The sequence below is a fragment of the Bradyrhizobium sp. USDA 3650 genome (assembly GCF_054057395.1).
The window spans coordinates 1,122,123-1,346,877 of sequence record NZ_JBSRZG010000001.1 but is presented as its reverse complement, the minus strand read 5'-3'; the positions used below and the strand labels follow the sequence as shown (position 1 = coordinate 1,346,877).

The following is a 224,755-nucleotide window of genomic DNA, read 5'->3' as shown; positions in this document are numbered from 1 at the left end:
GCGGTTGGCCGGGGCACGATCCCGATCTCTGTGCTTCGATGATCCGCGGCTGGCTGAAGGCGGAAGGGTTCGAGGTGCGGATCGAAACCACCACCGCCGCATTCGCCGATCCCGCGATTCACGACCTGTCGCTGATCATCCCGATCTATACCATGTCGACAATCGAGAAGGCGGAAGCGCTCAATCTCTGCGCTGCGGTCCGTAGCGGCGTCGGGCTCGCCGGCCATCATGGTGGCATGGGCGACGCATTCCGCGATTCCGTCGATTACCAGTTCCTGTGCGGCGGGCAGTGGGTTGCGCATCCCGGCAACATCATCGACTACAAGGTCGACTTGACGAAGCCGGACGATCCCATCATGAAGGGCCTGAAGAGTTTCGAGCATCGTTCCGAGCAATACTACATGCATGTCGACCCCGCCAACGAGGTGTTGGCGACGACGACCTTCACCGGCGAGCACGCGCCCTGGATCGAGGGCGTGGTGATGCCGGTGGTTTGGAAGAAGCGATACGGCGCGGGCAGGGTGTTCTATTCCTCGCTCGGCCACCGCGCTTACGAGCTCGACGTACCGGAGATCCGGACGTTGATGACCCGTGGCATGTTGTGGGCGGCGCGCGAATGACAGCCGTTGCGACCCAGTCGGTGGTTCGCGCTACGCTCGAGGACGTCGCGCGCACGGCGGGTGTTTCGCTCGCCACCGTCGACCGCGTCGTCAACCGGCGCGAGGGCGTGCGCGCCAAGACCGTGGCGCGGGTCGAGGCCGCGGTGGCAAAACTCGGCTATCGAGCCGACGTCGCGGCCGCTCGGCTTGCCCGGGGGCAGACGTTCCGCTTTGCCTTCGTGCTGCCGACCGGTAGCAACAGCTTCATGACAAACCTGACCGAGCAGGTCCAGCGCACCGCGGACTGGCTCGCCGGCCAGCGCGGCTTCATTGATATCCTCCGTGTCGACGTGTTCGATCCGGGCGTACTCGCCGCCGCGCTGGAAGGTCTCTCGCCCGCGTATCAGGGCGTCGCCGCGATCGCGCTCGATCATCCCAGGGTGCGCGCGGCGATCGACGAACTCACCGCGCGCGGGGTCGCTGTGGTGACCCTTGTGTCGGACGCGCCGAGCTCGCGCCGCCTGCACTATGTCGGCATCGACAACCCGGCGGCAGGCCGCACCGCTGCCACGCTGATGGGACGGTTCCTCACTGGTCGCGAGGGGACGGTTGCCGTGATCGCAGGGTCGTTGTCGCTGCGCGATCACACCGAGCGGCAGTTCGGCTTCCACCAGATCCTGTCCAGCGAGTATCCGAACCTGCTCGCGTTGCCGGTGATCGAGGGCCGCGACGACAGCGAGCGCACCCGGGAGCTCACTGCGGCGCTGCTCGCGCGCCAGCCCGATCTGCGCGGCATATACTGCTGTGGCGCCGGGAACCGTGGCATCGCCGATGCGCTCGAGGCCTCGGGACGGGCGCGTGAGGTGGTCTGGATTGCCCACGAGCTGACTCAATACACGCGGCGTTTCCTGGTCCGCGGCACGCTCGATGCCATCATCAACCAGGATCCCGGCCACGAGGCACGGTCTGCGGCGCGAGTTCTGCTCGCGCATTGTTCGGGTGAGCCCATCAGCCCCGACCAGGAGCGCATCCGCATCGACATTTTTCTGCGGGACAATCTGCCGTAACTTCGACTCGCTTGCGGAGCGCATCAGAAGCTCGCGGCCATTGCTGCCAGGCGTTGATGGGCTCGTTCGCGGGCCGCCTCAATGGGCTCTGGCGGTCCGGTGGTTGGTCCGATTGGAATGAAACGGACATCGTTGATACCGACAAAACGCAAAATTTCGCGCAGGTAAGGCGTTGCCATGTCGATGCGCCCGCGGTTCATTCCGGTGGCGAAATCGCTGCCGCTGGCAATGATGACGATAGTCGGCCGGTCCTTCAGCAACGGGACATACCCTACCGAAGGGTCGAACCGAAAGGTGAGCCCGGGCTGGACGATGACGTCGAAGAATTGCTTGAGCTTATAGGGAATGCTGAAGTTCCACATCGGCGTCGAAATCAGCACCCGATCGGCAAGCGCCAAGCGCACCGCCATCCGCTCGGCTTCCGCGAAACTGTCCCGCTGCGCGTTGCTGAAGGCTTGCGCCTTCATCCGTGCATATTTGGCTTCGACAATCGGGCCTGAAAATTCCGGCAGGCGCTCGCGCCAGAGATCCATGACGTCCACGTCCCAATCGGGCCGAGCTCGGCGAAAGCCATCGAGGAAAACGCGGGCGCCGGCGCTCGACCAGGAGTCGTCGCGGGGCGAGCAGGACAGGTGCAGGAGCTTCGCCACCGCTCATCCCAGCGCTTTGATGACCGCATCAGCCTTGGTCACGACGGCGACGTTTTGCATGGCGAAATTGATCGACGCAGCGTGCCAATCGGCATTCATGGTCGAGCAGCAATCCTCAGGAACGATCATGAAGTAGCCCTTGTCGGCACCGGTCCGTGCCGTGTGCTCGACCGACATGTTGGTCCAGGCGCCGGTGTTGATGATCATGTCGCGACCGGTGGCTTTCAGAATCGTTTCGAGCCTGGTGCCTTCCCAGGCGCTCATTCGCACCTTCTCGACCACGAAATCGCCGGGTCGTGGCTCGAGACCTGACACCGGTGCCGCCCCCCAGCTTCCGCGCACCATCGCCTTGCTGTCGACGAGACCCTCGAACAGCGGCGCATTCAGAGTCACGCCGGGCGCACCGGGCTCGACGACGAACCAGACATGGATGATGGCGACGCCGCGGGCGCGCGCGGTTTCTGCGAGGCGGCGAACGTTCTCGACGACATGCTGCTGGCGCGCATGCCCGGGCGCGCCGGAATCGGCAAAGGCGCCACCGTCCATGATGACGTCGTTCTGGAGGTCCTGGATGATCATGGCACAGCGTCGCGGATCGATCTGCATCTCGCCGTCGGCAAGGACGGGTGTATCGGAAGCCGCGCCGGCGGCCGCTGTGCCGCCGCCTCGCTTGCCGCTCATATAGGGCTCGTGGCGCGGTCGGACCTTGGTGGGAATGGCATAGACGGAGTGCGTCGAAGTCAGGTACAGCGTGCGGAAATCCGGCCCGCCCCAGGTAAGGTTCGCCACAAGCTCAGGAAGGCGGAGCTTGCCGAGCAGCTCGCTCCGCGGCGAATACACCCAGACCCCGCCGGGTGCCGTAACCCAGACGTTGCCGTGCTGGTCGCACTTCATGCCGTCGGGCAAGCCGGGCTCGAGCTCGGAGCGGATGCCGCTCGCGAACACACGCGCACTCGACAGCGAGCCGTCGCCGTTGACGTCGAATACGCGGATCTGTGCCTGCACGGTGTCGTTGACATAGAGCAGTTTCTCGTCGGGCGAAAAGCACAGCCCGTTCGGCTGGTCGAACAGATTGCGGTCCACGACGAGCTTCGGCTCGGCGCCGGGCACGACGCGATAGACGCCCTGGAAGCCGAGCTGCCTCGGCCGCTCGACGCCATAGACCGGCATGCGGCCATACCAAGGATCCGAGAAATAGATCGCGCCGGAGGAGTGCACGCAGACGTCGTTGGGGCTGTTGAGCTCCTGTCCCCCAAAGTGCGAGGCCAGCACCTCGCGCCGCCCGTCCGGCCGCTCGCGGATCAACGACGATGTCGCGTGCTCGCAAACGATCAAATTGAGCTCGGCGTCATAGGTCATGCCGTTGCATTTGTTCGACGGACGCTTGACCTCGGCGACGCCGCGCCGCGCATCCCAGCGCCGGCGCACGTCGCCCGGCATGTCGGAGAACAGCAGATAATGATCGACCGGATGCCAGATCGGTCCCTCCGTGAAGTCAAAACCGGTGCCGATCTGCGCGACCGGTGCGTAAGGATCGATCAGTGTCTCGAATTCGGAGCGTAAGGTGACGTGCGTCATCGGTCGATCCTCTGGCGTTTTAGGCTGGGAACCAGTTGCGCTGGGGCAGGGACTGCACGATCGGGCCGGGGACCTGATCGTGCAGCCGGCCGACGACGTTGCCGCCTTCGATCTTGGCAGGACGGTCGTGGACCGGCAGCAGATAGCGCGAATTGCTGAGCAGCTTCTTGATGGCGGCCTTCTCGGTCCGCTTGGTGGTGCCGTGGTTGCCGGTGGTGCGTGGCTCCCAGTCGTGGATCTCGTTGAAGGGCGTCACGATCTGGTCGTTGAAATCATAGATCACGTCGCCGCAGATCGTGGCGATGCCGTCGGCGGTTTCGACGATGATGTTCATCGAGCCCTCGGTATGCGCATTCGCGGCGTCGCAATAGACGCCCGGCATCAGCTCGATGGGACCTGTGATCTCGAGGTCGAGAAAGCGCAGCGCACTCCTGGTGTGCAAGCGGTCGATCAGGTGCTTGATATCCGGTGCCGGATATTGCGGATGCATCAGGCCGGACACGGAATACTCGAGCTCGCGGCGGTTGAGAACGACGGTCGTGTTCATCGGAAACAGATCGTCCTTGCCGGCATGGTCGATATGCAGATGGGTGTGGCAGACGAAACGCACATCGCCCATCCGCACGCCGTGCCGCGCAAGCTGGTTCTCGATCATGTGCTCGTGATACTGCAGGCCGCGCATCCCCAGCGTTTCCATGATCTGGTTGGAGCGATAACCCGTATCGACCACGACAGGATATTTGCCGCCGAGGATCAGGAAGCCGAGGGTGAGGACACGGCGGGTGCGGCCGCAATCGCGGCCCAGAACCAGAAAACTCGATTCCAGCTCGATATCGCCATAGTCCAGGATCTTGATTTCCAGCGGCATTCCGTCCCTCCCTGTGTCCGTTCTTGTTCGTTTCCTCGGCGCTCAGAGCCGATAGACGCGCATGGCAGTGGTTCTGAAAATGGCTTCGCGCTGATCATCTCGCAGCGGCGCCGCGGCGGCGCGGAACGCATCGATCAGCTCGCGATAGCTGGTCCACAATTTCTCGATCGGAAAATTAGAGCCGAACAGGCAGCGTCCGGCGCCGAAGATCGCAATCGTATCGGTCAGGACGGATGCGATATGCGCGGGGTCGTTGCGGTGGATGAAGGTTCCGAGCCCCGACAGTTTCGACACGACGTTCGGGCACGCGGCGAGACAGGCCATCCCGGCGCGCCACGCGGCGCGGCCTGCAGGTGAAAGGTCCTCCAGCATGCCGGCGTGTTGGAGAATAAAGGTCACCTTGGGGCAGGCTTCCGCAAGGTGTGCGGCGTCCGGCATCTGCGGCGTGAACACCTGAAGGTCAAAGCTCCAGCCATAGTCCGCAAGGCGAGCGATATTGCGCTGGATCACGGGATCGGTGCAGAGATCCGGCCGCGCGGCAAAGCGATAAAGCGGGTTCTTGTGCCAATGCAGTTGCATGCGAACGCCGCGCACCAGGGCATAGCGCTTCAGGCGGTCGAGCTGTGGACGCACGTCGCCGACTGAAAAGTCGGCGTAAGCCACGATGGCATGCGGCCAGCCGTGCGCCTCGGCGGTCTGCTGCACCCAGGCGGCCTCGTCCTCGAAGCGGTCATTGGCCCAGTTGGTCTGGACATAGACCGAGCGGGTGACGCCGCTGCCGTCGAGGTCGCGGAGATACTCCTCGATCGGGTAATCACGCCGGATCGGCTCGTATGGACCGAAGATGCGCGGCTGCATCGGACCGACCAGCCAGGGCAGGTCGGCCCGGCGCCAGATATGATGGTGCCCATCGACGATGTCCGTCACGCAACTCTCCTTTGTCCCAGCGCCAGCACATGCGCGACGATCGACGCGCTCGATCCACCATCGACGAGGTCGTCGACGAAGCGCTCGATCGCGACCAGCGCTTCGGTCTGCGGCCGAAAGCCGGGACCAGCCGCGAGCGGCGTCAGCCAGCTCACGCGCCACGCACGGCGCGATAGTTTCGCGACCGCATCGCGTAGCGCATCGGGTTCGCCTCGCTCCAGGCCGTCGGAAACGATGATCACCGCGGCGCCCCGCGCGTATCCACCGAAACGGGGCACGGCGAGAAAGGCCTGAAGCGCATCTCCGATCCGGGTACCGCCGTCCCAGTCGCTCACCACATAGGCTGCAGCCTTGAGCGCCTGCTCGCGGCGCTTGAGACGCAACGGGCGGGTGATGCGGGTCAGCCGCGTGCCGAAGGTGAAGACCTCGACATTGGGTGCCGCCTGCACCAGCGTGTGCGCGAACTTCATATTCTCCTCGGTGCGGGTCTTCATCGAGCCGGAGACGTCAATCAGAAGCAACACCTTGCGTGGGCGTTGCCGCCGCTTCAAACGTCCCAGCCGGAGGATTTCGCCGTCGCTGCGAACGGAGTCGCGCAAGGTGCGGCGCAAATCCGCGTAGGGCCCGCTGCGTGCCCGCATGCGGCGATGGCCGCGCCGCTTCGGGAGGCGCCTGGGCGCCTCGCGGGACAGCCGGCGCAGCGCATCGGTCGTCGAGAGCTGCGCAAAGCGGCGCTCGACTAGCGCTTCGGCGCGCGCAGCTGCGAGACCGGACTCATTGGCCTCATCCGACAACAGCGGCTCGTCGTTTCCGCGGGCCTCCTCTTGCAGCCGAACCGTCTCCTCGTCCTCACCGTCATCGACGCGCTCGATGGCCTCGTTTCCGCGAAAGTGCAGATCGAACAGCCGGTCGAACGTTGCGCGACGCTCCGGTGGAGGAGCCAGTGTTGCGAGGGCTGCCTGCCGAATGTCCTCCAGGCTGCGGGGACCGAGCAACTGGATTGCGGCCAGGAACGAGGTCGTCTGTTCCGGTGCGACGGCAAACCTGTTCGTTCGCAACAACCCGACGAACGAGATGAAGACACGCGCAGCGCGTGGCAGTTCGGGTTCGGCGCTCATGCAGAGGCCTCCGCCAGAAGGGCATCGAGGCGCGGCGAGATGAAGTGCAGATCCTCCTCGTCCTTCAAGGCAACGCCGATCGAGCGCCTGAAGGCATCGGGCCAGCGTGTGCCGCCCTTGTGCAGCAGCGTGGCGGCCTCAGCCCAGTCGACCGCCTCGGCGATCCCGGGCGCCTTGCTGAGCGGCTCGCGGCGCAGCTTCTCGACGGCCGCGACGACGGCGCGCGCGGTCCCCTCGGCGACGCTGGAGGCCCGCATCATCACGATGCGGGCTTCGCGCTCGGCCGAGGGATAGTCGATCCAGTGATAGACGCACCGCCTCCGCAACGCTTCATGAAGATCCCGCGTGCGGTTTGAGGTCAGGACGACGACCGGCCGCTCCGAGGCGCGCACGGTACCGCGCTCCGGGATCGAGATCTGGAAGTCGGACAGGAATTCGAGCAGGAAGGCTTCGAACTCCTGGTCGGCGCGGTCGATTTCGTCGATCAGCAGCACGGTCGAGTCAGGCGCGCGCAGCGTCGCCAGCATCGGTCGCTCGATCAAAAACGTTTCGCCGTAGATGTCGATGCTCTCATCGCCGGCCTGGCGGATGGCGAGCATCTGGCGCGGATAGTTCCATTCGTAGAGTGCGGCGGATGCGTCGATGCCTTCGTAGCATTGCAGGCGGATCAGGCGGCGGCCGAGGACAGCGGCAATAGCTTTGGCGGCTTCTGTCTTGCCGACGCCCGGCGCGCCCTCGAGCAGCAATGGCTTGCCCAGCGCCAGCCCGAGATAGGCGGCGGTCGCCAGTCCCTCGTCGGCGAGGTAATAGGCGGCCCGAAGCGCCTTCTCCAGTGCCTCGGGGCTATCGATGCCGACGATGTTGCTGCGGACGGCCATCGAGACCTCAGCGCCGCGCCTGAGGGCGCGCGCCGCCCTCGGCCTTGATCGCGCGCAGCACCTTCTCCGGCGTAATCGGCAGATCGTCGATGCGGACGCCGACGGCGTTGAAGATGGCGTTCGCAACCGCCGGCAATACGGGATTCGCGCACATTTCCCCGGGCCCCTTGGCGCCGAAGGGGCCATCGGGAGCGGGGCGTTCCAACACGGCGATGTCGTGGGGGCAGATGTCGCCAGGACCGGGCATGACATATTCGACGAAGTCGCGAGGGCCGTGGATAGGGTCGGGATAATAGGGTTCAGGGGTCTCGTAGAGCGCGTGACTGACGCCCATCCAGGCGCCGCCCACGAGCTGTTGCTCGACCAGGCGCGGGTTGAGCGCACGGCCGAGCTCGTAGGCAGAGTCCATGCGGATCATCGTGACCTCGCCTGTCTCGTCGTCGACCTCGACCTCGGCGACGAGACAGGCATGGGCGTAGCAGGTCGCCGGCGACATCTCGCCGGTCTCGGGATCGACATTGGACAGAGGAACCAGGAAGATGCCACGACCCGCGATGGTCTTGCCCTGCTTGAACTGCGCGGCGATGGCGACGTCCTTGGTGGAGATCGAGCGGTGCGGCGCGCCCTTGACGTGGATGTTGCCCCGTCCGTCGGTTTCGAGATCGGCGGCGTTGACCTCGAGTTCCTCTGCGGCGGCCTCCATCATCACGCCGCGCGCCTCGCGCGCCGCCGCCATCACGGCATTGCCGACGCGATGGGTGCCGCGCGAGGCGAACGAACCCATGCAATGCGGGCCGGTATCGGAATCGGCTGTGTCGACATAGACGTCCTCGACGGGTACGCCGAGCGTCTCTGCGCAAATCTGCCGCGTGACCGACTTCATGCCCTGGCCGAGATCGATCGAGGATAGCGCCACGGTGAACTTGCCGCTCGGATTGGAATGAACCAGAGCCTGGCTAGGATCGCCGCCGAGGTTCATGCCGATGGGATAATTGACCGACGCGATGCCGCGTCCGCGATGTCGGGTCATCTCAACGCCTCCTGGTGCCGAACACGGATGAGAATCGACCCGCCCCATGCGAGGGCGATGCTGGTCGCGGTGACGGCGGCGGGGAGGGCGCGGGCGGTGGGGGCTCGCGCGGCGGTTCGCGCGACGCGGCCGTCGGCAGGCGATCATAGCTCGTGCGCTGCTGCGCTGGAGCGGTCGTCCTCGCCGGGGTCTCGGCAGGTGTCCGCGGGATGGCGGCACGGCTGCCGCCGCCGTCCTTGCGGGAAGAGGCGCGCTTGAACTCGTCGCGGATCGGCCATTTGGCTTTCTCCGCGGCGACCTGGACGCACTCGATCAGCGCCGTGTTCTTGGCCTCGCGCCGATGCGCCTTCATGTCACCGTCACGATAGGCATTGAGGATGCGGAACTCCATCGGATCCATGCCGACGAGGTTCGCGAGCTTGTCCATCTGGCACTCGATCGCAAAATCCATCGCGGTGACGCCGAAGCCCCGCATAGCGGTTGCCGGCGTGCGGTTGGTGAAGACGCAGTAGACGTCGCCATAGACGTTCGGGATGGTGTAGGGCCCGGGCAGGTGGGCTGCGCATTTCACCGCGGCATAACTGGAGAGCCGCGTATATGCGCCGCTGTCGAAATATGCGCGGATCTTCCTCGCGACGACCCGGCCGTCGCGCATCATGCCGTCCTTGATGTAGATGCGCTCGGCGCCGCGCGGCGGACCGTATTGCATCTCTTCTTCGCGTCCGAACACGTAGCGCACGGGACGTCCCGTCAGCATCGCACCCAGGATGCATAACGGTTCGGTCAGCGTGTCCACCTTGCCGCCAAAGCCGCCGCCGACGGTGCCGCCGATGAAATGGAAGGTGTTGGAGGGGACGTCGAGAATCTTGGCGCAGGTGTCGACCGAGAAGAACAACGCCTGCGTCGATGTATAGACGACGTAGCGCCCGTTGGTGTCGGGCGCCGCGATCGAGCCGTTGGTTTCGGTCGGCGCGTGCTCGATAGGCGACATCTGGTAGCGTTGTTCGAGCACGTGATCGGCAGTCGCGAGTGCGGCATCGGCATCGCCGAAGCGGAGCTTTTGGTGGTCGTATCTGTCGTGATAAATGAAGGCATTCTTCGGATAGGTATCGTTGACGACCGGCGCGCCGGCCTTCAGCGCATCTTCTACGTCGAACACGGCTGGCAACGGTTCATAGTCGATCCGCACCTTTGCGATCGCCTCGAACGCCTCGCGCTCGCTGTCGGCGACGATGGCCAGGATCGGCTCCCCCTTGTAGCGGACCTTGTCGACGGCCAGCGACGGCTCGTCGTCCTTGCCGAAATTGATCAGGCTCAAGAGCGTATTGAGATTGCGGGGTACGTCGGAGCCGCGGATGATCCGGCGCACGCCGGATGAGCGCTCGGCGTCAGCGGTGTCGATCCGCCGGATCCTTGCATGCGAATGGGTCGAGCGGACGACTTTCAGGTGCAGCATGCCCTGGAGCTTGTGGTCGTTGAAATAGCTCGATGTGCCCGTGACATGGCCGAGCATGTCCTGGCGCTGGGTGCCCTTGCCGATCTCGTTGAGATTATCGTCGCGCTCGTCGGCGAAGATGTCCTTGCGTAGTTCCAGCATGATCTGGTCCTTCAGGCGCTCACCCGGCCGCCGGAGGCGGCGAGGATAGCGTTGATGATCGGCTCGTATCCGGTGCACCGGCAGATGTTGCCGGAGATCGCCTCGACGATCTCGGCGCGGCTCGGGGAGGGATTGCGGTCGAGCAGCGCCTTGGCCGCCATCAGCATGCCTGGCGTGCAATAGCCGCACTGGGCGGCAAAATTCTCGGCGAAAGCGCGTTGCAGCGGGTGCAGGTTCGGTCCCTGCTTCAGGCTATCCAGCGTCTCGACGGAGCGGCCGGCGACGGTCTCGGCTAGCGTCAGACAGGAGAGATGGAGCTCGCCGTCGATCAGGACGCTACAAGTGCCGCAGCCGCCCTGGCCGCAGCCGAACTTCGGCGTCATGTCACCGATCAAGTCGCGGAGCGCGACGAGCAGGTTGGTGCCGCCATCGACGAAAATGGCGACATCGCTGCCGTTGTGACGAAATTGCAGGGCAGTCTTGGCCATACGATCTATTCCTGACCCAAAAGAAGACGACGCAGATGGACGCCGACGATCTCGCGGCGGTACCAGGCGCTGCCGAGCGCGTTGTCGGACGGCGATGTTCCCTCCGCAGCTGCGGAGGCTGCGGCCGCAACGGTCGCGGCATCGAGCGCGCGGCCTTCCAGAGCGCGTTCGGCCGCCCGCGCACGTATTTGCGTCGGCGCCATCGATCCCAATGCAATTCGTGCCCCGGCGATCCGTCCGCCACTGATGGGCAGATGTGCGGCGAGCGTGATGACCGAGCCGCCCTTGGGCTTGATCCGTGCGATCTTGCGGTAGCGGAAAGCCTCCGGGCTTGTCGGTCGCGTGCAGGACACCGACAGCACGAGCGTGCCCGCCTGCCTTTCGCGCGACTGCAAAAACTCCTCAATTGGAATGTCGCGCGATCCAAAGCCGCCTTGCAGGGCCACCGTGGCATCGAGCGCAAGCAGGGCGACGGTGAAATCGCCATAGGGACTGGGCGCGAACAGATTGCCGCCCACCGTACCCATGTTGCGCACCGCCGGGCCACCGATCGAGCGGGCGGGAACGTGCAGGAAAGCAAGGTCGCGCTCGCCCAGAATCCGGGCGAAAGTGACGCCGGCACCCAGGGTGATCCGCGGGCCGGATGGGTCGATGCGCGTCAAGGCATGGTCATTGGCGCGCACGACGGTCGAGATCGAGATGTCACCTTCGTTCAGTGCGCGCATCACGAGCGTGCCGCCGCCGAGATAGCGCGCGTTGCGATCGGACGACAGCGCGGCTGCGGCCTCGCTCGAACTCGTGAAGGTCTTCACCGTCACAGTCATGTTGACACAGCCTCCTTGAGGTGCCGGCGGATCGCGTCGAATCCTGCTTGGTAGATGTCTTCCGCGACCATGTGGGTGATCCGGTCCTTGTCCTCCGGCCGTGTCGAGAAGCGGGATTCCCAGTGCCAGAAGGTGCGGTCGCCGTCCGTCACGGGCAGGAGGCGGACGTGGGCTACGTAGTTGAACATCGGGACCGGCGTATCGAGCAGGCAATAGCTGAAGGTCTGCTCCAGATCCGACAGCGTCAGCAATTGCTCGCGCAGCTCGGAGCCGTCCTGCAGCTTGAAGCGCCTGACACAGCCGATCTTGTCCGAAGCGTGCGCGCGCTCGATCGTGGAGGTCGCAACCGCCGGATGCCAGCGATCGTGCCCGTTGAAATCGCGCAGCACCGCCCACACGGAGCCGGTCGGCGAATCCAGGATCGTGCTCTTGACGATATGCGGCACGGCGCTCAGCCTCCGAACTGGCGTTTGAGGGCATCGAAGCCGCCCTGGAACACGCCGCCGCCGATATTCGCGACGAGCTCCGCCTCCCGCTCGGGTGCGCAGTCGAACTCGGCGGTCCATTCCATGAAGGTCTGGTCGCCATCCGTGACTGGCGTCAGCCGAAGCGTTGCGACGTAGCCCTCGACCCCCATCGGGGATTCGAGGATCGAGTAGGTGCAGAACATGTCGTAATCGGACAGGCCGAGCAGCTTTTCCCGGATACGATCGCCGTTGCGCAGGCGAAAATCCCTGACGCAGCCGATCTTGTCGGAGGGCTCGCCACCCTCGATGCGGCTTTCGGCAATCGCGGGATGCCAGTTCGGCAGACCGTTGAAGTCGCGCACCCGCGCCCAGACGCGATCGTTGCGGGCGTTGACGACGGTCGAGACGTAGACGCGGGCCATGATGCGACCTCAGCTCTTCTTCCGGGGGCTGCGCTCAGTGGGCGGCTCGCCGTCGGCTGAAGGCGAGGGGGCAGCGGCTGGTTTCTCGCCACCGCCACCGCCGCTTTTGCGCGCGGACTCCTTGATGCCCTGCATGTCGCGGGCTTCCCGGATCAGGCCTGGCATTTTGGCGAGGCTACCGCCTTCGACGCCGATGTCCGCCAAAAGCGAGTCGATCAGCGGCGCCTGGACGCGGTAGCGCAGCGCCGAATCGATCACCTCGTCGGTGGCGCTGCGGCCGCCATTGCCGCCATGGCCGTTGCCATTGAGGCCATCGACCTGGAGGATGCGGATGCCCTCGATCTTCTCCATCGGCTTGACGCTCTCACGGACGATGCCCTCGATGCGGTCGAGCAGCTTTCTACGGAACAGCGAGTAGCGCGCCTGGTCGGTCAGCACGTTCTCGGCCTCGTTGAGCATGCGCTGCGCCTCGGCCTCGACCGCGGCGCGGACCCTTTCGGCTTCCGCGGCAATTCGCGTCTCCTCGGCCTGCTTCTCGGCGATCAGGATCTCCACGGTCTTACGGCGCTTCGCGATCTCGCTCTCGCGCGCGGTAATGACGCGCTCGGTGGCTTCAGTGGCATGCACCCGCGCTTCCTCGGCCGAGGCCTTGGCCGCGGATTCCTCCAACGACTTCAGGTGGATGGCAATCGCCTTCTCCATCAGAACGGTCTCGACCTCCTTCTCGCGGTTGATTTCAAGCTTGCGCAGCTCGCGCTCGCGGCCGATGCGGGCCTCGTCGAGGCCGCGATCGGAGGCAATGCGGGAACGCTCGACCTCTTCGCGCGCGGCAATCTCGGCTTCCTGGAGCGACTGGACGCGAGCGACTTCGAGCTGTTCGATCGAACGGCGACGTTCGATCCGCGCCGCCTCCAGCGCATGCTCGCGCGAGACGTCCGTGGTCTCGACCTCCTTGCGCGCGACAATCTCGGCCTGCCTGACCTGACGGTCGGCGTCGATGCGCTCGGATTTCTTGGTCGAGAGCGCAATGACCCGGTCCTCGTCCGCGATCTCGATCGCCCTCTTGTGCTCGATGTTGAGGACTTCGCGCTTCCTGGAGGACGTGATCCGCTCGGCTTCGAGTGCGAGATCGACGCCGATGCGCTGGCGCTCGATGGTGTCGCGCCGGTTCAGCTCGGCGGCCTCGAGCACGGCAGTACGCTCGATCTCGAGCGCGCGTGTGTCACGCTCGGCCTGGATGCGCTCGGCTGCAACGGACTTCTCCTGCGCGATCCGGGCGGCTTCGATGGCTTCGCGTGAGGCAATGTCCGCTTCCTCGACGGCGCGGTTGCGGGCGATCTCCAGGGAGCGAACGCGCTCTTGCTGGGTGATGCGGGCAGCTTCCGTGGCTTCGCGGGCCGTGACCTCTGCGACTTCCAGCGTCTGGTTGCGTTCGATCTCCAACTGCCGCGTATTCTGCTCGACTGCGATGCGCTCGACGGCGAGCCTGTGCTCGCGGGCGATGCGCGCCGCCTCGACCGCGCGCTGCGCCTCGATCTCGGCTTCCTGGATGTTACGCACCTGCTGGATCTCCAGCGCACGGGTGCGCTCATCGGATGCGATGCGCTCGACATTGACAATCATGGTCTGGGCGATGCGGGCCTTTTCGGTCGTCTCTCGGGCAGCAATCTCGGCTTCGTCCACGGCGCGGGTCCGGTCGATCTCGCGGCGCCGGGTCTCCTCTTCGTTGGCGATGCGGGCGTCGGTCACGACGCGGTCCTGCTGGATACGCGCTTTCTCGATCGCCTCGCGGGCGGTGATCTCGGCTTCCTCGACGGTCTGCATCCGCTCGATTTCGCGCTGGCGCACCTCGCGCTCGGAAGCGATGCGGCTGGTATCGATCGAGCGCTGGTTGGCGATCCGGGCCTTCTCGATTTCCTCCCGTGCGAGCAGCTCCTTCTCTTCGATGGTGCGGGTGCGCTCGATCTCCCGCTGGCGGGTCTCACGCTCCGAGGCGATGCGGGCTTCGGCGATCGCCTGGTCGTTGGCGATTCGCGCCTTCTCGATGGTTTCACGGGCGTAAATCTGGGCCTGCTCGGCTTCAGTCTCGCGCAGGGCCCGCTCGCGCGCGACCTCGGTGCGTTGCAGGGCGCGGCGCATTTCGATGTCACGCTCCTGTTCGAGGCGCGCCGTTTCGCTTTCGCGCTCGATTTCGAGCGCCTGCCGCTCGGCCTCCAGGTTGCGGGAGCGGATCTTGATCATCGAATCCTGCTCGATGTCGTTGCGCAGTTTGCGCTTGGCCTCGATGTCCTCCATCAGGCGGGTCAGACCTTCGGCGTCGAAGCGGTTCGAGGGGTTGAAGAATTCGAGATCGGTCTGGTCGAGATCGGTGATCGCGACTGACTCCAGCTCGAGTCCGTTCTGGGCAAGTGCCTCTGCCGCGTTCGCCTTGAGGCGGGCGACGTACTCGCCGCGCTGCTCGTGCATCTGCTCGAGGGTCATCTCCGAGGCAACGGACCGAATGGCCGAGATGAATTTGCCGGCGAGGAGGGCGTGGAGCTGTTCGGGCTCCATGGTACGGCGGCCGAGCGTGGCGGCCGCGATAGACACGGCTTCCCGGGTCGCCTGCACTCGGACATAGAAATCGGCTTCGATGTCGACGCGCATGCGGTCACGGGTGATCACGGCGTCCTGGCGGGAGCGCACGATGCCCATCGGCTGCACGTTCATGTTGACCGGCGTGTAGTCGTGGATGAACGGCAGCACGAAGGCGCCGCCGTTGATCACAACGCGCTCGCCGAGCAGGCCGGTCCGAACGAATGAGGTCTCCTTGGACGAGCGGTGATAGAGCCAGTTCACGATGTAGACGCCGACCACGATCACCACGATGGCGACGATCAGCCAAAGGATCAATTCACCGACCAGAGTCCCTGACATGTTTCTCTCCCTCGACCTTTCGGCGTTATCGCGCGCCGATCGCCTTGAATTTGCGAACCTGATCCGTCAGCGCCCGTTCGACCGGCAGCCGCTCCATCGAGGAGGCGCCGTAGAAGCCGTGGCAATTTCGTGTGTTCCTCATGATGAAATCGGCATCGTCCGGATCGGAGATCGGTCCGCCATGAGCGAGCACCAGAATGTCCGGATTGACGCCGAGCGCGGCGGAGGCCCAGGTGTCGATGTGCGCTGGGCAATCCGTCAGCTTGAGTGCGGTCTGCGCGCCGATGGTGCCCCCGGTCGTCAGGCCCAGATGACAGACGATGATATCCGCGCCCGCGATCGCCATCGCGGCCGCTTCCTTCTCGCTAAAGACGTAGGGCGTCGTCAGCAGGTCCTTCTCGCGCGCCTTTGCGATCATGTCGATCTCGAGCGCATAAGACATGCCGGTCTCTTCGAGATTGGCGCGGAACACGCCGTCGATAAGGCCGACGGTCGGAAAGTTCTGCACACCGGCGAAGCCGAGCGCTTTCAATTGGTCCAGGAAAAGATCCATGTCGCGGAACGGATCCGTGCCATTGACGCCGGCGAGCACTGGCGTCCTGGTCACGACGGGCAGCACTTCGCCGGCCATCTCCAGCACGATGGCGTTGGCGTCGCCGTAAGCCATCAATCCCGCGAGCGAGCCTCGGCCGGCCATGCGGTAGCGGCCGGAATTGTAGATGACGATGAGATCGACACCGCCAGCCTCCTCGCATTTGGCCGAAAGGCCGGTGCCGGCGCCGCCGCCGACGATGGGCTCGCCGCGCCTTGCCATGTCGCGGAAGCGCTTCAACAGTGCCGCGCGTTCAAACCGGGCCATCGGTCACCTCGCTAGTCTCCGGCGCGCCCCGGTGCGGCCGAACAATGTTCGGAACGCGCTGACAATGGTGGAGGCGAACTCGGGATCATTGATGTTCTTGGGAACGCGGATGAGCTGACGGTTGGCGGTCTGCCGCACGTTCCGTTCCAGCGTTCGGAACAGCGCCGCATCGGCGTCCGGATCCCAGAATGGCTGTCCTCGTGCGTCGAGCGCGGAGACGCCGCCCTCGGGCAGGAAGAAGCGCACCGGGCCATCCATCCGGTTGAGCCGATCGGAGATCCAGTGCCCCATGCGCTCGTTCTCCTCCGCCGTGGTCCGCATCAAGGTAACCTGCGGGTTGTGGACGTGGAATTTCCTGCCGCGGTAGCGCTCCGGGATGGTCTCGGGCGCGCCGAAATTCACCATGTCCAGCGCGCCCGCCGAGCTGACATAGGGCACCCGGCTGCGGATGATGGCGCCAAAGCGGTCGTCGGTGGCCGGGAACACGCCGCCCATCAGGAGGTCTCCGACCTCCGTGGTCGTGAGGTCGATGACGCCTGCGAGCTGCCCGGAATCGACGAGTGCCTCCATTGAGCGCCCGCCGACGCCGGTGGCGTGGAAAACCAGGCACTCGAAATCCTCGCGCAAGTCCGCCGCGATCTTCTGCACCGCCGGCGTGGTGACACCGAACATGGTGATGCCGACCGACGGCAATCCGCTGTCGTCGCGACCCTTCCGTGCATGCTGATCTAGGCGCGCCTTGACCATGCCGGCGAGCGCGTTGGCGCCGTTGGCCAGCACGGCGCGCGAGATCGAGTTGAGGCCCTGAACGTCGGTGACCGAATGCATCATGGTGATGTCCGCGGGGCCGACATAGGGCCCGACGTCGCCAGAGGCGACGGACGAGACGATGAGCTTCGGCACCCCGACAGGAAGCATCCGCATACCGGGCGCGACCAGCGACGCTGCGCCCGAGCCGCCGGCCGAAATCACACCGGCAACATTGCTCTGGCGCCGCAGCCAGCTGGCGAAGGCCTCGGCCATCGCAGTGACGGCGGCGCCGCGGTCGGGTCCGAATACCGCCGATCCGCCGCGACCATGGTTCAAGGCGATCTCCTGGGCGGAGACGTCGCTGGCCGCGTGCCTGCCGCTGGTGGAGACATCGACCAATCGGGTTCGCAGGCCGGTCCCGGCGATGATGTCGCGGATGAAGCGGAGCTCGGCGCCCTTGGTGTCGAGCGTACCGACGACGAGCACGACCGGAGAGCCCTGCGTTTGCGCCGCGACCGGTTCGCGCCGGCGTCGTGCCGTCTCGTCGAGACGCATCACCTGTGTCGAGAACGTGCGGGCCGCGGCCTCGATGCGGGCGATCGGCACCGGTTGCGACCAGCGTGTCGGCGGCGTCGGGTTGGACATGTAGATGCGGATCGCGCCGCCTGGCCGCGTCTGCTGCGGAGAAGGCTTCGCCTCCGTATCCGCCGGCGGCACGTCGAGGTCGAGCTCGAGTCCGGCGTGCATTCCGACACCGAGCAGGCGCTGCTGCAGTTCGCGATCGGCGGCAAGCCGCACCGAATCGATGATGCGGTTGACGCGGCCGTTGACCATGATCGCGACGTTACGCGACACGGCCGTTGCGACGCCGATATTCTGCTCGATCACGAGCACGGACATCTCGCCGTCCTCGCCAAGCCGTAGCAGCATCTCCTCGACCTGGGCCACAATGACCGGCGCGAGCCCCTCGGTGGGCTCGTCCATGATCAGGAGCCGCGGGTTGGTGAGCAACGCGCGGGAGATCGCAAGCATCTGTTGCTCGCCGCCGGAGAGCTGGCCGCCGCCGTGATCCTTGCGCTCGGCCAACCGCGGAAACGTCTTGTAGATGCGCTCGACCGTCCAGGCGCCGCGGCGCAAGCCGGCGGCAAGCTGCAGATGCTCGTCGACGCTGAGCGATCGCCACAGCCGCCGTCCCTGCGGAACGTAGCCGACGCCGAGTCGGGCTATGTGGGCGGGCGGCTGCCGGGTGATCTCATCGCCGCGGATGCGGATCGAGCCGCCGCTGACCGGCACCAGCCCCATGATGGCCTTGCACAGCGTGGTCTTGCCCATGCCGTTGCGGCCGACGACCGAGAACACGCCGGCCTCAAGGGTCAGGTCCACGCCCTGCAGCGCATGCGAATGGCCATAATAGACGTCCAGGCCGCGGATTTCGAGCGCGGCGGCGGTACGACGGACCTCATTCATGGCCGCCTCCGAGGTAAAGCTCCTGCACTTCGGGATCGGACTCGATCTCCTGCGGACGACCTTCCTTGAAGATCCGCCCGTTGTGCATCATCGTGACGCTCTCGACGACGCGCAGGGCCACGTCCATGTCGTGCTCGATGATGATGTAACCGATATGCGCGGGCAGGGAGGTCAATATCTCGATCAGCTCGGCACGCTCGGTCGGCGACAGTCCCGCGGCGGGTTCATCGAACAGGACGAATCGCGGCGCGCCGGCAAGCGCAAGTGCAATCTCGAGCTGGCGCTGCTGGCCATGCGCGAGCTCGGCAACGCGCTGATCCTTCACGCCGGAGAGATGGACGGCCTGCACAAGATTTTCGGCCGCGTGCATCAACGCATCGTTCTGACCGGGGCGGAGAAACGAGAAGCGTCCCCGTGAGACGCCACGGCAGGCGAGGTAGACATTGTCCTGAACGGTGAGGCCTGGAAACAGCGCGGAAATCTGGTAAGTCCGACGCAGGCCACGGCGGATGCGCTCATAAGGCGGGAAGTGCGTGACGTCCTCGCCGAAGAAGCGGATGGTGCCGGAAGAGGGTGGGAAGTCGCCGGTGATGCAGTTGAACAGCGTGGTCTTGCCGGCGCCGTTGGAGCCAAGCACGGCGCGCCGTTCGCCGGGGCGGACGGTAATGGTGATGTCGGTGAGTGCCGCGAGCGCGCCGAACAGACGTGTCACCCCGCGCAGCTCCAGCGCCGCGCCGGCGCCCACGACAGAGAGGCGTTGCGCGACGCTATCCATGGCGAGATCCTTGGGTGGATCCTTGGCCAGAGTCTCGGCCAGGTTCTCGGCCATGTCGTTCACTTGAACTTGCCGCGCCGGAGCGTTGGCGGCGCCGCCAGCTCTGCCAGAGCCCGATGACGCCGTCCGAGGACCAGAACACGATCGCGAGGAAACCGAGGCCGATCAGGAGGCGAAAGCGGTTGCCGTCGAGCCCCAGCTTGACCAGGAAGTCGAGTGCGAAGGTGCGCAGCAGCACGAAGATCAGCGCGCCGATAAAGGGTCCGACGGGACGCGTGATGCCGCCGACGATCGCGATGATGAGGATATCGATGCACGCTCCAACGCTCACCGATCCCGGCGAAATCTGCCGGTAGTTCCAGACCTGGAGTACCCCAGCCAGCGCCGCGACGAAGGACGCGAAAGCGTAGGCCGCAACGCGATGCGCATTGACGTTGAAGCCGAGCGCTGCCATGCGGCGGGGATTGTCGCGTACGCCTTGTAGCGCGAGGCCGAACGGTGCGCGGGAGATGTAGTCCACGGCGAAGTAGCACAGCGCGGCTACCGCGAGGACGATATAATAGAAGGGAATGTCGGCACGCCAGTTGACGCCCCAGAAATGCGGCGTGGCAACGGTATTGATGCCGGTATGGCCGTTGAAAATCGCCCAGTTCTGGTTGGTGAAATAATAGAACGCCGCGCCGATCGCGAGCGTGATCATGATGGTGTAGATGCCCTCGGTACGCACCGCCAGCGCGCCGCCGAGCGTGCCGAAGATGGTCGCGAGCGCGAGCGCCATCGGCACCGCAAGCCACCACGGCCATCCCAGGCTGATATTGGCGTTGCCGCTGACGCCAAACACCGCGACCATATAGGCGGAGAAACCGGCGATGGTGAGCTGCATCAGGCTGACCATGCCGCCATAGCCGGCAAGAAACATCAGACTCAGCGCCATGGTTCCGAGGATCAGCGTGGTCGCAAAGATCTCGATCAGGAAGAAGCCGTTGGCGATCAGGGGCATGATCAGGAGAATGGCCGCGACGGTCCAGGCCGCCGGATTGTCGATCTCCGGCCATCCGCGCAATCTGGAGCGTTGCACAGCAGTGGTGGGACGAACCGGGACGCGGACGTCGTGAGCGAGGGACATGTCAGCGCCTCGCCAACAGGCCCTGCGGCCGAATTGCCAGCACCAGAACCATGATCAGGAAGGTCACGACGATGGCGTAGGTTGGGATGTAGACCGAGCCGAGCTGCTCGGCGAGACCGATGATAAGCGCGCCCAGCGCAGCCCCAGGAATCGAGCCCATGCCGCCGACGATCACGACGACGAGGGAGGCGAGCAGGAAGCGGATGTCCTCGCCGGGCGAGAGCGACTGGAACGTTCCGCCGACGACGCCGGCGACGCCGGCGAGGCCGGCGCCGAGCGCAAACACCACCACGAAAACGAGTTGGATCCGCACTCCGGTCGCAGCCAGGATGTCGCGATCGTCGACCCCGGCGCGGATGATCATGCCGATGCGCGTGCGGTTGAGCGCCAGCCACATCGCCACGCCGATCACGACGGAGGCGGCGAAGATCACGAGTCGGACCATGGGATAGCGGAGATAGACCGGCTCGCCTGAGGATTTGACCGCGGTGACCAGCGGCAGCTCCACAGGTCCGATCAGCCAGTTCGGGGTCTGGATCTGATAGAAATCGCCGCCGCAGGCCCACAGCATCAAATCGGCGAACACGATCGAGAGACCGATCGTCACCATGGTCTGGCGCAGGTCCTGGCCCTCCATGCGGCGGAAGACGAGGACCTGGAGCAGGACGCCGACCAGCGCCGTCAGGATGAAAGCGACGATGAAGCTGAGGACCCATGAACCGGTTGCGGCGCTGATGGCGTAGCCGACATAGCCGCCGAACAAATAGAGCGAGCCGTGTGCGAGGTTGACGTTGCGCATCAGGCCGAAGATCAGCGTAAAGCCGCTGGCGACGAGGAAATAGAGACCGCCGAGCGTGATGCCGTTGAAGAGCGCGTTGAGGAAGACCCGCTTGCGGCCGAACGCATCTTCAACGCCCTGCGGCCAGACCGCGAAAATCAGCCAGAGCGCTAACGCGATCGCGATGATGACGATCAGGGCCCAGGCGGGATGGCGTTCGACAAAGCGGGTCATGATCGCCGTTCCGTCTTCACGTCACCCCATCTCTCTCCCCGCAAGCGGGGCGGAGGGGCACGCAGACCGTTGCCGGCCGCAAGCCCTGCCATGAACGTGCGCTCCCTATCGCGCGCGATCCTCGTTTCGGGATCGCGTTTTGGCGCATCCTAATGCGGCCGTAAGGGAGGCGTTTGATCGTGAGTATCTTTTCGCGTGCTGTCAGGCCCGCAAAACCTTGGCCGCGCGGCGATAATCGGTCGGCGCCATGCCGACATTGGCAGCGAAGAAGCGGGTGAATCCGCTCTGCGACGAAAAACCGAGATCGAAGCCGATATCGGCGATCGGCGCTTCGCTCGCCACCAGCGCCTCCAGCGCCTGCTCCATCATCAGCGTGTTGAGATAGAGGTGTGGCGTGACGCCGGTCTGGGTGCGGAAGAGCCGGTAGAAATGCGGTCGCGACAGACCGGATTCGCGCGCGATAGTGTCGAGCTCGATCTCGGCGCCAGGACTCTCCGACATCATCTTGATGCACTTGCGCACGCGAAAATCCGTGACCGAACCGTTTGCGCGCGGATCGCGCGCGGTCGCCGCCTGTTGCCAGCTTTCGTCATAACAGATGTCGATCAGGCTTCTCAGCTCGCCATCGAGGCTGTTGAGCGAGGGAGCGCCGCACACGAGGGCGGCTGCGTGTCTGATATGCTTGTCCAGCGCAACGGACCGCGTGAACTGGGTGCGGCCGAAGCGCAGGCGGTCGGCGCCGGGCGCATCGGGCGCAAACCACTCGGCATTGACGTAGAGCACGAAGAAAACGGCGCCGCCTTCGAGATCGGACGGCAGGAAATTATGCGGCTCCCACGGATTGACCGCGACGACGGAACCTTCGGTGAGCTCGTAGCGTCCGTCGCTGACATCGATGCATGCGGAACGCCCGCCGACATGGAAGATCAAATGACCTTCGCGATGTGCGTGGATGTTGAAAGGGCGGTTCAACTGATAGACCGTCGCCCGACCAAAGCGGCCGTGGAAGACGGCGAGCGCCCGGCTCATGCCTCTCCTCCCAAAAGCTCTTGTATTTTTTGGTAGCGTTCAACAACCGGGGAGAGAATGCAAGGGCGCACGTGTCGCGCTTCTGGCAAATCTCTCCCCGGCCGGTCATCGTTCGCGAATGAGACTAGGTCAGTATTTCTTACATTCCGGTACTGTGCGGCTCGGTAAACCGATTTTGGCGAACACCGCGGGATCGTAGCCCAGGGTTTGGTTGACGTTCGGGATCACGTTCACGACCTTTGAGAACAGCGCGCCCTTGCCGTCGTCGACAACCTCGGTGACGAAGTTCGTGCCGATCGCCTGGCGGTTGGAGTCCAGCTTGATCTTTCCGTTGGGTGCGTCGAGTTCGATCTTGGCAAGGGCCTCCTTGTACTTGGCTTGATTGTTGGAGAGATCTCCGTTGACCTGACGCAGCGCTAGGATCAGCGCCATTGTCGAGCCATAATAGTTGGTGGCGAGCAGCGATGGGCTCGGGAAGCGCTTGTTGGGCGGGAAGGCGTCCTGATAGTCCTTCACGAACTTCTGCCAACTCGGGTTCTCCCAGGTGTCGGCCTGGCCGCTCGCGGCCAGCGTGCCAATCAGGGCATTCTTGGCGTTGCCCTTGGACGACAGGATGGTCTGGTCGATCATGATCGAGCCGCCCATCAGATGCGCCTTGCCGCCGGCCTGCTGGTATTGGTTCAGGAAGTTGACGGCGTCGGCGCCGCCGAGGCCGAGATAGATTGCATCGACGTCGTCGGGCAGTGCGGCGATAACCGAGGCAAAGTCCTTGGTGCCGAGCGGCACCCATTGCCGGTTGGTGACCTGTCCGCCAGCACCGCAGAACTCGAGCACGAGGCCGAACACCTGCGTATAGATGAAGGAGTAGTCTTCGCCGACGGTCGCGATCTTGCGATACTTCTTTTGGTCATAAGCGTATTTGCCCAGGCCCACCTGCCACTGCGCGCCGTCCATGTTGTAGCGGAAAAAGTTCGGAGCGGGATCGACATAGGTCGTTTCCTGGGCACCCGATGCGGCGTTGATGAAGGTCAGTTCGGGATGGGTCTTTGCAAAATTCTTGACCGCGATGCCTTCGTCACCAGAGAGCGGCGACAGCAGGATCTGCACCTTGTCCTGCTCGATCAGCTTGCGCACGGCTCGCACGGCGGAGTCCGGCGTCGCGTCGGTCGAGGCGATGACAAATTCGAGTTCCTTATCGCCGACCTTCTTGCCGAGCACGTTGAGGGCCGTCTGGAAGCCGCGGATGCCGTCCTCACCGAGTACGGTGTAGGTGCCTTCGAGCGTCGCGGTGACGCCGACCTTGATCTTCTCCTGTGCGAAGGCGGTGCCCGAAAGTAACAGGCTGCTCAACGCGATCAGTCCTAGACTGCCTTTCAACATTGCTCTCCTCCCAGGGCGTTCTTGTCGCTGTTTTTCACCGCGCTTGACGCGTCCGCCGCGCGATGCGGCGTTCGGACAAGGCCAACGGTTCTTGAAAGGGAGGCTATCCGAACTCGGATGCAGCGCATGTGCCGGAGCCGTGCGCGGCTTAACAGGCAGTCTCATTTTGAATGTTGCGTCGCGATTAACATCGCGGTGCAACAGGCGTCAGGCCTCCCGAATTGGCACCCGCCAGCCGCATGGCGGTTGCGACTGCGTGAATGGGATCGCTCGAATAGAGGGGAAATCAATCGTAGGCGTTGCGTGATTTCGCCGCGCGCGGCACTCGCTGCTTATACGTTGTGGCAGGCGATCGTCCGACCGTCTGCACCGACAGATCGAAGTTGTGGCACATCGACGAGACAGCGATCGCTGGCCATTGGACAGCGGGGCGCATAGGCACAGCCGCGCGGCCGCGTGAAGAGGCTTGGCGGTTCACCCATTTCGATTGCGCCCAGGATCCGTTTCGATGGATCGGGCTTCGGAATTGCCGCCACCAACGCGCGCGTATAGGGGTGGAGCGGATGATCCAGCACCGTCCGCGTCCCGGCCTGCTCCACGATCCGGCCCATATACATGACAGCAACGCGGCTGGTGATCTGTCCAATCACGCCAAGGTCGTGCGAGATGAAGAGCATCGACAGTCTCAATTGGTCACGCAGATCCATCATCAGATTGAGCACTTGGGCCTGCACGGAAACGTCGAGGGCCGAGACCGGCTCGTCGGCGACGATGATGGACGGGGTGGGAAGAATGGCGCGTGCGATTCCGACCCGCTGCCGCTGCCCGCCACTCAGCTCGTAGGGATAGCGAGCGGCGAAAGACGGGTTCAACCCGACGGCCGTCAAGGTGGCAGCTATGGCCGCGCTGCGCTCGGCGCGGTTCTTGAAGAAGCCACTGATGTCGGCCGCCTCCGCCACCGAATCTCCAATTGTGCGCCGCGGGTTGAGCGATGCATTGGGATCCTGGAAGACCATTCGGACGCTCAGACGCTTCTCACGGAGGCCGGAGCCGCCGGCTCCGATCAATTCGGTTCCCTTCAATTTGATGTTGCCGCTGTCGGGCTGGACCAGCCCGACGAGGGTGCGGCCCAGCGTGGTCTTGCCGCAGCCGGACTCGCCGACAATCCCGAGGACCTCGCCTTCGGCCAGCGATAGCGATACACCGTCCACCGCCTGCACCCGGTATTTCCGACCGGCTCGCCTGGCACTGAACGAAACCATCATGTCCCGGACGTCGAGGATGGCATTGCCGCTCATGGCAGCTCCCCGCGGGCAAGCGGAAATGCACAGAGCACCTCGTGCCCTTGGGAGGCCTCCAGGCGAGGCGGGGTCGCCACGCGGCACTCATCGCGCACCGCTGCGCACCGCAAGGCAAACACGCAGCCAGCAGCGACCGAACCTGGCAGCGGCGGCTGACCAGAAATTGTAGGCAGCCGGCGCGCGCCGGAATTTCGCGACGGCATGCAATCCATCAGTCCGCGGGTGTAATGATGACGGGGTGCGCCGAACAGGGCATCGACTGAAGCGGTTTCCACGATCCGGCCGGCGTACATGACAGCGACACGATCGGCGAGCTGCGCAATGACTCCCATGTCATGGGTGATGAACAATATCGCCATATCCAGCCGATTGCAGAGCTCGCGCAAGAGCCCGAGAATCTGAACCTGTATGGTGACATCCAGCGCGGTGGTCGGTTCATCGGCGACCAGCACCTGTGGCCTGCAGGCCAGCGCAATCGCGATCATGACCCGCTGGCGTTGGCCTCCGGACAACTGATGCGGATACGCGGACAGCTGCATTTTGGGGTCGGGCATACGCACCAGCTCGAGCAGTTCACGCGCACGGGAGAGAGCCGCCGCGCCCGAAATTCCCTCATGCACGCGCACGGCTTCCGCGATCTGATCGCCGATCCGACGAACCGGGTTGAGTGAGGTCATCGGCTCCTGAAAGATCATTGCCATGCGGCCGTGGCCGACTTCGACACGTTGCCAGGGCTGCAACTGCGTTACGTCGCAGCCCTCCAACAGGACCCGCCCGGCCCGGACCCGGGGACCGGGCTGCGGCAGCAATCCCATGATCGCAAGCGAGGTCATGCTCTTTCCACAACCGGACTCGCCGACGAGACCGAGGATCTCGCCCTTGGCCAAGCCGAAGGACAGGCCCGCGACGATGTCGACCGGCGCGGTTTCCGGCCCCACTGACACCGTAAGGTCGCAAACTGTCAGCACAGCCTAACCCTTCTCACCGAAGACTTGACGGAACCTCGGATCGAGTCGATCTCGCAATGCATCGCCGACCAGGTTCAGAGAAAAGGCCGTCACCACGATCATCATGCCGGGGAAGAAGAGCAGCCACGGAGCGCGGGTGATGAAGGTCCGCGATTCCGCCAGCATATTGCCCCAGCTCGGAATGTCCGGCGGGGCGCCGAGGCCCAGGAAGTCGAGTGAAGCCGCGCCGAGCTGCGCGAACGCGAAGACGAAGCTGGCCTGCACGAGAAGTGGTGAGACCAGGTTCGGCAAGATGTGCCGACTGATGAGCCATGCCGCTCCGGCGCCCATGCTGCGGGACGCCTCGGCATAGGTCTCCGCGCGCAACCGCAGTGTCAGTCCGTACACGATCCGGGTCGTCGTCGTCATGTAGCCGATCCCGATGGCCAGGATGACGGTGGCCACACTCGGGCTCAAGATGACAATCAGGCCAAGTGCGAGAAGCAGAGTCGGGAAGGCCATCAGCACGTCGACCATGCGCATCAGCAGGTGACCCAGCCGCGGGAACAGAGCGGAAAGTACGCCGGCCGGAACGCCGGTCGCGAGAGCGAAGACCACCACGCCGGAGCCGATCAGAAGTGCCATGCGTGCTGAATGAATGGTGCGCGACAGGGTATCCCGGCCGAATTGGTCGGTGCCGAACCAGTGGGTCACGTTCGGGGGCGTCAGGCGGATCAGGGGATCGATGGCATACGGATCGTAAGGCGACAGCCAGGGTGCGAAGACCGCGGCGAGCACAGTCGCCAGAAGGACCCCGAGCCCGGCCAGCGCGATCGGGCGGGGCGAGGAACGGCTTGAGCCACAAGGTCACGCTGTTGCTGCTCATTGGAGTTCGACCCGCGGATCGAGCAGACGATAGCTCAGATCGACGATCAGATTGATCAGGAGATAGACTACCACGATGACCAGGATGACGCCCTGGATCACAGGGTAATCTCGACGAAGGATTGACTGAACGACGAGGCGGCCGATGCCGGGCAGGGCAAACACGGTTTCGGTCACCACCGCTTCGGACAGTAGTGCGGCGAAAGTGAAGCCGAATGCGGACACGACTGCCAGGAGTGCATTACGCCAGATGTGGCGGCGCACGACCTGCCACGGCCGGATTCCCTTTGCACGCGCCGTGCGTACATAGTCCTCCCGGGAGACGTCGAGCATGCTGGCGCGCGTCAGCCGCAGGATCAAAGCGGCATTCGGAGCCGCAAGCGCCAGGCTGGGGAGGACGAGATAGCGGAGATTGACGACACCACCTTCGAAGATCGACGGATAACCGGAGCTCGGAAACCAACCGAGCCATGCGGCAAAGATCAGGATCAGATAGAGCCCGACCCAGAACGTGGGTATCGAGGCCATCAGCATCGCCCCGCCGGACAATCCCTGATCGAGCCACGTGCCGTGCCGGACCGCCGCAATCATGCCGATCGGCACCCCGATGACCGCAACCCAGATCATCGTCATGGTGGCGAGCAAGGTGCTGGTCTCGGCGCCATCGGCAATCACCGACAGGACGGGCGCCTGGAAGAAGATCGACCGCCCGAGGTCGCCCTCGAGCACATGGCCGGCCCAAGTGAGATATTGCAGGATGATCGGTTGGTCGAGACCGAGTTGGTGTCGCAAGGCGTCGATCTGGTCGGGGGTCGCGGTGTCACCGAGCAGAACATAAATCGGGTCACCCGGCACGATATGGATGAACGCGAAGATGATGATGGACGCTGCCAGCAGCGTCACCGCCGTCGTTCCTGCGCGCTTGAATGCGTAAGACCACATGTGATTGCGCGCCTGATCAGCGGCAACGATGCGCGCCGGCGCCGGCGCTCGACAGTCCTCGCGGCCTCATTGCCCGTCCTTATTTCGTCGACACATTCCAGAACACGGGACCGTTTGGGTTGAGCCCCTTGAGCTTGGGAGAAGCAATGTCATAGGTGTAGGCGTCGCCCACTTTCATCACCGGTACCTGCTCATAGATCAGCGACTGGATCTTGCCCCAAGTCGTCTTCCGCGCAGCTGGATCGGTCGTGTTGATCAACTCGGCCCGAAGCGAGCCGATCTCGGGGCTGTCCCACCAGCCGGGATAGCTCGCATTCAGGAACGTGAGCAGCAGCGGGTCGGGGGCGAAGGAATGGTGGGTGACGAAGATGTCCCATTGTTCCGGCTGGCCGCGCATCTTCAGAAGGGTCGCCCAATCGACGACCATCATCTGAACATTGATGCCGGCGTCGGCCAGCTGGCGGGTGAAGACGGAGGCTTCGTCATAGTGTGCCTGGTAGTTCGTCGAGACCAGCAGGCGGATCGGCGTCCCCGTGTAGTCCGCCTCCTTTGCGAGCTCCTTGGCCTTCTTCGGGTCGTGCGCACTATAATTTGAGGCGCCTTCCGTCGAGTACCAGGGTGTGCCGTTGGGAAAGATCGATCCTTCGGCATTCCACAGGTCCTTGGGACCGAAGGCGACGCGCAGCGCCTGCGACTTGTCTAACGCGGTCTGGATGGCGCGGCGGAGCTTGTAGTTGTCCTTCAGAATCCCCTGCTTCGAGTTCATGAAGAAAAGGCCGAAGATCGGCGCGTTGGTACGCTGCACCTGGACCGATGGATCTTTGCTCAGGGACTCGTACAGATCACCGGAGATCATTTCCGCATAGTCGTAGTCGCCCGCCTGCACGCCGCTTACGCGCGTGCCGACGTCGGGCACCGGAATGAACCGGATCTTGTCGAAGCTCGCAACGCGGGCGCCGGCGAAGCCGTCGCCCTTTTCCTTCACCGGCTTGTAGCCGTCGAACCTCTCCACCTCGACATAGCGGTTCGGCCGCCACTCCACGAACTTGTAAGGCCCGGTGCCGATATAGTCCTTTTGCTCGATCGGCCGGTTCCCCGCTTTGGCGGCTATGTCTTCCGGATAGATCGCAAGACCGCCATTGACGTCCGCAATGAGAGCCTTCCATGCGCCGTTCGGCGCGGACAATTTCAGCGTGACTTCATACTGTCCAGTCGCCTCGACCGACGTAGCCGCCGCCATCAGGAGCTTGCCGCGCGCACCGAAACTGCCCCATCGCGTCATCGAGGCGGCCACGTCCTTGGCGGTCATCTCCTTGCCGTTGTGGAAAAGGACACCTTGGCGGAGCTTAATGACGATGGTCCGACCGCCGTCTTCCGTGCGATCGCTCTCGGCCAGCATCGGACGCGGCGTATAGGTCGAGTCCAGCGCATACAGGGTCTCGAAGATGTGGCGGCCGATGACCGATGCGACGTCGGCTGTCGTCAGCATGACGTCGAGCGGCGGTGGTTCTCCGATGGTGGCTTCGCGCAGCAGGGTGGCGGCATTGGCCTGCGCAAACAAGAATGACGCGGTAACCAGCCCCACGACGCCACGCATCAAGACACTTGGACCGTATCTCATGATCGCCCTCCCGCCTTGTTGAACCGCCTGCTTCCCGGAGCAGGGGATGTGCCTTTCAGCTGCTTGGGCTGACGGCACGCTATTGCTTGTTTGAAAGTTACATACACAATTTAGCAATTATCAAGCGGAAAATGCTGTTCTTGATGGGGCGGGCCGATATACGTTTGGTCGATGCTGAAGGTTTCTTACGGCAGCTTCTTGCCAAGAGCGCAGGTTGATCTGACCTGGGGAAGGGCGGGCAATGGCGCGTGCAAAGCGAAATCATCCGGCGAGAGCCGTTGGTGCAGCGATCTCGAAGCGGTCGGGCGACGACAATGTCGTGGCCGGCGACATCATCTCCCTCATCAGGCAGAGCGCTCCAAGCCTCAGCCCGTCCGAGCAGCGCGTTGCCACGGTGCTGCTGGCCGATATGGAATTTGCCGTTCACGCCAGCAATTCCGAGTTGGCCCGTCGGGCGCGCGTCAGCGAGCCGACAGTAACCCGGTTCAGCCGCTCCGTCGGTTGCCGGGGCGTCCGCGACCTCAAGGTGAGGCTGGCTCAAGCAATGGCGGTTGGGCGGATTTACGTTGAGCCTCCCCCGCATGTCGGGACCGATCTGGCGCGCCCCGCGCTCTGGCGGTCGGTGTTTCAGGAAATTCGTCGTGCAATTGCCGCCGCCGAGGAAGGGCTTCGCAAGGAGGACATCGAGAGGGCTGCCGAAGCTATCTCCCGCTGTTCGAAGCTTGCAGCGTTCGGGGTGGGGGGCGGTTCCACTCTTGCGGCGGCGGAAGTTCAGAACCGGTTCTTTCGTCTTGGGATCGCCGTCTCGCATGCCTCCGATCCGAGCTTGATGCGCATGATCGCCGCGACTTTCGGGCGGGATGACGTCGTCGTTGCTATCTCGACCACCGGTGCAGCGAATGCGGTGATCGAGGCAGCCAGTATCGCCAAGCAATACGGCGCCTTGGTCGTCGCAATTACCAAGCCGCAAAGCAGGCTGGCCTCGATCGCCGATATTGCGCTTGGCGTGCACGTGCCAGAAGCGCCAGACGCGCTTAAGCCGACGGCGTCGCGCTATGCATTTCTCGCCACCATCGATCTGCTCGCAGCGTCAACCGCCTATTGCAAGCCGCTCGAAGCCCAGGCACGCATGCGGCGGATCAAATACGAGTTGCTGAAGGGAAGCGACGGGGACGCCAAAGGGCCGCTGGGAGACTGAAAAATCTACAGTGGCCCGACGAGGATTTGTTCGGTGCATCGCCGCTCGCATGTGGCAACGCCAATCGCGCTCCCAAACCTGAACCGCACATCCTGCCGAAAAAAATTATCTGGCAGGATGCGATGTTCGGAGCCGGCAACGAGGGCTATCAGCGGCAGACGTAGCTGCCATTGACCAGAACGCGGACACATCCGGTACCGACAGCGGCTGCACCGACTGCCGCGCCGCCGACGACCGCGCGCCTGGTGGTGCGCCGTGCTACGCCGGCGACTGATACGGGTGTCAAGGGCCGCCCGACTCGTGCTTCAGCCCGGCCGAGCGAGAGCGAAAGGCCTTCCTCCGCCGACCAGTCGATCGAGCCGGACACTCCGAGGGCTACCACGGCAACCGCGAGTGATAGTTTTGTGACCAAGCCACGCTTCATGATAGTCTCCGCCTGTGAGAGTGAATTTGGATCGCTCCATGGACTGGCGCTCGGACCATTGATCAAGATCAAGGAACCGTCGAAATCGTGAATCTGTTAAGCGAAGGCGAACCACCAGAGCGATTCAGTCGGGTTCGGGTACATGCGTCACCCATTTCGCCTCGTTTTTACTTCTGTATGCAGAGCGGCCTCAGTGTCTCGTCGCTGCTGCGCGCTTTCGCGTATTCAATCAGCGCCGTCCGGGCTGCTTCGCAACGCTCTGCGCTTGAAAATTCTTGTGTCGATATGACGGCGCCATTCGCGACGCCGAGCCAGCTGATGACGACCAGAACATAGGTCACGGTATCCTCCCCCTCAGCCGTCGATCTCCTGAGCGCAGATTAGCGCGACAGGCGGCTTAATGCGCGCCGCCCATCACGCCATCATGAAGCTCTATTGGCACACGTACATGATGCCATCGCCGCCCTTCACCAACGAGCCTGGGACGCAACCGATGCCGTTGCGTGCCGCATAATCGGTCCAGCCGCTATAGCCGTAGCTCCACGGTCCGCCGAAGTAATAGGCTCGCACGGCGTACCAGGGCAGACTCTCGTTAGTGTAATAGTGTCCGCGATTATAAGGAGTGACGTACAACCTCGTCGCCGCTTGCGCCTTGTCGAGCCCCAGCGAAATTCCGTCTTGGTCGTTCCAGCCGATGGCCAACGTCGTTCCGCATACGAGGGCGGCAACGGCAATCTTCCTTGCGCTCGTTGATTTCATGGACCTTCTCCAAAAATGAACTTCAACGTCACAACACCAACGCAGCACCAGGGCGGCGGCTTGCTTTAGATCAAGGGATTCAACAAATCGCATCTGCTTCGTCTTCGACTTTGCCGGGTCAAGTTCGAATCAAGTTAGGTGAATCTCGACGACGACGCTGTGACGTCCGATAAGTGCAACGCGCGGGAACGCATCGGAAGCGAGCTGTCACGTGGGATCTCGGCCCTCTCTACACTGGAGCCAAGTATGCAATCGTGCGAACGCTTCTCGCTGGAATGCGTCATGCAGTCGGCGACAAGCTCCGAGACGGCATGACGCCTCCTGATCCGCTCTTCATCATCTCTGCCGTTTCGTTCGCGGGCTCGTGTTGCGCCTCGACCAATTTGGTGAACGCGAAGAACAATCGGGCGGTGATGCCACCTTTCAATCGGTGCTCATCATGAAGCCTCTCGGCCGCCAAGCGTGACCAGCTTCTTGCCTCGGCCATCCAGACCCTTTGGTTTGCCGGATCCTGCCTTGCAAGCCTCCGGCAAAGTGCTGCGCGCGAACTCAGTTCGAATTGACTCATCATCGGCCCTCCCTGCCAGAAGCTCGATGTACGAGTGGGAATTCTGCGTTGCGTGCCACATCTCCGCAATTGCCCTTCCGGTCATTGTACCAAGGGGCATGTCACGGCCACTGACCAAGCCGCGCGATACTACGCGAGGCGGCGTTGCGAAAATTCGATTCGTTGATCTGGCTCAAGCGACGCCGCATTCGAACACGGTGAACATTAGCCTGCTGCAGCGTGCGTGCGCTTACCAGTGAAGCGCGGCCCATGCATCAGCAAGTGCTTCACCAGGGCGCGCCGCGGCGGAAGCAACGGCGGCTCGATTTAGGCAGCCATGCCCATGCAGGTTGCATTTCTTCGCCAATCCTGCCGCCGTGGCCCGTTGCTTGCCAGACGAAGATCTGCGGCGGCAATGGCGCCGACAATGCCCATCTCGCGATATCTGTTCTATGTCGGCGGTGCGTTGCTTGCGATGCTCTTCGTTGCGGACGCCCTGGTGCAGGATCGGCCTGCCATCCACGGTGGAGCTGCGCGCTCCGCCACCATCCGCATCCATTCCGATTGGAAATTGCCCGAGCGGGTCGTTCTCGACACCAGCCTGCCCACGATTGTCGCAACCGACATCGCCAAGGTCGAGCTTGGTGCCTTGCCAGGCGCCGACCTCCCACAGACGCGCGTGCGCGAGGCCTTTGCTCAGCTAGGACCGCTTGATGCCGAACGACCGCCAGCGCGTCCGTCGACAAAGGCTGATGTGAAGCCGCAGCGTCAAAACAAAAGTGCGAGGAGGCACATCGAAAAAAATATCCGGCTCGTCGCGCGGCCGCCGCAGTACGGCTGGTTTGGCAACCAGGTTTGGTGAGCGTCTCCGATCGCATCTTCGGAGTGGGGCGTCCGCCATCGATACTAGCAACGAGTGCACGTCGAGGCATTGCCCAATCAAATGTCCTTGAAGATCGGGAGTAACTGACATGAGTGAAACGTCAAGGTCTGAACGAATCGATCGTCGCGGGGCTCTTTCATTGCTGGGATGGGCCGCTGTACTCGGATTGGCGGCATCCGGCACGGTGCTGTTCGGAACAGAAGCGCCGGCGCAGACGATCGGCATGGAGCGACGCCAGGAGAGGCGGGGAGCCCGCCACGAGCGGCGTCAGGAACGGCGCACGGGCCGGACTGAACGCCGTCAGGAAAGGCGTACAGGGCGCACGGAGCGCCGTGAAGAGCGGCGCAACTAGGACGTCAACATGCTCTCACCGATCATCGTTCGCCGGCAGATGTCTGCTTGATCGCGATCCGGAAGCTGGCGGATGCCGCAGACCTGGTACGTTACATTCGAAGTGCAGAAGCGTGGGACCTTGCCGAAGCGGCGAAGTCCACGGGAGACACGCACATTCGAGAGCGAAGCCGAGGCGCGGGCTTTCGCGCGAGAGAAATTCAATGAGGGATTGATCGTGTTTGCAGGCACGCTCAATCCCTTTTTGCCGCGACGGCTGATTTCCTCGAGCGACATTCCGTCCTGGATAGAGCAAGACCGAGGCGACGAGGTTGGCGGCCATGATGACAAGCGCGACCCTGAGAAATAGGCAGGAGGTCTTGGTGCTTCATGCCGAGTCTCGTTCGAAATGTCTTGAGTGTTGCCATTATGGCACGTGGAGTTGGTGCTCTCGCCCGTAGAGTTTCAGCTGGAAGTTGGGGGATGATCGCAGTGCAACAAGCCGCCGTTCGAGCAAATCAAAAGCGGCCGGCAAGGAGAGAGCATGATGAAAAGACTTCTACTAGCAACCGTTGGTCTGGTGGCGCTGTGCACGGCGGGGACCGCCATGGCTGCCGATATGGCCGTAAAGGCGCCGCCACCGGCACCGATCATTCCGATCTACAATTGGACGGGGTTCTACATCGGCGGCAATGGTGGCTGGGCGCAGAACCACAATTGCGTGGATTTCCTTGACGCGGCTGGAGTCGCCGTCGCCTCTGGCTGCCGCGATCGTTCCGGTGGTGTCATCGGTGGCCAGCTCGGTTATCGCTGGCAGGCCAGCCAGTGGGTGTTTGGTCTGGAGGCTCAGGGCGATTGGGCGGATCTCAGCAACCAGCGCGTCAGCCTGTTCAATCCGGCGCTCTCCACGCGCGCCAAAACGAGCGCCATCGGCCTCTTCACCGGCCAGATCGGCTACGCCTGGAATGCGTCACTGTTCTACGTGAAGGGCGGCGCTGCGGTAACAGACAATCGTCTCAGCGTGCTTGATACTGCGTCCGGCGCCGAGCTCGCGGCGCAAAGCGCAACCCGCTGGGGTGGTGTCATTGGTGTCGGATACGAGTATGGCTTCACCCCGAACTGGTCGGTGGGGCTCGAATACGACCATCTGTTCATGGGGCATCGGAATAATTCGTTCACGGCCGCCGATCCGCGCCTTGCCGCTTTTGTAAACGACCGGATCACCCAGGACGTGGATATGCTCACCGTGCGCTTCAACTATCGCTTCGGAGGGGCCAACCCGGTCGTCGCGAGGTACTGAACTCTCCCGGCCTGATGTCTTCAGGGGGCCGGCAGTCATGCCGGCCCTCATTTTTATGGGTTTATCGCGCAAACCAGTCAGCGTCGGCCGGCGCGATCGACCGGACCGCCGCGGTTGGTCGGAGTGCCGGACCGCACTGCTTCTCGTGCGGCAGCGCGTACGACGGGACGCACTCCCACGACGACGCCCGGTCTTGCGATGCAATGCGCGCGCTAGTCCACATATTGGCAGTATACGACCGCGTTGGCGCTTTCAGGGCTCGCGAAGACGAGCCCGGGCACCAAGAGCGCGTGCTCAGGAAAATCCGAGGCAGATCTACCAGCCCGAATAGTAGCTCCGCCTTGCATAGTAGCCGCCATAACCGCCATAGCTACCGTAGGCGCTGTAGGCACTGGGCGGACAATAGTCATAGCCGTATCCTCCGCCGTAAGAGGAGTAAACGCCGCCGTAGGATGGGATATGCACCATAGTAGCCGGAGTTTGCGATTGCGCCACCGACGATGGCGCCCGCGACCACTGCGCCCGCGCCCCAGCCACGGTAGCCTCTGTATCCGTAACCTCTGTAGCCATATCCGGCGCCGCGATATCCCAAACCACGATAGCCCAATCCCGCTCCACGGTAGCCTCCACCCCATCCGCCACGATAACCCCAGCCTCCATAGCGCACTTTCACCACGTCACTATCGAGCGCGGCTCTCATCACGCCGACGTTGGTTGGCAAAGGCGCTGCTTCGCTCCCGGGCACAGAAATCATGGCGCTCGCGACAGTAAGACTTGCTGCAAATGCTCCTTTGATGAACCTCATAATGTCCTCCACCTGGTTGAAATCTCGATTGACCGGCGAGGGAAGGATTCCGTCGCGCCGGCGGCGTGACCGTGCACATGAAATGTTTGCGGTCGTTACCGGCTTGGCCTTGATTTGAATCAACGAGCGAGATTGGAGGCCGTGAGCGGCTCCGGCCGGTTACCGGTCCGCTTGCCCGAGGCGCGGCACCAGATGGATCGTCCTTAGGTCGTAGAGCGCGGCGGGCTTGAAGAACCTGCGAATATCGCGAACATTAATCGCAACGGCTTCATCTGCATCGTCGACAATACCATAGCGGAGAGACCTGATGATCACAGTTCCGGAACTGGTGTCGCAAGCTCTGGGCGCGTTTCTGACGATGGAAACCAAGGACCGGTTCGGTGCCTCCCATGCCGGTCTGACCGAACTGCTTCCGTTCGCGGCCAAGCTCACCATGGAGTGCATCGGCAACAGCGATGCTCTCTATCATAACATCGAGCATACGTTGCTCGTGACCCTTGCCGGGCACGATATCCTGACGGGGCGCGCGCTGCTCCGGCCCACCACGGCAAACGACTATGCGAATTTCATTCTGGCGTGCCTTGCCCACGACATCGGATACGTCCGCGGCGTCGTTCAGGGCGATGAGGACGATCTGTTCATCGCGGACGTCACCGGCAACACGGTTCGTCTGACGCGAGGATCGTCCGATGCGGCTCTCGCGCCATACCATGTCGATCGGTCGAAACTGTTCGTGCTGGAACGGCTGGATTCCGTCGAGCAGGTGGATGCCGACCGGGTCGCTCGGGCGATCGAATATACCCGGTTTCCTTACACGATGTCTTCGAATGACAGCCTCATTGAAGAGGAGGGATTGCTGTTACGGGCCGCCGATCTCATCGGTCAGCTCGGCGATCCCAACTATCTGAAGAAGTCCAACGCGCTGTTCTACGAGTTCGAGGAGATCGGCCTCAATAAGACCTTGGGCTACGCGACGCCAGCGGACATCGTTTACAAATATCCACAATTCTATTGGAGTAACGTAGCTCCCCAGATCCAACCGGCGATACGTTATCTCAACGTGACGTCTCGAGGCCGACAATGGATAGCGAGTCTCTACGGCAACGTATTTCGGGCCGAGCGTGAGCTGACTCTCTCCGGACCGCAGCCCTAGACCGGACCACAGCCCTAGAAGAGGCTCGACGCTTGATCTGGATCAAGCGTGCGGCGTGAGAGCAGGGGCTAGTTCGCCTCACCATGCGCGGCATGAGCTGAAGGCGCGTCCGTGAAAACACTCCGCCAGATATTCTCTGGAGACGAGATCATCCAGCTTCTCATCCGGCTGGGATTGCTGGGGCTGTTGCTGATCTGGGCGCTCCTCCTGGTCCGCCCATTCGTGCCCATATTGGCCTGGAGTGTCGTGCTCGCCGCTGCGCTGAATCCGGTGTTTCGGCGCCTCAGTGACATTCTCGGTGGCCGACCGAAGCTTGCAGCGACGATCCTCACCCTCGTCAATCTTGCTGTGGTGATCGGGCCCGCGACCTGGCTGGGCATGGGCGCGGTCGATGGGATCACCGATCTTGCTGCCCAAGTGACGGCTGGCGAACTGCATGTGCCTTCGCCTCCGCAGTCGCTCAAGGATTGGCCCGTCATCGGCCCTCAGCTCTTCGATCTCTGGGACCAAGCGACGACCAATCTCCGGTCGCTCTTGCGCGCAGTGGTGCCCTACCTGAAGCCATTCGCTGCGACCTTGCTCGGATTTGCCGGCAATGCCGGGGTGGGAACGGTCAAATTCCTGCTGTCGGTGGCTGTGGCCGGGGTGCTGTTTCCGTATGGACCTCAGCTCGTTGCTGCGGGGCGCAGCTTTCTGTCGCGCGTCGTGCCGGACCAGAGCGAGCACTTTCTCGACCTGGCAGGTGCCACGATCCGTGCGGTGGCTCAAGGCGTGATCGGCGTCGCTATCATCCAGGCATTGCTGGCGGGTATCGGCTTCAAGCTGGCCGGCATCGCCAGCGCGGGGCTGCTGGCATTTGTGGTGTTATTGCTGTCGATCGTGCAGATCGGCGGGGCCATCGTCATCCTGCCGGTCATTATCTGGATCTGGACCGACAAAGAATTTCCGACTGCGCTCCTGCTGACGGTGTTTTTCGTGATCGTATCGGTGCTCGACAACATCCTGAAACCCCTTGTCATGGGCCGCGGCCTGACCACGCCAGCGCTCGTGATCCTGATCGGGGTGATCGGAGGTACCCTCTTCCATGGGATCATCGGCCTCTTCATCGGACCTATCATTCTATCTGTGGTCTGGGAGCTGACGGTGGCCTGGATTCGTACCGAACGTGCTGTGCCGGCGAAACTGGCGATCGAGCGTTGACCCATATCAATTCGACCGAGCCTTTCAGGTAAAGCGATACGATAACGAGGTCGAAACGTGGTGGTGGAAATGTCTGGCCCGCCTGGTGCCGTTGCTGTGGCCGCCGGTGTTGATGCAGGGCTTCGGCATGCTCCAACGAGGGCGACGTGAGCGCCATGGATACCATCCTTGTCATCAATGCCGGCTCTTCCCACCTCAGGTTCCGTATCTATTCGGTCGAAGGAGAAGGAAGCCTACGGCAGCAGATCAAGGGGCGGATCGACGGCATCGGGCGTTGCCCGCGACTGGAGGCGAGCAGTGCCGGCGGCGATCCGCTTGCCAATCGCGCCTATCCGATCGAAGCAGTGCCGGATATTCCGGCCGCACTGAACATTGCAGGCGCCTGGTTGCGGGATGAGCTTCATATCAGCCCCATCGCCGTCGGGCACCGCGTCGTGCACGGAGGTACGGAGCATGACCGGCCGGTCCTGATTGATCAGGGGATGCTGGCTCGCCTGGAAGGACTGACGGCGTTGGCGCCGCTTCATCTGCCGCACAATCTGGCGCCCATACGAGCGATCCTGGCTGACTTCCCAACGCTCCTGCAGGTCGCCTGCTTCGAGACCGCATTTCATCGAACCCATGCCGCCGTGGCCGACCACTACGCGATCCCTCGTGGGCTTCATGCCGAGGGCGTACGGCGCTATGGATTTCATGGCCTCTCCTACGAATACATCTCGAAGACCTTGCTGAGAATTGCGCCGGAAATCGCGATGCGACGCGTGATCGTCGCGCATCTCGGGAGCGGCGCATCAATGTGCGCGCTTCACGGAGGATTGAGCGTCGAGAGCACCATGGGTTTCACCGCGATTGACGGACTGCCGATGGAAGCGCGACCAGGGCAGATCGACGCCGGAGTTGTGCTTTATCTCATCTCGGAGAAGGGAATGGCGGCGTCCAAGGTGCAGGAGTTTCTTCACGGAGATTGCGGGTTGAACGGCCTCTCGGGTCTCAGCGGCGATATCCGTCAGCTCGAGGCAAGTGAAGATGTCAACGCGAAATTTGCGATCGACTATTTCGTTCACTGGGTCGGCCTTAACGCCGGTATGCTCTCAGCTGCGTTGCAGGGGCTCGATGCGTTCGTCTTCACCGCCGGGATCGGCGAAAGCTCCGCGTCGATCCGTTTGCGCGTGGCGGAGCGGCTCGCATGGCTCGGTGTCAAGCTTGATGTGGCGCAGAACGCGCGGCAATCGCAGCTGATATCGTCTTCGGCGAGCCGCATTCCGGTTTACGTCGTGCCGTCCGACGTGGATCTCATGATCGCGAGACACACATTGGCGCTGCTGATGAACAGCAGCTCGACAGCGTCAAAGGGGGCATCGTGATCGTTCTCCTTGATCGGGGTTGCAGTCAAACGTAGAGAGCTTTGGTGGTCGGCGCTTGCCGGATCACCGGACGACTTCTTCGATGTCCGCGCTAGGAGTGCGCAATGGCGGTCCAATTCCTACTCGGTACCTTGATCAGCGTGATCAACATCATGATTCATGCGCTGGTGACCGTTGCGGCCATCGACATCGCTCGTACCGCTGGCTTGAAGCATACGGCGCGGCCCCGGTCGCACCTGATGGCCGTGATGGTCACCACTGCTGTCATTTTGATGGTCGCGCACACCGTCGAGGTTCTCATTTGGGCGCTCGCCTATGCGACGGTCGGCGCGGCGCCTCCGGGGAGCGATCTGCTATATTTCACCTTCGTGAACTACACCACGCTCGGCTATGGGGACATCACGCCCGTGGCGGGCTGGCGGCTGACCGGACCTATGACAGCAATGAACGGCATCCTGATGTTTGGTTGGTCGACCGCGGTTCTTTTCGAGGTGCTGCGCAAGACGGTTGAACATCTCGCGGCGATTGCGGCGCCTAAGTCTAGTTCTGGAGATCGAGGCTAGCGAGCTTTAGCCTGTCCAGCAGCACGATCTGGCGCTGAGTGTTTCCGATGAAGCCGAGGATACCGAGCTCATGCAACCGCGATAGTGCGCGGGAGACGGTTTCCAGCGTTAATCCGAGATAGTCGGCGATATCACGCCGCGACATCGGCAGCGCCATGATCCCGGCGGCGGTCAGCCGCTTGTCCATCTCAATCAGGAAGGCTGCGACCCGCTCCAGCGAAGTCTTGCGGCCGAGCAGCAGCATGTGGTCTTCCGCATGCTGAAGGTTGGTCGTAGTCATGCTCAGCAGGTTACGAGCCACCACGGCGTCGTCCTGCGCGACCAGCTCGAGACTTTGGCGCCTCACCAAACGAACCGTGGTGTCGACGATCGCTTCCGTCGTGAACCTGTGCGCGCTGCCGTTTTCCAGCCCGAAGATGTCGCCCGCAAGATGAAATGCGCCGATCTGGCGTCGGCCGTCCGACAGCAGCTTGTAGCTCCGCACCGCGCCCTTCTTCACCTGATAGACGTACTCTGCGGGCTCCTTTTCACCGTAGACTTCGGAGCCCTTCTTATAGGTAAATTCGTTTAGACTGATGATCGGATTCGAATCGGTGTTTAACCCCAGCTCACGGAGCGAATGAAGCCGCGAGGAGGCGTCGGCAGCGGTGCGAACGAACATGGCCAACTCCCGAACTAATGGTGACGCGGTATTTCCATCGCGGGAATAAGGAGCCGCCGAAAATCCGCTTCCCGCGAAGGTTGTTTAGGCGATAATTGGGGTTTTCAACCATTGTCTGTAGGTGCATTGTACCAAGGTACAGGAGGGGTTCGATGCGCTGACTGAGAACCCGTCAGAGTGTCTGTCAGATGATGCGGCAATATGCCGACAGCGGACGCTTCGTTCCCGGTTGTGGCATCCCAATTGGGCTGCTTTGCTCAGGCATCGACGGCACGTCTGGTCTTTCTGCATTTGAAGTACCCATCGAGGGGAAAAAACTTGTCCGGCTTCGTATATGTCGTGGACGACGATGCATCCTTCCGGACGGCGATTCAGCGTCGGCTCAAACTGGCTGGGTATGAAGTTGTGACCTACGCGTCCGCCCAGCAGTTGCTGGATGATCCGCCAGGGTCCGACCATCCGGGATGTATCTTGCTTGATGTGCAGCTTCCTGGCCTGAGCGGGCCGGAGTTGCAAAGCTCGCTCGTCCAACGCCGTTCGCCGCTGCCGATCGTCTTCCTGACCGGACATGCCGATACCGCGACGACGGTTCGTGCCATCAAGGCCGGCGCGGAGGATGTCCTTATCAAGCCGGTATCGTCTGAGCAGTTGATCGATGCGATAGAGCGGGCAATGGCTCAACAGGAGGTGGCGCGGAGCCAACAGAGCAAGCTCGATTCGCTTCGTTCTCGCTTGACGTCTCTGTCGCGGCGCGAACGACAAGTGTTCGACCTGATCGTGCGCGGCAAAATCAACAAGCAGATCGCCTATGAGCTCGGAACGACCGAACGCACGGTGAAAGCGCACCGCCACCAAGTAATGACAAAGATGCAGGTACTATCGTTTGCCGAACTGGTGTCCGCTGCCGAGCGGCTCGGCCTTCTGGATTCGGCAAAGGTGTGAACCTCAGGCCGGCGTCGTTACTTCGTCAGGTCCGCGATCGGACCTGTACGATGGGACAATATGAAATGTTATTGACATAATTCGCCCTGGGCCGCCTACATACCTGCGTCGTTGGCCGTCAGATTAGCACAGGAACTTTTACCACGTAGCGTCGTTGCGACGCGAGGGCCAGGTTTCCAATCAGAAAGACGGGTCCATTGTTTGCACGTAAGCCGATTTACGTCGTGGATGATGATTTATCAATGCGCCGAAGCTTGGAGCGGCTGCTTCGAAAGCACGGCTTTGATGCTGTTGCTTTTGATTCGGCCGCAGCGCTGCTTAGTTATGGCTGCATCGAAGAGGCGTGCTGCATCGTTCTGGATATCAATCTGAACGGGGAGTCGGGTATCTCACTCCGCGGCAGGCTCGCGGCCGAGTGTGCCAGTGTCCCGATCATCTACATTACCGGCAACGACTGCCAGGCAAATCAGGCTGCCGCGATTCAGTCCGGGTGCGCCGCCTATCTGGCCAAGCCCTTCGCAGCAAGCGCACTCATCGATTCCATCGAACGCGCCTGCGCCGACCATGGCTGACCCCGCCGCTGCTCACTCCTCGATGTCCTGCTCCAGGGTCTGTGCGGGCGCGCCGTTGTGAACCGAACCAAACTTCGCCAGCGGCAGCGATGTTGTCAGAGACAAAAGGTTGGAATCGGTGACCTCGAGCACCAGCGCCTTGCCGGCTTCCATGTCCTCGATGAATTTGGGATCGGCGGCGTCAGCGGCGATACAGGCATTGCTCAGGCACCAGGTGTAGGGCAACGACCGGGAAATTCCCTGATCGACGGTCAGCTTGGCAGGCCGTTGCAGATACATCCCGACGGGGACGAACACTTGCAGCCGGGCAGTGCGGTCGCCGTCACGTTCGATCAGGTCGACGCGCACCGCCATCTGCCCCGTTGCAAACTTGCCGGTGATCGAGGTCCGACACAGCATCGGCGCGCCGCCGGGCTTGACGCAAAGCTTCCGCCAGTCGCCATAGGTGATGTCCTTGGCTTCGCGCTGTCCGCGAGGCGCGATTTTGGCGGGCTGTGCCTCCCGCGGCAGGTTTTGGGCTGCCGCGTTCTGGGCTGAAGCCGGTCCGCCAATAGCCGTCGCGATAAAAATCAACAGGCAGGCGCGCAAAGGCCTGAGCCATGGTGTTGGGGCGGCGTTGATCATGGATGCGTGTCCTTCCGGTCACTGCGGCTATTTCTGTGCGTCGAGGAACTGTTCAACGAGCGGCGACCACGTCGGGATCGTATCGGGCGAGCCGATGAAGAAGTGCCCTTCGTTGCCAAAGGGGGGCATCAGATGATATTCGGCCCTGCCGCCGGCAGCGGTGAAAGCGTCGTGCATGCGCTTCGACAAGGCCGGGCCAAAAAATGTGTCATTCTCGATATAGAACCACAGCATTGGCACTCGCGAGGTTCGGCCGAAATCGGCAGTCGCTTCGACCAGCTTGTCCGGTGCGCAATTGTTGTTGGGTTTGCCGTCGACGCGGCCGCCGCGTCCAGCGGCGAAGGTGATGATTGCCTTCACCTGCGGCGGGTTTGCGCTCGAGAGGGCAATGGAAGCCCAACCGCCCGCGGACTGTCCGATGACGATCACGTCCTTCGGCAGAACGCGTTTCTCGGCCACCATGTAGTCGATGATCCAGAGATCGACTTGCGCAACGGCACGTCCGGCGTCGTGAAAGTTGGGACTAGTACAGCTTCCGACCTTGGAGAAGAACGGCCCGTAGAGACCGTGCTCTGGAATGTCGATGGCGGCTGCACCGTAGCCGGTGCCGACGGGTGCCACCACGAGGTAGCCGCGCCTGGCAAACCACTTGGCGGCGTCGCGGAACTCCACCAGCGGGAAGAAGCTGCGATCGACGGGCTTGAGCGACACGCCATGGTTCATGATCGCCAGCGGGAAGGGGCCGTCGCCGACGGGCCGCACTACATAGGCGAACATCGGCAGCGGGAGTGGCAGGGCCCAAACCTCTTCCTGGATCCGAACATTGTCGTCGGCGCGTACAGGGGCAAGAAAGCAGGCCAAGATGCTCAGTGCTCCTGCCAGGTAGGTCGCTGTTGAAGCATGGCGGAGATTCACGCGCGCCTCCTTCAACCGGCGAAAGTGCTGGCGACGATGATGGGGCCAAGCACGGTCAGGACGACGTTGCCGACAGCGTAGGGCACCGCGACTCCGAGCACCGGCGTCTGGCTTTCTGCAACTTCGCAGGCGCCGGTCACGGCTGCGTCGACCGTCATGGCCCCGGCCAGGGCGCCGCAGATGATCACGGGGTTCATGCGGAGCACGCGATGGGCAAATAGGGTCGTCACGATCAGCGGCACCAGCGTGACCACCAGGCCCATGCCCACCAGCAGCATGCCGTGCGACTGGATTGCGACCCAGGCCGCGTGGCCGTTGCCGAGCCCGATCGCGGCGATGAAGCCGCCGAGCCCGAGGTCGCTCAGCGTTTGCTGCGCGGCGGGCGGCATTGCACCCATCGTCGGCCGGCGCGAGCGTAGCCAGCCGCAGAAAAGTCCCGCTATCAAGGCACCGCCGCCGCCGCCCAGAGTCAGGGGCACTGAGCCGATCTTGACGCTCGCGAGACCGGCGAGCAGACCCACGGCGATGCCTGCGGCAAGGAATGCGATGTCGGTGCGGTCTTCGGAGCTCAGGATCTGTCCAACCTGCGAGGCGGCGCGCTCGATGTTGCGGGTGCTGCCGACCAAGGTCATGACGTCACCGACATAGACGCGGGTGTCGGCGCTCAGGGGGACCTCGCGTCCCATCCGCGTCAAGGTGCGCAGGAACACGCCGCGCGCGGCGTCGCCGACACGGTCGGCCATGTCCTTGACGGAGCGGCCGTGGAGCTTGCGATTGTCAACGAGGACGTCGACCACATTGCCTGGAAGAGCCTTCAGGATCTCATCGGCATCGATTTCTGTGCCAACGATCGGCTTTGCGGCGACAATGGCCGCCGTGCGACCCGCGATGACGATGTCGTCGCTCGCTTCAAGCACCGTGTCGCGATGCGGCTCGACGTCAGCGCCCTGGCGCACGATCCGCTCGATCACGCTGCGGCTGCCGATCTCGTCTTCAACGGCGCCGACGGTCCGACCGGCCGCGGCCGACACTCGATAGGCGCGGGCCTGGAATTTGCGATAATGCAGATTCTCAGTTTGTGGCGGGTTGCCACCTGAAAGCTCCGCCTCGAGCTTTGCAGCTTCCGCTTTCAGATCGATCCGCATCAATTTCGGCGCGACAAACGGCACGTACAGGAGTGTGAGGATATAGCCGAGCACGTAGGTGACGGCGTAGCCGGCGGCGATATTGGCGTCCTGCTGCTGCAGCAACTCTTTGGGGAGTCCGAGCTGAGCTAGTGCGCCAGACGCGGTGCCGATGACCGACGACTGTGTCAGGGCTCCCGCAGCAAGACCGGAAGCGGTGCCGGGACCGAGCGCGAACACATGGGCAAATACGAGAACGATGACGAGGCCGGTGCCGCCAAGCACGAGTGCGAGCGCAACCTGCGCTAGGGTCCGGATGCTCAACGAGGCAAAGAACTCGGGTCCGGACCGGTAGCCGATCGTGAACACGAACAGGCTGAAGAGAATGACCCTGAGCAGGGACGGAAACGTGAAGGTGCCAAGCTGCCCGATCAGAACGGCAACGATGAGCGTGCACGCGGTGGTGCCGATCGAAAAACCGCGAATCCGGACGCGGCCAAGAATGGTGCCGAGCGCGACGGACAGCAGCAGAAAGATTTCCGGAGCGGCGGAGATGATCCATCTGACCGTGCTCATGGTGCAGGCCCTCCAGCCATTTGCACCAAATCTGGTTGGTGATAGCCGGCGATGCTTGATCCAGATCAATCCTCGCGGTCGGCCAGTCGCTCCCTGTTGACCCGCAGGATTCCAAAGCCGACGTTGGGACATGAGCACGATGGATACCGCCGTTGCTTCGTCGATACGCCGCGACGAAACGGTGCCAGTCGCGCTGTTGCTGGCGTTCGCGGGCGGCTATCTCGACGCCTATACGTGGATCATGCACGGCGTCATGGCTAACGCCCAGACTGCAAATCTCGTGCTGCTGTGGGTTTATGGATCGATCGGCGACTGGGCGAAAGCGCTCCACTTCGTCCCACCGATCCTTGCGTTCGCGGTCGGCATTGGCGTCGCGTCATGGCTGCGCCGGGCAGCGCGACAGCGCGCCAGTGCCATCAGCACACTGATCGAAATCCTGCTGCTGGTCACCATCGCCATCCTGCACAACCGCTTGCCGGATCTCGCCGGAACACTCGGCATTTCCTTCGTCGCCGCCGTGCAGAGCGCGGTCTTCACGAGGGTCGAGGGCGTGCTCTACAGCTCCGTCATGATCACGGGCAACATGCGGCAGGCGATTGAAGGGCTGTTCGCTGCGGCCTCCGGCAATGGGACGCTCCGTCCCCCCGGCATTTTCGCCACCTTATGCGTCACCTTTGGTCTAGGGGCGGCTGTGGGCGCCTTCGCGACCAAGCAAATCCCAAATCTGGCGCTCGGTCTCCCCGTGATCGCACTGCTGGTCGTGCTGTTGCTCTGCGAAGTCTCAAGCGAGGAGGGCAGGCTCTGATGTCTTCCGGGCGGAAATGGCGCTGGCTCCTCCTGTTTCCGCCCGCAACCTGGCTGGCGCAGTATCACCGCGCCTGGCTGCGTTCGGACGCCATCGCCGGCATTACGCTTGCGGCTTACGCCATTCCGGTGTCGCTGGCCTATGCCACGCTGGCGGGCCTGCCGCCCCAAATCGGCATCTACGGCTATATGCTCGGCGGCATCGGCTATGCGCTGCTGGGGTCGTCGCGCCAGCTTGCAATAGGTCCGACCTCGGCGATCTCGCTGATGATTGCGGCGACCGTCGGGACGCTGGCCGGCGGAGACGCGGCGAAATACGCCGAGATCGCAAGCCTGGCCGCCTGCGCGGTGGCGCTGCTTTGTCTGATCGCGTGGCTGTTCAAGCTCAGCGTTCTCGTCCGCCTGGTGAGCGACAGTATCCTGGTCGGCTTCAAGGCCGGCGCGGGACTTACCATCATGATGAGCCAGTTGCCGAGCCTATTCGGAGTCGCCGGAGGCGGTCACAATTTCTTCGATCGCGCCATCAAGCTCGCCGGCCAGCTCGGCGGCGTCAATTGGCTGGTTCTGGCGATCGGAGCCATCGCGCTCTTGTTCCTGCTGGTGGGAGAGCGGCGGCTGCCGGGACGGCCGGTCGGGCTCACGATCATGGCGCTATCGATCATGCTGGCGACACTGCTTGGCTTTCCGTTGCTTGGCGTGCCGGTGACCGGCAAAATTCCGGAGGGATTGCCGGCGTTTGGATTACCCAGCTTTGGTCTATTGGAGCCGGACGAACTGTTCCCGCTGGCTGCAGGATGCGTGCTGCTGGCCTATATCGAAGGCGTCTCCGCCGCCCGCAGCTTTGCTGCCAAGCACGGCTATGCCCTCGATGTTCGCCAGGAGTTTTTGGGGCTGGGCGCGGCGAACCTCGTCACCGCCTTCGGCCACGGCTATCCCGTGGCCGGGGGACTGTCGCAGTCTGCGGTCAACGACAATGCCGGGGCGCGCACGCCGTTGGCCCTGGTGATCTGCTCGGCAACGCTTGCGCTATGCCTGCTGTTCTTCACGGGGCTTTTGACGAATCTGCCAAAGGCGGTGCTTGCGGCGATCGTCTTTGCCGCCGTCTACCGGCTGGTGGACATCCGCGCGCTGTTGCGGATGTGGCAAGTCAGCCGCATCGACTTTTACGCTGCGACAATTGCCCTCCTATCCGTGTTGCTCCTGGGGATCCTGCAGGGCGTCCTGCTCGCGGCGGTCGCTTCGATCGTCCTCCTCCTGGCGCGAGCTTCACGCCCGAACGTCGCTTTCCTCGGTCGCCTCCCGGGTACCGGCCGTTACTCCGACGATGCGAGGCACGAAGGGGTCGAGCCATTGGTCGGCATCATCGCCTTTCGACCGGAAGCCTCGCTGCTTTACATCAATGCCGAAACAATCCTGGAAACAGTGTCGGATGCCTTGCTGAAGTCAGCCGATGTCAGATTGGTGGTCTGCGATCTCTCCGCGTCGCCGTACATCGATCTGGCTGGGGCGCGCATGTTGCACGACCTTTACGACAAACTCGCCTCGGCGCATATCGCCTTCTGCATTGTCGGCGCGCACGCACAATTGCGCGATCTGCTGCGGGCTGAGGGATTGGCGGAAAAGACCGACAGTGCGGCTTGGCTTCGCTCGGTCGACGACGTGCTCGGTGAGAACAAGCAATCGTCTGATCCGATATCGCTATTGCCCAGCCAGCTCTGATCCGATCTCCCGCCCGAAACCGGACGCCGGCAGCCACTTTGGCGATATTGCATCGCGAGGTGCATCGCACCTTCTTCAAGATGCGCGTCCGTTGACTTGGATCAATAGACCGACGTGAGCGGGCACCACGATCCCGGCCGAGACGTCGCAAAAAGATCCGGAGAGAGACATGTCCAAGGACGCCAAGGCTGCAGAAAAGCGCATCGATCAGTTCATTTCCGGGCCCGGCGGACGGGCGGACGACTGGCGCGATCTGGTCGAAGCGGCCAAGGTATGGGCGCGCGGGGGCGACCGCGCGAAGTACGATGCGGCGCTCGCCGATCTCTCCGTCATAGAAGAGTTTCACGGCTATCCCGGCCTGCAATTGATGGCAGCGTTGAGGGAGGCGGCGTCGGCTGGGGATGCGGCGGGTTCACTTGGTCTTGCGACGCGGATTACGCAGGCCCTGATGACAAGATCCTTCCGCCAACATGCCGGCGATTGGGATCCCAAGGACGACGGCAGTGGCGATGCACCCGAGCTCGTGTCCTCGAGTTTCGGCTCACATGCAGCCCGGCGACCCTATTTCGAAACGCTGGTCGTCACCGGCGTCTCCTCCGAGAAGTGGCCGGCGCTCGCCGCCGAATGGCGCAAGCTGCGCCGGCCGGTGGATTCTTTCGTCTATGAACCGGTGATCGTCGGCAGTCTTGAAGACGCCTTCTGCGCGACGATGCTCAACCCCAATATCGCCGCCGTCGTCATCAACGAAGGGTTCGGGCTGCGCTCGCGTCACGACGCGCCGGTATTGCGCACCATGACCGCCGCCGCGGGCATCAATGACGAGTCGGACGCGTCCGCTCTCCGGCTCGCACACATCATCAAGCGGGTGCGCCCCGAACTCGACCTTTATCTGATGTCGAATCGCGACGTGGAGGAAATGGCGGGGAACCCCGAGGCCAATGTGGTTCGGCGGATATTCTACTCCATCGAAGAGCTCCTCGAACTCCATCTCTCCATCCTCGAAGGGATCCAGGATCGCTTCGATACGCCGTTCTTCGACAATCTCAAGAAATACGCGCAACGCCCGATCGGGACGTTCCATGCGCTGCCGATCGCTCGCGGCAAATCTGTCTTCAGGTCGGACTGGATCCGCGATATGGGCGAGTTCTACGGCTTGAACCTGTTCCTGGCCGAAAGCAGCGCGACCACCGGCGGCCTCGACAGCCTGCTGGAGCCGACCGGCACCATCAAGAAAGCACAGGACAAGGCGGCGCGGGCGCTTGGCGCCGATCGCGTGTTCTTCGTGACCAACGGCACCTCGACATCCAACAAGATGGCGGTGCAGGCGCTGCTCGGGCCAGGCGACATCGCGATCGTCGATCGCAACTGTCACAAATCGCACCACTACGGCATGGTGCTGGCCGGCGCCCAGCCGATCTATGTCGAAGCGTTCCCCGATGACGGAATATTCGATGTATGGCGCGGTGCCGCTGAAGACCATCAAGCAGGCCCTCTTGAACGCGAGGGCCGACGGCCGGCTGGACCGCGTCAAGATGCTGGACCTGACCAACTGCACCTTTGATGGCCATATCTACAACACCCGCCGGGTGATGGAGGAATGTCTCGCGATCAAGCCAGATTTAATCTTCCTGTGGGACGAAGCCTGGTTCGGCTTCGCGCGCTTCTCTCCGTTCCTGCGGCGACGGACCGCGATGGGCGCCGCCAACGAGATCGAGACCTGGATGCATGATCCGAAATCGGTCGCGGCTTACGAGAAGCAGCAGGCCGACCTCGGCAAGACCCCCTCGGACGAGGTGCTGCTCAAGACTCGTCTGATCCCGGATCCGCGCCAGATCCGTTTGCGCGTCTATCAGACCAACTCGACCCACAAGTCGATGTCGGCGATCCGGCAGGGTTCGATGCTGTCGGTCAAGGACGTCGAATTCCACACCGTCGAGCAGCAGTTCAAGGAAGCGGTGTTCACGCACGCGTCGACCAGCCCCAACCAGCAGCTCATCGCCAGCCTCGATGTCTCGCGGCGCCAGATGGAGCTTGAGGGCTACGGTCTCGTCGCCAACGCGATCGAAATCGCGTTCGCGATCCGCAGGGCGGTCAACGGCAATCCGCTGATCTCGAAATACTTCCGGATTCTCGGCGCGGACGCGATGGTGCCGGCGCAATATCGCCAGAGCGGCTTCACCGACTATCTCGCAACTGGCATGAACTGGGCGAACATCCTGAAGAGCCTGGACGACGACGAGTTCTGCCTGGATCCGACCCGTATGACCTTGGTGTGCGGCACCGCAGGTTACGACGGTACGCAGTTCAAGGGCATCCTCGCCAACGACTACAATATCCAGATCAACAAGACATCGCGCAACTCGGTGTTGTTCCAGTCGAACATCAACAACACCCGCAGCGACGTCGCACATCTGGTGAGGGTACTGGCCGAGATCGCGGGAGAGGTCGACCGCGGGTTGGTTCAGGGCGGCGCCAATGCGAAGAAGACCTTCGAGGCGCGGGTCAAGAGCCTGATGACCGATGTGCCCGACCTGCCGAACTTCTCGCAGTTCCACGACAGTTTCCGTGGCGATGCCGGCACCAGGACCAACGAGGGCGACATTCGTAGCGGCTTCTACTCGGCCTATGATGCGGCGGGATGCGAATATATCCGGCTCGGCGATTCCGAGATCGACCGTCGCCTCAAGGCCGGTCCCGACCTCGTCTCTGCCAGTTTCGTGATCCCGTATCCGCCCGGCTTCCCGATCATGGTGCCGGGGCAGGTCATCACCCAGGAAACCATCGACTTCATGCGCAAGCTCGATGTGAAGGAAATCCACGGCTACGACGCCAAGGAAGGGCTGAAGCTCGTGCGTGCCGAGGCCCTGGCGAAGATTGGGCGGCCCAAGCCGGGCGCCGCGCCGAAGCTAAAGGCGGCATCGTAATAAAGGGGACGGATATGCAGAGCTTTTTCACGTTCTTGCAGCAGAACCCGTTTCTGTTGCTGTTCTTCGTCGTCGGCCTCGCCGTCTGGATCGGCCGGGCCAGCATCAAGGGTTACGGCCTCGGCATGGTCGCCGGCGCCATCGTGGTGGGCGCAGCCCTTTCGGTTTGGGCGTCGGTCTACGGCGTGAAGCTTGAGCTGAACGCGTTCGCCAAGAGCCTGTTCTACTATTTGTTCATGTATGGCGTCGGCTTACGTGTGGGACCGTCCTTCATCAACAGCCTGAAGGGCGATGGTCTCAAGTTCTGCATCCTGGCGCTGGTGTCGAGCGTGCTCGGTCTGGCGCTTGTCGTTATGCTTTCGAAGCTCTTTGCGCTGCCAATTGGTGCTGCCGGCGGCATGCTGGCAGGATCGCAGACCATGTCCGCTGCGATTGGCTCGGCTGAGCAGGCCATCACCTCGGGCGTCGTGAAGCTTCCCGAAGGCATGAAGCCCGAGGACGCGTCGGGCATGATCGCGCTGTCCTACGGCATTACTTATATTTGGGGTACCGTCGGCATCATCCTGATCTGCAAATACTTGCCGCGCTGGTGGGGCGTCGATGCCAAGGCGGCTGCCAAGCAATACGAGCAGGAGTTTGGCGTCAAGGACCTCGAGGGTGGTGGCCTGACCGGTTACCGGCAATTCGGCCTGCGTGCCTACCGGCTCGATAATCCGGCCCAGGTCGGCATGAGCATTGCCAAATTCCGTGTGATGAATCCCGAATACCGCATCGTCAACGTAGCGCGCGGCGGAGAACCGCAGGGTGCCGATCCCGAATTCGTCCTGCAAAAGGGCGACGTCGTCGCGCTCGGCGGCTCGACCGAACATCTGACCGACAAGATGGGCCTGCTCGGGCCGGAGGTCGCCGACGCCAAGGCGCTCGGCATTCCCATGGATCAGGCGGACATCCTCGTCACCAACAAGGAGATGGCCGGGCGGACCTTTGAATCCTTCCGCGATACGGCCATCGCCGGCCAGCTGCAGGTCACCAAGGTCGAACGTGGCGGCGTGCAGATTCCGGCCGGTCTCAAGACCGAGTTGCAGCGGATGGACATCGTCTCGGTGGTCGGCATCAAGTCGGCTGTCAACGAGCTCGGCGACATGTGGGGACGCATTGCGCGGACCAACACCTCGACCGACCTGTTGACGCTCGCCGCCGGCATGATCATCGGCTTCCTGATCGGGATGATCGAATTTCCAGCCTTCGGCGCCAAGATCGGCCTTGGCAATGCCGGCGGATTGTTGCTGTCCGGCGTGATCGTCTCGTCGCTGGTCTCGCGGCTGCGCTTCTTCGGCAATACGCCGAACGCGGCGCGCAACGTGCTGGAGGATCTCGGCCTCGTGGTCTTCGTCGCCATCGTCGGCATCAATGCCGGCGCCGGACTACTGGCGCAGCTGACCGGGGCCGTGGCGCTGAAGATCTTCGTTGCCGGCTTCATTGCCTGCACGATACCGCCGTTCATCGTCTGGGCGATCGGCTTCCACGTCTTCAAGATCAACCCGGCCGTGTTGATGGGCGGCGTCGCCGGTGCGCGGTCGCACTCCGGTCCGTGCCGCGAAGCCGCGGTGGAAATCCAGAGCTCCGTGCCCTGGATCGGATTCCCGGTCGGCTACGCCGTGTCGGGCATTCTGCTCACCGTGTTCGGCTATTTCGCAATGATCCTGGCTCAATAGCTCGGCGTCACAACCAGAGGAAAGAAAAGTCATGAGAAAAGTCGCTATCTATGCCGCCCTGGTCGCTTCGCTGGCAGGCGTCGCCGGCTTCAGCACGCCGTCGCGGGCAGAGACCGGCCAAGTTGCCGTTGTCTTCACCAAGGGTGGCTTCATCGTTGGCGTCGGTGGGGGCGAGGGCGTTCTGCTGTATCGCGGCCACAAATACCCCTTCACCGTCTCGGGCATGAGCGTCGGCTTCACCATCGGCGCTTCGACCACCAAGTTGGTCGGTCGTGCCCTCAACCTGAGGGGGCCGGAGTCGCTCGAAGGCTCCTACGCTGTCGGCGGTGCGGGCGGTGCCATCGCCGCCGGCGCAGGTGCCGTTCAGCTGCAAAACGGCAACGGCGTGATTCTGCAGCTTAGCGGGCCGAAGGTCGGTGCCGAGCTGTCAGCCGCTGTGGGGGGCGTGACGATAGCTTTGAAGCGGTAGAGCCGCAGTCGCGCCGCTTCGGCGGTCGCGGCGCTCTAGCTGAATGGCGGCTGCTTTTCTCATGCACGTAAGTCGGGGAAGCGGCCGCAAATCAGTGCCAGGTCGGGTGCCAACCGCGTTCCGCGAGGCATCGTCGAAGCGGATCACGGCACCCATATCGAGGGAGGACATGCCATGCTTCGTTATCTTCTCGCTCTCGCTGCGGCCTTCGTTCTTCTCACAGCCACGCTCATTCCAGATGACGCCTACGCCCGCCGGGGCGGCGGTGGTGGCTATCGCGGAGGCGGAGGGGGCATGCGCGCCGGAGGTTTTCATGGCGGTGGCTATCGTGGCGGCGCCGTTCACGCGGGGCGGATCCATGGCGGAGGCGGACGCCATTACGCAGGAGGTCCGCGGCCGAGCCATCCGATCGCCGGTCGTCCGGGTCGTCCTGGTTACCCCGTTGCGGGCCGTCCCGGCCGCCCCGTCGCCGGTTATCCTGGAGGCTATCCGCGATATGGCTATCGAGGTGCGGCTTACGGCGCTGCTGCCGTCGGTGCGGCCGCGGCGGGCGCCTACGGGTACTACAATAACAACTACAACAATGGTTGTTATCAGGACACGTACGGCAACTGGGTCTGTCCCAATCAGTACCCGTATTGAAAGAATCCGCTGCTGACGGGCCCAGCGAAGTCCGTCGGCAGCATCGATCTGACCGTCAACGATCGGACCGCGCTGGCCGTGCGGCCGATCACCTCGTCAATAGCGTTCGGCGACGAAGTTCATCCCGCGCAGGACCGCTTGATCATTGTAGCGTCCTTTGTCGGAACGCTTCGGCAGCTTCACCCTTGTCCTTCTTGATCCGCTTGTGCGGGATAGCCTCCAGGATGTGCGCGATACAGTTCAGCCGCGCCCGCCGCTTGTCGTCGGAGCGAATGATGTACCAAGGCGCGTCTTTCGTGCTCGTCTTCTTGAGCATCAGGTCGCGCGCGCGCGAATAATCATACCAGCGCTTGAAGGATTCGAGGTCCATCGGGCTCAGCTTCCATTGCCGCACCGGATCGTCGATGCGGGCGTTGAAGCGGCGCTCTTGCTCCTCCATCCCGACCTCGAGCCAGATCTTGATCAGGATGATGCCGCCGTCGATGGCGTACTTTTCCACCTGCGGGCAGAGCGACAGGAAACGATCGTGCTCGGCGGGCGAGCAGAATCCCATGACATATTCGACGCCGGCGCGGTTGTACCAGCTCCGGTCGAAGATCACGATCTCGCCGCCGGCCGGAAACTGCTTCATGTAGCGCTGGAAAAAAAGCTGCGTCTTTTCGCGATCCGATGGCGCCGGCAGCGCCACCACCCGGAATACGCGCGGGCTGACCTTTTCTGTGATCGCCTTGATCGTGCCGCCCTTGCCGGCCGCATCGCGGCCTTCGAACAGGACGATGACCCGAAGCTTGTTTTCCTTTACATAATCCTGGAGATGGCAAAGCTCGATCTGGAGCTTTTCGAGCTCCTTCTCGTAGTCCTTGCGCTTCATCCGCTCTGAGGCTTCGTCCTTTGCCATGCCGCTCCGCCTTCTCTTAACTCGGCCGAAACGTGATCAGTCGCCCCACGAAATGATGACGCCGATGTCGCCGGGGACGCCGTCAGGAAAGTCGACGACCTGGTAGCCGATGCGATAGCCGCGCGGCTTGAGGTATTCGGTCCAGAGTTCGAAGATCTCTTTTGGAATTCCCGTCAGCGTTTTCTCCCAGCCCGCCTCCATCTGGTTGATCGCACGGCCCCTGTCCGTGCACAGCGTATTCGGGAAGCGATAGACCTGCACTTCGGTCAGGCCGTTGCGAACCGCGCGCTGGATGATGGTCGAGGCGAGCTTGATTTTCTCCTCCTCGGATTTGCCAGACGGTTTGCTCAGCCGTTCGATCAGAGCGCGTTTCTCGGCTTCGGCCGCGGCGGCGAGGCGAACATATTCCTCGGCCTTTCTGGCTTCCTCGAGCGCAGCTTCCTTGCGAATATGCAGTGCGTTGGGAATGAGCTCATCGATGCCGGGCATGATTGGTGCGTTCCTGGCTTGCTGTGGGATCGGAGTCAGGGCTAAGCTAAGTTTCGCGCCGTTCGGACCTTTGATTCATATCAAGCAATTTTCTCACCTGCGCGGCCACAGTGACGAGCCGGCGCGCAGACCGCCCTGATCCCTTCCGTGGAGGCGACCATTGAGCGAGCAACTTCATCCGATGGCTCCGCATCATCTGCCGTTCTACCTCGCGCCGGGAAGCGGCACGGACGTTCTGATGGTGGTGATGGGGATCTTCCTGATCGGCACCGTACTCTGGGTTGGCACGCTCTATTGGAAGCTGCACAGCCTCCCCGAACGGATGGCGCACAAGTCGCAGAAGCTGCAATTCGAGATCGTGGCCGTGCTCGGCATCATCTCGCTCTTCACGCACATGCACATTTTCTGGGTAGCCGGCCTTCTGCTCGCGATGATCGACTTGCCGGATTTCGGCACTCCGCTGCGGAGTATCGCAGGCTCGGTCGAGAGGATCGCCGACGCCGCGCCCGGCGAGAGCCGCGAGCCAGAACTCCCCAGCTTGCCGCCGGTCGAAAAGCCGATCGTCAAGGGAAAGGAACACAGCCATGTTTGAGCTCATGTTCTGCTCCCTCCTGACCATCCTGCCGGACTACCTCTACCGCCGCTATGCCCAGGGCAAACGTTTCGGCAAGGAAATCACCTTCTTTTCCATCTGGTATGAATTGCGATGGGGCATCACCGGCTGCTTGATGCTGACGATTTCGCTGATCACCATGATCTTCTACTTTCACCCGTCAACGACCTCGGCCGCGCTCTATTTTCGGACAGTCCCGATCCTGCCTGAAGGCTCCGGCCGCGTCGCGGAAGTCAATGTCGGCTACAGCGAGGCAGTGAAGAAGGGCGACGTGCTGTTCAGGTTGGACAGTTCGAAGCAGAAGGCTGCTTTGGAGACGGCCACCCGCAAGATCGCCGAGGTCGACGCCGCGATGACAAGCGCCGAAAACGACGTGGTCAAGGCCGAAGCGCAGATCCAGGAAGCCAAGGCCAGCCTTCAGCAGGCCAAGGACGAGCTGGACGTCAAGACGGAGCTGCAGCGCCGCAATCCCGGTATCGTCCCGCAACGCGATATCGAAAAACTACAGGTCGTGGTCAACCAGCGGCAGGCTGGTGTGGACTCGGCCACCGCGTCCAAAACGTCGGCGACATTGCGGCTTTCGACACTGTTGCCGGCTGAAAAAGCGAGCGGCCAGGCGGCGTTGGCTGAAGCGCAGGTCGATCTCGACAAGACCTTCGTTCGCGCCGGCGTCGACGGTCGGGTCGAGCAGTTCCTCGTTCGGACGGGCGATCTCGTTGCCCAGATCATGCGACCAGCCGGCGTGTTGATACCGGCGGATGCCGGCAGGGGTAGGCTGCAGGCCGGGTTTGGACAGATTGAAGCGGGGGTAGTGAAGGTAGGGATGGTCGCAGAAGCGACCTGCATCTCCAAGCCATGGGTGATCATTCCGCTCCTTGTCACCGATGTGCAGGATTACATCGCCGCCGGCCAGGTGCAGGCTGGCCAGGAATTGATTGAAGCTCAGAATGCACGCAAACCGGGTTCGATCCTCGCCTTCCTGGAGCCGCTGTACAAGGGCGGACTTGAAGGCGTGACGCCGGGCAGCAGCTGCATCGTCAATGCCTATACCAGCAATCATGAGGAGATCTCAGCCAAGGAGACCAGTACCAGCCGCGCCATTGCCTTGCATGTCGTGGACGGTGTCGGCCTGGTGCATGCGCTGCTGCTGCGCATCCAGGCGCTGCTGCTGCCGATCAAGACGCTGGTGCTCAGCGGGCACTGACTGGGTTCGATCTCGGCTTGGATCGCACTCCGGTTCAGCAACAGGCCGCAGTTGAGCCGGGCGGGGCGTCAATGAGCCCGTGCGGCCGCCGGACGTCCGATTCACTGTGAGCGCCACATGGCCCCTGCGAAAATGCCGATCTGGCTTCGTTCCATCATTGTCGCCAGCGCTGTCGTGCTTGTGCTTGGAGCTGGCCTGTTCGGCTACCGCTGGTACTCTCGCCCGACGACGCTGACCATCGCGGTCGGATCGCTGGATGGCGAAGCCACACGGCTGGTATCGGCGTTGGCAAGCCGGCTTGCCGCCGTGAACGCCCCGGTCCGGCTCAGACTGGTGGAAACCACCAACGCGGTTGATGCTGCCGAGCAATTTGCGGCGGAAAAGGTCGAGCTTGCTGTCGTCCGCGGCGACGTCGGCGACCTATCGCAGGCGCAGGCTATCGTGGTTCTCGCCCATGCCGTTGTCCTGCTGGTTGCGCCGCCGGGCTCCTCCATTACCGAAATGGCTGGTCTGAAGCGCACCAGCGTCGGCGTGATCGGCGGCGAGATGAATCGCAAGGTCGTCGACGTCCTCAGCGACGAATACGGCCTTGGACGCGCCAACGTGACATTCCGCAATCTCCAACCGGCAGACGCGCGGCGGGCACTCGACACCAAGGAGGTACGGGCGATTCTGATCGTCGTTCCTCTTGCCGAAAAGTATCTGGCCCTCTTGCGCGGCCTCTTTCTGCAGACGCCGAAGACCGCGCCGATCCTCCTTCCCGTCGAGGCGGCTGGTGCCATCGCTGAAAAGCAGCGCGCCTATGAAAGCTTCGATGTCCCGAAGGGCACGCTGCGCGGTTCGCCGCCTGTCCCGAGCGAGGATCTCACCACGCTGCGGGTTTCGTTCTATGTGGTCGCGCAAAAGCAGCTCAGCGCAGAGGTGGCGGGCAGCCTGGCCGACGCGCTGATGAAGGCGCGCAGGGATCTGCTGGGTGAATTGCCAATCCTCTCGCAAATTACCGCGCCGAGCACGGATTCGGACGCCTTCCTCCCGGTCCATCCTGGCGCCGCAGCATTCTACAACGGAACGCGGCAGAGCTTTCTGGACGAATGGGGAAACGCGATCTTCCTCGCGCCCATGATTTTCGGCGGCCTCATCTCCATATTGGCGGCGGCTTGGAAATTCCTTCAGGTGCGTGATCCCTCTAAGGACGAACGGGGCCTGGACTTGCTGTATGCGCTGGGCGCGCGGATACGCAAGACGGAGGCGGAGGCCGAACTGTCCGATATCGAGGTCGAGATCGACCGGGTGCTCCAGGGCCAGCGCGCCAAGGCCGCTGCAGGAGACGAGAATGCGCTCGATGTCACGACATTGAATGTCGCTGCGCATCGTCTTCAGAGCCTGATTCACGACCGTCGGATCCTGTTGTCCGCGAACGGACATGAGCAAGCGCTCGGTCAGCCAGTTGACCGCACCTGACGGTGGTCACTCCAGACCAAGTCGAATCACGACCGAACCCAAGCTCAGCGACCTTGATCTTGATCAAACCCTCTGGCCGCCAACCCCGTTTCCTTCAGCAATTGCGTCAAGCGAAGGGTGCGGGACATCAGGGGGATAGCGGACGGGCAATGAAGCGTCGTGAGTTCATGGCCTTGGTCGGGGCTGCAGCCGCTTGTCCGGTTTTCGCGCACGCTCAGGACGGGGCACCGCGGCCGATGCCGTCGGTCGGCGTGCTGACTGGCAATTTGGTGGGCGATGGCGGCGCTCAGATGCGCGTCAATGCCTTTCAGCAGGGCCTCGCCGACCTCGGCTGGATCGCCAATCAGAACTACCGACTCGATGTGCGCTGGCCGGGCTCCAACCCGACGTGGCAGGAACGTGAAGCTCGCGAACTTGTTGCCACCGGACCCGACGTGCTGTTTGCGACCAGCACGGCGACGACACGGGCGCTGCGGGCTGCAACGCAGGTCATTCCGATCATCTTTGTCGGGCTCTCGGATCCGGTCGGGACAGGCCTCGTCGTCGATCTGGCAAGGCCGACCAGCAATCTTACCGGCTTCTCGCTTTACGAGCACGCCATGAGCGGGAAATGGCTGAGCCTGTTGAAGGACATGGTGCCCAGCATGAGCAGTGCGGTGCTTCTGTACAATCCCGAGACCGCGCCATATGCGCCCCTATATCTTCAGGCCGCACACCAGGTGGAAAGTCGCCTGCGCATGACGGTCACCGGCGCCTCCGTCCGCAGCGGCGCCGAGATCGCGGGGGTCATCGAGACGGCGGCGCGGAATGGCAGCGGGCTCGTCGTACTGCCGGACGGCGGCTTCTTCAGTACTCAGAGCGCCATGGCAATCCCGTTGCTGGCCCAGCGCCGCGTGCCGGCGATCTTCGCCGTGCGCTTCTATACTGTGAATGGCGGGCTGATGTCCTATGGCGCCGACCTGACGCAACAGTTTCGCGACGGCGCTGGCTATGTCGCTCGCATTCTTCGCGGTGCCGAGGTCCGCAGTCTTCCGGTGCAATTCGCCACAAGGTTCGATCTCGTCATCAACGTGAGAGCCGTCCACGCGCTTGGGCTGGCGATCCCGGAACGATTGCTGATGGAGGCTGAGCTGATTGACTAGCTTGCTAGGGCGTCGCGGGGGGCAGCGTTTCGTTGATCTCGATCAACAAACGCAAGCTCTCGGGTCTGATGATCGTCCGGACATGTGTATGGAGGATCTGATGTTTTGCTGCGGCAGGACCTTGATGGCGCTTGCGCTCGTGATCGCGATTCCGCTGGCGCCGGCGGCGCAGACCGCAGATAAGGCGCCGGCCTCCAGCCCGCAGCAGGCAAATCCCCCCGCGCAAGCCGCAGAGCTTCTGAAGCCGGAGCAGCTCGAAGCTCTGGTCGCGCCGATTGCGCTCTATCCGGACGAGTTGCTTGCCAACGTGCTGGCGGCTTCCACCTATCCTCTGGAAGTCGTTCAGGCCGATCGCTGGCTGAAGGAGCGCAAAACTCTGAAGGGTGATGCCCTGAAGACTGAAGTCGAGAAGCAGCCGTGGGATGACAGCATCAAGGCGCTGGCCTCGACTGCTGAGGTCCTGGCCATGATGAGCGACAAGCTCGACTGGACCAAGGCGCTCGGCGACGCCGTGCTGGCGCAGCAGCCTGACGTGATGGATGCGGTCCAGCGGCTGCGGACCAAGGCCTTCGACAACAAGAAGCTGGTGACCACCGAGCAGCAGAAGGTGAGCGTCAAGACCGAGGAAAGCAGGCAGGTGGTCGTGATCGAGCCGGCGGTTCCCGATACGATGTACGTGCCGTATTACGAGCCTGCGACAGTCTACGGCGCGTGGCCCTACACCGAGTATCCACCATACTACTTCGGCTACCCGTCCTACATCGGCGCAGGCGTCGTCGCGGCGGGTCTCGCCTTCGGCACGGCTTGGGCCATCGGTCGCTGGGGCAATTATTGGGGCGGCGGCTGCAACTGGGGCAACCGCAACGTCTATATCAATCACCGGACCACGAATATCGGAAATGGGTGGCAGCACAATCCCTCGCATCGCCAAGGGGTACGCTACAACAACGCCAACGTTCAGCAGCGCTTCGGCAATAGCAATCTGAAGGCCGGCGCCGCCGACCGGATGGATTTCCGCGGCCGCGACGGACAGCAGAAGCCGGGACAGGATCGGCCAGGTGCGGGAGATCGCGCAGGAGATCGTGCCGGCGACCGCGCAGGTGATCGAGGCGGTGACCGACAAGGCGCGGGGGATCGTGCCAAGGCGGGGGGCGATCGTGCTAAAGGTGGTGGCGATCGCGCGGCCAAGGGTGGTGGTGCCAAGAATGCCGGCGCAAAAAGTGCCAGCTCTAAAGCTGGCGGTGCCAAGGGCGGCGGTGGCGCCAAGGCCGCGAACCGCGGGGGTGGCGGCGCCCTGAACGTGTCGTCGGGCCGCTCGGCGGCTGCAGCATCGGCGCGTGGCCAGGCGAGCATGGCGAGCATGGGACCGCGCGGCGGCGGTGGCGGAGGTGCGAGCTTCGCCGGCCGAGGCGGCGGCGGAGGCTTCCAGGGTGGCGGTGGCGGTGGCCGCGGTGGTGGTGGTGGTGGTGGTGGCGGCGGACGGCGTTCCGATATCGGGCTGAAGCATGATGTCGTTCTGCTCGGCCATCTCCCAAGCGGCCTTGGTTACTACCGCTTCAGCTATATCGGCAGCGACAAGGCCTATGTCGGCGTCATTGCGCAGGAAGTCGAGGAAGTGAAGCCGGTAGCCGTCACCCGCGGAGCCGACGGCTATCTCCGGGTGTATTACGAAAAGCTCGGTCTGAAATTCCGTACCTATCGCGATTGGCTCGAGAGCGGCGCGCGGATTCCTGCGGGGGTGACGCAATGATGGGTCTGAAGTTGCTTCATCGTGTGGCGTTGCCGGCCATCATGGCGCTGGCGCTCCTGAACTCGCCATCCCTTGCGCAGCAGTCCTATCCGACACCGGAGGATGCGGCAGCGGCGCTCGCTGCCGCCGTCAAAAGCGGGCCGGACCGGGCCATCCTGAAAGTCCTCGGCAGCGCTGCCGAGGACATCGTCTCGTCCGGTGATGAGGTCGCCGACGTCGACATTCGGAAACGCTTCATCTCGATGTATGAAGCCAAGCATTCGGTCAAGACAGCGGGTAACAAGAAGGCAATGCTGATGTTGGGTCCGGACGACTTCCCGTTCCCGATCCCGCTCGTCAACACCAAGACCGGCTGGGAATTCGATGCCGCCGAAGGCCGCACCGAAGTGCTGTATCGCCGCATCGGCCGCAATGAGCTCGACGCGATCCAGACCAGTCTCGCCTTTGTCGATGCCGAGAACGACTACGCCGACAAGGATCGCGGCGAAGGGGCCGGCGCGTACGCACAACGCATCGTCAGCAGCGCGGGCAAGAAGGACGGGTTGTTCTGGCGTGACGACAATGACCAGAGCCCACTCGGCGCATTGGCGGCGCAGGCTTCGGCTGAAGGCTACAAGGCCGAGGAGGGGGCGGCGCCCTACCACGGCTATTATTTCCGGATCCTGAAGGGGCAGGGGTCGAACGCGCCAGGCGGCGCGCTCAACTATGTGGTCAAGGGCAAGATGATCGGAGGTTTTGCATTGGTCGCTTGGCCTGCCGAGTACGGCAATTCCGGCGTCATGACCTTCCTGGTCAACCATGCGGGCGTTATCTACCAGAAGGATCTCGGTTATCGGACCAAGGTTCTCGTTTCCCGCATGACTGCATTCGATCCGGACCAGACCTGGAAGAAGATCGATGGTGCAAAACCCTGAGCGACGCACGCAGATAGTGCGTCTGGCACCCTCGTATCGGTCGCCAACCTCAGCACGATCATGATCTCTATGAAGTGAGCGAAAGGCGGAACGATCGTGACGGTCTCGTAGTGTCATTGCGACGAAGCGGGAGCGGAGATTGGAATTTCCAACTCGAAAATGGAGCCCCTGACGTCCGATTTGGCCAGCCTCAGCTTTCCTCCACACCTTGCGACCAGGTTGGACGAGATGGCCAGTCCCAATCCCATACCGCCTTGCTTCGTCGTGAAGAAAGGGTCGAAGATGCGCTCTTGATGACGCGGTGTGATGCCGGTGCCCGAGTCCTCGACGGACAAATGAACCGTTGTGCTACCATCGAGGGCAGTTTTCAGACGGAGCTCTCGTTGGTCGGCGGGGACAGAGCTCATTGCGTCAATCGCGTTTTTGCAGAGGTTCAGGACAATCTGCTGAAGCTCAGTGCCGTCCAGTGCGACTGGAGGTATGTTGCCCTGAAGCTCCATCGTCACTGATACGCCATTGGCCAGGAGATCGTGCTTCAACAGTCTCAGCGTAAGCTCCGCGATGTCCTCGACGTTTGCCGAAGCGCCGCCGCGCGCCGTTTTGATTGTCATCTCGCGAATGCTCGATATGATGTCAGCCGCCCGACCGCCGTCGGCTTCGATGTCACAGAGGATGTTCTCGAGTTCCTCGAGTTCAGGGGAGGCAGCTCGCAAGTGACTCAACCCTGTCGCAGCATTCAGCGAGATGGCCCCCAATGGCGATCTCAGCTCATGGGCGATCGCGCCAGTGACCGCGTCGATGCTGAGAAGCCGGTTCGCTCGTTCGCGTCGCTGCAGGGCAATGACGCTGGCAAGGCGCGAATAGATAAACATCGTTTCGATGAGCAATACGGTCAGCAACATGCAGCTGCCGACCAGAACGAAACCGCGTGCTGCGTACCAACCGATGGTGAAGCGAACCGAGCTGCCGATGATCGCTACCAGAAAGTTCGGCAAGTAGGCGAGCAAAGTCACCATCAGCCAAAGGTCAAGAATGGTGCGCATGCGCGCAAACAGGACGGTGAGAGCAGTCACATTCCAAAGCAAAAGTATCAGGTTGACCTGATTACCGAGAGGCGTCTGATGCCTGACGTCGTTCACGTAGAAGCTAGGGAGAAATTCGGCTTTCGCAGTCACCATCCACGTCAGTGCTGCCACGGTGGCAGCGATGCAGCCGAAGGCTAGTACGATCGCGGCTATTGCCGGTCTGCCTGGTCGGCCGGCGCTGGAGTGATCCTTTGTGAATCCGTAGACCAGGATAGCCGCGGGAAAAGCCGTGTGCCAAAGCACGTAAAGCCAAGCGGGGCTATCCAGTCCATTTCCAATGACACCTGCGGTAGCGTATCCGTTCGGAAAGGCGAGCGTTTGCAAGAATGCGAACGATCCGCTGAAAACGTATCCACTTGCGAGTGCGAGAAGTGCCCGTTGGGGCTGGATCGAAAATTGAGCAAACAGCAGGGCTGCCGTGATAAACTCGGCCAGGGCCAACGCGGTCTGCAATACTGGAACGAAACCATTGATCTGGCCCAATTGGATCCGGGCGAACGGCGCGATGGCCGCTGCAAGGACGATGAGCAAGACGGCGACACCCACCGCCCAGGCCTTTTGGCGAGGGGTTGCGGGCATGTTCGCGATGATCAATGGGAATTCTTGCTCATCATCGTAGGGGGGCTCGGCGGCTGCATTGGCCGATCGCTGGCTCGCTCGCGCAATGCCCGGCCCTGATGCTGTCGCACCGCCGCCAAGTCCCATGAACTTGCGCTGGCTCATTCCGCCTCCGGGACCACGAGACAGCATCTTACTCGTCCCCGCGCCCGTTGAAAGCCCATAAGCGGGATCGGCGTGTTCGGAAGAGACATCTGACGGCCGGACTTATGTTCGCAACATGGCCTCGATCTCTTGCGCTGCTTCAAGCAGCGTGCGGTCTTGTCCGCGCGCGGCGATGACCTGAAGGCCGAATGGAAGTCCGCACCGATCCGTTCCGCACGGTATCGAAATCGCCGGCAGGCGGGCATGATTGACAAAGGGAGTTAACGCCGCGTGCGCGCGCGGACTCGCCATGCGGCCACCGATCGTGTCGGGTCCGGACTGGGTGAATGGCCAGGCGACACAGGGCACGGTTGGCGCCAGCAGCAGATCGACCTCCGTGAAGAATGCAGCGAAAGCATTGGCGATCGCGGCGCTTGCCAGCAGCGCACCGGCAACGTCGGCGCCCGACCACGACAGCCCTCGCTCGATCTGCCTGGCGATGTCAGGATCGAAGACGGCCGGATCCTCGCGGAACGCGTCTCGGTAGAGTGCGGCGAGCCCGGCGTGCTGAAGCGGCATGATGGCCTCTTCCGTCGCGCCCGCCGGCCAGACGGGATCGCGCTGCGCGATGCTGAGGCCTGCGGCGGAGAGACGCGCGATTGCGACAACGAGCCCGTGAGCGACAACATCATCAACGGCGACGTCGAGCCCAAGCCGTGGCGAGAACGCGATGCGCAGACCGGCGATGTTTTTGGCCTCTTGAGCGATGGGGGCGGAATCCGGGTCGCGCGGATCGATACCGGCCATCGCCTCGAACGCCAACGCGATATCGGCGATATCGGTGGCGATCGGCGCGATGACGGAGAGGCCGAAGAACGGTTCGGCGAAGCCGGGCCCATAGGGGATCGCGCCATACGACGGCTTGAACCCGGCGATGCCGACATGAGCCGGCGGCCTGCGGCTCGATCCGCCCGCATCGGTGCCGATCGCCAGCGGCACGAGGCCGGCCGCAACCGCGGCAGCAGGGCCGCCCGACGAGCCGCCGGGCGTCAAGGTGGGATCGAGTGGATGCCGCGTTGGCCCATACAGCGGCGAGGTTGTCACGCCCTTGCAGGCGAATTCTGACGTTGCGCCGATGCCGACGACGACGGCGCCGGCCTTGCGCAGCCGCTCGATCGCAATCGCGTCCCGCGGTGCGACGAATTCGGCGAACAAGCGCGAGCCCTGTGTCACACGCCAGTCGCCGACCCAGATGTTGTCCTTGACGATGACGGGGACACCGGCGAGCGGCATCGTCTCGCCGGCACGCAAGCGATCGTCGACCGCTGTGGCATCGGCAAGCGTACGTGCGGGAGCGGTCGTCACCACCGCGTTCAGCGCCTTGGCGGCCTCGATGCGCGTAAGCGCGGCCTTGGCAGTCTCGACCGCACTCGTTCGACCGGCAGAAACGTCGGCCGCAATCTCGCACGCGCTACTTTTTCCCTTTGTCATGGCATCCCCAGATCAGTGCCAATGTGCCGCAGAGGGCGAGGCACGCCAAGGCGACGAAGGCGGCACCGAGACTGGCTGCGCCGTCCAGGAGCGACACCAGCGCCGGCGCCGCCAACAGGCCGGCATAGGATGCGGTCAGCACCGCGCCGGTCGTTTCGCCAATCCTGTCCTGCGGGGCGAGGCGTGCGATCTCGGCCACGAAGACACCGTTCCAGCCCGAGGCCGTCAGGCCGAACAGAGTTGCAATCGCAAACTGGCCCGTCCGTCCGAGCGATGCGCCGTCGAGGCCGAGCAGCGCGGCGCAGAAAGTCATGCCGAGGCCGATGACGACGAGAACCCCGCGTGAGGCGTTGAGGCGCATTGCGACGAGGCCCCAGCTGAGCCGGCCGAGCAGCCCGCCGGCCTGGGCGCAGGCAAGCGCCATGCCGGCCTCGACATGGCTGAGGCCGAGTTCGCGGGTGCCGAGCGTGACGAAGACCGTATTGAGCGACACCTGCATCGCGCTGAACGGCATCGAGGCCAGCGCCAGCATTGCGATGCGCCGGTCTGCAGTCACCAGTGCCAGCCGCGTGCGAAGGCCAAGCTCCGGCAGTGGAACGGCCTTGACGGCGTAGGCCGGCCGCAGGCGCTCGAACCATGCTGTCGCCAGCAGCGCACAGGCGCCGACGGCTGCGTAGCACCAGGCCGGTCCCAGCGAGATTGCGATCCCGGGCAGAACCAGCGAGCCGCAGACCGCGCCGATCTGGTTTCCGGTCTGGCGAACCGAGAACACAAACGCGCGCCGCTCGGTCGTCACGAGCCGCGCCAGCAGCGCCGCGCTTGCGGGCGTCTCCGGTCCGAAGGCGAGGCCAAGACAGAGGCCGGCTGCGAGCAGGGCCGCCGTCGAGCCGAGCGAAGCCAGCACCATGCTGGCGATGATCGCCGCCGCGCAGAGGCTCGCGATCCGCAGCGAGCCCAGGCGAGCGATGAACCCGCCGCCCCAGAACGAGGCGGGAATGCCGACCGCGAACACGGCGCAGGAAAACATCGAGAGCTGCCAGACCTCGATATGGGCGCGCGGTGCCACCACACCCGGCGCGAACAGAGCCAGCGCCACCAGCGCCTGCAGTGAGGTCATAGCGCCAAGCGCCGGCAACAATGCGGGCGCTGGCCGAACGGCCGTGTTTGCGTCTACCATGGTGCTGCGTTCATTGGAGGAACATCGTGGCAGGCGGCATTTCCATTCACGCGGTCGATGTGGCGAGCGGACGCCCAGCGCAGGGCCTGCGCGTCGAGATCTGGCGGATCGATCCGGACTCGCTGCGCGTCGCCGACGGACGGCTTGCTGCCAACGGCGTGCTCGATCAACCCGTTGCGCAGGGCGCGGGCGTGACGGCAGGCGAGTACGAGGTCCTGTTTCATCTCGGCGAGTTCTTTGGCGAGCGCGACGGGTTTCTCACGGTGACGCCGTTCCGCTTTCGCATCAAGAATGTTGACGAGCATTTTCACCTGCCGCTGAAATTCACGCGCTGGGGCTATTCGCTGTTCCGCGGCGCCTGATCAGTTGGTCAGCCGCCGCGACAACCCCGTGACGCGCTCCATGATCGCGACCAGCGCGACGGTCGCAATGATCAGCACGCCCGACAGCGCGGCGATGGTGACATCGAGCTTGCCCTCGAGGTCCTGCCACATCCGGATCGGCAGCATGTCGGTGGCGGCATCGCGCAGGAACAGCGACACCGGCACGTTGTCGAACGACGACATGAAGGCGATGAAGGCGCCCGCGATGATGCCCGGCCGGATCAGCGGCAGCACGATGCGCCGGAACGTGTAGATGCGGCTGGCGCCCAGCACGGCCGAACTTTCCAGCAGGGTCGGCTCGAGCTGGGCCAGCGCCGCAATCGTGTTGCGCACGACATAGGGCACGCACACCACGGTATGGCCGATCACCAATGTCAGCGGCGACACCGGCAGTCCGACCAGCGAGAACAGCATCAACGCGGCGAGACCGAAGGCCAGCGCCGGCAGCACCAGAGGGGACATGAACAGGGAATCGAGCAGCCGCGCCGACAGCTTCGGCGAGCGCGAGATCGCGAGCGCTGCGGCAACGCCGAGCACCACGGACAGTCCCGTCGCCCATACCGCCACGATGAGGCTGTTCTTGGCCGCGAAGTGCAGCTGCCAGGCGTTCCACAATTCGGCGTACCAGCGCAGCGAATAGCCCGGCGGCGGGAAACGCAGCGAAAAGCCGCTGGTGAAGGAGACGGTCAGCACCACCAGCGACGGCGCGATGATGATGACCAGCGCGACGATCGCGACCACGGTCATGACCAGCTCGAAGCTGAACGCCTCCAGGGTACGCTTGCGCCCGCTCATCAGGCGCCTCCATAGCCGCGCGACAGGCGGCCCAGCGTAGTGAAGACGGAGACGACCGCGAGCACGGCGAGCAGGAAGATGATCGAGATCGCGGATGCAAACGGCCAGTTCTGCAGCGTGGAGGCCTGCTGATAGAGATACATCGGCATGAACAGCATCTGTCCCCCGCCGATCAGCGACTGGGTGATGAAAGCGGTGATGGCGGCGGCATAGGTCAGCGTGCAGCCGGCGATCACGCCGGGCAGCGACAGCGGCAGAACGATCTTGAAGAAGGTGCGCCAGCTTCCGGCGCCGAGCGAGCAGGAGGCATCGTCGAAATTGGAGTCGATCCGGTTGAGCGCAGTGATCAGCGGCAACGTCATCAGCGGCATTTGCACTTGCGCCAGCGCGAGCACCACGCCGAACTGGGTGTAGAGCAGCTTCAAGGGCGAATTGATGATGCCAAGCGATTGCAGCGTCGCGTTGATAATGCCTTGGCGGCCGAGAATGACGATCCAGGCAAAGGTGCGCACCACGACGCTGGTCAGGAGCGGTAGCAGCACGATCAGGATGATGATGGTCTGAAGCCGCGGCCCAACCCGCTGGTAGAGCCAGGCGATGGGAAAGCCGAGCACGAGGCAGACGGCTGTCACCTCCGCCCCCAGCAGCAGCGTCGAGCCGAGCACGCTGAGGCTGAAGGGGTCGGTGAGGAAGTGCAAATATTGGCCGAGCCCCCAATGGAGCGCGGCCGTGTCGTTGTGCAGCGAGAGCCAGAGCAGTTGCAGCAGCGGCGCCACGAAGAAGACCAGGAAGAACAGCGCCAGCGGCACTGCCAATCCCATCCCGCAGGAGGTGACGTCCCGTGGTGCCGGTGCTGCGCCCATCGTCAGGTCCCTAAAGCTCTTAGATCTTGATCTCGCGGTTGAAACGCTCGATCCAGGCCGAGCGCTGCTCGTTGATCTTCTTCCAGTCCTGGAACACGAATTTCTGCTTCAGTTCCGTGGTGTCCTTGGCGAGCACGCGCGCAATCTCGCCGCCCATCGTCACCTTGGAATTGGTCGGCACGATCAGGTAAGGCGGGTTCATCAGCGTGGTCTGCACCTCGGGCGTCAACGACGCCTCGATCAGCTTGAAGGCGAGTTCGCGGTTGGGCGAGTTCTTGACGATGTGGATGGTGGTCTTGAAGGCGATGGCGCCTTCCTTAGGGGCCACGAACTCGACCGGCACGCCACGCGCTTTCAGGATCTGGATGGCGTTGAAATTGCCGGGCGAGATGTCGATCTGGCCCTGCTGGAACAAGGTCGCGAGCGCGCCGGGATTGGCGGCGACCGCGGCGAGATTGGGCTTCAGCTCCTCGATCGCCTTGAAGCCGGGATCGACATTGGCCTCCGAGCCGCCGCGCATCTTTGCGATCTCGACCAGCCAGCCGGTGCCGAGCGTCGAGTTGAGGTTGGTGATGCCGACGCGGCCCTTGAACTCGGGCTTCCACAGATCGGCCCACGATGTCGGCGGCGTCTTGACGGCCTCCGGATTGTAGGTGAGGCCGACGACCTGGAAGAACGGGGCGGGGCCCATCGGCTCCTGCGCCTCGGCGATCAGGTCCTTGTAATAGGCGCTCTTCTCGACGGGGTATGGCTCGACCAGATCCTGGCCGATCGCGACCAGGGCGGGGCCGGGATCGTGCAGCATGACGTCGATCGGCGGATTGGCCTTGGCGGCGTTCACCTTGGCGATCTGGTCAACCGAGAGCATGGGGTCGAGCACCATCGCGGCGTCCGCGTTGGCCTTACGGAAGGCCGGCACCAGCACGGCCTTGTGCGCCTCCTCCCAGCTTCCGGTGAAGGTCGCAAACACCAGCGGGCGGGCCTGGGCATAGCTCAATCCGGGAAACGCCTTCATGGCACCGAGTGTGAGTGCGGTCGTCATCAGGCTTCGGCGGTTCATGATCATGGTCGAACTCCCTTTGGACAAATGCTGAATTTAAAGCGTTGCAGGAAAAGCGTTGGCCAGCGACGGGGCGAGCGGCGCGAGGCGTACCGCGGCGCCGCTCTCGAGCGTGCGCGCCTCGCCGATGCGCGCCTGCGAGATCTTGACGCCGGAGCCGTCGGCGGTGGTGATCTCGTGCACGACCGTGGCCCCGAGCGGCAGCGACATGCCGACCACGCCCGCAAAGCCGGTCTCGTCGCCGACGAATTGCAGATGCTCGGGTCGGATACAGACGGTGACGCGGCCGCCCTCGGCAAGCGCGCCACCCGCCGGCCGCGCAATGATCTCAGCGCCGGCATCGAGACGGACTTTTGCTGCCGTCCGGTCCGCCGAGACGACCACGCCGGGCATGCGGTTGCTGGCGCCGACGAACGTGTTCACGAACAGCGTCTGCGGCCGGTCGTAGACGTCGGACGGCGATCCGAACTGCTCGAGCTTGCCGTGGCTCAGCACCGCGACGCGGTCGGCCATCGACAGCGCTTCTTCCTGGTCGTGGGTCACGATCACCGTGGTTATGCCGGAGACGCGCTGGAGCCGCTTGACCTCGATCTGCATGTCCAGCCGCAAATTCTTGTCGAGCGCGGCAAATGGCTCGTCAAGCAGCAGGATCGACGGCTTGATCGCCAGCGCGCGAGCGAGCGCCACGCGCTGCTGCTGGCCGCCGGAGAGCTGCCGTGGCAACCGCTCCGACATGGTCGGGAGCTGCACCAGATCCAGCAGGCGCTGCGCTTCGCGCTGGCGGGTTGCCTTGTCGATGCCGCGCGCGGCAAGCCCGTAAGCGACATTCTCGCTGATGCTGAGATGGGGGAATAGTGCGTAGTTCTGGAACACAATGCCGACCGCACGGCGGTTCGGCGGCAGCGCGTCGACGATGTCGTCGCCGATGATGATCCGCCCCTGCGTCTGCGCGATGAAGCCGGCGATAATGCGCAGCAGGGTGGTCTTGCCGCAGCCGGAGGGGCCGAGCAGGGCGATGATCTCGCCACCCTTGATGTCGAGATTGATGTTCTCGACCGCGAGCGCGCCGCTCGGATAGCGGTGGGTGACGGCGTCGACGACGAGGGATCGGCCGCCTTGCGCTTCAGCCATGATGTTGCCTCCCATTGTCCCGAGGAAGAAAGCAAGTCTCGTGCCCGCGCCGGTCGCTTTTCGCTGCGAGGTTTGGCATTGTGGGGCGATGACATCGATTTGCGATCTCAACGCCACGGCCCTCGCGCGCGCCATCGCGAAGGGCGAGCTGTCGTCTCGCGAGGTTGTCGAGGCGCATCTCGAACGGATCGCGCACCGAGACGTGCAATTGGCGGCATTTGTGACTGTCGATGCGGAGGGCGCCCGGCGTGGCGCGCAAATCTGCGATGCCGCGCCCGCGCCGATCGGCCCACTGCACGGCGTGCCCGTAGGGATCAAGGACCTCACGGACACGGCGGGGCTTGCGACCACCTATGGGGCGGTTCTGTTTCGTGATCACGTCCCGGCCGAAGACGATCTCGTGGTCGCGCGGCTGCGGCGTGCCGGCGCGATCATCCTGGGCAAGACCAACACGCCGGAATTCGGCTTCGGTGCGGTCTGCACTAACAAATTGTGCGGACCGACCCGTAATCCGTTCGATTCCGCGCTGACCTCCGGCGGGTCGTCCGGCGGCTCCGCTGTCGCGGTCGCGGCCGGCATGGTGCCACTGGCGCACGGCACCGATTTCGGCGGCTCGGTGCGCACGCCTGCGAGCTTCTGCGATGTCGCCTCGATCCGGCCGACGGCCGGCCGCATTCCATCGCCGCGCCGCCCGCTCGGCTGGGACATGCTGGCCTCCCACGGTTTTCTGGCCCGCGGCGTCGACGATCTCGAACTTGCGCTGTCGATCTGTGCGGGAGGCGATGTGCATGACCCGCTCTCGATGGGCGTCGTCAATGACGAGCGGCCGGTTGCAGCACGTCCCCGGATCGCAGTGACGCCCGATTTCGGTGTCGCGCCCGTTGCGCGCGACGTCCGTGCGCGTTTCGCCGCGGCCTGCGAGGCGCTCGCGGGTGTTGCCGATGTGGTGCCGTCCGCGCCCGATTGCGGCGGTGCGATCGAGACATTTCGGACGCTGCGCGCCGCGCACATCGCCAACAGTTATGGCGAGCTGCTGAGGACGCGCCGCGCCGAGCTCACGCCCACCGTGATCTGGAACATCGAGGCGGGCGCAAAGCTCTCCGCGGAGGACTATCTCAACGCCGAGCGGCGCCGCACCGGCATCTACCGCAGCTTTCGCGAGCTGTTCAGCCACGCCGATTTCCTTGTGGCGCCAGCGGCGTCCGTCTTGCCCTGGCCGAACGAAATCAGCGATGTCACCGCGATCGACGGCGCAGTGCTGGAGACCCCGATCGACTATCTCGCCGTCACTTTCATTGTGTCGCTGGTCGGTTTCCCGGTCCTGACCCTCCCGGCGCCGCGAGTGGAGAGCGAGCTGCCGTTCGGCATCCAGATCATTGCCCCACCGGGATGCGAATCCCGCCTGTTTGCCTTCGGCCGTGCCATCGAGAACGAACTCGGTTTTTCTCATCGCTGGCCGAAGCTCCCCTAGCTGTCGCGATGCTCGAGCCGAGCGGCGAGCGCATCGGCAAGGCCAAGGGTGGGTTTGGCCGCGGGGCGGCGGTATGTGCCTGCAGTTGCCTTGCGCAGGCGTAGCGCCACCAGCGCCTCGGCCTGCTTCACGGCGGCAATGACCTGATCGACCACAGGGACGGGGATCCGGTCGGCGACACGCTCGGCAAGGCCCGACAGTGGCGCGCCGGCGAAGATCAGCACGTCGGCCTCATCCTCGACGATCGCGCGCTGCGCGAGATCGACCAGCACATCTTCCTTCTCGGTCCCGACCTCGGAGATCGCCTGGAAAGGCGTGTCGAGCATGCGAATGCCGGCGCAGCGCTCCCACAGCCCATGGGCGCGGACGCATTCCTCGTACCAGGGGCCGAGCGCCTGGGCGAAGGTGACGATTGCGAAGCGGCGCCCGGCCATGCAGGCGGTCAGCATCGCCGCTTCCGCCATGCCGACCACGGGAATGTCGAAGGTTTCGCGCGCGGCGAACAGGCCGGGATCGCCGAAGGCGGCGATGATCGCGGCGTCGACCTTGCGGTGCTGCCCGGCCAGCATTTCCAGTGCGATAGCGCCGCCGATCTGCGCCTCGGTGCGCGTCGAGATGTAGGGGACGCCGCGAGTCGCGGTGCAGGGGATCAACTCGGTCCCGGCCGAAGCCGCGCGCTGCCCGACATCCGTCATCAACTGGGTGACAGCGGTGCTGGTGTTCGGGTTGAGCAGCAGCAGCTTCATGATTACGCCGCCGTCTGCTTAGCTTGGGAGGCTGCGATCACTTCGAGCAGAGCTGTGCCGGTGCGCCGGACATGGGCGCCGAGCAGGCGTCCTGCGGTTTCGCTATCGCCCGCCTCGAGCGCGGCAAGGATATCGGCGTGCTCGTCGACCGAATTGCTCCAGCGGCGGTCGGCGCCGAGCGCGAGGTAACGCGCGCGTTCGGCGCGGAAGATTAGCGTCTCGTGCGCCTCGCGAAGCGGCGTGTTGCGCGCCATGCGGACGATGGTGTTGTGGATCTCGCCGTTGATGGCGAAGTACTCGTCGAGCTTGCCGTTGCGATGATGACCTTCCATGCGGGTCTGGAGCGTGCGCAGGCGGGCGAGATCGCGCACGGTGGCGCGCTCCGCGGCGAGCTCGGCGGCCAGCCGCTCGATGCCGGCCAGCGCCTCGAACAATTCGGAGATGCCGTCGACCGCGAGGCCCGCGATGCGCGGGCTGCGGTTGGGGCGCAGCTCGATCAATCCCTCGGCAGCCAGCACCTTCATCGCCTCGCGCAGCGGCGTGCGCGACACGCCGAGCTCTTTCGACAGCCTGGTTTCCTGGGTCTGCGATCCCGGCGGCAGCTCGCCGCGAATGATCATCATCCGCATCCGCGCGGCGGCGCGCTCGTGCAGGCCCATCCGCTTGAGTTTGGGCGACTTTCGGCCCGGAATCGGTTCGGATTTCTGCTGCACGCCGACCTTCCTGCTGACGTGCGATCGTAGCCAATTTCCTTCGTGTGAGGTGCCCAAATAGAAGACGTATGTGGCTCAAAACACATGCATATCGAATAAATTGTATGCAGCATGCAGATTGCGGGTTGCGTGGACGGATGCGGACGCGGATGATCTTTTGAGGAAGCGGAGGAGCGCTTTCGCCGCAACGGAGCGACTGCGATCGATGTCAATTATGCGCAAACGCCTCGGCATGATCACGCCCTCCTCCAATTCGGTGCTGGAGCCTGTCACCAGCGCGATGCTCGCCGGCGTCGACGGCGTCACTGCGCATTTCTCGCGCTTCCGGGTCACCGAGATCGCGCTCGACACCGCCGCGCTGAACCAGTTCGATGCCTCGGTGATGCTGCCGGCGGCGGACCTGCTCGCCGACGCGAAAGTCGATGCCATCGCCTGGAACGGCACGTCCGCAAGCTGGCTCGGCATCAGCCGCGACCGGAGCCTTTGCGAGGCAATCACGGCGCGCACAGGCGTGCCTGCGACAACGTCGACGCTTGCCTGCATCGATGCCGCCCGTGCGCTCGGCGCCAAGCGCGTTGGTCTCGTATCGCCCTATACCGACGACGTACAGCGGCGGATCGGCGAGGTCTGGGCCGAGGAGGGCATCGCCCCGCACACGGAACGGCACCTCGGACTGCGCGACAATTTCTCTTTCGGCGAGGTGGCGCCTGCGACGATTGCTGGCATGATCCGTGCGGTGGCGGCTGACGGCGCCGATGCTGTCGTCATCCTCTGCACCAACCTCGACGGCGCCGCGCTGGCGGCCTCGCTTGAACGGGAATTGAATGTCGCGGTGCTCGATTCGGTCGCGGTTACGCTATGGCGAACCCTGGAGCTCGCGGGCGGCGACATCGGGGCTCTTGTCGATTGGGGCCGGATCTTCCAGACATCGGCGGTCATCAAGTGATGGAGACTCCTGTGACGCAGCTCGACCTCGCCATTCGCGGCGGCACCATCGTGACGGCTAGCGACGAGTTTCGCGCCGATATCGGCATTCGCGACGGCCGCATCGTCAGCATTGCTGATCATCTCGCGGGCGCAGCGCGCGAGATCGACGCGACCGGGCTGCTGGCGTTGCCGGGCGGGATCGACAGCCACGTTCACATCTCGCAGGCCTCCGGCCCCGACGTGGTGATGGCCGACGACTTCGCCTCAGCGACCCGTTCGGCAGCCGCCGGCGGTAACACCATGGTCCTCCCGTTCGCGCTTCAGGAGAAAGGCACGTCGCTGCGGGCCTGCGTCGAGAACTATCGCAAGCTCGCCGAAGGCGAGTGCTATATCGACGCGGCGTTCCATCTCATCATCTCCGATCCGACCGCGGTCGTGCTCGGGCAGGAGCTACCGGCGCTGGTCAAGGACGGCTACACCTCGTTCAAGGTGTTCATGACCTATGACGACCTCGTGCTCAGCGACAAGCAGCTGCTGGAGGTGTTCGAGGTCGCGCGCCGCGAGGAAGCGCTGGTGATGGTCCATTGCGAAGGCTACGACGCCATCCGCTTCCTGACCAACAGGCTGGAACGCGAGGGCCATATCGCGCCCTATTATCACGGCGTGTCGCGGCCACAGGCGGTCGAGCGCGAAGCCACGCATCGCGCCATCAGTCATGCCGAGGTGATCGGCGTTCCCATCATGATCGTGCACGTCTCCGGGCGCGAGGCGATGGAGCAGGTGCGCTGGGCCCAGCAGCGCGGATTGCCCGTGCATGCCGAGACATGCCCGCAATACATCACGCTGACGGCCGACGACATGAAGGGCCTCAACATGGACATCACGGGCGCGAAATACGTCTGCTCGCCGCCGCCGCGCGATGCCGAAAGCCAGCAGGCGATCTGGGAAGGCATCACGTCAGGCGTGTTCCAGACCTTCTCGTCCGATCACTGCCCGTTCCGCTACGACGATCCCAAAGGAAAGCTGACGCCGAACGGCCGAACCTCGTTCCGCTGGGTGCCGAACGGCATTCCGGGTGTCGAGACCCGGCTGCCGATCCTGTTCTCCGAAGGCGTGTCGAAGGGACGGATCAGCCTGCAAAAATTCGTCGAGCTGACCGCGACCAACCATGCGCGCATTTACGGCCTCTATCCGCGCAAGGGCTCGATCGGTGTCGGCTTCGATGCGGATATCGTGCTGTGGGATCCCAAATTGAAGAAACCTATTCGGCAGGCCGATCTGCATCATGGTTCGGATTACACGCCATGGGAAGGCTTCGACGTCACGGGATGGCCGGTAACGACGATCGCCCGTGGGCGGGTGGTGTACGAACACGGCAGGATCGTCGGCGCCAAAGGTGCCGGCGACATTATCAGCCGCGGCAGGTCGAGCCTGATCTGATCCGGCTCAACTCGTTGCTGCGCAACTGTGCCGTCCGTGCGCGGGGGCGATGGCTGTCTCAAGTCCGGTCATGCTGAAGTCGGAAAAGAACCCGGGGTGGGCTGCCGATCGAGGTGTTCGACGGATACCTTCTGTCTGCGCCATGACCTAGTATCCGCGAGGGCTCCGATTTGATCTTTCAATCCTGTCCTTCTAGCCTCACGGTGACGTCTCCCTCGCACGGGTGGTGCGAACGCAAGGGCTTGTTCAGTGAGGATTCTGATTGTCGAGGACGATGCCGCCATGGCGCGGGGCCTTGCCGAGCGGCTCAAGCTGTCCGGGTTCGCCGTCGATATCGAGGCTGACGGGGCTTCGGCGGCGCAGACCGCGTTGCTGGAACCCTACAGCCTCATCATCCTGGACATCAACTTGCCGAACGTGTCGGGTTTCGGAGTCCTGCACAAGATACGGCAAGCCGGGTCGACCGTTCCGGTCATGATTCTGACTGCCCGTTATACGGTCGGCGACAAGGTCAGCGGGCTCGATCTCGGCGCCGACGATTACCTCTCCAAGCCGTTTGATATCGCCGAGTTTGATGCCCGTGTCCGTGCGCTCGTGAGAAGGGGGCAGGGGCTGCCCAATCCGACCTTGATCTGTGGCCCGCTCGCGTACGACCGCGCCGCGGGCACGATTACGCTGAGCGGCCGGCCGCTTGAGTTGCGACGGCGCGAGTTTGCCGTGTTGGAAGTGCTGATGACCCGTGCCGGCAAAGTCGTGTCCAAGGAGCGTCTGATCGCGGAGGTATTTGGCTTCGACGAGGCGGTAGCGCCGAACGCCGTGGAACTCTATGTTGGTCGCGTTCGCCAGAAACTCGGTCCCGACGGGCCGCGGATCCGCACCGTCCGCGGGCTAGGGTATCTGCTGGAGGTTTAGTGATCGCCACCTGGCGGCCGTCGTTGAGGCGAACGCTCCTGACCAATCTGGTGGCGCCCGCCATTGTATTGGCGATCGTGCTTGGAATCGGCGGCATGTTGCTGATCCAGCGCGTTGTCCAGACAGTCCATGACCGGTTGCTCGATGGGTCGGTTCTCGCCATCGCCGAACGTGTCGGCGTGGAAGATGGCGAACTGACCGTCGACTTGCCGCAGGTTGCGCTCGGCATGCTGGAAAGCCAGTCGCACGATAGCATTTACTACAGCGTGACTTACCTCGGCGAATTGATCACCGGATACAAGGATCTTCCATTGGCCGGCTTCGATCGATTGAAGGCTGGCGAAACCGGCCATCGCGATGGTGCGTATCGCGGCAAGACGGTTCGTATCGGCGCGCAGGCGCGGCAGGTCTACGGCAGGCCAGGGCTGGTCCTCGTCGCAGTGGCCGAAACGGTGCAGGCGCGCCGCGTCGTCGAACGTGAAATGCTGATCGGACTGGCGATGCTCGAGGCCGGGTTGATTAGCCTCATCGCTTGCCTCGGCTGGTACGCGGTCGATCGAGGCCTGAGGCCGCTTGGCGAACTCAAGCAAGAAATCGACGCGCGCGGTATTCAGGGCGGTCCAAATCTCAGTCCGCTCGACCTTTCCCGGGTGCCGCAGGAAGCTTTAGCACCGGCGCTCGCGGTAAATTCCCTGCTACAACGGCTGGATCTGGCGATTGGACTGGTGCGCCGATTCACCGCCGATGCCTCGCATCAGATGCGAACGCCATTGGCGATATTGCGGACGCATCTCGATCTGGTGCGACGCCTGGGGTCGGAGACGCCGGCGGGCCAATCTGCTCTCAACGAGGTCGATAACGCCATCAACCGCCTTGAACGGCTGCTCGGGCAGCTCGTGACCCTGGCGCGGGCCGACGAGCAGAACATTGCGCAACCGGCCGCGGAGAACGTTGACCTGAACGAGGTCGCCTTCAATGTCCTGTCGGAGCGTGCCCCACAGGCTTTCGCGCGCGATATCGACGTCCAGTTCGATCGATTTGACGGTCCCGCGGTCATCGCCGGCAATACTGTCCTGATTGGCGAATTGCTGGCAAACCTGATCGACAATGCCATCCGCTACAACCGACCCGGCGGGTTGGTCCTGGTTCGCGCGGTTGTTGACGCCACGACCGCGCGAATTGAAGTCGAGGATACCGGTCCGGGAATTCCGGAGGCTCATCTGGCCCGTGTCTTCGAACGTTTTTATCGGATTCCGATGGCGAACGGCCCTGAGGGTAGCGGCCTTGGACTGGCCATCGTGAAAGCCTTGTCGGACCGTCTCGGGGCTCAAATCGTGCTTACACCTGGCCCGGAAGGCCGGGGCCTGCGGGTTTCCGTGAGCTTTCCTCTTGCCAAGCGTGATGGTGAAAGCTCAAGTTGAGGCCGGATTGTGCGCTGCCGTACAAGTGGCTGCAGTCCCGAACAAACTGAGGTCCGCAAAGCGGATCATCGATGAGGAAGCGTCCCGATGGGGGCTGCCAAAGCCTTGGTCTTGTGCGTTGGAGTCTTGCTCGCATGGCCTGCTATGTCGGAGCAGGCGCAAGTAAGTCCTCCCAAGGGGCAGGCATCCGCTGCCGCCGGAGTTCGAGAGCAACTCAACATCGTATCGACGACCCAGGACGCGGACGTCGCCGACTTGCTTGCCGATTTCCGGGCAAGTCATCCGGACATCGAGATCCTCCATACAAAGATCAATTCCAACGACATCTACAATCAAGTCGTGGATCCCTCGACCTCCAGCGCAGCACCCGGAGATATTGTCTGGAGCTCCGCGATGGATCTGCAGATCAAGCTCGTCAATGACGGCTATGCCCAACCCTATGTCTCGAAGGAAATTGCGCATATCCCGGATTGGGCCATCTGGAAAGACGAAGCCTATGCCATCACGGCGGAGCCGATTGTCATCGTTTATAACAAGAACCTCGTTGCGGAGTCCGACGTTCCCCGAACCCGCGCTGAACTGAAGAGCCTTCTAACCCGAAAGCCTGATACCTATCGGGGCAAGATCGCAACCTACGACCCGGAGCAAAGCGGGACCGGATTCCTGTTCATCACGCGCGATGCCGGAATCACCAGGACGACGTGGGATTTGGTCCGTGCCTTCGGCGGCGCCGGTATCAAGCTCTACTCGACTACCGGAACGGTGCTTGATCGAATTTCATCCGGCGAACATTTGATTGCCTACAATATGATAGGGTCTTATGCGATCGAACGGGCCAAGGAAGATGCCTCAATCGGAATAGTGTTTCCCGCCGACTACATCACGTTGATGTCGCGCATAGCCTTCATACCGGTCACCGCGCCGCACCCGGAATCCGCGAAACTGTTCCTCGATTACTTGCTTTCGGAACGCGGTCAGAAGTTTCTCCTGGCCCGATCGGTCGGTCCTGTGCGCCTCGGCCTCGCTGCAGAAGGTGTCATACCTGCGGATCGCAGCAACGCGGTCAAACCAATCCATATTGGTACAGAATTACTCACCTATCTCGATCAAGCAAAACGAGCGGGCTTTCTCAAAGAGTGGCGCCGCGCGTTGCAGGATCGATAGAAATCCACGGATTTGGTTTCCAACGGACTGACATCCGAGAGAAGCCCCATATCTGCCGGCTCGCCAAGCGCACCGTCTTCACTCCGACTTCGACCAGATTTTCCTGCAGGGTGCATCAGCGACAGGTTGATGACAGGCAGCTGATATACGGTGAGGCAGCCTAGCTTGAACGATAGCGCCTCGCGTATCGGTCAATCCGGCCGCGATCAAGTTTGCAACACCTGCCGGACGGGTGAACAAGACAAAGAATCACAAACGATAAAAAGGGAGGACGGCATGACGGCTACCACCGGACAGTCGAAGCTTGGCATGGTGCTCCGCGTCACCAGTGGCAACTTTCTTGAGATGTTCGATTTCTTTTTGTCGGGCGTCTACGCGTCGTACATCGCCAAGGCATTCTTCCCGCTGGAAAATGAATACGCGTCACTGCTGCTGACCTTTGTCGCGTTTGGCGCGGGCTTTCTGATGCGTCCGCTCGGCGCCATCATCCTCGGCGCTTACGTGGATCGGATCGGGCGGCGCCAAGGCCTGATCGTTACATTGTCCATCATGGCTGCCGGAACCGTGCTCATCGCGTTCGTGCCAAGTTACGCAACCATTGGCATATTGGCGCCGATTCTTGTTTTGATTGGACGCCTGCTGCAAGGCTTCTCGGCTGGCGTCGAGCTTGGTGGCGTTTCCGTCTATCTCTCGGAAATGGCGACACCGGGAAAGAAGGGTTTTTACGCCAGCTGGCAATCGGCAAGTCAACAAGTCGCGATCATCGTCTCGGCCTCGCTGGGCTTCGCTCTGAATGCTTGGCTTGCACCGGCGCAGCTTGACGATTGGGGCTGGCGCATTCCGTTCCTCATTGGCTGCCTGATCGTTCCTTTCGTGTTTTTCATTCGACGCTCGCTGCAGGAAACCGATGAATTCCTGGCGCGGAAGCATCATCCGACGCCCCGCGAGATCTATCGCTCCATCCTCGCAAATTGGAGCATTGTTCTTGCCGGGATGATGATGGTGATCATGACCACGGTGTCATTCTACCTCATTACCGTCTACACGCCGACATTCGGCAAATCGGTCCTCAAGCTGACCGCGGCCGATGGCCTGATCGTGACGATTTGCGTGGGAATATCGAACTTCATCTGGCTTCCCATCATGGGCTCGTTGTCCGATCGGATTGGTCGTCGGCCGATCCTCATCGCTTTTTCGACTTTGGCATTTCTGACTGCATATCCTGCGCTTTCCTGGTTGGCCGCAAGCCCGACGTTCCCGAAGATGTTGACGGTCCTGCTTTGGTTGTCTTTCATCTACGCCAGCTACAACGGCGCTATGATCGTCGCATTGACCGAAGTCATGCCGGTAGGTGTACGAACGTCGGGATTCTCCCTCGCATATAGTCTGGCAACGACGTTCGGTGGGTTTACGGCAGCGATCTGCACCTGGCTGATCGCTGCCACTGGTGACAATGCGTCGCCGGGATATTGGATGAGCGCGGCAGCACTCTGTGGTCTGGCCGGGACGTACCTCGTTTACAGGCCGCAGGAACGACGCGGGCTATCCGGCGCCAATTCGGCCGAGACGGTGATAGGGACGTGACCACCAAAGTGCTCGATGACGTCGATCGTCATCGAGCAAGCATAGTCCCCGAACAATTGCATCGAAGGAAATTGCCCGATGAGCGTGACCATCGTCGTGCGCAGGCTAGTTGCGCTGAGCTTGCTGATTGTTTTGACGGCCGCAGCGGGACTAGCCGGGGCGTCCGAGGTCAGGGTCATGATCTCGGGAGGCCTGGCGACGCCTTATAAGGAACTCGTACCGCAATTTGAACGCGCGACGGGAAACACGGTCGTCACGGCCTATGGCCCCTCGATGGGTGCGACGGAGAACGCCATCCCCGTGCGACTGGTACGCGGCGAGGCAGCGGACGTGCTCATCATGGTCGGCGACGCGCTTGGCGAGATGATCGAGCAGGGCAGAGTGGTCAGAACCAGCCGCGTCGACCTGGTACGCTCGCCGATCGGGATCGCGGTACGCGCCGGGACGCCAAAGCCTGATATCGGTACGCCTGACGCATTGAAACAGGCACTGTTGAACGCGAAGTCGGTTGCCTATTCCGATAGCGCAAGCGGCGTCTATGTCGGTACCGAGCTGTTCAAGCGTCTCGGGATTGCCGCCGAGATGAAGGCCAAAGCCAAAATGATTCCGGCCGAGCCGGTCGCGAGTGTTGTTGCGCGCGGTGACGCCGAACTCGGCTTTCAACAGATCAGTGAACTTCTGCCGATCGCTGGAGCCGATCTTGTCGGGCCGCTCCCGCCAGACGTCCAGAAAATCACGATCTTTTCTGCAGGCATAACCTCCAGCGCCAGTCAGCCGGAAGCCGGACGGGCTCTCATTGCCTTCCTCGCTTCAGCTGCAGCCGCTCCGACCCTGAAAAAAGCGGGTCTCGATCCCTTCGCGGCATCGGAAAAATAGACCGGCTTCAGATCTGCGGGAGGAGAGAGGACGCCATGACTTCAACTGCTGCGCGGCCATCGCACATTGAAAAGGAAACGATGCGGAAGGTGACGTTCCGCATTATTCCCTTCCTGATGGTCTGTTACTTCATCGCGTTCGTCGACCGCGTCAACGCCGGTTTCGCCGCGCTGCAAATGAACCAGGATATCGGCCTCTCGTCGGCCGCGTTCGGCCTCGGAGGCGGGCTGTTCTACATCACCTATGTCCTTTGCGAGGTGCCGAGCAATCTGGCGATGGAGAAGGTGGGAGCCCGGCTCTGGATCGCGCGGATCATGATCACATGGGGCATCGTCGCCGCATGCATGGCGCTGGTGGTGGGGCCAAACTCGTTTTATCTCGTACGAATGCTGCTGGGGGCTGCCGAGGCAGGGTTCTTTCCGGGCGTCATTCTCTACTTGACCTATTGGTTTCCCGCCGAATACCGCGGCCGGATCGTCGCGATCTTCATGGTTGCGATTCCGATCTCGAGTTTCCTCGGCTCGCCGATTTCCGCCTCGTTGCTGCAGCTTGAGGGATATCTCGGCTATCACGGCTGGCAGTGGATGTTCGTGCTGGAGGCAGTACCTGCGGTACTTCTCGGCATCGCCTCGTTCTTCGTGCTGCCCAACGGGCCTGCCAATGCGCGATGGCTCACCGATGCGCAGCGCAACTGGCTGGCCAATCGACTGGCCGCCGACACTTCTTCGCCGAAAAAGGCCGCGGCGCATTTGTCGCTTTGGCAGGTCGTGTCGAACAAATATGTTCTCGCCGCCTCGCTGATCTATGCCGGCGCGTCCGGCTCCAGCCAGGTTCTTTCGCTGTGGCAGCCCCAGATCATCAAGTCCTTCGGCCTGAGCAACATGGAAACCGGATTGGTCAATTCCATCCCGTTCGGTATTGCATCGGTGCTGATGGTGCTCTGGGGCCGGAATTCGGATCGCACGCGCGAGCGAACCTGGCACACCGCGATTCCGCTGCTGCTTTTGGCGATCAGCCTTTCGGTCGCTCCATTCACCAGCGCCCTGCTTCCGGTCGTCCTGTTGCTGTGTGTCTCCGTCACGGCCACCTACATCGTCAAGGGGCCGTTCTGGGCGCTTGCCACGGAATGGATGTCGGCTGGCGTTGCTGCCGCTGCGATCGCGCAGGTCAACGCGATCGGAAACATCGGCGGATTCCTGGGGAGCTATGTTCTCGGCGTGATCAAGGACACTACCGGCAGCTACTCACTGGGGCTGCTCCCGCTTGCCGCTCTTTCCGGTGCGGGGTGCATCATGGTGCTGGCGCTGGGCCGAAATCCACAACGCCACGCCGAGACCGTGCAGGAGCCGGTCCATTGAACGCCGGGCCAACGCTTCGAAGGACGCCGGCTGAAAACGCCGTTTCATTCATGGGGATTTGCGATGACCACAGCTAAATCACTGCAGAAGCGGCCCGCCACGCTCATTCCAGGCGATGGTATCGGCCCCGAGATCGTGAAATCGGCCGTCGACATTCTCGAAGCGCTCGGCTCTCCATTCGAATGGGACATTCAGCAGGGTGGCCTGGCAGCGATCGAGGCAAGCCGTGATCCGCTGCCGCAGGCGACGCTGGACAGCATCCGGCGCACGCGGCTCGCCCTGAAGGGCCCGCTAACGACGCCGGTGGGGGGAGGATTCCGGTCGATCAATGTTCGTCTGCGCGAAGAATTCGGCCTATACGCCAATTTGCGGCCGGTTCGAAGCATGGTTCCCGGAGGACGATTCGACGAAATCGATATCGTGCTGGTGCGAGAGAATCTCGGCGGGCTCTATGTCGCTTTCGAACACTACATCCCGATCGGCGACGATCCGCACGCGGTGGCTATTTCGACCGGGGTCAACACCCGCGAAGGATCGCGCAAGATCATCGAATTCGCATTCGACTACGCGCTCAAAAACGGTCGCAAGAAGGTGACCGTCGTGCACAAGGCTAACGTGCTGAAGGCGCTGACCGGCATCTTTCTCGAGGTTGGTCACGAGGTTGCAAAGAAATACGAGGGCAGGGTCAAAATGGACGATCGCATCGTCGATGCCACGGCGATGCAGCTCGTCATGAATCCCTGGCAGTTCGACGTCATCGTCACCACCAATTTGTTCGGCGACATTCTGTCCGATCAGCTCGCCGGGTTGGTTGGCGGTCTCGGCATGGCTCCCGGTGCCAACATTGGACCGGATGCGGCCATCTTCGAGGCCGTGCACGGCTCGGCGCCGGATATTGCCGGCAAGGGAATCGCCAATCCGCTCGCTTTGCTGCTGGCGGTCGGGCTGATGCTGGAGCACATTGATCAGCCTGATCTTGCGAACCGCCTCAGAACGGCGATTGATCAGGTTTTACGGAAGGACGGAGTTCGTACTCCGGATCTTGGGGGCAAAGCATCCACCACCGATTTCACCCAAAGCATCATTCGTCGGTTGGGATAACCGGCAACTGGGAGAGCCGTCCTCGCTGAGCACGATTGGTGCCACCTCGTTACCGCAAGATCAGGAGAACAAGATGCCGAAGGGTTCAGATTTATTGGTTGCCGCACTCGAGAACGAGGGCGTCGACCGAATTTTCGGCGTTCCCGGTGAGGAGAACCTCGATGTCGTGGAAAGCCTGCGCAACTCGTCGATCAAGCTGATCCTGACGCGCCACGAGCAGGGCGCGGCCTTCATGGCCGCGACTTATGGACGACTGACCGGCAAACCCGGCGTGTGCATCACCACGCTGGGCCCGGGCGCATTGAACCTGACGACCGGCGCCGCCTATGCGCTGCTCGGCGCCATGCCCATGATCATGCTCACGGGCCAGAAGGGCATCATGAGCAGCCGGCAGGCCAAATTCCAGATCGTCGACGTGGTCAGCGCTTTCAAGCCGTTGACCAAGCTGTCGCTCCAGATCGTCAGCACGACCAGCATTCCGACGATCGTTCGCGATGCCTTCCGGATCGCCATGGAAGAACGCCCGGGTCCGGTGCTGCTCGAATTGCCGGAGGACATCGCCGGCGAAGAATCCGAGGACGTCGCGATGGTGGCGCCGCATCCGATCGAGATCCCGGTCGCCCATCGTGCCTCGCTGGACCGCGCCGCCGACATGATCCTCAAGGCCAAGCGGCCATTGATCATGCTCGGTGCCGCGGCATCCCGGCCGCGGAGCACGGCGGGCATCGGCGGGTTTGTCCGCCGCACGCAGATTCCGTTCTTCACGACGCAAATGGGTAAGGGGACCGTACCCGGGGGCGGCAATCTCTATATGGGGACGGCGGCGCTCAGCGAACGTGACTACGTTCACGAGGCCGTTGATCGTGCCGACCTCATCATCGCGATCGGCCACGATACGATCGAGAAGCCGCCGTTCATCATGGGGCCGAAGGGTCCCCAGGTGATCCACGTCAGCTACACGCCGGCCAATGTGGAGCGGGTTTACTTTCCGCAATGCGAGGTGGTTGGCGATGTAGGGCCCAGCCTGGAACTGCTAGCGGATCGCGTGGAGGGTCGTCTGCACAACGCCGGTGCTTTGCTTGGGCTTCGCGAAGGCATTTTGAAGCGGATCACCGACCGCAATACCGAGGATCGCTGGCCGCCGACCCCGCAACGCATCGTGCACGATGTGCGAAAGGTCATTCCTGAGGACGGCATCGTCGCGCTGGATAACGGGATGTACAAGATCTGGTTCGCCCGCAACTACCGCACCTATGTGGCGAACACGCTGCTGCTGGACAATGCGCTGGCGACAATGGGCGCCGGGCTGCCATCCGCCATGATGGCGGCGATGCTGCATCCGGAACGTCGCGTGCTCGCGGTCTGCGGCGACGGCGGCTTCATGATGAATTCGCAGGAAATGGAAACCGCGGTTCGCCTCAAATTGAATCTCGTCGTGCTGATCCTCGAAGACTCTGCTTATGGCATGATCCGCTGGAAGCAGGCGGTCGACAGTTTCCCGGACTTTGGCCTCACGTTCGGCAATCCGGATTTCGTCAAATATGCCGAGAGCTACGGCGCGAAAGGCTCGCGGGTCGAAAGCACGGATTCATTGATTCCGACGCTCGAAAACGCGTTCAAGGGCGGCGGTGTGCACCTCGTCGTGGTGCCGATCGACTACAGCGAAAATACCCGAGTGCTGGTGGATGAACTTCGCGAGAAGCTGAAACAGGTCGTTGAGCCGACCGTGTGAGCCGTCGGCAGGGTCAATTGATGAGCTGAGCTGAAATTGGCGTGGTCGCAAACGCCGGCTATGGAGAGTGCAATGAGTGAGCAGATCAACGAGCAGGCCGAGAAGATGCGGGAAATGGCGCAGACCACGCTCGATAAGGCGAAAGAGGCTGTGTCGAAGTACATAACCGAATCCCAGAAGTTGAGAGAGAAGGCCGATTCCAGCGTTCGCTCAACCTATTCGGCGGCGAAGGAGATGAACGAAAGGGCAGTCGCGTTCGCCGAGGAAAATGTGGCTTCGGGCTTCGAGCTTGCGCAACGGCTGCTACAGGCCAAGGACCCGCAGGAAATGGGTGCAGTTTATCAAAGTCATCTCAAGGAGCAGATGGAAAAAATGAACGCGCAGTTTCGCGAGCTTGCAAGTGCAATGGGCCAGCCGCCGACGGTTGACCTGAATAAGTAGGGCCGGTCGCCTCAGAACGAAATCAAATCGCTTGATCACGGGATGCTGCCTGGACGCGGTCCGAGCGCGGACGATCTGCGCCGGCTGATCGTCGAGGCGATCGCGCGGGCAAAGAGCTGAAACCGAGATATGGGCAACGATATGAGACTGGTTCTGTTGGGGCCGCCAGGCGCAGGCAAGGGCACGCAGGCGACGCGAATTGTCGACCGCTTTGCGATCCCGCAATTATCGACCGGTGACATGCTGCGCGAAGCGGTCGCGGAAGGTACGGCTGCGGGATTGCGCGTCAAGCACATCATGGATCGCGGTGAACTTGTGCCTGATGATGTCGTGGTGTCCGTGATCGCCAACCGGCTTGATCATTCCGACGCAGCAAACGGCTTTATCCTTGACGGCTTCCCGCGCACGGTCGCCCAGGCCGAAGCGCTCGATCAGGAACTCGCCACCCGGGGCATCAAGCTCGATGCGGTACTCGAGCTCGAGGTCGACGAAGACGCGCTGCTCGACCGCATCAAGGGGCGCGCCGACGATGCGGCAAGCCGAGGCGAGCCGGTGCGTCGCGACGATAATCCCGAGGTGTTCAAGACCCGGCTCGACGTTTATCGCGAGCAAACCGCGCCGGTCACGGAATACTACCGGTCGCAGGGACTGCTCAACATCGTCGACGGTTTGCTGCCGATTGACGCTGTGACCGAACAATTTACCGCGGCGGCTTGCGGCAGTAACGTCCGATTAGATCAGGAGTGATGTCAGATGAAAGCTTTTACCTTCCAGGCACCGCCCAACATTCTGTTCGAGGCAGGCGCATCGAAGAAGCTGGCGGAGTTGGTCGCGGGATACGCGGCAAAACGTGTCCTGCTGGTTACGGATAAGGGCGTACGCAATGCCGGCCTTACGACAAACGCCGAGGCTGGCCTGATTGCCGGCGGCTGCGAACTGACAATATTCGAAGATGTGGAGGCGGATCCGCCGTCGCATATCATCGAGCGGGCGGTCGCACTTTGCCGTGACAAGGACATCGAGCTGGTTGCCTCGATCGGCGGCGGCAGCGCGCTCGATACCGCGAAGTTGGTGGCCTATCTGGCCAAGACGCCTGATCGCCTCGAAGATATCTACGGCGTCGGTCTTGCGAAGGGCGAACGCCTTCCGCTGCTGCTGGTGCCGACAACGGCCGGAACGGGCTCGGAGGTGACACCGATCGCGATCGTCACCACGCCGACGACCGAGAAAAAGGGCGTCGTTGCGCCCCGCCTGCTTCCGGACTGGGCCATCCTTGATCCGGAGCTGACGCTCGGCCTGCCCGCGCATGTCACCGCGGCGACCGGCATCGACGCCATGGTCCATGCGATCGAAGCCTATACCAGCAAGCACCGGAAGAATCCGATGTCGGACCAGTTGGCGCGGCAGGCTCTCGCCCTGCTGTCGGCGAATGTCCGGACGGTCTGTACGGACGGATCCAATCTGGAGGCGCGGTCGCAAATGCTGCTGGGCTCGATGCTGGCCGGCATGGCCTTCGCCAATTCGCCGGTCGCCGCCGTGCATGCGCTGGCCTATCCGATCGGCGCGCTGTTCCACGTGCCGCATGGCTTGTCGAACGCCTTGGTGCTGACCCAGGTGCTGCGGTTCAATTTGCCGGAGGCAGAAGGGCTCTACGCCGAACTGGCGCCGATCGTCGATCCCAAGTCGGAAGGAATGAGTGTCAGCCAGCGGGCACGGCTGTTCGTCGATGCGATCGCGGCGATCTGCCGGGATTGCAACGTGCCGGCCTCGCTGGCCGATGTCGGCATTGCGAGGGGCGACCTGAAGAAGCTCGCCGAGGACGCGATGAAGCAGACGCGGCTTCTCGTCAACAATCCCAGGCAATTGAGCTTCGACGATGCGTTGGCGATCTACACCGAGGCGTTCGGCAACCGCGCGGCGGCCTGAGCGGGGGACAAAGTGTGAGCAGCATGAGCGAGAACGACAAATCGGCTTCCGCTGAGTCCGATCCCGGCCTGGAATGGGCGAAGCTTTGGCAGACGATGGCCGAATCCTCGAACCGCATGGTCGAGGCGTGGTCGGGATCGGTGGCACCGTTCATGCTGGCGCGTTTGTCGGAAAAGCCGGGTGGTTTTGGCGACGGCAACGAATTGTCGGCGGCGATCGAGCGAATGGCGCAGGGGCCGCGGCTAGCCGACGTCTGGGACATCGACCGGAAAATGGCGTTGGCCTTTGGCGCCTGGATCGAGATGCGTCAGCGGCTTGCGAGCTACAATGCGGTCGCTGCCGCTCCGTGGCTTGAAGCGTCGAAGCGGTTTTACGAGACGATGTCCGCAACTGGTAGCGGTGGCTCCCCGCATCCGGAGTGGCGCGAGGCGTTCGCCAAATGGAGCGAAATCTCCAACGAGGAACTGATCCGTAACCAGCGCACCGACGGATTTTTGCAAGCTCAGAAAGAGTTGCTCCAGGCGGGCCTCAAATTACGGAGCCGGCAGGATGACGTGGCTGAAGCGGCGTCAGCCATGTTGGGTCTGCCGACTCGCAAGGATTTCGACGACGTGACGCGGCAATTGACCGAGCTCCGCCGTGAAGTCCGCACGCTCACCCGCCAGATGAGCAACCAGAAGAGTGAAGGCGCACGATGAGCGACCAGGAGAATCAGACCTCGCGCTTCGCCCGCGACATGGCGGCCAACGCCGAGAAAATGTTCAAGGTGACACAGCTGATCGCCAACACGCGGGATGAAGACGTCGCCATCGGTATGACGCCGAAGCATCTGGTCATGCGCCGCGACAAGGTCGAGCTGTTCCATTACGAGGCGATGGCGCAAGCCAGTGCGAAGACGCCCGTCCTTTTGGCCTACGGCCTGATCGGGCGGTACACCATGGCTGATTTACAGCCCGACCGCTCGCTGGTGCGCAGCCTGCTCGCAAAAGGACTCGATCTCTGGCTGATCGACTGGGGTCAGCCGGGCCGAACCGAGCGATGGCTGAAGATCGATGATTACGTCGATGACTACATCGATGCCGCAGTCGACCGCATCGCGCAGGAAACCGGCCATGACAAGATCACGCTGCTCGGCATCTGCGAAGGCGGCGTCTTTACGACGTGCTACGCCGCTCTGCATCCGGAGAGGGTGAAAAATCTCGTCATCACCATCACGCCGATCGACTTCCATGCCGATGTCAAGGACAAGGCCGCGCACCACGGCTTCCTCAACCTCTGGACCCGCAGCCTCGATCCTGATGACATCGACAAGCTGGTCGACACCTATGGCGTGCTGCCGGGCGAGTTCATGAGCTCGGTGTTCTCGATGATGACGCCGATGCGCTCACTGACGAAGTACAATGTCGATCTCATCGACGTCGTCGATGACGAGGCGAAGTTCATGAATTTCCTCCGCATGGAAAAGTGGCTCGCGGACCGTCCGCATCATCCCGGCGAAGCGGCAAAGCAGTGGCTGAAGGATCTCTACCAGGAGAACCGCCTGGTCGATGGCAGTTTTGAATTGTCCGGCCGTCGGGTCGATCTGAAGTCGATCACGGCTCCCGTGCTGAATGTTTTTGCGCTGGATGACCATATCATTCCGCCGGACTGCTCGCGCGCGCTCGGAGCGAAGATCGGCAGTACGGATTACACCGAAATTCCGTTGCCGGGCGGCCATGTCGGCCTGTTCGTCTCCAGCAAATCGCAGGGCAAGCTGAGCCAGAGCATTGCCGACTGGCTGGTCGCCCGCGACGCCAATCCCGGAAGTGAAGCCTGATGCGCAACAAGATCGTCGACGCCGCGGAGGCGGTTGCCATCATCCGTTCCGGTGACACCGTCGCCTCGTCCGGCTTCGTCGGCGTGGGAACGCCTGACGAAATCATCAAGGCGCTGGAGCGGCGCTTCGTGCAGACCGGAGAGCCGCGGGACCTTTCGCTGGTGTTCGCCGCGGCGCCGGGGGACGGCGCCGATCGCGGCCTCAACCGCCTGGCGCATCCCGGCCTGATCAAACGCCTGGTTGGTGGACATTTCGGCCTGGTTCCGAAGCTCGCCCGGATGGCGGTCGACAATCACGTCGAGGCCTATAATTTGCCGCTCGGATGCGTATCGCATCTGTTTCGCGAAATTGCGGGGCGCAAGGCCGGGCTTCTCTCCAAGGTCGGGCTCGGCACCTTCGTCGATCCGGCCAATGGCGGCGGAAAGCTGAATGCGCGCACCACCGAAGAGCTGGTGCGGCTGATCGAAATCGACGGCGAACAATGGCTCTTCTACAAGGCATTTCCGATTAACGTTGCGATCATCAGAGGTACCACCGCCGACCACAATGGCAATATCTCGATGGAGAAAGAGGCGTTGACCCTCGACAATCTGGCGTTGGCAACGGCCGCCAAGAACTGCAAGGGATTCGTCATCGCGCAGGTGGAGCGCATCGCCGCCTCCGGCTCGCTCAATCCACGTCATGTCAAGATTCCGAGTGTCTTGATCGACTGCGTCGTCGTTGCCCAGCCCGAAAACCACGTCCAGACCTATGCCACCGGTTACAACGGCGCGTTCTCGGGTGAATTGCGCGCGCCGGCCGATCGCAATGTTCCGATGGCGCTGGACAACCGCAAGATCATTGCGCGCCGCTGCGCCCTGGAATTGCCAATGGGCGGCGTGGTCAATCTCGGCATCGGCATGCCCGAGGGAGTTGCGTCGGTTGCCGCCGAGGAGAAGCTGTTCGACTTTGTAACGCTGACTGCCGAGCCCGGCATCATCGGCGGTATTCCGCAAGGCGGCCTCGATTTCGGTGCTTCGATCAATGCAGAATCGATCATCGACCAGAACCAGATGTTCGATTTCTACGACGGCGGCGGGCTCGATCTGGCCTGTCTCGGCATGGCTCAGGTCAATGGCCGCGGCGACGTCAACGTCAGCCTGTTCAATGGCCGCCTGGCCGGCGCCGGCGGCTTCATCAACATCTCGCAGAACGCGCGCCGGCTGATCTTCGCAGGCACCTTCACCACTGGCGGCCTCAAGACATCGGTCGTGGATGGCGAGCTCAAGATCCTCAGCGAAGGAAAATCATCGAAATTCATCGACAAAGTCGATCAGATCACGTTTTCGGGCAAGCTTGCCGCAACCAACAGGCAGCCGGTTCTCTATGTGACCGAGCGATGCGTGTTCAAGCTTACCCAGGAAGGTCTCGAACTAACGGAGATCGCGCCGGGTATCGACATGGAGCGCGACATTCTCGCGCTGATGGGCTTTCGCCCCATCATCCAAGCGCCGAAATCCATGGATGTTTCGCTGTTCAGCGAAGCGCTGATGCAGCTCGACGACCGGCTACTGAACCGGCCGCTGGCGGAGCGGCTGTCATACGATGCCGATCGCAACACGCTGTTTCTCGGTCTCGACGGCTATCGGGTCCATAGAGATGCCGACGTCGAGGTAATCCGGGCGTCGATCCTCGAGCTCTTCCATCGTGTCGGACGCCGGTTTTCCGCAGTCGTCAATTACGATTCGGCTTACATCGCTCCCGACATGGCGGACAAATGGTTTTCGATGGCCGCAGAGGTCGAGCGGACCTGCTACGATCATGCCTCGCGCTACACCACCAGCGCATTCATGCGTCTGAAGCTCGGCGATGCGCTCTCCCGCCGCGATGTCGCGCCGCACATCTTCGAAACCTCGGCCGACGCCCACCGGTTTGTCGAATAGACCGATGCGGCTGAAATCCACCGAGGTGCGCCCCGCGGATTGGCCTGAAGGACGGCAGATGGCGCCCGACCGTATCGGATCGGTGCGCGGGCTGACCCGCCGCAGCTTCCATCGCATCGCATTCACGGATTGGGGACCAGCGTCCGCGGTGCGGCCAGTACTCTGTGTCCACGGATTGACGAGAAACGGCCGGGACTTCGATCATCTCGCCGCAGTTCTCGCCAGCGCGGGCCGACGCGTCATTTGCCCGGATTTGCCGGGCCGGGGGCAAAGCGAGCGGCTGCATGACAGCCGCGACTACGCGTTGCCGCAATATTGCAGCGATATGACAGTGCTGATGGCAGGCCTCGGTGCAACGGAGATCGACTGGGTCGGCACGTCGCTCGGTGGCCTGATCGGGATGGTGCTGGCCGCCCTTCCGGGCAGTCCGATCCGCCGCATCGTCATCAACGACATCGGACCGTATTTGCCCTGGGCCGGATTGCTTCGTCTCGGTGCCAATCTCAACGAGGCGCCCAAATCGTTTGAGACGATCGAACAGGCCGAAGGCTACTACCGGCGGGTTCTTGCGCCTTTCGGGCGATTGGAGGATGTGCACTGGCGGCATCTGACGACGCATAGTGTGATCTGGAGCGCGGAGGCGGGCTGCTTCAAGCCGCTGTGCGATCCGAACATCGCTCAGGCCTTTCGAAACCCTTGGCACTACAGCGTCGATCTCTGGAAATACTGGGATGCGATCGATGTCCCCATTCTTGTGATACGCGGGCAGCAATCGGATTTGCTTCCCGAAGCCGTCCTCAGGGACATGATGCGGCGCAATCGTAATGTCCGCGTCCACACCATTGCGGATTGCGGCCATGCGCCGGCCCTGATCGCTGACGACCAGATCGAGGTCGTTGCCACGTTCCTCAGCAGCGAGCGCGGAACGCTTTAAGCGGTTTTGCGCCGGTCGCGGATCGATTCACTCCATTCATTTTGGCTGTCTTCATCATGTCTTCGAAACTCACGCTCAAAGATCCGACCCTGTTGTGCGATGCCTGTCCGGTGGCGGGTGCGTGGGTAGCTGACGATAACGGCGCCACCATCGCAGTTGATAATCCCTCGACCGGCACCGTGGTCGGGCATGTCCCCAACATGCGATGGCGAGACCCGGCGCGCGATCGAATTCGCCAACGCTGTGCTACCGGCGTGGCGCGCCCGGACCGCGAAAGAGCGCGCCGTGATCCTGCGACGCTGGTTCGATCTGATCATGGCGAACCAGGACGATCTCGGCGCGATCATGACGGCGGAGCAGGGCAAGCCGCTTGCTGAAGCCAAAGGCGAGATCGCGTATGCCGAAGCGTCATCGAGCGGTTCGGCGAGGAGGCAAAACGCGTCTATGGCGATACGATTCCAGGCTTCACGGCCGACCGCCGCATCATCGTGCTGAAGCAGCCGATCGGCGTTTGTGCCGCAATCATCCCGTGGAATTTCCCGGCCGGGATGATCACCCGCAAGGCCGGCCCGGCGCTTGCCCGTTGCAGGTGAGCTGAGCAATCAGCTGAGCCAGACGATCGATCCAGTTTGGTCAGGCCGTTCACCTTCTATTGAGGCGTTTCCTCAATCACGCTGAAACTGGTCCATCATCGATCTCTCACGGATGAGCTTGATCGATACGGATCTCGTCGCGGAAGACGATTTTTATTCCGGTTGAATGCTTGAGCTTCTCCCGTTTTTCATCTCGCCGCTCGCTAGCGCGAGTAAGTGGGGCGGAAGATGTTTCCAGCAAAAATCTACATCGGTCAGATTACTGTCGTCTATTGTCGCAGCCGGCGGCATCGCAGACGTGCTGTTTGCGATCCACGCGGAGCTTCGACGATCCGTTGCGGTCTATGTTGCGCTCCATTTCGAGCGGCCATTCTTCGCCCTCCTTGCGCTGTCGGAAAGTCTCAGCCACATAACGGGCTTGCGGTGGACTTGGACGCGTCAGTTCCCGATGCCATTGAGTGAGGATCGCCACGCGTGTGCACTCCGGCTTTCGTTTGCACTAGTGTTCACTGAGAGGTCAAAATGGGTACAAACCTGTGTAATTTCGGCTAGGTTGGAGTGCACATTTTCGTGTTTCATCCTATTGAGACGATAAAGGTAAGTCATTGAAAGTGCAAGGCTATCGCTTTTCTGTGGCGCCCATGATGGATTGGACCGACCGGCATTGCCGGGTGTTCCACCGTCACCTGACGCGGCGGGCGCTGCTCTATACGGAGATGCTGACCACCGGTGCCATCATTCATGGTGACCGGGAGCGGCTGCTTGGGTTCGACGTGGTCGAGCACCCGGTCGCGCTTCAGCTCGGCGGGTCGGATCCGCGCGAGCTGGCGCTGGCCGCGCGGATCGGCGAGGAGTTCGGTTATGACGAGATCAACCTCAACGTCGGCTGCCCCTCCGACCGCGTGAAGGACGGCCGTTTCGGCGCTTGCCTCATGGCAGAGCCTGATCTCGTGGCGAGGTGCGTCGAGGCGATGAAGGGTGCGGTTGCCGTGCCCGTCACCGTGAAGTGCCGCATCGGCATCGACGACCAGGATCCGGAGGTCGCGCTCGACAACCTTGCGCGCGCGGTCGTCGCTTCCGGCTGTGATGCGCTGATCGTGCATGCCCGGAAAGCATGGCTCAGCGGTTTGTCGCCGAAGGAAAATCGCGACATCCCGCCGCTCGACTATGATCGCGTCTATCGCCTCAAGCGAGCGATGGCCGATATGCCTGTCATCATCAACGGCGGCATCCCCGGTGTCGACGAGGCCAAAGCACATCTCGATCACGTTGACGGCGCGATGCTTGGACGAGCCGCCTATCAGGAGCCGTGGCGGCTGCTCTCGGTCGATACCGACATTTTCGGCGAGGCGGCGCCGCATGCCTCGATGCAGGATGCGCTCGAAGCGATGATGCCCTACATCGAACGACAGCTCGCGCGCGGCACGCGGCTGCACTCCATGACGAGGCATTTCGTCGGCGCATTCCATGCCGTGCCCGGCGCGCGCGCCTTCCGCCGGCATCTTGCCGAGCAGGGGGTGAAGCCGGGCGCCGGCCTCGAGGTGCTGCGCGATGCGATTGCGCGTGTCGGTGCGCGCGCGCCGGCGGAGGCGGCCTAACCGTAGCCGCATGACGAGGCGGATTGCAAAACTCTAGTCGACTGCCAGGCGCGAGCGGCGTTGACTGGTCTGGAGCTCCGGATAACCGGTGAGCATCAGCTTGTCGGCGCGCACGCCCCAGCTCTCCAGGCGGTCGAGGAAGCTCATGCCGAGCAGGTTGGTCTTCATCTGCCCGCGCTGCACGACGAGGGCCGGCACCGATTTCTCGACGAGGTGACCGACGGAGAGGCGGTCGATCGTGAGGCGGGCCGCCTTGGTGTGACCGCCCGCGGTTTCGAGATCGACGTCGTATTCGAGCATCTCGAGCGGCAGCCCGATCGCTTTCGCGGTTTCCCAGGTCAGCACCACCGAAGTCGCGCCGGTGTCGATGACCATCGGTGCGGCCACGCCGTTGATCTTCGCGCGCAGCGCGAATTCGCCGCCCTGGCCGCGAGGGATCTGCACAGCGGGGGCGGGCGCTGCGGTCTGCGTGCGAAAGATATGCGAGACCTTGCTGCTCGCGCGCGCGATCTGGTCGGAATCGCCATAGGCGACGACGGCACCGGCTGTGCAGGCGAGCATGGTGAGAACGAGCAGGAACCGGATCATTGCGCATCTCCAGATGCGCGCCGACCGGTCAGGTGTGTTTCGGCGATCCTGCGATGGGCGCAAGTCCAGCCTGATTCATGCGCGCCGGCAACAGCGCCATGACCGCGAGCCGTTCCGCGCTCTCCATGGCGTGCCAGCGCGCGATCTCCGGCAGTGTGCGTCCGCAGCCGAAGCACAGCCTGGTCTTGGGATCGATCATGCAGACGGCCACGCAGGGCGTTTCTTTGCTCATTCGGACATAGTGGCGGATGGTCGGGCATATCTGCAAGCATCTCGTTACGAGCCCGTACCTGCGCTCATGATCGGCTTGCGACGGGGCCGGCGCTTCTCGTCCGCTACCGCGGAACTCTCGGGCTGGAGCGGCGGAGAATCATCCGACATCGGCGCCAGCGCGCTCATCACGCGCTCCGGCGGGAAGGTGACGATCACTTCGGTGCCGATGCGCAGCTTCGATTTCAGCGTGAACGTACCGCCATGCAGGTCGACCAGATTCTTGGCGATGGGCAGGCCGAGACCGGCGCCCTGTTCGGCCGACTTGATCGAGTTGGAACCTTGGCCGAACGAGGCCAGCACGACCGGAATCTCGTCCTCGGGGATTCCGGAGCCGGTATCTTTCACCGAGAGATATTGTCCGCCTGAGGCCGTCCAGCCGGCCTTGAGCCATATCTCGCCGCCCTGCGGAGTGAACTTGATCGAGTTGGAGAGCAGATTAAGCACGACCTGGCGGATCGCGCGCTCGTCGGCCCAGAGCCGCGGCATTGCCTGCTCGAACACCTCGTGGATGGTGATATCGCGGCTCGAGGCGCGCAGCTTCATCAGATGATGGCAGTCGGCGACAATGCCGACCAGCGAGACCGCTTCCTCATTGAGCTCGTAGCGGCCGGCCTCGATCCGCGACAGATCGAGGATCTCGTTGATGAGGTTGAGCAGGTGGACGCCGGAATTGTGGATGTCCGCCGAGTATTCCTTGTAGACCGGCACGGCATGCGCGCCGAAAATCTCGCTCTTCATCACCTCGGAAAAGCCGAGGATCGCGTTGAGCGGCGTCCGCAGTTCGTGGCTCATCTGCGCCAGAAAGCGCGACTTGGCGACATTGGCGGATTCGGCGCGGTGGCGCGCTTCGTCCGAGATCGCCTTGGCCTGTTCGAGCTCGCCGATCAGCGCGTCCTTCTCGGCGCGCGCCTCGAGCGTGGCGAAGGTCGAAGAGTGCAGGCGATGTGCCAGCAGCACGAAATAGCCTTCGGCGGAGAGGGCGAGCGCGGCCAGGATGTAATTATCCAGCGAGCCGGTCATCACGAAGCTCAGCGCCATCGCGACCGCGACCGGTGCGGTGGCGGCGAGGGCGGCGATCGGCAGATTGGCGGCCAGCATGCTTGATACTGCGATCACCAGCAGCATCAGGAACATCATCAGCGATTCCGTGATCATGTCGAGCACGGGATGGATCAGGATCGCCATCCAGCAAAGGCCATAGAGCAGGTCGAGCACGACGAAACGCGTCTGCCATGCGCGCGTTGCCGCGGGCGAGGCGGGCTCGGCCAGGAAGCGGTGGCAGCTGCGGATCATCGCGGCATGGATGCACAGCATGCCGGCGGTCCAGGCCGCGGCCGGGATCGGCTGCATCCACAGCCCAAACAGCACGCCTGTCGCGACCACAAGCAGCATCACGACATAGGAGGCTGACAGCCGGGTCTGGGCGTAATGGCGCAGCATCTCGGCGTCGAAAGCCGGCCGGGTTCCACTGGTCGACGTTAACTTGTCGCGCGCCTCGCGCACCCGCTGTGCCGCAGCCCGGCGATGGCTCGCCGACGGCACGCTCACCGGCTCGGCCGGAAGCTGCACAACCTCGGGCTTTTCAGCGGGTTTACTCATCGCACAACAACAATTCCTGCCCGCGCGGGACGGGCCTTCTGCATTGTCTATCTCTGGCAAGAAATCCTTAAGAGGTGACTTAAGGAGCTAAAGAATTACGTTAACCCGGCGTTAATTTTGGATCCGGCTTGAGCCGCTCAATGCAGCGCCGCGTGCTGTGCGATGTACACCACGGCGCCCGCCAGATAGCCGGCGAGCGCCGGGAGGGCGATGCGACGGGCGTACCAGAGGAACTCGATGCGCTCGAGCCCCATGGCGGCGACGCCTGCGGCCGAGCCGATGATCAGGATCGAGCCGCCGGTTCCGGCGCAATAGGCGATGAACTCCCAGAGGAAGCTGTCGGGTGGATAATGCGCGAGGTCGTACATGCCCATCGTCGCGGCGACCAGCGGCACGTTGTCGATGACGGCGCTGAGCAGCCCGAGCACGATCACGATGATGTCCTGTCGGCCGATCGCGGTGTCCAGCCATTTCGCCAGCATGGAGAGCAGGCCGGCATGTTCGAGGCAGGCGACCGCAAGTAAGATGCCGAGGAAGAACACGATCGAGCCCATGTCGATCCGCGTCAGCGCATTCGCAAGCGTGAGCGGACCGCGGACATGCTCGTCCTTGTCGCGATGAACGACCTCGCCGACCAGCCATACGAGGCCAAGCCCGAGCAGGACGCCCATGAAGGGCGGCAGGTGCGTGACCGTCTTGAAGGCGGGCACCGCGATCAGTACGCCGAGTCCGAGATAGAACATCACGTTGCGCTCGAACGGATCGACGCCTTGCAATCCGTCCTCTTTCGGCGGCGGAGCGATGGTCTTGCGCTTGAGCGAAAAGCTGATGAATGCGAGCGGCACCAGCAGGTTGAGGAGGGAGGGCAGGAACACCGCGCCCATGATTTTCAGGGGCGAAATCTGTCCGCCGATCCACAGCATGGTCGTGGTGACGTCGCCGATCACGGTCCATGCTCCGCCGGCATTCGCGGCGATGACGATGAGGGAGGCGAACAGCAGCCGGTCGTCGCGCTTGGCGATCAGCCGCTGGATCAGCGAGACCATGACGATGGTGGTGGTCAGATTGTCGAGGATTGCGCTGAGGAAGAAGGTCACGAAACCAATCAGCCATATCAGACGGACCTGGCTGGTCGTGCTTATGCGGGAGGTAATGACTTCGAAACCATCATGGGCGTCGATGACCTCGACGATGGTCATCGCGCCAATCAGGAAGAAGACGATCTGCGCGGTGGAGGCGACGGACTCATCAAGCTGACGGCCGACCAGCGTGTGGTCACCGGTCGCGAGCGCATAGATTGTCCAGAGCACGCCCGCGCCGAGTAGCGCAGACGCGCTCTTGTTCACCCCGATCGGATGCTCGAGCGCGATCGCCGCATAGGCGAGGACGAAGATTGCGGCGAGTGCGGTCAACAAGGCAGGATCACTTCGTCAGAGGTCAGCGATTAAGGCGCGCGAGCAGGCTCGACGTATCCCAGCGCTTGCCGCCCATCTTCTCGACCTCCGCGTAGAACTGGTCGACCAGCGCGGTCACCGGCAAATTGGCGCCATTGCGGCGGGCTTCGGCCAGCGAGATCGAGAGATCCTTGCGCATCCATTCGACTGCGAAGCCGAAATCGTATTTGTCCTCGTTCATGGTCTTGTAGCGGTTTTCCATCTGCCAGGACTGCGCGGCGCCCTTGGAGATGGTTTCGATCACGGCGGCGACATCGAGGCCACTCTTCTTGGCGAAGTGAATACCCTCGGAGAGGCCCTGGACGAGGCCGGCGATGCAGATCTGGTTGACCATTTTGGTCAGCTGGCCGGAGCCGGCCGGCCCCAGCAATTTGCACATCCGCGCATAGGCGCCCGTGATGATCGGCTCGGCACCCGCATAGACGTCCTGCGCGCCGCCGCACATCACCGTCAGCACGCCGTTCTCGGCGCCGGCCTGGCCGCCGGACACGGGTGCGTCGATGAACTTGAAGCCGGCCTTGGTCGCGGCCGCATCGAGCTCACGCGCGACCTCGGCGGACGCGGTGGTGTGGTCGACGAAGGTCGCGCCCTTCTTCATGCCGGCAAACGCGCCGTCGGCACCGACCGTGACCGCGCGCAGATCGTTATCGTTGCCGACGCAGCACATCACGAAATCCTGGCCCTCGGCCGCGGCCTTCGGGGTCGCCGCGGTCTTGCCGCCGAACTTGTCTGCCCACTCCTTCGCCTTGGCCGCGGTGCGGTTATAGACGGTGACCTCATGGCCCCCTTTTTTCACGAGGTGTCCGGCCATGGGGAAGCCCATCACGCCGAGACCGAGGAAAGCGACTTTAGCCATCTGTGGTACCTTGTCCGTAGTTTGGGTTTTACGGTTCTTGCCGGGCGAGGGCCGCCCGGTTCCGCCATTGCGGCAGATCGGCCGCACCATAAACCCTTGAGGCCGGAGGGCAACGGGTTCGTTTGGCCCCCGCTTGTGCTAGGATGGCGGACCTAAGGACTTAAAAAAAAGGGAGCGAAGGCATGGGCGGCGTAAGCGTGGGCGTGCTCGATCATTTCAACATCCGGACCCGGAATCTGGCCGAGACCGTCCGCTTCTACGAGGACGTGCTGGGCCTGGAAAAGGGCGCCCGGCCGAATTTCGCCTTCCCCGGCGCCTGGATGTACAGCGAGGGTAAGCCGGTGGTGCACCTCGTCGATATTTCTCCGACGGCCGAGCCACAAAAGCCGGATTCCGGCGTTGTCCACCACGTCGCCTTCGCCAGCCGCGGCTTTGACGGCATGAAGCAGCGGCTGGCCTCAAAGGGGATGAAGTTCGACTCCCGCCAGGTGCCCGGCGGCGAACTTTGGCAGATCTTCGTCCACGACCCCAACGGGGTCATGATCGAGCTGAATTACGAGGCTGCCCTGGAGCAGGGCGCCGCGCCCGCCGAGATGGCTGACGATATCGGCAGGCAGTAGCCTTTTGGGCGTTTCCGCTCTAATGGGGCATCTTGAATTCTAGGAGATGCGCTTTGAGTGTGACGCAGCAACAGGTTCTCGACAGCCTCGCCAGGATCAAGTCGCCCCGCGGGGTCGCGCTCACCAATGCCAATGTGCTGAGCGCGATCAGCGCGGCCGACGGCAAGGTGTTCTTCTCGATCAATGTCGATGCCGCCGAGGCGCGCGCCTGGGAATCCGTCCGGGCCGAGGCCGAGGCCGCGGTGCGCGCCATTCCCGGCGTCACCACCGTCATGGTGGCGCTCACGGCCGAGCGGAAGGCGGGCGCGGCACCGCCGCCGCCGCCAACGCCCAGCCGCGGCACGCCGGGCGTGCAGCCGGTCCACGCCCACAAGCCGCCGCCGCAGGGCGGCGCCCAATCGCCGATGGCGCGGCAGTCCGAGATTCCGGGCGTCGCGGCCGTGATCGCGGTCGCCTCGGGCAAGGGCGGCGTCGGCAAGTCCACCACCGCGCTCAATCTTGCGCTGGGCCTGCGCGATCTCGGCCTCAAGGTCGGGCTGCTCGATGCCGACATCTACGGTCCCTCGGTGCCGCGGCTGACGGGTCTGCATGAGAAGCCGGAGCTGGATGGCGAGCGCAAGATGATTCCGCTCAGGCGCTTTGGCCTGGCCATCATGTCGATCGGCTTCCTGGTGGAGGAAGAGACGGCGATGATCTGGCGCGGGCCGATGGTGATGTCGGCGGTGACGCAGATGCTGCGCGACGTCGCATGGGGCCAGCTCGACGTTCTCGTCGTGGACATGCCGCCGGGCACCGGCGATGCCCAGCTCACGCTGGCGCAGAACGTCCCCTTGAAGGGCGCCGTGATCGTCTCGACCCCGCAGGACCTTTCCCTGATCGACGCAAGACGGGGGCTCGCGATGTTCAAGAAGGTCAACGTGCCCGTGCTCGGCATCGTCGAGAACATGAGCTATTTCCAGTGCCCGCAATGCGGCACGAAATCCGACATTTTCGGCCATGGCGGCGCGCGCCACGAGGCCGAGAAGCTCGGGGTAGCGTTCCTGGGCGAGGTCCCCCTGCACATGGCGATTCGTGCCACCTCGGATGCCGGCACGCCCGTGGTGGACAGCGAGCCGGACGGTCCCCATGCGGCGATCTACCGCGCCATTGCGGGACAGGTGCGGGACCAGCTCAAGGGCGTCATCGCCGCGGCCTGAGCGGATCAAGCGAATCCCTTCAAACCTATACCCCGGGGACATGCGACTTTCGTAGAGCCCTGTCATGCCAATGTCGCGTTTCGAAAGCGGAGCTTCCGTGTTAAAGGCCCACGGCAGTCAAGCCCCTTCGGTTCGACGCGGCCCAAGAACGCGTCGCCGGAATGAGCGGCAGCAAAGAGGAAGTTAGGGGAAACGCCCCAACAAGGAGAGACTGAAGATGAAGCGTCGTGATTTTCTGAAAGTGTCGGCAGCCGGCGCGGCGGCGACCGCCGCGGTGGCCTCGCCGGCGATCGCGCAGTCCTCGCCCGAGATCAAGTGGCGCCTGACGTCGAGCTTCCCGAAGTCGCTCGACACCATCTATGGCGGTGCCGAGCAGATGGCGAAGTACGTCGCCGAGATGACCGACAACAAGTTTCAGATCCAGGTCTTCCAGGCGGGTGAAATCGTTCCGGGCCTGCAGGCGCTGGATGCGACGCAGAAGGGCACTGTCGAGATGTGCCACACGGTGTCGTATTACTACGTCGGCAAGGACCCGACCTTCGCGATCTTCGCGTCGGTGCCTTTCGGCCTGAACGCACGCCAGCAGAATTCCTGGCTCTACCAGGGCGGCGGCAACGAACTCGCCAACGAGTTCTTCAAGAAGTCGAACGTGATGGGCTTCCCCTGCGGCAACACCGGCACCCAGATGGGCGGCTGGTTCCGCAAGGAGATCAAGACCGTTGCCGACCTCTCGGGCCTCAAGATGCGCATCGGCGGCATTGCCGGCCAGGTGCTCCAGAAGGTCGGCGTGGTGCCGCAGCAGCTCGCCGGCGGCGACATCTATCCGTCGCTGGAGAAGGGCACCATCGACGCGGCCGAATGGGTCGGCCCCTACGATGACGAGAAGCTCGGCTTCGCCAAGGTCGCCAAGTACTACTACTACCCGGGCTTCTGGGAAGGCGGTCCGACCGTTCACGCCTTCGCCAACATCGACAAGTGGAACGAGCTGCCCAAGAACTACCAGGCGATCCTCACCAACGCGACCGTCAACACCAACACCTGGATGGCCGCGCGCTACGACATGGTGAACCCCGGCGCCCTGAAGCGTCTGGTCGCCGGCGGAACGCAGCTTCGCCCGTTCACCAATGAAGTTCTGGAAGCCTGTCTCAAGGCGACCAACGAATTGTGGGGCGAGATCTCGGCCAAGAATCCCGACTTCAAGAAGTCGATCGATGCCATGCAGGCCTACCGCTCCGACGAATATCTGTGGTGGCAGGTCGCCGAATACACCTACGACAGCTTCATGATCCGCTCGCGCACCCGCGGCTGATCTTCGAACAAGTCGCAAGACGACGCGCCCGGTCTCGTTCGCGAGGCCGGGCTTTTTCTTTGGGACGACGCGATCGGAATAGGCGAGGCGAAAGCCGCCGAGCGGCGTCGTCGCGGGGTACGGGTGGGGCGTCCAACAAAAAAACTGAAAAACAACCCCATGCACAGTAGACGAGGGGTGAGCGGACAAGGCGCCGCGAGTGCAGCCAAGCGCTTGATGCGATGAAGCTAATTGGCAGGCAGGCCCGAGCATCGCGGGGCGATGAGAACTTCGCAATTTGGGCGTCAAAGCGGGGTGTGCCCAGGAGTACCAAGCGAGCGCTTCAGTGAGACCCGTTTGACTCGTCGGGCAAAACAGTGGCATAAAGGCATTATCGCAAAATCCGAAATGAGCGCCTCGGCGGCTGGCGTGGGTTGACGATGAGCTTCGATCCCGGTGAGGTTCAAAGCGCGTTGCGCAAGGCCTGGTCGTTGGCAACGGCCAGTCAATGGACGGCGAGCAATCCGGCGGCAGGGCAATGCAACGTCACCTCGCTGCTGATTCACGAGCTCTTCGGCGGCGAGTTGCGGAGGACGCCGCTGCCGACCGGCGACCATTTTTACAATCGCATCAAAGGCCAGCGGTATGACTTCACGGCGAGCCAGTTCGATCAGCCGATTGCTTACAAGGATTTACCTGCAAACCGTGCCGATGCGGAACGGGGAGCGACAAGCGATGAACTGGCTGCTCTAAGCGCTGCTTTTCACAAGCACGTACCAAGTCAGGTTAGGAGCACCTCCGAACCCAAAGGTTAGTCTGTGGGCAAAGGTTCATCGCAAGTTGCGGCAGTGTCCTTCCCGGCACCGACCCTGATGGTACTTGGCCGACATCGTGAGCTCCCATTCTGCGGTAAAAGGGAGCTGCACCGGGATCCGCCTCGATTGTTAGCCGCGTGGCACCCAGTTTCCTCGCGACATCGGAAGCCCAAGCGAACAAGGCCTTACCCGTGCCGCTGCGAATCGCACTCGGCTCGACGAACAGCTTCAGCAAATCGGCCTCGCGATAGACGATTCTTAGCTGTGCAACTCCGATGGGCCTCCCGTGATCTTCGGCAACCGCGATGGACGTCACCTTCAAGTCGCGCGGTTCAAAGGAAAGCTCGCCACGACAGGCTTCCATGAACTCATTGTCGTAGCCCCAGACGGCTTTAGACCTGAAACACAAATCGGAAAGGCCGGATAGCTCATCGATCGTTGGCGGCCGGATGATCAGAGGCAAGCCTCCCTGCACTGAGGAAGTGTAGCACTTCGGCTTGCCGAAGTCTCCGTGGGTCAATCGGATCGGCCTGTCTCTAACTGGACGGCTTCACAACCGCCGTCGTAGGCGCCGGCATGTCTCGGCGTGGGCGGCTCGGCCACGCTGCTCAGGCGTCCGAGGTCTGCCCAGCCTGTATTACGGGTGAGTCTTCCCTCCCATGGGTCAACACGGCCTCGGCAGCAGCTTCGTCGATGGCCGCCATTACGTCAGCGGTTGCGGAATGATGAATCATGTGTCCCGCTCCGTCGATCCGGTGCAATTTGCTCTGCTTGAGCTCGCCATGCAGCCTGACCGACTGCCTGATATCGATCAGACGATCGTCCCGGCCCGCGATAATGATCGTCGGCATCTTGAGTTCTGCATAGGTCTTCGAACCTGAGAATGCGGCGGGGACCAACATCGTCGCTTCGGCCGCTGCGGCCCGCATCTGTGATGGGCGGAGCGCCATTTCTTTCGGAAAGCCCGCGAACTTGTTCGGGACCGGCCGCGGGCCAAACAGCTTGCGCAACATCGCGGGCCACATCATCCGACCGGCTAACGGCGAGATCGTGGAGCTGATGACGTCGCCGACCACTGGTAGGGCGGATAGCACGGACGTGGCGCTGTCCGCGCGGGGCGTTGGGAAATAGTAGCCCGAGGCCAGCACGAGAGCCTGCACGAACGAAGGATGTCTTCTCGCCAGCGCAACCGCAACCGACGCTCCCCACGAATGGCCAAGGACAATCGCTTGAGAGACGCCCAACTGATCGAGCGCCTTCTTGAACAAATCCGCTTGGGCATCCGGGGTCCAGACGACGTGTCTTGGCCGCGAGCTATGCCCAAAACCGGGACGATCGAACACGATGACCCTGTAGTTCTCGGCTGCGAGATCGATCAATCCACTCGAGTCGAAATCCTGGACCATGCTGCCATTGCCGTGAAACAAAACCAGCGGCTTGCCCCTGCCGCGTTCCAGATAGTGCAGGCGAACCCCCTCGACGTCGATGAACCGACCCTGCGGAGGATTATCGCGTTGCGCTTTGTTCGCGAGCCGCCGATTTATGATTGCGGTAGCCGCAACGAGGGTCCCTGCGGCAGCAAACGCGGCCGCGCCCGGATGTCGCGTGATGGCGGTCAAGCAATCGGATAGGAGGGAGCTGGAACGTGTTCGTCGTGCAAGGCGCATGTGCATTACCTTAGGTGGTCTGCACGACGCCCCATCAAATGAGAAATGTTGCAGCTGAGCTAAACGGTCCGCCGGGGTGTTCGTTCCTTGGCAGGGTCGATGCGACGCGGACGGCAGGGCTCACGGAGGCAAGCTTCGGCGCCATCCGCGACCTCATCCGCGCATGCCCTGGGTTGGCTTACAGGAACCTGACGGGAGGGAGCGGCCGGCCCGCCGGGCGCTTTTTCGCTGGCCGAGATGCCCCGGATGGTGGAAGACAGCCAACATGCGGCGCGAGCCGTGCGGTGACACCGGAACATCCCGCGGGACAATGCGATGCGCCTTCTGATCGTCGAGGATAATGCCGAGCTGTCGCGGCTCGTTGCCGGCGGGCTGTCGGCGGCCGGCTATGAGAGCGACATCGTCGGCAGCGCCGCCGAAGCGCGCGAGGCGGTCAGCAGCGTCAGCTATGCCGCGATGATCCTCGACCTCGGACTGCCCGACGGCGATGGCCTGTCGGTGCTGCGCGAGCTGCGCCGGCAGATGGAGCCATTGCCGGTGCTGGTGCTGACCGCGCGCGGCGGCTTGCAGGATCGCGTCAGCGGCCTGCGCAGCGGCGCCGACGACTATCTCGCCAAACCGTTCGCGATGGAGGAGCTGGTGGCGCGGCTGGAGGCGATCCTGCGCCGACCGGGCCAGTTGCTCGGCCGCTCGCTGCGCCTTGCCAACCTCGTCTATGACACCGAAAGCCGCCAGATCTTCGTCGACGACCAGCCGCGCATCATCTCCGCGCGCGAGACCTCGGTGCTCGAGATCCTGCTGCGCCGGCAGGGGCGGGTGGTGCCGAAGAAGAATGTCGAGGACCACATCTTCGGCCTCGATGGCGAGGTCGCCTCGAACGCGGTCGAGGTCTACGTCTCGCGGCTGCGCAAGCAGCTCGCCGAGCACGGCGCCAAGGTCGTGATCCACACTATCCGTGGCGTCGGCTATCTCATGGCCGAGGAGAAATAGCGTGGCCCGGATCGGATCTCACGCCGGATTCCGCGCCGGGATCCATGCGAGGTCGCCGACGTTCAAATCGCTGATTTGGCGCATCGTGTTCCTGCACATCTTGGCGGTCGCGGTGGTCGCGATCTTCCTGCCGCTGGTGCTGTTCTGGCTGCTCAATTCCGAGATCGACCAGCTGCACCGCGACGCCATGCGCGCGCAGGCCGAGGTGTTGGCCGAGCGCATCGTCGCCCAGCCCGACGGCTTGTTGACGTTCAACCTGCCGGACAGTCTCAAGGGCCTTTATTCGGAAGCCTATGGCCGCTACCAGTACGACATCCGCGATGCCGAGGGGAATCCGCTGTTTTCGTCGCGACGCAAGACCGGCACTGCCCCGGCCGCGCCGCCGCCGCTCTCCGAGACGATTTCAGGCGCCGGCGTCACCCGCACCATCGACGGCAAGGTGATGCGCATTCGCGTCGCGGAGGACCTCGCGCACCGCGACGTCATCATCGACGACATCGTGTCGAACTTCTTCCGGCGGGTCGGGTGGATCACCATTCCGATCCTGCTGGTCCTGCTCGCCATCGACATCATCATCTTTCGCCGCGCTGTCGCGCCGCTGTGGAAGGCCTCCGAGGAGGCAAGCAATATCGGTCCGGCGCGCACCGACATCCGCCTGCCGACGGAGCAGATCCCGCGCGAGATCATGCCGCTCGTCACCGCCGTCAACCAGGCGCTCGACCGCCTCGAGGACGGCTTTCGGGTGCAGCGGCAGTTCACCGCCGACGCCGCGCACCAGTTGCGCACGCCGCTCGCGATCCTGCGCACGCGGATCGAGACGCTCGGCGACGGCGCTGCAAGGCAGGCGCTGCATGCCGACATCGAGGGCATGAGCCACATCGTCGCGCAATTGCTGGAGATCGCCGAACTCGACACGCTGGTGCTCGATCCCGGCGAGACCGCGGATTTGCGCGCGGTCTGCGCCGAGGTGGTCGGTTCGATCGCGCCGCTCGCGATCGCGCAGCACAAGGATATCGCGCTGAGGGGCACCGAGGCGCCGGTGCTGATCCACGGCAACTCCGTGATGCTCCAGCGTGCGATCTTCAACCTCGCCGAAAACGCCATCAAGTTCACGGCAAAGGACACGTCGGTCGATGTCGATGTGAGCGAGGATGGTGCGGTGCGCGTGCGCGATTGCGGCCCGGGAATTGCGGAAGCCGAGCGCGAATTGATCTTCCAGCGCTTCTGGCGCGCCGACCGCCAGCGCAGCGACGGCGCCGGCCTCGGGCTGTCGATCGTGCGCGGCGTGGCGGACGATCACGCGGCGACGGTTGCGGTGGAGAATCTTCCGGGCGGCGGCGCGCAGTTCACGCTGCGGTTCAGGCTGGCGGAGAAGTTGGACGACGTTGATTTGAACGCGGTGCGGCACTGACGCTGCACCCTCGCCCCTTGTGGGAGAGGGTGGCTCGCCGCGGTAGCGGCGAGGCGGGTGAGGGGTCTCTCTCCGCGAGTCCGACTGCAAGTTGAATGCACGGAGGCAACCCCTCATCCGGCGCTTCGCGCCACCTTCTCCCACAAGGGGAGAAGGAAGATCGGGGCTATTTCAGCTTGCCGGTGGACAAATCCATGATCATGCGCGTGGTCAGATAAAGGCGCGGCACAATGCTGTTGAGCTGCACATATTCGGCGTCGTTGGAATGCGCGCCGAAACCCGACAGGCCCATGCCTTCGACCACGGCTCCGCTGGTCTTGAGCGCGGCAAACGCCGCATCGGTGCCGCCGCCGGTCGCCTTCTCGTCGACCTTGAGGGGCAGTCCGATCTCCCCATAGATCGTCTTGCCGTGGGCCGCGACGCGACGAGAGGCGTCGTTGGCCTCAAGCGGCGGACGGCGCACCTCGAATTTCAGCTCGACCTTGGAATCGGGCAGCAGGTGATTTTTGATCTTCTCCTGAAGTGTTTTCTCCAGCTCGCCGAAATCGGCGACCTTGAGCGCGCGCGCGTCAGCCTGGGCCGTGGCCTCCGCGGGGATCACGTTGCGGTTGGTGCCGGCCTTGGAGACCGTCCAGTTCAGTTTCAGGCCCTGCTCTGGTTTGGACAGGTCCTTCATCTGCAACAGCTGGTGCGAGAGTTCGTACAGCGCGTTGACGCCGCCCTCGGGCCGCGAGCCTGCATGTGAGGACTTGCCCTGCACCGTGAGATAGGCCGAGCCGATGCCGCTGGTGGCCAGCCGCAGCGTGCCGTCGGTGCCGCCGCCTTCGAACGAAAACACCACATCCTGATCCGCGGCGAACCTGGTGATGGTGCTGCGCCAGCCGGGCGACGAGATCTCCTCGTCGCCATTGGTGAGCACCGTGAGCGTGCCGTAATCCCGGAAGCTGAGCTTCTGCAGCAACGCCACGGTATGGAGAATGAGCGCGACGCCCTGCTTGTCGTCGGCAATGCCGAGGCCGTAAGCCTTGTCGCCATCGATGCGGAACGGTTGATCCTTCAGCATGCCCTTTAGGTACACGGTGTCCATGTGGGCGATCAGCATGATCTTCTTGCTGCCCGTGCCCTTGAATACGGCGTGTACGGCCGGGCCGATCTTCTCGGGTGTGTCGTCGAGGCGATAGACGTCGGTGGGTTGCAGGATCTCCACCGTGCCGCCGAGCTGCTTGAGCTGGCCGGCAACGCGCTCGGCGATCCGGTTCAGGCCTTCGACATCCTTGCTGCCGGATTCGATGCTGACGAGATCGCGCAACGTGTCGAGCAGCGGCTGCTGCTCCTTTTGCGCCAGCGCATGGACGTCGGCCATGACATTGGCGCTGGGCTCGGCATGGGCGGGCATTGCCGCACATGCCAGCCAGAGCGACGCGATCAAGGGACCAACGAACGATGGAGCAGGGTGCGATCGAGGCATGCGCGGCGGTCCTAGGGTTGGGGGATGGCGCGGTATGCCCGTGTTTCCGGCGCTTGTCACGCGCCCGGCGCACCCATCAGGCACCGCCGAGGCGAACGTGACGTGGAGGGCCAGGGCCGGTCGTCTAAGCCTAAAGTCGTAGGATCGGATCGCGCGGGAGCTGGGCATTTTCGTCCCTCACATCGTGAGGGATGGAAATCGGGCGACACATGTTCCATGCTGGCCGCCAAGCCTCGGCAAGAAGGCCCACCGTCACAATCCATCAGGGTAGGAAATCATGAAAAGACGAGATTTTATCAAGGTCACCGGGCTTGGTGCGGCGGGTGTTGCCACGCTCGCCGCTCCAGCGATCGCGCAGACGACGCCCGAGATCAAATGGCGCATGCCGACGAGCTGGCCGAAATCACTCGATACGCTCTATGGCGGTGCCGAGATGATGGCCAAGATGGTCGCGGAAGCGACCGACAACAAATTCCAGATTCAGACATTTGCCGGCGGCGAGATCGTGCCGGGCCTTCAGGTGCTCGATGCCGTGCAGAACGGCACCTGCGAAATCGGCCACACCGCATCCTACTATTATTTTGGCAAGGACCCGACCTTCACCTTCGGATCGTCGGTGCCGTTCGGGCCGAACATGCGCATCAACCAGGCCTGGTACACACTCGGCGGCGGCAGGGAGATTCTCAACGAGTTCTACAAGAAGTACAACGTCGTCTCGCTGCTTGCCGGCAACACCGGCTGTCAGATGGGCGGCTGGTTCCGCAAGGAGGTCAAGACGCCTCAGGACTTCAGCGGCTTGAAATTCCGCATCGGCGGCTTTGCCGGAAAGGTGATGGCCAAACTCGGTGCGGTGCCGCAGCAGATCGCCGGTGGCGACATTTATCCGGCGCTGGAGAAGGGCACCATCGACGCAGCGGAATGGGTCGGGCCCTATGACGACGAGAAGCTCGGCTTCGTGAAAGTCGCGCCGCATTATTACTTCCCGGGCTGGTGGGAAGGCGGGCCGATGCTTCTCGCCTTCGTCAACCAGGACAAGTGGAATGCGCTGCCGAAGCACTACCAGAGCATCCTCGAGCAGGCGGGGCACTACGCCAACAACTGGATGATGGCGAAGTACGACCAGTCCAATCCACCGGCGTTGCGGCGCCTGCTCGCGGCCGGCGCCAAGCTGCATCCGTTCTCGCCGGAGGTCATGCAAGCCTGCTTCAAGGCATCAAAGGAGCTGCACACCGAAGTCTCGGCCAGCAACGCGGACTTCAAGAAGGTCTACGAATCGCTGACCGCGTTCTCGAACAACGGATATCAGTGGTTCCAGGTCGCCGAAGTCGGCTATGACAACTTCATGGCGCGTAACTCGCAGAGCTGATCGCAGAGCGCACGATCGGCCCAAACGAAAAAACCCGGAGCGAAAGCTCCGGGTTCTTTTTTTGCGGGTGGGCCGGGCGCTATTGCTTCGGCTGGCCGAAGTCGAGCGGCGGCAGATCGATCTGGGGAATGTCGATCTTGATGCTGTTGGGATCGACGGTGGACTGCACGCCCTTGTAGTGCATCACCATCGACGGGAACATGATCACGAGCAGCACCATGATCATCTGGATCACGACGAACGGCACCGCACCCCAATAGATCTGTCCCGTCGTGACCGGCTCCATGCGCTTGCCGGTGACGCGGTCGGTATAACGTTCTTTCGGCGCGACCGAGCGCAAATAGAACAGCGCAAATCCGAACGGCGGGTGCATGAACGACGTCTGCATGTTGACGCCCAGGATGACGCCGAACCAGATCAGGTCGATGCCGAGATGCTCGGCCGCAGGCCCGAGCAGCGGGATCACGATGAAGGCAAGCTCGAAGAAGTCGAGGAAGAACGCCAGCACGAAGACGAAGGCGTTGACGAAGATCAGGAACCCGATCTGGCCGCCGGGCAGCGAGGTCAGCAGGTGCTCGACCCAGACGTGGCCGCTGACGCCGTAGAAGGTGAGCGAGAACACGCGCGCGCCGACCAGGATGAAGACGACGAAGGCGGACAGCTTCGCCGTCGACTCGGTGGCCTGACGGATCAGGTCCCAGGTCAGTCGTCGCTTCGCGGCTCCGAGAATGAGGGCGCCGGCTGCACCCATGGCGCCGCCTTCGGTGGGGGTCGCGACGCCGATGAAGATCGTGCCCAGCACCAGGAAGATCAGGAACAGCGGCGGCACCATGACGAAGGTGGTCTGTTGCGCCATCTTCGAGAGGAAGCGGTAGCCCGTCAGCTTATCGAGGACCCAGTTCGCGATGGCGACGAAGAACGCGAAGAGGATGCCGAAGAACATGCTGAGCACGACGAAGTCGGCTCCGTGTGTCTCCGAATTCCGCATCATGAGCCAGCCGAACACGCAGCTCGCCAGGAACAGCACGCCGAGCGACTTGAGGCCGCGGTCGCCGCTCTCCTCGCGGAAACCGATGGCTTCCTTGGGCAGGCCCGGAGCGGCCTTCGGGAAAATCATGGTCACGAGGAACGCGTAACCTGCATAGAGGCCGGCGAGCACCAGGCCCGGAATGAACGCGCCCTCGTACATGTCGCCGACCGACTTGCCGAGCTGGTCGGCCATCACGATCAGGACGAGCGAGGGCGGAATGATCTGCGCCAGCGTGCCGGAGGCCGCGATGATGCCGGTCGCCACGCGGCGGTCGTAGCCGTAGCGCAGCATGATCGGCAGCGAGATCAGGCCCATCGAGATCACCGAGGCCGCCACGACGCCGGTCGTCGCCGCGAGCAGGGCGCCGACGAACACCACCGCGTAGGCGAGACCGCCGCGGATGGTGCCGAACAACTGGCCGATGGTGTCGAGCAGATCCTCCGCCATGCCGGAGCGCTCGAGCACCAGTCCCATGAAGGTGAAGAAGGGAATGGCGAGCAGCGTGTCGTTGTTCATCACGCCGTAGACGCGCTCGGGCAGGGCCTGAAGAAAGTCCGGGTGAAATTGCCCGAGCTCGACGCCGATGATGGCGAAGAACAGGCCGACGGCGCCGAGCGAAAATGCCGCCGGATAGCCGAGCAGCAGCACGATCACCAGCGTCGCGAACATGATGGGCGCCATATTGGCGACGATAAACGCGGTCATTGAATCCCCCTACGATGCCGCTTGGCGATCACTTCTGTTCGATCGCTTCAACGAGATGCTCGACTTCGGCTTCCAGCGCCGAAATCTGCGACTCGTGGGGATCCGGAATCATGCCACGCATGATGGCGATCCGCTTGATCAGCTCGGAGATGCCTTGAACAAGCAGGAGCGCAAAGCCGATCATGATGAGCGACTTGGCCGGCCATTGCGGCAGGCCGCCCGCATTGCCGGATTGCTCGTTGATCTGGAGTGAGCGCAGGAAGAACGGTACCCCGGTGACGATCATGACAATGGTCAGCGGGATCAAGAAGAAGATGTGCCCGATGATGTCGATGATGTTGCGAGCCCGCTTCGGCATCATGCTGTTGAAGATGTCGATCCGGATGTGCTCGTTGTCGAGCAGCGTCCAGGACGCGCACAGCAGGAACACGATGCTGAAAAGCACCCATTGCAGCTCGAGCCACGAGTTGGAGGACGTGTCCAACGTCTTTCGAATGATCGCATTGACCGCCGAGATGACGACGGCGACCAGGATCAGCCAAGCCAAACGCTTGCCGGTCCAACGTGTGAACGCGTCAATTCCATTGCTCAGCTTCAGGAGCGCTTGCAAGATTGGTCCTCCCCGATTTGCCCCGGCCGTCTTGACTGCGCCGAGTGGCGCGTTGGCTTGTCTCGCCGCGCAGGCATGAGGCAGCCGCACCAAACCAGCGAGTTTGCCGCCAGTCAATCGGAAGTTTGTTGATAGTTAAGGGGAATAAGCCGCGGCCGGGCAGCCGATGCTAGCCGCCGGTGACGCTCATGTGCCTGCTGACGCTGGGGCGGTCGTGGCGGCGGTCGATGATGAAATCGTGGCCCTTGGGCTTCAGCCCAATGGCGCGATCGATCGCATCCGCAAGCAGCGAATCGTCGTCCGATGCACGCAGAGGTTTGCGCAAATCGGAGGCATCTTCGTGGCCGAGGCAGGTGTGCAGCGTTCCCGTGCAGGTGACGCGCACGCGATTGCAGGATTCGCAAAAATTATGAGTCATCGGGGTGATGAAGCCGAGCTTGCCGCCGGTCTCGGCGACGCTGACATAGCGCGCCGGCCCGCCGGTGCTCTCGGCCAGATCGGTCAGCGTGAACTGCTGGGCGAGGCGCGCGCGCACCAGCGACAGCGGCAGGTATTGGTCGATCCGTCCCGATCCGATCTCGCCCATCGGCATGACCTCGATCAGCGTCAGCCCCATGCTCTTGCCGTGGGCCCAGCGCATCAGGTCGGGAAGTTCGTCCTCATTGAGGTTCTTCAGCGCCACGGCATTGATCTTGACGGCGAGGCCTGCAGCGCGTGCCGCCTCGATGCCTTCCAGCACCTTGTCGATCTCGCCCCACCGGGTGATCTCGCGAAACTTCTGCGGGTCGAGCGTGTCGAGCGAGACGTTGATGCGGCGGACGCCGCAATCGGCGAGCTCGCTTGCGTGTTTCGCAAGCTGGGTGCCGTTGGTGGTCAGCGTCAGCTCGCTCAGCGCGCCGCTCTTGAGATGCCGCGACAGCGAGCGCACCAACGTCATCACGTTGCGGCGGACCAGCGGCTCGCCGCCGGTGAGCCGCAGCTTCTTCACGCCCTTGGCGATGAAGGCCGAGCAGAGCCGGTCGAGTTCCTCCAGCGTCAGCAGGTCCGCCTTGGGCAGGAACGTCATGTCTTCCGACATGCAGTAGAAGCAGCGCAGGTCGCAGCGGTCGGTGACGGAGACGCGCAAATACGAGATGGTCCGTCCGAACGGATCGGTCATCGCGCTCGACAGCGCGGCGCGGGGGCTCGCGGAAAGTCCGTTCATACCAAATGCCTTGTCACTTGCGGCAACGCGAGCAGTTTTGCTTCAGCGGCGTCCTGGAAGCAATCTAAGCATCGAACGCGTCGGAGACAATTGGGGGGATGACGGAGGTCAGCGCTTGCCCGTGTTCGGATCGGGGAACGGCGAGCCCGCGGCCGGTGCGGCAGCAGCCGCCGGGGCAGCGGCGGGCGCCGCCGGTTTCGGCTTCTTCGGCCGGTGCGGCTTGCGGACCGGTTTTTGCGGAATGGCCGGCTGGAGCTCCGCGAAAACCGGGTTGGGGTCGGTGGTGACCGAGGCGGGGGTCGTGAAGTCGCCGGGATTCCTGATGACGTTCACCGGCACGCTCAGCGGCTGATATTTCGGCAGCGCGAAAGCGACCGTGAGGGGGGCGTCGGGGGCGGGAACCGACACGGAGCAGGGGGTCTTGCAGCCTCCACCGAGTGAGGTCGTGGCGTCAGCGCCCGGAGGATTGGATTCGAGCCGGACCTGGACGGTCGGCGGGGCCGATTTGAACATGTCCCAGGACACCGAAGACATCGAGGAGCAGCCAGCAAGGCTCGTTGCCCCGATGACGCTTGCTCCAGCTAACGCAAACGAGATGACACGACGCATGACATCCACCTAGTGCGGCGAACCGCCACATCCCCGGACAAACTTAGGAGTGTCGTTCCAAGCGAGCAACCGGCGGGCCGCGCATAGTTAGTAGATGGTTAACGCGGGATTCCGTGGAATAACAAAGCGATATCAGCTACTTGAGAGCTTCCTGCGCAGTCATCAGGCTGTGGGCTGCGGCCGGCAGGTCGCGCATGTGATGGATCAGCCGGTCCGGCTTCAGCTCGGCGATCGGCACGTCAGTATAGCCGAAGCTGACCCCGATCACGGGAACTCCGGCGCGCCGGGCAACGCCGACATCCGGTCCGGCGTCGCCGACCATGATGCTGGCTTTGACCTCGCCGCCGGCCCGCGCCACCGTTTCGCGGAAAATGGTCGGATCTGGCTTCTGGACGCCAAAAGTGTCGGCGCCGCAGATTGCGGCGAAGCGCCGGCTCAGGTCGAGCTGGTCCAGCAGGCGCTTCGACAGCCATTCCAGCTTGTTGGTGCAGACCGCGAGGCGATGGCCCTGGGCCGCAAAATGGTCGAGCGCGGCCTCCAGCCCCTCGAACGGCCGGGATTCGACGGCGATATTGTCGGCGTAATAGGCGATGAAATCGGCCGTCATCCGGTCCATGTCGGCAACCGTGACGCTGCGGCCCTCGGCCTCCAGCCCCCGCTCGATCAGCTTGCGGGCGCCGGCGCCGATCATGTTGCGGGCCGAGGCCATCGGCACGGGCGGCAGCCCTTCGCGGTCGAGCACGTAATTGAGCGCGGTGATCAGGTCGGGCGCCGTATCCACAAGCGTGCCGTCGAGATCGAAAACGATGGTGTGGGAGGGGGTCATGGCCCAGCGCTACCGGCCCGGCCCCGCCCGCGCAAGGGCCGAAGCCATAAGAACACCTTATAAGGTGGACCCTGAGGCCTGTTCCCCCAGACCCTGTTCTCCGAGGGAAAACGAGGCTACACAGGCCGCCGCGAGCCTATAAGGCAGCACACTCGTAATTCAGGGACGGCGCAAACGTGAACATGGACCAGTTGAAGCGGCAGGCCGCGGCGCGCGCCCTCGAGGACGTCCGAGACGGCATGCAGCTCGGGCTTGGGACCGGCTCGACTGCCAAACATTTCGTCGAGCTGCTCGGCGAGCGGGTCCGGGCCGGACTGAAAGTGATCGGCGTGCCGACCTCCGAGGCGACGCGCCTCGATGCAATCCGCTGCGGCGTGCCGCTGACCACGCTGGATGAGATCGACCATCTCGACATCACCGTTGACGGTGCCGACGAGATCGACCCCGAACTCAATCTGATCAAGGGCGGCGGCGGCGCGCTGTTGCGCGAGAAAATCGTCGCGGCCGCCTCGGATCGCATGATCGTGATTGCCGACGACACCAAATGGGTGCCGACACTCGGCCGCTTTCCGCTGCCGGTCGAGGTCATCCCGTTCGGGCTCGGCGCAACGCGACGCGCGATCGAGAAGGCGTTTGCGGAATGCGGCGTTTCCGGGCAGATGGCGGTCCGCAATGGCAAGGACGGCCACGTTTTCGTCACCGATGGCGGCCACTGGATCGTCGATGCCCAGCTCGAAAAAATTGAGGATCCCGCTCGCCTCGCCACGGCGTTGAGCGCGATCCCCGGCGTCGTCGAGCATGGTTTGTTCATCGGCTTGGCCAGCTCGGCTGTTTTGGCGGGTGGCGAGGGAATTCGCGTGATTGAACGGCGAAAGCCGAAAGGAGACTAGGAATGAAGAGCGTTTTGAAATTGTTGCCGGTCGCGACCCTCGCTGTGGGACTGGCCCTCTCGGTCGCCCCGGCCGTGGCTCAGCAGGCCGCCGGGCCGAAATCGACGCCGGCGGCCATCGCGGCCGCCAAGGAGATCCTGGCAATCAAGAACGCCAGTGCGATGTACGCGAACGCCGTGCCCGGCCTGGTCGAGAAGACCAAGATCGCGCTGATCCAGCAGAACCTGAATTATCAGAAGGACCTCACCGAGGTCGCCCAGGTCGTCGCCCAGCAGCTCAAGGGCCGCGAGAACGAAATCGGCGAGGGCATGGCGCAGGTCTATGCCAGCGAGTTCACCGAGCAGGAGCTGAAGGATCTCGTCACCTTCTACAAATCGCCGCTGGGAAAGAAGCTGATCGAGGCCGAGCCCCGCGCCATCGGGCTGAGCATGGCCTTCATGAACTCCTGGGCCCAGAACTTCTCCGAGACCGTAATGGGCAACTTCCGGGCCGAGATGCGCAAGCGTGGCAAGGAGATCTGACAGTTCCTATCTGATCAGAATCCAGATCATGTTCTGAAAGAGGTCGGAGTGGACAATGGCTGAATTCGACGTCGACCTCTTTGTCATCGGTGGCGGTTCGGGCGGCGTGCGTGCCGCCCGCATCGCGGCCGGCTACGGCGCCCGCGTGATGATCGCGGAAGAGTACCGCATGGGCGGGACCTGCGTGATCCGCGGCTGCGTGCCGAAGAAGCTGTTCGTCATCGGCTCGCATTTCCGTCATGAGATCGAGGACGCCGCCGGTTTTGGCTGGACCGTTCCGCCTGCGACCTTCGACTGGCCGACGCTGATCGCCAACAAGGACAAGGAGATCGCACGTCTGGAGGCGGCTTACACCGCCAATGTCGAGAAGTCGGGCGCGCAGATCGTCAAGAGCCGCGCGGTGATCGAGGACAAGCACACGGTCCGCCTGCTCGAGAACGACCGGAAGATCACCGCAAAGTACATTTTGATCGCCACCGGCGGCGCGCCCAATCACGGCGCTCCGATTCCCGGCATCGAGCACGTGATCTCCTCCAACGAGGCGTTTCACCTGACCAAGCTGCCGAAGCGGATCGTGATCCAGGGTGGCGGCTACATTGCGCTGGAGTTCGCCGGCATCTTCGCCGGCTTCGGCTCCGACGTCACAGTCATCTATCGCGGTGACAACATTCTTCGCGGCTTCGACGAGGATGTTCGCGCCCACGTCCGCGCCGAGATGGAGAAGCAGGGCATCACCATTCTCACCGGCTGCACGGTGGCGAAGGTCGATCGGCACGGCGAGGAATTCACCACGCATCTGTCGAACGGATCGAGCCTCGCCTCCGACCAGGTGATGTTCGCGATCGGCCGCCATCCGGCGGTGGCCAATCTCGGCCTGGAAAAGGCCGGCGTCGCCATCAACCCGCGGAACGGCGGCATCGCCGTCGACCATTTCTCGAAGAGTTCGGTCGACAGCATCTATGCAATCGGCGACGTCACCCATCGCTTCAACCTGACGCCGGTCGCGATCCGCGAGGGCCATGCGTTCGCCGACACCGTGTTCGGCAAGCGCGAGGTGCAGGTGGATCACGCCAACATCCCGACCGCCGTGTTCTCGCAGCCGGAGGTCGGCACCGTCGGCCTCACCGAAACCGAGGCCCGCGCGCAATTCAGCCATGTCGACATTTACAAGACCACGTTCCGTCCCATCAAGGCGACGATGTCGGGCCGCGATACCCGCGTGCTGATGAAGCTCGTCGTCGACGGCGCCTCCGACCGCGTGCTCGGCTGTCACATCGTCGGCGATGCCGCAGCCGAGATCACGCAGGCGGTCGCGATTGCGGTGAAGATGAAGGCGACAAAGGCCGATTTCGACGCGACAATCGCGCTGCATCCGACCGCGGCCGAAGAGCTCGTCACCATGCGCACCCCGACCGCCCGCCACGTCCGCCAGGCGGCGGAGTAACTCCGCTCAGTCGTAGAGATACCCGACCGGCTTGCCCTCGGTGCGCAGGGGACGGATGTCCTTCTGTGTGATGATCTGACCGGCGAGGCCGTCGATCTCGTCGCGTTGCGTCGGCGTCCAGCTGCGGAGGTCGTTCATGCCTTTGAGGAGGCCGAGCCGAAGGACCTGCGTGCTCTCACCGATACCGACGAGGGCCGTGGCGTTCTTGCCCGCCGTCACCACATCGCCGGCCGCGAGTTCAAAGGTCTCGCCAGTCTTGTTCCTGAATTCGGCCGTGCCGCGGATGACGCGGTAGATCACGACCTCGCCCTTGGCGAGACAGGCAGTGTCCGCTACTGCCGACGTGCTCTTGGGCAAGAGCGATTGGCCGCGCGGGTCGGTTGCGATGATGTGGCCGGTGACGAGATGGCCGCTCGGCACTTCAATGCCGATGTCGCGCACATAGACCGGCATCGATGATTTGACCGGGCTGTCGGTGAGCGGTTTGAACAGCGCATCCAGCGCCAGCGGGTCCTGGAGCCAAAAACCTGCGTCCGCAGGACGATCATGCAGAGAGTGGCTCCATGCCACCCGTGGCGTCTCGTCTTCGTTGATCTGATCCGGGCCGACAATGGTCGGGTTTGGAAACGTCGTCGGATCGGTGATGAAGGCTTCGAGGAATTTGCCGGAATAGCCCATGGAAATTGGATCCGGCGCCACCGTCTGCGGTGTCTTCAAATTCTCTTCGGTCGACAATCCCGACCAGGTGTAGAACAGCTGGCGATGCACGATCGCGCTTTGCAGCATCACCGCGCCGGGGCCGACATTGTAGAAGCGCCCGTCATAGTCGAAGGTGAACGCGCCCGAGGTGACCAACACGAGCTGAAAGCCGCCCGGTGGCAGATGAAGATGGAAGTCTGTCGGACCGGTGTCGGGCAGATAGATCGGCAGATTGGTCGCGACTTCGTGTAGCAGGAAGGTTTCGTTGTTGGCGTGGAAACCCTCGTTGGCGCGATTGTAGAGCGCTTGCGGCCGGTACGTTGCCTCGAACTTCGCATTCCGGTCGCGGTCGATCGCCACGAAATCCTGAGCGTTGAGGCGAAGGGGGGCGCCGTCCGGGCGGGTGAGGCCGGTGATTTTGAGATCGCCGGCGGCATGCACGTTCATGGCATTCTCCGATTCTAGACCGCTCACCCGGTCTCTCGGCGCACGCATCTTGCTGCTGCAATCGGGAGAGCAGGGGATCAGGCCTGATGCTGCCTTGCGAATTTTGGGCCAGTCGAAGTGCTGTGCGGCACGCAAGGCTTGGCGACTCGCCGCCACGCGAGGAAAAATCGAGGTTGCACCTGAGGTTAGCTGACACGCTTCGCCAGCCTGCATGGCCATGTTCGCCCGGTCTGCAAACCTGGCGACGAAACGTGTCTTGTCTAATTTGTCGGCATTCTGGCGCGGACGTGCAGCCGCGCCGATCAGTAGCTACCGGCGGCCGGGCGTCTGAAGCCGTTCATTCGAAAGATCGACGGAGGGTGCGCTCGGGCTTGCCGTACGGGCTGTCAGCCCACTTCGCCATGTCCACAGCACGTGCCTCGATGAGCTCGCACCACAGGCAGCTGAGCTCCGCGCGCCCTTTGGCCGAGAGCATCGGAATGAGGCCATGGCCACAGCCGGCGCAACATTTGACGCGATTCATGGTTCTCTCCGCGACCTTCCGGATTCAGGAGCAACATCGTTGCTCCCGAAGCTTGCGCGGGCGCTACGAGGGCGCAGCGACGCCTGCCGCCGGGGTGCTCGTCCCGGAGATCGTCGCGTCTGCGATCCAGCGCGACACCGCGGCGATGTCCTCTGCATTGTCGCGGAAGGCACGAAGCTGGAATTCAGCGGAGCTGCCACGTTCGACGATGGTACGACAGTGTTCGACCTCGGCGGCGCAGTTCAGCGCGGGCGGCGTCTTCGGCGATGTCCTCGATCACGCGGGAGAGCAGCTCGGAGATCTCGACCGGCCCGTCCTTGGAGGCAAAGATGCAATCGGTGCCGTAGCGCTGGGCGCGCCATTTGTTCTCCACCGCGATCGCGCGTTCGACCGCGGTGACCTCCTTCGACAGATGAGGCCGCAGATAGAGATAGCGGGTCAGGCAGCGATAGAGCGAGGCAATGGCAACGGCGTCGTCGACGAAGGTGCAGGTATCGGGCGCACGCAGCTCGAGGGTCGGGTGCTTCATGGAGGGGCGCATGGCCCACCAGATGTGGCTTTCATCGGGGATCACGCCGGAGCGCTGCAACGCGCCGACATATTCGTCGTAATCCTGCCTGCTCTCGAACAATTCTGGCAGGCCGGTGCGCGGCAGCTCGGAATAGGCGGCGAGCCGATAGCCCTTCAGCCCGGTCTTGTGTGAATTCCAGAACGGGGAGGAGGCCGACAGGGCGATGAACAACGGCAGATGCGGCAGCATCGCTCGCATCACCGCCATGCGCTTCTCCGGATCGGGCAGCTGGACGTGGACATGCATGCCGCACATCAGGTTGCGGTGGCCGATGCTGCGCAGATCCTCGATCATCTCCTCGTAGCGCGGCTTCGGGCTCGGCTGCGACATGCGCCAGACCGCGGTCGGATGTGTGCCGCAGGCCATGATCACGAAGCCATATTGTGCCGCGACGTTTGCGACTTCGCGACGCAGGAAGCGAAGCTCTTCGCGCGCGTCGGCAACGTCGACATGAACGTTGGTGGCGATCTCGAGCTGCGACTGCAACATCTCCCGCATCGCCTGGCCGCCGGTGGACCAGTTCGCAGATTCGAAAAGCTCATTCGGGGTCTGGATCGCTACCTCAAGGCTGCGCCGATCGGCGAGGAAGTATTCCTCCTCGATGCCGAACGAATATTCCGCGGCCTTGCCGCGTCCGCCGGCGGAGCGAATGACGAGGTGCTGCTTGTCTTCCGAGGAATCGAGCCGCAGCAGTCTCAAAACGTCTGATGCAAATGTCATCGTGCCACCCGGCCAAGGTATTTACCTGCGGGCGATAATCCTTCTGACAGGGGCGGGTTCCGCGTCGGCCCCACCGCAAATTGCAAGATCGAACGGAACAATTTTCGCGCTTTCGGACGCACGTGCGACCAACGCGTGATTCGGGGGCACTTCCGTCCAGTCCGTTTCCTTGTCGAACGGCTCGGACACCACGATGACCTGGCCGCCGGCCTCGCGGAAATACAGCGTGTTGGCGGCATCGTTGACGGCGACCCGGAAGGCGTAGAGATCCCGGCCGTTGGCGATGGCGCTGGTGAAGCGGAGCCGCTCACGAAGCTCGCCTTCATTGACGAGGCCGACGAGCGATCGCAGCACGCGATGCGTTGCGCCGAGCGGATCGGCGTCGAGTCCGGCGCCCATCATGGCGAGAAACACGGCTTCCGAATCGGTCGTGCCCGTCCGCGAGGGGTAGTAGGCATCGGGGATCAGCGCCTCGACCTTGCGCCGCAGGCGATTCCAGCTGCCGACGAAGCCATTGTGCATGAACATCCACTGGCCGCAGGCAAAGGGATGGCAGTTCTGCCGCGTCACCGCCGTGCCGGTGGCGGCGCGCACATGGGCGAAGAACAGATGCGAGCGCAAATGGCGGCAGAGGTAGCGGAGATTCTCGTCCGACCAGGCCGGGCGTGTTTCACGATAAAGACCAGGCTCCGGATGCTCGCCGTACCAGCCGAGACCAAAGCCGTCTCCATTCGAGCCGGCGGTCGACTGGAGCGAGCGGATGCTTTGCGCGATCAGCGAATGCTCGGGCTCGGTGACGTAGGGTTCGAAGGACGTGGTCTCGCCCCGGTATGCGATCCAGCGACACATGGGAATCCTGTCAGGAGATGCTTGCTGAAATGTATCAACGAACCTGACAGGACGATGGTTCCCGACAGCGAGCGTCGGGAACCAAGTGGCCACTACACCGGAACCGGAATCAATGGCGCAACCTCGCGATCACCCGCGTTCTCGCTCGCTGCGAGACCTTGCGCGACGCCGACGCGGTCAGCCTCGGGGCGGTTCTGGCTCATCTTGCGCTTGCCTTCGAACCGCACGACCGGAATGCGCACGCCGACGATTCCGCGCAGCTGCGCGGCGATGAAGTCCGCAGGGGCATCCGTAACGGCCCATGGCTTGGCCCGCGATCCTTCATGCCTGTTCGTGAGCCGCGTCACGGCCTCGAGCAGGCGCTCGGGGTCTTGAAAGAATTCGACCGGGCCGTAGGCATGCACCGCGACATAGTTCCAGGTCGGCACGACCTTTTCTGTCTCCTGCTTGGTCGCGTACCAGGACGGCGTCACATAGGCGTCGGGACCGCTGAAGATCGCCAGCGCATCTCCGATCGGCGGCAGTTTCCATTGCGGGTTGGCTTTCGCCACATGCCCATACAGCACGCCATGCTCGCCTTCGCCCTCGTCGAGAAAGAGCGGCAGCGGCGTGGCGACCGGGCCTTCGCTGGTGGCCGTGACCAGGCTGGCGAGGCGGGCGCCGCGAATGGTCGCCCGGATGCTCTCGATGTCGTCCTTGAAGGCGGGAGGGATGTACATGGTCTATCTCCGGTGTGGATCTGGAGATAGCCGGAATCTGGTCTGTAAGAAACTGCCAGTTATCGTCTATTTGATCAGTCCAGTTCGGCGACGGCTTGTGCAAGAAGCCTGCAGCCGCGCTCGATTTGTGACACCTCCAGTGCCGAATAGCCCATGACGAGGCCGACTGTCTTCCGCGGTCGGCGAGGTCCGACGAACAGTGCCGAGACGGGATAGATGCCGACGCCCTTGGCATGGGCCGCCTTGATCAACGCGTCCTCTCGCTTCTGCGGCAGGTCGTCGAACCACGCCACGATGTGCAGGCCGGCGGCCGTGCCCTCGATCCGGACGCGATCCCCGAACCGGCGGCGAAGTGCGTCGAGCAGCGCCCGCTGGCGTTCGGCGTTGCGCCGGCGCACGCGCCTGATGTGGCCGTCATAGGCGCCGCTTTCCAGCATCGAAGCGAGAGCGTCCTGTTCGATCAGCGGCGTGTGCCGGTCCATGATCTGCTTGGCGGCGGCGAACAGGGATCGCAGGGCGGCAGGCACCACCAGATAGCCGATCCGCAAGGTCGGGGAGAGCGTCTTGGAGACGGTGCCGAGATAGATCACATTGCCGCGGCCTGCCAGCGCGTGCAGGGGCGGGATCGGCCTGGTGTCGTAGCGATATTCGCTGTCGTAATCGTCCTCGATCACGTAGGCATCGTTTGCCCTGGCCCAGGCGAGTAATTGGTGCCGGCGGCCGATCGGCATGACGCCGCCGAGCGGATATTGGTGCGATGGCGTGACATAGGCGAGGCGGGCTTCGACGCCGTCGAGCCGCGCTGTCTCCAGTCCATCCGCGTCGACCGGGATCGGGATCGTCTCCGCGCCCGTCGCCGCAAAAGTGTGCCGCGCCATCTGGTAGCCGGGATCCTCCATCACGAACCGGTCGCCGGCGTCGAGCAGCAGGCGCGCGCAGATGTCGAGACCCTGCTGCGAGCCGTTCACGACCACGATCTGATCGACCTCGCAGCGGACGCTGCGCGACCGCCACAGATAGCCTTGGAGCGCGGTCCGCAGCCGCAGCGCGCCGCAGGGATCGTCATAGGCCAGCCGCGCGGGTTTGCGCGCCATCGCAGCAGTCACGGCCTTCTTCCATGCCACTACCGGGAAATCCGACGGCGCGAGCTCGCCATAGCGGAAGTTGGCGACGAGCCCGCGCGGCGGCTCAGTCCAGCGCGGCGGGTCTTGGAGCAACCGGTCCCCGAAGGCCGACAGCCGCACCTTCCGCGCCGGCGGCCGCGATGCTACGCGCGTGTGTCGCCGCTCGACGACGGCGCGAGCCACCCGCGGCCGCGCGCCATGGCGTGTCTCGATGAAGCCCTCGGCGGCGAGCTGTTCGTAGGCGATCGTGACGGTCGAGCGTGCCACGCCCATCTCGCCGGCCAGCGCGCGGGAGGACGGCAGCAAACCGTCGATCCCGTACACCCGCGCCAGGATCTGATCTCTCAGGGCCTCGTAGATCTGGCGCGCGCCCATGCGGTCGGCACGGGGCGCGGGATTGGTCTTCATCTGGATCATCCACATTCCAAGCCGGCATTCGCCCGAGCGGACGATGTCGAAATGTGGTTCTAATCCCGTTCGCCGAGAGTTTCGACGTAAGCCTTGCCGTAGGGATGAAAATGCTCATTGCGGCCCTGGTCCCACAGTGCCCTGAGGCCGGGCGCCGCGATGTCCCAATCCGGCCGGCACTTCATGCCGACTGCCCTGAGGTCCTGGCGGAGTTCTTCGACGGTTGGACGGCCGAAGAACCAGTAGCCGTTGTAGATCTTGTGAACCACGAGACCGGGCTCGAGCAGGATCACGTGCGGAATCATCGGATTGTGGACGGGATCGGTGTATTCGGCGATGTCGAGATCCTTCTGAACGAGGCGCCGCGAATCCGAGAGGAACGGCCAGTGCGCTCCGACGCCGCTGCGATATTCGCTGGTCTGGGTGATGTTGTCGGTCGTGATCGTGACCATCCGGCAATAGCCCACCTCCATCTCGCGATGGAGTTGCAGCAAGCCTTCGGCCTGGCGGCGATCCTTGGGACAGAATCCGCCGCGGCCGAGCACGAGCACCATCGGATCGCCCGCCTGCAGTTCGGAGAGCTTTCGATGCTTGCCGGTGTGGTCGCTGAGCTCGTAATCGGGGAAAGTTACTCCCGGTATCATGTCAGGTCGCATTGCGCTCTCCCGGTTTTACAGATCAATTACGACGTCGTTTCGGGGGCGTGAGCAGCAGATCAGGACATTGCCGTCCGCCGCTGGATCGAGCGGATCCGGCGCATAGTCGACCGTCCCCGCGATCAACCCGCTCTCGCAATTGTGGCAGACGCCGGTCCGGCACGACCAGCGCACGGGGACGTCGCACGCTTCGGCCAATTCCAGCAGGCTGGCGTAGGCCGGTGCCCAGCACACGTTGAGGCCACTGCGGGCGAACGAAACCATCGGGCCGGGGCCGGGGCCGGGTGCGCCGACCGGCGAATGCGCTCGCTTCTGCGGGGAGGACGCTATGCCGGGCGTCAAGGATGGTCCGGCGCCGAACAATTCGGTGTGGATGCGATCCGATGCGATGCCCAGCGTGGCGAGGCCAGCTTTCAGATCGCTCATGAAAGCTGCCGGTCCACACAGATAGAAATCGCCGTCATGCGGCACGCTCAGGGTCTGGAGCAGGCGTGCGTCGAGATGTCCGGCTGTATCGAACGCCACGTTGAGACGATCGCCCGGGTCAGGCGCGCTGTAGCAGACGTGGCTATGGTGACGAGCGAGCCCACCCAGCAATTCACGCGCCTCGGCGGCGAACGCATGTTCGCGGCCGTTGCGGGTGCCGTGCAGCCACCAGACGTCCCGCGTCGTCGCTTCGGCGGCGAGGGCGTGGAGCATCGCGAGCACCGGCGTGACGCCGATACCGGCGCTCAGCAGGACGACGGGCCGGCCCCCCGGTCGTAGCGTGAAACTGCCGCGTGGCGCACCGAGCTGCACGGCAGCGCCGTCCACCAGCTCGTCGGCGATGTAACGGCTGGCGGCGCCGTGAACTTCGCGCTTGATGCTGATGCGATAGGACGCGGCATCGGCGCCGCTCGAGAGCGAATAGCTGCGCGTCATCGCCTGCGCAGCGGAAGGTTCGAGCCGGATGACGACGAATTGACCGGGCAGGGCGGCCGCCACCGGACGTCCATCGGCGGGTTCGAGGATCAGCGACGTCACGTTGCCGCTTTCCGCGATCTTGCGCGCCACGCGAAAGGAGCGGAATCCGCGCCAGGCCGGAGGAGGGCTCGCCGCCGGCCCAAGCCCGGCGTTTCCCGCGGTCTTGTTGTCCTTCTGCTGCTCGAGCAGCGCCTCGAAAGAACGGCGCCAGCCGCGGCTGAGCGCGGGAATCCGCAGCGCGCGCTCCAGGCGTTCGCGCGGATGAGGCGGCAGGTAAAGCAGCGCATTGATCTCGAACACGCTCATGGGCTCGGGCCCGGTGGCGACCTGTTTGATCTCGTCACCGGCTTCGACGTCGCCTTCCTCGATCACACGGAAATAGAATCCGGGCCGGCCGTGCCTGACCAGCAGCGCCGCCATGTCCGGCTCGTCCATGCGAATGCCGAGCCGGTAGCAGGTGACGCGCGGCTGTGTCACTTCGAACAGCGCGGAGCCGATCCTGTAGCGGTCCCCGATGCACACGCTGGTGTCGGCGAGGCCCTCGACCGTAAAGTTCTCGCCGAACTGGCCGTGAACGAGGTTCGATCGACCCAGATGCTCCTGCCAGTACCGATAGGATTCGTCCTGATAGACGAAAACGGCACGATGTTCGCCGCCATGTCCGGCCGTATCGCCCTGGCCGTCGTCGTCGATATTGAGCCGGCGCACCCTGCGCGGGCCTGTGACCGGCGCCTTCCAGATGCCGGTGTGGACGGTCCGACCCTGCCAGGCGACGTCGCGCGGCAGACCGACATTGACCGAAAGCAGATTTGCCATTGCGTGTTCCCGATCTGACTGCGCGGTTCTGCCGTCACCCTCGCATTCGGATGGGGTTTTTGGCGCGTTAGTCGTTGTTAGACGTTGCGAGCAAGCCTTGCCACCGGCGGCCTTCAGGCCAATCTGAGATGGCGTAACGCCAACGCAATCGGGACGACGGGAGATCACGATGGATGATCAGGGCAAGCTGGCCGCGCTCCAGCGGCATTGGGACGCTTCGGATGCGAACGATTTCGAGGCCGAGCACGACATCTATCGCGAGAACGCGGTGCTGGACTATCCGCAATCCGGCGAACGCATCCGCGGTCGCAGCAACATCCAGCAAAGCCGGTTCGTGCAACCGAACAAGAAACGCTTCACGGTTCGGCGCATCGTCGGCGGTAACGATCTCTGGGTGAGCGAATTCGTGCTGACCTATGACGGGGTGCCGTCTTACGTCGTGAGCATCATGGAATTCCGCGACGGTCTGGTGGCGCACGAGACGCAATATTTCGGCGACAGGTTCGAGCCCTCGCCCTCGCGGGCGCATCTTGTCGAGCGGGTGGAGTAACACACGGAACCTGATGCGGCGGCTGGTCGCAGCCGCGTCGCCTTGATTCCGACAGTCCCATCTTTATGTGTGGAAGGAACAAGAATCCGGGCCCCTCTGGCGAGGACGCCGACGCTGTCGGCAAACCTCGTGATGTCGGATGACCTGTCCCGCGCGAATGCGATGGATCGGCCGATCGTCGGGCCTTCTTGAGAGTCTCTCCGACCCAATCGTCCCCATCGCAGCTCCGTGCGGTCATTTCGCAAGATAAGGGAGCAACGATGTCCGACGCCATGCATTCAAATCCGATCGAAATCGAGATCACCGAGCCGTCCAGCCTGAACGAGCAGGCTGCGGTGGCGCTGGTGATCGTCGGCGCGCTGGTTGCGGTTGCCGACCGGCAAGTTTCGCCGGTCGAACGCGACGAGGTCGTCCGTTTCATCCGCGATCGCAAGCTCGCACCGCACATATCGGAGGACCGGCTCTACGCTATGTTCGATGAGCTTGCCGAACGACTCGAGGAGCCGGATTTCGCCAATGTGGTGATCGAGAATTTGCGTCCGGTTTCGGACCTGCCGCTGTCGGCTCATTTGATGGAACTGTCGGAGCGCGTCGCGGCCGCGGACGAGGACGTGCATCCCCACGAAGTGCAGGCGATCAAGCTGTTGCGCCTGCTGACGCTGGTGCTGCCTCGCGCAAAGCAGGTGGCGCCGGGTGCAGTGCCGGCCGAACAACGCATCGCCGCCGAGGAGTAAGCATGAGCGTAGTTTCGGACGAAGATAAGACACGGACTGCGGGCGCTACCGGCCAGATGGCCGGCGGCGACCCGCGCCTCGACAAGCTCGTCCGTCGCCTACCGCCACGCATGGGTGACACCGTCACCTATCTGCTCAAGCCGTCCAGCCGCTGGGTGAGAATCCCCTCGGGCGCCCTGCTCATTGTCGGCGGCGTGCTCTCCTTCCTGCCAGTGCTCGGAATCTGGATGCTCCCGCTCGGCCTCGCTTTGCTCGCGGAAGACGTGCCCGCGCTGCGATCCTCGCGCGGCAAGGTTCTGGACTGGGTCGAGCGGAAGAAGCCGCAATGGCTCGATCCTGCCGCACCGAAAAATGACCAATCATGACTGAATTCATCACCACCGAAGCGCTGACCGCGCTGCTTCAGGTCGTCCTGATCGACCTCGTGCTCGCCGGCGACAATGCCGTCGTCATCGGCCTTGCCGCAGCCGGTCTGCCGGCCGAGCAGCGCCGGCGCGCCATCGTCGTCGGCATCATTGCCGCCACCGCGTTGCGCATCGTCTTCGCGGGCGTGGCGACCCAGCTTCTGCAAGTGATCGGGCTGTTGCTCGCCGGTGGCGTGCTGCTGCTCTGGGTGTGCTGGAAGATGTGGCGGGAGCTGCGGAGCGCGAGCAGTCCGCGCATGCGAACGAGCTCGCGTTCAGCCATGGCGGCAGCAGCGCTGCTCCGGCCTCCCGAAAGACCTTCAGACAGGCGGCCGTGCAGATCGTCGCCGCCGACGTCTCGATGTCGCTCGACAACGTGCTCGCGGTCGCGGGCGCTGCGCGCGAGCATCCCTACATCCTCGCCTTCGGCCTGTTGTTGTCGGTCGCGCTGATGGGCGTCGCCGCCGATTTGCTCGGCCGCGTGCTCCAGAAGCAGCGCTGGATCGGCTATGTCGGCCTCGCCATCATCGTTTACGTCGCCTTCGAGATGATCTATCGCGGGTCGCTCGAGCTCGCGCCTGTGATCGCGAGTCTCTGAGGCAACGTGCCTGTCCATCATCCGGAGTGATCAATGACGTCCGAACCCAAAGCACCTTCGGCGGTTTCCGTGCCGGCGCCGCAAATCGGCGCGTTTGCCCAACTCATCTTTGGCTCGCGCTGGCTGCAGGTTCCGCTCTATGTCGGCCTGATCGTCGCGCAGGCCGTCTATGTGCTGCTGTTTCTGAAGGAGCTCTGGCACCTGGTCGTGCACTCGTTCGACGCCAGCGAGCAGCAGATCATGCTGGTCGTGCTCGGGCTGATCGACGTCGTGATGATCTCGAACCTGCTGGTGATGGTGATCGTCGGCGGTTACGAGACCTTCGTCTCGCGCCTGAACCTCAGCGGTCATCCGGACGAGCCGGAATGGCTGAGCCACGTCAATGCCAGCGTGCTCAAGATCAAGCTTGCGATGGCGATCATCGGCATCTCCTCGATCTCTCTGCTCAGGACCTTCATCGAGGCCGGCAATCTCGGCACGACGCGGAGCAATTTCACCGAGAGCGGCGTGATGTGGCAGGTGCTGATCCATCTGACCTTCATCATCTCTGCGATCGGCATCGCCTGGGTCGACCGCCTCGGCGATAGCGGCCAGCGCAAGGGAGCCGGTCACGGCTGAACGTGACACACGGCCGCTCAAAGACCGAAGGCTGCGCTCAGGGACGTCGGCTCCGCGCCAGCGTCTCGGAGGGCGTCTCGCCGAACGCCAATCTGTAGCCGCGCGAGAACTCTCCAAGATGCCAGAAGCCGTTGCCGAGCGCCGCGGCCTTGACGCTCATGCCGCCGCCTCCGACCATGAGCTGGATGCGGGCGGACCACAGCCGCTTGAGGCGCAGATAGTGGTGCAGGCTCACGCCGTGCACCGCGTGCGCGGCGGTCTGGAGCGTACGCACCGATACGCCGAGCGCAGAGGCGAGGTCGTCACTGTAAAGTGCCTTGCTGCCGGACCACATGACCATTTCGTCGAGGCGCGCGATCAGCTTGCGGTGCTTGGCGAACGATCCGCGTCGCGCGGTCAGCCCGCCTGCCGGCGCGAGCGCATCGTCGAGGCAGGCGACCAGCGTCTCCTGGATGGGTCGGTTGAGCGCCTCGAACTGCCGGGGATCGTTGCACGCCGAGGCGAGCGAGAACATCTCCAGGATAGCGGCACGCAGGCGCGCCATCGGTTGGTCCTGCGCGCGAACATATGCGAGGCCCGTGTCGAAATCGGTCCAGCCGCGATGACGCATGTCCGAGTTGAAGCGCAGCATCAGGTAAGTGTTGGGATGATGCTCGATCGCGTCGACGGGGGCTTTGCCGCGCATGATCGCAATCGTCGAATTGTCGACCTCGCGGCCGTTGGAGGTGGAGTGAAACGCGAGGGGGACAACGAGGCCGACACCATTGTCCGTGCCGATCTCGGCCTCAAACCGCCGCGCAAAGGAGCGCTGGAGCACGAACAGCCCATCCTGGAGCGGCAGGATGGCGCGAGACAGCGAGAATTCGCGCGGGCGGAGCGGCGTGCTGATGCCGAGGCCGAGCACCTCGTTGGCGCGAAACTCGGCGAAATCCGAGAAGCGCTCGATGCCGAGGATTCGCGAAGGCTTCAGCCGACATAGCGGCATTTCGGATCCTTGAGGCGTCTAAATTGAGCAGGTTTGAAGAGGGTATCAATGGCCGGCCATCGGCCATATTCCGGAAAACTACTGTCGGCGTGATCGCGTCCACGCGCATCGAAAGTTGATTTTGTTTGATCAGGCGATCTGCGGATGCGCCGCGTTTTCCCGCCGCTCGCGCTCGCCCAATTCGCGCACCAGCTCCTGGAGGAAGGATTCCGTATGGGCGGGCAGGGTGCGCTCGGCGCGAACGTAGATGCCGAGGTCGGACCATACCGGACTGCCGGCATTGTCGAGCGGCAGGAAGACGAGCCGGCTGTCGCGTGACAGTCTGTCGATGCCGAGCTGGGTCTGGAAGGCGACGCCGACGCCGCGCGCGGCGAGCTCGCGCATCAGGTCGATCGAGTTGGCCTGGATCGCTGGCTCCGGCGTCTCGGACAGCTGTGCGATCAGCGGCTGGAGCAGATGATAGATCGACAGCTCCGGCAGCGCGTGGATGACGGGAAAGGCGAGACATTGGGTTAGCGTGACCGTCTTGCCGCGCGCCAGTGGATGCTCGCGCGCGACGACCGCGCCGAGGCGAAACCGCTTCAAGGCGACCTGGCGCAGGTCCGGCGGATGCCGCAGCGCCATGGCGATACCAATGTCGGCCTCGCCGCGGCTCAGGGCCTCCAGCACATCCGACGACCCCTTCACCTCGGTGGTGAAGCTGACGCGCCGGGCGCGGCCACGATGGGAGGCGATCAGGTCCGGCAGCACCGACTCCGTGAGCGACTCGATGCAGGCAATGCTGACAGTGCCGTGCCAGGTCCCGGACAGGGACGCGACGTCCGAGCGGAAACGGTCGAGGTCCTGGAGCACGTTCATGACGTGCCGGGCCAACATCTCGCCGACCGTCGTCAGCGTCAGGCCGCGCGCATTACGCTCGAACAACGGTGACCCAACCTCTTGTTCAAGCTTGAGAATCTGGCGGCTTACGGCCGACGAGGCAACGTTCAGCAAACGCGCCGCAGCCCGGATCGAGCCGGTGCGGCGGACGGCGTGGAAGTACTGGATGGCTGGTGAGTGAAATCGCATGGGACCCCTGGCCCGACTATAGCTGTTGCCGAAACGGCATCAATATGTACGAAATTCTGTGCTTTTCGAGCGCGCACCTCCCGCCTAGGTTCGCCGCCGGCTTGCCGGTCCCGCCGGACTGTCATGCCATGCGCAACGAGGCGCCAGGGGATCCGGGGTGGACGAGAACATTGTTTGCGAGGTCGCGCCGGACGCGCGTCTGGTCGATCGCCGTCGCGCGGCCGCCTATGTCGGCGTGACCGCCGGACGCTTCGAGCAGCTGGTGCGCGACAGCATCGTGCCTGCGCCGGTCATGGTGGACAACAAGCGGCGCTGGCCGCTCGCGTTGCTCGACGTCGCGAAGGACGCGGTTGTCGGCAGCAGCATGCCGTGCCTGCCGCAGGTGACGGTCGAGATTGCGCAGGATTCGCGTCCCTGCGAACGGACCCCGGCACCGGCCTCGCACGAACTGCCGGACCAGGCCTGGTTCGAGCAGCGCGCGCGGTTCGTTCAGCGCGTGCGCCGGTCGCTGCTGTCGGGCAACGAGATCCGTCTCTTGCGCGAGTTCAAGCTGCTCAGGCAGAACCAGATCAGCATGTTCGGCTATTACGGCAGCTTCGAAGCCCTGATGGTGCGCGGCTACATCGTCGAGCTCGCGCGAAAGCCGCCGTCGAGCCGTCCGCTGGTGACGTACCGGCTGACCGCGCAGGGCGAGCGGGTCCTGTCGGCGCTGAAGGACGAGCCGGCGATCTGACCGGCGCGGACAAGGCGACGGCATCCTTCGGCATCATCGCACGGCGTGCATCTCCAGAAACGCCTTCACACCAGTGACGGTGCCCGTGTCCGACGGCACATAGCCGGGTAGCGTCGCGACGGCCGCGCGAAAATCGGCGCTGCGGATGATCTCCAGGATGCGCTGCATCGGCCCGGTGTCCAGGAACGCGCGCTTGCAGACGAAGAAATAATCCTCGGTCAGGAGCCGGATGAAATCGAGGCCGAAATGCCGGGCGGCGGCTTCGACGCCGAAACTCGCATCAGCCATGCCGCTCGCGACATAGGCTGCGACCGCGGCGTGGGTGAATTCGATCTGCTGCGCGCCGTTGATGCGGCTCTCGTCGATACCGTTTGCCGCAAGCAGTTGGTCGAACAGAAGCCGCGTGCCGGAATCGTGATCGCGGTTCACGAAGCGGACTTTGGGTCCGGTGAGATCATCAAGCGAAGCGATGCGCAGCGGATTGCCGCGCGCGACCATCAATCCCATTTCGCGTGTGACGAAGCTGATGATGCGATCCTCGCGCGGATCGAGCCATTCGCGCGCAGCCTTGATGCCCTGGGCGCGCAGCGCGCCGTGCGGCAGATGCAGGCCGGAGAGATCGCAGGCGCCCTGCGCCAGAGAGACCAGCGAATGCTGGTTGCTGACATAGCGCAGATCGACGCCGATGCCGGGCTCGCGGTCGAGGAATTCGCGGAGTTTTGCGACCGCAAAACCGTGGCTGGCATGTACGCGGATCACCGACGGGCGCTGCTCGAGGAATGGCTTGATCTCGCTCGCCAGCTCCTGCGCCAGATTCTCGAGCTGAGGTCCGAGCCGGGCCTGCATGCGCTCGCCCGCCCACACCAGCCGCTCGCCGAACGGCGTGAGCTTCGAGCCTTTGCCGCGCTGGGTTTCCACCACCGGCGTGCCGAAGAACTCCGACCATTGCTCGATCAGATTCCAGACGTGGCGGTAGGAGAGGTGCGCGTCCTTGGCCGCGCTGGTGATCTTCCCGGTCCGCCGGATTTCGTTGAGGACGCCGAGCATGACGATGGCGGTGCGCGGATTGCCCTCGCGGCGAAACCGCCATACGGCCTCGATCTCGATCTGAAGCATTGGGCTTCCTTATGAACTGTACTTCATATGCGGGCCGTCCACTTGCAATTCATATCATATTTACTCCCGCGTAAGGGTGCCTAGTCTGGTATACCAGAACTGGAGGAGATATGATGTCTGTTGCATATGACTTTGCACACTCGCCGGCCACCGAGTTCATGTCCCGGCCACAGCATCTGCTGATCGACGGTCGCCGCGTCCCCGCAAGCTCCGGGCGCACCTTCAAGTCGCTCAATCCGGCCACCGGGCAGGTCATCGCCGTCGTCGCCGAAGGCAACGAGGCCGATGTGGAGTATGCGGTCGCCGCCGCGCGCCGGGCTTTCGAAGGCTCCTGGCGCACGATGCGGGCGTCCGAGCGCGGCCAGATCCTGCTGCGCTGGGCAGACCTGCTCAAGGCTCACGCCGAGGAGATCATCGAACTCGAGTCGATCGATGCGGGCAAGCCGATCGCCGCGACATCGCGGCAGGATTTTCCGGCCGCCGTCGACACGCTGATCTACTACGCCGGTTGGGCCGACAAGATCAGCGGCGACGTCGTGCCCGTGCGCGATGATGCCCTGACCTACACCGTGCGCGAGCCGGTCGGCGTGGTCGCCGCGATCGTGCCCTGGAATTTCCCGCTGATGATCGGAATGTGGAAGCTCGCGCCTGCGCTGGCCTGCGGATGCACCATCGTGATGAAGCCGGCCGAGCTGACCTCGCTGTCGGCGCTGCGCATCGCCGAGCTCGCGCTCGAAGCCGGCCTGCCGGCGGGCGTCTTCAATGTCGTCACTGGCCCCGGTCGGGTCGTCGGCGACGCGCTGGTCAATCACCCTGACGTGGACAAGGTCACCTTCACCGGCTCTCCCGGTGTGGGGCGGGGAATCATGATGGGCGCCGCAAGCAACTTCAAGCGCGTCTCGCTCGAGCTGGGCGGCAAGTCGGCCAAGGTCATTTTCGACGATGCCGATCTCGAAGCCGCATCGAAAGCTGCGGCTTCCGGCATCTTCTTCAATGCCGGCCAGGTCTGCTCGGCCGGCTCTCGCGTGCTGGTGCAGGAGAAGGCCTATGACGAGGTCGTCGAGCGGCTGGTGGCGCGCGCAAAGTCGCTCAGGATCGGCGACCCGCTCGACCGCAAGACGACGCTCGGCCCGGTGATTTCAGAGAAGCAGATCAAGTCGATCCTCGACTATGTCGAGATCGGCCGGAAGGAGGGCGCGACCCTCGTCACGGGTGGCGAGAAGGTCGGCGACCGCGGCTACTTCATCAGCCCCGCGGTGTTCGCGAATGTCGCGCACGAGATGCGGATCTCGCAGGAGGAGATCTTTGGGCCCGTCGTCAGCGTGATCAAGTTCAGGGACGAGGCCGACGCTTTGCGCATTGCCAACGGCACGGCCTACAGCCTCGCCGCCGGCGTCTGGAGCCGCGACATCGGCAAGCTGCAGCGCTTCGCCAAGCGAGCGCGCGCGGGCACGGTCTGGATGAATACCTATGGCTATACCGACGTGCGCCTGCCCTGGGGCGGCGAGCGCGACTCCGGCCTCGGCCGCGAGCACGGCACCGCCGCGCTCGACAATTTCACCGAGCCCAAGGCTGTCTGGATGAATCTGGCCGTCTGATACCTCCCGAGCGGCCAAGCCTGGAGCCCGCCTGACCACCCGTGCAGGCGGGCTCTTTTTTCGAGATCGATAAAATTCTCTGCATTCCGCTCAGCGGCGGCAAACCCTGCGGACAAGAACTGTGCGGCCTTAAACCCCGGCTTTGGAACCGGCGTGCATCCTGCCTGCAACAGGGTGGGGCATCAGCATGTCAGTTCTCAGGGAGGTCGTCGTCGCGGTCGCGGGAGTCTACGCACTTCTGTTCGCGTGCGACGCAATGTTCGGGATCGGCGAGGCGCGCTTCGACGACACTTATTACAGCGCCAGCTTCTACGCGCCGCGGCCAAAGGAGTTTCGTTTCGCCGGCGATACGCCGCCGGCTGTCCGCGTCAGCGAGGCGTTTGCGCAATTCGCGCCGGGCGAGGCCAAGCCGAACAAGCGCTACTCGTCGCTGGCGACGATCCTCCGCTAGAGCGCACACTCATCGTTCCGACTGCAATCGCGGTTCGCGCCCAGGCCGCGATGGCCCGCGTGCGCCGGTCTCCGCGGCACATCATCGACGCGACGGGCCGTGAATAGCAATCGGCCAACTGCTTCCTCAATCTTCCCAACCCGCTTTCCGAAGGCCGTCCAGCATCAGGGCATGATCTTCTGGCCGAAACCACGGTGGCCGCTGACGGACCTGAAACTCGAACGATGCCGATGAAATTGCGATTGCATTCTGCAGCGCATCATCGGCTTCAGCAGTTCGACCGAGTTGGCCGAGAGCTGCGGCAAGCCAGCGGTAGGGGGAGGGAAAATCGGGAAATGTTCGGATCGCGTGCTCCGCCGCCTCGACTGTGGCCGTGTAGTCCCGGCAAAAATAGTGAGCCAATGCGACTTGGTTCAAGCGGTTCACCAGCGATGGGTCACGAGGGTCTAGCCGAATGCACGTCTCAAGGGCGGCGAGCCCCTCTTTAGGACAGCCGGAATACGCTAGAATGACGCCCAGCGCTCCGTGAGCCGGTGCCAGATTCGGACAGAGTGCCAGCGCACGCTCGGCCTGCGCACGTGCTCCGCCGTGATCGCCCCGCGCGTTGAGCGCCAGCGCCAGGCGTGAATGGGCGTCTGCGTTGCCACGATCCAGAGCGACCGCGCGCCGCGCCAATTCTTCTTCTTCGACTTGTGTTCCTTTCGACCGACTGAGCACGGTGGAGAGCCCGATATATCCGGGCGCGAACATGGGATCCAGATCGATGGCCCGCCGAAAGAATTCTCCCGCAAGTGCATCATCCTCGGTGCTTGCCTTGCCGAGATGCCACATTCCACGCTGGTAGGCGCCCCAGGCATCAAGACTTGCGGGTGGCTTGCGCATGGCCCGCTGTTGCTCGGCGCCGGCAATGACCGGCGCGATGGCGATGGTCGTGGACTGCGCGATGTCATCCTGTACTGAGAAGATGTCGGCCATATCGCGGTCGTAGCGTTCCGCCCAGACATGATTGCCTGTCTCTGCTTCGACAAGCTGCGCGGTGACACGGACGCGGTTGCCGGATTTTCGCAGGCCGCCCTCAAGCACATAGCGAACGCCCAATTCGCGCCCGACCTGTTTCACGTCTACCGCGCGTCCCTTGAAGGAAAACGACGAATTGCGGGCGATGACGAACAGTGAGGGATATCGCGACAATGCCGTGATGACGTCCTCCGCGATTCCGTCGGCGAAGAACTCCTGGTCCGGATCGGGACTCATGTTCTGGAACGGCAGCACCGCGATGGATGGCTTGTCCGGAAGCGCCAGCGGTCGCGCAATTTCAGGCCCTTGTCCCGGCTTTGATGCTGCTGCAGATGAATTCGTATCCACAAGGAGGCGCCATGCACGCATCGGTTCGGCGATGTTCTTGAGTGCCTGCAGACCCATATCGTCGTAGGCGACGTCTATCTTGCCGCGAATCTGCCGACGAGCATCGTCGGAGATACAGATGCCGCCGGGGTCGGCTATCCCCTCAAGGCGCGCGGCGATGTTGACGCCATCGCCGAAGATGTCGTTGTCATCAAGGATAATGTCGCCGATGTGGATGCCGATCCGGAACTCGATCCTGATTGCCGGAGAGACGTCGGCGTTCTGCGCGGCCATTCCGCGCTGGACTTCGACCGCACTGCGCGCCGCGTCCACCGCACTCGCAAACTCGACCAGCATGCCGTCGCCGGTGGTCTTGACGATGCGGCCGCGATGCGCAGCGATCGTGGGATCGACAACGATCTTTCGAGCTGCCTTCAGCCGGGCCAGCGTGCCTTCCTCGTCAGCGCCCATCAGACGGCTGTAACCGGCGACATCCGCAGCCAATACCGCTACAAGTCGTCGTTCCACGCGCTCGCCGGTCAAAATGGCCTCAACAAAATGGCCTCTAAAATATGATATTTGGCCCAGCGCATCAAAGCACGCAGAGCTGCTTCAGGCCAGCACCGACATTCGTCCGGGGTCTGTTCTCACTCTCCCTGGATCCATTCAGCGAGGCCGCGCCACAATGTGTCGCGGTGGTCGGGGCGGAAGAAGCCGAAATGGCCGATCGCCTTGGCGCCGACGTCGGACGGCTTCACGTTGATTACCTCCGGCTTGATTGCGGTGAATCCGCTCGCAAGCAGCTCGACCGCGGGCCGCGTCGCCCAGGGATCGTCGGAGAAGCAGAGTGTGCGCAGCTCGCCCTTGAACTTGGCGAAATTCTCGAGCTCAGGCAGCTTTGAATCGAAGAGATAGCGGGGGCTCGAGACCCACTCGGCCCATTGCAGGAAGACGCCCTTGGGCAAATCCTCACCGATACCGGCCCAGCCCGGCGCGTAACCGAGCGCGTGGGCGAGCGGCACGCCGACAAGATTCATGAAGGCGAAGACGCGGTATTTTTCCGGCGACGTCATCAGCCGCCAGGTCGCCGCCTGCGAGGCCACGAACGCGGCGCGCGAAATCTCCGTGTTGTTGGCGATCAGCCCGAGCGCCTGGCCGCCAAAGGAGTGGCCGATATAGGCGAGAGGGAGAGTGTTGTACCGCTCGCGCATCCAGTGCACTGCGGCGGTGACGTCGAGCGCGGCCCAGTCCGACATCGAGGCCTTGAAGCCGACCAGCGATTTCGGCTGGTTGTAGCCGACCATCGCCGGCAGCCGGGAGTCGCCGATGCCGCGATAGTCGTAGGTCAGGACCGCGCAGCCGCGATGGGCGAGATAGGAGGCAAAGCCGCGATAGATTTTTCGCGGGACGGCCGTCGCCGAATTGACCAACACGGCATGACGTTTGGTGCCGCGCGGCAAGAATAGCGTACCGCTCAGCGCATACCCGTCGGTCGCCGGGAAGCTGATCTCGTCGATGAAAACGTCGTCCAGTGCCACGTCCATGGGCCGAAGGTATCTTGCCAGTTTCCGAGCCGTTCCCAGCAAATGCGAATTTGGCTTTCCCCGCAAGGCTTTGCAGTGCCAGATGGATTTACAACTGGCGGCCGGTGGTCAGCCTGTGTATAAGGCGACCCTCGCAACCCACAGATCAGGTTGTGCTTTTTGCTTCACGGAGAGATTGCGATGTCCGAGCGGTGGACGCCCGAATCCTGGCGCAGCAAGCCGGTGCTACAGGTGCCCGATTATCCCGACGCCAAGGCCTTGGCCGACGTCGAGGCGCAGCTTGCGACGTTTCCGCCGCTGGTGTTCGCGGGCGAGGCGCGCAATCTGAAGAAGGCCTTAGCGCGGGTCGCGGCCGGAGAGGCCTTCCTGCTGCAGGGCGGCGACTGCGCCGAGAGCTTTGCCGAGCACGGCGCCAACAACATCCGCGACTTCTTTCGCGTGCTGCTCCAGATGGCGGTGGTACTGACCTATGCCGGCGCCGTCCCGGTGGTGAAGGTCGGGCGCGTCGCCGGCCAGTTCGCAAAACCCCGGTCCTCGCCGATGGAGAAGATCGACGGGGTCGAGCTGCCGAGCTATCGGGGCGACATCGTCAACGACATCGCCTTCACCAAGCAAGCGCGAATCCCTGATCCGCAGCGCCAGCTGATGGCCTATCGCCAGTCGGCCGCGACGCTGAACCTGCTGCGTGCATTCGCCACCGGCGGTTACGCCAATCTCGGCAGCGTGCATCAGTGGATGCTCGGTTTCCTCAAGGACTCGCCGCAGTCCCGTCGCTACAAGGAATTGGCCGACCGCATCTCGGACGCGCTCAATTTCATGCGCGCCTGTGGCCTCGATCTCGAGGCCCATCCCGAGCTGCGCGCCACCGATTTCTACACCAGCCACGAGGCCCTGCTGCTCGGCTACGAGCAGGCCATGACCCGCGTCGATTCCACCACCGGCGACTGGTACGCGACCTCGGGTCACATGATCTGGATCGGCGACCGCACCCGCCAGCTCGACCACGGCCATATCGAATATTTCCGCGGCATCAAGAATCCGATCGGGCTCAAATGCGGCCCGTCGCTCAAGCCCGACGAGCTGCTGAAGCTGATCGACGTGCTCAATCCCGACAACGAACCGGGCCGGTTGACGCTGATCGGCCGCTTCGGCTCCGATAAGATCGGCGAGCACCTGCCGAACATGATCCGCGCCGTGAAGCGCGAGGGCAAAGTGGTGGTCTGGTCGTGCGATCCCATGCACGGCAACACCATCACCTCGACGTCAGGTTACAAGACGCGGCCCTTCGACCGCATCCTGTCCGAGGTAAAGTCGTTCTTCGCGATCCACGCCGCGGAAGGCACCCATGCCGGCGGCGTGCATCTGGAGATGACCGGTCAGGACGTCACCGAGTGCCTTGGCGGTGCCCGCGCGATCACCGACGAGGATCTCAACGACCGCTATCACACGGTCTGTGATCCCCGGCTCAACGCCGAGCAATCCATCGACATGGCTTTCCTGGTCGCAGAACTGCTCAAGCAGGAACGCGCCGGCAAGGTCAGGCCGATGCCGGTCGCAGCGGGGCTCTGAGACCTTGCTGCGGATCTGGAAGGCCACGATCAATTCCCGTAACGGTCTGGCCTTTGCGTTCCGCTCGGAGCAGGCGGTCCGCGAGGAGATCGTTGCGCTCCTCTTGTCGCTGCCGCTTGCATGGTTCGTCGGCGCGACGGCGATGCGCGCGGTCGAGCTGATCTGCGCGGTGGCGTTCGTGCTGGTGGTCGAGCTGCTCAATACTTCGATCGAGAAGCTTGCCGACCGGCTGACCATGGATCACGACAAGCAGATCGGACGGGTCAAGGACATGGGCTCGGCCGCCGTCGGTGTTGCGCTCCTGATGGCCGGCGCGTTCTGGATCATCGCCATCATCGAGCGATTGGGATCTCTCTAGAGCGCGTCTCGCGCTTTGGACTGTTTTTTGAGCATGATCTTTTCGGAAAACAGCTTCACGCTTTTCCGGATCATGCTTTGATCGGAGCGCCATGACCGAACGTCTCAACGCATTCGCGGTCACGCTCGCCCAGCTCAATCCGACCATGGGCGACATCGACGGCAATGCCGCCAAAGCGCGCGCGGCGCGCGTGCGGGCGGCCGCCGACGGCGGCGATCTCGTGCTGTTTCCGGAATTGTTCATCTCCGGCTACCCGCCGGAAGATCTGGTGCAGAAGCCTTCCTTTCAGGCCGCCTGCCGCGCTGCGATCGAAGCGCTGGCGCGCGAGACCGCCGATGGCGGGCCGGCCATGCTGGTCGGCACGCCCTGGGTCGAGGAGGGCAGGCTCTACAATGCCTGCGCGCTGCTCGATGGCGGCCGTATCGCTGGCTTACGCTTCAAATGCAATCTGCCGAATTACGGTGTGTTCGACGAGAAGCGGCTGTTTTCGCGCGGCCCCGCGGCGGGCCCCGTCACCGTGCGCGGCGTGCGCATCGGTGTGCCGATCTGTGAGGACATCTGGCTGGAGGAGTCCGAGGACTACGAGAACGTGGTCGAGACGCTGGCCGAGACCGGCGCCGAGATCATCCTCGTGCCGAACGGATCTCCTTACGCCCGCAACAAGGCTGACGTGCGTTTGTCGGTCGCGGTCGCGCGCGTCACCGAGAGCGGTCTGCCGCTGGTCTATCTCAACCAGGTTTGCGGCCAGGACGAGCTGGTGTTCGACGGTGCTTCCTTCGCGCTCAACGGCGACCTTTCGCTCGCAGCGCAATTGCCGGCATTCGCGGAGAGCGTCACCACACTGCGGTTCACACGAAGCGGCGACGATTGGCGCTGCACCGGTCCGATCGCCGCGCAGCCCGAGGGCGACCACGCCGACTACGCGGCCTGCGTGCTGGGTCTGCGCGACTACGTCGCCAAGAATGGCTTTCCCGGTGTGCTGCTCGGCATTTCCGGCGGCATCGACTCCGCGCTGTGCGCCGCGATCGCCGTCGACGCGCTCGGGGCCGATCAGGTGCATGGCGTGATGCTGCCCTATCGCTACACTGCGGCAAGCTCGATTGCGGACGCCGGCGAGCTCGCCGGCCATCTCGGCATCCGCTACGAGGTGCTGCCGGTCGCGGAAGCAGTAAGCGGGTTCGAGACCATCCTGTCCGGCGTCTTCAAGAATCTGCCGCCCGATGTCACCGAGGAAAATCTCCAGGCCCGCACCCGGGGCACGCTGCTGATGGCGATCTCCAACAAGACCGGGCTGATGGTGGTGACCACCGGCAACAAGTCGGAGATGTCGGTCGGCTACGCCACGCTCTATGGCGACATGAACGGCGGCTTCAATCCGATCAAGGACATTTACAAGACGCAGGTGTTTCGGCTGGCGAGCTTGCGCAATTCGTGGAAGCCTGAGGGGGCGCTGGGGCCGGCCGGCGAGGTGATCCCGCCCGACATCATCACGCGTCCACCGACCGCGGAGCTGCGCGAGAACCAGACCGACCAGGATTCGTTGCCCCCTTACGACGTGCTCGATGCCATCCTGGAGCGTCTGATCGAGCGCGAAGAGCCGCTCGACAACATCATCGCGGCCGGCTTCGACCGCGAAACGGTCACCCGCATCGACCATCTCCTCAACGTCGCCGAATACAAACGCCGCCAGGCCGCCCCCGGCGTCAAGGTCACGGCCAGGAATTTCGGCCGCGACCGCCGCTATCCCATCACCAACCGTTTTCGCGACAAAGGCGAGCAGCTCGCCGCCCCGGACGAGACGCTGGTGTCGCGTGGGAGCAAAGCCTCGATCGACGCATTCGAGGGGTGAGGCTGGCGCTTGCGCTGCCGTTTCCGCAAGCGAGATGGGCGTTGTTGTGCCCTCGCCCCTTGCGGGAGAGGGCAGCTCCGCCGTCGAAGCGAACTCATTCGGGTGAGGGGTCTATCTCGCGTACTCATGTGCACATGTGGGCGCGGATAGAACCCCTCATCCGGCGCTTCGCGCCACCTTCTCCCGCAAGGGGAGAAGGGAAGAGCCGCCTACTTCTGCTGTTGCGGCAGGAAGCTTGGCCCGACCGAACGGATCGGCTTGTTCTCGGACGAGGTCGTAGCGGTGCCGGTTTCCGCCGGCGGCGTTGCTGCCGGCGCGCCAGCCGTCGTCGTCGCCGGCGCTGCGCCCTTCTTGGCATTCGCAGGCGTGCCCTTGTTGAGCTGCCGCTGCTGCATCTTCTTGGCGCTCTCCTCGGTGACGATGATGTCACCCTGCTGCTCGGCCGATGCCTTGTCGTCGGCGGATTTGAGCGCGTCCGCCCAGGTCTGGCCCGCGGCCTTGCAGGAGCAGGACGGGTTGAACTCGCTGCGGAATTTGAACGCGGTCGGCAGCGCCGTGTAGGGCTGGCCGCTGGTGGAGACCGCGGAGTTCATGTCCTCGCCGGGATTGCGATGGGTGTAGAGCACGGCTTCGGCGGCCGGGCACAGCGCCTTGCAGGTCTTCTCGTCGTCGGGGAAGCGCGCCGGCACGGTCGCAAACGAGACCGGGAAGTAGGCGCCGTCGCAGGTGCGCACGCACACGGTGCGATAGGTGCCTGATTGCGGGCCGAGATCGGACGGCGGCACGCCTTGCGGATTGTTGGGGTTGTTGCCGCCGAACAGATTGCTCAGGAAATTGCCGCCGCCTTGCGACTGCGCGGCGTTGGCATATTGCGGGCCGCAATTGTTCTGCGCCAGCGCTGCCAGCACCGAGCGGCGCTGGTTGTCACGCTCGGGGCTGAAGCCGCCGGCGCCGCCGCGCAGGCGTTCGAGATTGCCGGTGATCTGGTCCAGATTGGCGCGCATCTGCTGGATCTGGGTGTTGACCGGACCGCATTGCGCCGACTGGCCGCTGAACAGCGAGAAGAAGCCGGAGGAATCGCAACCCATGCGCTTGGCCTGCATGGTGACGCGGTCGAGCTCGGCCTGCTGCTTGGTCTGGGATTCCTGATAGCGGCGGATCTGGTCTTCGCGCGCGGGATCACCACCGCCGCCGCCACGATCGAGACCGGCGAGCTGGCCTTCCAGGCGCGCGCACATCGGGTTGGGTCCGAGCCCGTTCTGGCCGGGCTGAGGCGGCGGTCCCGGCGGGCCGGCCTGTGCGAACGCGTTATTGGCGAGCGAGACCGTGCTCAAGAGCACGGCGCAGGCAAGGATCGAGCGAGCACGGGAGAGAGACAAAAATTCAGGCATATCCGCCATTCTAGCGAGGTCACGGCCACGCGTGATGTGGGGGGCCGAAGCGCGCCCTCCCATAGCCGCTTCCTGCGGCATCGTCACGTCGTTTCAGAGGCCAGGGATTGGACCTAAGGTACGCCAGTTCCGAGCGAATTCAGCGCTGGCAGGTGATTGCGACATATTCATCGCAATGGCCATGAGAGCAGTTTGCGCCGGATTTGGGGACAGAGCCGGTAATTTCGTCGGGATCGACCCGGCGATAGGCCGAAGCCTGGGCAAAATCACGTGACTGGCAGTAGGTGCGGGCGACCTGCGCGCCGCATTTGTCGCTTTTGGCCAGGCACTGATCGACGCCGTAGCCGTCCGCCTGGTTGGGGATGATGAAGACGCGGGTCTCGGCGAGAGCGCTGGAAACGACGAGGATGGAGGCGCAGGAAATGAGCGCAAGCAATGATCGCATGAAAACACCGGGGCAAAAAAAAGAAACTGCCAGTTCCAGAATGGGCTCAAATGGTTAAGGATATGAACCATCTATGCGCGGCGGCTGCGCATTGCGGAGATAAAGCGGCATTTTCGCGGCTCTCTTGACGCGGGGCCGCCTCATAGCCCATATGTTCCGTCATGAACGGTCTCCTCGTCATTTGCGCCATTTGCCGCGAGATTACGAGCTAGCGATTCGCTGGCTGGAGCCGTCTTTTCTCAAAACCATTGAGAGCACTGGACGCCCGGCCAACAGCCGACGGGTATCCTTATGGAATTGCGCCTTTACGATACGCTGAGCCGGGACAAGCGCACCTTCGTGCCGCTCGATGCCAAGGACGTCCGCATGTATGTTTGCGGACCGACGGTCTATGACTTCGCCCATATCGGCAATGCCCGGCCCGTGATCGTGTTCGACGTGCTGTTTCGGCTGCTGCGCCATCTCTATGGCGCGGCCCACGTCAAATATGTCCGCAACATCACCGACGTCGACGACAAGATCAACGACCGCGCCGCGCGGGATTTCCCCGGCCTGCCGCTGAACGAGGCGATCCGGAAAGTCACCGAGCAGACCGGCAAACAGTTTCACGCCGACGTTGACGCACTCGGTGCGCTGCGGCCAAGCGTCGAGCCGCGTGCGACCGAACATATCGGCGAGATGCGCGAGATCATCGAACGGCTGGTCGCGGGCGGTTTTGCCTATGTTGCCGAGGATCATGTGCTGTTCTCGCCGCAGGCGATGAACGCGGCCGATGCCGGGCTGCCGCGCTATGGCGCGTTGTCAAACCGTTCGCTGGACGAGATGGTCGCCGGCGCCCGCGTCGATGTCGCGCCCTACAAGAAGGGCAACACCGACTTCGTGCTGTGGAAGCCGTCCAAGCCCGGCGAGCCGTCATGGCCGTCACCGGCCGGCGTCTCCGCGCAGGGTCGCCCGGGCTGGCACGTCGAGTGCTCGGCCATGGCCTGGAAGCATCTCGGCGAGCACTTCGACATCCATGGCGGCGGCATCGATCTCGTGTTTCCGCATCACGAGAACGAGGTCGCGCAGACCTGCTGCGCCTTCCACCGGGAGCGCATGGCGAACTACTGGATGCATAACGGCTTCCTGCAGGTCGAGAGTGAGAAGATGTCGAAATCGCTCGGCAACTTCGTAACGATTCACGAACTGCTGGCGGACTGGCCGGGCGAAGTGCTGCGCCTGAATATGCTCAAGACGCATTACCGCTCGCCGATCGACTGGACCATGAAGTCGCTGGAGGAGAGCGCCAGGACGCTCGACGATTGGTATCGGGTTGCGGCCGACGTCGCGCCCGGCAAGCCGGCCCCGTCAGTGATCGAGCCGCTGCTCGACGACCTCAACACGCCGCTGGCGATCGCGGCGCTGCATGGCCTGCGCGGCGGCGACGTTGGTGCCCTCGCGGGTTCGTTGCGGCTGCTCGGCTTTCTCTCCGAGAGCGGCGCACAGTGGGAAGGACGCAAGCAGCAGGCGAGCGGCGTCGATGCCAAGGAAGTCGAGCGCCTGATCTCGGAGCGGACGGCGGCGCGTGCGCGCAAGGACTTTGCGGAGTCCGACCGTATCCGCGATCTGCTTGCCGCGATGGGCGTTGCGATCAAGGACTCCAAGGAAGGCACGACGTGGGAGGTCGCACGATGAAGCGGCCCGACACGCCTTTTCCGCGGCACTGGTTCTACTACATCGCGCTGAAAATCCTGCTGCTCGGTGCCGCCGTGGCCCTGGCGCTGAAACTCTATGGGATGTGGTGAAGACGATGGCACAAGCACTCCCAAAGCCCGGCTTGCGGCCCTTCCTGCCGGAGGATGTGCCGGTTCTCGCCGCGATCTTCACGGCCAGCATCGAAGAGCTGACCGGCGACGACTACAGCGAAGCGCAGCAGCAGGCCTGGATGGCCGCGGCGGAGGACGAAGAGTTCGGCAAGGGGCTCGCCTCCGACCTGACGCTGATCGCAACGCTGGAGGGATCACCGGTGGGCTTTGCGTCGCTGCGCGGCAAGGATCATATCCGCATGCTCTATGTGCATCCGGCCGTGGCCGGGCAGGGCCTTGCGACGATGCTCGTGGATGCGCTGGAAAAGCTTGCGGGCGGCCGCGGCGCCGACAAGCTGACGGTCGATGCCAGCGACAACGCGCAGGGCTTTTTTGCCAAGCGCGGCTATGTCGCCATGCAGCGCAACAGCATCACCGTCAACGACGAGTGGCTGGCCAACACCACCATGCAGAAGACGCTGGGCAGCGGACCCGCGACGGGAGCGCTGCAATGAGCAAGGAGCGCCTTTATCTGTTCGACACCACGCTGCGCGACGGCGCGCAGACCAACGGCGTCGATTTCACGCTGACCGACAAGCAAATCATCGCCCAGATGCTCGATGAACTCGGCATCGACTATGTCGAGGGCGGCTATCCCGGCGCCAATCCGACCGACACCGAGTTCTTCGGCACCAAGCCGAAGTTTTCGCATGCGCGCTTCACCGCGTTCGGCATGACGCGCCGGGCGGGACGCTCGGTGTCCAACGATCCCGGCGTGGCCGGGCTGCTGGAGGCTCAAGCCGACGTGATCTGCTTCGTGGCGAAGTCGTCGGCCTATCAGGTGCGCGTTGCCCTGGAGACGACGAAGGAGGAGAACCTCGCCTCGATTCGCGACAGCGTCGCAGCAGCCCGGGCCGCCGGCCGCGAGGTGATGCTCGACTGCGAGCATTTCTTCGACGGTTACAAGGAGGATTCCAGTTTCGCGCTCGCCTGCGCGAAAGCTGCTTATGAAGCGGGCGCGCGCTGGGTGGTGCTGTGCGACACCAACGGCGGCACCATGCCAAACGAGGTCGAGGCTATCGTCGCCGAGGTGGCGAAGCACATCCCCGGCGATCATCTCGGCATTCACGCCCATAACGACACCGAGCAGGCGGTGGCGAATTCGCTGGCGGCGGTGCGCGCCGGCGCGCGGCAGATCCAGGGCACGCTGAACGGCCTCGGCGAGCGCTGCGGCAACGCCAATCTCTGCTCGCTGATCCCGACCCTGAAGCTGAAGGCCGAGTTTGCCGACGCCTTCGAGATCGGCGTCACGGCGGAGAAGCTCGCGACCCTGGTCAAGGTGTCGCGCACGCTCGACGACATGCTCAATCGCGTGCCCAACCGGCATGCGGCCTATGTCGGCGAGAGCGCGTTCGTCACCAAGACCGGCATCCACGCCTCCGCCGTGCTGAAGGATCCGCAGACCTACGAGCATGTCTTGCCAGAGCTGGTCGGCAATCACCGCAAGGTGCTGGTGTCCGACCAGGCCGGCCGCTCCAACGTCATTGCCGAGCTCGACCGCGCCGGTATCGCCTACGAGAAGAGCGATCCGAAGCTGTCGCGGCTGGTCGAGGAGTTGAAGGAGCGCGAGGCGCAGGGCTACGCATATGAATCCGCCAACGCCTCGTTCGAACTGCTGGCGCGGCGCACGCTCGGCAAGGTGCCGCATTATTTCGAGGTCGAGCAGTTCGACGTCAATGTCGAGCAACGCTACAATTCGCATGGGGAGCGCGTCACCGTGGCGCTGGCGGTGGTCAAGGTCGACGTCGCCGGCGAGCATCTGATCTCGGCGGCCGAAGGCAACGGTCCCGTCAACGCGCTCGACGTCGCGCTGCGCAAGGATCTCGGCAAGTACCAGAAATATATCGAAGGCCTGACGCTGATCGACTATCGCGTCCGTATCCTCAACGGCGGCACCGGCGCGGTCACGCGCGTCCTGATCGAGAGCGAGGACGAGAACGGCGACAGCTGGACCACGGTCGGGGTGTCCCCCAACATCATCGACGCCTCGTTCCAGGCGCTGATGGATTCGGTGATCTACAAGCTGGTGAAGTCGGGCGCGCCGGCATAGGGGATGGTAGCGTGAGCTATGGCGGTGCCATATACGCCGTCATTGCGAGGAGCGAAGCGACGAAGCAATCCAGACTGCTTCCGCTGAGCCAGTCTGGATTGCTTCGCTTCGCTCGCAATGACGAGGAGAGAGGGGAGCGCGACCCATGATCGATCACATCTCTGTCGGCGTCAGCGATCTGCAATGCTCGGCGACATTTTACGAAGCAACGCTCGGGGCCCTCGGGCTCACGTGCGTCGTCACGCGGCCGCGGACGATCGGCTTTGGCAAGGCCTATCCCGAATTCTGGATTAATCTGCGCGAGGGCATGCCACGCGTCACGCCGGAGAGCGGCGTGCATATCTGCCTGCGGGCCAGGACGACCGCCGAGATCGATGCATTTCACGCCGCGGCGCTGTCCGCGGGCGGCGCGTCCGACGGCGCGCCGGGTATCCGCCCGCACGATCGCGTGCGTTATTACGCAGCCTTCGTCGTCGACCCCGATGGTAACCGGATCGAGGCGGTGACGTTTCCTGCGGACTAGAGCTTGCGCGCCATTTCCGGGGCGAGCTGCTTGTCCGCATCTTCGATCTGCGCTGCAGCCGATTTCAGCTTCGGCAAAATCTCTTCGATCCGATCGGCCTTGAGGATGTCGACCGAAAGCCCGGCGCGGATGAATTCGGTCTGGCGCATGTGCGACAGCAGCGAGAACAGCGGCTCCCAGAAATTGTCGATGTTGGCTAGCAGCACCGGCTTGGCGTGACGTCCGAGCTGCTTCCAGGTCAATTGCTCGACCAGTTCCTCCAGCGTGCCGACGCCGCCCGGTAGCGCCACGAAGGCGTCGGAGCGTTCGAACATCAAGCGCTTGCGCTCGTGCATGTCGGGGGTGACGATCATCTCCTGCACGCGGGTCAGCGCGTTTTCGCGCATCCGCAGGAAATCGGGGATGATGCCGGTGACGGTGCCGCCGTGGTCGAGAACGGAGGTCGCCACCGAGCCCATCAGGCCGAGCGAGCCGCCGCCATAGACGAGGCGGATGTTGTTCTCGGCGAGCGCCTTGCCGAACGCCTTGGCGCCTTCGGTGAAACGGGGATTGGTTCCTGGGCCGGAGCCGCAATAGACACAGACGGTTTTGATCGTGCTCATTGGTGCCATGATGCATTGCAGCGGAGAGGCGTCAAGCCCAATCGGTGATTCGGGACTTCCGGAAATCTACCGGTAAACGACGACGAACAATCGAAGATTCGCCATCTGGCGGGGTGCATGGGCGTCGGTAAGGCTCTATATGACAAGCGAAAATCCTTAATGGCAACGCAGCCCGCATCCGCCGGGCTTTTCAGGCTTCTTGATGGATCAAGCTCAATCGCCCGCCGGCCCCAACGTTCCTGATCCCGCCGGGGGGCCGCTGGAGCGGGCCACGCTGATGGGCACGCTGGCTCATCTGTGGCCCTATATCTGGCCGGGCGACCGCTTCGACCTGAAGATGCGCGTGGTCTGGTCGATGGTGCTGCTGCTCGCCGCCAAGCTGATCACGCTGACGGTTCCTTTCAGCTTCAAATGGGCGACCGACGCGCTGACCGGCGCCAACACGGCGCCGGTGCAGGCCGACAATTGGCACCTCTGGGTGATCGCCTCGCCGCTGTTGCTGACCGCCAGCTACGGCGTGATGCGCATCGTGATGGCGGTGCTGACGCAATGGCGCGACGGCATTTTCGCGCGCGTTGCCATGCATGCGGTGCGCAAGCTGGCCACCATCACCTTCATCCACATGCACGAGCTGTCGCTGCGCTTCCACCTGGAGCGCAAGACCGGCGGCCTGACGCGCGTGCTCGAGCGTGGCCGCGAGGGCATCGAGGTCATCGTGCGCATGGTGATCCTGCAGTTGATTCCGACCATCGTCGAGGTCTCGCTGCTGATGGCCGTGCTGCTGTGGCAGTTCGATTGGCGCTACGTGCTCGCGACCCTCGTCACTGTCGCGGTCTACATGTACTACACCTACATCGCGACCGAGTGGCGGATCGGCATCCGTCGCAAGATGAACGATGCCGACACCGAGGCGAACACAAAGGCGATCGACTCGCTGCTCAACTACGAGACCGTCAAATATTTCAGCGCCGAGACCCGCGAGGCGCAGCGCTACGACCGATCGGTCGCGCGTTACGAGGAGTCGAGCGTCCAGGCTTATACTTCGCTTGCCGTGCTCAACACCGGGCAAGCCGTGATCTTCACGCTGGGACTGACCGCGACCATGTTGATGTGCGCGATCGGCGTCCGCAACGGCACCAACACGGTCGGCGATTTCGTGCTGGTCAACGCCATGATGATCCAGCTTTACCAGCCCTTGAACTTCATGGGCATGGTCTATCGCGAGATCAAGCAGGCGATCATCGACATCGAGAAGATGTTCAACGTGCTGGGGCGCGAGGCCGAGATCAAGGATGCGCCGGGTGCGAAGCCCCTGGTGGTCTCCGCAGGCAATGTGCGTTTCGAGGACGTGCGCTTCGCTTATGAGCCTGCGCGCCCGATCCTGAAGGGCATCAGCTTCGAGGTGCCGGCCGGCAAGACGGTGGCGATCGTCGGCCCGTCCGGCGCCGGCAAATCGACCATCTCGCGGCTGCTGTTCCGCCTCTACGACATTTCCGGCGGCCGCATCCTGATCGACGGCCAGGACATTCGCGAAATCACGCAGGCGAGCTTGCGAGCTTCCATCGGCATGGTGCCGCAGGACACCGTGCTGTTCAACGACACCATCCGCTACAACATCCGCTACGGCCGCTGGGACGCCAGCGATGCCGAGGTCGAGCAGGCGGCGCAACTGGCGCAGATCGACCATTTCATCCGCATGGCGCCGAAGGGTTACGAGACTCAGGTCGGGGAGCGCGGCCTGAAACTGTCCGGTGGTGAAAAACAACGGGTCGCGATCGCGCGCACCGTGTTGAAGGCGCCGCCGATCCTGGTGCTGGACGAGGCGACCTCCGCGCTTGACACCCACACCGAGCACGAAATCCAGGGTGCACTCGAGCGCGTGGCGAAGAATCGCACTTCACTGGTGATCGCCCATCGGCTCTCGACCATCGTCGGCGCCGACGAGATCATCGTGCTGGATCAGGGCCGCATCGCCGAGCGCGGCACCCACGCGAAACTGCTCGCGGAGGGGGGACTTTACGCCAGCATGTGGAACAGGCAGCGCGAGGCCGAGGCGGCGCGCGAGAAACTGGCCAGGATAGCCGATTCCGGCGAGGCGCCCAACCGGGAGCCGCCACCGGTCGCCGATGTCCTGACCACGCCTGCGGCGGCGGAGTGACCTTGTCTCAGGTCCCAACTCTGGCCTAAACAACACCACCGCGCGGGACGACCTGCGCCATCAACCCTGAGCGGCAGATAGCGATGTCCATTCTCGATTCGATCCAGCGTCAGATCCCGCCGATCCACAAGGAGGGTTATCCCTTCATCGGAGGCTTTGCGCTGGCAAGCCTCGTCCTGTTCTGGCTGTGGTCGCCTTTGGGGTGGATCGGCACCATCCTGACCGTGTGGTGCGCGCTGTTCTTCCGCGACCCCGTGCGCGTGACCCCGGTGCGCGAGGGGCTCGTGGTGTCGCCCGCCGACGGCCGCGTCTCGATGATCACCATGGCGCTGCCGCCGGCCGAGCTCGGGCTCGGCGACCGGCCGCTGCCGCGCATCTCGGTGTTCATGAGCGTGTTCAACTGCCACGTGAACCGCAGCCCGATTGCGGGCCGGGTGGACCGTATCGCCTACCGTCCCGGCCTGTTCATCAATGCCGAGCTGGACAAGGCGAGCGAGGACAATGAGCGCAACTCGCTGGCGATTACCACGCCGACGGCGCGGATCGGCGTGGTCCAGATCGCAGGGCTCGTCGCCAAGCGCATCGTCTGCTTCGTCAAAGAGGGGCAGGCGATCGGCGCGGGTGAGCGTTTCGGCCTGATCCGCTTCGGCTCGCGGCTCGACGTCTATCTGCCGCTGGGCACCAAAGCGCTGGTCTCGGAAGGCCAGACCGCGATCGCCGGCGAGACGATTCTGGCCGATCTCGCCGGAGACGACCCGAGCCGCGCCTACCGTTCCAATTAACCAATAAGTCGGCCCGGGGGGTCTTCCGCCGCAATGGCGGAGGGGAACGCGGCTTGCTATATCTCGCCCCAAGGTGAGGACGAGCCATGACGCCCTATGACTCTAGAGATCCTGATGTGCGCCGGCGGCGGTTCCGCCCGATTCCGGTGCGCATGCTGGTGCCCAACGTCATCACGCTGCTGGCGATCTGCGCCGGCCTGACCTCGATCCGGCTTTCGATCGAGGGCCGGATGTCGCTCGCGGTCTACGCCATCGTGTTCGCGGCGGCGCTCGACGGCATCGATGGCCGCATCGCGCGCATGATCAAGGGCCAGTCCAAGTTCGGCGCCGAGCTCGACAGCCTCGCCGACTTCGTCAATTTCGGCGTGGCGCCCGGCCTGATGCTGTATTTCTGGCAGCTGCACGAGCTCGGCAATGCCGGCTGGATTGCCGCCATGGTGTTCGCGATCTCCGGTGGCCTCCGCCTGGCGCGCTTCAATGCCACCATGGACGATCCCAACAAGCCGGCCTTTGCCGCCAATTTCTTCACTGGCGTGCCGGCGCCGGCCGGCGCGATCACGGTGCTGCTGCCGATTTATGTCGCGTTCCTCGATCTCGGCCGGCTGCCTGCGGCGGTGACGGCTGCCTATACGCTGCTGATCGCCTTCCTGATGGTGTCGCGCCTGCCGGTGTTCTCCGGCAAGACCAAGCGCATGCGCGTGCCGCCCGAACTGGTGCTGCCTGCGTTCGTCGCGGTGATCGTCTTCATCGCAATCCTGATCGCCTATCCCTGGCACGTGCTGTCGATCGGCACGGTGCTGTATCTCCTCGCTTTGCCGCTCGGCTATAAATCCTATCGCGACCAGGCGCGTGCGTTGGAAACCACCGCGCCCGCCGCAGGCGGAGTCTCGTCGCCGCCGTCGGCACCGACGCTGACAAACCTGTCGGAGCCGCCGCGCGACGACGACCGGCCCGACCGCTTGCACTGAACGGTAAGGCACCAAGCAGCAAGGCACTGGGCACCAAGCCCTTAAGCAGCAAGCCTTGAATATCTGCCATGAGGCGCCCTGAGTTGGGTTGAGACCCGATCTCGGCTATATCGCCTGGTGCCGGCGGCACCGCGCCAACAGCGGCCGCCAATCTGGGAGAGAACGCCGTGACCGATACCGCGACCGGGCCGCTGCCCGCTTCCGTCCTCGAAGCGCTGGGCCGCTATGACACGCCGACGATCTGCAATGCCATGGAGATCGTGGCGCCCGAGCGCCGGCTGATCGGCTACACCACCAGACCACTGGTCTGCCCATTTCCCGATCTGCCCCCGATCGTCGGCTACGCCCGCACGGTCGCGATTCGCTCGGTGCTGAAAAATTCGCTGCCGCCGGAAGAGCAGTCCAAGCGCCGCATCGACTATTACGAATATGTCGGTACCGGCTACGGTCCGCGCATCTCGGTGATCCAGGACATCGACGGTCCCGACGTCGGCTACGGTGCGTTCTGGGGCGAGGTGCAGAGCAATGTGCACAAGGCGCTCGGCTGTCTAGGCGTCATCACCGACGGCTCGATCCGCGACATTCCGCAATGGGCACCGGGCTTCCAGGCGCTGGCCGGCTCGATCGGCCCGTCGCATGCATGGGTGCATGCCGAGAGCTTTGGCGGTGAGGTGCGCGTCGCCGGCATGACCGTGAAGTCGGACGATTTGATCCACGCCGACCAGCACGGCGCCATCGTGATTCCGCACGATATCGCCGCAAAGCTGCCCGAAGCCGCCGAACTCTGTGGTCGCCGCGAGACGCCGATCCTCGAGATCGCCCGCAGCCCCGACTTCTCGCTGGAGAAGCTGAAGGCCGCGCTGAAGCGCTCGGCGGAGATTCACTAACGGCAGGACGGGGAGATCTACGGTTGCGACGCCGCTCGCTGGCTGCCCTTTTCCGTCAGGAACAGGGCAGCCTGGTCCGGCTCGTCGCGCAGCAGCGCAGCCAAACGGATCGCTCGCGCACGGACTTGAGTCACGGCCTTGAGTGATGGGTGCGGGCGACTCCGTATGGTTAGCAAAATGTTGAAATCCCTGTCGGCACTCGGCAAAAGCCGGCGCCTTTCAGCGCGCTGCGCCCGCCAGGCGCGTCGGCTCAACTTAACCTTTACGCGTCTTTAATCGCGGCTCACTAGGGTTTCCGATGCGGTTCGGGGTTGGGCCGCGCCATCGGCCAGGACGGCCGTTGTTGCGTTCGCGTTGGAGTCTCCCATGGATATCATGACGAGCATCGGGCTCGTGGCGGGCATTGTCGTCATCGCGACGATGATGCTGCTGGGCGGCGATCTCCACATGTTCGTTTCCGAGCATGCGATGATCATCATCTTCGGCGGCTCGACGGCCGCGACCATGATCCGCTTTCCGCTCTCGACGCTGATCCACGGCCTGCCGCTCGGCGCCAAGTTTGCCTTCACGATGAGCCGTCTGTCGGCGCACGATCTGGTCGACGAACTCGCCCGCATCGCCGAGATCGCCCGCAAGCAAGGGCCGGTGGGTTTGGAAAAAGTCGAGACCGACGAACCGTTCCTCGCCAAGGGCATTCGCTACGTCGCCGACGGCTACGACCTCGACTTCATTCGCGACAATCTCGAGCGCGACCGTGATAATTTTTTGATGCATCTGGATGAAGGCAGCAAGATCTACCGCGCCATCGGCGACTGCGCTCCGGCCTTCGGCATGGTCGGCACGCTGATCGGCATGGTGCAGATGTTCGCCAACATGACCGACCCGTCAAAGCTCGGCCCGTTCATGGCGACCGCGCTGCTCGCGACTCTCTACGGCGCACTGGTCGCCAACCTGTTCTGTACCCCGATCGCCGACAAGCTGCATGGCAAGCTCCTGGACGAAGAGACCAACCGCACGCTGATCATCGACGGCATCCTGATGATCCGCGACTCCAAGAGCCCGACGCTGGTCCGCGAAATGCTGCTGGCCTATCTGCCCGAGAAGCACCGCCACGCTGAAGGCGAGCCGGTGCCGGCCTGAGGCCGCCCGCCGGGATTTGAGAGATGGCCAAGAAGAAGCGCGGCGATTCACACGGAGGCGGTCACGGCTGGTTCGTGACCTTCGCCGACCTGATGGGCCTGATGATGAGCTTCTTCGTGATGCTCGTCGCGTTCTCGACCCAGGATGCCAACAAGCTGAAGGTCGTCGCAGGCTCCATGCGCGACGCCTTTGGTGTCCAGACCGAAGCGCGCTATTCCGGCATCGTCGAGTCCGACGGCCTGCCGACCCGTCCTCGGCTGAAGAACGTCGATCACATTCAGCCTGAGGACTCCTCCAACACGCCGACGCCGGACCAGGAGGATCGTGACCGCACCTCGGGCGCGAAGATCAAGGTCGACCGGAATTTTGCGCTGGCGGCGGCCTCGCTGCGCCAGGCGTTGCAGGACATGCCGGAACTGACCGAGATGTCCAAGCACATCATGTTCGAGGAGACCAAGCAGGGTCTCAACCTCGAGATCGTGGACCAGGACGGCCGCTCGATGTTCGCCGACGGCTCCAAGGTGCCCTATGACCGCACCCGGCGCCTGATCGAGAAGCTCGCTGTCCCGCTCAAGGCGACGCCGCTCCGCGTCTCCATCGCCGGCCACACCGCGGCTGGATTCGTGCCGACCCGCAGCGACTACGGCGCCTTCGACCTGTCGGCCGACCGCGCCAATGCCGTGCGTCAGATCCTCGAACGCGAGGGCCTGCCGGGAGCCCATGTCTTCGCCGTCGCCGGCAAGGCGGACACCCAGCCGCTGTTTCCGGACGATCCCTCGCTCGCGGCCAACCGGCGGGTGACCATCACCCTCATGCGCGAAGATCCGCCGCTGCCGCCGAATCTGAAGCCGTAGCGCGCATTCGACCGCAGTGGACCCTATTTCGCGCGAAGAAAGCGCGACAAAACAAGGATGTAGAGCCAATTCCCCGTCAATCGGGACGGAAAGGCTCAGGGCTCTTGTGCCACCATCTTACCTGAGGCATGTCGTCGCGTGGGCGACGACCGTTGCTGCGGCGTCACAGCATCTGGCCCGGCGCCTGCTATGGTGATGTGCCGATTGACAGGGGCGCCGGAACCGTCAAAAGGCGCCGGATCAATTCTCGGGCAGAAGCGTTCCAGTTTCATATGACGGCGACCATCACATCGACCGAAGCTCCGGACGGGCCGGTCACCTCGGGTTTCTGGGGCCTGACGCTCGGGAGCATCGGCGTCGTCTTCGGCGACATCGGCACGTCGCCGCTCTACGCATTCCACGAGGCCGTCAGGGGCGCGGCCCATGGCCAGCCGGTCTCGCGCGTCATGGTGCTCGGCGTGCTCTCGCTGATCCTCTGGGCGCTGCTGATCGTCGTCACCGCCAAATACGTGCTGCTGCTGCTGCGCGCCGACAACAACGGGGAGGGCGGCACCCTTTCCCTCATGGCGCTCGGCCAGCGCGCGCTCGGGCGGCGGAGCTGGTTCCTGATGGCCCTCGGCGTGGTCGGCGCCTCCATGTTCATCGGCGATTCCATGATCACGCCGGCGATCTCGGTGCTGTCGGCGGTCGAGGGTCTGAAGCTCGCAACGCCGGCCTTCGAGCACTATGTGGTTCCTCTGACCGTTCTCATCCTGGCGCTGCTGTTCGCGGTCCAGAGCAAGGGTACGGCGCTGGTGGCCTCGGCCTTCGGGCCGGTGATGGTCGTCTGGTTCACCGTTCTTGCCGTGTTGGGCGTCGTTCACATCGCCGACGATCCGTCGGTGCTGGCGGCGATCAATCCCTATTACGCGCTGCAATTCCTGCTGTCGCACGGCACGATCGGCCTGGTGACATTGGGCGCGGTGTTCCTGGCGGTGACCGGCGGCGAGGCGCTCTACGCAGATCTCGGCCATTTCGGCCGCAAGCCCATCCAGTCAGCCTGGATGTTCTTCGTGCTGCCCTCGCTCCTGATCAACTATTTCGGGCAGGGCGCGCTGGTGCTGTCCGATCCCAGCGCGATCGAGCACTCGTTCTATCGCATGGTGCCCGAGCATTTCGTGCTGCCGCTGGTTGGCCTTGCGACCGCGGCGACCGTGATCGCCAGCCAGGCCGTGATCACCGGGGCGTATTCGCTGGTCTATCAGGCGGTGCAGCTCGGCCTGCTGCCGCGCTTCGAGGTGCGCTTCACCTCGGAAACCCACGCCGGGCAGATCTATCTGCCGCGCGTGAACCGGCTGCTCCTGATCGGCGTAATGATGCTGGTGCTGTTGTTCCACAGCTCCAGCAATCTGGCGTCGGCCTACGGTATCGCGGTCTCCACCACCATGGTCGCCGACGGGATCATGGGCTTCATCGTGATCTGGAAATTGTGGAACTGGCGCGCCGCGACGGCCGCAGCCGTGATCCTGCCCTTCGTCGTGGTCGACCTGAGCTTCTTCAGCGCGAATCTTCTGAAGCTGCTCGAAGGCGCCTGGGTGCCGCTGCTGTTTGGCGCGGCCATGGCCGGGACCATCTGGACCTGGCGGCGAGGGTCGGGGATCCTGATCCAGAAAACGCGCCGCATCGAGGTGCCGCTGGACGATCTGATCCGGAGCCTGGAGAAGCGGCCGCCGCACATCGTCAAGGGCACCGCGGTGTTCCTGACCAGCGATCCCTCCTTCGTGCCGACCGCGCTGTTGCACAATCTCAAGCACAACAAGGTGCTGCACGAGCACAACGTGGTCCTGACCATCGAGACCGCGCATACGCCGCGGGTCGATCTGTCGGAGCGTTTCCGGATGGAGAAGATCAGCGACAAGTTCTTCAAGGTCCGCCTTCGCTTCGGCTACATGGAGCAGCCGAACGTGCCCAAGGCGCTCGCGATCGCGCGCAAGCAGGGCTGGCAGTTCGATATCATGTCGACCTCGTTCTTCGTGTCGCGGCGCTCGCTGAAGGCTTCGGCCCAGTCCGGTATGCCGCTTTGGCAGGACCATTTGTTCATCGCGCTGAGTCGGTCCGCCAACGACGCTACCGACTATTTCCAGATTCCCACCGGGCGAGTGGTTGAAGTCGGAACCCAGGTCACCATCTAAACGTCGATCGGCGAAGGCATGCAAAATTGCATGCCAAAGCCCCGAAATCGGGCTAGGCTATGCCGCCAGCGCAAGCCTATAAGCCGCGCGCCCTTCTGCCGTTGTGCAGTGAAGCATTTTTAGAGGCCATCAGGCTCTCCCATGACAAGTGATGTAGCGATTTCCGCCCCGGAAACGGCGGCGGCCAATGGGCATGGCGATGCCCACACCACCGCCGGTTTCGGTGCGCTGACGCTCGGCAGCATCGGCGTCGTCTACGGCGATATCGGCACCAGTCCGCTCTATGCGTTCCGCGAGGCGGTCATGGCGGCTTCCGGCGCGGAGGGCGTGCCGACGCCGGCGGCGGTGCTCGGCGTGCTCTCCCTGATCCTGTGGGCGCTCATCGTCGTGGTGACGCTCAAATACGTCGTGATCCTGCTGCGTGCCGACAACAACGGCGAGGGCGGCACGCTGGCGCTGATGGCGCTGGCCCAGCGCGCAGTCGGCACCCGCGGAACAACCATCGTCCTGCTCGGCATCATTTCCGGCGCCCTGTTCTACGGCGACGCCGTGATCACGCCGGCGCTCTCGGTGCTGTCGGCGATCGAAGGCATGAAGGACGTCACCCTGCACTTCGAGCCCTACATCGTACCGCTGACCGTGATCATCCTGGTCGGTCTGTTTGCCGTGCAGTCCCGTGGCACCGCTCGCGTCGCCGCCTTCTTCGGGCCGATCATGTGCGTCTGGTTCGCTGTGATCGCGATCGCGGCGATCCACCCGATCATCGAGCAGCCGCAGGTGCTGTTCGCACTGAACCCGCTCTACGCCGTGTCCTTTATGATCCACCACGGCATCATCGGTTTCGTGACGCTCGGCGCAGTGTTCCTGGCGGTCACCGGCGCCGAGGCGCTCTATGCCGACCTCGGCCATTTCGGCAAGCGGCCGATCCAGACGGCCTGGCTGTTCATCGTGCTACCGTCGCTGGCATTGAACTATCTGGGGCAGGGCGCCCTCGTGCTCGGCGACCCCGGTGCGATCGTGAGCCCGTTCTTCCAGCTCTTCCCGCAAGGTTTTTTCCGCGGCTGCATGGTCGTGCTGGCGACCGCCGCAACTGTCATCGCGAGCCAAGCGGTCATCACCGGTGCCTATTCGCTGACGCGCCAGGCGATCCAGCTCGGTCTGTTGCCGCGCTTTGAAATTCGCCATACCTCTGAAGCCCATTCGGGCCAGATCTTCATCCCGCGCATCAACCAGCTCCTGCTGGTCGCGGTGGTCCTGCTCGTGCTGCTGTTCCGCTCTTCCACCGCGCTGGCGTCGGCCTATGGCATCTCCGTCACCGGGACCATGGTGGTCACGGCGATGATGGGTTTTGTGGTGATCTGGAAGGTCTGGAAATGGTCGCCGTTCACGGCCGCCGCCCTGATCGCGCCGTTCCTGTTCCTCGACCTGACTTTCCTCGCCGCCAATCTGCTCAAGGTGTTCGAGGGCGGCTGGGTGCCACTGGCGCTCGGCGCAGTCATGATCATGATGATGTACACGTGGCGGCGCGGCAGCCGGCTGCTGTTCGAGAAGTCGCGCAAGCTCGAATTCCCGCTCGCCGACCTCGTCGCGATGCTGGAGAAGCGGCCGCCGCAGCGCGTGCCCGGCACCGCCGTGTTCCTGACCTCGGACCCCCTCAGCGCGCCGACCGCGCTGATGCATAGTCTGAAGCACTACAAGGTGCTGCACGAGAAGAACGTCATCCTCACCATCGAGACCGCACAGACCCCGCGGATCGATCCGGCCGAGCGGGTGAAGCTGGAACAGATCTCGCCGACCTTCTCCAAGGTGACGCTGAAGTTCGGCTTCATGGAATCGCCCAACGTGCCGAAGTCGCTGGCGATCGCACGCAAGCTCGGCTGGCAGTTCGACATCATGTCGACCTCGTTCTTCCTGTCGCGGAGGGCGCTCAAGCCGGCCGCCCATTCCGGCATGCCGCGCTGGCAGGACCGGCTGTTCATCTCGCTCAGCCGTTCCGCCAACGACGCCACCGACTATTTCCAGATCCCCTCTGGCCGCGTCGTCGAGGTCGGCACCCAGGTCACTATCTAAAGTGACGATCTGATCCTCCGTTTGAAGGTCGCGCTTCAAGTTGCTGCGATTTAGCTTTAACTTGCGCAAGGCAGCTCAAGCCTTTGTAGCGCTTGATTTTCACCGGCCGAGAGGCGAGGTTGCCGGCCGCCGGGATCGCCCCGGCAGCGGCCCGCGACGTTGGAGGATGATGTGGCAAATCAAGTACAGGATCTGACCCCGGACGAGGTCTCCAAGGGTGTCGCGGAAGGGCGCTATCTCCTCGTCGACGTGCGCGAGCCGAACGAGGTCGAGGCTGAGGCCTATCCCTACGGCGTGGTCGTGCCGCTCTCGACCTTCGATCCCAAGGCGATCCCCGATCCCGCCGGCAAGGAGGTCGTGTTCGCCTGCCGCTCGGGCAAGCGTTCGGTGACGGCCTCGCTGGCGGCGCAGGCGGCGGGCCTGCCCTACGACAAGCATCTGGCCGGCGGCATGCTGGGCTGGAAGGCGGCGGGTCTTCCCAGCAAGGTCGGCGGCTGACCCCGCCGATGTCCAAGAGCTCGTCCCTCAACAAGGTCTTCGCGGACCTTCCCGTCACCATCTTTGAGGCAATGTCGCAGGCCGCACGCGACAATGCTGCCATCAATCTCGGGCAGGGCTTTCCCGACGATCCCGGGCCCGAGGACATCCGCCGCGCCGCGGCCGAGGCCTCGCTGAACGGCTACAATCAGTACCCGTCGATGATGGGCCTGCCGGAGCTGCGCCAGGCGATCGCGACCCATTACGGCCACTGGCATGGCCTCGAGCTCGATCCGATGAGCGAGGTGATGGTGACCTCCGGCGGCACCGAGGCCCTGACCTCGGCCATCCTCGCCGTCGTCCAGCCCGGCGACGAGGTGGTGTGCTTCCAGCCGGTGTACGATTCCTACCTGCCGATCATCCGCCAGGCCGGCGGCATTCCGCGCCTGGTCCGGCTCGAGCCGCCGCATTGGCGGCTGAATGAGGACATGCTGAAAAGCGTCTTCAATTCAAAGACCAAGGCGGTGCTCTTCAACAATCCCCTGAATCCGTCCGCGGTGGTGTTTCCGCGCGAGGACCTCGAGCTTTTGGCGCGCTACTGCCAGGAGTTCGACGTGATCGCGATCTGCGACGAGGTCTGGGAGCACGTCACTTTCGACGAGCACAAGCACATCCCGCTGATCACCATCCGCGGCATGCGGGATCGCACCATCAAGGTCGGCTCGGCCGGCAAGATCTTCTCGCTGACGGGCTGGAAGATCGGCTTCGTCTGCGCCGCGCCGCCGCTGCTACGCGTTGCCGCCAAGGTGCACCAGTTCCTGACCTTCACCACCGCGCCGAACCTCCAGGCCGCCGTCGCCTACGGCCTCGGCAAGCCGGACGAGTATTTCCTGTCGATGCGCAAGGACCTGGCGCGGAGCAGGGACCGCCTCGCCAAGGGACTGGAGAGCCTCGGCTTCCCGGTGCTGAAGTCGCAGGGCACCTACTTCCTCACGGTCGACCTGTCGCCGCTCGGGCTGAACGAGAGCGACACCGAGTTCTGCTGGCGGATCGTGAAGGACTACAAGGTTGCGGCAATCCCGGTGTCGGCCTTCTACGAGCAGGACCCTGTGACCTCGGTGGTGCGCTTCTGCTTTGCCAAGAAGGACGAGACGCTCGACACCGCGCTGGAGCGGCTGTCGGATGCGGTGCGCGGGCGCAAGAGGTAGGGAGATGACGAACGTCAGCCGCTTTGGTTTTGGCCTCGCGATCGCCGCCGCGCTGACGTTGCTCTCCGCTCCCGCCGGGGCCGAGGAGCGGGTCGTCAACTTCTACAATTGGTCGAACTACGTGGCGCCCGATGTCCTCGAGGCCTTCACCAGGGAGACCGGCATCAAGGTGGTCTACGACACGTTTGACGCCAACGAGACGCTGGAGACGCGCCTGATGGCTGGCAAGTCCGGCTATGACGTCGTGGTGCCGACCGCCTATTTTCTCCAGCGCCAGATCAAGGCCAACATCCTCCAGAAGCTCGACAAGTCGAAGCTGCCGAACCTGGCCAATGCCTGGCCGGTGGTGACCGAACGTCTCGCGATCTACGACCCCGGCAATGTCTACGCCGCCAATTACATGTGGGGCACGACGGGCATCGGCTACAACGTCGCCAAGCTGAAGCAGATTCTCGGAGCGGATGCGAAGATCGACAGCTGGGACATCGTGTTCAAGCCGGAGAACCTCGCGAAATTCAAGGATTGCGGCGTCCACATGCTGGATTCCGCCGACGACATCTTTCCAGCGGCGTTGAACTATCTCGGGCTCGATCCGAACTCGACCAAGCAGGCCGACCTCGACAAGGCCGCCGATGTCGTCGCCAAGGTCCGGCCTGCCGTGCGCAAGTTTCATTCGTCCGAATATCTGAGCGCGCTTGCCACGGGCGAGATCTGCTTCGTGGTCGGCTGGTCCGGCGACATCATGCAGGCCCGCGCCCGCGCTGCCGAAGCCAAAAGCGGCATCGAGATCGGCTACGCCATCCCGAAGGAGGGCGCGCAGATGTTCTTCGACAATCTCGCAATCCCTGCGGATGCCAGGAACGTCAAGGAAGCCTACGAGCTGATCAACTATCTCTACCGTCCGGACGTGGCCGCCAAAAACACGGACTTCCTATCCTACGCCAACGGCAATTTCGCCAGCCAGAAGCTGGTCGACCCGAAGATCCTGAACGACAAGAATATCTATCCGGACGAGGCAACGCTCGCAAAGCTGTTCGTCATCACGGCGCGCGAGCCGGCGACGCAGCGGGTCATCAACCGGCTGTGGACCAAGGTGAAGACGGGGCGGTAACGACTGTCCGCTACCGCCACCTTCGGTGCAGCCACAACCACTGCTCCGGATGCTCCCGGACCCAGCCTTCCACTACGCTCGTGATCGCCTGGGTGGTGCCCTGGATGTCGATCTTGCCGTCGGCGTCGCGCACCGGCTGGACCTCTTCGGTGATCTCGGCGGTGAAGCGGCCGCCGGGCAGGCGGATGACGCGGACGCCGTGGATCGGGCATTCGACCTGGCGCAACAGGCGCGCCAACATCGGATTGGCGCGGGTCTTGCGGCCGAAGAAGGTGACCTCGACGCCGCCGGTCAGATACTGGTCGATCAGCATCGCGACGTGCTTGCCGTCCTTGAGCGCCTGCGCGAGCCGCAGCGGCGCGTCGCGCCCTGCCGGGATCAGCGTGCCCATGTTAACCTGGCGCATCTCCTGGATGATGCGGTCGGCGGACGCGATATTCGGGCGGCGGTAGAGGATCGCCGCATCGAGCCCGTGTGCGACGGCGGCAAGCGCCGGCAATTCCCAATTGGCCAGATGCGCGGCGAAGATCAGCGCCGGCTTGCCGTCGTCGCGGATCTGATCGAACAGCTCGATGCTGCGGCTGGGCAGTTCGATCCGACTGTTTTCCGGATGATCGCGGTCGTAATCCCAGACATGGTCCATATGAGCGAATTCGGCGCCGACGCGGCCGAGATTGTCCCACACGCCCATCAGAATGCTTTCGATCTCTTCGGGCGATTTCTCCGGAAAGGCTGCACTGAGGTTGGCGCGGCCGATGCGGTGCTCGCGAAGGCGCGGACCGATCGTCTTGGTGACGCGCGCGAAAAAGTCCGAGGTCTTGGCCGGATCGAAATAACGCGTGGTGCGCAACATGCCGACGGTGGCAGCGCCGATCAGGCCTCCACCGATCGACTTGGCCGTCTCCCGCGCGCGGGCCTTCGTCCTCGCAGGAAGCAGCGCCATGCGTCCGGTCAGGCCGGTTCGCGGGTCAGGATCAGCGAGGCGTTCTGGCCGCCGAAGCCGAACGAATTCGACATCACCGCGGTGACGCGGGCATCGCGTGCCTTGTTGCCGACGACGTCGAACAGGATCGTGGGATCCGGATTGTCGTAGTTGATCGTCGGCGGGATGCGCTGATGCTCCAGCGTCAGCAGCGAGAAGATTGCCTCGACTGCGCCGGCGGCCGAGATGGTGTGGCCGACCATCGACTTGTTGGAGGTGACCGGAATCTTCGAGACGAGATCGCCGAACACGGCCGATGTCGTATTGTACTCCATCTTGTCGTTCTCGGGCGTCGCGGTGCCGTGCGCGTTGATGTGGTCGATCTGGTCCGGCGTCATGCCGGCATCGGCCAGCGTCTTGTTCATGCAGCCGATGATCGGCTTGCCGTCGGGCGACGAGCGGGTGCGATGGAAGGAATCGGTGAGCTCGCCGCAGCCGGCGATCACACCGAGGATTTTTGCCCCGCGTGCGGTGGCGGCTTCATAGCTTTCGAGCACCAGCGCACCTGCGCCTTCGGCCATGACAAAACCGTCGCGGTTCTTGGAGAAGGGACGGGAGGCCGCCTGCGGCGGATCGTTCTGGGTCGACAACGCCGAGAGCAGCGAGAAGCGCACCAGCGCCTCCGGGTTCACGGTGCCGTCGGTCGCCACGCACAGCGCGGCATCGGTTTCGCCGCGGCGGATCGCCTCGACGCCGAGCTGGATCGAGGTCGCGCCGGACGCGCAGGCCGTCGACAGCGAGATCGGCGAGCCCTTGGTGCCGAAGGTCTCGGCGAGGTAGGCCGCGACCGAACCGAACATGAAGCGGTGGTGATAGGCGCTGTACTTGCCGCCGCCGGAGATGCGCAGAAGATCGTCGTAATTGAAGTCGAGCTTACCGACGGCGCGGCCGAGCTCGCGGCGCTGCGGCCATTCGACTTCGACAGGTGCGACCGCAAGGAAGAGAGGACCCGGGAAATCCGCCTTGGCGCCGATGCCGGCCTGGTCCAGCGCTTCCTGCGTCACCAGTTCGGCCATCCGCTCGGACAGGCCGGTAGAGGAGAACGGATCGACGCTGACGAAATCCACCGTGCCGGCCATCGTGGTTTTCAAGCCGTCGACTGGAAAGCGCGTGATGGTGCGGATGCCGGATTCGCCGGCGACGAGCTTCGCCCAATTGTCGGTCTTGCCGTTGCCGAGCGAGGTCATGATGCCCATGCCGGTGACGACGACGACGGGACGCCCGAGTTTGTCGCGTGGTGCAGTCATGTCGATCCCCGCTTGAGCTGGAGCATGATTCGAAAAAGCGTGACGCGATTTTCCGAGAAGATCATGCCCAAACAATAACCTGCCAAAGCGCAACGCGCTCTAGCTTACCGCCTCGACCAGCGCCATGCCTTCGCCGCGCCAGTGTCCGGCCCCCACCACCACAATCTGGGTGGGCGCTCCCTGCATTTCAATCTCGGTGCCCGTGGAATCGTTCGGCGGAAACAGCGCGCCGCGAGAGATCGACAGCGCGGCGAGCGCGATACCGAGCGGGAATTGCGTCTCCATGGTGTGGCCGAACATCGTGCCGGTCGAGCGCACCGGGAACTCGGCGTGGCCCTTCAGGAAGCCGCGCTCTTCTGATGTCGCCGGCTCAGCGCCGGTCGCACCGGATATGATCGCGCCCTTGCCGTCGCGCTTCGGCAACTTTGCCCAAAGCTTCTCCAGCGTCGCGGCCATGTCGCCGGGGGTCTTGCGCCGGGCGAGGTCGGCAACGACGCTCGAGAGCTTCGCGAACGGCTTGGCACCGCGCGCTTCCGCATGCGCCTTGGACTCCAGCACCAGAAACGCGCCAGCCGAGCCGAGCGCGAAGCCGGCGTTGTCCTCGCGCGCCCACACGGATGCGAACTTGTCCTTGAGATTGAAGTCGCCGAATTCGTAGAGGACCATCAGGTCCTTGCGCTCGCCATTGTGCGAGCCGCCGATCAACGCGATGTCGCTCTCGCCCGAGGCGATGCGCGACAATGCAATGCGGGCGGCATCGGCGCCGGCAACCTCTTCACCCATGAAGGTGCGCGAGGTGCCGCCAATGCCATGCACGATGGCGATGTTGCCGGCGAGCAGGTTGGAGAGCTGGGCCAGGAACAGCGTCGGCCTGAGATCGCTCATCAGCCGTTCGTTGAGGAAGCCGGGCGCGTTGGCACCCTTGGCCTCAGCCGTGAGCACGCCGGTGTCGACGTTGAGATCGCGCTCGCCGCCGCCGGCGGCGACCACCATGTCGATCTTCGAAAGGATATCCTTGTTGCCCTTGATCCCGGCGGAGTCGAGCGCAAGCCCGGCCGCATAGGTGCCGATGCGCTGCCAGGCTTCCATCTGGCGCTGGTCGCCCTTCTTCGGGATTTGGCTGTCGAAGGTAACAGGCATCAGGGGGTGCACGATGTAGGGCGCAAAGCCCTTCTCGTCGACATTGATGCGCTTCTCCTGAAGCGCGGCCCAGTTGGCGTCCAGGCCCTCACCGAGCGAGGTGGCCAAGCCAATGCCGGTGATCCAGACTTCCGTCTGGGCGGGCTTCGAAGCAGTCTCGGTCATGGCGATACGGCCTGTTGCGGAAAGCCGACGCGTTTGGCGATCGCGTCCATGTGGGCGCGCATATCCGCATGGGGAAAGGGAATCTGCGTGAAGGTCAGCGTCGAATTCGCGCGCAGCTTGCCGCCGACCTTGATCTTGGCTTCGGTCACGGCGTAGCCCGAGCCCTGATGGGCCAGGCTCGCCTCGATGCTCATGAGATCGCCGGGGAAGACCGAGCCGCGGACCTTGGCCTCCTTAACGGCGGCCAGGATCGGCATGCGCTCGAATTTGAGCACGCCAAGCTGAAGCCAGCCAGAGGCTTGCGCCATCGATTCGATCAGGAGCACGCCGGGCATCAGGGGATAGCCCGGGAAGTGCCCCTCGAAGATGGTGCTCTCCATCGGGACCTGAGCCTCGACGACAATCGTCTTCGCGTCGACGTTGAGGTCGACGACGCGATCTATCATGTGGAAGTATTCGAGTTGCATGACCGCGCGCTTAGGCGCTCGCGCCCTTGGCCGCAACCAGTTCGTCGATGCGCGCGCACAGGTTTTTCAGCACGAAATACTGCTCGGTGGTCGCTTTGCCGTCGTTGACCTCCTGGGTCCACTTTTCCAGCGGCAGCTTGATACCGAACTGCTTGTCGATCGCGAACGCGATGTCCAGGAAATCGAGGCTGTCGATGCCGAGGTCATCGATGGCATGGCTATCCGGCGTGATCGTGTCGCGCGGGATGTCGCAGGTTTCAGCGATGATCGTAGCGACCTGATCGAATGTGGAGGACATCACTAAGCCTTTGATATATTGCAGTTGTTTGTCGGATTTTCCAGAGTGGAACGGTGGGTGGGCATCGCGCCCCGATGACGCCCTCAACCCCCCTCTGGCCGGGTCGAAAGCCCGTATATCGGAGCGCCGCCCTGAGTTCAATGGAGCCGGCGGGTGTGGGGACAGGGCTGGGGATGCCCGGCTGAGCCGTTTCCCCCGAAGGACCGTCGGCGGGCCTCGCCAGACGTCTTGCCCTGCCAGATGTTTTGCCTACTAGACGCTTGCCTTAGATGTGCGGCGTCGTGATCTTGACGCAGTCGCGGCGGCCCATCAGCACGCAATCCTGGGTCCGGCGCAGGTCGGCGATGCTCACCGCGAGCCAGATCCCGATCGCGGTCAGTGCGATGGTGAAGGCCAGCGCCGCGATATTCGCGAGCATGCGATGGCGGAAATCGTCCGGTTCAGTGCGGGGTTGCTCGTAGCGCGACAGGTCGAGCGGCTCGGGCGCGACGCGCAATTGCTGCACGCTAGCGTTGCCGCGGTAGCCCGTCGGGGAAGGCGAGGTGCGCGGCCTGAACTGGAGCACCCGGTGCTCGTCATCCGAGCTTATGGGCCGCTGGGTTGTCATGGTGCAGGGATCACTCCGAAGCAGCAATTTTTAGATAGCATACGTGGTGAACGCGTTGCAGAAAATCTTCTCAACGCGCACGTGCATTGCGCGTTCGCACTATCTTGCAGGGTTGCGAAGGAAGGACCGTGGAACCGTGGTCGTTCCGGGCCTGCAGAGGGTGCGATGCAATATCTCCGCCCAGCCGAATGCATTGCCGGCACGATGCCCATGGCATAGTCCAGGGAACCTGACCACGCAGCTGCAACCATGTTAAAGGCGTTTCGACCATGACCAATCCGCGCGAACCGAGAGTGCATCCGGTGTCGATCCTGTCGCTGCGGCCGACGCAGATGACGGTCGGAATGCGCGAGGTCAAGGAGAAGCGCAAGCGCTGGCGCGAGCACGACAAGAAGAAGCAGGCCGATCTGCTCGGCAAGCACATGATCCCCGTCGTGCATGGCCCTGACGAGCGCTATTACGTGATCGACCATCATCATCTCGGTCGCGCGCTGCACGACGAGGGCGTCAAGGAGGTGCTGGTCACCATCGTCGGCGACCTCAGGATGGTCGAGCGCGAAGCGTTCTGGGGCGTGATGGACAACAAGCGCTGGGTTTACCCCTACGATGCCAAGGGCGAACGGCGACCGTTCCGCGATTTGCCCAAATCCGTCGTCGATCTCAAGGACGATCCCTTCCGGAGTCTTGCCGGCGAGTTGCGCCGCATGGGCGGCTTCGCCAAGGACACCACGCCGTTCTCCGAATTCCTGTGGGCCGATTATCTGCGCCGAAAGTTGTCGCGCAAGGCTGTGGATGCCAATTTTGACAAGGCGCTCGAGAAGGCGATGTCCTCAGCCAAGAGCAAGGACGCGATCTATCTGCCCGGCTGGTGCGGTCCGGCTGACGATGATTAGGCGCCACGCTCACGTCAGTACGGCATGTGGGTCCGCAAACCGGATCTGATCACAGCCTCTTGAGCGAAACCATCTTCCGTCCGCGCGAAGCAGTGCTGAAACAAAGCCGTGCCATCTGTGGGATTGCCGAGCTCACACAGGAGGCCGAAATGCGCCGTCTGGTTTTCACCGTTGCCCTGCTCGTGGTCGCTTCAGCCGGGATATCGGCGTCGTTTGCCGCAGTACACCATGCCAAGACGTTGACGTTTTCCGAGCGCTTTGCCCCGGCGCTCGAGTTGATGGCGAAGCATTAGGACAGATCTCCGCCAGTTCAACCAGCAGCCTCGCGATCGATTTTGCGCAGCCGCACAAAGGCGGCCCAGGCCCGCGGATAATCCTTGTCCGTGGGATCGATCGCAAGTAGCGCGCGGCACGCTTCCTTGATCTCCTCAGGCGAAGGACGCTTGGCCGGAGTCCCGGATGACTTGGCTTGCTCCCATCGACCCTCGATATCTTTCGCGAAAGCCAGGGCCTCGGCGCTGGTCCGTTTCTGCGTCGATTTCGTCAGCGGATCGTCCGAGAGGAAATTCGGCCATGCGGCCGGCGGCTGGTCGGCACGCCACGTCAGTTCATCTGCTTGTCGCGCCTCCACGCCCGAACCTGAATGCTGCGCTGCTGGCGCCCATCCTGCCCCTGCTGAGGCTGCCGAACCCGACGAGCCGGCTGATCTCCGCGCGACCGCCGAACCTGGCGCGACCGCCGCGGTCTGTCCGGCGAGCTGGCCAAGCTGTTGTTCCATCGTTCCGCCGCTGGACTTGGGGATGATTTTTTCGACGGTCTTGATCATCGACAGCGCGCCTGGCGATATCAGCGTGTTCTGGTCGGCAATTTTGTCCTCGGCCGCGCCCGGGCAGGGCTTGTAAGCAGAGCGCTGCGACGTCATCCGGCCGTCGTCGTCGATACGGGCAAAATCGATCGCGACGGTGTAAACGAACGCGGCCTCGACATACTGCCTCTCCTTGTCCATCGCCTTTACAGAGCCGCATACGTATTTTGCATGATCTGCGTCGATCGTTCGCAGGCCGTTGAAGTGAGCTGAATTCGGCGCAATGAGGCCGCGCAAGACGGCAGCCCGCGCCTTGCCATGCTCCGATTCGAACATGCTCCATATCTCGTTCGCGTTGATGATCTCCGGCTGATAGTTCCATGCGTATCCGGCCGCGAAGAATGCCGTTCCTATACAGGTCGCGATAACAAATGCCCGCACGTTCATGAGAAGCCCCTCGACAGGCACGACTCATCAGCGTCTCCGGTGACGGAAACTGCGCAAGTTGTGCCAAAGCGATTGTGCTAGTTGGGGGTGAGATTCTTAATTAAACGTGTGCGATTGCGAAAACATAGAGTTCCCGTAAAGCGGGAACTCATCCGCTGCATTTGTCGGTGATGCGTTCCTTCCGCGCTCGCGGCGGGCGCTCATTTCTTCGGCAGCCGCCCCATCAGATAGAATTCGTCATTCGGCCGCATGCCGGTGAAATTCGCCAACCGGTTCGACAGTGCGAAGAAGGCGGAGATTGCGGCGATGTCCCAGATGTCGTCGTCGCTGAACCCATGCGGCGCGAGCGCGGTGAAATCGTCCTCGGAAATCCGCTGCGCATCGGCCGAGACCTTCATCGCGAAGTCGAGCATCGCCTTTTGCCGCGGCGTGATGTCGGCCTTGCGGTAGTTCGTGGCGATCTGGTCGGCGATCAGCGGGTTCTTGGCGCGGATGCGCAGGATCGCGCCATGCGCGATCACGCAATACTGGCACTGATTGGCTGCCGAGGTCGCGACCACGATCATCTCGCGTTCGGCCTTGGTGAGGCCGCCGTCCTTCTCCATCAGTGCGTCGTGATAGGCGAAGAAGGCACGGAACTCGTCCGGGCGGTAGGCCAGCGTCAAGAACACGTTCGGCACGAAGCCGCTCTTCTCCTGCACGGCGAGGAGACGTGTGCGGATGTCGTCGGGGAGCGCATCGAGGGCGGGAGCGGCGAAGCGTTGCGCAGGCTTTGTCATGGGCATGGATTCCGGCTTGGGGCCGGCAACCATAGTCGATGCCGGCGCCATGCTCAACGTGACGCCAAGCTCGTAATGCCGGGGCTGGAAAACGCGCGTTGCTTTACCGCAGCGGCTTCTTCAGCAGCGAGAAGCGGTCCGGATCCAACCCCATCGACGGTTGCAGCATCGGGGCTTCGACGTTGGAGAGCGTCTTCGCGGGCGGCGCCGAGAACACCGGATCGTTCGGCACGTCGCGCTGCGAGGTGGCACCGCGCCAGCGCTCGAGCACGGCGCCGACGAAATGCATGTCGTGACCGGAGGTGACGGACGGCACGCTGCTGATGGTGGCTTCGCCGCGCGGCAATTGATGCGGCGGCACCTCCTTGAAGCGCAGCCGCGTCGGCAGCGCGACACCTTCGCCGAAGGCCAGCACTTCGCGGGTGCCGAGCGAGGGCACGAACGAGAGCAGATTCGCGGCCGCATCCGACACCGCGGCGCGCAGCAGCGCCTGGTCGCGCTCGTTGGCAAGACGCATCGTGAACAGCGTGTTGCACTGGGAGATGATGGTGGCGTCGAGCTCGGCCGGACGCTGGGTGATGAGGCCAAGATAGACGCCGTATTTGCGGCCTTCCTTGGCGATGCGCGACACCGCCTTGCGGGTCGGTCCGAAGCCGACATTGCGATCGGCGGAGGCGTAGCGGTGAGCCTCTTCGCAGACGAACAGCATTGGCGAAACGCCGTCGCTCCACAGGCCGAAGTCGAACGCCATGCGGCAGAGCACCGAGACGACGGAATCGATGACCTCGGCCGGGAAGCCGGCGAGCTGCATCACCGTCATCGGCTTGCCGTTGGCCGGCAGGCGGAACAGATGGCTGATCACCTCGGCCATGGTGTCACCGCCGACATTGGCGTTGTCGAACATGAAGGCGTAGCGCGGGTCGTTGCGGACCGCCTCGATGCGGGAGATCAGCTTGTGATAGATGATGCGCGAGGAGCGGTTCTCGAGCTTGCCCATGCGCTCGTCGATCAGCGACATCAGATCGACCAGCCGATAGGGCACCGGCGTATCGACGGTGTAGCCGATCTGCTTGGGATCAATGCGCTTCAGGCCAATGCGGTCGGCGTTCTGGTACTGGGTGTAGACGCCCTTGGCGAGGGGAATGACCTCGGCGAGGACGTCGAGCTCCTCGGGCACGCCGGCGCGGCCGCCGAACAGCACGTCGACAATTTCCTCGAAATTGAAAAGCCAGAATGGCAGTTTCAAATTGCGCGGGTTGAGCACCAGCGCGCGGTCGCCGAAGCAGCGGCCATATTCGTTGTGCACATCGAGCAGGAAGATGCGCAAATTCGGGCGTGCCTTGAGGATCTCGTTGAGCAACAGCGACACGCCGGTCGATTTACCGACGCCGGTCGATCCCAGCACGGCAAAGTGCTTGGAGAGCATTTCCTCGATGTCGACATAGGCGACGACGGAGCTATCCTGCTGAAGGAAGCCGACATTGATCTGGTCGGAGCCGGTGGGCGCGTAGATCGTGCGCAGCTCCTGGCTCGTGATCAGGTCGACGGAATCGCCGATGGTCGGATAGTTGGTGACGCCGCGCTGGAATTTGGCCTTGCCGGTGGCGTTGAGAATTTCGCCGAGCAGGTCGACCGAGGCGATGGCGATCAAATTGTCGTTGCTCGAGAGGTTCTCGCAGGACACCTCGGTGATCATGGCGACGATGACCGAGCTGGCGCAGCGGATACTGACGAAGCGGCCGACGGTTGCCCGCACTTCCGAGACCGGCATCCGGCTTTCAGCCAGCAGCCCGACCCGGGCGAGCGATCCGCGAACCGAAATCACGCGTCCAAAGGATGTCACAATGAATGAACCTGGCAAGAGCAACGGGTTGCCCGGACTATGCACGGCCGTCGCTGGACAAACGGTTAAACGGCAGGCGCCGGCGCTTCGTTAAATCCGCGACAATTCGGGTGCGAGGTTTGTTCCCAATGCATACTCCCTGGCGGAAGCGGCCGGAAAATGCTGCTTTTTCCCGGCCGACGGGTCCCGGAGTGTTTAAGGAAGATTTTACCATTCGGGCAGTCGGTCCGCGGTTCCGGGACGGGTTGGTCATCCGAGATGGCCCGTCATCTGTTCCGGGCGGCGATGCCTGATTTGTTGACGGGACCTAATCATTTGTACATTAGTACAAATGAACCGGCCGCCTCGGTGCCGCCCACCGGTTCGTGAGCGGATTGCCGCCTGCGCCGGATCGCGAGGATCCGGTCCAGCGGATCGCAAGCCCCGTCTTGGAGGACGCCATGCAGCCCGAACCGATCCTCGATCTCGCTCATCTGGGCCACATGGAGCTCTTGACGCCAAAGCCGGACGAGAGCCTGAAATTCTTCGTCGACGTCATGGGCATGACCGTCAGCGGGCAAAAGGGCGAGTCGGTCTATTTGCGCGGCTGGGACGACTATGAGCGCTATTCGCTCAAACTGACGGCGTCGAAGACGTCGGGCATGGAGCACATGGCGCTGCGCGCGCGCAGCCAGCAGGCGCTGGAGCGCCGCGTCGCGGCGCTGAAAGGGTCCGGCTTCGACATCGGCTGGATCGACGGCGACATGGGGCAGGGGCCGACCTTCCGCTGTCGCGATCCCGATGGACACATCGTCGAGCTCTATTACGAGACCGAATGGTATCAGGCGCCGCCCGAGCTGAAGCCGGCGCTGAAGAACCAGGCGCAGCGCTTTCCCGCGCGCGGCGTCAATGTCCGCCGCCTCGACCACCTCAATTGCCTCGCCGTCGACATCAAGGCCAACCGCGAGTTCTTCGAGAACTATCTCGGCTGCCGCCTCACCGAGCAGATCGTGCTCAACGACGGCCGCGAAGCGGCGATGTGGCTGACGATGTCGAACAAGAGCTACGATTTCGCCTATTCGCTCGACCATTCCGGCACGCCCGGCCGCTTCCACCACGTCACCTACGCGCTCGACAGCCGCGAAGAGATCTTGCGCGCCGCCGACATCTTCCTGGAGAACGGCATCCACATCGAGACCGGCCCGCACAAGCACGCGATCCAGCAGACCTTCTTCCTCTACGTTTACGAGCCCGGCGGCAATCGCGTCGAAGTCGCCAATGCCGGCGCGCGCCTCATCCTCGCGCCCGACTGGAAGCCGATCGTGTGGACGGAAGAGGAGCGCAAGAAGGGGCAGGCGTGGGGCCTGAAGACGATCGAATCGTTTCATACGCACGGCACGCCGCCGGTGGAGCACAAGAAGTAGCGCTCAGTTGGCGGCGGCTCTCACACGCGCGATCGTCTCCTTCACGCCGGTCCATGCCGGCCTGTCCGGCGCGAACTGCCTGCGCAGGAAGGTGACCAGTTCCTCGACCTGCGCATCGCTCATGCTGTTCTTGAACGCCGGCATGTAGCCGAGATCGCTCGACACCGGTTCGGCGATGCCGTGCAGGATGACTTGCACGAGATTGTCCGATGTGGCGCTGTGCAGATTGCTGTTGAGTGCCAGCGAGGGGCGGCTGCCGAACAGCGGCAGGCCGCCGATCTCGTGGCAGGCGGCGCAGGCGCCCTGATAGAGCCGCGCGCCGGTGGAGGGCGCCATCGTGACTTGCGTTGAAGCTTCTAGCTTCAGAGCGATCGCATCCTGCGCTTTCGCGTCGGTCGCGGTGTCATTGAACGAGTTGAGATAGACCGCCATGGCGCGGATGTCCTGGTCGGGCAGGGCCGCGAGGTCCCTGACAACAGGCGCCATCGGCCCGGCGGCAACGCCATGATATCGCGAGTGGCCCGTGCGCAAATAGGCGAAAAGCTCGTCCTCGCTCCATGGGATCGGCGCGTGCGAGAGTGAGGTCAGCGGCGGCGCCTCCCAGCCCTCGGCAAAGCCGCCGGCGAGATGGGCGCCACGCTGCTCGGCGCCGAGCGCGTTGCGCGGCGAATGGCAGGCGCTGCAATGGCCGAGACCTTCGACGAGATAAGCGCCGCGATTCCAGACCTCGGATTTGGCGGGATCAGGCTTGAACTCGCGCGTCTGGTGGAACAGCGCATTCCATCCGGCAAGTAGCGGGCGGAGATTGAACGGGAAGGCGAGCGTATTCGCAGCCTGCGTCGCGCGCACCGCCGGCTGCGCCATTAGGTAGGCGTAAAGCGCCTGCATGTCGGCATCGCCAGTCTTCGCAAAATGCGTGTAGGGGAAGGCGGGATAGAGCTGCCGTCCGTCGCGATGCAGCCCGTCGCGCATCGCGCGCTCGAATGCGGGATAGGACCAGGCGCCGATACCGGTCTCGACGTCGGGCGTGATGTTGGTTGCGTAGATCGTGCCGAACGGCGTCTCCAACGCGCGGCCGCCGGCGTTGAGCGCACTGCCGATTGTAGTGTGGCACTCCGCGCAATTGCCGAGCGCCGAAAGCTGTGCGCCGCGCGCGATCGTCGCCGCGGAATAGACCGATGGATCGGGTCGGGTGATCGGCGCGATGGCGCGGCCAGGCAAAAGGGCCGCACCGATACCGATCGCCGCGGTGCAGACGGCCGCGATCGTCGCGAAGACGCCGGCGCGTTTGGCGAAGGGATTTTCCCAGATGCGGGATGGCTGTGGCGTAGCCGAAGCTGGCAGCGCCTGCGGCGTGGCTGGGGCGCTGCCGTGCAGCCCGTTGAGGATACGCTCAGGCGTGAACGGCGGCTCGCGAAAGCGCACGCCGGTGGCGTCGAAGATGGCGTTGGCAATCGCAGCCGCGCTTGGGACCGAGGCGGATTCGCCGACGCCGAGCGGCGGCTGGTCCGGCCGCGGCAGCAACAACACGTCGATCTTGGGCACGTCAGGGAAGGGGATGATCGGGTAGGCGCCCCATTCCCGCGCCACGACTGCGCCGCGCTCGAACGAGACCTCCTCCATCAGCGCGCGGCTGGTGGACTGGATGACGTTGCCGTGGATCTGGTGGCGCACGCCGTCCGGGTTGATCATCAATCCGGAGTCCTGCCCGGCGACCACGCGCGTCACGCTGACGTCGCCGGTCGCCTTGTTCACGGCAACGTCGGTGACCCAGGCCGACCACGCCGCGCCATAGCCGGGAAACTTGCTGTGGACGTAGAGCGCATAGGCAAAGCCGCGCCCATGCACGATCTCACCGTCTTTCTCTTGTCGCACCGGCCGCGGCGTCCAGCCCGCGCGCTCGGCGACCGCATGGACGAGATCGACGGCGCGCTGATCCCTAAGGTAACGCAGGCGATATTCGATCGGATCGACGCCAGCTTCTGTCGCGGCCTCGTCGATATAGGATTCATGCGCAAAGGTGTTCGGCAGGGCCGAGACGCCGCGAAACCAGGACGCGCGCACGATCGGCGCCATGTCGTGCGCGACGACGCGCATGTGGTCGTAATCGTAAGGCGGGATTGCGGTGCGGTCGCCCATCTGGAGGACGTCCGGCTTCGGCGATATTCGCCCCGTCAGCAACAGCGCCAACGTCGGCGCGGCATTCGACGGATAGCGCGTGGCGAGATCGTAGGCGGCGACGTCGCCCGCCGCGTCCAGGCCGCCATTGACGTCGATGAGCTGCGCGGCGCCTTTGGGCTCCCAGGCGTGCTCCTGTTCGCGCGTCAGCTGCACGCGCACGGGCCGGCCGACCGCGCGCGAGAGCAACAGCGCGTCCGCCGTGACATCGTCGGCGCAGTTGCGGCCGTAGCAGCCGGCGGCCTCCAACCTGATGACCTCGATCTCGCTCTCGGGACGCTCGATCAGCAGCGACAGGTCTGCGCGCAGCAGGTGCGGATTTTGCGTGCCCGACCAGACGCGGATGTTGCCGTCCTGGAAGTCGGCGACCGCGCAGGACGGGCCGATCGAGGCATGCATCTGATAGGGCCAGACGTAAGTGCGCTGCATCGGCTTGGCCGCGCCGGCAATGGCCGCATCGACGTCGCCTTTGTCGATCAGGGTGCGCGGCGTCGATGGATTGGCACGCAGCGCCGTCTCGACGTCGGCGAGATCCGTCAGTTCAGGCGTCGGTCGCCAGCTCACCGCAAGCTGCTCCGCCGCGCGGATCGCGTTCTCCTCGCGCTCCGCGACGATTCCGACGAAATCGCCGATGCGCACGACGGCTATGATGCCGGGAATGTCGCGCACAGAGGATTCGTCGATCGAAATCAGGCTGGTACCGACGAACATGCCGGCGTCGACGCCGGCATAGGGCGGACGTACCACGCGGCCGTGCAGCATGCCGGGGATACGGATGTCGTGCACGAAGGTCAGCTCGCCCGTGGCCTTGGCCGGCAGGTCGACGCGGGGCATCGACTGGCCGACAATGGCGTAATCGCCGACGGGCTTGACGGCGACCTCGTCGGCAAGCTCGATACGAATGGTCTCCCCGCCGATCAACTCGCCATAGCTGACGCTGCGATTGTCGTGCCCGCGCACAAGGCCGTCTTCGATCCTGAGATCGGCTACCGGCAGCTCCAGGCGCTCGGCCGCACGTGCGATCAGGAAGTGTCGCGCCTGCGCGGCGGCTTTGCGCAGGGGAACGGCGGTGATCTGGATGGTCTCGCTCGCGATCGTGGCGCCCTGGTTCGGCACCGTTGCGGTGTCGCCGAGCACCACGACGACGCGGGCAAAGGACACATCCAACTCCTCGGCCACGATCTGGCCCAGCGCCGTGCGGATGCCGGTGCCGAGATCGACATGACCATTGTAGGCTGTGACCGAACCGTCCGCGGTGATGCGGACGAAGGTCTCGGATGTGCACTCGTCCACGGTGCGGACGACGACGAGCGAGCCGGATTGCAGCTCAGCTCCGTTCGGATGCGGGGAGGCCATCAATCACCGGCCTCGGCGAGCTGGCCAGACGCACGCATCACGGCGCGCAGGATTTCGATATGCGTGCCGCAGCGACAGAGATTGTAACGTAGCGCCGCCAGCGCCTCCTGTTCGGTGGGCTGGGGGTTGATCGCAAGCAGCGCTTTGGTGGTCATGATCATGCCGTTGAGGCAATAGCCGCATTGCGCGGCCTGTTCGTCGATGAAGGCCTGCTGCACCACATCTGGCTTGTCGCGGGTGCCGAGCCCTTCGAGCGTCACGATGTCGCGGCCGGCGCAGCCGCTGATCGGAATCACGCAGGAGCGCGCCGCCGCGCCATCGATCAAGACAGTGCAGGTGCCGCATTCACCGAGGCCGCAACCGTATTTCGGACCGTTGAGCGCGAGATCGTTGCGCAGCACGTAGAGCAGCGGCGTGTCTCGCGCCGCAGTGATCTCGTGGATCCTGCCGTTCACGGTGATGCGGATCGGTGTCTGCGTCATCCTCGTTCCCAAATCGACTCGTTGAGCGCCGCGGCCAAAGCTTCGCGAAATTCCAAGTCCGCTCAAAATCTACGTTGCGACGATACCGTTTGTACACAAACGTGCAAGCGGTGCATGCCGCAGTGCAGCGCGAATGCCTTCTTTGTGGACAGGGCGGATAGGCAAATGAGGTTTTATGCGGCAGGCGTATGTTTTGCGCCGCACCGCCGCTTGACAGTCATCGGGAGGGCGCGCAACATCGTTCGTGTACAAATGATAACTGCACTGTCGGCTGGCTTTGACATGGTGACTGAACCTACGAGCGCCGCCATCGACAAGATCCGCTGCGATGCGTGTCCGGTGATGTGCTACATCAAGCCGGGCGCGGCGGGCGCCTGCGACCGCTATGCCAATCACGAGGGCAAGCTCGTCCGCGTCGATCCGCATGTGATCCTGGAGCGCACCGTGTCGCATGGCGGCAAGCTCGTTCCGTTCAGCCGCACCGAAGATTGGGACGGCAAGATCGTCCACGAGCCTTCCACCTTTGTAACGGCGATCGGCGCGGGGACGACCTATCCCGACTACAAGCCGGCGCCGTTCATCGTCTCGGCGGAGGTCGACGGCGTCGACATGGTGACTGTCGTCACCGAGGGCATCTTCTCCTATTGCGGCATCAAGGTGAAGATCGACACCGACCGCTATCTCGGGCCGGAGACCGCGACCGTCCGTGCACAAGGCGAGGCGGTCGGTCACGTCACCACCAGCGAATACGGTTCGCAGATGCTGTCGCTCGGCGGCGTGCATCATCTGACCGGCGGCTCCAAGAAGGAAGGCCGCGTCACCTGCGATACGCTGATGGACCTCGCAAATTGCAAGGCGGTCGAGCTCACCATCGACGGCGGCGCGAGCGTGGTGGTGCAGGGCGGCCAGCCGCCGATCGTCAACGGCATGAAAGAAGAGCGCATGCGCGTCGGCTGCGGCTCGGCGACGATCGGCATGTTCGCCAAGCAATGGCACGGCAAGGTCGACGAGGTCGTCGTGGTCGACGACCATATCACCGGCGTGCTCTCGGAGCACCAGGCCGGGAAGCTGCTCGATATCGCCGACACCGGCATCAAGATGAAAGGGCGCCGCTCGACGCCCGGCCGCTATTTCCAGGTCGCCGATCCCGGCACGGGTTGGGGCGGCACCAATATCTCCGATCCGCTCGCAATCCTGGGACCATTCGACGCGAAGGAGGCCAGGCCTGGCCTCTCGATGCTAATGGTCTCCACGACGGGCGAGCATTCGTCCTATTACGTGCTCGACGAAGCCTTGAAGCCGGTCGAGACCGAGATGCCGGATGACCTCAAGTTTTCGGTCGAGCGCATTCAGGAGAATTGCGAGCCGGCGCTGTGTACGGTGCTGTTCATGGCCGGCGCCGGTGGTTCCTTGCGGGCGGGCGTGACCGACAATCCGGTGCGGCTGACGCGCTCGGTGAAGGACGCGCTGACGCGCGTCACCAGTGGCGGCGCACCTGTTTACGTCTGGCCGGGCGGCGGCATCACCTACATGGTCGACGTGACGCAGATGCCTGCGGGGGCATTCGGTTACGTGCCGACGCCCGCGCTGGTCGCCCCGATCGAATTCACAATGAAGCTGTCGGACTATGCGGCGCTCGGCGGGCACATGGATTATGTGAAGCCGCTCGCCGAAGTTCAGCGCGGCGACGATGTCCGCCAATTGCCCTGGCAGAACCCGATTCCGGGGCCTCGGGCATGACAAGGCTCCCGCAAATCGCGTTGCTGTCTGATGGCCGGCGGCTGCATTTGCAGGATGGACCGATTGATTTGGTCGTCGAGGCGAAGGGGACTGCCGACGCAGTGCGTGCGGCCTATGAGGCGGCGACGCGGCGCTTCACAGGGCTGCTCGACGAGCTCTGCGCGGAACTGCCCGGGCTGCGGGCGGCGGCTGAGCCGAGGCGGACGTCGCTGGTCGGCGTCGTGGCACGCCGCATGCACGCTGCGGTCGCGCCATATGCCGCTGATGATTTCATTACACCGATGGCAGCAGTTGCCGGCAGTGTGGCGGAGGAGATTCTCGGCGCAATGCTGAATGCAGCGGCGCTCGATCGAGCCTATGTCAACAATGGCGGCGACATCGCCCTGCATCTCGGCGAGGGCGAGCATTTTTCGGTCGGCCTGATGGACCGGCCCGATCGCGACGGCGTGATGCGGACAATCAGGGTGGACGCGGATGATCCCATGCGCGGCATCGCGACCAGTGGACGGCACGGTCGCAGCTTTTCCCTCGGGATTGCCGATGCGGTGACCGTGCTGGCCGGAACAGCGTCGCAAGCCGATGCCGCCGCGACGATCATTGCGAATGCCGTCGATCTGCCGGGGCATCCCGCCATGATCCGAAAGCCTGCGTGCGAGCTTCAGCCCGACAGCGATCTTGGCGCACGGCTCGTGACCCGCAACGTTGGTGGATTGTCGCAGAACGAGATCACCACCGCGCTCGAATCTGGCGCGGAATGTGCACGGCAATTATTCGATCGCGGATTGATCGAGGGTGCCGTGTTGCAGCTTTGTGGTGATATGCTTGTCATCGGGACCAAGGATATTGAACGGCAACGATCGCGCCCGCTTGTGCCGGAAATCGCGGTTCATGCCTGAACAGGGAAGCGGCTTGAGGAAACAATCATGAGCGCGATCATCCGCAAGATCGTCACCGTCGTCGAAGAGACGCAGATGGAGATGGGCCGCCAGGTCTCGCCGCCGACACGGCGTGCGGCGGCAATCGCCGTGATCGAGAACCCGTTTGCTGGAAAATATGTCGAGGATCTCTCGCCGCTGATCGCGATCGGCGAGGAGCTTGGCGAGCTGCTCTCGAAGCGCGCGGTGGCGGCGCTTGGCATCGACGGGTCCAAGGCGCAGAGCTATGGCAAGGCCGCGGCCGTCGGCGAGAACGGCGAGCTGGAGCATGCCGCCGCCATCCTTCACCCGAAAATGGGCGCGCCGGTCCGTAAAGTGCTGAGCAAGGGCGCTGCGTTGATCCCGTCGTCGAAGAAGCGCAGTGGACCCGGCACGACGCTGGACATTCCGCTGGGCCACAAGGATGCAGCCTTCGTGCGCAGTCATTTCGACGGCATGGAAGTGCAGATCAACGACGCGCCGCGCGCCAACGAGATCATGGTCGCGGTCGCCGTTACCGACAGCGGCCGTCCGCTGCCGCGCGTCGGCGGGCTGACCGTTGCGGAGATCAAGGGCGAAGACGGACTGCGTTAATCTTTTCAGAAAAGTGGAGGTTGGGATGCGAGCAAAGAACTATTTCGCCGGCGCGGCGTTCGCGCTGTTGGCAAGCGGCATGGCTCATTCGGCCCTGGCGGAAGACATCAAGATCGGTGAGATCAACAGTTATTCGTTGCTGCCGGCGTTCACGGAGCCCTATCGCAAGGGCTGGCAGCTCGCGGTTGAAGAGATCAATGCGGCCGGCGGCATCAACGGCAAGAAGCTGGTCGTCGTCTCCAAGGACGACGGCGGCAAGCCGGCGGATGCGCAGACCGCGGCCAACGAGCTGGTGTCGAGCGAAGGCGTGGCGATGCTGACGGGTACGTTCCTGTCGAACATCGGTCTTGCGGTCAGCGACTTCGCCAACCAGAAGAAGGTGTTCTTCCTGGCGGCCGAGCCGCTGACGGACGCCATCACCTGGTCCAAGGGTAACAAGTACACCTTCCGACTGCGTCCTTCTAACTACATGCAGGCGGCGATGCTGGTGGAAGCTGCCAGCAAGCTGCCGGCAAAGCGTTGGGCGACGATCGCGCCGAACTATGAATACGGCCAGTCGGCGGTCGCCGTATTCAAGAAGCTGATGTCGGAGAAGCGGCCCGACATCCAGTGGGTCGATGAGCAGTGGCCGCCGCAGGGCAAGATCGACGCGGGTCCGGTGGTGCAGGCGGTTGCCGCGGCCAATCCCGAAGCGATCCTCAACGTCACCTTCGGCGCGGATCTCGTCAAGCTCGTGCGTGAAGGCAACACCCGCGGCCTGTTCAAGGGACGCGAGGTCGTCTCGTTCCTCACCGGCGAGCCCGAATATCTCGACCCGCTCAAGGAGGAGACGCCTGAGGGTTGGATCGTCACGGGCTATCCCTGGTATTCGATCAAGACGCCCGAGCACGACGCGTTCCTGAAGGCCTATCAGGCCAAGTACAACGACTATCCGCGCCTCGGCTCGATCGTCGGCTACCAGACCATCAAGTCGGCGGCGGCGATCCTGGCGAAGGCCAATTCGACCGATCCGGAGAAGCTGATCAGCGCGGCGGAAGGACTGTCGATGCCGTCGCCGCTGGGTGAGATCACCTTCCGCAAGATCGATCACCAGTCGACGCTCGGTGCCTATGTCGGCAAGACCGCGCTGAAGGACGGCAAGGGCGTCATGGTGGACTCGTCCTACAAGAAGGGCGCGGATTATCTGCCAAGTGATGCCGAAGTCGAAAAGCTGCGTCCGAAGGATTGATGCAGGGAGAGACCGGGGCCTCGTGGTTCGAGACGCGCGGTGCCGCCGCGCTCCTCACCATGAGGTCCCCGGACCTCATCCTGAGGAGGCGCGTAGCGCCGTCTCGAAGGATGAAGCCCAATACTGAGATTTATGCTTAACCCGGACCGCCGATGGCCTTTTACGTCGTACAGTTTCTGACCGGTCTCGCCAGTGCAGCGTCGCTGTTCCTGGTGGCGTCGGGCCTGTCGATCATCTTTGGCGTGACGCGGATCGTGAATTTCGCGCACGGCGCCTTCTACATGATCGGTGCCTATATCGCCTTCACGCTCACCGAGCGCCTATCGGGGACGTTCGGCTTCTGGGGCGGGATCGTCATCGCAGCGCTTGCCGTGGCAGTGATCGGTGTCATTGTCGAGATGGTGCTGCTCCGGCGCATCTATCACGCGCCCGAGCTGTTCCAGCTGCTTGCGACCTTCGGCCTGACCTTGATGGTCGAGGACCTCGTCGTCCTGATCTGGGGCCCAGACGATCTCGTGGGGCGCCGTGCACCCGGGTTCAAGGGGGCGATCGACTTCTTCGGCCAGAACATCCCGAGCTATGATTTGTTCCTGATCGTGCTCAGCCCGGTCGTGCTCGGCATTCTCTGGCTCTTGTTCCAGCGCACGCGCTGGGGCGTGCTGGTACGCGCAGCGACGCAGGACCGCGACATGGTCGCGGCGCTCGGCGTCAACCAGAAATGGCTGTTTACGAGCGTGTTCGCGGTCGGCGTTTTCCTCGCCGCTCTCGGCGGTGCGCTCCAGATCCCGCGCGATGCCGTGCATCACGCGATGGATCTGCGCATCATCGTCGAGGTTTTCGTCGTCGTGGTGATCGGCGGCCTCGGCAGCATCATCGGCGCTTTCGTCGCGGCGGTGCTGGTCTCCGAGCTCAACGCCTTCGGCATCCTGATCTTTCCAAAAATCTCCATCATCCTGGTCTTCCTGGTGATGGCGGCAGTGCTGATCGTGCGGCCCTGGGGCCTGTTCGGCAGGCCCGAGGCCCCCGCGCGCAAGACGCCGGGTCTCACGGTCAATCCCTGGCGGCCGCTGACGTCGAACGAGCGGCTGGCTGCGCTTGCAGCGCTCGTCATCGCCGCGACGCTGCCGCTGTTCGCCGGCAATTATGCGCTGACCGTCGGCTCGGAGATCGCGATCTCCGTGATCTTCGCCGTCAGCCTGCACTTCCTGATGTCGGTAGGCGGGCTCGCGTCCTTTGGCCACGCCGCCTATTTCGGCCTCGGCGCCTACGGCGTCGCTTTCCTCGCCAAGATGGCGGGACTGCCGATGATCGTCTGCCTGTTGCTCGGTCCGCTGCTCGGCTGCATGGGCGCTGCCGTGTTCGGCTTCTTTGCGGTACAGCTCTCCGGCGTCTATTTTGCGATGCTGACGCTCGCCTTCGCGCAGATCGTCTGGTCCATCGCGTTCCAGTGGGTGAGCGTCACCGGCGGCGACAACGGCATCCTGGGCGTCTGGCCGGCGAGCTGGGCGGCGAGCCCATCGCATTTCTATTGGCTGTCGCTCGGCGTCGCGGCGCTCGTGACGATCGCGTTGCGGGCCATGGTGTTCTCGCCGTTCGGTTATGCGCTGAGGGCGACGCGCGACTCGCTGTTGCGCAGCGAAGCGGTCGGCATCAACGCCAAGCGCATCCAGTGGACGGCCTTCGTGATCGCGGGCACGACCGCGGGCATCGGCGGCGCGCTGTTCGCCTACCTCAAGGGCAGCGTCTTCCCGGACAATCTCGGCATCTCGCTCTCGGTCGATGCGCTCGTCATGGTGCTGCTCGGCGGCGTCGAGACGGTGTCGGGCGCAGTGATCGGTGCCATCGTCTACAAGGCCCTGAACATCTGGCTGGTCAGCCAGACCGACCTGTCAAAGCTCGTGCTCGGCGGCTTCATCGTTCTCATCGTCGTCGTCTTCCCCAAGGGCATCGTCGGCATGCTGGAGATGCTTGCGCAGCGCCGCAGGAAGGCATCGCCGCCGGGGTCACCCTTGCTTGCCAAGCCGATCGAGTCCGCCGAATGAGCGTCGCCCCACCACTTCTCGCGGTCGAAAGCCTGACCAAATCCTATGGCGGCGTCCACGCCGTGCGCGGCGTCTCGTTCTCGGTGCGATCAGGCGAAATCCTGGCGCTGATCGGACCGAACGGCGCGGGCAAGAGCACCTGTTTCGACATGCTCAACGGCCAGAACAGGCCCGATAGCGGCCACGTCCGCCTGCTCGGCCAGGACACAACCGGCAGGAAGCCGCGCGAAATCTGGCGGATGGGCGTGGGCCGAACCTTCCAGATCACCGCGACCTTCGCGACTATGACGGTGCGCGAGAATGTGCAGGTCGCGCTGATCTCGCACGGCAAGCAATTGTACAATTTCTGGGGCTCGGCGCCGAACTTCGACCGCGGTGAGGCCGGGCGCCTGCTCGAGCTGGTCGGCATGGGCGGCTATGCCGATCGCCCCTGTGGCGAGCTTGCCTATGGCGATCTCAAGCGGCTCGAGCTCGCCGTCGCGCTCGCCAACCAGCCAAAGCTGCTGCTGATGGACGAGCCAACCGCCGGCATGGCGCCGCGCGAGCGCGTCGATTTGATGCGGCTGACCGCGCAGATCGCCCGGGAAAAATCGATCGGCGTTCTCTTCACCGAGCACGACATGGACGTGGTGTTCGAGCACGCCGACCGCATCATCGTGCTCAACCGCGGCACGCTGATCGCCGAGGGCTCGCCGGCCGAGGTCCGCGGCAATCCGCAGGTGCAGGCGGTCTACCTCGGCGAGGGTCTCCTCTACGATGCCGGGCATCGCGAGGGAGCATCGGTATGAAGCTCACCGTGCAAGATCTCAATAGTCATTACGGCCCGGCGCATATCTTGTTCGACATCGGCTTCGAGGTCGGCGAGGGGGAAGTCGTGGCGTTGCTCGGCCGCAATGGCGCCGGCAAGTCGACGACGTTCCGCTCGATCGTCGGCCTCGTCGCGCAGCGCTCGGGGCGGATCATGTTCGAAGGCAAGGATGTCTCGGCGCGTCCGACACATGAGATCGTGCGGGATGGGCTTGGTTACGTGCCGGAGGAGCGGCGTATCTTCACCGATCTGACGGTGGAAGAAAATCTGGAGGTCGGCCGTCAGCCGAAGCGCCCGAACGCGCCGCACTGGACCCGCGACAAGCTGTTTTCGCTGTTCCCTAACCTCGGCGAGATGAAAAATCGCCCGGGCGGCCGCATGAGCGGCGGCGAGCAGCAGATGCTCACCATCGCGCGCACGCTGATGGGCAATCCGTCGCTGGTGTTGCTGGACGAGCCCTCGGAGGGCCTGTCGCCGAAGATCGTGGAGCAGATGGTCGATGCCATCCTGACCATGAAGAAGGAGGGCGTCAGCATCGTCGTCTCCGAGCAGAATCTGCATTTTGCGCGGCTGATTTCCGATCGCGCCTATATCATCGAGCGCGGCCGCATCTGTTTCGGCGGCACCATGGCCGAGCTCGACGCGCGTCCGGATATCCGCGACGCGCATTTATCGTTGTAGGGGGCGGGGAGCGGATGGCGAGAAGCGTCGCGGCGAAGAAAAGCGTCAAACCGGCAAAGCCGCCTTACGTGCTCGACGAGCAGGTTGGTTTCATCCTTCGCCAGGTCTGGCAACGCCACAGCGCGATCTTCTCTCGCGAGATCGGCACCAATATCACGCCGACGCAATGGGCGGCGCTGTCGAAGCTCGCCGAGGCCGGGCCATGCTCGCAGAACCAACTCGGGCGCCTGACGGCGATGGATGTGGCGACCATCAAGGGCGTGATCGATCGCTTGACGGCGCGCGGCCTGACCGAGACCAGCCAGGATCCCGAGGACGGACGGCGGCTTCTGGTCAGCCTGACGCGCGCGGGCCAGCAGCTGGCGGAAAAGGTCGCGCCGAATGCGCTCGCGATCACAAGGGAGACGCTGGCGCCGCTCGAGGCAAAGGAGCGCGAGATGCTGATGGCGCTGTTGAACAAGCTGCGGTGAGGCGCGACTAACCTCGATGAAGGTCTTGTCGAGGTTTTTCGGTATGAGAGCGACGCGGTTTGCGACGGTTCTGAGTATGAGCGCGGTGCTGGCGGGCCAGTGTGCTCCAGCCCTCGCGGCGCAAGCCTATGAGGGGTTCTGGGCGTCGACCAAAAAGGATTGCCGCGACCAGGACAGCGCCAACCGCATGAGCATAGAGGGCGGCAACCGTCTCTATTGGTACGAGACCAGGTGCCGCGCCAGCGAGATCACCGCCGACGGGAAGCTCAGCTGGAAAATGAAGCTCGCCTGCGAAGGCGAGGGCGAGAAGTATCGCTCCAATCCCCGGGTTTCCATTGCCGCTGATGGCAAGCTGGTGATGGACAACAGCCCGGTCGGACAAGGCAAGCGCCAGACCTACGTGCGTTGTGAAATCGCTAAGCGCCGTTGATTGGGTGATCAGCTTTTCCCGAGGGACCGCGCCGAGCGGCGAGCCGCTCCGGCTGCCTCACTTCGCCACCACCTCCGGCACCCGGCCGGCCGGCGGGGTGTTGCGGCTGCGCTGCGTGCGCACGATACCGTCAATGATGGTCATGCCGATGCCGGGGAGGTCGCCGAGCTGGACGCTGTCCAGGATGTTCTTGCCGGCCGAGTGCTGCGCCTTGTCCATGATGACGAAATCGGCGGAACGGCCGACTTCGATCAGGCCGCAATCCAATTCGCGCATCCGCGCCGTATTGCCGGTGGCCAGGCAAAACGCGACCTCGGCCGGCAGGTCGCCAAGCGAGGACAGCATCGACACCATGCGGAGAATGCCGAGCGGCTGCACGCCGGAGCCGGCCGGCGCGTCGGTGCCGAGGATGACGCGGTGCAGATCGCCCATCTCGCGCGCGATGCGCAACGTGAACAGCGCCGAGCGCTCATTGCCATTGTGCACCAGCTCGAGGCCGCGCTTGCAGCCCTCGCAGATGCAGCGGATCTGATCGTCTGGAAGCGCGGTGTGGCCGCCATTGATGTGGCCAACCACGTCGGTGTCGGCCTCCAGCACCACGTCCTTGTCGATCAATCCGGAGCCGGGGATCGAGGGACCGCCGGTGTGGATCGTGCTCTGGATGCCGTATTTGCGGGCCCAGCCGACCATTTTTCGCGCTGTGGGGCCGTCCTTGACGCCGCCCAGGCCCACTTCGCCGAGTAGCTTGACGCCGGCTGCGGCCAACTCCTTGAAGTCCTCCTCCACCATCTCGCACTCGATCACAGGCGCGCCGGCGTGAACCTTCACGCCGCCAGGCCGCAGATTCCAGAATGCGCGCTGGGCGAAGATGGCCATCGCCTTCAACCCGACGACGTCGCGCGGGCGGCCGGGCATGTGCACCTCGCCTGCGGAAACCATCGTGGTGACGCCGCCATGCAAATTGCTGTCGATCCAGCCGATCTGGTTCTGGCGCGGCGTCCAGTCGCCCGCAACTGGGTGAACATGGCTGTCGATCAGGCCGGGCGCCACCGTGGTGCCGTTGGCCTCGACGATGGTGGTCGCGCCTTCGGTGTTGAGGTCCTTGAAGCGGCCGATCGCGGTGATCTTGCCGTTCTCGGCGACGATGGTGTCGCCGTCCAGGATCGGCTTTTCCAGCGCGCCGGACAGGATCAGGCCGATATTGCGGATCACGAGCTTCGAGGGTCCGGTGGCCTGGGGTGCGTCATGCGCCATGGAATGGGTCCTTATCCTTAACTGCAACGCTTCCGATCTTGGGCAGCCTTGACCGCGGGATCAAGCCGGATTATTCATTAGTATACAAATGATCGTGTACAAACGACGCATAGCTGCCGCCTTGAGAACCGCCACGACGCGCCACGGAAGGGTGAGATGAGCAATTTCAATCAGGAAGCCGTTTTGAGCGTCCACCACTGGACCGACACGCTGTTCTCCTTCAAGACCACCCGCAGCCCGACCTTCCGCTTCCGCAACGGCGAATTCACCATGATCGGGCTCAAGGTCGGCGAGAAGCCGCTGTTGCGGGCCTACAGCGTCGCCAGCGCCAATTACGAGGACACGCTGGAGTTCTTCTCGATCAAGGTGCCCGACGGCCCGCTCACCTCCCGGCTCCAGCATCTGAAGGAAGGCGACGAGATCATCGTCAGCCGCAAGGCCACCGGCACGCTGGTGATCGACAATCTGGAGGACGGCCGGAACCTCTACCTCATCGGCACAGGTACGGGCCTTGCGCCCTTCCTGAGCGTGATCAAGGACCCCGAAACCTACGAGCGGTTCGAGAAGGTGGTGCTGCTGCACGGTTGCCGGCACGTGAAGGAGCTCGCCTATGGCGAGATGATCACCGAGACGCTGCCCAAGGACGAGCTGATCGGCGAGTACATCCGCAACCAGTTGATCTATTATCCGACCGTGACGCGCGATCCCTTCCGCAATCGCGGCCGCATCACCGACCTCGTCACCTCGGGCAAGCTGTTTTCCGATATCGGCCTGCCGGCGCTGGAAGCCGCCCACGACCGCGTCATGATCTGCGGCAGCCCGGCGCTGGTGACGGACACCCGCGTGCTCCTCGGCGAGCGGGGGCTTGCCGAGGGCAATCACGGCGAGCCGGCCCAATTCGTGGTCGAAAAGGCCTTCGCCGAGCGCTAGGCCCGGAACTCCCGCGCAATAAGACCGTATTTTCGCCGCCGGGCGCCCGTTGCGGCGCCGATTCGGCACGCGATACACTGTGGGAACGAATCAGCGGAGTTCCCACATGGTTGCGGACAGCGACAGCAACATCGCCTGGCATCGGGTTCAGTTGAAGAAGAACCGCGCCGAGTTGAAGGCGCTTGAGACCGCGCGCTTCACGATGGGCGAGATCGCGTCTTCGAAGCGGAACGGCCAGACCCAGAAGGCGGTCGGGGAACTCAAGCGCAAGATCGTGCAATCCGAGCGCGCCATCGCCGATCACGACAAGCGCACGCGCCGTCCGCTCACCACCGACCTGCGAAGCCTCAGCAACGGCAGCTGGAGCAATTGGGACGCCTACACCAATCAGCAGCAGCGCAAGATCGGCCCGCGTTCGCCCGGGCGGGGGTAGGCACTCAGCTCATCGCGCCGCTTCCGGCCCTTGCGGGCCGTCGCGTGCGCACCATCTGGTTGAGGCGCCACCAGCCACTCGGTGATCACATGGCACCACGCCTCGATTTCACCAGCGAGGCCTTCTTTCGCGATCCGCCCAAGGCGATCGCAACGTTGCGCATGTCCGGTCCTGTGGTCGCGATCCGATTTCCTATCGTCGGCGATGTCTGGATCACCACGACCCACGATGCGGCGCAGGTCCTGAAGGACGGCACCAATTTCACGCTGCGCAAGGAGGATGGCGACGTCGCAGGTCTGCGCTGGTGGATGCCGAACTACGTCAGAACCATCGCCAACAACATGCTGACGATGGACGAGCCGGACCATACAAGGCTGCGCAGCATCGTGGACGAGGCCTTCCGCCGCCGCGCGATCGTCGCGATGGAGCCGCGTATCCGCGCCATCGCGGACGGTCTCGCCGACGAGCTATTCGCGGCAGGAAGCCCGGCCGATCTCGTCCAGCGCTATGCCCGCATCCTGCCGCTCGCGGTGATCTCCGAGCTGCTTAGGTTGCCGTTGGCCGATCGCCCTCGCTTCATCGCCTGGGCCAATACGATGTCCTCGCTTACGAACGTCGTCAGCATCTTCCGCATGCTGTTCGCGTTTCGCAAGATGCGAGCCTACCTCGAACGGCAGTTGCAGATGGCGCGCGTGCGGGGCGGCGAGGGCCTGATCGCGGAGCTGGTCCAGGTCGAACGCGAGGGCGGCCAGATCACGCCGGACGAAATGGTGTCGATGGTGTTCCTGCTGCTCGCGGCGGGCTCCGAGACCACCACGCATCTCATCAGCGGTTCCGTCTACGAGCTCCTCAGAAATCCTGGCGTCCGCGACTGGCTGGCACAGGACTGGAGGCGCGTCGGGCTTGCGGTGGAGGAATTCCTGCGCTTCGTGTCGCCGGTGCAGTTCTCCAAGCCGCGCAATGTGCGGCGGGATATCGAGCTCGCAGGCGTGCGTCTCAAGAAGGGCGATCGCGTCATGGTGATGCTCGCCGCGGCGAACATGGACCCGGCGGCGCATGAGCGTCCCGACAGCCTCGATCTCGCGCGCAAGCCGAACCGTCACATGTCCTTCGGAACGGGAATCCATTTCTGCCTCGGTCATCAACTTGCCCGGATCGAGGCAGCGTGTGCCTTGCAAGCGCTGTTTGTGCGATGGCCGAAACTTGGCTTTGCTGTGGACGTGTCTCAGATCCACTGGCGCAAGCGACCGGGCATGCGTGCGATCGCGAACCTTCCCGTTGTGCCCGACGGCCACGGAGCAGCTGGATCGATGATGGTTCGTTCCCAGCCGGCGGCCTGCTGAGACTTACACGCTTGCGGAATTTCTCTGGACTCGTCGGTAGGAACGGCATGCCGTTGCTCTAGTTGTTTTTGCGACATCGAAAGCCGGATGAGTTCCTCCGGTCGATGTCGTGTCAACAACAGGAGACAGCATCATGACCGGCAAGATGCCACCTGTTCCCGCCGAGAACCAAAGCCCGAAGGGAACCGGCGACAGCAAGCAAGTGTCCTCGACTGCCCCGCACGGCCAGCAGCGTGCGCAAAATCCAGACCAGCAAGGGCAGCAGGGCAACATCAAGCAGAACACCACCAACCAAGGCTATCAGCAAGATCGCTGAGGAGGTGATATGTCGACATCCACCAAGACACCGAACAGCATCCGTCAGGGCGGACCTGGCGCATCGCATGAGAATGCGAAGGCACCGCTCGAAGTGAAGAAGCCACCGGCGGACGACCCGCAGCGCAACCACAGCCGCGTCTCCGGCGGAGGTGGCGAGCACGATTCACGCCACAGACACGACGAGGCCGGAAAGGGCGGAGGCAGGTGAGACATGACCAATAAGCAACCCAAACTCTACGCACCGACCGAAAAGGATCTGCGCGAAAATCCCATGATCGGCGGATCGAAGGGCGCAACGATGGCCGGTATCTCGCCTGACGACCTCGAGGACGCCCTGGGCGAGAACACGATCGAAGGCGATGTCGAGAACGACGTGAACGCCGCTGGCGGCATCGACAAGGACGTCGCGCGCAGCGGCGCGCGCCGACGAGACCAATAGCTCCGGAGGACGAGCATGCAAGGCAAGAAGACCCACGAGCAACAGGTTCGCATCCTCGAGCGCAAGCCGGATGTTCCAGACGCGCGAGAGCTCGACCGGGCGATCGGCCACAATCCGGAGGACACGGCCGTCCATCGCGCGCGACCCGAGGCGCGGCAGAGTGAATTTCCGGTGAGCCGGGGCGGCCTCAACCAGGAAAGCGACCACAACAAGCACAACGATTCCGGCCAAAGCGGACACAAGCCCCCAAAACCGACGCCGGCACAGCAGAAGCACTGAGCTTCAGCGGGCGATCAAAGCAAGAGGAGAAAAAGATGCCAGGTGGTCATGGCAGCAAGACGCATTTCAGATCGGGCATGCACGGCAAGGGCGACGGCACCGGCGCCATGACGGACGTGCCCAAGGACAAGATCGGCGACAACATGGTCCTGTCCAACCGCGACAAGAAGCAGCATTTGGACATTCGCGGCATGGACGGCAAGTCGATCCAGACCGACCAATATCAGGACCACTCGGCCAACCGGCTCGACGAGGAGCCGGGCACCGACGAGACCTGACAGAGGCGTTCCTCCCGACCAACTCGCGGACCGGTGTTCAGCCGGTCCGCTTTTTTGTCGATGCCAGGTGGCGTTCCCAGCCGAACACTGAGCGGCCGTCGAGATCGGGTGAGGCCGCACGCTCACCGGCGATGAACGCATCGACAGATGGCCCGTGCGCGGTGCGCTCCAGCCGCCGCGCCTGGTCGTCGAGGCGCTTGACGGCTTGCATCTCTTCCTCGCGTCCGAGCTTTGCGTTCTGAATCGCCCCTTTCAGCACGCGAATGGTTTCGTCATAGACCTTGATTGGAACAGGGTAGGGATGCCGGTCCTTGCCGCCGTGGGCGAGCGAGAAGCGGGCGGGATCGTTGAAGCGGTAGGGCGCGCCGTGCACCACTTCGGCGACCATCGCCAGCGAGCGGACGGTACGCGCGCCAACGCCGGGCGTCAGCAGCAGCTCCGGAAAGTCGACCGGGCCGCGCTCGGCGGCGGCTGCGAGTGTGCCGTGCAGGCGCCGCGCGAACACATCCTTCGGCCGGACGTCGTGATGCGCGGGCATGATCAGGTGCGGCAGCATTCCCTGCGCGGGCTCTGGCGCAGTCCCGGTCAGCCGCTCGAATTCGGAAAGGATGCGATCCGGGCCGAGATCGCTCAGCAGTTCGAGCTGCGCGCTCCGCGAGAGACCGGCGCGATGGTCGGTGAGATTGACGATCTCGCCTTGCAGCGGCCCGTCGATCGCGCTGTGCGGGGTATCGACAAAACTCTTCAGCGCCTCGGAATGCCAGTGATAGCGGCGGGCCTGTCGCTTGTCGCCGTTCATGCCCTGCTGCACCACAGTCCATTTGGCGTCGGAGGTGACGAAGAAGCCGTGGAGGTAAAGGTCAAAGCCGTCCTGGACCGCGGCGCTGTCAACCTTGGCCACGAGGCGACTCGCACGCGTGAGCTTTGCGCCGTCGAAGCCGACGCGGTCGCCGAGCTGCATCAGTTCGTCCGGGGTCTTGCGCGAGTGCTGGCCACGCCCGCCGCAGACGTAAATTCCGAGCTCATCCTGGAGCGGGCCTAACCCCCGCTTCAACGCGCCTATCACGGAGGTCGTGATGCCCGAGGAGTGCCAGTCCATCCCCATCACAGCCCCGAATGACTGGAACCAGAATGGGTGCGAGAGCCGCTGGAGGAATGCATCGCGCCCGTAATGATGCACGATCGCCTGCGTGACGATCGCGCCCAGCGAAGACATGCGGGTTGCGAGCCAGGGTGGAACCCGGCCGGTATGAAGGGGAAGATCGGCGCTGCCGGTCCGTCGAGTCATGATTGGCTACGAATAGCGCAGTTTGCCGATGATTGCACCAGAGGGATGCTGCATTGCACAGAGCGGGGGAGCGAACCACGCTGCAATGCGTTGAGCGGCAAGCGAATGCAAATGCGGGGACTTTAATGAATCGGCAGACCCTTTTGGCCGACATCGATAGGATGTTCGGGTGGATACCGTCGTGGTTCGTCGGCCTCTGCCTGGTCGCTGGCGCTATTCTGATGGCCCTGTCGATCTATCGCCTCTCGGTTTGGCTGTTCAACCGCGCCTTCGGAACCCGTCTCCCGCTCGTGAGCGTGTTCATCGCGCGCACGGCTGGCCCTGCTCAGTTGGCCCTCAGTCTTGCCGCCGTAGCCTTGGTGCTGCCGCTCGCGCCGCTGGACGATGCCTTCCGCACGCCGCTGACGCGCCTGTTCGTCGTCGCCTTCATCGCGCTGATCGGCTGGATCTCGATCCGGATCGTCGATATGAGCGCGGCACGGTATCTCCTGAACTTTCGCGACGTCACCGAGAATTTTGTCGCGCGCAAGCACGTCACACAAGTCCGCGTCTTCAAGCGCGTCACCGATATCATCATTGTCATCATCACGGTGTCGACCGCGCTGATGACGTTCGACTCGGTCAGGCAATATGGCATCAGCCTGTTCGCCTCCGCCGGTGCCGCGGGTATCATCGTTGGTCTTGCCGCCCGGCCGCTGCTGAGCAATCTGATCGCGGGCATGCAGATCGCGATCACCCAGCCGATCCGCATCGAGGATGCCGTCATCATCGAGAACGAGTGGGGCTGGGTCGAGGACATCGCCTCGACCTATGTGGTGATCCGGCTGTGGGACTGGCGCCGCATGGTGGTGCCGCTGTCCTATTTCATCGAAAAGCCGTTCCAGAACTGGACCCGCGACACCGCGTCCCTGATCGGCGTGATTGCGTTCCATGTCGATTACCGCGCCGACGTGCCGCGGATCCGGCGCTGGTTGGAGGAGGCGGTGAAGGAGTCCAAGCTCTGGGATGGCGAGGTGGTTAATCTCCAGGTCGTTGACGCGGATGCTCGCACCATCGAGCTCCGCGCCCTCGTCAGCGCCAGGAATGCGCCGCAGTCCTGGGATTTGCGCTGCGAGATGAGAGAGAAGCTCATCGCCTTCATCCGCGACGAGATGCCGGAAGCGCTACCGCGCGAGCGCGCGATCCTGATCCCGTCGGGAGGAGGCGACGATGACGCCGATTTCGTGCGGCGTGCCGCGTCGCCGGAGAAGATGCGGGCGAGCGCACGCAATTGACCTACATCGCCTTCGTGGCGCCGCGCAAGCCGGCCTGGCTGGATCGTGTCCAGCGCGCCGGTTCTCATGTGAAGCACCTCACTGCGCGCGGATGTCCGCAGCCTTCAGCACCGGCTCCCATTTGGTCGCCTCGGCATGCATGTAGGCGTCGAATTCCCTCGACGAAGAACCGACGGGGGCCGCGCCGATCTTGCCGAGTGTCGACAGTACGTTCGGGTCCTGCAGCGCCGCCTTCAGATCGGTTTCGAGCTTCGCCACGATCTCCGGCGGCATTCTTGCCGGGCCAAGAACGCCCCACCAGACGGAGACGTCGTAACCCGGCACGCCCGACTCGGCGACGGTCGGAACATTGGGTAGCGCCTTGGAGCGTTCGGCCGAGGTCACCGCGAGCGCGCGCGCACAGGGCCGCCTTCGATCTGGCTGATGGCTTCCGCAAGTGGATTGATGCTGAGCGGGATGTCGCCGGCGATCACAGCGGTCAGCGCGGGCGCGCCGCCCTTGTAGGGGATCGCGACGATCTTGGTGCCGGACATGTATTTCAACAGCTCACCGGCGAGATGCGCCGAGGTGCCGTTGCCGGACATGCCGTAGGAGAGCTTGTCAGGGTCCTTCTTCGCCGCAGCGAGAAGATCGCCGAGCGTCTTGTAGGGGCTGTCCTTGGCGACGACGATCGCTAGCGGCGAGGAGGCGACTTCGGTGATCGCGGTAAAATCCTTGAAGGTGTCGTAGGGCACGCTCGGATAGATGAACTGGTTGAGGGGATGGCCGCTCGCGACCAGGATCAGCGTGTAGCCGTCAGGCGCGGCCTGCGTCAGTGCCTGCGAGGCGACGATGCCGCCGGCGCCGGGGCGGTTGTCGATCACCGGCTGCTGGCCCCAGTTTTTCGCCAATGCCTGTCCGAGCGTGCGCGCGAGCACGTCGACCGCGCCGCCGGCAGCGTAGGGCACCAGGATGTGAACCGGCTTGCTCGGGTAGCTGTCGGCGGCCTGCGCGGCGCCGCCTCCCAGCAGCAGACCGGCACCCAGCATCAAGCCGCCGATCTTCTTGTTCAAATCCAGCATTTTCCAGCACTCCTTGCGGGCGTCTGCGCGCGAACCGTCGCTCTTTCGAGCCGTCCGGACGCCGCCCATGGTTCTTGTTGACGAGACCTGATCTTTTGTACGATAGTACAAATCACATGACGCGCAACCCCGCCAGCAAGGAAACGGCCCGCAAGCCGAACATGCGCGAGGCTATCCTCGCCGCGGCCGAGGAGCTGTTCGCCACCAACGGCTTCAACGCCGTGTCGGTGCGCGATATTGCACAGGCCGCCGGCGCCAATCCCGGCAGCGTCACCTATCATTTCAAGACCAAGGACGGCCTGCTGCTGGAAATCTACCGGCGCCATTGCGGGCCAATGAATTTGCGCCGTTCCGAGCTGCTCGCGGCCGCCAAGCGCGTGCGTGATCTCCAGGACCGGCTCGAAGCGGTGGTGCGGGCCTATGTCGTGCCGGCCTTCACCTCGGGCAGTGATCTTGCCGGGGGCGGGGCGCGGTTCACGCGGCTGCGCGCCGTGATGTCTGCGGAGGGCAATGAGGTTGCGCGGAAAATCATCGCGCAGACTTTTGACGACACCAGCCATGCCTTCATCGATGCGATCCACGACAGCCTGCCGCACGTTCCCCGCACCGACATCGTCTGGCGCAGCCACTTCCTGCTTGGCGCGCTCTATTATTCGCTGGTGACGCCGGATCGCGTCTCGCGCCTGTCGCGCGGCGAGGCCGACGGCAGCGATGCCGCAAGCGCCATCGAGCAATTGGTGCAAGCCACCGTGGCCGCGTTCCAGGCGCCGGCGCTGGATCAGGCGCCAGCACGGCGACGACCGGTCGTCAGCAGCAAGACTTGAACACTCGGTCTCGTTCGGCGGTTTTATCTGATGGCAATGATGTACACACCGACCATCCCGCCGCCCGATCCGGACACGCGCACGCCGAAGTTCAAGCTGCCGAAGCTGGCTTGCGATGCGCATTGCCACATCTTCGGGCCCGGCGCGAAATACCCCTACGCGCCGGACCGTGCCTACACGCCGCCGGATGCGCCGCTCGCCGATTTCCGCGTGCTGCATGCCAAGCTCGGCGTTGAGCGCGCCGTCATCGTCAATGCCAGTGTTCACGGCACCGACAACACGCTGGCGTTGGACGCCATCGCGCAGAGTAACGGCGCTTATCGTGCGGTCGCCAATATCGACGACACCATCACGGAGCGCGGGCTTCGCGTACTGCACGAGGGCGGCTTCCGCGGCTGCCGCTTCAATTTCGTTCGCCATCTCGGCGGCGTTCCCGAGAAGCGGGTGTTCGACCGCATCGTCGCGATGGTCGCGCCGCTCGGCTGGCACATCGACCTGCATTTCGACGCGATCGACCTGCCCGAATATGCCGACACGCTGACAAGGCTGCCGCTGAGCTACACGATCGACCATATGGGGCGGGTGAAGGCGTCCGAGGGGCTCGATCAATTGCCGTTCAAGATCCTGATCGAGCTGATGCAGCGTGACGAGAAATGCTGGGTCAAGATCTGCGGCTCGGAGCGGGTGTCTTCGGCCGGACCACCGTTTATCGACGCCGTTCCGTTCGCGCGAAAGATCGTCGAGACTGCGCCCGACCGGGTCATTTGGGGCACCGATTGGCCGCATCCCAACGTCAAGGCGATGCCGAACGACGGCGATCTCGTCGACCTGATCCCGCTGTTCGCGCCGGAGCCGGAGTATCAGCAGAAGATCCTCGTCGATAATCCGGCGCGCCTGTTCGAGTTCGATCAATGACGGCGCTGGCGATCGACAAGCCACGCGGCCGCGCCTGGTGGAAGGAGCTCTGGATCCAGGTACTCATCGCCATGGCGGCCGGCATCGCGCTTGGGATCGTCAATCCCGAGGCGGGCGCCAGGATGCAGCCGCTTGGCGACGCCTTCATCAAGGCGATCCGGATGCTAATCGCGCCGATCATCTTCTGCACCGTCGTCCATGGCATCGCGCATATGGCCGACATGGCGCGGGTGGGGCGCGTCGCCGTCAAGGCAATCGTCTATTTCGAGATCATGACTACGATCGCGCTGATCATCGGCCTCATCGCGGTGAACGTGCTCAAGCCCGGCGTCGGCATGAACATCGATCCCGCCAGCATCAATGCCAGTGCGATCGAGCCCTATGTCAAGCAGACCGGTGTGATCGGGTTCGTGCCGTTCCTGATGAACATCGTGCCCGCGACGTTCGTCGGCGCCTTTGCCGAGGGCAACATCCTCCAGGTGCTCTTCATCGCCGTCCTGTGCGGATTTGCGCTGGTGCAGCTCGGCGAGCGCGCCGCGCCGCTGGTCAATCTCATCGACATCGCCGCCAAGATGGTATTCACCGTCGTCGGATTCGTGATGTGGGCGGCGCCGATCGGCGCCTTCGGCGCCATCGCCTTCACGGTCGGTAAGTTCGGCGTCGGCTCGCTGGCCTCGCTTGGCAAGCTGCTGGGCGGCTTTTATCTCACCTGCGTGATCTTTATCATCGTGGCGCTCGGCCCGGTCGCGCGGCTGTGCGGCTTCTCGCTGCTCAAGCTGATCCGCTACATCTGGGAAGAGTTGCTGATCTGCATTGCCACGACATCGTCCGAGACGGTGCTGCCGCGCATGCTGACCAAGCTGGAGCAGGCCGGCTGCGAGCGCAGCGTCGTTGGGCTGGTGATCCCGACCGGCTATTCCTTCAATCTCGACGGCACCTGCCTCTACCTTGCCGCCGCCTCGGTATTCCTGGCGCAGGCGACCAACACGCCGCTCGGGCTCGCCGAGCAGATCGAGCTCCTCTTGATCCTGCTCGTGACCTCCAAGGGCGCGGCGGGCATCGCGGGCGCCGCCTTCGTCGTGCTAGCGGCAACGCTGTCCGCCACCGGCAGCATTCCGGTGACGAGCGTGGCGCTCGTGCTCGGCATCCACCGTCTGATGTCGCAGGGGCTGACGCCGACCAATCTGATCGGGAACGCGGTCGCGACCATCGCGATTGCCAAATGGGAAGGCGCGCTTGATGCCGACCGCCTGAAGCGCGTGCTCGACGGCGAGGAATCCGCTGTCGCGGCTCGATGAACCGATGACGTTGACGAACGAAAGAGGGAAGTTTGTCCCATGAAAACAGGTCTCGTGATCACGGCCCATCCGGGCGATTTCGTCTGGCGCGCCGGCGGCGCCATCGCGCTGCATGCGAAGAAGGGCTATCGCATGAAGATCGTCTGCTTGTCCTACGGCGAGCGCGGCGAGAGTCAGTTCGCCTGGAAGGAGAAGGGCGCGACGCTGGAGTCAGTCAAGGCCGGCCGCAAGGATGAGGCGGAGCGTGCGGCAAAACTGCTCGGCGCCGAGATCGAGTTCTTCGATTGCGGCGACTATCCGCTGAAGCTGACGGAAGCGCATTTCGACCGCATGGTCGACATCTACCGCGAGCTCAATCCGAGCTTCGTGCTGACGCACGCGCTGGAGGATCCCTATAATTTCGACCATCCGAACGCGGCGCATTTCGCGCAGGAAGCCCGCGTGGTCGCGCAGGCCATGGGCCACAAGCCCGGCGCGCAGTACAAATATTCGGCGCCGCCGGTGTTCCTGTTCGAGCCACACCAGCCCGAGCAGTGCAATTACAAGCCGGACCTGCTCCTCAAGATCGACGAGGTCTGGAAGGAGAAGTACGAGGCATTCCAGATCCTCGCCGCGCAGAAGCATCTGTGGGGCTATTACGAGCGCGTCGCGCTCAATCGCGGCATCCAGGGCAGTCGCAACACCGGCGTGCCGATGACGTATGGCGAGGCTTATCAGCGCCTATTCCCGACGGTTGCGGAGGAGCTGGCATGAGGCCGGTCGTCGTTCGCAACATTGAGCGAGCCGATCCCGCCGCCATGGCGGAATACGGCGTCTCGACCGTGCACGAGGCCTATGGCCGCATCGGCCTCATGAAGCCGTATCTGCGGCCGGTCTGGCCGGGCGCGGCGATTGCCGGTCCCGCCGTCACCGTGCTGGCGCAGCCGGGCGACAACTGGATGATCCATGTCGCGGTCGAGCAGTGCAGAAAGGGCGACATCCTCGTCGTCGGCTGTACCACCGACAACACCGACGGTATGTTCGGCGAGCTGCTCGCAACTTCGCTGCAGGCGCGCGGCGTGCAGGGGCTGATCATCGATGCAGGCTGCCGCGACGTCAGGGCGCTGCACGAGATGGAGTTTCCGGTGTGGTCGCGCGCGGTCTCGGCCAAGGGGACGGTGAAAGCGACGCTCGGCGCGGTCAATGTCCCCGTGGTCTGCGCCGGCGTCAATGTCGATCCCGGCGACATCATCGTGGCCGATGACGACGGCGTCGTAGTGGTGCCGAAGCGCTACGCGGCCGAAGTGGCCGAGAAGGCGAAGAAGCGCAACGCGGACGAAGCCGGCAAGCGCACGCGGCTTGGCTCCGGTGAGCTCGGCCTCGACATGTACAGCATGCGTGAGGCTTTGGCGAAGGCCGGGCTGGTCTATGTCGACAATCCCGAGGATGTGTGAGCGTAGTATTTTCTGAGCATGATCTATTCGGAAAACCGCTTCACACTTTTCCGGATCATGCTCTCGAGAAGCGGAGCGGACCGATGGATCGTCTCAAGCTGAAGACCGTGCTCGGCAGTCACCCCCATGTCCAGGCGGTGAAAAGCGGTGAGCTCCGCTCCGACCTGTTCGATCTCGATTTCATCGCATACACGCCGACCAACACCGCGTTCAAGCCGATGGTGCGCGAGCAGGCCTTCGACGTCTGCGAGATGGCGATCGTGACCTATCTGATGGCGAAGGCGCATGGCAAGCCGCTCGTGCTGCTGCCTGCCGCCATGCTCGGCCGCTTCCAGCATTCCTACGCGCTTTATAATCCCGCGCACGGAACCCTCGGGCCGTCCGATCTCGAAGGCAAGCGCGTCGGCATCCGCTCCTTCACGACCACCACCGGAGCCTGGATCAGGGGCATCCTCGCCAACGACTACGGCGTCAATCTCGACAACATCCGCTGGGTCACGTTCGAGGATCCGCATGTCGCCGAATATGTCGACACCACCGAGCGCGTGCCGAAGGACAAGAAGATCCTCCAGATGCTGCTCGAGGGCGAGCTCGACGCCGTCCTCGGCGAGACCTCAACCGATCCCAAGCTGAAGACGCTATTCCCCGATCCGGCCGCGGAAGCCGCCGAATGGTACGCGCGTCGCGGCGTCGTGCCGGTCAACCATCTCGTGGTCGTGACCGAGCAGCTGGCGAAATCGCGTCCCGACGTGGTTTCGGGCGTCTATGATCTGCTCAAGCGGAACAAGACCCAGATGGGGCCTGCGGCGACGCCCGATCTCGTTCCGTTCGGAATCGAGGCGAACAGGAAGCCGCTGGAGCTGATCATCGACTATGCGTTTCAGCAGGCGCTGATCCCGCGCCGTTATGCGGTCGAGGAGCTGTTCGACGAGACGACACGAGGACTGAACTGATGGCGGGCGATCCCAAGCGATGGCAGATCGGACTGATCGGTTACGGCGAGGTCGGCAGGATCCTGGCCGAGGATTTGCGCCAGCAGGACATCAGGGTCACAGCCTATGACATCAAGCTCGGGGGCGAGCAGGGCGTTTCACTGAAGGAGCATGCTGAGAAATTCGGTGTCGGGCTGGAAGCCTCGCACACCGAGCTGGCCGCCAAATCCGATTTCATCATCTCCGCGGTCACGGCGAGCCAGGCCGTGCCGGTGGCGAAGGCCTGCGCGGCCACGATCAATCAAGGCACCTGGTTCCTGGATTTCAATTCGGCGTCTCCCGGCGCCAAGCAGCGTGCCGCCGCGCTGATCGATGGGGCCGCCGGACGTTATGTCGAGGGCGCGGTGATGACGTCGGTGCCGCCTTATCGCATCAAGGTGCCGTTGCTGCTCGGTGGTCCCGACGCCAGGGAGCTGGAGCCGCTCTTGAACGCGATCGGTTTTGCGGCAAAGGTTGCGAGCGACAAGCTCGGTGTTTCCTCGGCGGTGAAGATGTGTCGCAGCATCATGATCAAGGGCCTGGAGGCCATGGTGATCGAAAGCTTCACCACCGCGCGCGCCTATGGCGTCGAGGACGCGGTGCTGGCTTCGCTGGCGGAAACCTTTCCCACGATCGATTGGGAGATGCAGGGCGCTTATTGCTTCCAGCGCGTGATCGAGCATGGCCGCCGCCGCGCCGAGGAGGTCCGCGAGGTCGCCGAGACCGTGCGTGAAGCGGGGCTGACGCCGTCGTCCGCGCAGGGCACCGCCGAGCGGCAGGCCTGGGTGGCGGACCTCGCCGATGAGGGCCTGTTCGGAATGAAAGGTACCGAGGAGTTCGCCCGAAGCGCTGATTGGCGCACCGAGGCGGACCGAATCCTGGCGAAGATCAATCGCGAGAAATAGGGTGGCTCCTGCTCAGGACTTTGCCGTGCGAGAGCCAGTGAGCTCGTCGCGGGCGCGTTCGATCAACTCCATCAAGTCTTCTGCCTTGCGGGCCAGCCGATCGTTCGCGACTTCGGTCCGGAATTCCGCGCGGATCGACCGAATGCACTTGTCGGCGGTATCGAGCGTCAGGAGCATGCGCGTCAGGTCATCCTGTGTCCGGACGCCCGCCAGATCGAGGTCCGACAGGACGTGCCCGATGCCGTCGAGCCGCTTCACGGCGGCCTCGCTGGGCGTTCTCGCTCGAATGGAGTGAGTGTCGATGCCGCTGAATGCGCTGAACATGTCGATGCTTCCCCGTTGAATGCAGACATCAGTGCCGGTCCTACTATGACCGGCACCGCGGGACTTGCAATGCGCGCAGCTATCGAGAATCAGCAAGAATCTACTATCCGGGAATCTACCGGATTCGGAATTGCGGAACGATCAGCGGTAACATCGAACGGAAGCTGCTCGGAAACAAGCCGCCCTTCAATGCAGATATGCATCGAGAGCGGATCAGCAGCCGGGGCTGAACAGAGTGGGCCGTTGACGCGCAAAAGTCTGCCGGCCGCTCTTGAAGCCCATCACGATATCCGGCAGCTCGGCAATGGCGAAGCGGCTGTCTTGCGTATCGAGCACGACGAGATCGGCGGGGTTTCCGACCTTGATGCCGTAATCCCCGAGGTTCATCAGCCGCGCCGGCAGCTCGGTCACGAGATCGAGGCACGCATCGAAGTCGTTCACCGAGGCATGCGCGACGTTGGCGTAGAAATTCGCCATTCGCAGCAGTGAGGCATCGCCGAACGGCGTGAAGGGATTGAGCACGTTGTTGGTCGCGATCGAGCACACCACGCCGTCGGCGGCGAGCTTGTGGGCGAGCGTCAGCCCGCGTGGCGCGTTGTGGGTCGCTTCGCGCCCCATCAGGTAGAGATCGGTTGCCGGCAGCACGGTGACGGCAACGCCGGCCTTGGCCAGTTGCGCGGTGGCGGACTTCAGCCGCTCCGGCGGCAGCGCGGAGAGCTTCGTGGCATGGCCGATTGCCACGCGCCCCCCGTAGTTGCGCCGCTCGGTCTGCCGGCAGACCTCGTCGAGGTGCCACCAGGAGGGATCGAGATCGAAATCGAGATGGAGATCGACGTCCACGTCGAACGCCTCGGCGAGGTCGAAGATGCGTGTGAGATGGGCGTTCGGGTCCGTGTCCGTATAGGGACAGCCGCCGATCACCTCGCCCCCGTCGCGCAGCGCCTGGACCAGAAGCTCCTCGCTGCCGGGATCGTTGGTGAGGCCTTCCTGCGGAAAGACACAGAGCGACAGGTCGATCGCCCAGGCATAGTCACGCTTCAGCGCCTTCACCGCCTCGAAGCCGCGCAAGCCGATGCGCGGATCGATCTCGACGTGGGTTCGCATGCGCGTGGTGCCGTGGACGATGGCACGTTCGAGCACCCGGGCGCCGCGCGCGTAGACGTCCTCGACCGAGAAATCCTTCTTCATCCCGGAGACGGCGCGGATCGCTTCGGAAACGCTGCCGTGATCATGCCCGCAGCGGCCGAGCAGGCAGGCCTTGTCGAGATGGATGTGGCTGTCGACGAAGCCGGGCAGGGCGAGACGCCCGCCGACATCGACCTCGACGGCCTCGCAGGCGAGCGTCGGTTCGATGGCGGTGATCCGGCCGCGCGTGACGCCAATATCCATCGGGTCGGCGGCACCACGCAGCAAGGCGTTGCGAAAGACGAGGTCAAAGGCGGATTGGGCGGTCATGGCTCTTGTAAAGGAATTTAGTGCATTCGGCCGCGTTTGGCGGCTCCAGATTGTCGGCAGTGTAGCGACGGAAATGTTCAAAATATATGCACGTATTCCCCGAGAGGGGCGTTAGTATTCCGCAAGCCCGGGAGAATGAGCCATGTCCGCTGCCGCAAAAGCCGAAGCCGGTCCGTCGTCCGACGCCGAGATCGTTGAAGCCTATCTCACGGCGTCGATGATCCCCGATCCGGACACCGCGGCGGCCTATATGGCGCCGGGCACGTTAATCACCTTTACCGGCGGGCGCGAGTTCGATCATCCGCGCGGCCCGACCGGGTTCAACGCCAAGCGCTACCGCTGGGTCAAGAAGAAGATGGATCGGTTCGACGTCTGCCCCGGCGACGGCGAGACCGTGGTCTACAGTGTGGGCACGCTCTACGGCGAATGGATGGATGGGACCGCGTTCGAGGGCAACCGCTACGTCGACCGCTTCGTGGTGCGGAATGGCCAGATCACCAAGATGGACGTCTGGAACGACAGCGCCGAGCGGATCCTGGTCCAGCGCGGCATCGACGCGTAACAGCCATCCTGGCGCTTGAGGCGCCTCGACTCCAGGCGGACAAAAGACCGGTCACCATATCGCAAGCCGCGATAGCTGCTAGATGCAAGCTCGTGTGGCGGCTGCCGCGCGCCTGCGCTATCAACGGCGTGATTGCTGCGCCCGGAATGGAGGCGCGAGCCTCCTCGAGGAGTTCCCGATGCGTTTACCCACTGTTGTCCTGGCCCTCACATGCCTTGCAACTGCCGCCTCCGCCGAAGACCTGTCGGGTACGCTTCAAAAGGTCAAAGAGACCAAGAAGATCACGCTGGGCTATCAAGAGGCCTCGGTCCCATTCAGCTATCTCGACGGCAACCAGAAGCCGGTCGGCTTTGCCATGGATATCTGCCTCAGGATCGTGGATGCCGTGAAGAAGCAGCTCGGTATGCCCGACATCGCGGTCGACACGCTCGCCGTGACGTCGTCGAACCGGATTCCGCTGATGGTCAACGGGACGCTCGACCTGCATTGCTCGGCGACCACCAACAATGCCGATCGCCAGAAGCAGGTCGCCTTCACCAACACGCACTTCCTCAGCGCAACGCGATTTGCAGCCAAGAAAGCCGCAAAGATCAACACCATCGACGATCTCAAGGGCAAAGCGGTGACGGCGGTGGCCGGCTCGGTCAACCTGACGCAGCTCGCCAAGGTCAACACCGAGCGCAATCTCGGCATCAATGTGATGCCGGCCAAGGACCAGGCCGAAGCCTTCCTGCTGCTGGAAACCGATCGCGCCCAGGCCTACGCGCTCGACGACGTGCAGCTCGCGGTCGCGATCGCGCGCTCGAAAGAACCTCAGCTCTTCATGATCAGCGAGGAGACGTTCTCGAAGCCTGAGCCTTACGGGATCATGCTGCGGCGGGAGGACGCGCCGTTCAAGGCGCTCGCCGACCGCGCGACTGCAGAGCTGTACGCCAGCCAGGAGATCGAGGTCCTCTACAAGAAGTGGCTGGAATCGCCGACGCCACCGAACGGCCTCAACTACAACGTCCCGATGTCGGGCGCCTTGCGCAACGCCTTCAAGAAGCCGAGCTCCAGCTTCGATCCGGATGTGTACGTCGTCAATTGAGGCGAGGACTGTCGCCGCCGGAGGCGTGTCGCGCGCGAGCGGTCCGCCGAGATGTCAGTAGGCCGTCGGGAACCCCCGCCGCGCCCCGGGTCCGGCCGGGCGCGGGCCAGCCTGCTGCATGATATCGGCCCCGAGGAACTTGCGGTCACCTTCGCGACTCTCCAGCGCATAGAACGGTGGGCAAGCCGCCAAGACCGACGCCGAAGCGAAATAGCCATGCGCGCAAATGAACCCTTCCTGGTCCGCCACGCGGACGTGATTTTCGCTTGGAAGACGTTCGCCGCGTCGATCCTGGCGCTCGTCATCGCGCTGGCAATGGATCTGCCGCGGCCTTATTGGGCGATGGCGACCGTATACATCACCTCGCAGCCGCTGGCGGGGGCGACCAGTTCGAAGGCGTTCTTCCGCGTGATGGGCACGCTGGTCGGCGCGATCACGACGGTGGCGCTGGTCCCAAACCTGATCGATGCACCCGAGCTGCTGTGCCTTGCCATCGCGCTCTGGGTCGGGCTCTGTCTTTATCTCTCGCTGCTCGACGGCACACCACGCAGCTACGTCTTCATGCTGGCCGGGTACACGGTGGCGCTGATCGGCTTTCCCTCGGTGTCCGAGCCGGGCGCCATTTTCGAGACCGCGGTGGCGAGGCTGGAGGAAATTTCGCTCGGCATCATCTGCGCAAGTCTGGTTTCGACCATCGTCTTTCCGCGCAGCGTCGCGCCGGCTGTTGCCAATCGGATCGAGAATTGGGTGGCGGACGCGCAGCGCCTAAGTCAAGTCGTCCTGCTGCGCCACGGTACGAACGAAACCCGCCGCGGCAAGCGCATCAAGCTTGCGACCGACGTCGTCGAAATAGACACGCTCTCCACCCATCTTGCTTATGACCGGTTGACCGACCGCAATGCCGTCGTCGGACTGGGTGAAATCCGGCTTCGCATGCTGATGCTTTTGCCGGTGATCGCTTCGCTCGAGGACCGGCTCGCCGCGCTGGGCGAGGAGGCGTTGAGGCGGCAACCCGAGCTGAGGCGGCTCCTGGAAGATCTCGCGGGATGGATCACCGGCGACGCCAACGCACGGCAGCCGGCCGAGCGAATTCGCGCCATGATCGGACGGCAGCAGGCGGTCCTTGACGACAGCGCCTCCTGGGAGCGGATCATCGTCACCAGCCTGTTGTCGCGGCTGCGCGAGCTGGTCGACCTCTCGCGCGATTGCCGCGCCCTGACGGAAGCGATCGTCGAGAACCGGAACGTCTCGACCCTCGATCTGGATTTCCAATCCGAAGCAGGTGCCGCGCCGGTGCGCCATAGGGATCGCGGCCTTGCCCTGTGGTCGGCTGCCGGCGCGTCGGCGGCCATCCTGATCTGCTGCGCGTTCTGGATCGGTACCGGTTGGCCGGACGGCGCGTCGGCGCCGATGATGGCGGCCGTCGCCTGTTCGTTCTTCGCCGCGCAGGACGAGCCCGCGCGCTTCATCCGCAGTTTTGGCCTGTGGTCCCTGGTCGCCATTGTCGTCGTGGCGATCTACCTTTTTGCGCTGGTGCCCGCGATCTCGCATCTCGAGGTTTTGGTCGCCGCGCTCGCGCCAACGTTCCTCTTCTATGGCTTCCTGATCGCACGGCCCGCAACGACCGGAACCGGCATGGCGCTTGCGGCCAACACGGCGACGCTGCTGGCGCTGCAATCGACCTACAGCGCGGATTTCGCGTCCTACGCAAATTCCGCTGTTGCCTTCTTCGTCGGTGTCATCATTGCCGAGCTGGTGACGCGGATCGCGCGTGGGGTGGGGGCGGAGTGGATCGCCAACCGCCTGGTGCTGTCGAACTGGACGGCGCTCGCGGTCGCCGCCGAACGGCGCGGCAAGCGGGATCGCGCGGAGTTCGCAGGCCTGATGCTGCACCGGCTCGGCCTTCTGGTGCAGCGCATCGCGTTTCTCTCCGAGAGTGACCGCCGCGACGCCGAGAGCCTGGTCCAGCTTCGTATCGGAATCAACATCATCGATCTCCGGCGCGCCCGCTACGGGCTTGCGGTATCCACCATTGCCGTGATCGACGACATGCTCGATCAGCTCGCCATCGCCTGCCGCAGATATGCGGGTGATGGAATGCCGGCCGAACTTCTGACAAGCGTCGATCGGGCAATGGCCCGGGCGGTGAAGGATCCCAACGGAAAGGCGCGCGAGGACGCCCTGGTCGGCCTCGTCGGCATAAGGCGCGGCCTGTTTCCGGACGCACCGGCCTATCGGCCGCGGGCAGGCGAGAGTGTTGCGGCATGAGATACGTGATCGATATCTACGGTGTGCTCGTGCCAGCGCTGCTGTTGTGGATCATCATCGCCTACGCGCTGAGTGCTCTGCTGCGCCGCTTCATGCAGCGCTTTGAACTTTACCGGCTGGTCTGGCACCGCGCGCTGTTCGATTTCGCGATCTACGTCTGCATTCTCGGCGTCGTCGTCTATCTCTCGGAGTATCTTGCATGAAAGGGAATGTTGCCTGGCTCGGGCGCCTCGCGTTGACGCTCCTTGCCGTTGTCGCCGCGCTCGCTGTCGGCCGCGAGCTCTGGGTCTATTACATGGAGCAGCCATGGACCCGCGACGGCCGGGTGCGCGCCGACGTGGTGCAGGTCGCGCCCGATGTGTCGGGCTTCGTGACCGAAGTGTTGGTCAAGGACAACCAGAAGGTCCATCGCGGTGACGTCCTGTTCAAGATCGACCGCGAGCGTTTTGCGCTGGCGCTGCGGCAGGCCGATGCGTCGGTGGCCGGTCATCAGGCTACGCTCGATCAGGCCAATGCCGATTTGAAGCGCTATAGCGCGCTGACGACCGACGCCGTGTCGCAGCAGAAACAGGAGCAGGTGCTGGCCACGCAGCTCCAGGCCAAGGCGGCTTTCGATGCGGCCGTTGCCGACCGCGCGGTCGCCCAGCTCAATCTCGATCGCAGCGAGGTGCATGCCTCCGTGAACGGCGTGATCACCAACATGGATCTGCGTCCCGGCGCCTATGTCACGGCCGGGAAAGGCGTGATGGCGCTAGTCGACAGCGATACGCTGCATGTGGAAGGCTATTTCGAGGAGACGAAACTCGCGCGCATTCGTATCGGTGACAAGGTGCAGGTCCGCCTGATGGGCGAGAAGGTGACGCTTTCAGGCCATGTCGAGAGCATTGCCGCCGGCATCGAGGACCGCGACCGCGTCGAGGGCGCCAGCCTGCTTGCCAACGTCAACCCGACCTTCAGTTGGGTGCGCCTCGCCCAGCGCGTGCCGGTACGCATCGCGCTGGATCATGTGCCTGACGGAATGTCGCTGGTGGCCGGGCGTTCGGCGACGGTGGAGGTGCTGAACTAGAAGCGATTGGCATCGCCCGATTCAAGCATTCGAATATTTCTTCAGCTCGAACCGCGCGATCTGGTTCCTGTGGACCTCGTCCGGGCCGTCGGCGAGACGCAGCAAGCGCGCGGTCGCATAGGCCTGCGTCAATCCAAAGTCGTTCGACGTGCCGCCGCCGCCATGGGCCTGGATCGCCCAATCGATGATCTGGCAGGCCATGTTGGGCACGGCGACCTTGATCATCGCAATCTCCGCTTTCGCCACTTTGTTGCCGACGGTGTCCATCGCGTAGGCGGCGTTGAGCGTCAGCAGCCGGGCCTGCTCGATCATGATGCGGGCCTCTGCGATGCGCTCCTGCGTCACCGTCTGCTCGGAAACCGGCTTGCCGAAGGCGACGCGGCTGCGCACCCTCCGGCACATCTTCTCCAGGGTGCGCTCGGAGAGCCCGATCAGTCGCATGCAATGGTGGATACGGCCGGGGCCGAGGCGGCCCTGCGCGATCTCGAAGCCGCGGCCTTCGCCGAGCAGCATGTTCTCCTTGGGGACACGCACGTTGGTGAAGACGACCTCGGAGGCACGGTCGGGCACGCCGTAGAAGCCGAACACGGGCAGGGCACGCTTGACCTCGACGCCCGCTGTGTCCATCGGCACCAGGATCATGGATTGCTGCTTGTGGCGGTCCGCATTGTCGGGATCGGTCTTGCCCATGAATATGCAGATCTTGCAGCGCGGGTCGGTCGCGTTGGTGGTGTACCATTTGCGGCCGTTGATGACGTAATGGTCGCCGTCGCGGACGATCGAGCTTTCGATGTTGGTCGCATCGGACGAGGCGACGGCAGGCTCGGTCATGGCGAAGCAGGAGCGGATTTCGCCTGCGAGGAGCGGCTTCAGCCAGCGCTCCTTGTCCTTCTCCGTGCCATAGCGCTCCAGCACCTCCATGTTGCCGGTGTCGGGCGCCGAACAGTTGAACACTTCGGGCGCCAGATGCGAGCGGCCCATGACCTCGCAGAGCGGCGCATATTCGAGATTGGTCAGGCCTGCACCGTGGCCGGAGTCCGGCAGGAACAGATTCCAGAGGCCTTCGGCGCGCGCCAGCGGCTTCAGCTCCTCCACGACCGGATAGACTTTCCAGGGACCCAGCTCCTCCGCCTCGCGATAAAAGCGTTCCTCGTTCGGATAGATGTGCCGGTCCATGAAACTTTCGAGCCTGCGCTTGAGCTCGACGACTTTGGGCGACATCGGGTAGAGCATCTTTGTCTCCTTGATCAATCGACAGGCCGGGTGCAATCGGCGCAGGCGACGCGATACCCTTTGAATTTCTCGCGCAACGCTGATTTGAGCACCTTGCCGGTGCCGGTCATCGGAAACTCGTCCATGAACTCGACGGCGTCGGGCATCCACCAGCTCGCGATCTTCGGGCGCATGTGCTCGAGCAGCGTCTTGCCGTCGACGGTCGCGCCTTTCTTGCGGACGACGAGGAGCAGAGGCCGCTCCTGCCATTTCTCATGATTGATCGCGACTACGGCGGCTTGCAGCACATCGGGGTGAGACAGGGCGACGTCCTCGAGCTGGATGGAGGAGATCCATTCGCCGCCGGACTTGATCACGTCCTTGGAGCGGTCCGTCAGCGTGACGTGGCCCTGGGGATCGATCACGGCCATGTCGCCGGTGATCAGCCAGCCGTCGCGGTCGAGGCCTTCGTCGAGTTTCATGTAGCCGGACGCAACCCACGGTCCCCGCGCGCGCAGATGGCCGACGCTCCTGCCGTCGCGCGGCAGCTCGTTGCCGCCGTCGTCGACGATGCGCAAGGCGGTGCCGAAACAGGCGCGGCCGGACACCTGGCGGCGGTCGAACTTCTCCTTGTCGTCGAGATGCTCGGAGCCCGGCCGCAAGCCCGGCATCGAGCAACCCAAGGCTTCCGTCATGCCCCAGGCCTGGAGGTAGTCGACGTCGTACTCGCGCTTGAGCTTCTCGACCATCGCGCGCGGCGGCGCCGAGCCCGACGACAATGTTGCACGAAGAGTCGAGAACCGGTTGCCGGTGCGGCCCAACCAGTCGAGCAGGATCAGCCAGAAGCTCGGCACGCCCGCCGACAGCGTCACCTTCTCGCCTTCGAGCAATTCGTAGAGCTTGTCGGGCTCGTAATTGCGGCCGGGCAGCACCAGCTTCGAGCCGGTATACGGGGCGGTGAACGGCATGTTCCAGCCATTGCCGTGGAACAGCGGCGCCATCGGCATCATCACCTCGCGCACGCCTTCCAGGTGCCCGGGCAGGAAGTCGAAATTGCAGGAGACCATGGTCTGCAGGATCGCGGCGCGGTGCGAATAGATCACGCCCTTGGGATTGCCGGTGGTGCCGGAGGTGTAGCAGATGGTGGACGCCGATTTTTCGTCGAACTCCGGCCAGGCGAAGCCGGCGTCGTTCTCCTTGTCCAGAAGCTCCTCGTAGCAATGCACGTTGGCAAGCTTGGTCTCCGGCATCCGCTCGCGCGAGCACATCACGACATAGGCTTCGATCGATGTGAGCTGTGGCGCGATCGCCTCGACGATCGGCAGTGTGGCGCGGTCGATGAACAGCAGCCGGTCCTCGGCGTGATTGACGATATAGACGAGCTGCTCGGGGAACAGCCGCGGGTTGATGGTGTGCAGCACACAGCCCATGCCGGGCGCGGCGTAGAACATCTCGAAATGCCGGTGCGTATTCCAGGCCAGCGTGCCGACCCTGTCGCCGGGCATCATGCCGAACCTCTTGAGCGCTAATGCCATGCGCTTGATGCGCGGATGGGCGTCGGCATAGGTGTAGCGATGGATGTCGCCTTCGATCTCGCGGGCGACGACCTCGGCCTCGCCGTGATAATCGGCGGCATACTGGATCAGGCCGCTGATCAGGAGCGGCATGTCCATCATCAATCCCTGCATCGTCTCCTCCGGACCGCCATGTCATTGCATGACGTACGCTTGTGATGTGCGTTTGAGGTTAGCGGAACGCCACGCCACGTTCACGCAAAAAGCGAGGGACGTGATTGCATGCGTCACTTTTTCAGGGCTAAGTGATGCGAGCTGCCGGCGAGGTAGTGCCCGCCGGGGAGGAAACGGATGTCAGCGGAAAGACACAAGACCGGTGCAGCCGGCGAATCTACAATCGACATTGCAGCACTCCGTGCGCGCTATCGCGACGAGCGCGATCGCCGGCTGCGCACTGAGGGCAAGGCGCAATATGTCGAAGTGACCGGCAAGTTCGGGCGCTATCTCGACGATCCCTGGGCCAATTCCGGATTTGCGCGCGAGGCCGTCAGCGAACAGACCGAGGTGCTCATCGTCGGCGGCGGCTTCGGCGGCCTTCTGTGTGGCGCGCGACTGCGCGCGGCCGGCATCGATGATTTCCGGGTCGTGGAAAAGGCAGCCGATTTCGGCGGCACCTGGTACTGGAATCGCTACCCTGGCGCGGCCTGCGATACTGAGAGCTACATCTACCTGCCGTTGCTGGAAGAGACCGGCTACATGCCCGTGCGCAAATATGCGCGAGCACCCGAGATCTACGAACATTCGCGCCGCATCGGCCGTCACTTCGGTCTCTATGAGCGCGCGCTGTTTCAGACCGTCATCACGCGCATGGAATGGCAAGAGCAGGAGGCAATTTGGCTGGTCGAGACCGACCGCGGTGATTGCATCCGCGCGCGCTTCGTCATCCTTGCTGGCGGCCCGCTGAGCCGTCCGAAGCTGCCGGGCATTCCCGGTATCGAAAGCTTCAAGGGACACAGCTTCCACACCAGCCGCTGGGATTACGCCTACACCGGCGGCACGGCCGAAGGTGATCTTAGTGGTCTTGGCGACAAACGCGTCGGGATCATCGGCACCGGTGCCACCGCCGTGCAATGCGTGCCGCATCTCGGCCGCTCGGCCAAGGAGCTCTACGTTTTCCAACGTACGCCGTCGGCGATCGGCGTGCGCGACGACCGCCCGACGGATCAGAGCTGGGCGCAGCAGCTCAGGCCTGGGTGGCAGCGCGAGCGCATGGACAATTTCACCGCCGTGATCTCGGGCGAGCCATTCGAACAGGATCTGGTGCAGGACGGCTGGACCGGCCTGCTCGGCGAGATACTGCTGGCGCCGCGCCGCCAGAAGCAGCCGGTGACCTCGATCGAGGAGGCGCTCAAGGTCATCGAGCAGGCCGATTATCGCAAGATGGAAGAGATCCGGGCGCGCGTCGATGCGATCGTCAAGGACGAGGCGACGGCTTCGGCGTTAAAGCCCTGGTACAAGGCCTTCTGCAAGCGGCCGTGCTTCCACGACGAATATCTCGACACCTTCAATCGCCCCAACGTGCATCTCGTCGACACCAGGGGACAGGGCGTCGATCGCATCACCGAGAACGCCGTCGTGGTCGACGGCCACGCCTACGAACTCGACTGCCTGATCTATGCCAGCGGTTTCGAAGTCGGTACCGATTACGCCCGTCGTATGGGCTTCGAGATCTATGGACGCGATGGTACGAGCCTGTCCGAGCGCTGGCGCGACGGCGTCAAGACGATGCATGGCTTCTACAGCCGCGGCTTCCCGAACTGCTTCCTGATCGTCATGGTGCAGGCAGGCCAGAGCGCCAACTTCCCGCACATCATCGACGAGCAGTCGCAGCACATCGCCTACGTGATCGCCGAAGCGCGCAAGCGCAAGGCGCGAACCCTCGAGCCGACGCTGGCGGCCGAAAACGCCTGGGTCGAGGAGGTGGTCAAAGCCGCGCTCGGACGCCAGACCTATCTCGCCGAATGCACGCCCGGCTATTACAACAATGAAGGCGTGTTCGATCCGATCGCGGCGAGAAACAGCCAGTATTGGCGCGGGCCGGTGGCATTCCTGCGGCTGCTCGACAAGTGGCGCAAGGAAGGCAATTTGGATGGACTGGAACTGTCGTATGATCACGCCATGGAGTCGGCGCCTTCGTCCGGGTAAGCTCGGGCATTGGATCGCGCCAGAAAGAGGACATCGGACATGATCAGGGGCAGAACTGTAGCTGCGGCGGTTTTCGGGGCGATGACGCTGCTCAGCTGCCTGGCGCCCGCCGCCCACGCCGCGCAATGCGGCAGTTCGTCGGCCGGCTTCGAGGCCTGGAAGCGCGAGTTCAGCGCGGAGGCGCAGGGCAAGGGCGTTGGCCAGACCGCGCTCGCGGCGCTGATGCAGACCAATTACGCCAGTGCCACCATCGCAGCCGACCGCGGCCAGCGCAGCTTCTCGCTATCGCTCGACCAGTTCCTCGCCAAGCGCGGTGCGACAACCATTGTGGCCAAGGGCCGCCAGCTCAAGCAGTCGCAGGCTGCCTTGTTCGCCTCGATCCAGCAGCGCTATGGCGTTCCGCCGGGCCCGTTGATCGCGATCTGGGGCATGGAAACCGGATTCGGCAGCCAGCGCGGCAACCAGAACATGCTCTCCTCGATCGCGACGCTCGCCTATGACTGCCGCCGTCCCGAATTCTTCACCGAGCAGCTCTATGCGGCGCTGAAACTGGTCGATCGCGGCACGCTATCGGGGGCAACCCGCGGCTCGATGCACGGCGAAGTCGGCCAGACCCAGTTCATGCCCAAAAACATCCTGGCCTATGGCACCGGCAATCTCGAAGTTGCCGCCAATGCGCTGAACTCGACGGCGAATTTCCTCAAGGCCCATGGCTGGCGTGCAGGAGCCGGTTACCAGCCGGGCGAGCCGAATTTCGTCGCCATCGAAGCCTGGAATGCCGCCGGCGTTTATCAGAAGGCGATCGCTCTGATGGGACGGCAGATCGACGAGGGCGGAGGTGCGGCCGCCTCGCGCTGACTAGAGCCCCCTTGAGAACGGGGCTCTAGCTTCTTGTTTGGACGCGTTTTCTGTGTCCGAACCGGCATCCACTTCGCTTGAAAACGCTCTTGCTCAGCAAGGCGTGATGCGCCGACAAGAGAAAGTTGTTGCCATCAGGAACCGACGGCACGAGGTTTGCTTTGATCGAACAGGGCTGGGCATGAGGAGACTCAACATGGCAACCCAGATCGTGATGGACCAGACTGGCGACACGCGCCACGAGTTTGATCCTGGCAATGCCGAAGCGCTGGCGCGGGCCGAACGGCGCTTTCGGGAGCTGACCGGAGCGGGCTTCACCGCCGCGCTGCGAACCGGACCTGGCGAGGTCACCCGGATCCGATCGTTCGACCCGACCGCGCAGGAAACGCTGTTCTATCCCCGCCTGGTCGGCGGTTGATCTGAGCTGCTCATGATCGCGGCGGTCTGGCTCCGCGCGCCGGCGCGTGCGCGTCTGCATGCGCTACGCGAACTCTATCGGCGCTTCTTCGGCGAGAACACGCCGGATGCTCGCGGCCGCCGGCTCCTGGCCGAATGGCTGTCGCCGGCGCAGCGCGTCCAATTCGAGCAGTACCGGCATTTCGATGTCGTCGGCTGCGATACCGGCAAGACCTATCGCATCCATTATGGCACCGCCGCCAATGTCCATGAGATCGACGCGGCCGGAAACGCGACGATGGGGTGGTGCTTCGTCCCGTCAGGCTTTCTCGTCCCCGGCGACGTCATGCTCGCACAGAAGATCGCGCTCGAAACCGACGAAAGGGGAGCTCTCGCGCTCGCCAACAGGTTTCCGCCGGCAACACATTCGGAGCACTTCTACCGGCGGCCGTTCTAGGGCAGGGCTATCAGTGCAAGGCTATCAGTGCAAGGCTATCAGTAATGGGTGGTGCGATAGGCATCCACCGCGTGCGCTGCAAAAACGCCCACGCTGCAAAGCGCAAGCAAGGCCGAGATCAGTTCGATCATAGCTCGTCCTCCCACGGCGGCAGGGCGACGAGGTGCTGACAGCAGGAGTAATCCCAGATCAGGTCGAGGAAGAATTGCATGGTGGCCGTCCCTGTATGATTTTGACAACCAGATAACCGACCATCTGTTTCAGGCGTGTTTCGTCGCATCTGGAAACGGGTTTCTTGGGGAACCCCGGGCTGGTTTGTGCGCTGCGGAGCCGCTACATCCTGCTCTTGCTCAATCTCATTAGCCGCGAGGCGGCACATCGCATGGCGAGGCGAAATCATGGCGCAGGTCGAGTGGTTCGACGATCTCACCATTGGAATGCAGTTCAAATCCCCCGAAGTTCACGTCACCGAGGCCGACATCAAGCGGTTCGCGGCGGAGTTTGATCCGCAGCCGATGCATCTCGACCACGAAGCCGCCAAGCAGACCCTGTTCAGGGGTCTCGCTGCCTCGGGATGGCACACCGCCGCGATTGCCATGAGCCTCGCGATCCAGACCCGTCCCTTCGGCCCCCATCCGCTGATCGGCGCCGGCGTCGATGGGCTGCGTTGGACCATCCCGGTACGGCCCGATGACCGCCTGCATCTGGTCGGGGAGGTCATGAGCCTGACGCCGTCGAAATCGAAGCCGCAGGGCATTGCATTGGTGAAATGGACGATGTTCAACCAGAACGGCGAGGAGGTTTACACCTTCACCCCGATCGCGATCGTGCCGCGGCGGGAGTAGGGCAAGGTCGGCGCCCTACGCGGCCGCCCGAAGCCCTTGCGGGTCACCGGCAGAGGTGGTCATCTCGGTCCGGGGAACACGCTGGAGGCTGACATGAAACGATCTCTTCTCGCCGCCGGGTTGCTGGCCGGCGCCTTGAGCGCCGTCGCTTTGACCGCGAGGCCGGTGCAGGCGCAACAATCCAAGGTCGGCGACTGGACCATCGAAAAGCGTACGCAAGACGCACATTGCAATGCGAGCCGCGGCTACAAGGACAAGGAAGACGAGAACCGGGACTACGTCATCGTCATCACCTATTCCGAGAAGGCTATCGTGATCGTGATGATCTATGACGGCTGGGAGTGGGACAAGGTTGGCGAGATCCTCCGGGCGGATGTCGGCACCGATGACGCCGATATCATGAAGAAGGCGAAGTGGGAGGTCATGGACAAGACCACCGTGCGCGGCATCTTTGAATACGATCAGTCCATGATGGACCGGCTGTCCAAGGCCAAGCGTCTCTCGCTCGATTTCGAGGACGATGACGACGACAGCATCGAGATGCAGGTGCCGCGTGCTGGTGAAGCGCTGGCGGCGCTGAAATTCTGCGAGGAGAATCGCAAGTAGATTGCCGGAGCCGGATGCGAGGCCGGCGGGATCGGTGGCGACGGAATCCTGCAGCGCGATTGGCGCCTGACGCATCGCACGCGTGACTCATCGCACACAGACCGCGCGCTGTTCGCATTTATCCTAGTCTTTGGCGAAAACGTCCAAGCCGCATCCTGCGGTTGACGTTACGCAAGGGCGATGTTCGATATTCCAGCATTTCGTTGCATCGTTTTCTCGGCGTCGATTGCGTCGTCCGGCCGATGACAATTCTCCACGCAAATCGATTCTCGTCCCTCGTCGGCGAGATCTACGACGCGGCGGTCGATCCCGCGCTGCGCAGCGGGGTGCTGGAACAGGTTTCGCATTTCGTCGGCGGATGTGCCGTGACCATCCTGTCCAGGGACGCAGCCAGGCTCTCGATCGAGATCCATGAGCATTTCGGCAGCGAATCCCGCTTCCGCCAGCTATATCGCGACCGATATGTGGAACTCGACCCTCTGCTCGATCGTCATCTCACGCTCGCGGCGGAACAGACGATCGGCGTCGCCGACATCATGTCTCAGGCGGATTTCCTGGCAACGAGCTTCTATCGCGAGTGGGTGGAACCGCAAGGAGCGATAGACCTTGCAACCGTTGCGCTCGAGAAGTCGGACACGCGCACCACGATCCTGCAGGTGCTGCGCCACCGGTCGCGCGGACTCGTTGACGAGCCGATGCGTGAGCGCATGCGGCTGCTTGCTCCGCACCTCCAGCGTTCCAGGATCATGGGCCGGCAGATCAGGGCGCGCGCTCATACCGTGGACGACCTTGCCGATGTCTTGGATGGGCTGAGCACGGCGATCTGTCTGCTCGACGCAGATGGCCGCGTCGTGCATGCCAACGCAGCATGCCGCGGGCTGTTCGCCGATGCCAGCCTGCTCGCAATGGTCGGCGACCGGATCGTGGCCCGCAACACCCAGACCGACAAAATATTCCGCGGCCTGTGCGAAATCGATGCAGGCAGCGAAACTCGTGCCGCTCCCCGTCAGATCGAGCTTGCGACATCAGTTGATGGGCAGCACTATCTGCTCCACGCCTTTCCCCTGAAGCGCGATCGCATTCCATCGCGAGATGCCGCAGCCACGGTGCTCTTCGTGCAGAAGGCCTCGGCAGCGACATGGCTCGCAGCCGATGCGATCGCTGCGGCCTTCAGGCTGACGCCGTCCGAACTGCGCGTATTGATGGCCATTATCGAGATCGGCGGCGTTCCCGACATTGCGGCAAAGCTCGGCATCGCCGAAACGACGGTGAAAACGCATCTCGGTCGCCTGTTCGAGAAGACCGGCGCCGGCAGGCAGGCCGACCTGGTCAAGATCGCCACCGGCTTTGCCGTTCCATTCGCGCGTCGAACGAACGGTGATGGCGACGCCGTGTGATCCATTTCACAAGGCTCGCCGGTATCTGCCGCGATCTCAATGCATTGTGATGAGCCGAGCTCCCGTGTCCTCCGAATGCAGGACGCGAGTCATTTGATACTTTCGTATATCGCGATCCAGAAAAGTGAAGAGCAGCAAGCGCCGCGAAGAGATGCCACGACGGCGCCAAACGCGAGTGTGAGGAAACGACAGCGCACGGCCGGACCTGCTCGTCGGTTGGAGGATTGCAGTGAGCCAATTTGATTTTTCCGTTATCAAGGTTTCAACGAACGAAATTCCCGAAAACGAGCGTATCCCGCTGCTTCGCGATTTCTACTTTCGCGGGGTGTTGAAGGCGGAGGTCGAGGTGAGGGAAGGAAAGCCGTTCGCGGCGAGCTTCACGTCCCACGTCTTGCCGGAAGCCCAATTGCTGATGGGAGGATTGTGCGGAGCGCGGGTCATTCGCACCAAGCACCTGGTTGCCGACGGCGACGACAGTCTGGCCCTGATCGTGAATCGATCTGGCGTGCTTGGGATATCCGAGCGGGGACACGATCTGAGCCTTCGGGCGGGAGAGGCGGTCCTGACAAGCGCGGAGGACGTTACGACGTTCGAGCGATTGTCCCTGGGCAGCTGTTTCTCGCTCCGTGTGCCGAGACGCGTGCTGGCGCCGATGATCGTGGATGTCGATGACGCCGTGATGCGGGTGATGCCGGAGAGCTCGACGGGACTTCGATTGCTAGTCGATTACGCAGTGACGCTGGTGCGGGAGAATGCGTTCGCGATGCCGAATTTGCGCAAGCTCGGGGTCGGGCATCTGCACGATCTTCTGGCAATCGTCCTCGGTGCCACCAACGAGCCGCGGGAGCTGGCCGGGCGGCGCGGCGTCAAGGCGGCACGGTTGCAGAAGGCCAAAGTCTCCATCGCCAACAATTGCTGGCGGCAGGATCTCTCCGTTGCCACGGTCGCCCAGGAGCTCGGCGTGACGCCGCGTTATCTCCAGCGCCTATTCGAGGCCGACGGCAAGACGTTCTCGTCCTTCCTGATCGAACAACGCGTCAAGCGTGCGCATCGCATGTTGCGCGAACCCGGACACGCCGAGCGGACGGTCAGCTCGATCGCCTACGATGTCGGTTTCGGCGATCTCTCCTATTTCAACCGCTGCTTCCGGCGGACTTATGGCGCCACGCCCAGTGACGTCAGGAGCCGCGAGATGTCGTGACCGCGCGCGATTGAATGTCAGGTCAAATGCCGATTGGAGACGGCACGGGCGTGCGCCGCCCGCAGTTGGAGTGTTGTGTTGCATGCGCCGTTTTTTCTTTGATCTTATGCTCGGCAATATCGTGAAGATCGATCCGGGCGGCATGGTGTTCGAATGCCCCGAAGCGACATTCGTGGTGGCCAACGAGATGGCAAGCCACCTGTTCGTCTGGCGCGACGATTTGCGCGGCCGCGATGCCTGCATCCGGGTCAGAGACACCGACGGGCGTGAGATCTATCGCGCCGCCGTCTGGTCGGAGAATGTGGAGAAGGTCGGCTGGGACGAGGCGTGAGCGTCCCGGTGCGGTATCGCAACTCCGCATCAGTAGCGCCCGAAACGGATATCCGTTCGTTCCGGCCGGGCTCCATCCGCCCGGCCGGCGTCCTCCGATCGGAGGATGCCGCATGCTGTGGTTGTGGTATGCTTGGTGATATTGATCACCCAGGCCATTTATAGCCATGCACGGACCGCGGAAGCTGCCCGACCTCGTCGAGGCCATCTACGATGCCGGACTCGATCCTTCGCTGTGGAACAACGTCGTCACCGGCATCCGCGACTTCGTCGGCGGCCAGGCCTGCGGACTGTTTTCCAAGGATTCGATCAGCAAATTCGGCGTCACGCATTATTATTGCGGTGCGGATCCGCACTACATCCGGCTCTATTCCGAGACGCATTCGAAGTTCGATCCGCTGACGGTCCTGCCGCCGCATGGCCAGATCGTCAGCATCCCGGATCTCGTCAATTTCGATGAATATCGGCGGGGACGCTTTTACCAGGAATGGATGCGGCCGCAGGGTTGCAGCGATGCGGCCAACGTCGTGCTCGAGAATTCGAATGCGAACTGCCCCGTGATGATGACGGTGCTGTCGGGCCGCCGGATGGTGGATCCGGTGATGAAGCACCGCCTCTCGCTGGTCGTCCCGCACGCCAGCCGCGCGTTGCTGATCAACCGCGCCATGACCTCGCAATTGACGCTGGCGACGGCGCTGGCGGAGGTCCTGGACAATCTTGCCTGCGGCATCTTCCTGCTCGATGGCTTCTGCCGGGTGGTGCACGCGAATTCCGCCGGGCACGATCTGCTTGCGGCCGACGATCTGGTTCGGTCCGTTGCGGGGCAATTGGTGACCAGCAGTGCGGAGGCCAATCAGACGCTGCGGGAAGCGTTCGCGACCCGCAATGAAATTACCCTGCTTGCCACAAAGGGGCATGCGTTTTCGCTGCTTTCGCCTTCGGGCGAGCGCTACGTCGCGCACATCCTGCCGCTGTCGTCCGTCCTGCGGGGTGGCAGCGAGCGGGTGGTCGATGCCGTCGGTGCGCTGCTGCTGCGCAAGGTATCGCTCGGCGGACAGTCCTACGGCGAATTGATCGCGCGGACCTTCGATCTCACGCCGGCCGAGCTGCGCGTGTTCCTGTCGATCGTCGAGGTTGGCGGCGTCCCGGAGACGGCGGTCGCGCTCGGTATCGCAGAAACGACGGCGAAGACGCATCTGCATCGCGTGTTCGCCAAGACGGGCGTTTCGCGTCAGGCCGATCTCGTCAAGCTTGCGGCAGGATTCTCCAATCCACTCGTCAACTAGACCGTCGATTTTGCCTTCACGATTGAACCTTTCGCTCCCGCGAAAGACTCACGGAAGCCGCCAGGCATGAAGAACATGTCGCCATCTCCATGTGTCACCATTGGCTCTTCCGATGTCCCGACCTCCAAAGCCGTCCGAGTTGATCGAGACTATCTATGACGCGGGTCTCCACCCGGAGTTGTGGAGCGAGGTCGTTGTCAAACTCAATGCCTTCATCGGCAGCCAGGCCTGTGGTCTGATTTCCAAGGACCCGGTCAGCAAATCGGGCGCGACGCATTATTACTGCGGAGTCGATCCGCACTACATTCAGCTCTATGCGGAAACCTACTCCCGGTACGACCCGCTCGCTCGGCTTCCGCGCTACGGCGAGGTGCGCAACATCCCCGATCTCGTGGATTTCGACGAATATCGCCGCGGCCGCTTCTACCAGGAATGGCTGCGCCCCCAGGGCTGCGTCGACGTCGCCAATGTGGTGCTGGAGCAGTCGAAGTCGCCTTGTCCGATGCTGATGACCGTGATCCCAGGCAGGGAGATGCTCGATGCCGAGCAACGGGCGCGGATGCAGTTCCTGGTTCCGCATGCGAGCCGGGCGTTGCTGATCAACCGGGCGATCGAACGGAAGCAGCAGCGCGCGATCGCGCTCGCCGACGTCGTGGACCAGTTGAATGCGGGTGTCATCCTGCTCGATTCGACCTGTCATATCGTCCACAGCAATCCGGCCGCGGAGACAATCCTGGCCGTCGATGATGTCCTGCGGTCTGTCTCGGGCCGGTTGGTGGCAAGCTCCTCACCTGTAAATTCGATGTTGCGCGATATTTTCCGCGACACAGGCGAAGTGGCGTTGACGGCATCTTCGGGGCGGAAAATTCCGCTGATATCGCGTGACGGTTCCTACTACGTCGCGCAAATCATCGCGCTGCCATCATTGCTGCGCGAGGGTACGGCTGAGCGCAGTTCGGCCGTAGGAGCCTTGTTCATCTGGAAAGCGGAACTCGACGGCCGCTCGTGTGCCGGTCTCATTGATCGCACCTTCGAACTTACGCCTGCGGAACTGAGGGTCTTGCAGTCGATCGTCGATGTCGGCGGCGTGCCGGAGACCGCGGTTGCGCTCGGTATCGCGGAGACGACGGTGAAGACGCATCTGCATCGTGTGTTCGCCAAGACCGGCGTTTCTCGTCAAGCCGATCTCGTCAAGCTCGCAGCTGGATTCTCCAATCCGCTCGTGCACTGAAACGCGTTCAAAAACGCAGGCGAGTCGCTGCAGCTCGCAATAGGTTCAATCAGAAACATCATTAGAAAGTTATCGCGCGTCGTTCGATCGAATGACGCGATTTTCCGCGCTCTATTCTACTGAACATCACACGGTCTGTTGTTCGACGTATCGGGCATTTGTGTGAAGCAATTCACTGCAGGCGGAAGTGGATCCCGTCAACCTCTCGAACAGGTTGAGAGGAGATTGTCATGCGAACGGCGTCACCGGTTTTGGCAGGCAGGTTCCGCGATATCGTCGCCCGCATAGGCGCGGTGCTCCGCGCGCAGCGGGAAATCGATGCGCAACGCGTGTTGCATCGCTATCGCCATCTGCTGGAGCAGCCGCACGAAACATTGCGTTTGAATGAAATCATTCCGGTCAGCAACGAAGAGGATATTGCAGAAAATGCCCACGGATCTGATGGGTGCGAGCGCGCCGCCGGACAGCCCAAATTCGAACGTGCGTAACGTCAACGTCGTCGCGATCGCGCTGACCGCGGCGCTCGTCACGCTCCAACTGGTCGGCCTCGCGATGGTGGAGCGATCTCACGCTTACGCGATGCATCCGTCGGCTCCATTCGAGCCGGCCGCTTGCACGGAGAGCGCCGAGGTCCCTGTCTCGCAAATTCCCTACGACTGACCCGGAGGGCGGATTGTGCCTGACGTCACGACTCTGATGCTGCTCAGCGTTGCCGTGTTCGCCGGTGCCTTCGTATCCGGGCTCTCGGGATTTGCCTTCTCGGCGGTGGCGGGCGCCATCCTGCTCCGGGTGTTTCAACCGCTCGAAGCTGTGCCGCTGATGATGGCGTGCAGCATCGGCGTGCAGGCCACCAATCTGTGGGCGCTTCGACGCAATATCCGCTGGGAAGGCAGCCTGCTGCTGATCGTCGGTGGCTTGATCGGAGTTCCCATCGCGGTATCGCTGCTCCAGAGCACCGATACGCATCTGCTCCGGCGCGGCTTCGGCATCATCGTTGCACTCTATGCGGCCTACATGTTGCTCCGGCCGACGTTGGTGACGGCCGGCGAGGCGGTCGGGCGGCATTGGGTTGCCTTGATCGGGTTCGGGGGAGGGCTGGTCGGCGGGCTGACCGCGATGCCCGGCGCGATCCCGACGATCTGGTGCGACATGCGCGGCATGCCCAAGAGCGAGCAGCGCGGCCTGGTGCAGCCGTTCATCGCCGCGATGCAGCTGTTCGCCATCGCGCTGCTGGTCGGACATCAGGATCTGTCGTCAAAAGTCCTCGTCGATCTCGCGGTCAGCCTGCCGGCGCTGTTCGCAGGCTCCGCGCTCGGCGTGATCGCCTTCCACAGGGTCAACGAGACGGTCTTTCGCAAGACCGTGCTCGTTCTGTTGTTGCTGTCGGGGATTTCCCTGATCTAGTGCCCGACGGGTTGCGCCGGCGCCGCGCTGGTGTCGCTGCCGTGATGCGTCAGCGGCTTCATGCCGGTGACGGTCCGCAGCAGCACATAGAACACCGGCGTCAGGAACAGGCCGA

The 224,755-nt window shown here is 63.5% G+C and carries 214 protein-coding genes and 6 pseudogenes (2 of these 220 only partly in view); 128 read left to right on the top strand and 92 right to left on the bottom strand.

Annotated elements, in window-relative coordinates; translation table 11 throughout:
* Together ACVIN2_RS06650 and ACVIN2_RS06645 are read left to right on the top strand one after the other, a co-directional pair.
* Positions 1-620, top strand: the 3' portion of a protein-coding gene (locus tag ACVIN2_RS06650; protein WP_085352425.1) for a ThuA domain-containing protein. 25 nt of this gene lie to the left of the window's left edge; the window shows 620 of its 645 coding nt (coding positions 26-645); the start codon falls outside the window, past its left edge; its stop codon occupies positions 618-620.
* A complete protein-coding gene (locus tag ACVIN2_RS06645; RefSeq protein ID WP_456764966.1) occupies positions 617-1,666 on the top strand; it encodes a LacI family DNA-binding transcriptional regulator in 1,050 nt (349 codons plus the stop codon). Before ACVIN2_RS06650 ends, ACVIN2_RS06645 begins: the two co-directional genes overlap by 4 nt.
* Before the next feature lie 23 nt (positions 1,667-1,689).
* Here ACVIN2_RS06645 and ACVIN2_RS06640 read toward each other — a convergent pair whose 3' ends face one another.
* The 25 genes from ACVIN2_RS06640 to ACVIN2_RS06520 all read right to left on the bottom strand — a co-directional run bounded on the left by ACVIN2_RS06640 (position 1,690) and on the right by ACVIN2_RS06520 (position 29,523).
* On the bottom strand, positions 1,690-2,316 hold the full coding sequence (locus tag ACVIN2_RS06640) for an FMN-dependent NADH-azoreductase (protein ID WP_456764965.1): 627 nt from the start codon (positions 2,314-2,316) through the stop codon (positions 1,690-1,692).
* A gap of 3 nt (positions 2,317-2,319) precedes the next feature.
* The gene (locus tag ACVIN2_RS06635) at positions 2,320-3,894 is read right to left on the bottom strand and encodes an isochorismatase family protein (protein WP_456764964.1); all 1,575 of its coding nucleotides are present in this window, start codon (positions 3,892-3,894) and stop codon (positions 2,320-2,322) included.
* 19 nt (positions 3,895-3,913) lie between these two features.
* Positions 3,914-4,762: an MBL fold metallo-hydrolase gene (locus tag ACVIN2_RS06630; protein WP_456764963.1), complete on the bottom strand. Its 849-nt coding sequence runs from the start codon at positions 4,760-4,762 to the stop codon at positions 3,914-3,916.
* Between the two features lie 42 nt (positions 4,763-4,804).
* Positions 4,805-5,689 carry an amidohydrolase family protein gene (locus ACVIN2_RS06625; protein WP_456764962.1) on the bottom strand — a complete coding sequence of 295 codons (885 nt, stop codon included), beginning with the start codon at positions 5,687-5,689 and terminating at the stop codon, positions 4,805-4,807.
* A complete protein-coding gene (locus tag ACVIN2_RS06620; RefSeq protein ID WP_456764961.1) occupies positions 5,686-6,807 on the bottom strand; it encodes a vWA domain-containing protein in 1,122 nt (373 codons plus the stop codon). The genes ACVIN2_RS06625 and ACVIN2_RS06620 overlap by 4 nt, the downstream gene beginning before the upstream one ends.
* Positions 6,804-7,685 carry an AAA family ATPase gene (locus tag ACVIN2_RS06615; RefSeq protein ID WP_456764960.1) on the bottom strand — a complete coding sequence of 294 codons (882 nt, stop codon included), beginning with the start codon at positions 7,683-7,685 and terminating at the stop codon, positions 6,804-6,806. The genes ACVIN2_RS06620 and ACVIN2_RS06615 overlap by 4 nt, the downstream gene beginning before the upstream one ends.
* A 7-nt stretch (positions 7,686-7,692) precedes the next feature.
* Complete coding sequence (locus ACVIN2_RS06610) at positions 7,693-8,715, bottom strand: xanthine dehydrogenase family protein molybdopterin-binding subunit (RefSeq protein ID WP_063992928.1); 1,023 nt, start codon at positions 8,713-8,715, stop codon at positions 7,693-7,695.
* Position 8,716: 1 nt separating this feature from the next.
* The gene (locus ACVIN2_RS06605) at positions 8,717-10,312 is read right to left on the bottom strand and encodes a xanthine dehydrogenase family protein molybdopterin-binding subunit (RefSeq protein ID WP_456764959.1); all 1,596 of its coding nucleotides are present in this window, start codon (positions 10,310-10,312) and stop codon (positions 8,717-8,719) included.
* A gap of 11 nt (positions 10,313-10,323) precedes the next feature.
* A complete protein-coding gene (locus tag ACVIN2_RS06600) occupies positions 10,324-10,800 on the bottom strand; it encodes a (2Fe-2S)-binding protein (RefSeq protein WP_456764958.1) in 477 nt (158 codons plus the stop codon).
* A 5-nt stretch (positions 10,801-10,805) separates the two neighbouring features.
* Positions 10,806-11,624 carry an FAD binding domain-containing protein gene (locus ACVIN2_RS06595; RefSeq protein ID WP_456764957.1) on the bottom strand — a complete coding sequence of 273 codons (819 nt, stop codon included), beginning with the start codon at positions 11,622-11,624 and terminating at the stop codon, positions 10,806-10,808.
* Positions 11,621-12,070 (bottom strand): SRPBCC family protein, encoded by a 450-nt coding sequence (locus ACVIN2_RS06590; protein ID WP_456764956.1) that lies wholly within the window; start codon positions 12,068-12,070, stop codon positions 11,621-11,623. The genes ACVIN2_RS06595 and ACVIN2_RS06590 overlap by 4 nt, the downstream gene beginning before the upstream one ends.
* Positions 12,071-12,075: 5 nt before the next feature.
* Positions 12,076-12,513 (bottom strand): SRPBCC family protein, encoded by a 438-nt coding sequence (locus ACVIN2_RS06585; protein ID WP_456764955.1) that lies wholly within the window; start codon positions 12,511-12,513, stop codon positions 12,076-12,078.
* A gap of 9 nt (positions 12,514-12,522) precedes the next feature.
* On the bottom strand, positions 12,523-15,429 hold the full coding sequence (locus ACVIN2_RS06580; protein WP_456764954.1) for a flotillin domain-containing protein: 2,907 nt from the start codon (positions 15,427-15,429) through the stop codon (positions 12,523-12,525).
* 25 nt (positions 15,430-15,454) lie between these two features.
* A complete protein-coding gene (locus ACVIN2_RS06575) occupies positions 15,455-16,288 on the bottom strand; it encodes a phosphoenolpyruvate hydrolase family protein (RefSeq protein ID WP_027517172.1) in 834 nt (277 codons plus the stop codon).
* 3 nt (positions 16,289-16,291) lie between these two features.
* Positions 16,292-18,505, bottom strand: a complete 2,214-nt coding sequence (locus ACVIN2_RS06570; protein WP_456764953.1) for a Tm-1-like ATP-binding domain-containing protein — start codon at positions 18,503-18,505, stop codon at positions 16,292-16,294.
* Positions 18,498-19,280 carry an ABC transporter ATP-binding protein gene (locus ACVIN2_RS06565; protein WP_007593014.1) on the bottom strand — a complete coding sequence of 261 codons (783 nt, stop codon included), beginning with the start codon at positions 19,278-19,280 and terminating at the stop codon, positions 18,498-18,500. The genes ACVIN2_RS06570 and ACVIN2_RS06565 overlap by 8 nt, the downstream gene beginning before the upstream one ends.
* Entirely contained in the window at positions 19,273-20,406 is a 1,134-nt protein-coding gene (locus tag ACVIN2_RS06560) for a branched-chain amino acid ABC transporter permease (protein WP_456764952.1), read from the bottom strand. The genes ACVIN2_RS06565 and ACVIN2_RS06560 overlap by 8 nt, the downstream gene beginning before the upstream one ends.
* Position 20,407: 1 nt before the next feature.
* Positions 20,408-21,418, bottom strand: coding sequence for a branched-chain amino acid ABC transporter permease (locus ACVIN2_RS06555; protein ID WP_247282348.1), 1,011 nt, complete (start codon positions 21,416-21,418; stop codon positions 20,408-20,410).
* Between the two features lie 201 nt (positions 21,419-21,619).
* A complete protein-coding gene (locus tag ACVIN2_RS06550; RefSeq protein WP_027569321.1) occupies positions 21,620-22,447 on the bottom strand; it encodes an AraC family transcriptional regulator in 828 nt (275 codons plus the stop codon).
* A 129-nt stretch (positions 22,448-22,576) separates the two neighbouring features.
* Positions 22,577-23,827, bottom strand: coding sequence for an ABC transporter substrate-binding protein (locus tag ACVIN2_RS06545; protein WP_007593010.1), 1,251 nt, complete (start codon positions 23,825-23,827; stop codon positions 22,577-22,579).
* Between the two features lie 332 nt (positions 23,828-24,159).
* Complete coding sequence (locus tag ACVIN2_RS06540) at positions 24,160-25,125, bottom strand: ABC transporter ATP-binding protein (RefSeq protein ID WP_456764951.1); 966 nt, start codon at positions 25,123-25,125, stop codon at positions 24,160-24,162.
* On the bottom strand, positions 25,122-26,096 hold the full coding sequence (locus ACVIN2_RS06535; RefSeq protein WP_456764950.1) for an ABC transporter ATP-binding protein: 975 nt from the start codon (positions 26,094-26,096) through the stop codon (positions 25,122-25,124). Before ACVIN2_RS06535 ends, ACVIN2_RS06540 begins: the two co-directional genes overlap by 4 nt.
* 3 nt (positions 26,097-26,099) lie before the next feature.
* Positions 26,100-26,873 carry an ABC transporter permease gene (locus tag ACVIN2_RS06530; RefSeq protein WP_456764949.1) on the bottom strand — a complete coding sequence of 258 codons (774 nt, stop codon included), beginning with the start codon at positions 26,871-26,873 and terminating at the stop codon, positions 26,100-26,102.
* Positions 26,874-26,957: 84 nt separating this feature from the next.
* Positions 26,958-27,902 carry an ABC transporter permease gene (locus ACVIN2_RS06525; protein ID WP_007608695.1) on the bottom strand — a complete coding sequence of 315 codons (945 nt, stop codon included), beginning with the start codon at positions 27,900-27,902 and terminating at the stop codon, positions 26,958-26,960.
* Between the two features lie 79 nt (positions 27,903-27,981).
* Positions 27,982-29,523: an ABC transporter substrate-binding protein gene (locus ACVIN2_RS06520; RefSeq protein ID WP_456764948.1), complete on the bottom strand. Its 1,542-nt coding sequence runs from the start codon at positions 29,521-29,523 to the stop codon at positions 27,982-27,984.
* 241 nt (positions 29,524-29,764) lie between these two features.
* On the opposite strand from ACVIN2_RS06520, the gene ACVIN2_RS06515 reads away from it, so the two are divergent.
* Entirely contained in the window at positions 29,765-30,721 is a 957-nt protein-coding gene (locus tag ACVIN2_RS06515; protein ID WP_456764947.1) for a MurR/RpiR family transcriptional regulator, read from the top strand.
* A gap of 148 nt (positions 30,722-30,869) precedes the next feature.
* Here the strand turns inward: ACVIN2_RS06515 and ACVIN2_RS06510 are convergent, their stop codons facing one another.
* The 4 genes from ACVIN2_RS06510 to ACVIN2_RS06495 form a co-directional block, all read right to left on the bottom strand.
* Positions 30,870-31,145: a hypothetical protein gene (locus ACVIN2_RS06510; RefSeq protein ID WP_456764946.1), complete on the bottom strand. Its 276-nt coding sequence runs from the start codon at positions 31,143-31,145 to the stop codon at positions 30,870-30,872.
* 167 nt (positions 31,146-31,312) lie between these two features.
* The gene (locus ACVIN2_RS06505) at positions 31,313-31,486 is read right to left on the bottom strand and encodes a hypothetical protein (RefSeq protein ID WP_456764945.1); all 174 of its coding nucleotides are present in this window, start codon (positions 31,484-31,486) and stop codon (positions 31,313-31,315) included.
* A gap of 91 nt (positions 31,487-31,577) precedes the next feature.
* Complete coding sequence (locus ACVIN2_RS06500; RefSeq protein ID WP_456764944.1) at positions 31,578-31,904, bottom strand: hypothetical protein; 327 nt, start codon at positions 31,902-31,904, stop codon at positions 31,578-31,580.
* A 280-nt stretch (positions 31,905-32,184) separates the two neighbouring features.
* A complete protein-coding gene (locus ACVIN2_RS06495; protein ID WP_456764943.1) occupies positions 32,185-32,475 on the bottom strand; it encodes a hypothetical protein in 291 nt (96 codons plus the stop codon).
* Between the two features lie 403 nt (positions 32,476-32,878).
* Between ACVIN2_RS06495 and ACVIN2_RS06490 the strand changes: the two genes are divergently transcribed.
* From ACVIN2_RS06490 to ACVIN2_RS06480, 3 genes are all read left to right on the top strand, one after another.
* Entirely contained in the window at positions 32,879-33,313 is a 435-nt protein-coding gene (locus tag ACVIN2_RS06490; RefSeq protein ID WP_456764942.1) for a hypothetical protein, read from the top strand.
* A 445-nt stretch (positions 33,314-33,758) separates the two neighbouring features.
* Complete coding sequence (locus ACVIN2_RS06485) at positions 33,759-34,034, top strand: hypothetical protein (protein WP_456764941.1); 276 nt, start codon at positions 33,759-33,761, stop codon at positions 34,032-34,034.
* Between the two features lie 174 nt (positions 34,035-34,208).
* Positions 34,209-34,964, top strand: coding sequence for an outer membrane protein (locus ACVIN2_RS06480; RefSeq protein WP_007592988.1), 756 nt, complete (start codon positions 34,209-34,211; stop codon positions 34,962-34,964).
* Positions 34,965-35,279: 315 nt separating this feature from the next.
* Here the strand turns inward: ACVIN2_RS06480 and ACVIN2_RS06475 are convergent, their stop codons facing one another.
* Positions 35,280-35,534: a hypothetical protein gene (locus ACVIN2_RS06475; RefSeq protein ID WP_456764940.1), complete on the bottom strand. Its 255-nt coding sequence runs from the start codon at positions 35,532-35,534 to the stop codon at positions 35,280-35,282.
* 542 nt (positions 35,535-36,076) lie between these two features.
* Here ACVIN2_RS06475 and ACVIN2_RS06470 point away from each other — a divergent pair.
* From ACVIN2_RS06470 to ACVIN2_RS06455, 4 genes are all read left to right on the top strand, one after another.
* Positions 36,077-36,922 (top strand): HD domain-containing protein, encoded by an 846-nt coding sequence (locus ACVIN2_RS06470; RefSeq protein ID WP_456764939.1) that lies wholly within the window; start codon positions 36,077-36,079, stop codon positions 36,920-36,922.
* Between the two features lie 111 nt (positions 36,923-37,033).
* A complete protein-coding gene (locus tag ACVIN2_RS06465; protein WP_456764938.1) occupies positions 37,034-38,122 on the top strand; it encodes an AI-2E family transporter in 1,089 nt (362 codons plus the stop codon).
* Between the two features lie 155 nt (positions 38,123-38,277).
* Positions 38,278-39,486 (top strand): acetate/propionate family kinase, encoded by a 1,209-nt coding sequence (locus ACVIN2_RS06460; protein ID WP_456764937.1) that lies wholly within the window; start codon positions 38,278-38,280, stop codon positions 39,484-39,486.
* Between the two features lie 104 nt (positions 39,487-39,590).
* A complete protein-coding gene (locus tag ACVIN2_RS06455) occupies positions 39,591-40,049 on the top strand; it encodes a potassium channel family protein (RefSeq protein WP_106947023.1) in 459 nt (152 codons plus the stop codon).
* Here ACVIN2_RS06455 and ACVIN2_RS06450 read toward each other — a convergent pair.
* The gene (locus tag ACVIN2_RS06450; RefSeq protein ID WP_456764936.1) at positions 40,027-40,710 is read right to left on the bottom strand and encodes a helix-turn-helix domain-containing protein; all 684 of its coding nucleotides are present in this window, start codon (positions 40,708-40,710) and stop codon (positions 40,027-40,029) included. The two genes, ACVIN2_RS06455 and ACVIN2_RS06450, sit on opposite strands and share 23 nt — an antisense overlap.
* A gap of 318 nt (positions 40,711-41,028) precedes the next feature.
* Between ACVIN2_RS06450 and ACVIN2_RS06445 the strand changes: the two genes are divergently transcribed.
* Positions 41,029-41,652 carry a response regulator transcription factor gene (locus tag ACVIN2_RS06445; RefSeq protein WP_456764935.1) on the top strand — a complete coding sequence of 208 codons (624 nt, stop codon included), beginning with the start codon at positions 41,029-41,031 and terminating at the stop codon, positions 41,650-41,652.
* A 197-nt stretch (positions 41,653-41,849) separates the two neighbouring features.
* Positions 41,850-42,224, top strand: coding sequence for a response regulator (locus ACVIN2_RS06440; RefSeq protein ID WP_456764934.1), 375 nt, complete (start codon positions 41,850-41,852; stop codon positions 42,222-42,224).
* A gap of 12 nt (positions 42,225-42,236) precedes the next feature.
* Here ACVIN2_RS06440 and ACVIN2_RS06435 read toward each other — a convergent pair whose 3' ends face one another.
* Genes ACVIN2_RS06435 through aspT form a run of 3 tightly spaced genes read right to left on the bottom strand, consistent with a single transcriptional unit; the run spans position 42,237 to position 45,463 of the window.
* Complete coding sequence (locus tag ACVIN2_RS06435) at positions 42,237-42,848, bottom strand: invasion associated locus B family protein (RefSeq protein WP_456764933.1); 612 nt, start codon at positions 42,846-42,848, stop codon at positions 42,237-42,239.
* 27 nt (positions 42,849-42,875) lie between these two features.
* Positions 42,876-43,718 (bottom strand): alpha/beta hydrolase family protein, encoded by an 843-nt coding sequence (locus ACVIN2_RS06430; RefSeq protein WP_456769660.1) that lies wholly within the window; start codon positions 43,716-43,718, stop codon positions 42,876-42,878.
* A gap of 56 nt (positions 43,719-43,774) precedes the next feature.
* Positions 43,775-45,463, bottom strand: a complete 1,689-nt coding sequence (gene aspT / locus ACVIN2_RS06425) for an aspartate-alanine antiporter (RefSeq protein WP_456764932.1) — start codon at positions 45,461-45,463, stop codon at positions 43,775-43,777.
* Between the two features lie 130 nt (positions 45,464-45,593).
* On the opposite strand from aspT, the gene ACVIN2_RS06420 reads away from it, so the two are divergent.
* The 6 genes and pseudogenes from ACVIN2_RS06420 (at position 45,594) to ACVIN2_RS06395 (ending at position 53,736) form a co-directional block, all read left to right on the top strand.
* Positions 45,594-46,268, top strand: coding sequence for a YoaK family protein (locus ACVIN2_RS06420; RefSeq protein WP_456764931.1), 675 nt, complete (start codon positions 45,594-45,596; stop codon positions 46,266-46,268).
* Positions 46,268-47,986 (top strand): SulP family inorganic anion transporter, encoded by a 1,719-nt coding sequence (locus tag ACVIN2_RS06415; RefSeq protein ID WP_456764930.1) that lies wholly within the window; start codon positions 46,268-46,270, stop codon positions 47,984-47,986. The genes ACVIN2_RS06420 and ACVIN2_RS06415 overlap by 1 nt, the downstream gene beginning before the upstream one ends.
* A gap of 169 nt (positions 47,987-48,155) precedes the next feature.
* Positions 48,156-50,910 (top strand): annotated as a pseudogene (locus ACVIN2_RS06410) (decarboxylase).
* A 14-nt stretch (positions 50,911-50,924) separates the two neighbouring features.
* Positions 50,925-52,625 (top strand): aspartate:alanine exchanger family transporter, encoded by a 1,701-nt coding sequence (locus ACVIN2_RS06405; RefSeq protein WP_456764929.1) that lies wholly within the window; start codon positions 50,925-50,927, stop codon positions 52,623-52,625.
* 31 nt (positions 52,626-52,656) lie between these two features.
* Entirely contained in the window at positions 52,657-53,094 is a 438-nt protein-coding gene (locus ACVIN2_RS06400; protein WP_085351231.1) for a hypothetical protein, read from the top strand.
* 174 nt (positions 53,095-53,268) lie between these two features.
* Complete coding sequence (locus ACVIN2_RS06395) at positions 53,269-53,736, top strand: hypothetical protein (protein ID WP_456764928.1); 468 nt, start codon at positions 53,269-53,271, stop codon at positions 53,734-53,736.
* 96 nt (positions 53,737-53,832) lie between these two features.
* Here the strand turns inward: ACVIN2_RS06395 and ppk2 are convergent.
* Positions 53,833-54,634: pseudogene (ppk2, locus tag ACVIN2_RS06390) on the bottom strand (polyphosphate kinase 2).
* 36 nt (positions 54,635-54,670) lie between these two features.
* On the bottom strand, positions 54,671-55,123 hold the full coding sequence (locus ACVIN2_RS06385) for a hypothetical protein (protein WP_456764927.1): 453 nt from the start codon (positions 55,121-55,123) through the stop codon (positions 54,671-54,673).
* 181 nt (positions 55,124-55,304) lie between these two features.
* Here ACVIN2_RS06385 and ACVIN2_RS06380 point away from each other — a divergent pair, with 181 nt between their 5' ends.
* The 6 genes from ACVIN2_RS06380 to ACVIN2_RS06355 all read left to right on the top strand — a co-directional run bounded on the left by ACVIN2_RS06380 (position 55,305) and on the right by ACVIN2_RS06355 (position 62,207).
* A complete protein-coding gene (locus ACVIN2_RS06380; protein ID WP_456769659.1) occupies positions 55,305-55,715 on the top strand; it encodes a hypothetical protein in 411 nt (136 codons plus the stop codon).
* On the top strand, positions 55,708-56,940 hold the full coding sequence (locus tag ACVIN2_RS06375) for an HlyD family secretion protein (protein WP_456764926.1): 1,233 nt from the start codon (positions 55,708-55,710) through the stop codon (positions 56,938-56,940). The genes ACVIN2_RS06380 and ACVIN2_RS06375 overlap by 8 nt, the downstream gene beginning before the upstream one ends.
* Positions 56,941-57,057: 117 nt before the next feature.
* Complete coding sequence (locus ACVIN2_RS06370) at positions 57,058-58,401, top strand: TAXI family TRAP transporter solute-binding subunit (protein WP_456764925.1); 1,344 nt, start codon at positions 57,058-57,060, stop codon at positions 58,399-58,401.
* Positions 58,402-58,550: 149 nt separating this feature from the next.
* Positions 58,551-59,543, top strand: a complete 993-nt coding sequence (locus ACVIN2_RS06365) for an ABC transporter substrate-binding protein (protein WP_456764924.1) — start codon at positions 58,551-58,553, stop codon at positions 59,541-59,543.
* Between the two features lie 100 nt (positions 59,544-59,643).
* Positions 59,644-61,293 carry a DUF3300 domain-containing protein gene (locus tag ACVIN2_RS06360; protein WP_456769658.1) on the top strand — a complete coding sequence of 550 codons (1,650 nt, stop codon included), beginning with the start codon at positions 59,644-59,646 and terminating at the stop codon, positions 61,291-61,293.
* Positions 61,290-62,207 (top strand): DUF2950 domain-containing protein, encoded by a 918-nt coding sequence (locus tag ACVIN2_RS06355; RefSeq protein WP_456764923.1) that lies wholly within the window; start codon positions 61,290-61,292, stop codon positions 62,205-62,207. The genes ACVIN2_RS06360 and ACVIN2_RS06355 overlap by 4 nt, the downstream gene beginning before the upstream one ends.
* 113 nt (positions 62,208-62,320) lie before the next feature.
* Here ACVIN2_RS06355 and ACVIN2_RS06350 read toward each other — a convergent pair whose 3' ends face one another.
* The 3 genes from ACVIN2_RS06350 to ACVIN2_RS06340 all read right to left on the bottom strand — a co-directional run bounded on the left by ACVIN2_RS06350 (position 62,321) and on the right by ACVIN2_RS06340 (position 66,662).
* Positions 62,321-64,015 carry an MASE4 domain-containing protein gene (locus ACVIN2_RS06350; protein WP_456764922.1) on the bottom strand — a complete coding sequence of 565 codons (1,695 nt, stop codon included), beginning with the start codon at positions 64,013-64,015 and terminating at the stop codon, positions 62,321-62,323.
* Between the two features lie 102 nt (positions 64,016-64,117).
* The gene (locus ACVIN2_RS06345) at positions 64,118-65,485 is read right to left on the bottom strand and encodes an amidase (protein ID WP_456764921.1); all 1,368 of its coding nucleotides are present in this window, start codon (positions 65,483-65,485) and stop codon (positions 64,118-64,120) included.
* Positions 65,466-66,662 carry an MFS transporter gene (locus ACVIN2_RS06340; protein ID WP_456764920.1) on the bottom strand — a complete coding sequence of 399 codons (1,197 nt, stop codon included), beginning with the start codon at positions 66,660-66,662 and terminating at the stop codon, positions 65,466-65,468. The genes ACVIN2_RS06345 and ACVIN2_RS06340 overlap by 20 nt, the downstream gene beginning before the upstream one ends.
* A gap of 26 nt (positions 66,663-66,688) precedes the next feature.
* Between ACVIN2_RS06340 and ACVIN2_RS06335 the strand changes: the two genes are divergently transcribed.
* On the top strand, positions 66,689-67,024 hold the full coding sequence (locus ACVIN2_RS06335; protein ID WP_456764919.1) for a hydroxyisourate hydrolase: 336 nt from the start codon (positions 66,689-66,691) through the stop codon (positions 67,022-67,024).
* Here the strand turns inward: ACVIN2_RS06335 and ACVIN2_RS06330 are convergent, their stop codons facing one another.
* The 4 genes from ACVIN2_RS06330 to ACVIN2_RS06315 are packed head-to-tail and all read right to left on the bottom strand — an operon-like array spanning position 67,025 to position 70,894.
* The gene (locus ACVIN2_RS06330) at positions 67,025-67,840 is read right to left on the bottom strand and encodes an ABC transporter permease (protein WP_456764918.1); all 816 of its coding nucleotides are present in this window, start codon (positions 67,838-67,840) and stop codon (positions 67,025-67,027) included.
* Positions 67,840-68,703, bottom strand: coding sequence for an ABC transporter permease (locus tag ACVIN2_RS06325; RefSeq protein WP_456764917.1), 864 nt, complete (start codon positions 68,701-68,703; stop codon positions 67,840-67,842). Before ACVIN2_RS06325 ends, ACVIN2_RS06330 begins: the two co-directional genes overlap by 1 nt.
* A gap of 19 nt (positions 68,704-68,722) precedes the next feature.
* Positions 68,723-69,769 (bottom strand): ABC transporter substrate-binding protein, encoded by a 1,047-nt coding sequence (locus ACVIN2_RS06320; protein ID WP_456764916.1) that lies wholly within the window; start codon positions 69,767-69,769, stop codon positions 68,723-68,725.
* Between the two features lie 30 nt (positions 69,770-69,799).
* On the bottom strand, positions 69,800-70,894 hold the full coding sequence (locus ACVIN2_RS06315; RefSeq protein ID WP_456764915.1) for an ABC transporter ATP-binding protein: 1,095 nt from the start codon (positions 70,892-70,894) through the stop codon (positions 69,800-69,802).
* An 88-nt stretch (positions 70,895-70,982) separates the two neighbouring features.
* Here ACVIN2_RS06315 and ACVIN2_RS06310 point away from each other — a divergent pair, with 88 nt between their 5' ends.
* Positions 70,983-72,365 carry an amidase gene (locus tag ACVIN2_RS06310; protein ID WP_456764914.1) on the top strand — a complete coding sequence of 461 codons (1,383 nt, stop codon included), beginning with the start codon at positions 70,983-70,985 and terminating at the stop codon, positions 72,363-72,365.
* Here ACVIN2_RS06310 and ACVIN2_RS06305 read toward each other — a convergent pair.
* A complete protein-coding gene (locus tag ACVIN2_RS06305) occupies positions 72,362-73,111 on the bottom strand; it encodes an aspartate/glutamate racemase family protein (protein ID WP_456764913.1) in 750 nt (249 codons plus the stop codon). The genes ACVIN2_RS06310 and ACVIN2_RS06305 overlap by 4 nt on opposite strands.
* 2 nt (positions 73,112-73,113) lie before the next feature.
* Positions 73,114-73,824, bottom strand: a complete 711-nt coding sequence (locus tag ACVIN2_RS06300; RefSeq protein ID WP_456764912.1) for a GntR family transcriptional regulator — start codon at positions 73,822-73,824, stop codon at positions 73,114-73,116.
* 205 nt (positions 73,825-74,029) lie between these two features.
* Here ACVIN2_RS06300 and ACVIN2_RS06295 point away from each other — a divergent pair, with 205 nt between their 5' ends.
* The 19 genes and pseudogenes from ACVIN2_RS06295 to dusA all read left to right on the top strand — a co-directional run bounded on the left by ACVIN2_RS06295 (position 74,030) and on the right by dusA (position 95,569).
* Positions 74,030-74,770: a maleate cis-trans isomerase family protein gene (locus ACVIN2_RS06295; protein WP_456764911.1), complete on the top strand. Its 741-nt coding sequence runs from the start codon at positions 74,030-74,032 to the stop codon at positions 74,768-74,770.
* On the top strand, positions 74,770-76,191 hold the full coding sequence (hydA, locus tag ACVIN2_RS06290) for a dihydropyrimidinase (protein WP_456769657.1): 1,422 nt from the start codon (positions 74,770-74,772) through the stop codon (positions 76,189-76,191). The genes ACVIN2_RS06295 and hydA overlap by 1 nt, the downstream gene beginning before the upstream one ends.
* 249 nt (positions 76,192-76,440) lie before the next feature.
* Positions 76,441-77,103 carry a response regulator gene (locus tag ACVIN2_RS06285; protein WP_456764910.1) on the top strand — a complete coding sequence of 221 codons (663 nt, stop codon included), beginning with the start codon at positions 76,441-76,443 and terminating at the stop codon, positions 77,101-77,103.
* The gene (locus ACVIN2_RS06280; protein WP_456764909.1) at positions 77,103-78,524 is read left to right on the top strand and encodes a sensor histidine kinase; all 1,422 of its coding nucleotides are present in this window, start codon (positions 77,103-77,105) and stop codon (positions 78,522-78,524) included. Before ACVIN2_RS06285 ends, ACVIN2_RS06280 begins: the two co-directional genes overlap by 1 nt.
* 87 nt (positions 78,525-78,611) lie before the next feature.
* Complete coding sequence (locus ACVIN2_RS06275; protein ID WP_456764908.1) at positions 78,612-79,688, top strand: ABC transporter substrate-binding protein; 1,077 nt, start codon at positions 78,612-78,614, stop codon at positions 79,686-79,688.
* A 276-nt stretch (positions 79,689-79,964) separates the two neighbouring features.
* Positions 79,965-81,272 carry a tricarballylate/proton symporter TcuC gene (gene tcuC / locus ACVIN2_RS06270; RefSeq protein ID WP_456769656.1) on the top strand — a complete coding sequence of 436 codons (1,308 nt, stop codon included), beginning with the start codon at positions 79,965-79,967 and terminating at the stop codon, positions 81,270-81,272.
* 78 nt (positions 81,273-81,350) lie between these two features.
* Positions 81,351-82,148, top strand: coding sequence for a substrate-binding domain-containing protein (locus tag ACVIN2_RS06265; protein ID WP_456764907.1), 798 nt, complete (start codon positions 81,351-81,353; stop codon positions 82,146-82,148).
* A gap of 35 nt (positions 82,149-82,183) precedes the next feature.
* Entirely contained in the window at positions 82,184-83,506 is a 1,323-nt protein-coding gene (locus ACVIN2_RS06260; protein ID WP_456764906.1) for an MFS transporter, read from the top strand.
* Positions 83,507-83,569: 63 nt separating this feature from the next.
* A complete protein-coding gene (locus tag ACVIN2_RS06255) occupies positions 83,570-84,607 on the top strand; it encodes an isocitrate/isopropylmalate dehydrogenase family protein (protein WP_456764905.1) in 1,038 nt (345 codons plus the stop codon).
* 73 nt (positions 84,608-84,680) lie between these two features.
* Positions 84,681-86,339, top strand: coding sequence for an acetolactate synthase large subunit (locus ACVIN2_RS06250; RefSeq protein ID WP_456764904.1), 1,659 nt, complete (start codon positions 84,681-84,683; stop codon positions 86,337-86,339).
* Positions 86,340-86,411: 72 nt separating this feature from the next.
* On the top strand, positions 86,412-86,780 hold the full coding sequence (locus tag ACVIN2_RS06245; RefSeq protein WP_456764903.1) for a phasin family protein: 369 nt from the start codon (positions 86,412-86,414) through the stop codon (positions 86,778-86,780).
* 141 nt (positions 86,781-86,921) lie between these two features.
* The gene (locus tag ACVIN2_RS06240; protein WP_456764902.1) at positions 86,922-87,527 is read left to right on the top strand and encodes an adenylate kinase; all 606 of its coding nucleotides are present in this window, start codon (positions 86,922-86,924) and stop codon (positions 87,525-87,527) included.
* 6 nt (positions 87,528-87,533) lie between these two features.
* Positions 87,534-88,706, top strand: coding sequence for an iron-containing alcohol dehydrogenase (locus tag ACVIN2_RS06235; protein ID WP_456764901.1), 1,173 nt, complete (start codon positions 87,534-87,536; stop codon positions 88,704-88,706).
* Positions 88,707-88,729: 23 nt separating this feature from the next.
* The gene (locus tag ACVIN2_RS06230) at positions 88,730-89,404 is read left to right on the top strand and encodes a poly(R)-hydroxyalkanoic acid synthase subunit PhaE (protein ID WP_456764900.1); all 675 of its coding nucleotides are present in this window, start codon (positions 88,730-88,732) and stop codon (positions 89,402-89,404) included.
* The gene (gene phaC, locus ACVIN2_RS06225) at positions 89,401-90,522 is read left to right on the top strand and encodes a class III poly(R)-hydroxyalkanoic acid synthase subunit PhaC (protein ID WP_456764899.1); all 1,122 of its coding nucleotides are present in this window, start codon (positions 89,401-89,403) and stop codon (positions 90,520-90,522) included. Before ACVIN2_RS06230 ends, phaC begins: the two co-directional genes overlap by 4 nt.
* Positions 90,522-92,444: an acyl CoA:acetate/3-ketoacid CoA transferase gene (locus ACVIN2_RS06220; protein WP_456764898.1), complete on the top strand. Its 1,923-nt coding sequence runs from the start codon at positions 90,522-90,524 to the stop codon at positions 92,442-92,444. Before phaC ends, ACVIN2_RS06220 begins: the two co-directional genes overlap by 1 nt.
* A 4-nt stretch (positions 92,445-92,448) precedes the next feature.
* A complete protein-coding gene (locus ACVIN2_RS06215) occupies positions 92,449-93,378 on the top strand; it encodes an alpha/beta fold hydrolase (RefSeq protein WP_456764897.1) in 930 nt (309 codons plus the stop codon).
* Positions 93,379-93,434: 56 nt separating this feature from the next.
* A pseudogene (locus tag ACVIN2_RS06210) lies at positions 93,435-93,959 on the top strand (aldehyde dehydrogenase family protein); the annotation flags it as partial.
* Positions 93,960-94,576: 617 nt separating this feature from the next.
* Positions 94,577-95,569: a tRNA dihydrouridine(20/20a) synthase DusA gene (gene dusA, locus ACVIN2_RS06205; protein WP_456764896.1), complete on the top strand. Its 993-nt coding sequence runs from the start codon at positions 94,577-94,579 to the stop codon at positions 95,567-95,569.
* A 33-nt stretch (positions 95,570-95,602) separates the two neighbouring features.
* Here dusA and ACVIN2_RS06200 read toward each other — a convergent pair whose 3' ends face one another.
* From ACVIN2_RS06200 to ACVIN2_RS06180, 5 genes are all read right to left on the bottom strand, one after another.
* On the bottom strand, positions 95,603-96,157 hold the full coding sequence (locus tag ACVIN2_RS06200; protein ID WP_456764895.1) for a TIGR02281 family clan AA aspartic protease: 555 nt from the start codon (positions 96,155-96,157) through the stop codon (positions 95,603-95,605).
* 28 nt (positions 96,158-96,185) lie between these two features.
* Positions 96,186-96,389 (bottom strand): DUF1289 domain-containing protein, encoded by a 204-nt coding sequence (locus tag ACVIN2_RS06195; protein ID WP_027517240.1) that lies wholly within the window; start codon positions 96,387-96,389, stop codon positions 96,186-96,188.
* A 44-nt stretch (positions 96,390-96,433) separates the two neighbouring features.
* Complete coding sequence (locus ACVIN2_RS06190) at positions 96,434-98,029, bottom strand: sensor histidine kinase (RefSeq protein ID WP_456764894.1); 1,596 nt, start codon at positions 98,027-98,029, stop codon at positions 96,434-96,436.
* 137 nt (positions 98,030-98,166) lie between these two features.
* On the bottom strand, positions 98,167-99,444 hold the full coding sequence (gene nhaD, locus ACVIN2_RS06185; protein WP_456764893.1) for a sodium:proton antiporter NhaD: 1,278 nt from the start codon (positions 99,442-99,444) through the stop codon (positions 98,167-98,169).
* Between the two features lie 22 nt (positions 99,445-99,466).
* Positions 99,467-100,339: an NAD(P)-dependent oxidoreductase gene (locus ACVIN2_RS06180; protein ID WP_456764892.1), complete on the bottom strand. Its 873-nt coding sequence runs from the start codon at positions 100,337-100,339 to the stop codon at positions 99,467-99,469.
* A gap of 182 nt (positions 100,340-100,521) precedes the next feature.
* Here ACVIN2_RS06180 and ACVIN2_RS06175 point away from each other — a divergent pair, with 182 nt between their 5' ends.
* The 4 genes from ACVIN2_RS06175 (at position 100,522) to ACVIN2_RS06160 (ending at position 104,258) form a co-directional block, all read left to right on the top strand.
* Positions 100,522-100,959, top strand: a complete 438-nt coding sequence (locus tag ACVIN2_RS06175; RefSeq protein WP_027517244.1) for a VOC family protein — start codon at positions 100,522-100,524, stop codon at positions 100,957-100,959.
* A 53-nt stretch (positions 100,960-101,012) separates the two neighbouring features.
* Positions 101,013-102,155 carry an Mrp/NBP35 family ATP-binding protein gene (locus ACVIN2_RS06170; RefSeq protein ID WP_456764891.1) on the top strand — a complete coding sequence of 381 codons (1,143 nt, stop codon included), beginning with the start codon at positions 101,013-101,015 and terminating at the stop codon, positions 102,153-102,155.
* 217 nt (positions 102,156-102,372) lie between these two features.
* Positions 102,373-103,464, top strand: a complete 1,092-nt coding sequence (locus ACVIN2_RS06165) for a TRAP transporter substrate-binding protein (protein WP_007592593.1) — start codon at positions 102,373-102,375, stop codon at positions 103,462-103,464.
* 419 nt (positions 103,465-103,883) lie between these two features.
* Positions 103,884-104,258: a YunG family protein gene (locus ACVIN2_RS06160; RefSeq protein ID WP_456764890.1), complete on the top strand. Its 375-nt coding sequence runs from the start codon at positions 103,884-103,886 to the stop codon at positions 104,256-104,258.
* Here the strand turns inward: ACVIN2_RS06160 and ACVIN2_RS06155 are convergent.
* Both ACVIN2_RS06155 and ACVIN2_RS06150 read right to left on the bottom strand, forming a co-directional pair.
* Complete coding sequence (locus tag ACVIN2_RS06155) at positions 104,230-104,622, bottom strand: GNAT family N-acetyltransferase (RefSeq protein ID WP_456769655.1); 393 nt, start codon at positions 104,620-104,622, stop codon at positions 104,230-104,232. The two genes, ACVIN2_RS06160 and ACVIN2_RS06155, sit on opposite strands and share 29 nt — an antisense overlap.
* Positions 104,623-104,866: 244 nt before the next feature.
* Positions 104,867-105,925, bottom strand: coding sequence for an alpha/beta fold hydrolase (locus ACVIN2_RS06150; RefSeq protein ID WP_456764889.1), 1,059 nt, complete (start codon positions 105,923-105,925; stop codon positions 104,867-104,869).
* Positions 105,926-106,240: 315 nt separating this feature from the next.
* Between ACVIN2_RS06150 and ACVIN2_RS06145 the strand changes: the two genes are divergently transcribed.
* Positions 106,241-106,915, top strand: a complete 675-nt coding sequence (locus ACVIN2_RS06145) for a response regulator transcription factor (protein WP_007592584.1) — start codon at positions 106,241-106,243, stop codon at positions 106,913-106,915.
* A gap of 1 nt (position 106,916) precedes the next feature.
* The gene (locus ACVIN2_RS06140; RefSeq protein WP_456764888.1) at positions 106,917-108,326 is read left to right on the top strand and encodes a sensor histidine kinase; all 1,410 of its coding nucleotides are present in this window, start codon (positions 106,917-106,919) and stop codon (positions 108,324-108,326) included.
* 166 nt (positions 108,327-108,492) lie between these two features.
* Here the strand turns inward: ACVIN2_RS06140 and ACVIN2_RS06135 are convergent, their stop codons facing one another.
* Positions 108,493-109,794 carry a M20/M25/M40 family metallo-hydrolase gene (locus ACVIN2_RS06135; RefSeq protein ID WP_456764887.1) on the bottom strand — a complete coding sequence of 434 codons (1,302 nt, stop codon included), beginning with the start codon at positions 109,792-109,794 and terminating at the stop codon, positions 108,493-108,495.
* Positions 109,795-110,071: 277 nt separating this feature from the next.
* Between ACVIN2_RS06135 and ACVIN2_RS06130 the strand changes: the two genes are divergently transcribed.
* Positions 110,072-111,160 (top strand): TRAP transporter substrate-binding protein, encoded by a 1,089-nt coding sequence (locus ACVIN2_RS06130; RefSeq protein ID WP_456764886.1) that lies wholly within the window; start codon positions 110,072-110,074, stop codon positions 111,158-111,160.
* 79 nt (positions 111,161-111,239) lie between these two features.
* On the opposite strand, the gene ACVIN2_RS06125 is transcribed toward ACVIN2_RS06130, so the two are convergent.
* From ACVIN2_RS06125 to ACVIN2_RS06105, 5 genes are all read right to left on the bottom strand, one after another.
* Positions 111,240-112,895, bottom strand: coding sequence for a TRAP transporter large permease (locus tag ACVIN2_RS06125; protein ID WP_456764885.1), 1,656 nt, complete (start codon positions 112,893-112,895; stop codon positions 111,240-111,242).
* 28 nt (positions 112,896-112,923) lie between these two features.
* Entirely contained in the window at positions 112,924-113,505 is a 582-nt protein-coding gene (locus tag ACVIN2_RS06120) for a TRAP transporter small permease subunit (RefSeq protein ID WP_456764884.1), read from the bottom strand.
* A gap of 169 nt (positions 113,506-113,674) precedes the next feature.
* Positions 113,675-114,709, bottom strand: a complete 1,035-nt coding sequence (gene moaA, locus ACVIN2_RS06115; protein ID WP_456764883.1) for a GTP 3',8-cyclase MoaA — start codon at positions 114,707-114,709, stop codon at positions 113,675-113,677.
* 108 nt (positions 114,710-114,817) lie between these two features.
* Positions 114,818-115,318, bottom strand: coding sequence for a hypothetical protein (locus ACVIN2_RS06110; protein ID WP_456764882.1), 501 nt, complete (start codon positions 115,316-115,318; stop codon positions 114,818-114,820).
* A gap of 136 nt (positions 115,319-115,454) precedes the next feature.
* Positions 115,455-116,144, bottom strand: coding sequence for an HAD-IA family hydrolase (locus ACVIN2_RS06105; protein WP_456764881.1), 690 nt, complete (start codon positions 116,142-116,144; stop codon positions 115,455-115,457).
* A 176-nt stretch (positions 116,145-116,320) separates the two neighbouring features.
* Here ACVIN2_RS06105 and rpiA point away from each other — a divergent pair, with 176 nt between their 5' ends.
* Genes rpiA through gor form a run of 3 tightly spaced genes read left to right on the top strand, consistent with a single transcriptional unit; the run spans position 116,321 to position 118,999 of the window.
* Complete coding sequence (gene rpiA, locus ACVIN2_RS06100; protein ID WP_219682536.1) at positions 116,321-117,034, top strand: ribose-5-phosphate isomerase RpiA; 714 nt, start codon at positions 116,321-116,323, stop codon at positions 117,032-117,034.
* Positions 117,035-117,036: 2 nt separating this feature from the next.
* Complete coding sequence (locus ACVIN2_RS06095) at positions 117,037-117,555, top strand: DUF2059 domain-containing protein (protein WP_456764880.1); 519 nt, start codon at positions 117,037-117,039, stop codon at positions 117,553-117,555.
* 55 nt (positions 117,556-117,610) lie between these two features.
* A complete protein-coding gene (gene gor, locus ACVIN2_RS06090; protein WP_007608775.1) occupies positions 117,611-118,999 on the top strand; it encodes a glutathione-disulfide reductase in 1,389 nt (462 codons plus the stop codon).
* 6 nt (positions 119,000-119,005) lie between these two features.
* Here gor and ACVIN2_RS06085 read toward each other — a convergent pair whose 3' ends face one another.
* The 7 genes and pseudogenes from ACVIN2_RS06085 to ACVIN2_RS06055 form a co-directional block, all read right to left on the bottom strand.
* Positions 119,006-120,145 (bottom strand): hypothetical protein, encoded by a 1,140-nt coding sequence (locus ACVIN2_RS06085; protein ID WP_456764879.1) that lies wholly within the window; start codon positions 120,143-120,145, stop codon positions 119,006-119,008.
* A 586-nt stretch (positions 120,146-120,731) separates the two neighbouring features.
* Positions 120,732-121,959 (bottom strand): annotated as a pseudogene (locus tag ACVIN2_RS06080) (carboxylate-amine ligase).
* Between the two features lie 21 nt (positions 121,960-121,980).
* On the bottom strand, positions 121,981-122,808 hold the full coding sequence (locus ACVIN2_RS06075) for a class II glutamine amidotransferase (RefSeq protein WP_456764878.1): 828 nt from the start codon (positions 122,806-122,808) through the stop codon (positions 121,981-121,983).
* Between the two features lie 92 nt (positions 122,809-122,900).
* The gene (locus ACVIN2_RS06070; RefSeq protein ID WP_456764877.1) at positions 122,901-123,527 is read right to left on the bottom strand and encodes an FMN-binding negative transcriptional regulator; all 627 of its coding nucleotides are present in this window, start codon (positions 123,525-123,527) and stop codon (positions 122,901-122,903) included.
* A gap of 74 nt (positions 123,528-123,601) precedes the next feature.
* A complete protein-coding gene (gene pdxR, locus ACVIN2_RS06065; protein ID WP_456764876.1) occupies positions 123,602-125,068 on the bottom strand; it encodes a MocR-like pyridoxine biosynthesis transcription factor PdxR in 1,467 nt (488 codons plus the stop codon).
* A gap of 50 nt (positions 125,069-125,118) precedes the next feature.
* Positions 125,119-125,715 (bottom strand): redoxin domain-containing protein, encoded by a 597-nt coding sequence (locus ACVIN2_RS06060; protein ID WP_456764875.1) that lies wholly within the window; start codon positions 125,713-125,715, stop codon positions 125,119-125,121.
* 15 nt (positions 125,716-125,730) lie between these two features.
* Complete coding sequence (locus ACVIN2_RS06055) at positions 125,731-127,494, bottom strand: MOSC domain-containing protein (protein WP_456764874.1); 1,764 nt, start codon at positions 127,492-127,494, stop codon at positions 125,731-125,733.
* Between the two features lie 169 nt (positions 127,495-127,663).
* Between ACVIN2_RS06055 and ACVIN2_RS06050 the strand changes: the two genes are divergently transcribed.
* From ACVIN2_RS06050 to ACVIN2_RS06030, 5 genes and pseudogenes are all read left to right on the top strand, one after another.
* Positions 127,664-128,044 carry a nuclear transport factor 2 family protein gene (locus ACVIN2_RS06050; protein WP_456764873.1) on the top strand — a complete coding sequence of 127 codons (381 nt, stop codon included), beginning with the start codon at positions 127,664-127,666 and terminating at the stop codon, positions 128,042-128,044.
* A 260-nt stretch (positions 128,045-128,304) separates the two neighbouring features.
* Positions 128,305-128,778, top strand: coding sequence for a tellurite resistance TerB family protein (locus ACVIN2_RS06045; RefSeq protein ID WP_456764872.1), 474 nt, complete (start codon positions 128,305-128,307; stop codon positions 128,776-128,778).
* A gap of 2 nt (positions 128,779-128,780) precedes the next feature.
* Entirely contained in the window at positions 128,781-129,143 is a 363-nt protein-coding gene (locus tag ACVIN2_RS06040) for a hypothetical protein (RefSeq protein ID WP_456764871.1), read from the top strand.
* A pseudogene (locus ACVIN2_RS06035) lies at positions 129,140-129,780 on the top strand (TerC family protein). The gene ACVIN2_RS06040 and the pseudogene ACVIN2_RS06035 overlap by 4 nt, the downstream one beginning before the upstream one ends.
* A gap of 33 nt (positions 129,781-129,813) precedes the next feature.
* On the top strand, positions 129,814-130,398 hold the full coding sequence (locus ACVIN2_RS06030; RefSeq protein WP_027517271.1) for a TIGR00645 family protein: 585 nt from the start codon (positions 129,814-129,816) through the stop codon (positions 130,396-130,398).
* Positions 130,399-130,435: 37 nt separating this feature from the next.
* On the opposite strand, the gene ACVIN2_RS06025 is transcribed toward ACVIN2_RS06030, so the two are convergent.
* Both ACVIN2_RS06025 and ACVIN2_RS06020 read right to left on the bottom strand, forming a co-directional pair.
* Complete coding sequence (locus ACVIN2_RS06025) at positions 130,436-131,383, bottom strand: helix-turn-helix domain-containing protein (RefSeq protein ID WP_456764870.1); 948 nt, start codon at positions 131,381-131,383, stop codon at positions 130,436-130,438.
* Positions 131,384-131,512: 129 nt separating this feature from the next.
* Positions 131,513-132,451, bottom strand: a complete 939-nt coding sequence (locus ACVIN2_RS06020; RefSeq protein WP_456764869.1) for a LysR family transcriptional regulator — start codon at positions 132,449-132,451, stop codon at positions 131,513-131,515.
* Positions 132,452-132,608: 157 nt separating this feature from the next.
* On the opposite strand from ACVIN2_RS06020, the gene ACVIN2_RS06015 reads away from it, so the two are divergent.
* Positions 132,609-133,184 (top strand): hypothetical protein, encoded by a 576-nt coding sequence (locus tag ACVIN2_RS06015; RefSeq protein ID WP_456764868.1) that lies wholly within the window; start codon positions 132,609-132,611, stop codon positions 133,182-133,184.
* A gap of 33 nt (positions 133,185-133,217) precedes the next feature.
* Here the strand turns inward: ACVIN2_RS06015 and ACVIN2_RS06010 are convergent, their stop codons facing one another.
* A complete protein-coding gene (locus ACVIN2_RS06010) occupies positions 133,218-134,300 on the bottom strand; it encodes a substrate-binding domain-containing protein (RefSeq protein ID WP_456764867.1) in 1,083 nt (360 codons plus the stop codon).
* Between the two features lie 113 nt (positions 134,301-134,413).
* Between ACVIN2_RS06010 and ACVIN2_RS06005 the strand changes: the two genes are divergently transcribed.
* Complete coding sequence (locus ACVIN2_RS06005) at positions 134,414-135,898, top strand: aldehyde dehydrogenase family protein (protein ID WP_456769654.1); 1,485 nt, start codon at positions 134,414-134,416, stop codon at positions 135,896-135,898.
* A gap of 187 nt (positions 135,899-136,085) precedes the next feature.
* Positions 136,086-136,349: a hypothetical protein gene (locus tag ACVIN2_RS06000; RefSeq protein ID WP_456764866.1), complete on the top strand. Its 264-nt coding sequence runs from the start codon at positions 136,086-136,088 to the stop codon at positions 136,347-136,349.
* Positions 136,350-136,475: 126 nt separating this feature from the next.
* Here the strand turns inward: ACVIN2_RS06000 and ACVIN2_RS05995 are convergent, their stop codons facing one another.
* Complete coding sequence (locus ACVIN2_RS05995; RefSeq protein WP_456764865.1) at positions 136,476-138,236, bottom strand: adenylate/guanylate cyclase domain-containing protein; 1,761 nt, start codon at positions 138,234-138,236, stop codon at positions 136,476-136,478.
* A gap of 104 nt (positions 138,237-138,340) precedes the next feature.
* Positions 138,341-139,237, bottom strand: a complete 897-nt coding sequence (locus tag ACVIN2_RS05990) for an alpha/beta hydrolase family protein (RefSeq protein WP_456764864.1) — start codon at positions 139,235-139,237, stop codon at positions 138,341-138,343.
* Between the two features lie 180 nt (positions 139,238-139,417).
* Between ACVIN2_RS05990 and ACVIN2_RS05985 the strand changes: the two genes are divergently transcribed.
* The 3 genes from ACVIN2_RS05985 to ACVIN2_RS05975 all read left to right on the top strand — a co-directional run bounded on the left by ACVIN2_RS05985 (position 139,418) and on the right by ACVIN2_RS05975 (position 143,013).
* Entirely contained in the window at positions 139,418-140,806 is a 1,389-nt protein-coding gene (locus ACVIN2_RS05985) for a class II 3-deoxy-7-phosphoheptulonate synthase (RefSeq protein ID WP_247297630.1), read from the top strand.
* 4 nt (positions 140,807-140,810) lie between these two features.
* The gene (locus tag ACVIN2_RS05980) at positions 140,811-141,164 is read left to right on the top strand and encodes a diacylglycerol kinase (RefSeq protein WP_456764863.1); all 354 of its coding nucleotides are present in this window, start codon (positions 140,811-140,813) and stop codon (positions 141,162-141,164) included.
* Between the two features lie 91 nt (positions 141,165-141,255).
* On the top strand, positions 141,256-143,013 hold the full coding sequence (locus ACVIN2_RS05975; RefSeq protein ID WP_456764862.1) for an NAD+ synthase: 1,758 nt from the start codon (positions 141,256-141,258) through the stop codon (positions 143,011-143,013).
* 209 nt (positions 143,014-143,222) lie between these two features.
* On the opposite strand, the gene ACVIN2_RS05970 is transcribed toward ACVIN2_RS05975, so the two are convergent.
* Positions 143,223-144,413: a DUF2865 domain-containing protein gene (locus ACVIN2_RS05970; RefSeq protein WP_456764861.1), complete on the bottom strand. Its 1,191-nt coding sequence runs from the start codon at positions 144,411-144,413 to the stop codon at positions 143,223-143,225.
* Positions 144,414-144,543: 130 nt separating this feature from the next.
* Positions 144,544-144,849 carry a hypothetical protein gene (locus ACVIN2_RS05965; protein ID WP_007592521.1) on the bottom strand — a complete coding sequence of 102 codons (306 nt, stop codon included), beginning with the start codon at positions 144,847-144,849 and terminating at the stop codon, positions 144,544-144,546.
* A gap of 291 nt (positions 144,850-145,140) precedes the next feature.
* Between ACVIN2_RS05965 and cysS the strand changes: the two genes are divergently transcribed.
* The 4 genes from cysS (at position 145,141) to ACVIN2_RS05945 (ending at position 149,266) form a co-directional block, all read left to right on the top strand.
* Positions 145,141-146,523, top strand: a complete 1,383-nt coding sequence (gene cysS / locus ACVIN2_RS05960) for a cysteine--tRNA ligase (RefSeq protein ID WP_456764860.1) — start codon at positions 145,141-145,143, stop codon at positions 146,521-146,523.
* Positions 146,524-146,638: 115 nt separating this feature from the next.
* Positions 146,639-147,148 (top strand): GNAT family N-acetyltransferase, encoded by a 510-nt coding sequence (locus tag ACVIN2_RS05955; protein WP_354161190.1) that lies wholly within the window; start codon positions 146,639-146,641, stop codon positions 147,146-147,148.
* Positions 147,145-148,743 (top strand): citramalate synthase, encoded by a 1,599-nt coding sequence (cimA, locus tag ACVIN2_RS05950; protein ID WP_456764859.1) that lies wholly within the window; start codon positions 147,145-147,147, stop codon positions 148,741-148,743. The genes ACVIN2_RS05955 and cimA overlap by 4 nt, the downstream gene beginning before the upstream one ends.
* A gap of 145 nt (positions 148,744-148,888) precedes the next feature.
* Positions 148,889-149,266, top strand: coding sequence for a VOC family protein (locus ACVIN2_RS05945; RefSeq protein WP_456764858.1), 378 nt, complete (start codon positions 148,889-148,891; stop codon positions 149,264-149,266).
* Here the strand turns inward: ACVIN2_RS05945 and ACVIN2_RS05940 are convergent.
* The gene (locus ACVIN2_RS05940; RefSeq protein WP_456764857.1) at positions 149,263-149,868 is read right to left on the bottom strand and encodes an LOG family protein; all 606 of its coding nucleotides are present in this window, start codon (positions 149,866-149,868) and stop codon (positions 149,263-149,265) included. The genes ACVIN2_RS05945 and ACVIN2_RS05940 overlap by 4 nt on opposite strands.
* A 202-nt stretch (positions 149,869-150,070) precedes the next feature.
* On the opposite strand from ACVIN2_RS05940, the gene ACVIN2_RS05935 reads away from it, so the two are divergent.
* The 11 genes from ACVIN2_RS05935 to ACVIN2_RS05885 all read left to right on the top strand — a co-directional run bounded on the left by ACVIN2_RS05935 (position 150,071) and on the right by ACVIN2_RS05885 (position 163,694).
* The gene (locus tag ACVIN2_RS05935; RefSeq protein WP_456764856.1) at positions 150,071-152,026 is read left to right on the top strand and encodes an ABCB family ABC transporter ATP-binding protein/permease; all 1,956 of its coding nucleotides are present in this window, start codon (positions 150,071-150,073) and stop codon (positions 152,024-152,026) included.
* A gap of 77 nt (positions 152,027-152,103) precedes the next feature.
* A complete protein-coding gene (locus ACVIN2_RS05930) occupies positions 152,104-152,808 on the top strand; it encodes a phosphatidylserine decarboxylase (RefSeq protein WP_456769653.1) in 705 nt (234 codons plus the stop codon).
* Between the two features lie 86 nt (positions 152,809-152,894).
* Positions 152,895-153,776 (top strand): CDP-alcohol phosphatidyltransferase family protein, encoded by an 882-nt coding sequence (locus ACVIN2_RS05925; RefSeq protein ID WP_456764855.1) that lies wholly within the window; start codon positions 152,895-152,897, stop codon positions 153,774-153,776.
* Positions 153,777-153,943: 167 nt separating this feature from the next.
* Positions 153,944-154,663, top strand: coding sequence for an RraA family protein (locus ACVIN2_RS05920; protein WP_456764854.1), 720 nt, complete (start codon positions 153,944-153,946; stop codon positions 154,661-154,663).
* 366 nt (positions 154,664-155,029) lie between these two features.
* Positions 155,030-155,803 (top strand): motility protein A, encoded by a 774-nt coding sequence (locus ACVIN2_RS05915; RefSeq protein ID WP_018459340.1) that lies wholly within the window; start codon positions 155,030-155,032, stop codon positions 155,801-155,803.
* Between the two features lie 23 nt (positions 155,804-155,826).
* Positions 155,827-156,657: a flagellar motor protein MotB gene (locus ACVIN2_RS05910; RefSeq protein ID WP_456764853.1), complete on the top strand. Its 831-nt coding sequence runs from the start codon at positions 155,827-155,829 to the stop codon at positions 156,655-156,657.
* Positions 156,658-156,929: 272 nt separating this feature from the next.
* The gene (locus tag ACVIN2_RS05905) at positions 156,930-158,828 is read left to right on the top strand and encodes a potassium transporter Kup (RefSeq protein WP_456764852.1); all 1,899 of its coding nucleotides are present in this window, start codon (positions 156,930-156,932) and stop codon (positions 158,826-158,828) included.
* Positions 158,829-158,969: 141 nt separating this feature from the next.
* Positions 158,970-160,898: a potassium transporter Kup gene (locus ACVIN2_RS05900; RefSeq protein ID WP_456764851.1), complete on the top strand. Its 1,929-nt coding sequence runs from the start codon at positions 158,970-158,972 to the stop codon at positions 160,896-160,898.
* 171 nt (positions 160,899-161,069) lie between these two features.
* Positions 161,070-161,396, top strand: coding sequence for a rhodanese-like domain-containing protein (locus ACVIN2_RS05895; protein ID WP_015686918.1), 327 nt, complete (start codon positions 161,070-161,072; stop codon positions 161,394-161,396).
* An 8-nt stretch (positions 161,397-161,404) separates the two neighbouring features.
* A complete protein-coding gene (locus tag ACVIN2_RS05890; protein WP_456764850.1) occupies positions 161,405-162,583 on the top strand; it encodes an aminotransferase in 1,179 nt (392 codons plus the stop codon).
* Positions 162,584-162,587: 4 nt separating this feature from the next.
* The gene (locus ACVIN2_RS05885) at positions 162,588-163,694 is read left to right on the top strand and encodes a polyamine ABC transporter substrate-binding protein (protein WP_456764849.1); all 1,107 of its coding nucleotides are present in this window, start codon (positions 162,588-162,590) and stop codon (positions 163,692-163,694) included.
* Between the two features lie 10 nt (positions 163,695-163,704).
* Here ACVIN2_RS05885 and ACVIN2_RS05880 read toward each other — a convergent pair whose 3' ends face one another.
* The 6 genes from ACVIN2_RS05880 to ACVIN2_RS05855 all read right to left on the bottom strand — a co-directional run bounded on the left by ACVIN2_RS05880 (position 163,705) and on the right by ACVIN2_RS05855 (position 168,600).
* Positions 163,705-164,637, bottom strand: coding sequence for a lipid A biosynthesis lauroyl acyltransferase (locus ACVIN2_RS05880; RefSeq protein WP_456764848.1), 933 nt, complete (start codon positions 164,635-164,637; stop codon positions 163,705-163,707).
* Positions 164,638-164,645: 8 nt separating this feature from the next.
* Complete coding sequence (locus ACVIN2_RS05875) at positions 164,646-165,923, bottom strand: beta-ketoacyl-ACP synthase (RefSeq protein ID WP_027569448.1); 1,278 nt, start codon at positions 165,921-165,923, stop codon at positions 164,646-164,648.
* A 99-nt stretch (positions 165,924-166,022) separates the two neighbouring features.
* The gene (locus ACVIN2_RS05870) at positions 166,023-167,228 is read right to left on the bottom strand and encodes a beta-ketoacyl-ACP synthase (protein ID WP_456764847.1); all 1,206 of its coding nucleotides are present in this window, start codon (positions 167,226-167,228) and stop codon (positions 166,023-166,025) included.
* The gene (locus tag ACVIN2_RS05865) at positions 167,225-167,695 is read right to left on the bottom strand and encodes a 3-hydroxyacyl-ACP dehydratase FabZ family protein (RefSeq protein WP_456764846.1); all 471 of its coding nucleotides are present in this window, start codon (positions 167,693-167,695) and stop codon (positions 167,225-167,227) included. Before ACVIN2_RS05865 ends, ACVIN2_RS05870 begins: the two co-directional genes overlap by 4 nt.
* 10 nt (positions 167,696-167,705) lie before the next feature.
* A complete protein-coding gene (locus ACVIN2_RS05860) occupies positions 167,706-167,993 on the bottom strand; it encodes an acyl carrier protein (RefSeq protein WP_007592476.1) in 288 nt (95 codons plus the stop codon).
* Positions 167,994-168,258: 265 nt separating this feature from the next.
* The gene (locus tag ACVIN2_RS05855; protein ID WP_247360403.1) at positions 168,259-168,600 is read right to left on the bottom strand and encodes a hypothetical protein; all 342 of its coding nucleotides are present in this window, start codon (positions 168,598-168,600) and stop codon (positions 168,259-168,261) included.
* A 269-nt stretch (positions 168,601-168,869) separates the two neighbouring features.
* Here ACVIN2_RS05855 and ACVIN2_RS05850 point away from each other — a divergent pair, with 269 nt between their 5' ends.
* Both ACVIN2_RS05850 and ACVIN2_RS05845 read left to right on the top strand, forming a co-directional pair.
* Positions 168,870-169,493, top strand: coding sequence for a ParB-like protein (locus ACVIN2_RS05850; RefSeq protein WP_456764845.1), 624 nt, complete (start codon positions 168,870-168,872; stop codon positions 169,491-169,493).
* Positions 169,494-169,552: 59 nt separating this feature from the next.
* On the top strand, positions 169,553-169,786 hold the full coding sequence (locus ACVIN2_RS05845; protein WP_456764844.1) for a hypothetical protein: 234 nt from the start codon (positions 169,553-169,555) through the stop codon (positions 169,784-169,786).
* Positions 169,787-169,803: 17 nt separating this feature from the next.
* Here the strand turns inward: ACVIN2_RS05845 and ACVIN2_RS05840 are convergent, their stop codons facing one another.
* The 3 genes from ACVIN2_RS05840 to ACVIN2_RS05830 all read right to left on the bottom strand — a co-directional run bounded on the left by ACVIN2_RS05840 (position 169,804) and on the right by ACVIN2_RS05830 (position 173,367).
* Positions 169,804-170,745 (bottom strand): hypothetical protein, encoded by a 942-nt coding sequence (locus tag ACVIN2_RS05840; protein ID WP_456764843.1) that lies wholly within the window; start codon positions 170,743-170,745, stop codon positions 169,804-169,806.
* Positions 170,746-170,945: 200 nt separating this feature from the next.
* The gene (locus ACVIN2_RS05835; protein ID WP_027569453.1) at positions 170,946-171,524 is read right to left on the bottom strand and encodes a peroxidase-related enzyme; all 579 of its coding nucleotides are present in this window, start codon (positions 171,522-171,524) and stop codon (positions 170,946-170,948) included.
* Between the two features lie 103 nt (positions 171,525-171,627).
* Entirely contained in the window at positions 171,628-173,367 is a 1,740-nt protein-coding gene (locus ACVIN2_RS05830; RefSeq protein ID WP_007592463.1) for an ATP-binding protein, read from the bottom strand.
* Between the two features lie 440 nt (positions 173,368-173,807).
* On the opposite strand from ACVIN2_RS05830, the gene ACVIN2_RS05825 reads away from it, so the two are divergent.
* Complete coding sequence (locus ACVIN2_RS05825) at positions 173,808-174,770, top strand: catechol 2,3-dioxygenase (protein WP_275167413.1); 963 nt, start codon at positions 173,808-173,810, stop codon at positions 174,768-174,770.
* 3 nt (positions 174,771-174,773) lie between these two features.
* Here the strand turns inward: ACVIN2_RS05825 and ACVIN2_RS05820 are convergent, their stop codons facing one another.
* Together ACVIN2_RS05820 and ACVIN2_RS05815 are read right to left on the bottom strand one after the other, a co-directional pair.
* On the bottom strand, positions 174,774-178,304 hold the full coding sequence (locus tag ACVIN2_RS05820; protein ID WP_456764842.1) for a molybdopterin cofactor-binding domain-containing protein: 3,531 nt from the start codon (positions 178,302-178,304) through the stop codon (positions 174,774-174,776).
* Positions 178,304-178,786 (bottom strand): (2Fe-2S)-binding protein, encoded by a 483-nt coding sequence (locus ACVIN2_RS05815; protein WP_456764841.1) that lies wholly within the window; start codon positions 178,784-178,786, stop codon positions 178,304-178,306. Before ACVIN2_RS05815 ends, ACVIN2_RS05820 begins: the two co-directional genes overlap by 1 nt.
* A gap of 282 nt (positions 178,787-179,068) precedes the next feature.
* Between ACVIN2_RS05815 and ACVIN2_RS05810 the strand changes: the two genes are divergently transcribed.
* The 9 genes from ACVIN2_RS05810 (at position 179,069) to ACVIN2_RS05770 (ending at position 187,693) form a co-directional block, all read left to right on the top strand.
* Complete coding sequence (locus tag ACVIN2_RS05810) at positions 179,069-180,526, top strand: 6-hydroxynicotinate reductase (RefSeq protein ID WP_456764840.1); 1,458 nt, start codon at positions 179,069-179,071, stop codon at positions 180,524-180,526.
* Positions 180,523-181,422, top strand: a complete 900-nt coding sequence (locus ACVIN2_RS05805) for a UPF0280 family protein (RefSeq protein WP_456764839.1) — start codon at positions 180,523-180,525, stop codon at positions 181,420-181,422. Before ACVIN2_RS05810 ends, ACVIN2_RS05805 begins: the two co-directional genes overlap by 4 nt.
* 27 nt (positions 181,423-181,449) lie before the next feature.
* Complete coding sequence (locus ACVIN2_RS05800; RefSeq protein WP_456764838.1) at positions 181,450-182,034, top strand: amino acid synthesis family protein; 585 nt, start codon at positions 181,450-181,452, stop codon at positions 182,032-182,034.
* Between the two features lie 25 nt (positions 182,035-182,059).
* Positions 182,060-183,262, top strand: coding sequence for an ABC transporter substrate-binding protein (locus ACVIN2_RS05795; protein ID WP_456764837.1), 1,203 nt, complete (start codon positions 182,060-182,062; stop codon positions 183,260-183,262).
* 152 nt (positions 183,263-183,414) lie between these two features.
* Positions 183,415-185,304: an ABC transporter permease gene (locus tag ACVIN2_RS05790; protein WP_247360681.1), complete on the top strand. Its 1,890-nt coding sequence runs from the start codon at positions 183,415-183,417 to the stop codon at positions 185,302-185,304.
* Positions 185,301-186,092, top strand: a complete 792-nt coding sequence (locus tag ACVIN2_RS05785; RefSeq protein ID WP_456764836.1) for an ABC transporter ATP-binding protein — start codon at positions 185,301-185,303, stop codon at positions 186,090-186,092. Before ACVIN2_RS05790 ends, ACVIN2_RS05785 begins: the two co-directional genes overlap by 4 nt.
* Entirely contained in the window at positions 186,089-186,793 is a 705-nt protein-coding gene (locus tag ACVIN2_RS05780; RefSeq protein ID WP_027569464.1) for an ABC transporter ATP-binding protein, read from the top strand. The genes ACVIN2_RS05785 and ACVIN2_RS05780 overlap by 4 nt, the downstream gene beginning before the upstream one ends.
* A gap of 14 nt (positions 186,794-186,807) precedes the next feature.
* Entirely contained in the window at positions 186,808-187,263 is a 456-nt protein-coding gene (locus ACVIN2_RS05775) for a MarR family winged helix-turn-helix transcriptional regulator (protein WP_007592445.1), read from the top strand.
* Between the two features lie 43 nt (positions 187,264-187,306).
* Complete coding sequence (locus ACVIN2_RS05770) at positions 187,307-187,693, top strand: hypothetical protein (protein ID WP_456769652.1); 387 nt, start codon at positions 187,307-187,309, stop codon at positions 187,691-187,693.
* Between the two features lie 57 nt (positions 187,694-187,750).
* On the opposite strand, the gene ACVIN2_RS05765 is transcribed toward ACVIN2_RS05770, so the two are convergent.
* A complete protein-coding gene (locus tag ACVIN2_RS05765) occupies positions 187,751-188,947 on the bottom strand; it encodes an amidohydrolase family protein (RefSeq protein WP_456764835.1) in 1,197 nt (398 codons plus the stop codon).
* A gap of 156 nt (positions 188,948-189,103) precedes the next feature.
* On the opposite strand from ACVIN2_RS05765, the gene ACVIN2_RS05760 reads away from it, so the two are divergent.
* The 8 genes from ACVIN2_RS05760 (at position 189,104) to ACVIN2_RS05725 (ending at position 192,967) form a co-directional block, all read left to right on the top strand.
* Complete coding sequence (locus tag ACVIN2_RS05760; RefSeq protein ID WP_456764834.1) at positions 189,104-189,877, top strand: ferredoxin--NADP reductase; 774 nt, start codon at positions 189,104-189,106, stop codon at positions 189,875-189,877.
* A gap of 106 nt (positions 189,878-189,983) precedes the next feature.
* Positions 189,984-190,310: a hypothetical protein gene (locus tag ACVIN2_RS05755; RefSeq protein WP_456764833.1), complete on the top strand. Its 327-nt coding sequence runs from the start codon at positions 189,984-189,986 to the stop codon at positions 190,308-190,310.
* Between the two features lie 89 nt (positions 190,311-190,399).
* Entirely contained in the window at positions 190,400-191,653 is a 1,254-nt protein-coding gene (locus ACVIN2_RS05750) for a cytochrome P450 (RefSeq protein ID WP_456764832.1), read from the top strand.
* Positions 191,654-191,786: 133 nt separating this feature from the next.
* The gene (locus ACVIN2_RS05745; RefSeq protein WP_007592434.1) at positions 191,787-191,969 is read left to right on the top strand and encodes a hypothetical protein; all 183 of its coding nucleotides are present in this window, start codon (positions 191,787-191,789) and stop codon (positions 191,967-191,969) included.
* 9 nt (positions 191,970-191,978) lie between these two features.
* Positions 191,979-192,179, top strand: coding sequence for a hypothetical protein (locus ACVIN2_RS05740; protein ID WP_081747947.1), 201 nt, complete (start codon positions 191,979-191,981; stop codon positions 192,177-192,179).
* Between the two features lie 3 nt (positions 192,180-192,182).
* A complete protein-coding gene (locus tag ACVIN2_RS05735; RefSeq protein ID WP_456764831.1) occupies positions 192,183-192,410 on the top strand; it encodes a hypothetical protein in 228 nt (75 codons plus the stop codon).
* Between the two features lie 15 nt (positions 192,411-192,425).
* Positions 192,426-192,689, top strand: a complete 264-nt coding sequence (locus ACVIN2_RS05730; protein WP_456764830.1) for a hypothetical protein — start codon at positions 192,426-192,428, stop codon at positions 192,687-192,689.
* A gap of 35 nt (positions 192,690-192,724) precedes the next feature.
* Positions 192,725-192,967, top strand: a complete 243-nt coding sequence (locus ACVIN2_RS05725; protein WP_456764829.1) for a hypothetical protein — start codon at positions 192,725-192,727, stop codon at positions 192,965-192,967.
* 37 nt (positions 192,968-193,004) lie between these two features.
* Here ACVIN2_RS05725 and ACVIN2_RS05720 read toward each other — a convergent pair whose 3' ends face one another.
* A complete protein-coding gene (locus tag ACVIN2_RS05720; RefSeq protein WP_456764828.1) occupies positions 193,005-194,255 on the bottom strand; it encodes a DUF763 domain-containing protein in 1,251 nt (416 codons plus the stop codon).
* A gap of 125 nt (positions 194,256-194,380) precedes the next feature.
* Between ACVIN2_RS05720 and ACVIN2_RS05715 the strand changes: the two genes are divergently transcribed.
* Positions 194,381-195,529, top strand: a complete 1,149-nt coding sequence (locus ACVIN2_RS05715; protein ID WP_456764827.1) for a mechanosensitive ion channel family protein — start codon at positions 194,381-194,383, stop codon at positions 195,527-195,529.
* Positions 195,530-195,607: 78 nt separating this feature from the next.
* Here the strand turns inward: ACVIN2_RS05715 and ACVIN2_RS05710 are convergent.
* A pseudogene (locus ACVIN2_RS05710) lies at positions 195,608-196,590 on the bottom strand (tripartite tricarboxylate transporter substrate binding protein).
* 116 nt (positions 196,591-196,706) lie between these two features.
* Here ACVIN2_RS05710 and ACVIN2_RS05705 point away from each other — a divergent pair.
* The 7 genes from ACVIN2_RS05705 to ACVIN2_RS05675 all read left to right on the top strand — a co-directional run bounded on the left by ACVIN2_RS05705 (position 196,707) and on the right by ACVIN2_RS05675 (position 202,936).
* Positions 196,707-197,414 (top strand): TetR/AcrR family transcriptional regulator, encoded by a 708-nt coding sequence (locus ACVIN2_RS05705; protein ID WP_456764826.1) that lies wholly within the window; start codon positions 196,707-196,709, stop codon positions 197,412-197,414.
* A gap of 30 nt (positions 197,415-197,444) precedes the next feature.
* Positions 197,445-198,329, top strand: a complete 885-nt coding sequence (locus ACVIN2_RS05700; protein ID WP_456764825.1) for an amidohydrolase family protein — start codon at positions 197,445-197,447, stop codon at positions 198,327-198,329.
* Positions 198,326-199,627, top strand: coding sequence for a C4-dicarboxylate transporter DctA (gene dctA / locus ACVIN2_RS05695; protein WP_456764824.1), 1,302 nt, complete (start codon positions 198,326-198,328; stop codon positions 199,625-199,627). Before ACVIN2_RS05700 ends, dctA begins: the two co-directional genes overlap by 4 nt.
* 39 nt (positions 199,628-199,666) lie before the next feature.
* Complete coding sequence (locus tag ACVIN2_RS05690) at positions 199,667-200,380, top strand: PIG-L deacetylase family protein (protein WP_456764823.1); 714 nt, start codon at positions 199,667-199,669, stop codon at positions 200,378-200,380.
* A complete protein-coding gene (locus ACVIN2_RS05685; protein ID WP_456764822.1) occupies positions 200,377-201,060 on the top strand; it encodes a 4-carboxy-4-hydroxy-2-oxoadipate aldolase/oxaloacetate decarboxylase in 684 nt (227 codons plus the stop codon). The genes ACVIN2_RS05690 and ACVIN2_RS05685 overlap by 4 nt, the downstream gene beginning before the upstream one ends.
* 83 nt (positions 201,061-201,143) lie before the next feature.
* A complete protein-coding gene (locus tag ACVIN2_RS05680; RefSeq protein WP_456764821.1) occupies positions 201,144-202,013 on the top strand; it encodes a hypothetical protein in 870 nt (289 codons plus the stop codon).
* Entirely contained in the window at positions 202,013-202,936 is a 924-nt protein-coding gene (locus tag ACVIN2_RS05675) for a DUF1932 domain-containing protein (RefSeq protein WP_456764820.1), read from the top strand. The genes ACVIN2_RS05680 and ACVIN2_RS05675 overlap by 1 nt, the downstream gene beginning before the upstream one ends.
* A gap of 12 nt (positions 202,937-202,948) precedes the next feature.
* Here ACVIN2_RS05675 and ACVIN2_RS05670 read toward each other — a convergent pair whose 3' ends face one another.
* Both ACVIN2_RS05670 and ACVIN2_RS05665 read right to left on the bottom strand, forming a co-directional pair.
* Positions 202,949-203,260 carry a hypothetical protein gene (locus ACVIN2_RS05670; RefSeq protein ID WP_456764819.1) on the bottom strand — a complete coding sequence of 104 codons (312 nt, stop codon included), beginning with the start codon at positions 203,258-203,260 and terminating at the stop codon, positions 202,949-202,951.
* A 213-nt stretch (positions 203,261-203,473) separates the two neighbouring features.
* The gene (locus ACVIN2_RS05665) at positions 203,474-204,715 is read right to left on the bottom strand and encodes an amidohydrolase family protein (RefSeq protein ID WP_456764818.1); all 1,242 of its coding nucleotides are present in this window, start codon (positions 204,713-204,715) and stop codon (positions 203,474-203,476) included.
* 142 nt (positions 204,716-204,857) lie between these two features.
* On the opposite strand from ACVIN2_RS05665, the gene ACVIN2_RS05660 reads away from it, so the two are divergent.
* The 5 genes from ACVIN2_RS05660 to ACVIN2_RS05640 all read left to right on the top strand — a co-directional run bounded on the left by ACVIN2_RS05660 (position 204,858) and on the right by ACVIN2_RS05640 (position 209,698).
* Entirely contained in the window at positions 204,858-205,277 is a 420-nt protein-coding gene (locus ACVIN2_RS05660) for a nuclear transport factor 2 family protein (protein ID WP_456764817.1), read from the top strand.
* A gap of 178 nt (positions 205,278-205,455) precedes the next feature.
* Positions 205,456-206,364, top strand: coding sequence for an amino acid ABC transporter substrate-binding protein (locus ACVIN2_RS05655; protein ID WP_007608938.1), 909 nt, complete (start codon positions 205,456-205,458; stop codon positions 206,362-206,364).
* Positions 206,365-206,580: 216 nt separating this feature from the next.
* Entirely contained in the window at positions 206,581-208,632 is a 2,052-nt protein-coding gene (locus tag ACVIN2_RS05650; RefSeq protein ID WP_456764816.1) for an FUSC family protein, read from the top strand.
* Positions 208,629-208,835, top strand: coding sequence for a DUF1656 domain-containing protein (locus ACVIN2_RS05645; RefSeq protein WP_456764815.1), 207 nt, complete (start codon positions 208,629-208,631; stop codon positions 208,833-208,835). Before ACVIN2_RS05650 ends, ACVIN2_RS05645 begins: the two co-directional genes overlap by 4 nt.
* Positions 208,832-209,698 (top strand): efflux RND transporter periplasmic adaptor subunit, encoded by an 867-nt coding sequence (locus tag ACVIN2_RS05640; RefSeq protein ID WP_456764814.1) that lies wholly within the window; start codon positions 208,832-208,834, stop codon positions 209,696-209,698. Before ACVIN2_RS05645 ends, ACVIN2_RS05640 begins: the two co-directional genes overlap by 4 nt.
* Before the next feature lie 21 nt (positions 209,699-209,719).
* Here ACVIN2_RS05640 and ACVIN2_RS05635 read toward each other — a convergent pair whose 3' ends face one another.
* Together ACVIN2_RS05635 and ACVIN2_RS05630 are read right to left on the bottom strand one after the other, a co-directional pair.
* Positions 209,720-210,931 (bottom strand): acyl-CoA dehydrogenase family protein, encoded by a 1,212-nt coding sequence (locus tag ACVIN2_RS05635; protein ID WP_456764813.1) that lies wholly within the window; start codon positions 210,929-210,931, stop codon positions 209,720-209,722.
* A 14-nt stretch (positions 210,932-210,945) separates the two neighbouring features.
* On the bottom strand, positions 210,946-212,598 hold the full coding sequence (locus ACVIN2_RS05630; protein WP_456764812.1) for a long-chain fatty acid--CoA ligase: 1,653 nt from the start codon (positions 212,596-212,598) through the stop codon (positions 210,946-210,948).
* A 177-nt stretch (positions 212,599-212,775) separates the two neighbouring features.
* Here ACVIN2_RS05630 and ACVIN2_RS05625 point away from each other — a divergent pair, with 177 nt between their 5' ends.
* The 14 genes from ACVIN2_RS05625 to ACVIN2_RS05560 all read left to right on the top strand — a co-directional run bounded on the left by ACVIN2_RS05625 (position 212,776) and on the right by ACVIN2_RS05560 (position 224,640).
* Positions 212,776-214,629 (top strand): flavin-containing monooxygenase, encoded by a 1,854-nt coding sequence (locus ACVIN2_RS05625; protein ID WP_456764811.1) that lies wholly within the window; start codon positions 212,776-212,778, stop codon positions 214,627-214,629.
* A gap of 39 nt (positions 214,630-214,668) precedes the next feature.
* On the top strand, positions 214,669-215,487 hold the full coding sequence (locus tag ACVIN2_RS05620) for a lytic murein transglycosylase (RefSeq protein ID WP_456764810.1): 819 nt from the start codon (positions 214,669-214,671) through the stop codon (positions 215,485-215,487).
* Between the two features lie 196 nt (positions 215,488-215,683).
* Entirely contained in the window at positions 215,684-215,905 is a 222-nt protein-coding gene (locus ACVIN2_RS05615) for a hypothetical protein (RefSeq protein WP_007592399.1), read from the top strand.
* Positions 215,906-215,917: 12 nt separating this feature from the next.
* Positions 215,918-216,340: a hypothetical protein gene (locus ACVIN2_RS05610; RefSeq protein ID WP_247286611.1), complete on the top strand. Its 423-nt coding sequence runs from the start codon at positions 215,918-215,920 to the stop codon at positions 216,338-216,340.
* Between the two features lie 398 nt (positions 216,341-216,738).
* On the top strand, positions 216,739-217,185 hold the full coding sequence (locus tag ACVIN2_RS05605; protein ID WP_247297582.1) for a MaoC family dehydratase: 447 nt from the start codon (positions 216,739-216,741) through the stop codon (positions 217,183-217,185).
* Between the two features lie 93 nt (positions 217,186-217,278).
* Positions 217,279-217,791 (top strand): hypothetical protein, encoded by a 513-nt coding sequence (locus ACVIN2_RS05600; protein WP_211399667.1) that lies wholly within the window; start codon positions 217,279-217,281, stop codon positions 217,789-217,791.
* Positions 217,792-218,033: 242 nt separating this feature from the next.
* Positions 218,034-219,188: a helix-turn-helix transcriptional regulator gene (locus tag ACVIN2_RS05595; RefSeq protein WP_456764809.1), complete on the top strand. Its 1,155-nt coding sequence runs from the start codon at positions 218,034-218,036 to the stop codon at positions 219,186-219,188.
* Between the two features lie 229 nt (positions 219,189-219,417).
* Positions 219,418-220,389: a helix-turn-helix transcriptional regulator gene (locus tag ACVIN2_RS05590; RefSeq protein WP_456764808.1), complete on the top strand. Its 972-nt coding sequence runs from the start codon at positions 219,418-219,420 to the stop codon at positions 220,387-220,389.
* An 82-nt stretch (positions 220,390-220,471) separates the two neighbouring features.
* Positions 220,472-220,720 (top strand): DUF6894 family protein, encoded by a 249-nt coding sequence (locus ACVIN2_RS05585; RefSeq protein ID WP_027569497.1) that lies wholly within the window; start codon positions 220,472-220,474, stop codon positions 220,718-220,720.
* Between the two features lie 166 nt (positions 220,721-220,886).
* On the top strand, positions 220,887-222,005 hold the full coding sequence (locus tag ACVIN2_RS05580; RefSeq protein WP_456764807.1) for a helix-turn-helix transcriptional regulator: 1,119 nt from the start codon (positions 220,887-220,889) through the stop codon (positions 222,003-222,005).
* A 112-nt stretch (positions 222,006-222,117) separates the two neighbouring features.
* Entirely contained in the window at positions 222,118-223,236 is a 1,119-nt protein-coding gene (locus ACVIN2_RS05575; RefSeq protein WP_456764806.1) for a helix-turn-helix transcriptional regulator, read from the top strand.
* Between the two features lie 230 nt (positions 223,237-223,466).
* Positions 223,467-223,724, top strand: coding sequence for a hypothetical protein (locus tag ACVIN2_RS05570; protein ID WP_456764805.1), 258 nt, complete (start codon positions 223,467-223,469; stop codon positions 223,722-223,724).
* Complete coding sequence (locus ACVIN2_RS05565; protein WP_456764804.1) at positions 223,717-223,896, top strand: hypothetical protein; 180 nt, start codon at positions 223,717-223,719, stop codon at positions 223,894-223,896. Before ACVIN2_RS05570 ends, ACVIN2_RS05565 begins: the two co-directional genes overlap by 8 nt.
* Positions 223,897-223,911: 15 nt before the next feature.
* A complete protein-coding gene (locus ACVIN2_RS05560; RefSeq protein WP_456764803.1) occupies positions 223,912-224,640 on the top strand; it encodes a sulfite exporter TauE/SafE family protein in 729 nt (242 codons plus the stop codon).
* Here ACVIN2_RS05560 and ACVIN2_RS05555 read toward each other — a convergent pair.
* Positions 224,637-224,755, bottom strand: partial view of an efflux RND transporter permease subunit gene (locus ACVIN2_RS05555; protein ID WP_456764802.1) — the 3' end only. Its footprint extends 3,070 nt past the window's final position; only the last 119 of its 3,189 coding nucleotides appear in the window; the start codon falls outside the window, past its right edge — the gene reads right to left on this strand; it ends in the stop codon at positions 224,637-224,639. The two genes, ACVIN2_RS05560 and ACVIN2_RS05555, sit on opposite strands and share 4 nt — an antisense overlap.

What these genes read in the sequence shown, in the direction of transcription:
- ACVIN2_RS06645 (WP_456764966.1), top strand. Translation starts at nt 617, where the DNA reads ATGACAGCCGTTGCGACCCAGTCGGTGGTTCGCGCTACGCTCGAGGAC.
- ACVIN2_RS06635 (WP_456764964.1), bottom strand. Translation starts at nt 3,894, where the DNA reads ATGACGCACGTCACCTTACGCTCCGAATTCGAGACACTGATCGATCCT.
- ACVIN2_RS06630 (WP_456764963.1), bottom strand. Translation starts at nt 4,762, where the DNA reads ATGCCGCTGGAAATCAAGATCCTGGACTATGGCGATATCGAGCTGGAA.
- ACVIN2_RS06620 (WP_456764961.1), bottom strand. Translation starts at nt 6,807, where the DNA reads ATGAGCGCCGAACCCGAACTGCCACGCGCTGCGCGTGTCTTCATCTCG.
- ACVIN2_RS06615 (WP_456764960.1), bottom strand. Translation starts at nt 7,685, where the DNA reads ATGGCCGTCCGCAGCAACATCGTCGGCATCGATAGCCCCGAGGCACTG.
- ACVIN2_RS06610 (WP_063992928.1), bottom strand. Translation starts at nt 8,715, where the DNA reads ATGACCCGACATCGCGGACGCGGCATCGCGTCGGTCAATTATCCCATC.
- ACVIN2_RS06605 (WP_456764959.1), bottom strand. Translation starts at nt 10,312, where the DNA reads ATGCTGGAACTACGCAAGGACATCTTCGCCGACGAGCGCGACGATAAT.
- ACVIN2_RS06600 (WP_456764958.1), bottom strand. Translation starts at nt 10,800, where the DNA reads ATGGCCAAGACTGCCCTGCAATTTCGTCACAACGGCAGCGATGTCGCC.
- ACVIN2_RS06595 (WP_456764957.1), bottom strand. Translation starts at nt 11,624, where the DNA reads ATGACTGTGACGGTGAAGACCTTCACGAGTTCGAGCGAGGCCGCAGCC.
- ACVIN2_RS06585 (WP_456764955.1), bottom strand. Translation starts at nt 12,513, where the DNA reads ATGGCCCGCGTCTACGTCTCGACCGTCGTCAACGCCCGCAACGATCGC.
- ACVIN2_RS06580 (WP_456764954.1), bottom strand. Translation starts at nt 15,429, where the DNA reads ATGTCAGGGACTCTGGTCGGTGAATTGATCCTTTGGCTGATCGTCGCC.
- ACVIN2_RS06575 (WP_027517172.1), bottom strand. Translation starts at nt 16,288, where the DNA reads ATGGCCCGGTTTGAACGCGCGGCACTGTTGAAGCGCTTCCGCGACATG.
- ACVIN2_RS06570 (WP_456764953.1), bottom strand. Translation starts at nt 18,505, where the DNA reads ATGAATGAGGTCCGTCGTACCGCCGCCGCGCTCGAAATCCGCGGCCTG.
- ACVIN2_RS06565 (WP_007593014.1), bottom strand. Translation starts at nt 19,280, where the DNA reads ATGGATAGCGTCGCGCAACGCCTCTCTGTCGTGGGCGCCGGCGCGGCG.
- ACVIN2_RS06560 (WP_456764952.1), bottom strand. Translation starts at nt 20,406, where the DNA reads ATGTCCCTCGCTCACGACGTCCGCGTCCCGGTTCGTCCCACCACTGCT.
- ACVIN2_RS06555 (WP_247282348.1), bottom strand. Translation starts at nt 21,418, where the DNA reads ATGACCCGCTTTGTCGAACGCCATCCCGCCTGGGCCCTGATCGTCATC.
- ACVIN2_RS06550 (WP_027569321.1), bottom strand. Translation starts at nt 22,447, where the DNA reads ATGAGCCGGGCGCTCGCCGTCTTCCACGGCCGCTTTGGTCGGGCGACG.
- ACVIN2_RS06545 (WP_007593010.1), bottom strand. Translation starts at nt 23,827, where the DNA reads ATGTTGAAAGGCAGTCTAGGACTGATCGCGTTGAGCAGCCTGTTACTT.
- ACVIN2_RS06540 (WP_456764951.1), bottom strand. Translation starts at nt 25,125, where the DNA reads ATGAGCGGCAATGCCATCCTCGACGTCCGGGACATGATGGTTTCGTTC.
- ACVIN2_RS06525 (WP_007608695.1), bottom strand. Translation starts at nt 27,902, where the DNA reads ATGTGGTCTTACGCATTCAAGCGCGCAGGAACGACGGCGGTGACGCTG.
- ACVIN2_RS06520 (WP_456764948.1), bottom strand. Translation starts at nt 29,523, where the DNA reads ATGAGATACGGTCCAAGTGTCTTGATGCGTGGCGTCGTGGGGCTGGTT.
- ACVIN2_RS06515 (WP_456764947.1), top strand. Translation starts at nt 29,765, where the DNA reads ATGGCGCGTGCAAAGCGAAATCATCCGGCGAGAGCCGTTGGTGCAGCG.
- ACVIN2_RS06510 (WP_456764946.1), bottom strand. Translation starts at nt 31,145, where the DNA reads ATGAAGCGTGGCTTGGTCACAAAACTATCACTCGCGGTTGCCGTGGTA.
- ACVIN2_RS06500 (WP_456764944.1), bottom strand. Translation starts at nt 31,904, where the DNA reads ATGAAATCAACGAGCGCAAGGAAGATTGCCGTTGCCGCCCTCGTATGC.
- ACVIN2_RS06495 (WP_456764943.1), bottom strand. Translation starts at nt 32,475, where the DNA reads ATGATGAGTCAATTCGAACTGAGTTCGCGCGCAGCACTTTGCCGGAGG.
- ACVIN2_RS06490 (WP_456764942.1), top strand. Translation starts at nt 32,879, where the DNA reads ATGCCCATCTCGCGATATCTGTTCTATGTCGGCGGTGCGTTGCTTGCG.
- ACVIN2_RS06485 (WP_456764941.1), top strand. Translation starts at nt 33,759, where the DNA reads ATGCCGCAGACCTGGTACGTTACATTCGAAGTGCAGAAGCGTGGGACC.
- ACVIN2_RS06480 (WP_007592988.1), top strand. Translation starts at nt 34,209, where the DNA reads ATGATGAAAAGACTTCTACTAGCAACCGTTGGTCTGGTGGCGCTGTGC.
- ACVIN2_RS06475 (WP_456764940.1), bottom strand. Translation starts at nt 35,534, where the DNA reads ATGGCTACAGAGGTTACGGATACAGAGGCTACCGTGGCTGGGGCGCGG.
- ACVIN2_RS06470 (WP_456764939.1), top strand. Translation starts at nt 36,077, where the DNA reads ATGATCACAGTTCCGGAACTGGTGTCGCAAGCTCTGGGCGCGTTTCTG.
- ACVIN2_RS06460 (WP_456764937.1), top strand. Translation starts at nt 38,278, where the DNA reads ATGGATACCATCCTTGTCATCAATGCCGGCTCTTCCCACCTCAGGTTC.
- ACVIN2_RS06455 (WP_106947023.1), top strand. Translation starts at nt 39,591, where the DNA reads ATGGCGGTCCAATTCCTACTCGGTACCTTGATCAGCGTGATCAACATC.
- ACVIN2_RS06450 (WP_456764936.1), bottom strand. Translation starts at nt 40,710, where the DNA reads ATGTTCGTTCGCACCGCTGCCGACGCCTCCTCGCGGCTTCATTCGCTC.
- ACVIN2_RS06435 (WP_456764933.1), bottom strand. Translation starts at nt 42,848, where the DNA reads ATGATCAACGCCGCCCCAACACCATGGCTCAGGCCTTTGCGCGCCTGC.
- aspT (WP_456764932.1), bottom strand. Translation starts at nt 45,463, where the DNA reads ATGAGCACGGTCAGATGGATCATCTCCGCCGCTCCGGAAATCTTTCTG.
- ACVIN2_RS06420 (WP_456764931.1), top strand. Translation starts at nt 45,594, where the DNA reads ATGAGCACGATGGATACCGCCGTTGCTTCGTCGATACGCCGCGACGAA.
- ACVIN2_RS06415 (WP_456764930.1), top strand. Translation starts at nt 46,268, where the DNA reads ATGTCTTCCGGGCGGAAATGGCGCTGGCTCCTCCTGTTTCCGCCCGCA.
- ACVIN2_RS06405 (WP_456764929.1), top strand. Translation starts at nt 50,925, where the DNA reads ATGCAGAGCTTTTTCACGTTCTTGCAGCAGAACCCGTTTCTGTTGCTG.
- ACVIN2_RS06400 (WP_085351231.1), top strand. Translation starts at nt 52,657, where the DNA reads ATGAGAAAAGTCGCTATCTATGCCGCCCTGGTCGCTTCGCTGGCAGGC.
- ACVIN2_RS06395 (WP_456764928.1), top strand. Translation starts at nt 53,269, where the DNA reads ATGCTTCGTTATCTTCTCGCTCTCGCTGCGGCCTTCGTTCTTCTCACA.
- ACVIN2_RS06385 (WP_456764927.1), bottom strand. Translation starts at nt 55,123, where the DNA reads ATGCCCGGCATCGATGAGCTCATTCCCAACGCACTGCATATTCGCAAG.
- ACVIN2_RS06380 (WP_456769659.1), top strand. Translation starts at nt 55,305, where the DNA reads ATGGCTCCGCATCATCTGCCGTTCTACCTCGCGCCGGGAAGCGGCACG.
- ACVIN2_RS06375 (WP_456764926.1), top strand. Translation starts at nt 55,708, where the DNA reads ATGTTTGAGCTCATGTTCTGCTCCCTCCTGACCATCCTGCCGGACTAC.
- ACVIN2_RS06370 (WP_456764925.1), top strand. Translation starts at nt 57,058, where the DNA reads ATGGCCCCTGCGAAAATGCCGATCTGGCTTCGTTCCATCATTGTCGCC.
- ACVIN2_RS06365 (WP_456764924.1), top strand. Translation starts at nt 58,551, where the DNA reads ATGAAGCGTCGTGAGTTCATGGCCTTGGTCGGGGCTGCAGCCGCTTGT.
- ACVIN2_RS06360 (WP_456769658.1), top strand. Translation starts at nt 59,644, where the DNA reads ATGTTTTGCTGCGGCAGGACCTTGATGGCGCTTGCGCTCGTGATCGCG.
- ACVIN2_RS06355 (WP_456764923.1), top strand. Translation starts at nt 61,290, where the DNA reads ATGATGGGTCTGAAGTTGCTTCATCGTGTGGCGTTGCCGGCCATCATG.
- ACVIN2_RS06350 (WP_456764922.1), bottom strand. Translation starts at nt 64,015, where the DNA reads ATGAGCCAGCGCAAGTTCATGGGACTTGGCGGCGGTGCGACAGCATCA.
- ACVIN2_RS06345 (WP_456764921.1), bottom strand. Translation starts at nt 65,485, where the DNA reads ATGACAAAGGGAAAAAGTAGCGCGTGCGAGATTGCGGCCGACGTTTCT.
- ACVIN2_RS06340 (WP_456764920.1), bottom strand. Translation starts at nt 66,662, where the DNA reads ATGGTAGACGCAAACACGGCCGTTCGGCCAGCGCCCGCATTGTTGCCG.
- ACVIN2_RS06330 (WP_456764918.1), bottom strand. Translation starts at nt 67,840, where the DNA reads ATGAGCGGGCGCAAGCGTACCCTGGAGGCGTTCAGCTTCGAGCTGGTC.
- ACVIN2_RS06325 (WP_456764917.1), bottom strand. Translation starts at nt 68,703, where the DNA reads ATGGGCGCAGCACCGGCACCACGGGACGTCACCTCCTGCGGGATGGGA.
- ACVIN2_RS06320 (WP_456764916.1), bottom strand. Translation starts at nt 69,769, where the DNA reads ATGATCATGAACCGCCGAAGCCTGATGACGACCGCACTCACACTCGGT.
- ACVIN2_RS06315 (WP_456764915.1), bottom strand. Translation starts at nt 70,894, where the DNA reads ATGGCTGAAGCGCAAGGCGGCCGATCCCTCGTCGTCGACGCCGTCACC.
- ACVIN2_RS06310 (WP_456764914.1), top strand. Translation starts at nt 70,983, where the DNA reads ATGACATCGATTTGCGATCTCAACGCCACGGCCCTCGCGCGCGCCATC.
- ACVIN2_RS06305 (WP_456764913.1), bottom strand. Translation starts at nt 73,111, where the DNA reads ATGAAGCTGCTGCTGCTCAACCCGAACACCAGCACCGCTGTCACCCAG.
- ACVIN2_RS06295 (WP_456764911.1), top strand. Translation starts at nt 74,030, where the DNA reads ATGTCAATTATGCGCAAACGCCTCGGCATGATCACGCCCTCCTCCAAT.
- hydA (WP_456769657.1), top strand. Translation starts at nt 74,770, where the DNA reads ATGGAGACTCCTGTGACGCAGCTCGACCTCGCCATTCGCGGCGGCACC.
- ACVIN2_RS06275 (WP_456764908.1), top strand. Translation starts at nt 78,612, where the DNA reads ATGGGGGCTGCCAAAGCCTTGGTCTTGTGCGTTGGAGTCTTGCTCGCA.
- tcuC (WP_456769656.1), top strand. Translation starts at nt 79,965, where the DNA reads ATGACGGCTACCACCGGACAGTCGAAGCTTGGCATGGTGCTCCGCGTC.
- ACVIN2_RS06265 (WP_456764907.1), top strand. Translation starts at nt 81,351, where the DNA reads ATGAGCGTGACCATCGTCGTGCGCAGGCTAGTTGCGCTGAGCTTGCTG.
- ACVIN2_RS06260 (WP_456764906.1), top strand. Translation starts at nt 82,184, where the DNA reads ATGACTTCAACTGCTGCGCGGCCATCGCACATTGAAAAGGAAACGATG.
- ACVIN2_RS06255 (WP_456764905.1), top strand. Translation starts at nt 83,570, where the DNA reads ATGACCACAGCTAAATCACTGCAGAAGCGGCCCGCCACGCTCATTCCA.
- ACVIN2_RS06250 (WP_456764904.1), top strand. Translation starts at nt 84,681, where the DNA reads ATGCCGAAGGGTTCAGATTTATTGGTTGCCGCACTCGAGAACGAGGGC.
- ACVIN2_RS06245 (WP_456764903.1), top strand. Translation starts at nt 86,412, where the DNA reads ATGAGTGAGCAGATCAACGAGCAGGCCGAGAAGATGCGGGAAATGGCG.
- ACVIN2_RS06240 (WP_456764902.1), top strand. Translation starts at nt 86,922, where the DNA reads ATGAGACTGGTTCTGTTGGGGCCGCCAGGCGCAGGCAAGGGCACGCAG.
- ACVIN2_RS06235 (WP_456764901.1), top strand. Translation starts at nt 87,534, where the DNA reads ATGAAAGCTTTTACCTTCCAGGCACCGCCCAACATTCTGTTCGAGGCA.
- ACVIN2_RS06230 (WP_456764900.1), top strand. Translation starts at nt 88,730, where the DNA reads ATGAGCGAGAACGACAAATCGGCTTCCGCTGAGTCCGATCCCGGCCTG.
- phaC (WP_456764899.1), top strand. Translation starts at nt 89,401, where the DNA reads ATGAGCGACCAGGAGAATCAGACCTCGCGCTTCGCCCGCGACATGGCG.
- ACVIN2_RS06220 (WP_456764898.1), top strand. Translation starts at nt 90,522, where the DNA reads ATGCGCAACAAGATCGTCGACGCCGCGGAGGCGGTTGCCATCATCCGT.
- ACVIN2_RS06215 (WP_456764897.1), top strand. Translation starts at nt 92,449, where the DNA reads ATGCGGCTGAAATCCACCGAGGTGCGCCCCGCGGATTGGCCTGAAGGA.
- ACVIN2_RS06200 (WP_456764895.1), bottom strand. Translation starts at nt 96,157, where the DNA reads ATGATCCGGTTCCTGCTCGTTCTCACCATGCTCGCCTGCACAGCCGGT.
- ACVIN2_RS06195 (WP_027517240.1), bottom strand. Translation starts at nt 96,389, where the DNA reads ATGAGCAAAGAAACGCCCTGCGTGGCCGTCTGCATGATCGATCCCAAG.
- ACVIN2_RS06190 (WP_456764894.1), bottom strand. Translation starts at nt 98,029, where the DNA reads ATGAGTAAACCCGCTGAAAAGCCCGAGGTTGTGCAGCTTCCGGCCGAG.
- ACVIN2_RS06180 (WP_456764892.1), bottom strand. Translation starts at nt 100,339, where the DNA reads ATGGCTAAAGTCGCTTTCCTCGGTCTCGGCGTGATGGGCTTCCCCATG.
- ACVIN2_RS06175 (WP_027517244.1), top strand. Translation starts at nt 100,522, where the DNA reads ATGGGCGGCGTAAGCGTGGGCGTGCTCGATCATTTCAACATCCGGACC.
- ACVIN2_RS06165 (WP_007592593.1), top strand. Translation starts at nt 102,373, where the DNA reads ATGAAGCGTCGTGATTTTCTGAAAGTGTCGGCAGCCGGCGCGGCGGCG.
- ACVIN2_RS06160 (WP_456764890.1), top strand. Translation starts at nt 103,884, where the DNA reads ATGAGCTTCGATCCCGGTGAGGTTCAAAGCGCGTTGCGCAAGGCCTGG.
- ACVIN2_RS06155 (WP_456769655.1), bottom strand. Translation starts at nt 104,622, where the DNA reads ATGGAAGCCTGTCGTGGCGAGCTTTCCTTTGAACCGCGCGACTTGAAG.
- ACVIN2_RS06150 (WP_456764889.1), bottom strand. Translation starts at nt 105,925, where the DNA reads ATGCGCCTTGCACGACGAACACGTTCCAGCTCCCTCCTATCCGATTGC.
- ACVIN2_RS06145 (WP_007592584.1), top strand. Translation starts at nt 106,241, where the DNA reads ATGCGCCTTCTGATCGTCGAGGATAATGCCGAGCTGTCGCGGCTCGTT.
- ACVIN2_RS06135 (WP_456764887.1), bottom strand. Translation starts at nt 109,794, where the DNA reads ATGCCTCGATCGCACCCTGCTCCATCGTTCGTTGGTCCCTTGATCGCG.
- ACVIN2_RS06130 (WP_456764886.1), top strand. Translation starts at nt 110,072, where the DNA reads ATGAAAAGACGAGATTTTATCAAGGTCACCGGGCTTGGTGCGGCGGGT.
- ACVIN2_RS06125 (WP_456764885.1), bottom strand. Translation starts at nt 112,895, where the DNA reads ATGACCGCGTTTATCGTCGCCAATATGGCGCCCATCATGTTCGCGACG.
- moaA (WP_456764883.1), bottom strand. Translation starts at nt 114,709, where the DNA reads ATGAACGGACTTTCCGCGAGCCCCCGCGCCGCGCTGTCGAGCGCGATG.
- ACVIN2_RS06110 (WP_456764882.1), bottom strand. Translation starts at nt 115,318, where the DNA reads ATGCGTCGTGTCATCTCGTTTGCGTTAGCTGGAGCAAGCGTCATCGGG.
- ACVIN2_RS06105 (WP_456764881.1), bottom strand. Translation starts at nt 116,144, where the DNA reads ATGACCCCCTCCCACACCATCGTTTTCGATCTCGACGGCACGCTTGTG.
- ACVIN2_RS06095 (WP_456764880.1), top strand. Translation starts at nt 117,037, where the DNA reads ATGAAGAGCGTTTTGAAATTGTTGCCGGTCGCGACCCTCGCTGTGGGA.
- gor (WP_007608775.1), top strand. Translation starts at nt 117,611, where the DNA reads ATGGCTGAATTCGACGTCGACCTCTTTGTCATCGGTGGCGGTTCGGGC.
- ACVIN2_RS06085 (WP_456764879.1), bottom strand. Translation starts at nt 120,145, where the DNA reads ATGAACGTGCATGCCGCCGGCGATCTCAAAATCACCGGCCTCACCCGC.
- ACVIN2_RS06075 (WP_456764878.1), bottom strand. Translation starts at nt 122,808, where the DNA reads ATGTGTCGCTGGATCGCATACCGGGGCGAGACCACGTCCTTCGAACCC.
- ACVIN2_RS06070 (WP_456764877.1), bottom strand. Translation starts at nt 123,527, where the DNA reads ATGTACATCCCTCCCGCCTTCAAGGACGACATCGAGAGCATCCGGGCG.
- pdxR (WP_456764876.1), bottom strand. Translation starts at nt 125,068, where the DNA reads ATGATCCAGATGAAGACCAATCCCGCGCCCCGTGCCGACCGCATGGGC.
- ACVIN2_RS06060 (WP_456764875.1), bottom strand. Translation starts at nt 125,715, where the DNA reads ATGCGACCTGACATGATACCGGGAGTAACTTTCCCCGATTACGAGCTC.
- ACVIN2_RS06055 (WP_456764874.1), bottom strand. Translation starts at nt 127,494, where the DNA reads ATGGCAAATCTGCTTTCGGTCAATGTCGGTCTGCCGCGCGACGTCGCC.
- ACVIN2_RS06050 (WP_456764873.1), top strand. Translation starts at nt 127,664, where the DNA reads ATGGATGATCAGGGCAAGCTGGCCGCGCTCCAGCGGCATTGGGACGCT.
- ACVIN2_RS06045 (WP_456764872.1), top strand. Translation starts at nt 128,305, where the DNA reads ATGTCCGACGCCATGCATTCAAATCCGATCGAAATCGAGATCACCGAG.
- ACVIN2_RS06040 (WP_456764871.1), top strand. Translation starts at nt 128,781, where the DNA reads ATGAGCGTAGTTTCGGACGAAGATAAGACACGGACTGCGGGCGCTACC.
- ACVIN2_RS06030 (WP_027517271.1), top strand. Translation starts at nt 129,814, where the DNA reads ATGACGTCCGAACCCAAAGCACCTTCGGCGGTTTCCGTGCCGGCGCCG.
- ACVIN2_RS06025 (WP_456764870.1), bottom strand. Translation starts at nt 131,383, where the DNA reads ATGCCGCTATGTCGGCTGAAGCCTTCGCGAATCCTCGGCATCGAGCGC.
- ACVIN2_RS06020 (WP_456764869.1), bottom strand. Translation starts at nt 132,451, where the DNA reads ATGCGATTTCACTCACCAGCCATCCAGTACTTCCACGCCGTCCGCCGC.
- ACVIN2_RS06010 (WP_456764867.1), bottom strand. Translation starts at nt 134,300, where the DNA reads ATGCTTCAGATCGAGATCGAGGCCGTATGGCGGTTTCGCCGCGAGGGC.
- ACVIN2_RS06005 (WP_456769654.1), top strand. Translation starts at nt 134,414, where the DNA reads ATGTCTGTTGCATATGACTTTGCACACTCGCCGGCCACCGAGTTCATG.
- ACVIN2_RS06000 (WP_456764866.1), top strand. Translation starts at nt 136,086, where the DNA reads ATGTCAGTTCTCAGGGAGGTCGTCGTCGCGGTCGCGGGAGTCTACGCA.
- ACVIN2_RS05990 (WP_456764864.1), bottom strand. Translation starts at nt 139,237, where the DNA reads ATGGACGTGGCACTGGACGACGTTTTCATCGACGAGATCAGCTTCCCG.
- ACVIN2_RS05985 (WP_247297630.1), top strand. Translation starts at nt 139,418, where the DNA reads ATGTCCGAGCGGTGGACGCCCGAATCCTGGCGCAGCAAGCCGGTGCTA.
- ACVIN2_RS05975 (WP_456764862.1), top strand. Translation starts at nt 141,256, where the DNA reads ATGACCGAACGTCTCAACGCATTCGCGGTCACGCTCGCCCAGCTCAAT.
- ACVIN2_RS05970 (WP_456764861.1), bottom strand. Translation starts at nt 144,413, where the DNA reads ATGGCGGATATGCCTGAATTTTTGTCTCTCTCCCGTGCTCGCTCGATC.
- ACVIN2_RS05965 (WP_007592521.1), bottom strand. Translation starts at nt 144,849, where the DNA reads ATGCGATCATTGCTTGCGCTCATTTCCTGCGCCTCCATCCTCGTCGTT.
- cysS (WP_456764860.1), top strand. Translation starts at nt 145,141, where the DNA reads ATGGAATTGCGCCTTTACGATACGCTGAGCCGGGACAAGCGCACCTTC.
- ACVIN2_RS05955 (WP_354161190.1), top strand. Translation starts at nt 146,639, where the DNA reads ATGGCACAAGCACTCCCAAAGCCCGGCTTGCGGCCCTTCCTGCCGGAG.
- cimA (WP_456764859.1), top strand. Translation starts at nt 147,145, where the DNA reads ATGAGCAAGGAGCGCCTTTATCTGTTCGACACCACGCTGCGCGACGGC.
- ACVIN2_RS05945 (WP_456764858.1), top strand. Translation starts at nt 148,889, where the DNA reads ATGATCGATCACATCTCTGTCGGCGTCAGCGATCTGCAATGCTCGGCG.
- ACVIN2_RS05940 (WP_456764857.1), bottom strand. Translation starts at nt 149,868, where the DNA reads ATGAGCACGATCAAAACCGTCTGTGTCTATTGCGGCTCCGGCCCAGGA.
- ACVIN2_RS05935 (WP_456764856.1), top strand. Translation starts at nt 150,071, where the DNA reads ATGGATCAAGCTCAATCGCCCGCCGGCCCCAACGTTCCTGATCCCGCC.
- ACVIN2_RS05925 (WP_456764855.1), top strand. Translation starts at nt 152,895, where the DNA reads ATGACGCCCTATGACTCTAGAGATCCTGATGTGCGCCGGCGGCGGTTC.
- ACVIN2_RS05915 (WP_018459340.1), top strand. Translation starts at nt 155,030, where the DNA reads ATGGATATCATGACGAGCATCGGGCTCGTGGCGGGCATTGTCGTCATC.
- ACVIN2_RS05910 (WP_456764853.1), top strand. Translation starts at nt 155,827, where the DNA reads ATGGCCAAGAAGAAGCGCGGCGATTCACACGGAGGCGGTCACGGCTGG.
- ACVIN2_RS05905 (WP_456764852.1), top strand. Translation starts at nt 156,930, where the DNA reads ATGACGGCGACCATCACATCGACCGAAGCTCCGGACGGGCCGGTCACC.
- ACVIN2_RS05900 (WP_456764851.1), top strand. Translation starts at nt 158,970, where the DNA reads ATGACAAGTGATGTAGCGATTTCCGCCCCGGAAACGGCGGCGGCCAAT.
- ACVIN2_RS05890 (WP_456764850.1), top strand. Translation starts at nt 161,405, where the DNA reads ATGTCCAAGAGCTCGTCCCTCAACAAGGTCTTCGCGGACCTTCCCGTC.
- ACVIN2_RS05885 (WP_456764849.1), top strand. Translation starts at nt 162,588, where the DNA reads ATGACGAACGTCAGCCGCTTTGGTTTTGGCCTCGCGATCGCCGCCGCG.
- ACVIN2_RS05880 (WP_456764848.1), bottom strand. Translation starts at nt 164,637, where the DNA reads ATGGCGCTGCTTCCTGCGAGGACGAAGGCCCGCGCGCGGGAGACGGCC.
- ACVIN2_RS05875 (WP_027569448.1), bottom strand. Translation starts at nt 165,923, where the DNA reads ATGACTGCACCACGCGACAAACTCGGGCGTCCCGTCGTCGTCGTCACC.
- ACVIN2_RS05870 (WP_456764847.1), bottom strand. Translation starts at nt 167,228, where the DNA reads ATGACCGAGACTGCTTCGAAGCCCGCCCAGACGGAAGTCTGGATCACC.
- ACVIN2_RS05865 (WP_456764846.1), bottom strand. Translation starts at nt 167,695, where the DNA reads ATGCAACTCGAATACTTCCACATGATAGATCGCGTCGTCGACCTCAAC.
- ACVIN2_RS05860 (WP_007592476.1), bottom strand. Translation starts at nt 167,993, where the DNA reads ATGTCCTCCACATTCGATCAGGTCGCTACGATCATCGCTGAAACCTGC.
- ACVIN2_RS05855 (WP_247360403.1), bottom strand. Translation starts at nt 168,600, where the DNA reads ATGACAACCCAGCGGCCCATAAGCTCGGATGACGAGCACCGGGTGCTC.
- ACVIN2_RS05850 (WP_456764845.1), top strand. Translation starts at nt 168,870, where the DNA reads ATGACCAATCCGCGCGAACCGAGAGTGCATCCGGTGTCGATCCTGTCG.
- ACVIN2_RS05840 (WP_456764843.1), bottom strand. Translation starts at nt 170,745, where the DNA reads ATGAACGTGCGGGCATTTGTTATCGCGACCTGTATAGGAACGGCATTC.
- ACVIN2_RS05835 (WP_027569453.1), bottom strand. Translation starts at nt 171,524, where the DNA reads ATGACAAAGCCTGCGCAACGCTTCGCCGCTCCCGCCCTCGATGCGCTC.
- ACVIN2_RS05825 (WP_275167413.1), top strand. Translation starts at nt 173,808, where the DNA reads ATGCAGCCCGAACCGATCCTCGATCTCGCTCATCTGGGCCACATGGAG.
- ACVIN2_RS05820 (WP_456764842.1), bottom strand. Translation starts at nt 178,304, where the DNA reads ATGGCCTCCCCGCATCCGAACGGAGCTGAGCTGCAATCCGGCTCGCTC.
- ACVIN2_RS05815 (WP_456764841.1), bottom strand. Translation starts at nt 178,786, where the DNA reads ATGACGCAGACACCGATCCGCATCACCGTGAACGGCAGGATCCACGAG.
- ACVIN2_RS05810 (WP_456764840.1), top strand. Translation starts at nt 179,069, where the DNA reads ATGGTGACTGAACCTACGAGCGCCGCCATCGACAAGATCCGCTGCGAT.
- ACVIN2_RS05805 (WP_456764839.1), top strand. Translation starts at nt 180,523, where the DNA reads ATGACAAGGCTCCCGCAAATCGCGTTGCTGTCTGATGGCCGGCGGCTG.
- ACVIN2_RS05800 (WP_456764838.1), top strand. Translation starts at nt 181,450, where the DNA reads ATGAGCGCGATCATCCGCAAGATCGTCACCGTCGTCGAAGAGACGCAG.
- ACVIN2_RS05795 (WP_456764837.1), top strand. Translation starts at nt 182,060, where the DNA reads ATGCGAGCAAAGAACTATTTCGCCGGCGCGGCGTTCGCGCTGTTGGCA.
- ACVIN2_RS05790 (WP_247360681.1), top strand. Translation starts at nt 183,415, where the DNA reads ATGGCCTTTTACGTCGTACAGTTTCTGACCGGTCTCGCCAGTGCAGCG.
- ACVIN2_RS05785 (WP_456764836.1), top strand. Translation starts at nt 185,301, where the DNA reads ATGAGCGTCGCCCCACCACTTCTCGCGGTCGAAAGCCTGACCAAATCC.
- ACVIN2_RS05780 (WP_027569464.1), top strand. Translation starts at nt 186,089, where the DNA reads ATGAAGCTCACCGTGCAAGATCTCAATAGTCATTACGGCCCGGCGCAT.
- ACVIN2_RS05775 (WP_007592445.1), top strand. Translation starts at nt 186,808, where the DNA reads ATGGCGAGAAGCGTCGCGGCGAAGAAAAGCGTCAAACCGGCAAAGCCG.
- ACVIN2_RS05770 (WP_456769652.1), top strand. Translation starts at nt 187,307, where the DNA reads ATGAGAGCGACGCGGTTTGCGACGGTTCTGAGTATGAGCGCGGTGCTG.
- ACVIN2_RS05765 (WP_456764835.1), bottom strand. Translation starts at nt 188,947, where the DNA reads ATGGCGCATGACGCACCCCAGGCCACCGGACCCTCGAAGCTCGTGATC.
- ACVIN2_RS05760 (WP_456764834.1), top strand. Translation starts at nt 189,104, where the DNA reads ATGAGCAATTTCAATCAGGAAGCCGTTTTGAGCGTCCACCACTGGACC.
- ACVIN2_RS05755 (WP_456764833.1), top strand. Translation starts at nt 189,984, where the DNA reads ATGGTTGCGGACAGCGACAGCAACATCGCCTGGCATCGGGTTCAGTTG.
- ACVIN2_RS05750 (WP_456764832.1), top strand. Translation starts at nt 190,400, where the DNA reads ATGGCACCACGCCTCGATTTCACCAGCGAGGCCTTCTTTCGCGATCCG.
- ACVIN2_RS05745 (WP_007592434.1), top strand. Translation starts at nt 191,787, where the DNA reads ATGACCGGCAAGATGCCACCTGTTCCCGCCGAGAACCAAAGCCCGAAG.
- ACVIN2_RS05740 (WP_081747947.1), top strand. Translation starts at nt 191,979, where the DNA reads ATGTCGACATCCACCAAGACACCGAACAGCATCCGTCAGGGCGGACCT.
- ACVIN2_RS05735 (WP_456764831.1), top strand. Translation starts at nt 192,183, where the DNA reads ATGACCAATAAGCAACCCAAACTCTACGCACCGACCGAAAAGGATCTG.
- ACVIN2_RS05730 (WP_456764830.1), top strand. Translation starts at nt 192,426, where the DNA reads ATGCAAGGCAAGAAGACCCACGAGCAACAGGTTCGCATCCTCGAGCGC.
- ACVIN2_RS05725 (WP_456764829.1), top strand. Translation starts at nt 192,725, where the DNA reads ATGCCAGGTGGTCATGGCAGCAAGACGCATTTCAGATCGGGCATGCAC.
- ACVIN2_RS05720 (WP_456764828.1), bottom strand. Translation starts at nt 194,255, where the DNA reads ATGACTCGACGGACCGGCAGCGCCGATCTTCCCCTTCATACCGGCCGG.
- ACVIN2_RS05715 (WP_456764827.1), top strand. Translation starts at nt 194,381, where the DNA reads ATGAATCGGCAGACCCTTTTGGCCGACATCGATAGGATGTTCGGGTGG.
- ACVIN2_RS05705 (WP_456764826.1), top strand. Translation starts at nt 196,707, where the DNA reads ATGACGCGCAACCCCGCCAGCAAGGAAACGGCCCGCAAGCCGAACATG.
- ACVIN2_RS05700 (WP_456764825.1), top strand. Translation starts at nt 197,445, where the DNA reads ATGGCAATGATGTACACACCGACCATCCCGCCGCCCGATCCGGACACG.
- dctA (WP_456764824.1), top strand. Translation starts at nt 198,326, where the DNA reads ATGACGGCGCTGGCGATCGACAAGCCACGCGGCCGCGCCTGGTGGAAG.
- ACVIN2_RS05690 (WP_456764823.1), top strand. Translation starts at nt 199,667, where the DNA reads ATGAAAACAGGTCTCGTGATCACGGCCCATCCGGGCGATTTCGTCTGG.
- ACVIN2_RS05685 (WP_456764822.1), top strand. Translation starts at nt 200,377, where the DNA reads ATGAGGCCGGTCGTCGTTCGCAACATTGAGCGAGCCGATCCCGCCGCC.
- ACVIN2_RS05680 (WP_456764821.1), top strand. Translation starts at nt 201,144, where the DNA reads ATGGATCGTCTCAAGCTGAAGACCGTGCTCGGCAGTCACCCCCATGTC.
- ACVIN2_RS05675 (WP_456764820.1), top strand. Translation starts at nt 202,013, where the DNA reads ATGGCGGGCGATCCCAAGCGATGGCAGATCGGACTGATCGGTTACGGC.
- ACVIN2_RS05670 (WP_456764819.1), bottom strand. Translation starts at nt 203,260, where the DNA reads ATGTTCAGCGCATTCAGCGGCATCGACACTCACTCCATTCGAGCGAGA.
- ACVIN2_RS05665 (WP_456764818.1), bottom strand. Translation starts at nt 204,715, where the DNA reads ATGACCGCCCAATCCGCCTTTGACCTCGTCTTTCGCAACGCCTTGCTG.
- ACVIN2_RS05660 (WP_456764817.1), top strand. Translation starts at nt 204,858, where the DNA reads ATGTCCGCTGCCGCAAAAGCCGAAGCCGGTCCGTCGTCCGACGCCGAG.
- ACVIN2_RS05655 (WP_007608938.1), top strand. Translation starts at nt 205,456, where the DNA reads ATGCGTTTACCCACTGTTGTCCTGGCCCTCACATGCCTTGCAACTGCC.
- ACVIN2_RS05650 (WP_456764816.1), top strand. Translation starts at nt 206,581, where the DNA reads ATGCGCGCAAATGAACCCTTCCTGGTCCGCCACGCGGACGTGATTTTC.
- ACVIN2_RS05645 (WP_456764815.1), top strand. Translation starts at nt 208,629, where the DNA reads ATGAGATACGTGATCGATATCTACGGTGTGCTCGTGCCAGCGCTGCTG.
- ACVIN2_RS05640 (WP_456764814.1), top strand. Translation starts at nt 208,832, where the DNA reads ATGAAAGGGAATGTTGCCTGGCTCGGGCGCCTCGCGTTGACGCTCCTT.
- ACVIN2_RS05635 (WP_456764813.1), bottom strand. Translation starts at nt 210,931, where the DNA reads ATGCTCTACCCGATGTCGCCCAAAGTCGTCGAGCTCAAGCGCAGGCTC.
- ACVIN2_RS05630 (WP_456764812.1), bottom strand. Translation starts at nt 212,598, where the DNA reads ATGCAGGGATTGATGATGGACATGCCGCTCCTGATCAGCGGCCTGATC.
- ACVIN2_RS05625 (WP_456764811.1), top strand. Translation starts at nt 212,776, where the DNA reads ATGTCAGCGGAAAGACACAAGACCGGTGCAGCCGGCGAATCTACAATC.
- ACVIN2_RS05620 (WP_456764810.1), top strand. Translation starts at nt 214,669, where the DNA reads ATGATCAGGGGCAGAACTGTAGCTGCGGCGGTTTTCGGGGCGATGACG.
- ACVIN2_RS05615 (WP_007592399.1), top strand. Translation starts at nt 215,684, where the DNA reads ATGGCAACCCAGATCGTGATGGACCAGACTGGCGACACGCGCCACGAG.
- ACVIN2_RS05610 (WP_247286611.1), top strand. Translation starts at nt 215,918, where the DNA reads ATGATCGCGGCGGTCTGGCTCCGCGCGCCGGCGCGTGCGCGTCTGCAT.
- ACVIN2_RS05605 (WP_247297582.1), top strand. Translation starts at nt 216,739, where the DNA reads ATGGCGCAGGTCGAGTGGTTCGACGATCTCACCATTGGAATGCAGTTC.
- ACVIN2_RS05600 (WP_211399667.1), top strand. Translation starts at nt 217,279, where the DNA reads ATGAAACGATCTCTTCTCGCCGCCGGGTTGCTGGCCGGCGCCTTGAGC.
- ACVIN2_RS05595 (WP_456764809.1), top strand. Translation starts at nt 218,034, where the DNA reads ATGACAATTCTCCACGCAAATCGATTCTCGTCCCTCGTCGGCGAGATC.
- ACVIN2_RS05585 (WP_027569497.1), top strand. Translation starts at nt 220,472, where the DNA reads ATGCGCCGTTTTTTCTTTGATCTTATGCTCGGCAATATCGTGAAGATC.
- ACVIN2_RS05580 (WP_456764807.1), top strand. Translation starts at nt 220,887, where the DNA reads ATGCACGGACCGCGGAAGCTGCCCGACCTCGTCGAGGCCATCTACGAT.
- ACVIN2_RS05575 (WP_456764806.1), top strand. Translation starts at nt 222,118, where the DNA reads ATGTCCCGACCTCCAAAGCCGTCCGAGTTGATCGAGACTATCTATGAC.
- ACVIN2_RS05570 (WP_456764805.1), top strand. Translation starts at nt 223,467, where the DNA reads ATGCGAACGGCGTCACCGGTTTTGGCAGGCAGGTTCCGCGATATCGTC.